Raw genomic sequence first — 230686 nt, 5'->3', positions numbered from 1 at the left:
TCTAACTCAGGGGCTGACCCTGCTGATTGGCGCAATCTGGATATTTTTTCAGAAAAGAAATTTGTTAGAACTATTTGCATTGCCGAACACTCTGCACGTCTTATGGTGGGGATTGGGATTGGCCGCCGCTATGTTACTTGTGGATCTGTTGCTATCCCGGATTATGCCTGAGGATGCTATGGATGACGGTGGTATTAACCAAATGCTATTTCAAAATCGTCCGGTTTGGCATATTATTTGTATAGCAGCTATCGTTTCTATCTGTGAGGAACTCTTGTTCAGAGGTGCGATTCAGTACAGCTTTGGTCCTTATTGGACAAGCATTTTATTTGCGGTGATTCATATCCGATATTTACGGCATTGGATTCCCACTGGCTGGGTTTTTCTTAGCAGTTATGGATTGGGCTACATATATGTGCAGACCGGTAGTCTGTGGGCACCGATCATTTGTCATTTTGTGATTGACCTTATATCTGGTTTAGCGTTACGTTTTCGGAGGTATGAAGAATGAATCAGGAACTTAGCAGAGTGCAGACCTATGGTAGCCGTCGAAATGGTCGCAAAGGCAAGGAAGAGGACAGGTCAAAATCTAAACCAGTTCGCTCCCGTGCTTCACGGCCCGTGCCAGAATTGGCTCACGTTGCCGCTGCACCAGAAGTTGCTGTGACGATGGAGGGTGACACTCCTGCCAGTGAGTACCGAACGCGGGCAGAAATGTTTCCGTCCCGCCGTATTCGGGTAAGCAAGTGGTTTTTAAATTTTTTGAGCACTCTTTTTGTGCTGATTACTGCAGCATTACTGTGGTGGGGCGTCAAGGGTGCACCACCCATCAGTGAAATGCTTTGGTAATATAAAGTTATTATGGACGTCTGTGCTTAGGTCAAGGCGCGTAATGATACGGCGAAAAAGCCTCCATCTCCACATGAATAACGGAGAATGGAGGCCTTTATTGCATCATCTATAGTTAATCCGGAGTATACGCAAGTGTCTACTAGCTAGCAGGAACCTCAATCCCTTGCGGATCGACAAATTGGTAACCCTTTTGCTCAAGGCGCGTCAATAGACTGTCCAGCGCCTCAGCTGTCCATGGCAGTTCGTGCATCAAGATATTGCTGCCTGGATGAAGTTGTTCTGTTACATTTTTGAGAAGTGCCTCCGTTTTATTAGGCTGATTCTTTTTCATTGTCCAGTCCAGAGAACCGACGGACCATGTCATGTATAGGAGACCGTTTTCCTTAGCGACCTTGCGACCTACGTCCCCGCCTGCACCATGAGGGGGGCGGAAGAAGACGGGGGCTTGGCCTGTAATGTCCTTAACAGCTTTTTGTACCGTTTCAATCTGTTTTTTGACCTCGGGCTCAGATTTGTTTTTCAGCACGATGTGATCCCAGCTATGGTTGCCGATGGGCTGTCCACGGTCATGGATAAGCTTAAGCAACTCAGGATGCTTTTTTACACGGTAACCGTTTACGAAGAAAATTGCTTTCGCTTTGTGTTTGTCCAGTACATCTATGATTTTGTTAATCATGGCTGCTTCCTTAGGACCATCATCAAAGGTCAATAACACGACTTTTTTTTCGGTACCTTGTTGGTCAGGGATTACATTGTAAGCTTTGTCCAAGTGATACATTTTGTTATTGGTAGTTGCAGATGTCGCAGCTCCTGTTTCGTTGCTTTCGCTGGTTTTATCATTTTGTGCATTGGTTTTATCCGCTGAGTTGTGATCATCACTGCCTGCTTGCTTACTGCTGCTTTTTGGGGAAGAGACGTTGCTCTGATCTTTGGCGCTGTTACTTGAGTCAGAGGCTACCGAATCCTGCTGGTTGCTTGTTGCCGCAGATTCAGGCTTGGTTGCAGTGCAAGCACTAAGCAGCAGACATGCGGTGAACAAAATGGCTGCTGTTTTTGTACCCATTATTTCATCTCACCTTCCTGTATTTTATACCGTATGAGTTTGTCACTACTGACGAACACTATGCTTGATTCTACCACAAAGGGAGGTTCTAATTGTGAAAACATCTTCATTTTTCCTGGGAATCGTTTTGGGCGCTGTCGCAAGCTCTATGATCTCCCGTAACCGCAACATGTTGGGCTTATCTATGGACATAGGTGGAAAAAAAGGCGGCAATTTAGTGCAGCAAGCCCGTACTAAAATGATGGACGCGGCATTCCCCGGGATGGGCGAGATTACGCTCAATAAAGAAGACACCCATAAGGATCAAGACCATCATTCACAAACAGATAAAACCGCTTATAACGCCCATACTGCCAAGAACAAAGAAGAGAATATGAAGTTGATTAAAGACTTCATCAGCACAAGTCCCGATGTTAAACGTGAGGTCGAGCAAATTTTGAAAGAAACTCATACAGCCGTACCGGGATTGTAACCCAGAAACCTTTATTCCGAATCATTTTGCGGCTTTTTTGTAAAAGCCGTTCAAATGATTCTTTTTTTTATCTTTTTATTGCGTGCATTTACGATTATAAAATGATAACATGATTACATAGAACCATTTTCATCACAGGCATCATAATTGCATCATAATCTGTTAATAACACTCGGCTGCCAGGAGGAGGGTCCAGTATGAAAATAGAAAGATTAAGTCAGGACAAGATACGGATTTTCCTTACCTTTGACGATTTGAGCGAACGCGGTATTCAAAAAGACGATATGTGGCAAGAAATTCCTAGAGTTCATGAGCTGTTTACCGAAATGATGGATCAGGCATACAGTGAGCTGGGCTTCGACGCCACGGGACCGTTAGCTGTCGAAGTCTTTGCGCTTCCTGCTCAAGGAATGGTTGTTATCGTCACTCGGGGTAAATACGACCATCAACAGTATGGTTCGGGTCCTGATGAGGAGCTTCCAGAGGAAGTCTACGAAATGGAAGTCACGTTGGAGCATAGTGATTCCATCGTTTATGCGTTTAGCGATTTCGAAGTACTCATAGAAGCGGCTCATATGCTTCGTAGCAACACTACGGAAGCAGGTAAGCTGTATCATTATAGAGGAAAATGGATTCTGCATTTGGAACCAGAAGAAGTAGAGGAGTCCAAGCTTGCCGCTTTAATCGCGGTTCTTGCTGAATTTGGAGAAGGCTCATCCGTTACACCAGCTATGTTGGAAGAGTACGGCAAACTGGTCATTCCTGAACAGGCAGTTGCTGTCATCTGCACTCATTTTGACAGCCGTTCTTGATTCGTTTTATCAAAAGTGATATCGAAGTGAATTTGTCGGCTCTGCGCTGAAAGCAGAGCCGACTCATTTTTATGGAGGGATGATCGGTGCTTCTGTTTTCAGTTTTAGCGGCAGCCACAGCGCCGGGTCTCGCCTTATTGATGTATTTTTACTTGAAGGACAGGTATGATTCGGAGCCACTGCACATGGTTATTAAAGTGTTTTTGCTCGGCTTTTTGGTGGTTCTTCCTGTCATGATTTTTCAACGAGGGCTGCTGCTTTGGCTAGGGGATCACACGTTAATCCAGGCGTTCGGCATTTCAGCCGGAGTGGAAGAGTTTTTTAAATGGTTTCTGTTGTATCACATCATCTATAATCATACCGAGTTCGACGAGCCTTATGATGGTATTTTGTATGCGGCCGCAGTCTCACTCGGATTTGCAACGGTTGAAAATCTGTTATATGCCTGGGCGGGCCATGCTTCGGTTAGCATGATGCTGATGAGATCATTGCTACCGGTATCCGGTCATGCGATGTTTGGCGTAATGATGGGCTACTACATGGGGAAGGCCAAGTTTTCAGAAGGCTTGAGGAGCAAATACATGTTGCTGCTGTCATTGGTGCTTCCATGGTTCTGGCACGGAGTATACGATTTGATTTTAACGAAATTTTCGCATGACTGGATCTGGTTTATCATTCCACTTATGGCCTTTCTATGGTATGGAGGAATGGCGAAGATCAGTCGGGCTAATAACCGTTCTCCTTTTCGTTTGTTAAAACGGGAAGAAAAGGTTAACATGTAACAAAATGGGACACACTGATCTGACAAACCTGTTAGAGAAAGAGGTGTCTTTTTTTGCGTATAAAAGTTAGAATTCATTGTAAAAGATGCGGAGAACGCTTTGTGCTGAGAGGACGCATAGAGCAAGGACAGATTCAGACCGGCTTTAAACGCTGTATTTGCGATAACTGTGAGTTTATTGTTGAAGTCATGGAAAACCATGCATAAGAGAGCTTTCTTCTTGTCACACTATCGGTAGTGTACTTGAAGAAAGGAGACTCCCAATATGTATAAGCGACTTAGTTCCGTATTGTTCCCGGTGGTTACCCTGATGATGATAGGAGCATTTGTGTGGGGTTATCAGCAAAGCCAGATGAGAAAAGAGGTGTCTCTTCAGGCAAATAGCATGTCGATAAAAGCGGAAAATCAATACCAGCGTGCGTTTCACGATTTGTCGTTTCATATGGATCAGCTGCATTCTCAACTCGGTAACGCGGTTGCTGTCCATAATACTTCACACGCGATGCACCGCAAATGTTTGATGAACGTGTGGAGGATTACAAGTGAGGCTCAAAATGAGGTTAATCAGTTGCCCCTCAATGTAATGCCTTTTAATCATGCTAAAGATTTGCTGTCACATCTATCTGCATTTTCGTATCAGACCGCTGTCCGTGATCTGGATCACGAGCCCTTAAACGAGAAAGAAATTTCGAACCTGAAAACGTTGTATAACAATTCCAAAGAAATTTCGAAAAACATGCAGGAAGTGCAGCAGAAAGTCATTAGCAAAAATTTGCGCTGGACGGATGTGGATATGGCGGCAGGTTCTCAAACTGGGCCGAAGGACAACACCATTATTGATGGCTTTAAAACCGTGGACAAAAAGGTGGAAAACTATAAAGAGCTGGATTGGGGACCGTCTGTAGCCAGCATCTATGATAAACGCTCTGTGAAAAAATTGAGTCTCCCGCCAGTAAATGCAGAACAAATTAAACAAAATGCTGCTGAATTTACAGGAAAACCGGAAAGTCAGATCAGGGTGAACGAAAACGGTAAAGGAACGGAATGGGCATCTTATACAGCTACCCTGCTAAATAAGAAGCAGCCTGTGGCCAGTATGGATTTTACGAAAAAAGGCGGCAAGCTTATTTCTTATCATGACATGAGGGCAGTAGGTCCTAAAAAAGCAACACGTAATGAAGCGATTCGCTATGCTAGTGAATACCTTGAACAAAAAGGTTACAAAGACATGAAGCCCGTTGCGTATGATGAAAGCGGGAATTTAGCTAACATTACATTTGTGAGCCAACAAGGGGATGTGATTATCTATCCAGAAAAAATCGCAGTCAGATCAGGCCTTGATAACGGACAAGTGATCGGTTTTCAAGCCAGTGATTATGTGTATGAGCATAGTCATCTCCGCCGCATACCGCAAGCGAAATTGAATTTGAATGCAGCACGAGCAAAATTGAATCCTGAGTTTCGTGAAACTTACCACCGTAAAGCCTTAATTGAAAATGAACTTTCGAATGAAGTTCTCTGTTATGAATTTGGTGGTAAAATCAATGGTTCCGTTTACCGGATATACATTAACGCCAATACGGGGATGGAAGAAACGATTGAAGAGGTTAAAGATTCAGATGAACCTCAGGTTACTGCAATTAATGTCTAGTTAATTACATGAAAATGAATCAATAGTCACTCTAAACCTCCTTCATGAAGGAGGTTTTTTGTGCTTTAGTCATAGATCAAACAAATATTATGCTTAATATAGGCACAAAGTCGTGGTATTATATACCTTAATTAGAGCTTTTAATGGACAAGGATGGTGGATCATTTGTTTCCCAAAATTAATGATGTGTTATACATACAAGTGGCAGGTACTGACCATAAGGACGAGATTTTTGAATTTAAGTCTCGTATTGCAGAAGAGGAGTCACAGAACTTTTTAATTGAAATTCCTATGTCACAAACAAGTGGGCATTTGAAAAAATTGTTTCTAGGGGAAGAACTGTCTATATTTTTTTTGAGCGAGGGTGGGATTAAAAATTATTTTAATACCCACGTTACGGGTTTCAAAGAGGATATCCTCCGGATGATTCGTATCCACAAACCTGCTCCAGACAGCATCAGCAAAATTCAGCGTCGAAACTTTCTTCGGGTTAAGGCCAACTTGGAAATTGCTGTAAAGCATGGTGCGAACGAGTCCAGATTTGTAGCAGAGACACATGATGTAGGAGGTGGGGGTGTTTCTTTTCACACCCAGGGAACTCATCATCTTGAAGAAGGAGAATCATTGTCTTGCTGGATTTTAGTTCCATATAAAAACGGTACTCAGGAGCATGTTCCGTTCCAATCTGAAATTGTGCGCATTCAGCAGATGGAAAACGGTCGCAAACTCATTATGCTGAAATATGAGGAAATCGCTGATCAGGAGCGTCAAAAACTGATTAAATATTGCTTTGAAAGACAGCTGGAATTCCGGGGGAAATCTTAATCATCCGAAATTTTTCTTTTTTAGTAAACCTGTCGCTTATTTTGCATCGCCTATAAATGTGTGGTATAATTTTCACGTCGCAGGCAATGCCTGCTTTTTTCTTGAGGTTAGGTTAGGAGGAATTCCCTGTTGGCAAGGCAACATGTATCTTCAATTAACAAAATAAATGTAGCCATTGATGGACCTGCTGGTGCAGGGAAAAGTACAGTGGCCCGCTTGGTGGCGAAAACACTTTCTTATGTATATGTAGATACTGGAGCCATGTACCGAGCAGCAACGTGGTACATGATGCGTAAGGAAATTCCTGCAGAAAATGTACAAAAAGTGCTTCAACATGTACCTGAGCTGGTGATTGAATTAGTACCGGACCCCACAGGCCAAAAGGTTTATTGTAACGGGGAAGATGTAACCACTGTGATCCGTTCGATGGAAGTGACTAGCAACGTGTCACAGTATTCAAGTATTGCTGGTTTACGGACACGTTTGACTGAAAACCAGCGTGAGATGGCTGCACGCAAGGGTGTCGTTATGGATGGTCGCGATATTGGAACAACTGTACTTCCCGATGCGGAAGTCAAGGTGTTCATGACCGCAAGTGTTCAGGAACGTGCCTCCCGCCGTTTTAAAGAACTGAGCGAAACTGATGATATCACTCTGGAGCAACTGGAACGTGACATTGCGGCACGTGACAAGCTTGACGAGGAGAGGGAGGTATCTCCGCTTCGTTGCAGTGAGGACGCCATCGTGCTCGATACGACCCAAATGGGCATTCAGGATGTCGTTGATATGATCGTATCTTATTGCTTAACGGAGAAGGATGGAGAGATCAGCCAATGATATATACTGTATGCGCCAGTATTTTGCGTCTCATTTACCGCGTTCTGTTTAGACTTGAGGCGGTAGGCAGGGAAAATGTTCCTGCTGAGGGTGGAGTGCTGTTGTGTTCTAATCATATTAGTAATCTTGACCCTCCTACAGTTGGTATTTTGCTGAAAAGAAAGGTTCACTTTATGGCAAAAGCCGAGCTGTTTAATGTTCCTGTACTGGGTCCACTAATTGGGAAACTGGGAGCTTTTCCAGTCAAACGTGGCGGTGTAAGTAAGGAATCCATTAAGTTGGCATTGAACATTTTGCGTGATGGTAAGGTTATGGGAATCTTTCCCGAAGGTTCCAGAGGAGCTGGGGGAATCGGTAAAAAGGGTGCTGCAAGCTTTGCGCTACGCAGTGGAGCGGCTGCCGTTCCGGTCGCCATTATTGGTGATTACAAGCTTTTCCGTAAAACGAAAGTGTTATACGGTAAACCTGTCAATTTGGAAGCTTACCAAAAGGGTGCCGATATCGAAGGAGATCCACTTGAACTGGCAACAGAAGCAATTATGTCTCGTATTCGCACGATGAAGGAAACGGGTAAGCCTACGAATAACTGAAAGGCTTGTATGAATTGTGTCTAAGCTCGGAAAACTAGAACAAAAGTTTATTTATGTTTTGAACTCTGCCATGCGCAGGTTTAAATAAATGGTTTTTTTTGAATTGAGGAGGGTATTGACATGTCGGAAGAAATTAAAAATCAAGAAGCTGCTGAAGCGGCAAATCAAGACGAGCTCGATCAAATCGTCTCCCTGAAAAAAGGTGACACCGTTAAGGGTACAATCGTGAAATTGGAAGATAACCAAGCGGTAGTAAGCATTGGATATAAATACGATGGAATTATTCCAATTCGCGAGTTGTCTTCTGGTCTGGATAACGCAGAAGAAGCAGTACAAGTAGGCCAAGAGGTTGAAGCTAGAATTATCAGCATTGACGATGGCAAGGAAAAACTTGTTCTGTCCAAACGTGCAATCGACAGTGAAAATGCTTGGGAAAAGTTGGAGCAACTGTTCGAAAGCAAAGAAGTATTTGAAGTCGTTGTAAATGATGTCGTTAAAGGCGGCATCGTGGTAGACGTGGGTCTGCGCGGATTTATCCCTGCATCCATGGTAGAACGTCACTTCGTAGAAGATTTCAGTGATTACAAAGGCCGCACATTGCGTGTTGTTGTAAAAGAACTGGATCGTGAAAATAACAAAGTGATTCTTTCTCAAAAAGACGTTCTGGAAGCAGAATTCGAAGCCAACAAGCTTAAAGTAATGGCTGAGCTGAAAGAAGGCCAAGAAATCGTAGGTACGGTTCAACGTCTTACTCAGTTCGGTGCTTTCGTAGATGTTGGCGGCGTGGATGGTCTTGTTCACGTATCTGAAATTGCTTGGACTCATGTCGATAAGCCTTCTGATGCAGTTTCTGAAGGAGACCAAGTGAAAGTAAAAGTCTTGAAAGTAGATCCTGAAAAAGGAAAAATCAGCCTGAGCATGAAAGCTGCACAGCCTGGTCCTTGGGAATCGGCTGCTGGACAATTCAACAACAATGACATCGTAACAGGTGTTGTAAAACGTCTGGTTAACTTCGGCGCATTCGTTGAAATCGCTCCTGGCGTGGAAGGTTTGGTTCATATTTCCCAAATTTCCCACAAACACATTGGAACTCCACAAGAAGTTCTGGAAGAAGGGCAAGAAGTGAAAGTTAAAATTCTTGAAATGAATCCTTCCGAAAAACGTGTTAGCCTGAGCATTAAAGAAACTGAGGAAGCTCCTGAAGCTGCTCCTAAAGCAGAAAGAGCACCACGTGCATCTCGTGCACCTCGTGAGGAACTGAATAATCCTAACGTTTCCCTCAATAATTCCGGTCTGAGCATCACGCTCGGCGAGCGTTTTGGCGATAAGCTGAACAAATTTAAATGAGTTTAAATCAATACATTTTATAATATGCATAACGTACACCATCGGCGGACCCAGAGGGTTCGCCGATTGTTGTTACGTGACCATATCGCCAATAGGTATGTTTTTTGCTATGATGATAGCGGAAGAATTGACAGGAGGAGTGAATTTATGGCAAGACCCGTTGTGGCTATCGTTGGTCGTCCGAATGTGGGCAAGTCCACTATTTTTAATCGGATAATCGGGGATCGTTTGTCCATCGTGGAAGATAAACCCGGAATCACTCGTGACCGTATATACGGTATATCGGAGTGGAATGGTAAATCCTTCAGTATTATTGACACCGGCGGCATTGAGATTGATGGTGAGGATGTCATTTTAAAATCCATCCGTATGCAGGCCGAACTTGCAATAGAAGAAGCAGATGTAATTGTATTTATGAGTGATGCGAAAGCAGGAATTACACAGTCAGATGAAGAGGTTGCTCAAATGCTATATCGTTCGGGTAAACCGATCATCGTAGCTGTCAACAAGGTGGACAACCTCAGTCGCGCCGATCTGATTTATGAGTTTTATTCTTATGGATTTGGTGATCCAATCGCTGTTTCTGGTAGCCATGGTACAGGGATAGGCGATCTGCTAGATGCCATTACATCCAATTTGCCTGAGCTGGAAGAAGATCACTATGATGAAGACGTTATTCGTGTTGCCTTGATCGGCCGCCCGAATGTAGGTAAGTCTTCACTGGTTAACGCCATTCTGGGAGAAGAGCGGGTTATCGTTAGTGACATTGCAGGTACGACACGTGATGCAATTGATACACCTTTTGAAAAAGACGGTCAAAAGTATGTACTGATTGATACGGCAGGTATGCGTAAACGTGGCAAGGTATATGAAACGACCGAAAAATATAGTGTAATGCGTGCCATGCGTGCTATTGAGCGTGCAGATGTTGTATTGGTCGTTATTAACGGCGAGGAAGGCATCATTGAACAGGATAAGCACATTGCTGGCTATGCTTATGAAGCGGGTAAAGCATCGCTGTTTGTCGTTAACAAATGGGATGTCGTGGACAAGGACGACAAAACGATGCATCAGTTTGAAACGAAAATTCGCGATCACTTTTTGTTTATGACATATGCTCCGATTGTGTTCTTGTCTGCAAAAACGAAGCAACGCCTGCAAAAGCTGCTTCCTGTTGTACAGCATGTGGCACAGCAGCATGTGTTGCGTATTCAGACACATTTACTGAATGATGTAATTTCCGATGCGGTTGCCATCAATCCTCCACCAACAGACAAGGGACGTCGTCTGCGCATTAACTATGTGACCCAGGTTGCTGTTAAGCCGCCTACGATGGTTGTATTCGTAAACGATCCAGAAATAATGCACTTCTCGTATGAGCGTTATCTGGAGAACAAAATCCGCGCCGCCTTCAATTTTGAAGGAACTCCAATTCGAATCTTTACACGGCGCAAGTCTGACGAAAGTTAGGAGCGAATAGGTTGATTTTACAAATCGTTGCCATCGTACTCAGTTACTTGCTTGGCTCTGTCAGCTTTAGTTTGCTGTATGGAAAATTAAAAGGAATCGACATTCGCCAACATGGGAGCGGCAATGCCGGTGCGACGAATACGCTGCGTGTGCTTGGAAAAGGCCCAGCTATTCTGGTACTGCTGCTGGACGTTCTTAAAGGGGTTATTGCGGTACTAATAGGGCACTGGTTAGGTGGGGAATCATCCTGGGTACCGGGTTTGTGCGGCATTGCGGCGATTGCGGGCCATAACTGGCCGGTATATTTTCACTTTCGTGGAGGAAAAGGTATTGCGACTGCTATTGGTGTATTGGCATCGCTTGCCTTACTGCCCGCACTATATGCCGGAATCATTGCGATACTTGCAATTGTAATGACTCGTTACGTATCCCTTGGATCACTCATATTTGTCATTTTGACCCCTTGGATATTACTCGTGCTTGGTTTTGCATGGCCGTTATTCTGGACGGCTCTAATCATTTGTCTGTTCGCTGTGTGGAGACACCGTACCAACATAGTCAAGTTGGTACGGGGGAATGAGAATAAGCTTGGCTCCAAAGGAGGAGATCGTCTTGTCTGAGAAAATAGCTGTGCTGGTCGCGGGGAGTTGGGGAACAGCCCTGGCTTCCGTTCTTGCGGCCAATAACAACGATGTCTCTGTCTGGACGAGAAACGAGCAGCAAGCAGCTGAAATCAATGAGAAGCATACAAATGAGCATTATTTACCGGGCTCTATTTTGTCTGATCGCATTTCAGCTACAACTGATATGCAGACTGCGGTATCTGGTGCTAAAGCAGTGATAATCGTATCTCCTTCTGCTGCTGCTCGTCAGGTAGCACGTAGTCTGAAAGCTCATTTTAGCAAGGATATGCTGGTAGTGCATGCCATTAAAGGTTTTGAAACAGAAACGCTTAAACGTATGTCCACGGTGATCTCGGAAGAACTGGAAGTCGCGGAGGGCGATATTGCCGTGCTGTCTGGTCCGAGTCATGCGGAAGAAGTGGTGAGGAAATGTCCTACAACGGTCGTTGTAGCTTCCTCCAATGAGCAGGCTGCACAGGCTGCTCAGGGGCTGTTCATGAACTCCTATTTCCGTGTCTATACAAACCGCGATTTGCTAGGCGTGGAACTGTCCGGGGCGCTAAAAAACATTATCGCATTGGGTGCGGGAATGTCAGATGGACTTGGTTTCGGTGATAATGCCAAAGCGGCTTTATTGACCCGTGGATTGGCTGAAATTACCCGTGCCGGAGTTGAGATGGGTGCTAATCCATTAACCTTTGCCGGTCTGGCTGGGATTGGCGATCTAGTGGTCACGGCAACGAGTCGTCACAGTCGCAACTGGCGTGCAGGGTCACTATTAGGACAGGGCCAACAGCTTGATGATGTGCTGGAATCTATGGGCATGGTCGTAGAGGGGATTCGAACGACAAAAGCGGCATACGCCATCTCTCAAAAATTAGGTGTTCAGATGCCTATTACAGAGGTACTGTATGGAGTACTGTTTGAAGGACGTGACGTCCGTAAGGCCGTTGAGGCGCTGATGGGTCGCGACCCTAAGACCGAGATGGAAGTCATGCCACTTCAGACTTGGGAGCAATGGCATTCTTAAAGGCTCAGATGAGCTTTAATAATATAAAGGCTGTCTCATGGTAGATTTTTTCTATAATGAGATAGCCTTTTTTAGTTAGGCGTTTGGCATGTCTTATGTACGCTTAATCACCTTTTGTCTCCGCCACTCATAGACTGAGTTGAGCAATGGCGGAGGAGGGGAGATTATGAATAAAAACTTTCCGAAAGATGCATTGAAGGCCATTAACAAAAAAGGCGGCAAAAACATATCCGAAAATGCAGTGAAAAAGCTGGCAGGCACGGTAAAGGCGGACACGCTTCAAAGCGAAGCGCAACTGCGTCAGCTTATCAAGCAAGTGTCTGCGATGGCCAACATTCCGGTGTCGGAAGATACAGTAAGGGATATTGTTGGTGCCGTCAAAAAGAGCGGAATGAATCCTTCCAATATGGAAGCGTTGATGAAAATGATGATGAAAAAATAGACCGCTGGCCGCACGCCAGTTAGTATTATTCACCGTGGACCGGGAAGGTTCGCGGTTTTTTTATATTTTGGAGTGGGTAACCGCTTTTACAGTACACAAAATATCGAACTGCCCTGTCGAACATGTTATAATGATGCCCATCAGGAAACGGAAGGAAAGACAGCAAAGGAGGAAACAATGTTGAAGGAGGCAATATCATCGGTGTTAGTAGACAGGCTTCCTCACAATCTGGCAGTTGCGCTGAGTAGCTTGGCTGAGAACTGGTCAACAGTGTCGGTTCCGTGGATGCTAGGCGGGAGTTGTTCACTACTTGTACATGAAGTTGAACTGGATCGCCTGCCTCGGGACATTGATATTTATGCGGATATTCATGCAGCAAAGCAACTTCATGCGCACCCCCTGGGTATAAGTATAGATCGACAGCAGGTTGATCGTAGCGGCTCTTACGTTTCATTGCTGAGCCACTATGATCTGGAGGGATTTCCAGTCGAGTTGGTGGGGGGATTTGAAGTATTATGTGACGGAGCGTTATACCGCTTAGAGATCGAGCGACTACTTTGGTCGGCTGGTGTTCAGCTTGAGCTGGGGAGTGCTTCACTGCGTCTGATGCCGCTCAGTCATGAACTTTTATTCAATATATTGCGAAATCGACCCGACCGATATAAAGCGATTGCAGAAGTCATGAAGCGCGACCCGCGACGTCATATAATTGTACTGAAGCAGCTACTAGTCAGTAATATTTGGAATGAGGAGCAATTGGACAAGCTTGTAGAACTTCTGCCTTGGCCAGAGTTGCACTCCGTCATCCAGATGGGCAATGAAGTATAAGTTGTGTGTGTTAGGAGAAAGACAACTGGAGGACTATTCATGAATGTGCAGATTACGTTTAGGCCGTCAGGTAGGCGCGTACAGGTCGGTCAGGGTACGTCATTGCTTCAGGCTGCTCGTAAAGCGGGTGTATATATCCCCACTCGTTGTGACGGAAAAGCAGCCTGTCTGATGTGTAAGGTACAAATATCACCGGAATGGGCTGAATTTGCAGACCAACCCAGAGATGCAGAGCAGCGTAAGCTGGGGCCTTTACTGGATGAAGGAATGCGCTTATCCTGCCAGGCACGTGTCCAAGGCGATATGGAGGTAACCATACCGGAGGATAGGCTCAAGGCGGCTATCAGACGGCAACTGGAGCGTCAGGCGCTGGATGATGAACTGTGGTAATGCCGATTATATCAGGAGAATAGAAAAAGGATGTTTCCGACGACTCTAAACGGTCAGGAGAAACATCCTTTTTTTATTTAATCTAGCGACGAAGTCATGGGAGAGTCTTGCCCCGCATATATTAGGTGAGTGGAACCAAACGTAAAATATCGTTTCTGCAATGATCGCTCTGTCGTAATCTATTTTTCAAAAAACTAAACATATTTTACGGAGGGGATACATATGATGGTATCAGTCCAAATGCATGTACGAGTTTACGCCGTTTCGCCGATTCCATCAGTCTCCTGAATCTCGGCGGCGGACGACTTCCGGGCATTTTAAAGGCTGTTCTGCCGCATCTGGGATCAAGCAGTTGGTTGAACACGAAGCGGATGCTCTTTAAGCATTTTTCCTTCGGAGACTTTTTAGGAGGGGATTTCATTGGAGAAAGTAGACATTTTTAAAGACATTGCCGAACGTACCGGAGGAGACATTTATCTTGGGGTCGTCGGCGCAGTCCGAACAGGAAAATCAACGTTTATCAAGCGGTTTATGGAGACGATTGTTCTGCCAAACATTACAAGTGAGGCGGACCGTGCCCGCGCCGTAGACGAGTTGCCGCAAAGTGCGGCAGGCAAGACGATCATGACGACGGAGCCTAAATTCGTACCGAATAATGCCGTCCAGATCAAAGTAACGGAAGGACTGGATGTGAATGTACGTCTGGTTGACTGTGTAGGATATGCAGTAGAAGGAGCAAAAGGGTACGAGGATGAAAATGGTCCGAGGATGATCTCCACACCATGGTTCGAAGAACCCATTCCTTTTCAGGAAGCGGCAGAAATTGGTACACGCAAGGTTATTCAGGAGCATTCGACGCTCGGTGTGGTAGTCACTACAGACGGCACGATTGCGGAAATCCCGCGCAGCTCTTATGTAGAGTCGGAGGAACGCGTCATTGAGGAGTTGAAGGAAGTTGGCAAACCATTTGTTTTGGTTATCAACTCCACGCATCCTCGCAGTGATGAAACACTCCAGCTTCGCGGTGAGCTGGCTGCCAAGTACGATATACCAGTTATGACACTCAGCGCGGCGACGATGACGGAAGATGATGTTACAGGCGTACTTCGTGAAGTATTGTATGAATTTCCGGTGCATGAGGTGAATGTAAACCTGCCGAGCTGGGTCATGGTACTGAACGAAGAGCACTGGCTGCGTAGCAATTATGAAAATTCCGTTCGCGATACGGTTAAAGATATTCGACGCCTGCGTGATGTAGATCGAGTGGTTGGCCAGTTTATGGAATATGAATTCATCGACAGGGCCGGATTGAGCGGGATGAATATGGGGCAGGGCGTAGCTGAAATTGATCTGTATGCTCCCGATGAGCTGTATGACCAGATTTTGGTCGAAGTCGTCGGGGTAGAGATTCGTGGCAAGGATCATTTGCTGCAAATGATGCAGGATTTTGCCCATGCCAAACGAGAGTACGACCGCTTCGCCGAGGCGCTGGAAATGGTCAAGACAACGGGATATGGCATTGCCGCGCCGTCGTTATCTGAGATGGCACTAGACGATCCGCAGTTGATTCGTCAGGGTACAAGGTTTGGTGTGCGGCTCAAGGCGACAGCACCTTCTATACACATGATTCGTGTCGATGTGGAATCGGAATTTGCTCCGATTATCGGAACAGAGAAGCAAAGTGAAGAGCTTATGCGCTATCTGATGCAAGATTTTGAGAATGACCCAATCAAAATTTGGGAGTCAGACATTTTCGGACGTTCGCTGCATTCCATTGTACGGGAAGGCATTCAGGGTAAAATCGCCATGATGCCGGACAATGCACGCTATAAGCTGCAGGAAACGCTGGGTCGTATCATTAATGAAGGCTCCGGCGGTCTCATTGCTATTATTCTTTAAGGGTAAGCCACACCTAAAAAATGTATAAGAGAAATACCGTGGAGAGCAATTTGCTCTCTACGGTTCGCAAAAACAAAATATTAGACTGACCTCCAAAACCAGACAGGGGTAGCCATGGACGAGAAAATAAAGTCCTAGACTACCTCTGTTTTTATTGAGCTTTTCGTTTCTCGTAGCAGGATGTAGGTTCAAATATAACAATCCGATTAATGAGTTTCACAAGTAGAGAGCTAGGCTCCGCCTTGATTTTACATTTAAACAGCAACCGTTTTCCGGTATTCAATCGGGGACGGTTGATTTTTGTGTTCTGGCCTATAAAACAGAAATTTTTCTATATTTCATAAAACATATTTACATACTTGGTTTAAAGCGATATATTAAGTATCAAATTTGAATCATTTTGTGGTTGAACGAGGGGGAAATGAAATCATGGATATCCAAAAAGAGTTCCAAAGACACAAAAAGCTAGGACTGGGAGGTATCATGCTACTGGTGCTGGTTTTGCTGGTCACTGCATGTGGCGTGCCGAAAACAGAGAGCGGCACTCAAGGGACAAGCACTGCGGAATCGAATACAACAAACGAAAAAACGGACAACTTAAATCTAAAGAGTAAACGGGTTGCGTTGATCATGGAGTTTAACACGGGCACATTTTCGCAACAGTATGTTCAAGGTGTGGAAGAGGAAGTTAAAAAATTTGGCGGTACGCTGACTAAGTTTGTGGCAGATAACGATAAGGCTAAAATGGCTTCTCTGCTTGATAGTGCGATTAACCAGCAGTTTGATGTCATTTTGACTGATCACGGTGATGCATTACTGGAAACAGGGTTGAAAAAAGCAGTTTCCCGCAATATTCCAGTTATCGTGTTCGATGCTGCCGTCAATGTTCCGGGTGCGGTAGTGCTCTCACAGGATGACCAAAGCATGGCTGAGCTAACGCTGGAGCAAATGAAGAAGGATATCGGTGGCAAAGGCAACATTGTGAAAGTATGGGTTGCCGGATTTGCGCCGATGGAACGTCGTCAGGTTGCTTATGGTGCATTTTTGAAATCCAATCCGGATATTAAAGAAATTGCGACTTTTGGTTCGGCTCAGAATCCTGCGTTGGATACGCAAGCCAAAATGGAAGCTGTATTAAAGCAATATCCTAAGGGCGAAATTACAGCCGTCTGGGCGGCATGGGATGAATTTGCCAAAGGCGCAGCACGTGCCATCCAACAAGCGGGACGTACGGAAATTAAAGTCTACGGCATTGACATGAGCGACGAGGACTTGCAAATGATCCAAGACCCGAAAAATCCTTGGGTGGCCTCGGCAGCCGTAGATCCAACAGATATCGGGCGCGTACAAGTGCGCTATGCATATCAGAAGCTGCATGGGGATAATCCGGAGGAGAAAGTCGTACTGAAGGCTGTATATGTGCAACGCGAAGCGTTGCCGGATAAGCAAATTTCCACATCCGAGCTGTCCCAATATGTGAAGGGCTGGGGCCAAAGCGAACAGGGCTATAAGGATTGGATGAAGGAATATGAAACGTCCAAATAAAATGTTTGCATAACGCAAAGGCGCGCTTCGGCGCGCTTTTATCATAAGCAGGCGTGAGGGGGCACCATGAGTTCACAAGTATATACATTGGAAATGAAGAAAATTAGCAAACAGTTTGCTGGTGTAGATGCGCTGCGAGCCGTGGATTTTACAGTGCAGGGTGGCGAGATTCACGCTCTGCTGGGCGCCAACGGGGCAGGGAAAAGTACATTGATGAAGATTCTGTCCGGTGCGTATCATTCCGATCAGGGAGCTATCGTAGTTGGTGGCAAGGAACTGAACATTAGTTCACCGTGGGAGGCCAAAAGAGCGGGAATTCACTGTGTGTATCAGGAGGTCGATTCAGCGCTTGTACCACAGTTAACTGTTGCTGAAAATATTGTAATGGACGATTTGTCAGCCCCTGATGGTCGATGGTGGACTGCACCGGTTTCTATGCGCAGACGAGCGCGTGAGGCATTAGCACGTCTGGAGATAGATATTGACGTGCGACGATATGTGTCTGAATTGACGTTGGCAGAAAAACAGCTTGTACTTATATCACGCATTCTGACACAGCAAGCCAATGCCATCATTTTTGACGAGCCTACGGCGCCGCTCAGCGAAGAAGAAACGCGACGTTTGTTCCGCACAATCCATACACTCAAGGATGAGGGAGTTGCATGTATCCTCATCACACACCGATTGCCGGAGGTTATCGAACACAGTGACCGTGTTACGGTGATGCGTGATGGTGAGCGCGTGTTCACGGGACCTGCGTCTGATTTAAGTGTAGGCGACATCGTTACGCATATGCTTGGGAAAACATTTGAGGAGGAATTCCCAAAAACAGAGGTACCGATTGGTGAAACGGTATTGGAAGCGAAAGGGCTTCACAAAGGATTACGAGTGCACGGCATTGATGTACAGGTCCGATGTGGTGAAATTCTCTCTATTGTAGGTTTGGTTGGTGCAGGCAAGACAGAGTTGTCACGACTTCTTACAGGAGCAGACAAGCCGGATAAGGGAGAGCTGACCTTTAAAGGTCGCTCCATTCGATTGAGAGAACCAGCGGATGCGGTAGCTCAAGGAATTGTGTCCATACCCGAGGAGCGACGGAAGCAGGGGGTGCTAATTGAGGAGAGTGTGGAAAGAAACCTTAGTCTTCCGCTTTTGGGCAAACTGAGTGTCCTTGGTTTCATCAGTCGGCGTAAAGAACGAAATAACGGTAATGGGATTGTCGCCTCTCTCGGTATTAAGACACCATCGCTCCGTCAGAATGTTAAATATTTAAGTGGCGGGAATCAGCAAAAGGTTGCTATTGGGAAATGGCTGCATTCCGGAGCGGATGTATTTGTTTTTGACGAGCCAACCAAGGGTGTAGATATAGGGGCAAAAAGTGATATTTTTCGTATCATTGGTGAGTTGGCGGAGCAAGGAAAAGCGATCATTTATCTAACCTGTGAATTTGCTGAAGGGATTGGCATTGGTGATCGGATTGCAGTGATGTATGATGGCAAAATTATAAAGGAATTTGCTCGGGGCGAAGTGGAACAGGAACAGCTTCTGTTGTATGCCAGCGGGGGTGAAGAGGTGCATTCATGAAGGAAAAATGGTTAAACGTCTCATTTCGTTACGGTGCCGTAGTTGTCATTATAGGTGTGTTGGCGTTTTTTTCATCTACATTACCTTATTTCTGGACTTATGATAATTTAATGGACATTCTTGGCTCGATTGCCATTGTGACTTTCGTTGCCATTGGTGTGACATTGTCACTTATCGTGGACGGTTTTGACCTGTCGGTGGGAGCTACAGTATCTTTGACAACGGTCGTTGCCGCTTCTTTAATGGTCTGGTATGAGCAGCCTGTTGCGGTGGTCATTATTGTGTCTCTGATTGTCGGCGCTTTGGTAGGACTGTTGAATTCATTATTGATCATTAAACTACGTATTCCTGATTTGCTCGCAACCCTTGCAATCATGTATATTGTAAGCGGGATTCACAAAACGTACGCACAGGGCTATACCATATATAATCATATGCAGTTTCCCGATGGTAGCAAGGCGCCGGGGGAGATATCTCCTGCATTTCTTTTGCTTGGGCAAGGTAAATGGTTGGGTATCCCGATTTCGGTTATTTTACTGTTGCTGGCTGTGGCGGCGGTGCATGTTTTCTTGACTTATACAAAGCATGGGCGTCAAATGTATGTAACGGGTGGAAATAAGGAAGCTGCTCGTCTGTCGGGTATACGGGTAAAAAAAGTCCGTACTCTGGCCTATGTTGCTTCAGGTGTATTTGCGGCGATTGCCGGTATTTTGTATGCCTCGCGCGTAGGCTCAGGCCAAATTGACGCGGGTTCCCCCTTGCTCATGGAAGCGGTAGCTGCAGTATTCGTCGGTTTTTCGGTCTTTGGTGCTGGTAAACCCAATGTCATTGGTACATTTATTGGTGCAGTTTTGATCGGTGTGTTGGTTAATGGACTAACGATGATGAATGTGCAATATTTCGCCCATGATATTGTCAAAGGAGTAGTGCTGGTACTTGCGCTGGCCGTTACTTTTTATGTGTTAAACCGTCGTCGTACTTGAAATTGTCTGTGGACTGTATTACTATAAACCTTGTTCCACGCAAGCAGGGTGCCATAAAACGCCAGTTTCGGCCTATATTGCGGAGGTTAGGTATATTCTATGTATATTTAACGACGAAACGGAAACAGATGATAACATTATGGAAGGCAGTACGCCGCCCGGGTTATTTTATACAGGCGACCTCATATCGGTCATTAACACCGATAACCTAAATGCTGGACTACACTTGAATTGGGAGGTGAATATGTTGAATAAAACGGATTTGATCAATCAGGTTTCTGAAAGCACTGAATTGTCCAAGAAGGACGTAACCAAAGCAATCGATGCAGTATTTGAGGCGATCTCTGGAGCGTTGCAAAGCGGAGATAAAGTGCAACTGGTAGGTTTCGGGAACTTTGAGGTTCGTGAACGTTCCGCACGTAAAGGACGTAACCCGCAAACAGGAGAAGAAATCGAAATCCCTGCGAGCAAAATTCCGGCATTTAAACCGGGTAAAGCGCTTAAAGACGGAATTAAATAAGATTTCTTACATATTCCCAATGCGCTGAAAAGACCGTGAATTTGATTCACGGCCTTTTCTTTTTGTCCTGTTTACTTCGTGGTAGGGGTGCTATGGACTGGAGAAGAGGAAGCTGCCCTGCCGTTTCGCGAGGCATAAGCGATCAGCACTAGGGGTTCACCTGTTAGCTCGGCAAATTCATGCTCCAGCTGTTGAAGCCGTTCGATTTGGGCAGGACTGAGATTGGCGGGAAGGTAGTTTTTCATCAGATCCGTTCCTTTCTTTAATAGATGGGACTGCACGGATAGTATGGCTCGGGACATGCTAATTATTGCAGGAGCACGGTAAGCATGTAGTTGACAAAACAAGCTTGAATCTCCATCATAAAAAGTATAGCTTCGGCTCTCAGGGAGGAAAAGGATATGGAAGATAACGTGACGGGTAGCAGTGAGTACGTCGTAATTAAAGCGAAAAGCAACGGATGTCAGGTTTTTGGTTTGACCAGAGGCCAGGATACACGCTTGCATCATTCAGAAAAATTGGACAAGGGCGAGGTACTGATTGTCCAATTTACGGATCATACTTCTGCTATTAAAATTCGCGGCAAAGCCGTTGTGATGACCAAGCACGGGGTAGTAGATACGGAGGATTAAAATGCAGGCATAGCCTGCTTTTTTTTGTTGTAGAATGAGAGTGAGGACCTTTACCGTAGCAAACCCACATTATGAGGTAGAGGTCAGGGGAGGCTCTGATGAAACCTTGGATTGTATTCGGTGGCTCCATTCTCATAACCATCGCAGCAGCTGTGTTGCTGCCGTCTTTACAAGTGCTGGACTCAGGAACCGCAGCAGTTCGTGAGACACAGGCGACGATTTCGCCTCAGCAACGGGTGCTGCTGTCAGATGACAATCTGGTGGATACGCTGAATGAGCTACCGTTGACTACACCGATTGCAAGCGCAAGCTGGGAACATTCAGTCCTGACCCTGGATGTCAAACTGTCCAAGGAAGAAACTGCCCCGCTAGAGATTTATCAAAACATGGCGGAGATTGCCGCTTTTAGCTTTTACGGAACGACGAATGTGCGGCAATTGCTGCTTCGGGTGGTGACGCAGGACGAATGGTCAGGAGAACGTCATTTGCTGCTTGCATCCGATATACGCCGGAACGAGTGGACGAACGAGGCATTGGAACAGCTGAGAAGCCGGGAAGGCGCGGAATTGCCAGAGGATTTGAAATCCCGTTTCCGCATTACAGTAACGCCCATGTGGCAAAACAGGTTTAACGGTGTATATACAGATTAGATGTTTCTGCCGGTGGACCTACAGTACTTTAGTCGCGAATCATTTTAAATTGTGATATAATATAAGGCATTGCAATTATTTGAGTATAGCAGAAAGTCATGTCTCGGAGGCTTAGGATGAAACCGTATCGCGTACCCCAATTAGCAAGGAAATATGTGGAATACGACATGATTCAACAACATACGGAAATGCCGGCTTTTCCTGACAGCCGTACCCGTTTGATGTTTGTGTTTTTGAACCGGAATGCGCAGGAGCTGCATGCCAGTGAGGACGAACTGTACGCATTGGTAACCTCACTTGTGCAGATGGGGCTGGATACGCATGATATGATTGATACTTTATCCGGTATACGGAGCCCGGAGGAGATGCGTTCCAGACAGCTGAAAGTGTTAGCTGGGGACTATTTTAGCAGTCGTTTTTATCAGCTGCTTGCATTGGCAGGCCGCATTACGGCCATTTCGAAGCTGAGTGATGCTGTATGTGAAGTGAACGCAGGGAAAATGAGTCTGTACTGGGGAATGAAGCAATTCCGCCTGGATGCAACTCAGTATTTAACTCAGATGGTTCGTTTCAAAAAGGAGCTTTTTTTATCATTCACTTCACTTGTAGCAGAACAGGATCAGGAAATTTGGAAGCAGCTTCTCAACAAATTTGCCCTCTGTGATACCTTGGTGGAGGAATGGGGCAAGCGGACAGAACCGGACAAGTCCCGTTTCGGATATATGTTCTGGCATATTTATGGTAACGGGGACCGGAACGAGCAAGCGTTGCTTTCAGAGAGTGGTACTGACACTGAAGCATGGCGTAAGCTTGTTCTGAAATACAAAGCCGAGGATGCGATACTGGACAAGCTTCGCACGGCAGTTACACACATCCGGCAGATCCTGTCAGATGATCAAAATACAGGGATCGAGGAATTTGAACGCATGCTTGAGCCTTTCCTAAAGCTGCTAAATAGTCCGCACCCAGTTGTGAGGGAAGGTTAGGTGAACGTGATGGGATCAAGCGACACCAAGCCGAAAGAGCAATTCGTTCATGGCGTGTTTGAAAGCATAGCAGGTAAATACGATTTGATGAACGATATACTGAGCTTTCGCAGACATAAGGCTTGGCGGAAATTTACGATGAAAAAAATGAACATGCGTCGTGGCGATACGGCAATTGATCTTTGCTGTGGTACATGTGACTGGACGCTTGCGATGGCGCGAGCAAGTGAAAGTGGTCACATCGTAGGACTCGATTTTAGTCAGAACATGCTCAATGTTGGCGAGCGTAAAATTATATCAGAATCCCGTGAAAAGCAAATTAAGCTTGTTCAGGGCAACGCGATGGAACTGCCTTTTGAAGATAATTCATTTGATTATGCAACGATTGGTTTCGGTCTGCGCAACGTACCTGATCTGCGCCACGTGTTACAGGAGATGCAACGAGTCGTCAAACCTGGCGGGCAGGTCGTATGTCTAGAATTGTCCAAACCTACTTGGCAGCCGTTCAAGGGAATTTACTACACATATTTTCAACACATCTTGCCCATGCTCGGCAAATTGTTCGCCAAACGTTATGAGCAGTATAAATGGCTCCCTGATTCGTTGGCGCTTTTTCCAGGAAGGGATGAGTTGGCTGGCATCTTCCGTGAAGTCGGATTGAAGGATGTTCAGGCTCATTCTCTCACCGGAGGCATTGCGGCATTGCACATTGGAATCAAGGAGAGTCAGCATGTTTAAGAAAATTGCTATTTTTTTGGAAATGATTAAAATTGAACATACGTTATTTGCGCTCCCATTTGCATTCATGGGGGCTGTATTGGGGTCAGTTGTCGTGACAGGCAACCTTCCCTCGTGGCCGCAGATCGGCTGGATCCTGCTAGCTATGGTTGGCGCACGCAGCGCTGCTTTTGGCTTCAATCGTATGATCGACCGGGTGATTGATGGGAAAAATCCGCGCACAGCAGGACGCGCTATCCCGGCAGGGTTGCTTAAATCAAGCGAAGTGGTAATTTTCATTATCGTCAGTCTGGTGTTGTTATTCTGGGCATCATTCAAGTTAAGTCCGCTGGCGTTCAAGCTGTTTCCGCTGGCCTTTTTTATGCTCGTTTTTTACTCTTACACCAAGCGTTTCACTTGGCTTTGCCATATTGTACTTGGTCTGACCATTGGTTTGGCGCCACTAGGCGCGTGGGTTGCAGTAACGGGACAAATAGATTTGACCGCTATCGTTCTGTATCTAACGATCGCATTTTGGACGGCTGGATTTGATGTTATTTATGCTTGTCAGGATATAGATTTTGACCAAAACGAAGGAGTTTATTCTATTCCTGCCCGTTTTGGTGTAGCAGGTGCATTGAACATCGCTCGGGCATTCCACGTCATTACGGCGATCGGATTTATTGTACTGTTCTTTATTGCAGATTTAAGCTGGTGGTATCTGGCGGGCATGATTATTTCGTACATTATTTTATTTTATGAGCACTATATCGTATCTCCAAAAGATTTGAGTCGTTTGCAGACGGCATTCTTTACTATGAACGGTGTACTTAGCACTGTCGTATTTGCCTTTACACTGATTGATTTGGTGGTGCGTTAATACTAATGAATAATCAGGTGAGCGAACATCAAGGCAAACGAATCGTTATTGGCATTACAGGCGCGAGCGGAAGCATTTATGGTGTGCGACTGGTAGAGACTCTGCTGGACTTGCAATACACAGTTCACCTGATCGTGTCTAATGCTGGCTGGCGGGTGTTGAAAGAGGAGTTGGGCTGGAATGTGACTGACCGGGAAGGGGCTTTGAATGAACAATTCGGAGGCCGTCCCGGTTCTCTTGTATACCATCCGTTCACAGATATTGGAGCTTCGATTGCGAGCGGCTCTTATTTGGTGGATGCGATGATTATCATGCCATGCTCGATGGGGACGTTGTCAGCAGTAGCACACGGTTCGTCCGATAATCTCATGGCGAGGGCAGCGGACGTGATGATAAAGGAAGGTCGTCCGCTGATCCTTGTGCCTCGTGAGACACCTCTACATGCCATTCATTTGGAAAACATGCTTAAGCTTGCGAGACTTGGCGTCAAAATGATTCCGGCTATGCCGGCTTTTTACTTTCATCCGAAGACGCTGGATGATATTGTGCTGTTCCTCGTAGGCAAAGTATTGGACAGCTTGCGTATAGAACATCAACTGTTTACGAGATGGGGGGATTCCGATGCCGACACCGGACACCAAGACAATCACAATCGGAAAAATTAAATATACAAACGCTTGGCCTATTTTTCATTATTTTAATCCTTCTGAGCTTCTCCATTCGGCGGAGATGGTTTCTAAAGTTCCGGCTGAATTGAATCAAGGTATGTTGAATGGGAGTTTGGATATCAGTGCGATGTCCTCCTTTGCGTATGCATCCGGTGCTGAGGAAATGCTACTGTTGCCGGATTTATCCGTCAGTGCAGATGGTCCTGTGCAATCCATTTTACTATTTTCACGCAAGCCGCTGGACGAAATCAAAAACGGAACCATTGCATTAACGAATACGTCTGCTACATCCGTGAATTTGTTAAAAATTTTGATGCAAAAGGCATGGGAAGGTCAGCCTTCCTATTTTGACTGTGAACCGGATCTTGACTTGATGCTGGAACAGGCAGATGCGGGGCTACTGATTGGAGATCACGCGATTAAGGCATCTTGGCGAAACGAAGGTCTGTATGTTACGGACCTCGGAGAAGAGTGGAAGCGCTGGACGGGCTACAGTATGACTTTTGCTGTATGGGCAGTACGACGTGCTGTTGCTGCTCAAAATCCCGCAGCGGTGGCTGAAACTGCGAGTGCGTTCCGCGCAAGCAAGCAGCGTAGTCTGTCGGACTTGACGTCTGTTATTTCTGAAGCATGCGAGGAAATTGGAGGTCTGCGAGATTATTGGGAGCGCTACTTTACTAATCTGTGTTATGATTTTGGAGAGAAGCAACAACAAGGTTTAGAGCTTTACTTTCAGTATGCGCATGAACTGGGGCTGCTTGACCGACGAGTAAAGCCGCTTCTCTGGAGTGACAATACGCTGACACGGGTGAAAGAATGAAACGATTGGATTTGTTCGGTTTATTAAAGAAGGATATGAACTTTATAGAAGAAGAGTTGTACCGCAGTATCGATAGTACGGAGCCGTTGATTAATGATACGTCGCTTCATCTGCTTAAAGCAGGGGGCAAGCGTTTGCGTCCCGTATTTGTATTGCTGGGAGGCAAGTTTGGAGAATATGATCTGGACAAGCTCAAGCGTATAGCGGTACCTCTGGAACTGATTCATTCTGCCTCTCTCGTTCACGACGATGTGATTGACGATGCGGAAATGAGACGCGGTCAACCCACCGTGAAGTCCAAATGGGACAATCGGGTGGCTATGTACACCGGAGACTACATATATGCACGTGCGCTGTCTATTGCTGCTGGATTGCCGAATCCCGACATTCACCGGGTACTGTCTAAAGCGCTGGTGCAGATGTCCATTGGTGAAATGGAACAAATTCGTGATTTTTTTAATGTGGATCAGAGTGTGCGTAATTATTTGCTTCGCATACGGCGCAAAACGGCTTTATTAATTGCGGTCAGTTGCCAGCTGGGAGCTATGGCTGCAGAGGCACAGGAAAGTGTCAATTCCCTGCTGTACAGCTACGGCTATAACGTAGGTATGGCTTTTCAAATTCAGGATGATCTGCTTGATCTGTGCGGAACAGAAAAAAAGATCGGAAAGCCGCCGGGCAGCGATATGAGACAGGGGAATATTACGCTTCCGGTGATTTATGCGCTCGAACAGCCTGAGTTGCGTGCAGATCTACTGGCTGAAATCCGCCGCATACAGGATGGAGATGGGCTAGGAGACGCACGCAAAGCGGTGGATATAATCAAAAAAAGTGAAGGAATCGCTAAAGCTGAAATTCTCGCCGACCGATATATTAATAAAGCGCTAAACGCGCTGGACTTACTACCAGATGTCAAAACAAAAAAGACGCTACGCGATATTGCTCATTTTGTAACACGCCGCTCCTACTAAAGTTGTGTTTTGGGTTTGCTGTGACAAAATGCTTTAACCAGTTCCAAGCTTTCTGTTACAATACAGTTTAGTACTGTATAAATACATTAGATTGGATTGGGAGTGAGCCGATGGATCGTACTTTTTTGATGGTTAAACCGGATGGTGTACAACGTGGATTGATTGGACGTATCATTAGTCGTCTGGAAGACAAAGGCTTTAAAATGGCGGCTGGCAAGCTTGTACAAGTATCAAGAGAACAGGCAGAACGGCATTATGCGGAGCATGTGGGCAAGCCTTTTTTTGAAGAGCTTGTAGGTTTTATCACATCAGGCCCTGTGTTTGCTATGGTATGGGAAGGGGATAACATCGTTACGCTTTCCCGCTTGTTGATTGGTAAAACACAAGTAACCGAAGCTCTTCCGGGCACAATTCGTGGAGACTTTGCAGCACATACACCGTTTAACCTCATTCATGGTTCAGATTCACCGGAGAGCGCAGAGCGCGAGATTGCAAATTTTTTCATGCCGGAAGAATCCGTTCGGTATGAAAAAAGTGTGGCGACCTGGATGTAAGTTTAATTACGTATGAAGAAGGATGGTAGCATGACGGATATGGAACTGGGTCAGACGGACCCCGATTACACAGCGTTTATCCGCAAAATCAAGGACAGCACAGGTATTGATCTTGCACAATACAAAGAAGCACAGATGAAAAGGCGGTTAACTACGCTTCGCAACAAAAACGGGTTTCCCAGTTTTGTTTCTTTTTATGATGCCATGATGAAGGAAAAACCTCTATTCTATGAATTTCTGGATCGGATGACGATCAATGTTTCGGAATTTTGGCGTAATCCCAATCGGTGGGAAGTGCTGCGAGATACAATCTTGCCACAGCTGCTTATGGGAAAGCAGAAGCTTAAGCTGTGGAGTGCGGCCTGCTCGACTGGTGAAGAGCCTTATAGCTTGGCTATGGTTCTCGACAGTAAAGGGATTTTGGGGAATTGCTCCATTACGGCTTCCGACATTGATGATGGTGCATTGGCAAAAGCCAAGGAAGGTAAATATTTGGAGCGTTCGCTCAAGGATGTACCTGAGCAGGTAGCTAGCAAATATTTCAAGCCGGATGGTGCGATGTATCGAATTGATGACCGTTTGAAACAAGCCGTGAAATTTCAAAAGCAAAACTTGCTGTTGGATCGGTTTGAGGATGGCTATGATCTCATTATCTGTCGAAATGTAATGATTTATTTTACAGAAGAGGCCAAACATACGTTGTATCAAAAGTTTGCAGCCAGTCTTCGTCCCGGCGGAGTATTGTTTGTCGGTAGCACAGAGCAAATCTTTTCTCCTAACCAATATGGTCTGGAATCGACGGAAACCTTTTTTTATCGCAAAAAAGCATAAGCCTGCAAACATCATCCAAAGTTTTATAGGGACTTATTTATATCTTTGAGTAATTGATGGTTGGCTTATTAGCAAAGCACGTCCTTTAGCCCCTTTGGCTAAGAGGCGTGTTTTTGTTTATCTGCATACACGTGGCTTTTCTTGTCAAAGAAAGGTGCGTATACTATAATGAAGCACAGTTAAAGATTTTAGCGATGCACAGTTTAACAGTTTAAAGGGGGAACGCGTCATGAGTTTACGTTATTTAACCGCGGGGGAAACGCATGGTCCCCAGCTAACTGCCATTGTAGAGGGTATGCCGAGCAATTTAAAATTGGATTTTGAGGAATTGAATTTTCAGCTGCACCGTCGTCAGAAAGGATATGGACGGGGTCGGCGTATGCAGATTGAAAAAGATACGGCGAAGATTGCTGGAGGCGTACGTCACGGATACACCACGGGTGCACCGATTGCGCTGGTTGTGGAAAATAACGATTGGAAGCACTGGCAGAACATTATGAATATTGAACCTATTGAAGGCAGTGATGAAGAAAAGCGTCGGGTTCACCGGCCACGTCCGGGTCATGCGGATTTGAATGGCGGAATGAAATACAACCTGAAGGATCTTCGTAACGTGCTGGAGCGCTCCAGCGCACGTGAAACAGCAATTCGTGTGGCATGCGGCGGTTTGGCTCGTCAATTGCTGGCTGAGTTCGGAATCAAGGTGGCAGGTCAGGTCATTCGTATTGGGGAAATCGAAGCTCCTTACCGCGATTTGCCGATTGATGAGCTGATTGCGGTGACAGAAGCTTCCTCGGTGAGAGTAACCGATCCAGAAACCGAAAAGAAAATGGAAGCATATATTGATCTGATCAAGCAAGAAGGTGATTCAGTCGGTGGGGTAGTGGAATGTATTGTAGAAGGTGTTCCGATTGGTCTGGGCAGTCATGTACAGTATGATCGGAAGCTGGATGCACGTATCGCACAAGGCGTCATGTCGATTAATGCATTTAAAGGCGTGGAAATCGGCATCGGTTTTGAAGCAGGAGAGTTGCGCGGTTCACAGGTGCATGACGAGATTCTATATGATGAGGAACGTGGATATCACCGTCGTACCAATCGTTTGGGTGGTTTTGAGGGGGGCATGACGAATGGAATGCCAGTTGTGGTTCGTGGCGTAATGAAGCCAATCCCCACACTCTACAAGCCTCTGCAAAGCGTCGACATTGATACGAAGGAGGCGTTCACTGCACAGGTTGAGCGTTCGGATGCATGTGCAGTACCTGCGGCTAGCGTAGTTATGGAGCATGTGGTAGCTTGGGAGATTGCAAAAGCTTTGCTAGAAAAATTCGGCGGGGATTCGATTGAAGAGATTCGTGCGAATATTGCATCCTACGAAGAACAATTGGGGCGGTACTAAAATGAGTACGCTGACGGTACAGCTTGGCGAACGTTCTTATCCTATTCATATTGGACGAGGACTGTTATATCGAGCCGGAGAGTTGTTGAAGGAACGAGGAATTGCGCAAAAAAGCCCGTTGTTGATTGTTTCTGACGAAAATGTAGCGGGATTCTACTTGGCAACATTGGAGAGCAATCTTCAGGCATCTGGCTACAAGACAGTGTCCTTTGTCGTTAAGCCAGGTGAAACCTCCAAGTCGCTTGCTGTATTTGAGCAGGTCATAACAGCAGCCATTGAGGGCGGCTTGGATCGCAATTCAGCCGTTATTGCCCTTGGGGGTGGTGTCGTGGGTGATTTGGCTGGATTTGTGGCAGCTTCTTATATGAGAGGTGTCAAGTTTGTACAGATCCCCACTACGATTCTGGCCCATGACAGTAGCGTGGGCGGTAAGGTCGGCATCAACCATCCTTTGGCGAAGAATATGATAGGAGCTTTCCATCAACCGGAACTTGTGTTGTATGACGTAGATACGTTGTCTACACTGCCTCCTCGTGAGGTATCTGCGGGGCTTGCTGAAATGATCAAGCACGGCTTGATCTGGGATGCTGATTTCGCCCAGTGGTGCCGTGACCATGCGACTGATTTGCTTGCACTGGATGCGACAGCTCTGGAGTACGGTCTGGAAAAGGGATGTTCCATTAAAGCCGAAGTGGTGTCACGCGATGAACGAGAACATGATTTGCGCGCTATTTTAAACCTAGGTCATACGATTGGTCATGCGATTGAAGCTATTGCGGGATATGGTGAGTTTTTACACGGGGAAGCCATTTCGATTGGAATGGTCGGCTCCGCACTTTTGGGCGTGAAGCTGGGGGCATATCCTTCTTTGGTAGATGCAACGAAGGATATGTTGTCTTCACTACGGCTACCGACCTCCCTTCCGTCACATCTCGATACAGATCGGCTACTGGACGCGATGATGCATGACAAAAAGTTCAAAGAAGGCAGCATTACTTTTGTCGTCCCACGTAGCATCGGGCACGTGGAGGTTGTGAAGGATATTTCCGTCTCTTACATCCGAAGAGTTATTGAACAGTTAAAAGAGGGGGTGTAACGATGTACAATCGTGGAATTCGTGGCGCGACGACCGTAGCGAATAATGAAGAAAATGAAATTTTGGAAGCAACAAGCCAACTACTGGAGGAAATTGTATCCTACAATGAAATTCAGCCAGAGGATATTAGTAACGTATGGATTACGGTGACTCATGATCTGGATACTGCCTTTCCAGCCAAGGCCATTCGTCAGCTTGATGGCTGGGATATGGTTCCGCTCATGTGTGCATTAGAAGTTCCTGTGGCAGGTAGTTTGCCCAAGTGCATCCGTCTGATGGTACAGGTGAACACTGATAAATCCCAGCGGGAAATTAAACATGTATATTTGAACGGAGCGCAGGCCTTAAGACCGGATCTAGCTTCCCAAGGGAAATAAGTGCCTGTTTTTTAAGTTGATGGTTGCCAAAGTAACATCCCATGAGATATAGTGTGTGTAGCAGAGTTAAGTAGAGTAGAGTTAGCCAGAGACAGAGTTGAGATGAGAAGAGTGCAGCCTTAGCCAATTCCATATGAGATTACAGAGATCGGCGGTAGCGGGTAAGCTTTTGTCTATGAAGAGATATTCTTCTACAGAGAAGCTTATTTGAGGCAACCTGCGCGGTTAAACCAAAGGGATGAGTGTATACTTATCAATTTGCTGTAGTCATTTTACATATGGAGCATTCTTATAATTTCAATAACTGACAGCCTCTACCTTACCGGTAGAGGCTTTTTTACGATTATAGAATTTATAAAATTTTCAGCGGAGCTGAACAATTCTATAATCGCAAGAAAAACTTCCGCTACACGCGGTCTGGCCTCCGTGAAGGTACGTCGATAGACGTTTTTCTTATATTCTCTCCTTTGGTTCTGCGCCAATTTGGAAAGGAAGTGATCTCATGTTAACGCCGCATGTGGAGCAAGTGATAACGATGGCGAGTGAATTTAACCTGATTCCTGTGTACAAAAAAGTGCTGGCTGATATGGAGACGCCGATTCGGATTTTCCGTCGGTATGCCGAGCGGGACCGTGCCTTTCTGCTAGAGAGTGTAGAGGGAGGCGAACAGTGGGCGCGACATTCATTCATCGGTACAGACCCGTTTCTAATGGTCTCGGGTAAAAAAGGACGTTTAATATTGGAACAACACGGTAAACGACAAATATTAAACGACAAGCCGATTGAAGCGCTCAAAGCATTGCTTCGTAAATACCGCAGTCCGAAACTGAAAGAAATGCCTCCATTTACAGGCGGGGCTATCGGATTTTTTGGATATGACCTGCTTCAATACTATGAAAAGCTGCCAGAGCACTCGGTAGATGATTTGAATATGGATGATATTCGTTTTATGTTCTGCGATCAAGTCATTGTCTTTGATCATGTGAAACAGCAAATTTTGCTGGTCGGCAATGTCCATATAGGCGAAGGGTTCCGTGATGAGGACATTCGTGCTGCTTATGCTGATGTAGAACGCAAGTTGGAGGAAACGGCACAGTATCTGCGCAAGCAGCCTCAGCCTGAGCGATTAGGATCGGCTTCCATTCCTGATGATGTGGAACTAGGTGAGATCCAATCCAATATGACGAAGGAACAATTTATTTCAAACGTAGAGCAGGCGAAGGAGTATATCCGCTCCGGTGATATTTTTCAGGTTGTACTATCCCAGCGTTTTCACATTGATACAGAGGCCTCTCCTTTACAGGTATACCGCGTGCTGCGCACGATGAACCCGTCGCCATATATGTATTATTTGAAAATGGATGACGAGATCATCGTAGGCACTTCGCCTGAGGCACTCGTCAAGGTGGAAAACGGCCGGGTAGAAACCCGTCCTATTGCAGGAACGAGACCGCGTGGGGTAACGGAGACAGAAGATGCGGCACTTGCTGAAGAACTGTTAAACGATGAAAAAGAGCGTGCAGAACATCTGATGCTGGTCGATTTGGGAAGAAATGATTTGGGCCGTGTATCACAGTTTGGGACAGTCAAATGTGATACGTTTATGGAAATTGAACGCTATTCTCATGTCATGCACATTGTATCCAATGTGTCAGGTGAGCTACGTGAGGACAAAGATTTCTTCGATGCTTTCCTGTCTTGTCTGCCAGCTGGCACCGTATCAGGGGCACCAAAGCTGCGGGCCATGGAGATTATTGCTGAGTTGGAGCGGGAAGCACGTGGACCCTATGCAGGGGCAATTGGATATTTGGGCTTCTCGGGCAATATGGACGCTTGCATTACGATTCGCACGATTGTGTTTAAAAAGAACCGGGCCTATGTCCAGGCAGGCGCTGGAATTGTGTGGGACTCAGTTCCGGAAAGCGAGTATCAGGAGACGGTGAACAAAGCAAAGGCATTGCTGAAGGCAATCCGCACGGCAGAAGTGATGTTCCCGGCAACGACACAGCCCTATAACAGCGTCATCAACCAGGATTATTTGTACACTCCGTAACACGTAAAAATCTGATTTTGAGGAGGAGACGACAATGGAACGACATGACATGATGCAAGTGGGGTTAAGCCGGATCATGGAGGGACAGCATCTTTCGCGTACGGAGGCCCGGAGCGTAATGGAACAGATTATGAGTGGAAGTGCTACACAGGCGCAAATTGGCGGGCTGCTGACGGCTCTTCGCCTCAAAGGGGAAACGGTAGATGAAATCACTGGTTTTGCCGAGGCTATGCGTAGCTACGCTAGTCCAGTGCAAGCTGAAGAAGGCAGCGGTCGTCTGCTGGACACATGTGGAACCGGAGGTTCGGGTATTCACAAGTTTAATATTTCCACGGTATCTGCGATCATCGCAGCTTCGATGTCTGTACGGGTAGCAAAGCATGGCAATCGTTCTGCAAGTGGCCGTGCCGGGAGCGCTGATGTCCTGGAGGCATTGGGAGTCAATATTCATTTGACGAGTGATCAGGCTAGGTCATGTCTGGACCGAATCGGCATCTGCTTTTTATTCGCACAGCTGTATCATCCGTCTATGAAGCATGCCGCCGCGCCGCGCCGCGAACTGGGTGTGCGGACGGTATTCAATATGCTGGGTCCATTGACGAATCCGGCTGGTGCGGATCGGCAGTTGTTGGGCATTTATGACGCCAGCAAAACGGAAGTCATTGCCGAGGTATTGAACCAGCTCGGCTCCAAACGGGCCATGGTTGTCAGTAGTCTGGATGGACTAGATGAAATTAGCATTTCAGCTGCGACACGAGTATCCGAGCTAAGGGACGGCAAGGTTCACACGTTCGAGCTTCATCCGTCGGATTTGGGCTTGCAGACGCATTCTCTTGATCAGGTACTGGGCGGTGACGCACAGGTTAACGCAGATATCATACGACGAATTTTAAACGGAGAGCATGGAGCTTATCGGGATGTTGTGTTAGCGAATGCAGGAGCGTGCATTTATGTATCAGGCACAGCAGCTACCTTGACGGACGGAGTAGCACGAGCGGCCGAAGCCATTGACTCTGGACGGGCACTTTCCAAGCTGGACCAATTAATACAGGCAACGGGGGAATATCAATATGTATCTTGATAAAATTGTGGTGACGAAGCGACAAGAAGTGGAGCAGCTTAAGGAGCATTTTCAAATAAGTAAAGCTGAACGATTAATTGCTGATTTACCTGCGACGAGAGGATTCGAAAATGCGATCGCGAGCGGACGCAACCGTCCGCTCGGACTGATTGCTGAGGTGAAGAAGGCTTCCCCATCCAAAGGGCTGATTCGACCGGATTTCCATCCGGTGGACATTGCACGTGCATATGAGGGAGCAGGAGCGGATTGCATTTCTGTACTGACAGATGTGACGTATTTTCAGGGAAGTCCTGAATATTTACAGCAGATTCGCGATCAGGTGAAGATTCCGCTGTTGCGAAAGGATTTTATCATTGATGAACGGCAAATATATGAAGCTCGTTTGCTGGGAGCGGATGCGGTGCTGTTGATTGCCGCTATACTGGAACCGCGTGTATTAGGGTCCTTTTTACAAATCGCCAAGAACCTTGGGCTGGACGCATTGGTAGAGGTGCATGACAGTGAGGAGCTTAAAGCGGTACTGGAGCTGGGGACAGCAACCTTGATTGGCGTAAATAACCGAAATCTGCGAACATTCGAGACTCGTCTCCAGACGACGGAGGAGCTGATCTCACTAATTCCTAAAGGGATTACGTTCATCAGTGAGAGCGGAATTGCTGGACCGGAAGATGTAAAGTATCTGCATTCGGTGGGTGCACACGGCATCCTGGTAGGGGAGCATCTGATGCGCAAGGAAGATGTGGGACAGGCTGTAACCGAATTGATGGACGGGATTAAAGTATGAACAAAACGGGCGTAAAAATTTGTGGACTTCAAAGCGTTGAAGTGCTAAAATCTATGGTAAACTTACCGGTCGATTATATAGGTTTTGTGTTTGCCGACAGCAAGCGCCGGATTGACGGCGTACAGGCTGGAGAGCTGCTTCGCGTATTGGATGAATGGACCTCAGGCAGCAGACCGCGCAGCGTGGGCGTATTTGTGAACCCTGGTGATGCACTGTTAAATGATGTGATGGAGAAAGCACCCTTGGATGTCATACAGCTGCATGGACAGGAGAGTCCAGAGCGCTGTCGGGAAATCAGGGAGTATTTTGGTATACAGGTATTCAAGGCATGGTCTGTGGACAGTCAAGGACAGAGAGAACGCTTGGCGGACGAATTGGCTGCCTATGTCGGAACAATTGATGCTTTACTGCTCGATACATACGATCCCCTGTATGGTGGCGGTTCTGGAAAAACGTTTGCGTGGGATCGAATTCCTGCCTATCAGGCTTGGACCCATCAACATGGAATTCCTTTGTTTGTAGCCGGCGGGCTGACTGCCGATAATGCGGAAAAGCTGGTTCATGAGTATCATCCCGAAGGGCTGGATGTATCCAGCGGTGTAGAGACGAACGGAGTCAAGGACATTGCAAAAATCACAGCATTCGTAGAAAGGGTGAAGCAGGCATGACACAATTACCTGATAACAACGGACGTTTTGGAACATTTGGAGGACGTTTTGTACCGGAAACGTTGATGAACGCACTGATTGAATTGGAGGAATCCTACCGTAAGTACGCGGATGATCCCGAGTTTAAAGCAGAGTTGAACGGGCTCCTAAAGGACTATTCTGGTCGGGAAACCCCGCTTTATCATGCGGAGCGTCTGAGCCAGCATTTGGGCGGGGCTAAAATTTACCTGAAGCGCGAAGATTTAAATCATACCGGTGCTCACAAAATCAATAATGCATTAGCTCAGGGATTGCTGGCGAAGCGTATGGGTAAACAGAAGGTTATTGCTGAAACAGGCGCAGGACAGCATGGTGTCGCGACAGCAACTGTGGCTGCGTTGCTCGGATTGGAATGCAAGGTGTTTATGGGCGAAGAGGATACTGTGCGCCAGCAGTTGAACGTCTTTCGGATGCAGCTTTTGGGTGCAGAGGTCATTCCAGTGACATCGGGTACACGTACACTTAAGGATGCTGGTAATGAAGCCTTGCGTTACTGGGTCAGCCATGTCCATGATACGTTTTATATTTTGGGTTCAGCTGTCGGCCCGCATCCATATCCAATGATGGTGCGGGACTTCCAACGTGTGATTGGTGATGAAACGCGTCGCCAGATCCTAGAGAAGGAAGGCAGATTGCCGGATGTCATCGTGGCAGCGATCGGTGGCGGAAGCAATGCCATCGGCATGTTTTATCCTTTTATTGAGGATCAGGGTGTCGCTTTGATTGGCGTGGAGGCCGCTGGAAAAGGTGTCGAAACAGAATTCCATGCAGCTACGATGACCAAGGGAACACAAGGGGTCTTCCAAGGCTCTATGAGTTATCTGCTTCAGGATGAGTACGGACAAGTGCAACCTGCGCATTCCATCTCGGCTGGACTGGATTATCCAGGTGTTGGACCGGAGCATTCATACCTGAAAGATATTGAGCGGGCCAAATATGTTCCGATCACGGATCAGGAAGCGCTGGATGCGCTTCAGCTCCTCTGCCGTACCGAAGGAATACTTCCTGCATTAGAGTCGGCACATGCAGTTGCGCAGGTTGTCAAGCTGGCACCCACGTTGACGGCGGATGATATTATCGTTATTTGTTTGTCTGGACGCGGGGATAAAGATGTGGACTCCATTATCAAGTATTTGGGAGGAAATCCGTCATGAATTTAATTGATCAGGCGTTTGATCGCCTTAAAAATGAAGGCAAAACGGCATTAATTCCTTTTCTGACGGTAGGCGACCCGGATGTGGATACGACGATAGAGATCATTCGGCAGTTAGAGTCGGCCGGAGCTGACATATTGGAACTGGGTGTACCCTATTCCGACCCGCTGGCTGATGGACCTGTAATTCAGCGCGCGTCTGAGCGTGCACTGAAACGGCAAATTTCCATCCGCACGTGCATGGAGACAGCTTCTCTGGCTAGGGCGGCAGGTTCAAACCTGCCTTTTATTCTGTTCACGTATTATAACCCTGTATTACAGATGGGGATGGATGCTTTCTTTGCAGGCTTGCAGGAGCACGGTATCAGCGGTCTTATTATTCCGGACCTTCCGCTTGAGGAAGCGGAGGAGCTGGGAGGACGGGCAGCAGAGGTGGGTGTGCATCTGATTCCTCTGGTGGCTCCAACGTCTGAACAGCGGATCGAGCGAATTGTCCGTCAGGCCCGTGGATTTGTATACTGTGTATCCTCGCTGGGTGTAACTGGGGAAAGAGCTTCCTTTTTTGAAGGTATAGAGGGCTTTATCGCGCAGGTCAAACGGCATACGGATATTCCGGTAGCGGTCGGCTTCGGGATTTCTACTCAAGAACAGGTAGCCCGGTTTTCAAACATTTGTGATGGAGTTGTAGTCGGCAGTGCTATTGTACGTCAGGTAGAGGAGGCCATTCCGCTACTGAATGATTCTGCACGCAGGCAAGAAGGTCTTTTGCAAATTCATAATTTTGTGGCACAATTAAAGCAATAATGGGTGTCAAAATATAAAGTAGTAAATATAGTTCTGATTGGATAGAGGAGGTAGGGGCATGCAACCTAAACCGCATATTGTACATTTGCCAGTATATCAGCCCGGTAAACCGATTGAAGACGTAAAACGTGAGCTGGGACTCGATGAAGTCATCAAGCTCGCCTCGAATGAGAATCCGTATGGTAGCTCTCCTAAAGTATTGCAGGCTATTCAGCAGGAGTTTGCTAACATTAGTGTGTATCCTGATGGAAGTGCGGTAGCTTTGACACAGGCACTAGCTAAACGGACGGGTTTAAAAGAGGAACAGTTTATCTATGGCTGTGGCTCTGACGAAATTATTGCGTTGATTACGCGTGCTTTCCTCCTTCCTGGAGAAGAAAGCATCATGGCCGATCAGACATTTTCCGTGTATAAAAGTAACGTGGAAATTGAGGGAGCGGTTGCAGTTGAGGTGCCTTTGCGTGATGGTGTACATGATTTGGATGCTATGCTGTCCCACATCAATGACCGTACAAAAATTATTTGGATCTGTAATCCAAATAACCCGACGGGCACGATTGTACCCGAAGCGGAGCTGATTGCGTTTTTGAACCAAGTACCAAAGCATATCATGGTTGTGCTGGATGAAGCCTACGCCGAGTTTGTGACGGACCGCTCGTATCCCGACGGCATTCGTCTGTTGGCAGCGTATGAAAACCTGGTTGTACTGCGCACTTTCTCCAAAATCTATGGCCTAGCTTCGCTGCGCATCGGGTATGGTATGGGAACCGAGTCAACCATTCGCTTGATAAATCAGGTTCGTGAACCGTTTAATACTTCACGGGTAGCGCAGGCTGCAGCGATTGCTGCCTTGGAAGATCAGGAATTTGTTCAAGAATGTCGGGATCGTAATGCAGAGGGCAGAGCTTATTTGCAAAATGAGCTCAAGCGTCTGGGACTGGAGTCTTTCCCGGCACATGGTAATTTTATTATGCTGGATGTACGTCGTCCATCCGGTGAAGTATTCCAGGAGTTGCTTCGTAAAGGTGTGATTATTCGCGCAGGTCATCACAAATATCCGACATATATTAGGGTGTCGGTTGGATCACAGCCGCAAAATGAGTTGTTTATTCGTGCGCTGGAACAGGTCCTGGGGGCGGAAGCGGCGAAAGTACGCCTATAATTTCCGCAGATGGGATTTGATAATTGATGAAGATTGCCATTTTCGGCGTGGGACTGATTGGTGGGTCTCTTGCACTTTGTTTTAAAGGGAAGCCAGATATTTCGGTTGTCGGCCATGCCCATCTCCCTGAACTGATGGAACCGATGTTAAGCCGTGGTGTCGTGGACACCGCGACTCTTTCGGTTGAAGAAGCGGCAGAGGATGCCGATTTTATTTTTTTATGCGTACCTGTGGGCTTATTGGAGTATTATCTCGAACTGTTAAGCAGGCTACCGCTTAAAGCGGGTTGTATTATCACTGATGTAGGCAGCACGAAATCAGCAATTGCCAAAAAAGCATCAGAAATTTCTTTGCGCAATGCTTACTTTATCGGTGGTCATCCGATGGCCGGTTCGGAGCGTTCCGGTGTAAAGGCTGCTTCCGCGTTGCTGTTTGAAAATGCATATTATGTGCTTTCCCCGGCAGAGGGTGTGCCTGAGGAAGCATACTGCTCGCTGGAACGTTTATTAAAATATACTAATGCTCATGTTGTGCGTGTCGAACCAGCTATGCACGATGACATTGTCGGTGCGATTAGCCATCTTCCGCACATTATTGCAGCAGCGCTGGTGAATCAGGTGCGAAAGCACAATGATGAAAATCCGTTGTACCGTACATTGGCTGCCGGTGGGTTCCGTGATATTACACGGATAGCCTCTAGTGATCCGGTTGTGTGGCGGGACATCTTACTGAGCAATCGTGAAGTTTTACTAGGTCTGTTGGAAGAATGGAACGGACAGATTGAGCGTTTTACCCATTTACTGAGAATACAAGACGGTGAGGGAATCGCTGACGAGTTTTTAACAGCTGGGCACTTCCGCAGTGAACTGCCAGAGCGTCGTAAAGGAGTCATCGTCTCCACGTTTGATCTGTATATTGATGTACCGGATACCCCAGGGATTATCGGGCGAATTGCTATGGAACTGGGGAATCACAGCATTAATCTGAGCAATATGCAAATCATTGAAAGCCGGGAGGATGTCCCAGGTATCATGCGGCTTTCCTTCCGTCAAGAGCAGGATTGGGAGCGTGCCAAGACACTGCTGGATTCGATGGGCTATAAAGTGGTGGTATAAAGGGTGAAGAAAGTATGAGTGTTCGTTAAAGGAGGGACTGCGCTCCGCGATTCATTTGATCTTACGATCGCTGTTGTCTGCGGATTTTCTGAATATATGTACAAAGGGGAAAATCCCGCAGGCAAAGGCGAGCGCTCCGCTTCTCCAGATTCAAATGAACCTCTACGCTATGGACCGCCTTAAAAGCACCACACTTTCTGGGAGTGAAGTAGTAAGAAAAGATCTAAAGCGGGTGAAGGTTCTCTTCGCTCGCTTTTTTGTTACTTGAAGAGGTAGTGGAGCTACGCGTTATTTTGTAATTACTATCTTTCTATACAAACCGTTGAACATTATAGGTGCATCCTCTTTGATCCGCAGTTTTGTTTTTTGGGTTTCAAACAGTTCTTCAAAATTCAACCCTATATCGGTTCCTAACACCTTAATAACGGGCCTTATCGTTTTTTTGAATAATGAGGGCTTTTTTCCTTTAGGAGAAAACTTATCGAAAATAATAATTTCCCCGTCTTTTTTCAAAACCCGCACCATCTCATCGAAGCATTTATTTGCGTTAGGTACTACTGAGAGAATTAAACTTCCTACTACTATATCAAATTGCTCATCCATAAAATTCATTTGTTGAGCATCCATTTCCAAGAATTTTATGGATGTTTTGGCAAATTTATCTTTTGCTTTGTTAAGCATTTCAGGTGAATAATCTATGGCAGTAATATCCAGCCCGTAGTGATTTATTAATTCTAAATCTGCTCCAGTTCCTACACCTACAAAAAGTATTTTTTGCTCGCTATTAAATGACTTTTCTTGAAATATGATCTTTCTAGAATTGAGGAAGCTACCTGAATTGAAAAAGTTATCATAAATTGGAGACCAAATCTTATATACAGCCTTGTTCCACTTATTATTCATTTCCTGCCCCCTATCTATTGAAAAAATTAATTATATAATAATGTGTTTTAATAGGACAACCAAATAATTGGTGAAATATTGATGTATTTTATCAACCCACATATGGGGTAGGTGAGTAAGGTAAAGAGGAGTATTGGAAAACAAAAAAAAGACCACCCGGGTAAAGCCCCGGGTGGTAGCTACTTTTAGTGAAGTAGCTGAGTAGGATAGGAGTGGAGAGAAACCATACTGTACTTTTATTATATGTATACGTTTTCATTTTGTCAATATTTTTTTAAAGCGTTTTCTTTTTTTGTGTAATTATCCTTATTGGTTTATTTGATGGCACGCTTTCAGTAGGTTTGTCATTTAATCTTGAAAAAATTTAAAATCCATTGAAAAGCTGTATAAATGAATTAGTTGCCAGCGTTAGGGAGGCATTGATGGAAATCGTGGGGATTTTGGACTTTTTTACTGGCGGTCATTTTGTGGTACAATGGGTAAGTCCATTTTGGACGTTGAATATTGTTGGGGATAGCACCGTTAATGTTGGCACTACATAGGGTAAGAAAATAACAAATGTTCCATGATGCTGTTTCATCCATTTGCGCAGAGGGCGCAACTTTTTTTGACCTGTTCGGTATATATAGACAGAATCGAACGGGAAAACAGCACATGTATGGGCGAGGAGGGTCTCACTCGGATGATGACAGATTCCCAGATGATTCAGGAAATCAAACAAGGTAATGTTGAGGTTTATTCAGAATTAATGAGGCGTCACCAACGTAAAATTTTAGCTTTTGTTTATCATATGCTGAAAAGTTCGAACCTGGAAATGATTGCTGAGGACTTATGCTCGGAGACGTTTTACAAAGCGTATCGGAGCCTGCACTCTTTTCGCGAGGTAGACGCATCGTTCTCCACTTGGTTATATACAATTGCACGCAATACGGTGCTAAGTGAGCTTCGCAAGCACCGTAGCGGTCAGGTTCCATTGGAGGAGAGCGGTTATGTACCGGTAGCTCCATCGGATGTAATTCCGGAGCAGGCTGTCCTTCGCGGTGAGAAGGTAGAGATGGTTCGTGAAGCGATCAATAGATTGCCTGAGAAGCAGCGATCTGCGCTGATTTTGCGTGAATATGAGCAATTAGATTATCAGGAGATTGCGACTATTTTAGGACAGACCGTCAGTGCGGTGAAGTCGTTGCTTTTCCGGGCAAGAACCAGTGTGAAGACGCAGTTGGAGCCTTATTTTTTTGAGCCTCTCTATGAGGAAAACGAAGGGATGAGCAGCCAATGAAATCCAGGGACACTGAGGATTTGTTCGCTACAGGCAAAAATGTATCGAAACAAGACTCGGAGCGCAGACGGGCCAAAAGCTCGTCTGCTGGGTGGGAACATGGTTCGGAAGAAAAAGAGTGGGATTTGTCAAAAGAAAATCGATCCGCTATTCGTGATATTTCCTTTGAAATAACAGATGATAAGCTAGAGGCCATGAATCGCAGAGTCATGGATCGAATTTATGAAGAATCACCGTGGCTTGTTCCGGGTGAGCATCGACGTGCGCGTGTGAACCCAGCAGCCCGTAAGTATATGTCTGTATGGATCGCTGGCTTCTTGGCCGTATTTTTATGCAGCTTTTTGTTTTTGAACTGGAATGGAAGCTCCTCTAAGGAAAATCCCCCTCAAGCAGCTCCTGTCATGGATACGGGTATTTTACCGACAGGCCTGTTGGAAACTACAAGTACATCTCCACAATATCAATACCACATTAAAGATGTGAATAGTGGCATTATGGACCCGCTGGTTGCTAGCATTGTTCCTACTTATCCGCAATACTGGATGCTGTTGTCTGTACTGGCACTTGCGCTTGCTTTATTTTCTCTGGGCTGGATCCATCGGACGAGAAGGGTCAGAAGTTAGCAGGACAGCTGGACTCCAATATGAATTCATAACAATGCCTGAATAACAAAACAGCGGAGGAAAAGACACGATGCTTATTGGCTTGATCAGACATGGATTGACGGATTGGAATGCGGTAGGGAAAATCCAGGGCCACAGTGATATTCCGTTAAATGAGGAAGGACGCCAGCAGGCACGCTTGCTTGCAGAACGATTAAAGAGAGAGTCTTATCATTGGGACGGGCTTATTACAAGTAGTCTCTCCAGAGCGAAAGAGACCGGGGAGATTATTGCTTCTGCTCTGCATCTTCCGTTGCTAGAATCTGATGATCGACTAAGAGAACGTGCTTATGGTCAGGTCGAGGGCATGACACAGGCCGAGCGTGAAGAGAAGTGGGGAGTCGACTGGCATCTGCTGGATCTAGGGCAGGAAAGCGATGCGGATCTTCAGCTTCGCGGGCTAGGTTTTATGGAGGCCATTTGGACGGAAAATCGGGACAAGAATCTGCTGGTCGTTTCCCACGGCGGTTTTTTGGCTAATTTGTATAAGGCTCTGTATCAGGAAAAATTCACGGAACGAATCGGCAATTTGTCACTTAGTATACTTCAGCGTGAGGATATGGATTGGGCACCACTTTTGTATAATTGCACGAAGCATTTGCAAGAGAAAAGTGACTGTAACTCAAAAAGTTAGTAAAAGACCACGGCTTCTACTCATCGTAGAAGTCGTGGTCTTTTTTGTTTTTTAATTATACCTTTGCAAAAAAAGAGGTTTAGAGTTTGAACAATCCGTCAAAGCTGTGGGTACAACAGGTAAGAATCAATTCCGGATGACAGTCCAGTGACGAGGCGATGGAACAATGAATCTGGCGGATATGCTGACATTTGCGGATATTGTGCATTTGAACAGAATCGCGGTGTATTACGATTGTGACTGTAAACCTAATTCCAAGCATGAGTTGATCCAGGGGATTTTGACGAAGCTCGGCAGCAGTAGTTTTTTTGAGGCGCAGGTCAAGGAGCTGAGGTTGTCAGAGGTAAGGTTTTTGAACGCACTGCTGTTCGATGACCGACCGTATTTCAGCATGGAGGAATTGATTGCAATAGCCAAACAGTCTGTTGAGGAGGACGAAAATCCTGGTGAGCGGCCAAGAGATATTGTGACCCGTCTGCGTTCTAGTGGCTGGTTGTTCAACGGTTCGACGCACAACACGAGGTATTTGTTCCAAATTCCGTTGGATATGAAGGAGCGCTTTCGACGTGTTATGGTACATGACTTCCAAAGCGGAATGACACGGGTAAGCGAACCGTCATCGTACCGGGATGAAGGGCATCTACTGGCAGAGGATTTACGGCTTTTCCTTCAATACATGGGGCAGCATGAGGTTCCGCTAAATCCCGAGGGGGCTTGGTACCGTCGCAATCAGCAGCAGCTGATGGAGCATTTGCACATTGCGGAGCCGCTTTTGGGTAAGGGAGGATGGCGTTTCGGGTATGGTTCCTCTTTTAAGTTTTATCCAGACCGAATGGCCCTACTGTATGATTATGCCCGACACTCCAAGTACATCGAGGAGAAAGGGGACCAGGTTGTGCTGACGGCAAAGGGGGAAGCACATCAGGAGCATACAATTGAGGAAGAAATGATACAGCTATTCAGGTTTTGGTTAAGACTGTATAAAGGAGCCGTTCCTAATTTGCTTTCTCTAGTCTACTGGATTGGAGAATGTGCCAGACCGTGGACGTCCTCAGAGTCGCTTTTTGTACATATCGGCCCACTGATTCGACCGTTTTACTATGATACGCCCCGTTCGGTCTTTGATCAGAGAATTATACGAATGATGCTTCACTTGGGTATGCTTCGTCAGGGTGAACATCCGACGGGACCCTCTGTACAGATGACGGCCTGGGGGCTGAAGTTGGCGGGAGAGTGCCGCATTGGGCGGAACGACTCGGGTATACGGCTCCATTGACAAGCAACACACATGTTGATAGAATTTCACCCAAAAAGAGAGGGTGAAGTTGATGCTGATTCACTATACCGGAAACATGCCACAGCTCCATTCATCTGTCTATGTGGCAGAAGGAGCAAAAATTGTCGGAAAAGTAACGATCGGCCAAGATTCCTCTGTATGGTTTAATGCCGTACTGCGCGGAGATATGGCGCCTATCATCATCGGTGAACGCTGCAATATTCAGGACGGTGTCGTGGGACATGTGAACACGGATCAGCCCCTGTTGCTGGCGGATGACATTTCGATAGGTCATGCTGCAATAATCCACGGTTGTACGGTAGGCAAAGGCACTTTAATCGGTATGGGGGCCATTGTACTCAACGGAGCGGAGCTTGGTGAATATGCTTTAATAGGAGCAGGGTCGGTCGTTACGGAAAATACCAAAATACCACCCTATACTCTTTCTCTCGGTACACCTGCCAAAGTGGTGCGCGAATTGACAGATGCAGATTTGCAGCGGATGTCACGAACGGCACTCAGCTATGTGGCGAAAGGAAAAGAATATAGGATCTCTTAAACTCATGTTGGAGGTGCATCCTATGGATAAAATGAAGGTTACTTATGAAGTAATGTTGGGCCTGTCTGCTGAAATGGTTTTGGACGAGGCATTACGTAAACACCGGAGTGAAAAACTCTACAAGGATATTGATGAGGCGCTGGCCTCCGGAGATGAAGTAGCTTTTCGTCATCTTACGGATGAGCTGAAAGCAATGAGTTAGAATAATCTTAGGAACCCTAAGTTGGATTTCAGACCAATTGTTAGTTCGAGATCATAATCATCAAACCTGACTGTAGCGGCGGTCAGGTTTTTTTGATACGCTTGGATATGATATAGTCTTTGTAGGATGGGCCTGTACAAGGCAACCGTCGTATGAACGGAGGATGAAGGGCGTGTCGTTATCTTATTTGTGGAGCCGGTCGTTCTTGACGAGCCGGCCTTTTTTATGGCTGCTGTTCTGGTGTAATCTGGTAGGAACAGTGTGTGGGTACATATGGTATGGGGGGCAGTTGGAATATACTCTAAATTATCATCCGATGTGGCAGATTGTATTTGTGCCTGATAGTCCGACGGCGAGTCTGTTTTTTACGATCTCTATAGCATTTTTGCTCTATTCTCCGCGTCTCAAGAGCTTGAAGGTCATTCGACAGATCATGGAGGCGTTGGCTGTTGTCACGAGTGTAAAATATGGCATATGGGCTTCAGCTATTATTTTTTGGGGAGTTGCGCAGGGCGGACATATGATATGGCAGGATTGGATGCTGGTGGCATCTCACACGGCAATGGCGGTCGAAGCGTTACTGTTCGTGCGTTTTTTCACCTGCAAATGGGCTGCTTTATGCCTAGCCGCACTCTGGACATTGTTAAATGATACGATGGATTATACATTTGGTATATATCCGTATCTTCCAAAGACGCTAATGGATAATGTACCGCAAGTGCGTGCGTTTACCTATATGCTAACCCTTGTCAGTATCGTAGCAGCATGGCTTGCCATGTTTGCGCGCAATCGAATGAGAGTAGAAGTGAAGAAATAGAAAGGAATCCGTGATGATCATAAAATAAGAAAGAGCTTTAATCATTTAGCTACACAAAGTTTTGGTTTTGATTTTGAAGAAAGTTCTAGTCCCGGTAACCTTGCCATACAGTAAGGTGAGGAGGGATGTCCCATGATTAGGGGTCAGACGTTTCAAATTACGATACGTATTGTTTCGAGTGTTGTATTATCTATGGTCCTGATGCTGTCCGTCTGCGTCCCTCCAGGTGTGGCAGAAGCGCGTGATCAATCAAAACCCATAGGAAATACAAAAGAAATTGAGGAATTGGATCATGCAGCTGCGATACTGTACCGGGATGTGATGGACGGGAACATTGAAAAAGCGCGCGCGGATGTAGCCGAGGTGAGTCGATGGTTTGGCACCGGACAGGTGCAGGCAGCGTTATCTGTAGAGGCCATTCATGCTTTGTCCGGCAGCATCCTTGAGGTGCAGCAAGCTACACAGTCCGTCCAAGTATCACCAGATGAGTGGGTGAAGGCTGCGGCCAATTTACGACTTGCGACAGATGCGCTTGCACATCCGCGTCAGCCCTTATGGCAGCAGTATTATAAGATTTTAAAAGAAGATGTTAGCGGTTTGAACAGCCAGTTTGCTAAAGGTAACATGAAGGGTTTCAAAGCTGGAGCCGCAGTGCTGGAGGACCATTATGAGACGATTCGTACGGCAGCATTGATACATGGCAGAACAAGTGAGGTTGTCCGGGCTGATTCATGGATTTCCTACGTCAAAGGATTGGGGGATCAGCAATACGCAGATGCCTCAGCGATTAGAGGGGCGTTGGATCAGGGAAATCCGACGTTTAATGCCTTGTTTGGACGTGAAAAAGACGCCACTGCACTGGCGCCATTTATCCCGCGTGAAAGTGAGCGCCGGGCAGAATTGGCAATCGGCATGATTGTTCTGCTGGCGCTGGTCTATGCAGGTTATCGTAAATATCGAGCTGGTTTCTCTGGATAACGATGCAAATTCGAACATTCGCGTCGTTGGCTGCTGAGCCATCCATATATGTTAGCCCATCGCCCGGATTTCCGGGCTATTCCTCTTTGAACCCCTCTCCATGTACATCATGCACATCCTGTATGATAATAAACGCCCGTGGATCAACCGATTTAACAATTTGGTGCAAACGTCGTATTTCCTGACGAGGCACGACACAATAGGCAACATGCTTGGCCTGCTTGGAAAATGCACCTACAGCCGGAATAATAGTAACTCCGCGATCCATGTCTCTAATAATAATATCCGCAATGTCCATCGTGTGGTCGCTGATAATCATAAAGGCTCTGGCGGAATAGGCGCCTTCTTGTATAAAATCAATAATCTTGGACGCGATGAACACGGCGACTAATGTATATAGAATTTTTTCTTTTGGTATGTAAAGTAGTGAAGCACCGATAATGACGATATCAATGACCAGCATAATCCTTCCCATACTCCAGCCAAACTTCCGGTTTAGAATACGAGCGATTATATCCGAGCCGCCCGTGGTGCCGCCAAAGCGGAACACAATACCTAATCCGGCCCCAAGCGTAACCCCCGCATATAATGAAGAAAGTATAAAATCGTGTTCAGTTTGAAATGTTCCCATCCATCCGAGATGAATCATTTTTTCATACAACCACAGAAAAAAAGTGAGCGACCCAATACCTACCCCTGTATATAGAATTTGCTTGCCCCCAAGCATTTTCCATCCAATTAAAAATAAAGGAATGTTCAGAAGCAATGTGGAGAGAGAGGGTGAAATCGAAAAAGCATAATTGAGCAGCAGGGTGATCCCAGTAATACCACCTTCCATCAGTTTACTGGGTATAATAAAATAAAGCAGACCGAATGCATAGATGGCGGTTCCGAGCACAATGGGTAAAATCATTTTAAGCTGTTCCATGGACTTGGATATCTTCATATAATCCCTCGCAGTAGCAGTTTAAGGAAGAACGACTTCATGCTGATTTTGCTAATCGCAGCTCCTTATATGTAGTATACCTTTTTACGGTAGCTTTAAAAGACTGATGACAGTAAGTTGGGGTCATAAGTTCACAATTAAAAAAAATTTGTTTTAAAATGTGCTTTACGATAACATATGAATAAACCTGCACATGGGGGGATTGCGTGTTTCATGGAAAAATCATTAGATGAAATTCAACGTGAGGTAGACCAGTATATATCTCAATTTAAGGAAGGGTATTTTAGCCCTTTAGCGATGTTGGCCCGGATGTCTGAGGAAGTCGGGGAACTGGCGAGGGAAGTCAATCACTCCTTTGGCGAGAAACCGAAAAAAACGGATGAGGCGGACAATTCCATTGAGCTGGAGCTGGGGGACATTTTGTTCATCACCATCTGCTTTGCGAACTCGCTAGGTATAAATTTGACCGAGGCACATGATAAGGTTATGCATAAATTTAACACACGTGATGCGAATCGTTGGACCAAAAAGGACACCGATTAGGCGCTTTGTACATATGCTGTACCAAACCGGTTACCCGGAGGTGCAGTGTCATGAAGGCGGAGGAATACGTTCAGAAAGCTTATCAGTGCATTTTGCAGAACGATTTTGAGCAGGCCGTGGAATGGTTTGAAAAAGCAATTTCAGCTCAGCCTGATCATGCGGAGCATTATTTCCGGTGCTCGGTTACCTATGCTCGTAGTGGTCGTTTGGAGCAGGCTCTCGCATATGCAGAGCATGCGGTTCGTCTCGCTCCACAGCAGGATGAATATGTTCTCCATCTACATGCGCAGGAAGCCAGGCAGCATACGGAGAAGGCCAGAAAAATGCTGGATGTCGACAGAGCTACGCCGCAGGTGCGTCAGGATGCGATCTTGTTACTGGAACGAGCAATAGCCCTCGATCCGTTATGTGGGGATGCTTTTTTGCTGCTCGCATTGATTTATGACGAAATGAATGAGTATAAGCTGGCTGTGCAGGCTGCTCGTGAGGCGGCTGCACTGTTTCCTCACAATGTGCAGCTTGCCAACCTCATGAAGAAGTTATGCCAGCAGATGAATGAACAGATCTAGCACAAATGGATGCATAAGGAGTTGTAGGGATATGTCAGAACCAATAAAAGTGGCTGTTGTAGGAGCAGCAGGGCGTATGGGCCGTGAAGTTGTCAAATTGGTTCTTCAAGATGAGGAACTACAGCTTGTGGCCGCAGTGAACAGAACACATGCCGGCAGTGATGCCGGCCTTCTCGTCGGACTACCGGAAGCGGGTATCGCTATTGTGGAGGATGTGGAGCAGGCATTACTGGATAGCCGAGCGGATGTCATGGTCGATTTTACGGGGCCGCGTTTTGCATATGCACATACAGAGCTTGCTATCAAGCATGGAGTTCGTCCGGTTATCGGAACAACAGGGTTTACTCCCGAACAGATTGATGAACTGGACAAGCAGTGTCGTGAGCAGCAAATTGGTGGTCTGATCGCGCCAAACTTTTCAATTGGCGTCATTTTGATGATGCGGTTTGCGGCTCAGGCAGCGAAATACTTCCCACATCTGGAAATTATCGAATATCATGGTGACCAAAAATTGGACGCGCCATCGGGCACAGCCATTAAGACCGCAGAGCTAATCGCCGAACAGCGTGAAGAGCTGCGACAGGGTAACCCGGAAGAGGAAGAAACGTTAGAAGGATCACGGGGAGGTTACTATCAAGGGTTTCGTGTCCACAGTGTCCGTCTTCCCGGTGTGTTCGCACAGCAAGAAGTGATATTCGGAGGGTTTGGACAATCTCTGAAGATTCGTCAGGATTCTTATGAACGGGCGGGCTATATGCCGGGTGTTAAAATCGGTATTCAGAAGGTCATGGAGCAGCCAGGGCTTGTATATGGATTTGAGCATTACATCGATTAAGAATACGCGAATGATTGGACGAATGAAATTATAGAATGAGGCAGGAGGAACTTCGAATGTTAAAGATTGCATTTATAGCGCATGACCGAAAAAAGGATGAAATGGTAAATTTCATAACGGCCTATGAGCATGTTTTTACAGATCACAAGTTATTTTCAACAGGTACAACAGGTCTGCGCATTATGGAGCAAACCAAGCTTGAAATTCACCGTTTCATGTCCGGGCCGCTTGGAGGAGATCAGCAAATCGGGGCCATGGTTGCGCAAAATGACATGGACTTGATTATATTCTTGCGTGATCCGCTCATGGCACAACCGCATGAGCCGGACATTAGTGCCTTGTTACGTTTGTGTGACGTGCAGGGGATTCCTTTGGCAACAAACGTTGCAACTGCTGAAATACTGGTGAAAGCGCTGGACCGAGGCGATTTTGCTTGGCGTGAGCTGGTACATAAATATAAACCGGGCATTGACCAGCAGGGTGATATATAATGACGCTGGACATCCTGATTTTCGGAGCTCATGCTGACGATGCAGAAATAGGAATGGGAGGCACGATTGCCAAGCATACAGCCGCTGGTTTAAAGGTGGGCGTGTGCGATTTGACGCGGGCTGAAATGTCATCCAATGGTGATGTGGATACTCGTATGTCAGAAGCTGAACATGCTTCGAAAGTGCTCGGGCTTGCTGTGCGGACGAATTTGGGTCTGCCTGATCGTGGATTATATGTAACTCCTGAACATGTAGCTGCAGTTACAGCAGAAATCAGGCGCCATGCACCGAAAGTCGTATTCGCTCCTTATTGGGAGGATCGGCATCCAGACCATGTCATGTGTAGCAAGTTGGTGGAGGAAGCGGTATTTAACGCGAAGTTGCGACGTTTTATGCCAGAAAATCCTGCGGTACAGGTAGAGCAATTATATTTTTATTTTATCAATGATATTGGCAGAACGGATTTGATTGTGGATATCACCGAGCATTATGAAGTCAAGGAACAGTCATTATTGAGTTATGCTTCGCAATTTCAGGCAGCGCCTGGAAAGGATACAGTATCCACTCCATTAAATCAGGGATATGTGGAACGCGTAAAAGCTCGCGACTCGTTGTTGGGTCAGCGCAAATTGATTTCGTATGCGGAAGGCTTTGCGTCCAAAACGCCATATCTGGTTAAGCTATTCACATAAGAATTCTATACTTGAGCATTTTGCAGAGTGTTAAAATAAATCGGCAGAAAAGTTATCACTGGTGAGCGGAAGGAGGCAGCTAGCTTGAATGACAAACTGAAAATTGGGATTACCTGTTATCCGTCGCTGGGTGGTTCCGGCGTAGTGGCTACTGAGCTGGGCAAGTTGCTGGCAGAAAAAGGGCACGAGGTTCATTTTATTGCCAATAGCATTCCGTTCAGATTAGGCGGGACGTTTCAGAAAAATATTTTTTATCATGAGGTTGAAATTAACGATTATTACGTGTTTAGATATCCGCCCTATGATTTGTCACTGGCGACCAAAATGGCCCAAGTCGCACAAATGAAGAATTTGGATGTACTCCATGTTCATTATGCGGTACCACATGCAGTATGCGCTTACTTGGCGAAGGAAATGGTGGGTGATCATCTGAAGGTGGTAACCACCCTGCACGGTACGGACATTACAGTGTTGGCACAGGATGAGTCGTTGAAGGACCTGATTCGGCTGGCTATTAACAAAAGTGACGCTGTGACGGCGGTTTCCAAAGATTTGATTCGGGAGACGATAGATGCGCTGGAAATTACACGGCCTATTGATTTAACCTATAATTTTGTAGATAAACGGGTATATTATCCACGAGATGCCGCTGCGCTTAGAAGAGACTTTGCCCAACCGCATGAAAAAATAATGATGCATATTTCCAATTTCCGTCCTGTCAAAAGGGTGGGCGATGTGTTGGATATATTTGAAAGAGTGCAACGAAAAGTGCCTGCGAAGCTGCTGCTGGTGGGGGAAGGACCGGATCTACCAAAAATCCGTTGCAAAATTGAGGATTTAGGACTTCAAGACAAGGTCTTCTTTTTAGGTAAGCAGGATCAGATCGCAGAAGTGATTTCTATGGCGGATGTGCTGCTGCTTCCCTCGGAAAAAGAAAGTTTTGGTTTGGTTGCGCTGGAAGCAATGGCCTGTGGAGTGCCGACAATCGGTTCTCAGGCCGGAGGAGTTCCTGAACTCGTTGTGCATGGAAGTACGGGGTATCTTGCTGAAATTGGTAATACTGAGGCGATGGCTGATTATGCAGTTGAGCTGTTGTCCGATGAAGCGATGGCGGAACGTTTCCGTGAAGCGTGTCTGACCCGCGCCCGTACCGTTTTTTGTGATGAGCTGATTACCCGTCAATATGAAGAAATCTATTACCGTGTGTTGGGACGCGAGGTGCCGGATCTTAAACCGATCAGCGTTTAAGGGGGCGGACTCGCGTCCGTTTTTTATATTGAATACTTGCAAAGGGGGAAACCCTATGAATACAAATACTTGGCAATGCGCTGACCAAGAGATGGCACTTCATGGCAGAGAGGTCATACATACACTAACAGCAGCAGGCCACGAAGCTTACTGGGTTGGCGGCTGTGTGCGGGATGAGCTATTAGGACGAGCAATTCATGATATGGATCTGACCACTTCGGCTGAGCCTGAACAGGTCTTAGCGCTATTCCCTCATGTTATTCCGACAGGAATCCAGCATGGGACGGTAACGGTTATGCAGGGTGGCCATGCGTTCGAGGTGACCACTTTTCGTACAGAAAGCGGTTATGCTGATCACCGCCGTCCAACGGAAGTTGCCTTCGTGAAGGATATCCGTGAGGATCTGATGCGACGGGATTTTACTATGAATGCGATTGCGATGGCAGAACACGGAGAGCGGGTGGACCCGTTTGGGGGAGAAGCCGATTTGCGAGCTGCTCTCGTTCGTTGTGTGGGACGAGCTGAGGAACGCTTTGAGGAGGACGGGCTGCGAATGCTGCGTTGCATCCGTTTTGCCTCTGTATTTCGGTTCCGGGTGGCCTACAATACCTGGAAAGGTATGATCCGTCGCAGAGAGGGACTTCGATATATAGCCATGGAACGGGTACGAGTCGAGTTAGAAAAGATGCTAGCGGGGCCTGACCCATTACGTGGATTGGAGATGCTGGGACGTAGCGGATTGCTTGGCTGTACGAAGGTTCCGGTTCCCTGGGAACAATGTGACGCACAGGCGCTCAAGGAGATCGTGCAGCTGCCAGCAGAGCTACGGTGGGGTTTGCTCCTTATGTCTTGTAGACTTAGCTCCGAGGCAGCGGACGAGCTATTAAGAGCTTGGACCTTCTCCAACGCCGTACGTTTGCGTTTGGTTCATTTATTGGAATGGGAGACCGAGCTCATCAGCCATGCTGTTGCCATAGCTGACAACTCTGTTTCGAGAGATTCTGACCCTATCAACGACGAGGTACTGCGTCGTAACTGGATTCGATTGTTAATTAAGCTGGGAAAGGATACAGCTTCAGACTGGCTGGAGCTTCACAAGACACTGCCTTCTTCGTTCCGTGGATTACCGCCGTGGGTAGAAAAGCATGTGAAGAAGATTGCCGAACTGGCAAACTCGTGGACACAGCAGGCTGTCGTCGTTCGTATCAAAGATTTAAATATTACTGGAAATGAACTGGTTCAGGCAATGAATCGACCAGGTGGACCTTGGCTGGGGCAGATGATGGAACGGCTTTTACAAGCGGTCGCTTGCGGAGATATCCCGAATGAAACAGAAACATTGCTTCAGGAAGTGAAACGGGTGATGAGTAGTGAATAATCATGATAGACTGTTAGGCATACTGGAGGAAGGTTCATCCGATTACGTATCTGGTGAGGAGATTAGCCGACGCCTCTCCGTTAGTCGCACAGCAATATGGAAGCAAATCAACAAACTGCGTGAGCTGGGTTATAATATCGATGCCTCTTCGCGCCGGGGCTATCGGTTGATATCTCGGCCTGACCGATTGGAAGTATCCAAACTGGCAGATCTATTAACTACACAATCGTTTGGCCAGCGTATCATAGTGCTGGATTCGACGGTATCCACTCAGCAGGATGCTATGCGTTTAGCAGAAGAGGATGCGCCGGAGGGAACGGTAGTGCTGGCAGAAGAACAGACGGCGGGTCGGGGACGTCAGGGACGTAAATGGTATTCCCCTCGCGGCAAAGGGATATGGATGAGCATTGTATTGCGCCCCACCCAGCCCTTAGCTTTTACCCCCCAGCTAACGCTACTTACAGGTGTAGCAGTGTGTAGAGCCATTCGTCGGCTGACGGGTGTGGAGGCAGGAATCAAATGGCCAAACGATCTGTTGATTCATGGTCGCAAAGTATCCGGTATTCTGTTGGAATCTGCAACAGAGGATCAACGGGTCCGCTACTGTATTGCAGGGGTCGGCATTGACGTAAATTTAAATAAAGAAGATTACCCGGAAGAGCTATCCCATGTAGGGACATCCTTGAAAATAGAAGCAGGGCTTGAAATTGACCGTACTGCACTGATTGCTGCAGTTCTGGAAGAAATGGAGCTGCTAAGTAAGTTGTATGCCGAGCAGGGGTTCCAGCCCATAGCCATGCTGTGGGAGGCGTTATCCGTGACGATGAACCGCAGCGTTCGGGCACATACGGGACAAGGGATAGCGGTAGAAGGTACAGCGGTGGGCTTGGACCCTTCAGGGGCACTAGTGATAGAAACGAACCAGGGTGAGCGGATTCAGGTTATTTCAGGGGATATACAATTGTAGAAGCGACCCTAGCTGAGTATACGACCACAATCTTTCTGTTTCCTGTGTGAAACTTCACGTGAAAAAGCTGATGTTTTTTGTTATACTGTGCAGGAGGCGGCATCGGACGGTCCGAGCTGCACTCCAAGGGCACATTGCTCTACTTTAGCAAGTTTGTAAGACCATCATAACTTCATTTGAAGGTTACGTTGGATTCTGCTCTGAGCCGAACAGGACCGAGACAGAAGGGACGATCTCAAAATGAGTGTCTTTTTTGGCTGTTCGGACCTTTTGATGACGCAGATGTACAGGCGTTCATAAAAGGTTATTTTTTGTGCCAAAAAAAGATGGAAGGGAGCCATTCGCGATGGCAGGAAAACAAGCGCTGAATATTGTAAAAATGAAAAAAATGAAGCAGGAGGGCATTCCGCTCAGTATGCTGACCGCCTATGATTATCCATCGGCTAAGATAGCCGAGGAGGCGGGAATTGACATCATTCTCGTGGGGGACTCGCTGGGTAACGTAGTTCTTGGTTACGATTCGACCATCCCTGTGACCTTGGATGATATGGTGTACCATTCCCGGACAGTTGCAAGAGGCGCTGAGAATACATTTATCGTAGCGGACATGCCTTTTATGACATATCACGGCAGCATATCCGAAAGTCTTCAAGGCATCCGCCGTCTGATGCAAGAAGGACATGCGCATGCTGTTAAATTGGAGGGCGGAGCTGAAATTACCGATGTCGTAAAAGCGACTGTTCAGGCAGGTGTACCTGTGCTGGGACATATCGGGCTTACTCCGCAATCAGTTAATCAAATTGGTGGCTATCGCATTCAAGGTAAGGACGAAGCAGACGCACGCCGGTTGATGGCAGATGCCAAGGCATTAGAGCAGGCGGGTGCCTTTGGTATTGTCTTGGAATTGGTGACTGAGGAAGTGGCAACGGCGATTTCTAAAGAACTTTCCATTCCAACCATTGGAATCGGTGCAGGACGTGGATGTGACGGTCAAGTACTTGTTTATCACGATCTGATTCAGTACGCATCTCCTTATTTCAGCAAACGCTTTGTTAAAACCTATGCCGATGTAGGCGGCTTGATCCGTAGCAGCATTGAGCAGTATGTGAGTGATGTGAAAGGGCGGGCATTCCCGGCCGCAGAGCATGTATTCAGCGCGGATGACCGTGTTGTGGAGTCCCTGGAGTCCTTGTACGGACAGGCAAAAGGACATGCGCAGAAACAAGCTAAGGAAAAGGTGGAATCTCAGTCATGATCATCGTAAGAGAAGTGGCTCAACTACGCAAGGTTATTGCCGAACGTCGGCAACTTGGAGCCAATGGAGCAAAAACGGTACACGATTCTGCCTCTTTACTGCAACATAAAGTCGGCTTTGTACCAACGATGGGATACCTGCATGAAGGACATGCGAGCTTGATGCACAAGGCGCGTGAAATGGCAGATACGGTGGTGCTTAGCATTTTCGTAAATCCGATCCAATTTGGACCGAATGAAGATCTGGAAAGCTATCCCCGCGATGAAGCTCGTGATTTGGAGGTAGCACGGCGCGAGGGCGTGGATATTGTATTTTTGCCAACTGTAGCAGAAATGTATCCACAACCAACCCAAACCAAAATTCGTGTATCCGCTTTGACAGATCGCTTGTGCGGTGCTTCCCGTCCCGGCCATTTTGATGGTGTGACTACGGTGGTAGCCAAGCTTTTTAACATGATAGGTCCTGATTTGGCCTTTTTTGGGATGAAGGACGCGCAGCAGGTTGCTGTGCTCCAGCAGATGGTGACTGATCTCAATATGAACGTGACTATCGTACCTTGTCCCATCGTCAGAGAGGCGGATGGTTTGGCCCTCAGCTCCCGTAACGTGTATTTAAGTGCAGAACAGCGCGAGCAGGCATTGGTGCTGTCCCAGTCACTGCGTAAGGTGCAAGAAGTGAGCGAAGATATTGTAACAAACACAATTACGATTCGTCAGTTACATCAAATGGTGGAGTCCACCATTACTTCCTCTCCTTTAGCAGACATTGATTACATTGAAATTTTAACTTTTCCCGGTCTGGAGCCCCTTCTTCCCGAGCAGCGGCTATGTGATGTTCAGGAAGACGTCATCGTAGCGCTGGCTGTGAAATTTGGCAGTACCCGACTGATTGACAATATAAGAATACAGAAGACGGAGGTGCTTTCCCATGTTTAGAACCATGATGAAATCCAAAATTCACCGCGCTACGGTTACGGAAGCTAACCTAAACTATGTGGGGAGTATCACTATAGATGAAGATCTCATGGAGACATCGGATCTGTTGGAGAATGAAAAGGTTCAAATTGTAAACAATAACAATGGAGCTCGACTGGAAACCTATGTTATCCCCGGACCGCGTGGGAGCGGTGTGATCTGTCTCAACGGTGCGGCAGCTCGTTTGGTGCAGCCTGGTGATACAGTCATTATTATTTCCTATGCTTCCATGTCAAATGAAGAGGCCAAAACATACAAACCAACAGTGGTATTTGTTGATGAACATAATAAACCAGCCCAAACGATGAACAAAGAAGTACATGCGACGATCATGTAATGAATGGGAGTGCGGATGAAACCCGTCTTTTAAGCGAAAAATGTGAGTGTATTAATCCATCTTTCATAAGGGCGGGATGCACATGTTCCAGCATGTATTCGCAGAAATGAACAGCATGTTAGATGATATCGTGAAGCATTACCCATCAGCCCAGGGCTCCCGCAGGCAGGAGCTGCTACAGCACTGGAGTCTGCTGCGGAGAATGAGTGACGGAATTATGGATGAGTGGCTGGCCTTTGAGGAAAAAATGGTGTGCCTGCGTGCGGCCGGCTTTTCCGCGGAGACCGATATGTCTGACACGGAGCTGCCTGAAAAAGAGCTGCCGGCTTTTAGTCGGGGGCAAGGGTATTATCGATTACTTATGTACCCTGAGGCGATCCAACAATTTGAGCAGGTACTACAGCATTTTCCGAATAGTTGGCAGAGTCGCATGTATATGGGAATGGCCTATTTTCAACTAGATGATCCAGCAGAGGCTGTATACCATTTTCAGAAGGTGCTGGACCTGACTGAGCAGGCAGGACTAAAAGCGGTCATCTATAATGCGCTAGGCTGTCTGTTGGCAAAGCAGGCTGACGTAGAGGAGGCGCAAAAATGTTTTGCTCTCGCACATCAGTTCGATCCTGCGTTACCCGAGCCGCTGCACAATATGGAAGCCTGTTTGTCCGGTACCGAAAAGCTTCGATACGACAGCTCCATAATGACCTGGATGTAGTTGTCAGACACCGAGTAAGACGATGCATGCCCACCTCCTGAGGCGGCGTATGCATCGTCTTTTTTGGCTGTCTTAATTTCCAAACACGCGATCTTCTGCTATGCTAATATACGGAGTTATTATTTTTGTAAGTGTCATAAGAAAGGATTAAGCCCGAATGAAATTTGCGGTATTGGATTTTGAAACGACAGGCACCCAGTCCGCGGATGACATCATTCAAGTCGGACTTGCAATTATAGATCATGATAACAGCATTTCCCGTGTTTACGGCTCTTATGTGAACCCTGGCAGATCTATTCCACCTTTTATCACTGGATTGACCGGAATTACAGACGATGACGTGAAGGATGCACCTGCACTTGAAGAAATGATGATGGAGCTTGTGCCTATGCTGGACGATGTTGTACTGGTCGGTCATAATGTGGCGTTTGATTTTAATTTTTTGCAAAACGCTCTGGATCGGTGCGGATACTTGCCATTTAGCGGAAGAATCTTGGATACAATGGATTTTCTGAAAATTATGTTTCCATCGCTATCTTCGTATCAGTTGGGTTTTGTGTCTTCTGAGTTCGGGCTGGCACATGATCGCCCTCACCAAGCAGACAGCGACGCATTGGCTACGGCCGAGGTGTTTTTAAAGTGTCTGGGTGAGCTTCAAGCATTACCTCTGATAACGATACAGCGGCTTAGTGATTTGTTTGCAGAGGAAGACAGTGACCTTGGATGGTTTCTTGATGGGGTGCGTGAAGAGAAAGAGCTTGATCCTATTCAGGATTTGGAGGGATATCAGTTTTTTCGTCAGCTTGCGCTAAAAGTGGAAGATTGGACGGAGCTAGCTGCTCCGCGTAGAGAAGATGACCCGAATCCACTGTCAGGTGTTTCCTTTGAGGAGTACATGGATGATGTGCGGGACAATTTGCGTTCATCCTTGAGCCAATATGAGGAGCGCGAGGCGCAGATACAGATGATTGAGGGTGTGAATCAGGCACTGAGTGAAGACAAGCATCTGCTGATTGAAGCAGGTACAGGAACAGGGAAGTCTCTGGGTTATTTGCTCCCATCGCTGTATCACAGTGTGAAAAAGGGACAGCGCGTTATGGTGAGTACACATACGATCAACCTGCAGGAACAGTTACGCGAGCGCGACATTCCGATGCTGACCAAGGTGATTCCGTTTCCGTTTCGGGCAGCTATTTTCAAGGGTCGGGGACATTATTTGTGTCTGCGTAAGTTTGAACATAAAATAAACAGAAGAGACTTCGCTACACCGAAGGAAGATTTAATTACAGCGGCTCAGATGATCGTCTGGTTGACGTTAACAGAAACCGGTGATGATGAAGAACTGAATCTGAGCAACCGTGGAGGGGATTTCTGGGAAACGGTGGCGAGTGATTCAGAGTCCTGTCTTGGTCGTTCTTGCCCATGGTTCCGCAAATGTTATTATCATCGTGCACGCCATGAAGCAGGAATAGCGGATGTTGTTATTACGAATCACTCTAAGTTGTTCACAGACGTCAAAGCCAGTCATCAGTTGTTGCCGAGCTATGAACATCTGGTGATAGATGAAGCCCATCACCTGGAGGAAGTAGCTGGTAAACACCTAGGTATGCATATGAAATATTTCACACTCGTGCATACACTGACGCGACTGTTCAAAGACAGCAAGAATGGACAACTGCCTTCACTTCGTCAACAGTTGGCGAAATCGGGGCACGAGAAGTCGGCAGATTGGGCCTCAACCATTGATCAGCTGTATCCGCTCGTGTTAGAGGTGAAGGAAACTTGGGACCTGCTAAGCGACAAACTGTTTGGCATGTTGCCGGAGCGAAGTGATGCGACACCGGGTGAAACAGGACAGTTTTCTTCCCGTCTCAAACCTTCGGCCAAGCCTGCAAAGTGGGATCAGGCGGGAGCTTTGGAAAATCAGCTATATGTAACGATGAGCGAAATTTTGCGCAAGGGCGACAAGCTGATGCTGGACGTCAAGGAAGAACATGACGATTATGCGGCGGATAGCCTTATTACAGATATCACGGGTCTGCTCAAGGATTTGGCGGGGATTCGAGAAAATTTGCGCTTTTTTATCCGACTCGATGATGAAACAACCGTATACTGGCTCGAGGCGAGCGGGCAATTCCGTAGTAAATCATTGCAATTTTATGCGGTACCCGTCGATGTGAGCCGCCAGTTGAAAGAAATGTTTTTTGACAAAAAAAGAAGCATTATTCTGACTTCTGCTACCTTGTCGGTAGATAAGTCGTTTCAGTACATGATCGATCAGCTCGGCTTACAGGAGGCCGCAGATCAAGAGCGGCTGATGACTTCGCAGCTCCCGTCACCCTTTAATTACAGGGATCAGGTGTTGCTGGTTATTCCACGGGATTTCCCAAGTGTGAAGGGCAGTGTAGGAGATGCACATTTTGTAGATATGCTCGTTAGCTCTCTAGGAGCGACTGCTCAGGCGACGCGGGGGAGAATGCTCGTTCTGTTTACGTCCTATCGGATGCTCCGGCAAGTGTATGAGCCGCTCAAAGAGGCCTTAGCATCCAGCGAAATTACTGTGCTGGGACAAGGCGTGGACAGTGGAAGTCGCAGCAAGCTAACCCGCCGGTTTCAGGAAGCGAAAGCTTCTGTATTGCTGGGAACCAGCAGCTTCTGGGAAGGCGTCGATATTCCGGGGAAGGCTCTGACTTGTCTAGCCATTGTTCGCTTGCCGTTTCAACCGCCGAATCACCCGCTGCTGGAGGCAAAAAGCGAACTGCTCCAGCAGCAGAAGAAGAATCCATTTATGAAGCTGTCTGTACCGCAAGCGGTCATTCGCTTCAAACAGGGATTTGGTCGGTTGGTACGTACAGCGAACGACCACGGGGTAGTTATCGTTTATGATACGCGTGTGATTGAATCCTATTACGGAAAGCACTTTTTGTACTCGTTACCGGGACCAAAAATGGAGCATATGCCATCGGAGCAAATGGTGCCCCGCATCGCCGAATGGCTCCAATCCGCCCCGGAGACAGAGGCATAACGGACGGACATAAGTATGTTCGTTACAATTAGGGGGAGCAAGTATGAAATCAGATAAAATTTCAGAGGCTGTCGTACGGAGGTTACCCGTATATTTACGTTATCTGAATGCACTGCACAAACGGGAGGTGGCTACGGTCTCTTCTCAAGAGTTGGGACAGAGGCTAGATTTAAACCCGGCCCAAATCCGTAAAGATCTTGCTTATTTTGGAGATTTTGGTCGGAAGGGTATTGGTTATGATGTTTCTTATCTCATTGAGAAAATACGCCATATCCTGAAAATCGACCAACAAATTAATGTAGTCTTGGTCGGAGCGGGTAATCTGGGGCAAGCCCTTTCGAATTATAACGCTTATTTAAAAGACAATATGAAGATTGTGGCGGTATTTGATGCGTTTCCGGATAAGGTAGGAACCAAGATCAATACATTGGTCGTGCAACCGATGGATGAACTGGAAGCGACTGTGAAAGAAAAAAACATTCGAATCGGGATTATTACCGTACCTGATTTTGAAGCACAGCACGTGGCTGATAGGCTTATTGATAGCGGAATTGGAGCGATCCTGAACTTTGCACCGACTACTCTCAAGGCACCAGCCAACATTCGGATTCATGCCACAGACTTTACAACTGATTTGCTTAGCCTCGCTTATTATTTGGAGGACGGAAAGGAAGAAGCACAATATGACAGTGAATAAATGGATGATTAAAAACGGATCTTTTGCAGTAAATGGACCAGAAGCAGGGGTAGTCCATGGTTTTATGATTGTGGAGGATAGTCGTATTACTTATATTGGCGAAACCTTGCCTGCGGGTGAGGAAGAGACGGAAGCGATCGATGGTAAAGGGCTATTGTTTTTACCTGGTCTGATCAATACTCATGGTCATGCGGCGATGTCTCTACTGCGTGGGCATGGAGATGATTTGGCACTTCAAGTATGGCTTCAGGAAAAAATGTGGCCTATGGAAGCCAAGTTTACATCTACAGACGTGTACTGGGGTACGTCCTTGTCTGTGCTGGAAATGCTGAAAGGTGGAACAACAACCTTCCTCGATATGTACGATCATATGGATGAAGTGGCTCGTGTGGCTGAAGAGTCAGGTATTCGTGCAAGTCTGATGCGTGGAGCAATTGGACTATGTTCGGAGGAAGAACAGCGAATCAAGCTGGCAGAGGCCGTGACTTTTGCACGTAACTGGCACGGTAAAGCAGACGGGCGTATTACTACGATGATGTCTCCGCACGCGCCATATACATGTCCACCTGCGTTTATTGAAAAATTCGTACAAGCTGCGCATGATCTGGACTTGCCACTGCATACGCACATGTCTGAGACGATCGCCGAAGTGGAGCAAAACGTACGCGACTACGGTTTGCGTCCGGTTGCACACTTGGATAAGCTTGGCTTTTTCTCCCGTCCTTCGCTTGTTGCCCATGGCGTTCATTTGAACGACGAAGAAATAGCTTTACTGGCAGAACGTGGTGTAGCGGTTTCCCACAATCCTGGCAGCAACTTGAAGCTGGCAAGTGGTGTGGCAAGAGTGCCTGAATTGCTGCGTGCAGGGGTTACGGTTTCTCTCGGAACGGATGGTCCTGCCAGCAATAATAACCTGGATATGTTCGAGGAAATGCGTCTGGCAGCACTTATTCACAAGGGTGTATCCGGTGACCCTACGGCAGTTCCTGCAAGTGAAGCGCTGCGTCTGGCAACGGAATACGGTGCAAAGTCGATTGGTTTAAAAGAAGTAGGAGCGTTGGCAGCAGGCAACAAGGCTGACTTTATCGCGTTGGATCTGAATCAGGCACATTTCTTGCCGCGTACAGATCTTATTTCCCATGCGGTATACTCTGCAAGCGCCAAGGACGTGGCTCATGTGTGGGTAGACGGTCGTCAGGTTGTGAAAAACGGCGAATGCCTGACTATGGACGAGGAACGTATCAAACATGAGGCACAAGCCGCCTTTGAAGGGCTGCTGTCGCGCTAATTCAGGTGTCACATCCCCTTAGAGAGGAAGCACGGGTTTGAAAAATAAGAAAAAATGGATAGCGGTCGCCATTTTGGCCGTGATACTGATCCTGGTCAGCATTTTCTGGTATTATTCCTATGTTACTCAAGACCAGGTGGCTGAGAAAAATGCCGCTATCATTAAGGCCAAGCAATCAGGTGGTCTGGTTAGCACGACTCAAACATGGAAGTCTGTGTGGGATCAGGTATATTGGGTGGTTCAAGGGAAAAATGCACAGAATGAAAATATAATGGTATGGGTTCCTTTTCAAAAAGTGGAGGGACAACCTAACGTACCTGCCGCAGATAATAGCGGTGTTCATACCGAGCTGCTGAAGAACGGAGTCGACGAGCAAAAAATGACGTCGCTAATTCAGCAGCAGCTTCCAGGTGTAAAAATTGTAAGCCTCCAGCCGAGTGTGTTCAATGGCGAATATGTGTGGCAGCTGTTTTACGATGATGGAAGCCATCATTACTATGCCTTTTACCGTTTTTCAGATGGGGGAGCGACGGGGGTAAAGTATACTTTGCCCAATAACTGAGCTGGTTGAGGATCAGCAGATGTGGAATGAATGACTAGTAAATGATTAAAAGCTCAAGAAAAAGACGTAAATGCGATGAAATTCGTATTTACGTCTTTTAGTCTTGCTATGCCGTAAAGATGAGCTGAATGCCAGCGAAGCATCTTTACCTACCCAACTTCTCTCCTAAGGCAAATTCATCTTTATGGCGGGCAACAGCGATCGTAAGATCAAATCCTACACGCAGCGTCCCACCTCCACCATAACCAAAGATTTTGCCTCATCACAACTCCTCCACACATTGCCTTCGATTTTAGATATACGTTATGATATACTATATTTTATAAGTGATAGACAAAAATGATAGAAAAAAGAATTGCTGATCACTGTAAGATCATGCAATTTGGTTGTTTGTTGACATTCGTCCCGTTTCTTCTGAGTTTTACATTTTGAGAGGAGGATGTTGTTTGAAATTGCGTGCAGTTCCTATCGTTGTGGCGGCAGTTTTGGCAGCTTTGCTGCTATTTGGGGGATGGTTCATTTACCGTCAGGTTACAATGCAAAGTCCTCTGGAAAAACTGGTTTCTCAATATCCAGGCGTGACAAGCGCTCAAATAGATATTAAACAGGATCAGGTTGTATTGAAACTAGATCTCAAACCGCAGGCGGATGTGGCCGGATTGGTCGATGTAGTTAAGCAAAAAGGACAATCCATCATTGGCAGCCGCACCATTAAGCTCGATATTGCAGACCGTTCCAATACAGCACTGAATCAATGGTGGTCTGAGGCTATGTTTCCTGTAGCCGAAGCGATGGAAAATAGAAAGTATACTCAAATTTCATCTACAGTTGAGCATATGAAAAAGAAAAAGACGGGTATCAAAGCTGATACCGACATGGATTCGAACAATGTCTATATCCGACTCAGCGAAGGGAAAGCGACCAAGTTTATCGTTTTGCCACGTCAATCTCAGCAGATGGGGGTATGGCCTAATGCCTAGATGGATCAAGGAAATATTAATCGGCATTGTGCCGGTAACCATTATATTTCTCGTTTTTATTGGGGTAAATATTATCCCTCTTCTAGTTGCTGGTGTGATGTTCAGCGGCTTGTTAATGCTCATGCATGCTCGTGGAGGCTTGGCCGTAGGTGCTGGGCAAGAACGTAAACGTAAAAAAAATGGCCCGGACAAGCTGACTTTTGAGGAAATCGGTGGGCAAGAAAGCGCTAAGCAGGAGCTGCGTGAGGCCTTGGATTTTTTGAATCGACATGATGAAATCTCCAAGTTTGGTATCCGTCCATTAAAAGGCGTTTTGCTCACAGGTCCTCCGGGAACAGGAAAAACACTGATGGCTAAGGCAGCGGCACACTATACTAATTCTGTTTTTGTTGCAGCCTCAGGTAGTGAATTTGTTGAAATGTACGTTGGTGTTGGAGCAGGTCGTGTTCGTGAGTTGTTCAGGGAGGCACGTACTCGTGCAGCCAAGGAAAAGAAGGAAAATGCAATTATTTTTATTGACGAAATCGACGTTATTGGTGGTAAACGTGAGGGTGGACAGCAACGAGAATATGATCAGACTTTGAATCAGTTGCTGACAGAAATGGATGGTATTTATTCGGTAGATACACCGCGGATTTTGATCATTGCGGCAACAAACCGTAAAGAAATGCTGGACAGCGCCTTAACGCGTCCAGGGCGTTTTGACCGTCATATTCAAGTGGATTTGCCTGATAAGAAGGGCCGTCTTCATATTCTTAAAATTCATGCCAAAAACAAACCGATTCAGGAAGATGCGAATCTGGATAAAATTGCTGAGGAATCTTATGGGTTTTCTGGCGCACAGCTGGAGAGCGTAATGAATGAAGCGGCAATCTATGCAATGAGACAGGATCAGAAAATGATTGCACAGAAACATCTGTCGATGGCAATTGACAAAGTGATGATGGGTGAAAAGACAGATCGAGAATCGACCTTGGAAGAGAAAAAACGTGTAGCGATTCATGAACTAGGACATGCTATTATGGCCGAAATTGTTCGTCCTGGTAGCGTAAGCCAGGTAGCACTTAGCCCACGTGGGAAAGCGCTTGGGTATGTGCGTCACAATCCACAGCAAGAGCAGTATTTATACACCAAGCAGTACCTGGAGGAGCAGATTATGATCTCGCTCGCAGGGGCTGCGGCAGAAGAAATGTACTATGGCGGTCGAAGTACCGGCTCTAGTAATGATTTTGAGCAAGCACTGAACATCGTTCATACGATGATGACTTCCGGTTTGACTTCACTTGGCATTATTAACATGGAAATGGTAACGAAAGAAGAACTCATGCGGGAAAATGGCGAGATTATGGCTGACCTGCATACCCGAACTTTGGAACTGCTGGAAAAGCATCGTCCTGTGTTCGACAACTCACTTGACATCCTGATGAAGGAGGAAACTTTGTCTGGAGACCAATTTAGATGTCAATTTAGTGAAAATGCTTTATTACCAGCATAATTTTTTATGCTGGTTATTTTTTTTTACTTTTAGTCCGTGCTAAGATATTATTATCTATTGGGACATAAACATGTATTTTTCGACAAAGAAGGATACAATATATGAGAGTGACCAGGAAAGGGTGGAGTAAAGAATCATGCAATTCAAAAAAATCGGCGTCATCGGCGGCGGCACCATGGGACAGGGGATTTCTGAAATGCTCGCGTCCAAAGGAATCGATGTGCTGCTGGTAGAGCAGACACCAGAGAAACTAGACTACGCCTACAATATGATTGAAACGAGTCTGGACAAACAACTGGAAAAGTGGGCAATTACTCAAGCTGAGAAAAAATTGATCTTATCCCGTATTCAAAAAGTAATCCATTTGGCGGAGCTCGGCAGCTGCGATATGGTCATTGAGACGATTACAGAGAATCTGGACGAGAAGAAAGCAGTGTTCCAAGAGCTAGACTATGTGTGTCCAAGCAATATTATTCTTGCAAGTAATACATCCACGCTGAGCCTGACCGAGCTTGCCAGCTCGACCAAGTATCCTGAGCGTGTTATTGGTATGCACTTTATTTATCCAGTATCCCGCATTGATCTTGTAGAAATTATTCGTGGTTTGAAAACTTCGGACGATACATTTGAAAACACTAAGATGTTTGTGGAAGAAATAGTGGAGAAAAAAGGAGTCATGATTTACGAATCTCCTGGATTCGTAACAAGCCGGATAATCTGTCTGTTGATTAACGAAGCGGCTCATGTACTGCAAGAGGGCGTAGCTTCCGCTGATGATATCGACGACGCTATGCGAATCGGCTACAGCTTCCAAAGCGGTCCTTTGGAAATGGCTGACCGCTTTGGTCTGGATTCCGTTTTGGCTGCTCTGGAGCGTATGTTCCGTGAATTCGGCGAATTGAAATATCGTCCGTCCATCGTACTGAAGAAAATGGTGCGTGCAGGTAATCTGGGCGTGAAATCGGGCGAAGGCTTCTTTAAGTACGACAAGGATGGTGACCGGATATGAAAATTCTCGTAATTAATGCAGGGAGTTCTTCCCTAAAATACCAATTGTATGATATGACGGACGAGTCCGTTCTAGCCAAAGGTTTGGTAGAGCGTATCGGTATGGATTCCTCCATTCTGACGCATAAGCCAACCAATAAAGAAGAATACACTGAAGTTAGCGAAATTCTGGAGCATACTACAGCCATCCGTAAAGTGCTGAACGCACTCACAGATGCTGAACATGGTGTAATCTCCAGTACTAGTGAAATTCAGGCTGTGGGCCACCGTGTGGTTCATGGAGGCGAAATCTTCAAACGGTCAGCAGTTGTAACGCCTGAAGCGAAGAGTGAAATCCGCCGCTTGTTTGACCTGGCGCCACTGCATAATCCCGCTTCCATGATGGGGATTAAAGCGGCTGAATTGAATATGCCAGATGTACCGCAGGTTGTAGTATTCGATACCTCGTTCCATCAAACCATGCCTGAAAAAGCTTATATGTACGCCATTCCAAGAGTGTTGTACAATAAGTACAAGGTTCGTCGTTACGGTGCCCACGGTACTTCTCATGATTTTGTGAGTAAGGAAGCAGCCAAATTCCTTGGTCGTCCTTTGGAAGACCTGAAGATTATCACTTGTCATATCGGTAATGGTGGTAGTATAACAGCAGTTCAAGGCGGTTTGTCTGTTGATACTTCCATGGGGATGACTCCACTGGAAGGCCTTATGATGGGTACTCGTAGTGGTGATTTGGACCCAGCAATCGTACCTTATGTCATGAACAAAGAAGAATTGACTGTCAATGAAGTCAATTCCATGCTGAACAAGCATAGTGGACTTTTAGCTATCTCCGGTATCAGCAGTGACATGCGTGAAATCACAGAAGGTATGGAAAAAGGCGAAGCTAATTCTACATTGGCATTTGAAATGTATGAATACCGTCTGCGCAAATACATTGGATCGTATGCTGCCGCAATGAACGGGGTAGACGTAATTGCATTTACAGCAGGTGTAGGCGAGAACTCCATCGTTCTGCGTAAGAGAGTGTTGGAGCAATTGACATTCCTCGGTGTCGAGCTGGATGAATCGTTGAATGCTATTCGTTCTGGCGAGCCTCGCCGGATTACAACTGCAAATTCAAAGGTAGAAGTACTGATCATTCCAACGAACGAAGAACTGGTTATTGCCCGCGACACGTTCCGTCTGGTTCAGTAGTTCGGTTCGAAAGTGTAAACTTTATGCATGTGGACTATTGTTTGAGTTCCGCATGCACCAAACAGCGAGAGCAAACAGCCTGACCCAGGGGGAAGGGCTGTTTGATTTTCGGTTAAGAGGAGAGAGACGGTCATGACGAATAAAAGTACGATTGCCCAAGTGGGCCGCCATGTAGGGGAAACGGTTACAATCGGCGCTTGGGTAAACAATAAACGATCTAGTGGTAAAATTCAGTTTCTGCAACTGCGGGATGGCAGCGGGTATATTCAAGGGGTTATCGTGAAAAGCGAAGTGTCCGAGGATATTTGGAATGACGCCAAATCCTTGACTCAAGAGAGCTCCCTTTACGTTACTGGAGTGGTGCGTGAAGAACCGCGTAGCCAATCAGGCTTTGAATTAACGGTTACAGGCATTGACATTATTCATTTGACCGAAAACTACCCGATTACACCCAAAGAGCACGGTGTAGATTTCCTGATGGATCATCGTCACTTGTGGTTGCGTTCCGCCAAGCAACGTGCTGTTTTGATCGTACGGGCGGAAATTATCCGTGCTGTACAGGAATTCTTTAACGGCAACGGCTTTACGAAGGTGGACCCACCTATTTTGACTCCTTCTTCTGCAGAAGGCACAACAGAGTTGTTCCACATTAAATATTTTGATGAAGATGCGTATTTGACACAAAGCGGACAGTTGTACATGGAAGCCGCGGCAATGGCGCTGGGCAAAGTGTATTCCTTTGGTCCAACTTTCCGTGCGGAAAAGTCCAAAACACGTCGTCACCTGATTGAGTTCTGGATGATCGAACCTGAGATGGCTTTTGTGGATCATGAAGAATCCTTGCGCGTACAGGAGCAGTTTGTAAGCCATATCGTGCAATCTGTTCTGAAAAATTGTGCGAAGGAGCTTGAAACCATCGGACGCGATGTTTCGAAGCTGGAGCAAATTCAAGGCGAATTCCCACGTATTACGTATGATGAGGCGATTGCCTTCCTTCAAGGTGAAGGTTTCGATATCCCATGGGGGGAAGACTTTGGTGCTCCTCATGAAACGGCGATTGCCGAAAGATATAACAAGCCTGTGTTTATTACACATTGGCCGACACACATTAAGGCATTCTATATGAAACCAGACCCGACCCGTCCAGAGGTTGTTCTGTGTGCCGATATGATCGCTCCTGAAGGCTACGGCGAAATTATCGGGGGTTCCCAACGGATTGATGATCCAGCATTGATGGAAGAACGTTTTAACGAGCATAACTTGGCTCGTGAAGCCTACCAATGGTATATGGATCTGCGCACATATGGTACCGTTCCGCATTCTGGTTTTGGACTGGGCCTGGAGCGTACAGTAGCATGGATTTGTGGACTCGATCATGTACGTGAAACGATTCCGTTCCCACGTATGCTGTATCGTTTGTATCCGTAACCGATGACCGGATCATTCGACAAGACATCAGCGGCAGAATGGGCGGAGGGAGTAGCCTTTGCTATGGAAGCCGGAATGGTCCAGATTCCCTACGCCCTGCTCAAGCATTATCGAACACTTCGGCTGGCAGATGGCGAAATGCTGCTACTGATGCAGTTGCTTGCCTTCAAACAAGCGGAACGTAATGAATTTCCGACATGGGAACAATTGCAGGCCCGTATCGGATGCACTGCGAATGAAATCGCACTCTATTTCAGTAAGCTCATGAAAGAAGGATTTTTGAGAATTGATTCCGTAGAAGACCGCAGTTCATCTGTACAATTCGAACGTTACAATTTGACGGGGCTGTATCGTAAGTTGGCAGAATGTATGATCGCCGAGCGTAACGAGCAGCACGATGAAGATGACATTTTGTTTGCCGGAAAGCCGGATTTACTGAATGGAATATCGGAATCCCCGCTTACAGAAGAACGGAATTTGTTCACGATTTTCGAGAAAGAATTCGGGCGACCATTATCACCGATGGAATACGAGACGATCACCAGCTGGGTGGATCAGGATCGGTATCCCGAGGAGCTTATTTTGCTGGCTTTGAAGGAAGCGGTATTTGCAGGGAAGGTACATTTCCGGTATATAGACCGTATTTTGCTGGAGTGGAGCCGAAACCGTGTCCGTAATGCACAGGATGCCAAAGAATACGCCCAGCGATTCCGTGGTGGCGGACGCAATTAATGTATCGGTCTAAGCCTTTTAGGTAGTAGACTTATATATGAAGGCTGTTACTGCAGATTGGCTATTGTGCAATGAGGACAACATGGAATATCGCCTGTGCGCGTGAGCTAAGCCGAAATGAAGACGAGTAAATAGGCTTTAATGATAGAGGACACACCATTCCGTCAGGAGGGTGTGTCCTTTTTAAATTATTTTTTCGAAATATGCAGGGGAAGGAAATTTCCTGGCGTCTATAGTATTGGGAAGGGGGAGAGCGTCATTGATATAGAGAGAATCATTGAACGAATACGGTCTGGTGACCGGCAGGCGTTCCGTGAGATCGTAGAGCTGTACAGCAAGCATGTATTTCATATCGCCTATTCGGTGCTGCATGACAGCAAGGAAGCAGAAGATGCCGCGCAGGAGGCATTCGTTCAGGTGTACAAGTCTCTCCCCCAGTACCGGAACGAAGGTTTTAAAACGTGGCTGAGCCGAATTGCGCTCCACAAAGCGCTGGATATTAAGCGCAAACAGGACAGACGCCCCGCAGAGCTAATAGACGTCGCACAATCCCTTGTACAGCTCCCTTCCCGGGATGAGGATGTGCTGGCTCGTCTCATCCGCGAGGAGCAAATTAAAGAACTATCGCAAAAAATCGCTCAGTTGCCCCAGCAACATCGGGATATTATTCAAGCCTACTATATGCAAGGCAAAACCTACGACCAAATTGCAGAAGAGACGCAGGTAGCTTTAAAAACGGTAGAGTCGAGACTCTACCGGGCGCGACTATGGATTCGAAACCACTGGAAGGAGGAGGAATGGCAATGACTGACCAACAGGATAAACCGTGGATTGAAGGGAAATCGAATGACTGGCATGCTTACATTGCAGGAACTTGCACGATAGAGGAATCTGCCCGGCTGGAAAGGCTCCTGCTGGAAGACGAACAGGCGCTGATGTTATATCTTGTTGCACTGGAGCAATTGGAGTCAACTATGAAAGATTATTCTGCCTGGATGGATACGGAGCGCTTCACAGATCAGGTAATGGCCGTTCTTCCCGAGCTAGAAGCTGAACCGAGTCAAGTTATGTTCAAAAAACGCCGCTGGTTTGAAAAACCTGTGTTTCACTATGTTGTCGCCGCAAGCCTAACGTTGATCTTGTTGTCCAGTGGAGCCTTTGACAAAATGATGCCGCAAACAGACGGAAAGCCGATTCCTCCAAAAGAACGCGTCTCTTACAGTGAAGAGGTCATGCGAGCTACCACGACCTGGCTCGATAAATTAAAGCCCTAAATCTTCGGATAAAGGGTGAGACGAAAAACTCAAAAACAACAACCTTCAGATGGGGACTTCATTAAAATCCCATAAATAGAAAGGAAGTGTAGCGATGCCTTATACGGAAAGAAGCAAGCTCTTGGCATTTCTATTGAACATCATTCCCGGTGTGGGACACTATTACTGGACCAGAAAAGCCAATGCGTTTGTATACACCATTTTGTTTTTCGGATGTCTGGCGGGAGGATTATTTTTTTCAGTGGTATCAAGAGACGAATTACCTTTATTGGCCAGTATGTTTGTTGCCGCTCTTTTTTGGGGACTGAGTATGCTGCATATTATTATTAGCTTGTTGCGTTATGATCCTCGTGCAGCTGCTGTTCCATATCCCCCTCATGTAGGACCTAATCCATATGGTTATTACTCGCAAAGTGGGCCTTATGGACAGGCTGGTTTAACAGGAGAGGTACCGGAGGAGGCAACACACGCAGATACGGATTCACCGGGGGCAGGAATGGGATATGGCCCAGGCTATAACCATTATCAACAAGGACACTATGGTATGGCAGGATCACCTGCTTTTCAAAAAGGATCGGACAATGAACGTTTTTTTACGATTTTGCTGTCGTTCATTCCTGGATTGGGACACCTTCACTTGGGCCTGATGCAGCGTGGTTTGTCTTTTCTGCTATCTTTCTTTGGCTTTGGAGCGATCCTCGTTTTTATTACCAGCATTACAAACGAATCCGGATTTTTGGCGTTTGCGGGCGTGTTACCGATCATTTGGCTGTATTGCATGTTTGATGCGGTGCAGCATGTACATCGCAAACAAGCGGGAGAAATGCTTCAGGACCGTACTTTGTTTGAGGAACTGGAATATGGAAGAGTCGAGGGACGGCGGAGTAAAATGCTGGCTACCATTTTATCGGTATTTCCCGGTGCTGGACATATGTATATCGGTATGCAAAAGCGTGGACTCCAGCTCATGCTTCTGTTTTTAGGAGGCATCTATGTACTGGACGTGCTGCATCTTTCACTTTTTTTGTTCCTGATTCCGGTGGTCTGGTTTTATAGCTTTTTTGATGCGTTGCAGCAAGTAAGCCGTTATGGACGGGAGCCGCTGATCGACAAGCCTGTGATCGGTATGTTTGCACAATATCACCGCTGGGTAGGCTTGGGGTTACTATTGCTAGGAGCCTATTACATCTTAATCAACGTATTAGTTCCTACTTTGGAACGTCTGTTTCCGAATGGAGAGATTTATAATTTGGTTGACATGTATCTACGAACGATTATCGTATCCTTATTGTTGATCGGCGGTGGTATTTGGATGATGATCGGGAATTCCAAATCTAAACGAGTAAAGGAGAAGCAATAGAATGGATACTGAATTTTCAAAGAGTGAGGCTCCCTTTAAGGGAGCCCATCATCCTCAGAGCGATGGAGGAGGCTCCACAGGTATATTGGGTACATCATCTAACAAAAATAATTCCTCTAAAGCGTCAAACGCTCCGGCAGGGGTGTGGAAAGTCGGAAGGCTGTCCATGGGACTTTTCCTCGTCCTGCTGGGGAGCATAACGTTTGCCTCCAAGTTTTGGGGAGCGGGCATACTGGACCAGGCTTTGACCTGGTGGCCTGTCGTTTTTGTTTTGCTAGGTTTGGAAATTTTAATGTATACTGCTTGGAAGGGGACGCGTGAGCGTATTCGTTATGATGTATTCAGTATGTTTATTACGGCGGTATTGGTTTTTTGCTGTATCGGATTTGCCTTGGTCAGTTCATTGGGGATCACTCCGCAAGTCAGAGAAATAATGAGTTCGGTTCAGGAAACAAGGGTTCTCCCAGACTGGCATGAAAAACTGCCTGCCGAAGTGAACAAAGTGATTGTACAGGGAGAAGATCCTTATGCGGTCAAAATTGACGCAACCAGCTCACCGGAAGTGCATGTGTTCGGAAGTTATGTATACACAGGCAAAGAGGACGAAATAAAGGGTCAAGATTTATATCAGACCAAGCAAATCGGCGATACCTTGTATGTATTACTGGGTCAAATTCCGACACGGTTTATGCAGACTCAACAGCAGCTTGATGTTACGATTGCTGTACCTGAGGGAATTACGGTTACTGTGCGCGATAGCCGAGGAAATATAATTGAAAAATAGGGAGATTTTCCGGCTCCAACTTTACAATTTGTATCATTCACGCGATACTTGAAAAGGAAGTCTGAGATGTCATCCATGTCGCTAACTAATGGTGCATTTGCTTATCAGGCGAAACTTGATGGTGTGCAGTCGAATAGCGATTGTGATCGGAAATGAGGGAGAAAAATGATTTCGTTGAATCCTGATACGCTTACAGGGCGTGAAAATTATAAGCTGTTGACCGGAAGTATTATTCCAAGGCCGGTAGCCTTTGTAACGACTTTGAGCAGCGAAGGGGTGCTGAATGGTGCGCCGTTCAGTTATTTTTCCATCGTTGCTTCCGAGCCGCCACTGCTGTCTGTATCCGTACAACGTGTCGATGGAGTATCCAAAGATACAACACGTAATGCGATGGAGCATAAAGCTTTTGTCGTACATATCACAGACGAGGACAATGTGGGAGCGGTGAATGTGACGGCTTCCCGTCTGTCTCCGCAGGAGAGTGAGGTTACACTGGCAGGCCTTACCCCGATAAAAAGTACAAAAATCGCAGTTCCCGGTGTGACAGAAGCGAAAATACGCATGGAATGTATTCTGGAACAGGTGATACCGCTAGGAGGCAAGGAGGACACACCTGCTTGTGATCTGTTAATCGGACGCGTAGTGCAGTATCATTTATCCGAGGAAGCGTACCAAAATACGTATGTGATTGCTAAGGAGTTGCGTCCAGTAAGTCGGTTGGCTGGGAACAATTATGCGAAGCTAGGAGAGCAATTCACGCTGGAGCGTCCCCAATAGGGGGCGCTTTTTTTACAGCATGCCTAAAATTACATCGGAAGGATTCTTATTCATCACATTTCCTTTATGAAGGCTATGTTTAATCTGAATATTGATATTATTGTGGTGTTTCGAGAGCCAAGTGTTTAAAATGAGTCCCTATTTTGTTGGAGTTCCCTGATGAAAAAAACATTTGCCATTGACCATCGTTTAGTTTCCAAATGGAACTTCTTAATGACCTATTTCCATCGTCAATCGATTTAGTACAGTATGTTGAATGTACAAAATCTGACGACAACAACTTTATTTTAAAGTTGGTAATTATAAATGGTATGTAGTTCAAAGGAGCTCTATCATTTAAAAAAATTAATTGCAATGATTTGTCGTATTTTTTACCCGAAGAGCCATATCACCTCAACTAAGATTTTATGTCACCACTAGGATAGGAAACTTTTTTAATAAAAAAGAGAACGTACCGTGCTTTTCGCTCAGGCCCCGTTCTCGATATTCAATAACCGTTTTTACAAATAATGAGAAGCATCTTTGATATTTATGAGTTTATTTACTTCAAAGTTTTCAGCAGCAGGGAGCGATACGTCGTTTCAAACAAAAATTCAAACGCCTCCAAATGCTTTTTAGCCTCAAATACATCACGGCCCCACGCATAAATGCCGTGGTTACGCAATAAAATTCCAGGCACCTGATCATTCAGCACATCAGGCACCAGCCTGGCAATCGAGGCAATATCCGCGTAATTAGGCAGCACAGGAATATCAATCGCAGCATTTTCTTCCCAAATGTTAAAAGCCTTGATCAGCTCAATACCTTGGATAGGTACAGCGCCTTGCTCACCATAATATTCGGAAATCAGATTGTTAAACACGGTATGCACATGAAAAACGGCTCCACAGCCTGTCAGGCGGTAAATTTCGCAATGTATAAGTGTCTCTGCGCTTGGCTTAAGGTTTGTCGCTTCTGCCGCTTTTCCGTGCTGGTCTACGAACAGAAAATCTTTTGGAGTGCGCTTGGTTTTATCTTTGCCGCTGGCGGTGACTGCAAAATAAAATTGTTCGGGATGAAAGTCACCGATTCGGATCGACAAATTGCCGCTCGTGCCTGGGAACCAGTTGCGAGATGCGAATAGTTCTTTGACATCAGCGAGTTCTTCCAGTGCGCGGCGTTTTTCTTCCAATGAAATGTCTGCCAAGTTAAAACTCATTTACAGCACCCCTTGCTCCTGTTTTTGCTTTAAATCCTCGATAATGTCATCAAATGTTTCAAAGGGTACATGTGGTACGCCAAGTTCTTGACACTTTAAAGTCAGATGCGAACGGGAGTACACAAGATCGGCAATTTTAGCTCCTTCAAAATCGGTCAGGCTGTCGCCGATCAAAACCCGTTCGTATTGTTCGGGAGGGTATTGACGAATCACAGTCGTTTTACACATGCCGCAGTCATTTGTACACGGCTCCTCACATGGATGCGGCCACGTAATCTGGATGCGATCCCCGGAAAAATCCGCTCCGTTGCAATAGATGTGATCGTGTGGAATGTTAAAGGGTTTTAGCAATGGATCAATAAAAAAATTAATGCCGCCGCTGGTAACGAAAAATTCAATCCGTTGCTCCCGTACATAGTCCAAAAAGCGTGCAAAGCCCTCGCGTATACCAGCTTGTCCAAGTACATATGAGATAATTTCGTCCTTTTGCTCCGAAGGCATCAAAGCGAACATCGCACCTACGCCTTCACGAATGGATGTCTGCCCATTTACGATCTGATGCATGATGGGCTCACAGCCTGCAGGCTGAAAATGCCTCATAATGGCGACAATATTGTCGCTGTTCGTAATTGTCCCGTCAAAATCGCAAAAAATGACGGGCTTCTTTGCTGTGCTCATCGTTCACCTCCCCATGTGTCGAGCGCAGATTGCAGCTCAGGGTGAGTACGGGCGTATTCTGCCAGCGGGACATTCTGCTGTACGGCTCCAATCGCCTGCACAAAGGCGCGCCCACCGGCTTCTGTACCTAGCGGATGGCCGTGAATCCCACCCCCGGCGTTGACAACAACGTCAGTACCAAAGTCACGTACAATTAACGACACGAGGCCTGGGTGAATCCCTGCGGAAGGGACAGGCATGCTGGCCTTCAGCGGTAGATCAGGGGTGATCAGTTCATCGCGGATCGCCATGTTTTCCTCACGCGGCATCGTCACTGAGCCGTAGGGAGAAGGGAAGAGGACGAGGTCAGCGCCAGCCAGCCGCATAAGCTGACCAAGTAGAACGGACGCCGATATACCATAATGTGGCGACGGATAAGCAGCTCCCGCCAACGAAGGATGGGCAGCAATTGGCACCGAGACGGCGGGATCGCTGCTAAGTTCATGCAGCACATCGTAACCGTAGGCCAACACGTTAAACAGTAACGCGTTGGCACCCGCGTCGATGGCCTTGAGAGCTTGCGTCTTAAGCTGCGAGGTCGGCCCCGTTAAATTAGCGGCATACAGCAGCTTTTTACCGGTTTCACGCTCAGCCGCTTCGGCAGCTTTGATGCAGGCTTCGACACGTTTCTCAATTGGTGTCAGCGCATTTTCAAACAAGATCTCGTCATCCTTGATCAGATCGACACCGCCGAGAGCCTGCCGGGTAAACTGTTCACGAAGTTCGTCCAAATTGAGGCCAATCACAGATTTGAAAATGCTCATGAGCAAAGGACGATCATGCACGCCGAGCTGCTCGCGCAAGCCGCTGATACCGAATTTCGGTCCCCGAAAAGCAGAGCGGAAGGCTTCCGAGAAACCTAGCTTTGTCAGCTTAATTCGGCCGTCCATCGAAATTTTGCCGAAGACTGTGACCAGCAGTGCGGGAATATCCCGGCTGAAGTTGACATCCGGGTAAGCGATGGTCAGGTCCGCGTACCGTTCACCGGGACCTCCATCGTGAATATCCACAGAATGAACCGAGCCAAGATGCTTTTGCATCGCGTCCCGTTTGGCTTGCGGGAGCTCAGTCCAGCTGCCCACCGTCATGCCGATGGCAATAGATTGGGCCTTTTGGTTAAAATCGGCTTTGTCATCGTATACACGGTAGGTCGCCAAGCAATAGCTCATTCAATTCCCTCCTTGAGTACAGCTCCCATCTCGCGGGATCGTTCAGCGCACCGCTGCACCGCTGCAATCACCGTTTCGTAGAAGTCACCTTTGTCCAGCATTTCCAATGCAGCTACCGTAGAGCCATTGGGAGACATGATTTTGTGGCGAAGGGCAGAAGGCTCCTCTCCGGTTTGCTGTACCATGCGTGCCGCTCCAAGCGCAGTTTGCACCGTTAGTTCGTGCGCTTGCTCAGGGGTCAAGCCACCACGAATTCCCCCCGCAATCATGGCTTCCATCAGATAGTAGACATAGGCAGGGCCGCTTCCAGATATCCCGGTCAAAACATCCATTTTCTCTTCCTCTATAACCGTCACCGTACCTACAGATTCGAACATCGTAAGCACATTTTTACGCTGGTTTTCGCTGATCTCTTTGGAAAAGCTAATGCCTGTAGCTCCCAGCCCAATCGAGCTGGATGTATTGGGCATCGTCCGTGCGATCGGCTGCTTGCGACCCAGTAAGGTTTGCATCGTACGAATGGACAATCCAGCGATGACCGATATGATCAGCTGCTCATCAGACAGAAGTGGGCCGAGCTGTCCAAGTGCTTGTGCAGCATCCTTGGGCTTCATGGCAAGCACAATGACCGGAGAACGACGCAGAAGCTCGGTTTTGGCGGCATCCTCGGTTTGGAACAAGACTCCATATTGCTTTTGAAGTTCCTCAAGGCGAGCCTGATTACTGCGGTTGATGACGGTAATACCACTAGGTTTGACGACAGAACGAGCCGTCATTCCGCGAATAATAGCCTCTGCCATTGATCCTGCCCCAAAAAATGTAATTTGCTCATTAATTAAAACCTTTGTTTGTGATTCACACATAGATTCAAAACCTCCAAGGATACAGATTGATTTATGTTATTATTCCCTGATTTGTCCAGTACCGTACACGCGATATTTGGTTGAAGTCAAGGCAGGCAATCCCATTGGGCCGCGGGCATGTAATTTTTGTGTGCTGATTCCGATCTCGGCACCAAACCCAAACTCGAAGCCATCCGTGAAGCGAGTGGATGCATTGTGGTACACGGCTGCCGCGTCCACTTCTTGCAGAAAACGCTCGACATGGGCTTGGTCCTCGGTGACAATACACTCTGAATGCTTCGTACCGTAACGTGTAATATGCTCCAGTACTTCGTTCAGATTGTCCACGACCTTGACGTTCATAATGTAATCATTATACTCGGTGCCATAATCCTCTTCTGTAGCAGGAACAGCCCAAGGAGCCAATTCTCGTGTGCGTGCACAGCCGCGTAGCTCAACCCCCGCATCACGAAAGCGTTCTGCCAATCCTGTGAAATGTGCTTTTGCATAATCCGAGTGTACGAGCAATGTTTCCATCGAGTTACACACGGACGGTCTTTGCACCTTGGCATTCAGTGTAATCGCTTCGGCCATTGCTGCATTTGCTGTAGCGTCCAAGAAGGTATGGCATACACCAGCCCCAGTTTCGATGACAGGCACGGTAGCGTTCTGAACAACATTTTGAATGAGTGAACGCCCGCCGCGTGGAATAATCACATCCAGCAAGCCGTTCAAGGTGAGCATTTCGTTGACCGAGGCACGGTCTGAATCTTCAATAAGTTGAAGCGCCTCGCGTGGCACAGCTGTTGCGTCTAGTGCCTGCTGGAGCACTTCGATAATCTTGCGGTTGGAGAAGAGGGCGGCCGAACCACCGCGTAGCACAACCGGATTACCTGTTTTCAAGCACAGGCCCGCGGCATCCACGGTTACATTTGGACGCGCTTCATATATGATGCCGATGACACCCAGCGGCACACGTATCTTCTCAATTCGCAGACCGTTTGGACGTTCAATTTGCTCAAGGGTGTCGCCGACCGGGTCAGGTAGTGCCACAATTTGGCGTAATCCTTCGGCAATTGCCCCGATTCGGTCCTCGGTCAGCGTGAGGCGGTCGAGCAGCGATTCCGAGGTTCCCAGTTCCCGTCCATGTTTCAGGTCATTATGGTTTGCTGCAATCAGCTCTTCAGTATGATTTACTAAAGCTTCAGCCATAGCAAGCAATGCTTCGTTTTTCTGTGCTGTAGTCAGGCGGTTCATGACCCCGGCACTTTTTTTGGCACGATTCGCTTTGGTTCGTACTTCGCTAAACTGATTCTCCTCGGTTGCAGCTGTGTTTGTCGTTAAATCACTCATGTTACGGCCTCCCTACATACATAATGTAATCCATTCATCCCTGTGAATCACCTCAAGCCGGTGAATGGGACCAATTTTGCCCACAACCTCACCGCTCGGTAATCCTTGTACCATTCGAAGCTGTTCATCGTCATAATTGACGATGCCGCGTCCTAACACTTTATTTTCCGGTCCGAGCACCTCAACGACATCTCCGGCATGAAAGCTGCCCTCGACACGTCGTACGCCAACCGGAAGTAGACTGTGTCCTCCGTGAACCAGCGCTTCCTCGGCCCCTTCGTCTACATGCACCGCGCCCAGAGGGGTGGACATAAATCCAAGCCATTGTTTTTTCATCGGAAGTGAAGAGAGGTGAGTGTCAAAATATGTTCCTGGTCCGTGTCCTTCGACGGCTGCGTCTAAATCGCCATTCGCGCTTACACGTCCCACATATACAGGCACACCACCGCGTGTAGCGACTTTGGCAGCTTCGATCTTGGATCGCATGCCGCCAGTACCTACAGACGATCCGGAACCTCCAGCTAATGCATAAATCTCCTCTGTAATTTCTTCGATACGTTCAAAACGTACGGCATTCGGATGCTTGCGCGGATCTGCCGTATATACGCCATCAGTGTCCGTAATGATAATCAGATGCTGAGCTTTGACCAGATTGGCAACCAGCGCGGACAACATATCGTTATCGCCGAATTTCAATTCGTCAATTGATACCGTGTCATTTTCGTTAAAGATCGGGATAACCTGCTGGCGCAGCAATTCTTCTACGGTCATTCCGGCATTGTTCATCCGTTTGCGGCTCAAAAAGTCACTACGGGTTAGCAGAACCTGCGCGATCACTAGGTCAAAATCTTTAAAAGCCTGCTCATAGGCCTGCATGAGAAGAGCTTGGCCAACAGCCGCTGCCGCCTGCTTTTCATGTAGCAGCTTAGGGCGAAACGGGTACCCAATCTCTCTGAATCCCGCGGCTACTGCGCCTGATGTAACCAGCAGCACTTCATGACCTTTTGCGCGAAGTAAGCTGATTTCCCGGGCAAAATAAGCGATGGCTTCCCTATTCAAGCCACCTTCCACTCCAGTTAGAGAGCTGCTACCGATTTTAATGACGATACGTGTTGACATGACGTCCACTTCCTTAATTTTACTCTTTTTAATGCAAAAAAACTTCCATCCTTTGTATGCAAAGGACGAAAGTTTGTGCTTCCGCGGTACCACCTTCATTGATGATTCATGATCATCCCACTTGAAACCTGTTAACGGCAGGGGCCGCCTGATTGCGCAGGGCGCTCGGGGATAGGAGTTGGGAGAGAGTCCAGGTAAATTCTTGCAGCCTATCGGAATTTACTCTCTGAACAGGACCGGGTCTCTCTTAATAGTCCCTTCAACGCGCTAAATGATATTGGATACAGAATACCACGAAAAGACCAGGTTTGGCAAAGAAGTTGTAGCTGGAAAATACGGATTAACCAAACAGGTTTAGCTTGCCAATTCGATCAGCCGCCTCGGTCAGTCGAGCTTCTGAGCTCAGCAGCCCCGCTCGCACATATCCTTCGCCGCCACTCCCGAAGCCGATCCCTGGAGCGACAGCCACCTTGGCTTCCCGCAACAACAGATCGGCAAAAGAAGTAGAAGTATAGCCCTGCGGCACAGGCAACCAACTGAAAAAGGAGCCACTTGGGCGTGTCGCCTTCCAGCCGATTTGCCCAAGTGCATCATAAAAAGCGTTACGGCGCGATTCATAACGGGCAACCAGCTCGCTTACGCAGTTCTGCGAGGCCGTCAAGGCTGTCGCAGCCGCTGACTGAATGCCGCCAAACAAGCTTACATAAATATGATCCTGCAGCAGGTTAATCATCGAGATGATTTCGGCATTACCGAGCGCGAAACCAACACGCCAGCCCGCCATATTGTACGTTTTGGACAAGGTATAGAACTCAATCCCCACGTCTTTAGCACCCTTAGCCTGTAGGAAGCTTACCGGACGTTCGCCATCAAATCCAATAGCGCCATAGGCAAAATCACTGGCAACCACAATGCCGTTACGTTGCGCGAATTCAACCGTATCCTCGTAAAAGGAAAGTGGAGCAGTAGCCGAGGTAGGATTATTCGGATAGTTAAGGAACATTAGCTTAGCGCGGCGGCGGTCTTCCGCGGAAATGGCTTCATAGTCGGGCAGAAAACGATTCTCTTCCTTTAATGACAGAAAAGACATTTCCGCTTTAGCCAAGGCTACACCTGACCAGTAGTCCGGATAACCGGGATCAGGGACGAGACATACATCACCGGGATTGAGTAGGACTTGTGGGAGCTGAACCAAACCCGTTTTTCCGCCAAACAGGATGGCGACCTCGGTTTCAGGATTGAGCGTTACACCGTAATCCTTCTGATAGCGCTGGGCAACGGCTTCTTTGAGAAAGCTATAACCGCGAAATGGCGAATATTTATGATATAGCGGGTTATCTGCTGATTCCTGCAAAGCTTTTACAATATGAGAAGGAGTGGGGGTGTCCGGGTTCCCTTGTCCTAGATTAATGACATCATGTCCCGCCGTAATTTCACGGTTTACATTTTGTACAAGTGTGGCAAAAAATTGAGTGGGTAACTGTTTCATGACGTCAGCGGAGGGAATAGAAAAAGGAGTCATCAATTCACACGACCTTTTGGAATAGTTTAAGAAATAATCTATCACGATTTTACCGAGTTGTATAGAAGGAATTAAGCTTGCATGGTTGCGTAATCCAGACTGATCGGGCTATGATGGGAGAAAATACCGGACAATGGGTCACGAGAAGCTCCGGCTCACAAGGAGGATGAAGGATTTTGACGTATCAGGAAGCTCAACCGTTCAGTGTTGCACTCATACAAGCTCACATAGAGATAGGAAATCCCCCGGAAAACCGCAGTCATATCCGAGCTTTAATGGAACAAGCGATGAAAGCCGAACTGAAGCCGGATCTGATTGTCCTGCCAGAAATGTGGAACACAGGCTATGCCTTGGAGCGCATTCATGAGCTGGCGGACAAGGAAGGAACGGAGACCCGGGCATGGATAGCAGCATTCGCTGCCACCCACCAAGTGAACGTAGTAGCTGGGTCAATCGCAGAGAAAAAAAGCGACGGTCATGTGTATAATACGATGCTTGTTTTTGACCGAACAGGCAGAGAGGTTGCTTCGTATTCCAAAATTCATCTATTCCGACTTATGGATGAAGAAAAATATTTGCAGCCTGGCGAAGAAAAGGTTTTATTCGCACTGGATGATGGGATTCAGGCAGGTGCGTCGATCTGCTATGATATCCGGTTTCCTGAACTAGCCCGCAGTTTGGCCCTGTCGGGCGCAAATTTGCTGATCGTACCCGCAGAATGGCCTCATCCTCGGTTGCATCACTGGCGCACCTTGCTGACCGCACGTGCTATAGAAAATCAAATGTATGTCATTGCTTGTAACCGGGTAGGTCGCAGCGGAGATACTGATTTCTTCGGGCATTCGCTTATTATTGATCCATGGGGAGAAATCATTGCTGAGGGCGGAGAGCAGGAGGAGATTCTCACAGGAACGATTGAGTCTGGCTTGGTGCAGGACGTGCGTGGTCGTATTCCGGTGTTTGAAGATCGGCGTCCCTCACTGTATGACCGATAATCAGTGTAGAAAGGAATACTCCATGCTTAAGGAACGCATTGAATTTTTGTGTAAAAAGAAAAACCTGTCCCGTAAAGAGCTGGTAGACGGGCTGGTGACACCTGCACATTTTGCGAATATACTGGCTGACCGTTACCCGTTGGCAGAGGATCTGGCCGAGCAAATTGCTGGGCGTTTAGGTGTAAACCCATCGTATCTCATACGTGCAGCGGCAGAGGATGAGGAAACGCTGGCTACAGCGGATAAGATTTTTACAGAGCTGTCCAAGCTGGCTAATCCTGCCACGGAAGGCTATGTGGATCAGCTGGAGGATCGCAACGATTCGCTTGTGGTGGAAATGACGACTTATTTGATGAAGGCTGTTTATTACCAACAATTAAATGACCCAACGGCCTATGAATATTTACATCAAACCTATTTGAATTTTTATTTGGAGAAGTTTGGTCGTTCGGATGAGGTGGAGCTGCCCGCACCGCTAAAAAAAGCAATTTTATTTTATAAAATCCAGTATCTCCGCTCTAAAAATCATTATTATGATGTGCTGAATAACGTTACGCAGTTAATCCGATTGGTGGAAGAGGGGACGGAAAACTGGCTCAATGCGCAAAACATTATGATGGAGGCCTGCATTCAGGTTAAGCAATTTGATCAGGCGAAGCAGGTATTCGAGCAGACGATGCGAAGGGTGTATGATGATCGGCTTTTTCACCGTTTGACGGGCCTGTATGTAGCTTACAGCGGATATTGTTTTGCCATGGGTTCTGTACAGGAAGCACTGTTAACGCTGTCTATGGCTGAGGCCAATCTGGTCTATTTGGAAAACGCGGCAGATATGCTCACGACCATCCTGAACAACCGGATTATTATGCTGACAACGATTGGAGAGCTGGACAAGGCATTGGAGGAAGTAGGGCGTTTTGAAGCGCTGGTGAGTCGGGAGCGGGAGGAAATGCAGCAGATGATGATGCCCGTTACACTGATATATCGTTGTGAGATTGCGTTTGTGCGGAAAAATTGGGGGCTTCTCTCACAGCATTTGGATCAACTGCGTAAAACAAATTTGACAACAGATCAGCAAATGGGGCTTGATTTTTATGAAAGCCAGCTTGCGCTTGCGCAAGGGAATCAGGACGCCTTTTGGATGCATGCCTTGCAATGCTTGCCTTATTTTGAAGCTCTCCAACATCCAGCGCGGCTTGAACAGTTATATGAAACGCTGGCTGTTGTGTCCGAGGACAGTCGTCGTTATAAAGAATCATCGGCGTATTATCGCAAACTGGTCTATCTTTTACGAAAAAAATAGCCTGAATTCACTCGTTTTTCACAAAACTATAGGATGGATCGTTCGAAAGAATGCTCGGAAGTGTGCAAAATTTTGTGCAAATCGTGCCAAAGTTCAAAAATAAACCGACAAAATACAGGTTAAAGCTCCTGTTTTTTCGGTTTTTTTTGTATGCGCCAAAACGTATTGTGATGCCATATATCCTCTTTTATACTGAATTTATAGGGAACGACAATACAAAATACGAGGTGCAACCACATGATGAATTTCTTCGGTAAAAAGAAAAAACAGCAGGATGCGATAGAACAAGCAGATCAACTGATGAATAAGGGTTTGTCCGGGTTATTTATGAAAGGTCTAGTACCCAAAGAGCATCGAGAGCAGATCAATCAAAGCTTAAACTTAGCAAAACAAGCTCAAACGGCGGCTAACGGTGGTTTGGCGATGGCAGCGACTGCGGTTGTTATTTCGGTAACAGATACCGGAAAGCTCGTGAATTTTGATCCGATTGTGGTGCTTGTGCTGAATGTGACAGAATCAAACGGCAACCGATATCAAAAAACACTGGAAACGCTCGTGTCGAAGCTGCAAATTCCGCGGCCTGGAGATACGGTGGGTCTGGGAAGCAACCCGATAAATCCATCGGAGCTGATCTATATGGGTCTGGTGACAGCGTAAAATAAATGAGGCGTTTCACCCTATCTTGCTGACATATATTTTAAACAGATGATTGAAAAGGGGTTTTGGAGGATGAAAGGATTTTTGAGTATGATCGGGGTACTTTTGGTGTTTGGTGTAGGCTTCTCACCATTCTTGGCTAACTACTTATGGGATGATCCATTTTTGATTATGGATGCTCCGTGGTATCGGCCGTTAATTTATACAGGCTTTGCGCTTATATTTCTACCTGGTATTTTAGGTGCGTTTTTTGGAGGGGGTAAAGTCAAGAAGGGTGCTCCTGGGGTAGGGATCATTACAAGTGTTCAGCAAACAGGGACTTATATAAACAATCAGCCGCAGGTAAAACTTGGGTTGACCGTAACCAAACAGGGAGAAGACAAATATGATACTGCTTTGACGACGATTATTCCTTTAACTTCCATGGCTCAATTTCAGCCAGGCTCGATCATTCCACTCGTAATATCGGAGAAAGACAAAAAGAAAGTAGGACTTGACCTGAAAGGGCAGGTGTCGCAGACGGATTTGCAAGCGTTAATGAATGAGCAAATGGTCAAGCAGGGCGTATCGCCCGAGCTGATGGAAATTGCCAAAACCGGTGAGCAGGCATATGCAAAGGTGCTGGATGTTACACCCATGGGTGAAGCGGGATCCAATAAAATTAAGCTTCAATTTACGCTGAGTGTTACGAAAAGCAACGGCGATACCTTTAATGTAACTACGCAAAAGGATGTTTTTTCTTCCCAACTATCCAAGCTGCAGCAAGGAAGCATTATAGAGGTCATTTATTCACCTCAAGATCCTTCGAAATTGGTCTTTAAAACACAAGTGAGTGAAGCCGAGGTACAGCAAGCATTTGGTTCTTCTCGATCATAAAAAGTTTTTTAGATACCTGTTTCAGATACAGCCCATAGGTGTATTATAATAGTATCCCGACACCAGGAGGTTGATAACGATGGATAACCAAAGTAGATCCGAACTGGCGAATAGGGATGGCCTGTCACGGCCGAGAGGCTTAAATAGACAGGTTGTCGGAAACAACTATGAAATGGGCTATGATCAGGACAAAAGTCCACCACATCTAGGGAGACCCTGATCACAACAAGGCGAGGACAGACACTTTGGGATCACACAGCACATTGGAACTGAGGTAGGACATTCTTGGATACCAAGACTAGAGACCTTAAGGAAAGAAGTGATGCGGGATGGATAAAGTGGAGTTTCCGAGCAAGCGTAGAGTAATCAGGCGAGGCTGACATGAATTTCAAATGAACATGAAATGTGGTTCGTTGAAGACAGATGGAAGCAACATCGCAACAGTGTAATCGAACCCGTGATCTAATTGCAGCATTGAAAGTATAGGGGCGAAGCCCCAGGACCGTCTTCCTCTCTGGCTTGGGCTGGGGAGGAAGACGGTCCTTTTCACGTTCGAGGCTACTTTTGAGAAAGTTGCTCGACCGTTTCTCGGAAGGTATCAATAAAAGCTTCGGCAGCTTTAGACAAATAACGTCCGTTCCGGTAAGCAATCGCCAGGGTACGGCTGGGGGTAGGTTCGGCGAGTGGCAGCAATGCTGGAACAAACTCGCTACTGGCGGCCCGTGCGATAAAACGTGGGACGAGTGTCACGCCCATACCTGTCGCTACGAGCGATTGAAGGGTCTCCATATTAGTGCTTTCAAACACCACATTGGGTTCAAAGCCTGCTTGATGACATAGATCCATCGTCAGCTTGCGAAAGCCTTGCCCTTTTTTCAGGACGACAAAAGGCTCGTCTTTCAGTTCTTCCATATGCACTGGCAGCGGCTGGGTACCATTTTTACGCAGGGCTAGGGGATGACCCGGAGGAACAGCGAGATCAATCCATTCTTCACCGATGGGTACATAAGAAAGTGTAGGTTCTACTAAGGGAAGAGAGAGCAGGCTGAGATCTGTATCGCCACTTGCCGTTTTTTTCTCCAGATTCATGGATGAATCTTCGACTAACACGATTTCAATGTCTGGATGAGCCCTTTTGAATACAGGCAGCACATGCGGCAGCAAATGGGAGCCTGTGATAGGCATACTGCCAACGACGACCTTCCCTTTTCGCAGCTGAGAAATATCGTCCATTTCCTGCCGGAGCTGCTCGACTGCATCAACTATTTTTTTTGCCTTTTCTACAAAGCTTGCTCCTGCATGTGTTAATTCCACCGTGCTGGTGTTGCGTTGAAATAAAAGTACCCCAAGTTCTTTTTCAAGTTTGGACAATTGTTGGCTCAAAGAAGGCTGAGCAATATGCAGTTTTTCTGCTGCGCGTGAGAAGTTTTTTTCCGCTGCAATTTGCAGGGTGTACTGAAGCTGTCTGAATTCCATCGAATTTCATGCTCCTTATCTTATAAGCTTTTCCTATTACATCATAGACTGATTATACAATAATAAAATTAAATGCCCAGTCCTGACGAATCTCATGTGTCACAAGTTTTATATAGATGAAGCGTTTTGTCACAAATATCGTCTTTTAATATAGATAATGAATTCCTTTAACATTCTCCTGATAAAACATAATTAATCTTAGTTCTGGTTGTACAAAAAAGGTCTGGGAGGAAATTGAATGCTAAAATGTTGGGGGCTACATACGAAAAAATCGGTGGCTGCACTCGTAGCGACGATGATGCTAGCAGTAAGCGGTGGGACGGCGATGGCAGTCGAAAAGGACACGTCGATTAAAAACGTAATTATTTTGATTCCAGACGGTATGGCTAATGACGCCACTGCACTGGCTAGATGGTACAAAGGATCCTCCTTAACGTTAGACAGCATGGCAAGCGGCATGGTGCGTACACATTCTGCGGATGCTCCAATTGCCGATTCTGCTCCAGCGGGTACTGCTTTTGCCACAGGACATAAATCTCATACTGGGTATGTAGGTGTCCTTCCTGATGAAGCGACAATGCCTGGACAACAACCCATTGCAGGGGGTGACGCCAAAAAACCTGTAGCTTCCATTCTTGAGGCTTCCAAGCTGGCAGGAAAATCGACCGGAATTATTGCGACTTCCGAGATTATGCATGCGACACCAGCTGATTTTACCGCACATTATCCTGATCGTAAAAATTATGATGCACTCAGCATGCAGCAAGCCTACAACGGGGTTGACGTAGTGTTAGGTGGAGGCGGCAAGTTTTTGGAGGCAGCAGGGCGTAAAGATGGCCAAGATTTGGTAGCCCAAATTAAAGACCAGGGTTATGACTTTGTCACGACACCTGAAGGGTTGAAAAAATCGACCTCCAGCAAGCTCTGGGGAAGCTTTTCTCCCGAGGCCCTTGCGTATAACCTGGATCGCGATGCATCCAAGGAACCTAGTCTGGCGGAAATGACATCGAAAGCCATTGATGTGTTGTCCAAAAACGATAAAGGCTTCTTCTTAATGGTAGAAGGCAGTAAAGTGGATTGGGCCGCCCATGCAAATGATCCAACCGGAATTATTAGTGACGTGCTTTCATTTGACGATGCGGTGAAAGTTGCTGTGGATTACGCCAAACAAAACCAAAATACTGTCGTCGTAGCAGTGACAGACCACGGAAACGGTGGATTGACGATTGGTAGCAGCGATACAACTAGCAATTATGACAAAACGCCTTTAGCTTCTTTTATAGACCCGCTGAAAAAAGCGAAGCTGACGGGGGAAGGCTTGGAAGCCAAGCTGAATGCAGATCGTAGCAATATTAAAGAGGTGCTTTCCACGTATTTTGGCATCACCGATTTGACAGACGAAGAAGTGAAAACCATTAAAGATGCCAAAGAAGGCAGCATGAACTATGCTGTCGGACCGATCATTAGCAAACGTGCGAATATTGGCTGGACTACAGGCGGACATACAGGAGGCGATGTCGTGTTGTACACGTACGCGCCGAACGGAGACCGTCCATCCGGTGTAATCGACAATACGGATGTAAATAAGTATATGACACGTGTACTTGGACTGGACTTGGATACAGTCAGCAAGCAGCTTTTTGTTCCTGCAAAAGCCGCTTTTGAAGCTAAAGGAGCCAAGTTTACTGCGGATACGAAAGTCATTACAGTGACCAAAGGCAGTAACAAGCTGGAACTTCCGGTATACAAAAATATTGCTATGCTGAATGGTAAAAATACCACGCTCAACGGTGTAGTTGTATTTAACGGTGTTGATTATTTTGTACCCCAGCAGGCAATTGATTTGATTCAGTAACATGCAGAATCATCGACAAGGGCTGTTTCTTCCATTAGGGGAAGAGACAGCTTTTTTGTGTGTTAAGCTAAATGTGTATTTTTTGAGGCGGAAGTTGAAGAAGGTTTTTATAAAATGGGATTTTTTGTGAAACTAGTCACGTTACATCTTCTTCGATATTGCTAGAATAATACATGTACGGTACAAGCCGCTGATGATGTGAAGTCCGGATGGACGAGGGAAGAAGGGATGAGTCACGGACGAATTATTACTGCGTCTGGCTGACGGCAAGGAATGGACGCATACGGAAATGATGGAGTTGCTGACACGTTTGGATGATGAGCCGACGCTACGGGCTCAACTGAGGCACCTGGCAGCTCGCACCAAATTGGAGCGCTATGGCAAAGGTGTTTTTTTACGGGGATTAATTGAATTCTCCAGTATATGTCGTCAGGACTGCATGTACTGTGGGCTGCGTGCTTCGAATAAACAGGCAGATCGTTACCGTTTGCAGCCGGAAGAAATTCTGGCCTGTTGTGCGGAGGGCTATGAACTCGGCTATCGGACCTTTGTGCTGCAAAGTGGGGAAGATTACTGGTTTACAGCAGCCCGGCTGACGAAATTGATTCGAGAAATTAAAAGCCGTTTCGCGGATGTGGCAGTCACACTGTCCATCGGTGAACGAGATGATGAAACTTATGAGCAATTATACGAGGCGGGCGCGGACCGTTTTTTGCTGCGGCATGAGACAGCTTCCCCCCGTTTGTACGCCAAGCTGCATCCGACGATGACGATGGAAAGCAGGCGCAGCCGTCTGCTGGCTTTGCAACGAATCGGCTTTCAGATCGGGGCCGGATGTATGGTGGGGTTACCAGGACAAACAAATAGTGAATTAGCAGACGATTTGGTCTATCTGCATAGCCTGTCACCAGATATGATCGGGATTGGTCCTTTTTTACCGCATAGCAACACGCCGCTTCGGGATGCCAGTCAGGGGAGCATGGAAAAAGCTCTCGATATTATTTCGTTATCCCGACTGGTTGTTCCAGATGCACTTATTCCGGCGTCCACGGCAATGGGAACGATTCATCCCCAAGGCAGGGAGAAGGCGCTTCAGGCAGGGGCAAATGTGGTGATGCCCAATTTGTCGCCACTGGCGGTGAGGCCTAAGTATGCGATTTATGAGAATAAAATATGTTTGGGAGATGAGTCTGCCCAATGTCGTCATTGCCTGGAACTGCGGATTCGTGGAGCGGGATTTGAAGTCGATATGGGGCGCGGTGATAGTTTGAGGGTGCAACGACAACTTATGAGACAGGAAACTTTGTGAGGCTATGACGGAAACATTGCAGTAACCATAAATAAGGAGATGGGTATACGTGAGTGGAGTACGGGAGAAAGTGTCGGCGGATTTTATTAATGAAGCAGAGATTATGGCAGCAGTGGAGCAGGGGAAACAAGAGGCAACAGATCGACACCGTATTTTAGAAATTTTAGAAAAGGGGAGAGCCTGCCGGGGACTGAGTGCGAGTGAAGCGGCGGCTCTTTTGCATGTGGATGATCCTGAATTATTGGAAGAGATGTTCAAATCTTCGAGGGCAGTCAAAGAGCAAATTTATGGCAACCGGATTGTGTTGTTCGCCCCTTTATATGTAAGCAACCACTGCGTGAATAACTGCGAATATTGTGGTTATAAACATACCAATGACAGCTTTACTCGTAGCCGTCTGACACCGGAGGAATTGGTGGAGGAGGTTAGAGTGCTTCAAGAACTGGGACACAAGCGACTCGTGCTGGAAGCGGGAGAAGACCCAGTCCATTGTCCCATTGACTATATCGTCGATTGTCTGCGCCAGATCTATGAGGTCAAGGTGGATAACGGCAGCATTCGGAGGATCAATGTGAATATTGCATCCACAACCGAGGAGGACTATCGGAAGCTGGCAGAGGTGGGCATTGGTACGTATATTTTATTTCAGGAAACGTATCATCGGGAAAGCTATCGTAAATTCCACCTACAGGGACCAAAGCGGGACTTTGATTGGCATACTACCGCCATGGACAGAGCCATGCGTGCGGGTATAGATGATGTGGGGATCGGTGTGTTGTACGGCTTGTATGATTTCCGCTATGAGACCGTAGCGATGCTGAAACATGCCGAGCACTTGGAAGAAGCCTTTGGCTGTGGCCCTCATACGGTTTCAGTTCCACGATTGCGTCCGGCTGAAAATGTAGATCTGGAGCGATATCCGTACCTGGTCAACGATGAGGATTTTATGAAAATTGTATCCGTTCTTCGACTGGCTGTCCCTTATGCTGGAATGATCCTGTCCACGCGCGAGGAGCCGGAATATAGGGACCGCGTCATTGGTCTAGGCGTGTCGCAGATTAGTGCAGGTTCAGCTACAGGCGTAGGGGCATATGCAAAACAGGAAACTGATGATAAGCCTCAATTTGAGGTGGGGGATCATCGCTCACCATCGGAAATTATTAAAAGTCTGTGCCGTGGCGGATATATGCCGAGCTACTGCACAGCTTGCTACCGTGAGGGGCGAACTGGAGATCGTTTCATGGAGCTTGCCAAATCAGGACAAATTCATAATGTATGCCAGCCGAATTCGCTGCTGACCTTCCAAGAATATCTGCTGGATTATGGGGATGAGGAGGCACGTGAACTGGGAGCTGCCGCTCTGCGAGAAAATCTGGAGCGTATACCACGTGAATCAACGCGCCGTTTGACGCTTGACAGACTTGAACGACTGGAAGCAGGCGAACGCGATTTGTATTTTTAGCAATTTATATTATTCGTAGTATCATTTCACGCTATGAAACCTCATGATTTATAATGAACTTGAAAATAAAAGCAGTCGCGTTGAAATCAGCGCGACTGCTTTTGTGTGTCTGGAAAAAAATATGAATACCGAGATGAGGACTTTTAGGAATAACTGCCGGCCTCTACAGCTTGCTCCCATGCCAGCATAGCAGATGGGAAGCATTCAATAGCACGGGGAAAGACCCCCTGTACATAAGCGATGAAAACACCATAGTTCACAATCGGCACGCCGGCAGCTTTCGTTTCCGACATTCGATGAAGCATCGTACGCCGATTGAGCATGCATGCACCGCAATGAATAACTAGTGCATATTCGCTCAGATCATCAGGGAAGCTGGAGCCGGATGCATGTTCGATGATGAGTCGTTTGCCTATCGTTTGGCGGAGCCAGCGTGGAATTTTCACTCGACCAATATCGTCAGATTGGCATTGGTGAGTGCAGGCTTCGGCAATAAGTACGCGGTCTCCATCCTTGAGGCGATCAATGGCTCTTGCACCTCGTACCAGTTCGTCCAGATCGCCTTTATGACGGGCAAACAGGATGGAAAAAGAGGTGAGAGGCACATCTTTGGGCGTGTCAGCCGCTACTTTCATAAAAACCTGTGAATCGGTAATGACCAAACGAGGCTTGTGTCCCAATCTCTCCAGTGTCAATCGTAGTTCATGTTCTTTGGTCACTACGGCGATGGCATCACTCTCTAGTGTATCGCGGATTGTTTGCTGTTGTGGCAGGATCAATCGGCCTTTTGGTGCAGCTTTGTCGATGGGAACGACCAGCACAACAACATCGCCGGGTGACAACAGGTCACCGACGATACGGAAACGATCCTCGTTTTGGGGGAGTGTATTCGTGATAGCCTTTTTCAGTTCCGTGTCTCCCCGGAGCAAAGATGCACTGAAAGGAATCAAGGTGAGATCCAGTTCAGTTGCCAGTTTTGTAGCCGTTTTATCTGATTCTGTAAGGGTATCTATCTTATTCAATACCCCAATAACAGGAATCTTTTTGTTGCGGAGCTTTTCGAGTAGCTCATGCTCGAATGGTCCGACTCCAACGGTGGCGTCGATAACGAGCAGGGCCAAGTCTGTACTATTAAGTATTTCTAGCGTTTTGTTGCGGCGCAGCTCTCCGATCTCACCCTCATCGTCCAGTCCGGCGGTATCCACCAAAACAATGGGACCCGCTGGGAGCAGCTCCATCGGTTTGAAAACGGGGTCCGTGGTCGTTCCTCCTACAGGAGATACCACAGCGACGGGCTGACCAGTCAGGGTGTTCAGAATGCTGGATTTGCCTGCGTTACGGCGACCAAGCAGGACGATATGTGGTCGGTTGCTACGAGGGGTATCATTCATTCCCATGGTGAGTTCCTTCTTCCTGCCCCGGAATTCCGGGCTTGGTTACTGTATAGGGATGGCATAATTGGTCAATCCGCGAACGGGTCAGTAGGCCGCGATCTTCTGCAATATCCTCTGGTGTGCGACCTTGCACAATGGCCGCCGATGCAATGGAGGCAGCCTCATCATAGCCAAGCTCCGCGACCAGCGCAGAAGCCATCACGGCTGAGTTACGTAGATTTGTAATACAGCGTTCTTCACGCACGATCAGGCCACGCACACATCGTTCTTCGAATAGTCGAACCGCGCTGTTCAGAATATGTAGCGATTCCAGCAACGATTCGGCAATCAGCGGCAGGAATGCGTTTAGCTCCAACTGACCCGAGGCAGCGGCCATAGTGATAGCCGCATCTTCGGCTATCACACGCATGGCTGTTAGTCCTGCCATTTCAGCTATTACCGGATTGACCTTGCCAGGCATAATAGAGGATCCGGCCTGAACTGGAGGCAGCGTGTATTCGCCAATACCACCGAAAGGACCAGAGGCCAGTAGGCGAAAATCGCCAGATATTTTGTACAGATTCACGGCGGCTGCTTTGAGTAGACCGGACACCTCCACAAAGACATCCATATTTTGAATCGGATCCATCGGGTGGTCGCTGCGACTCAGTCCAAAGCCGGTCTCATCCGCCAGTTTTTCGACCATACGATAGCTGTAAGCGCGGGGCGCATTCATACCTGTGCCAATCGCCGTTCCTCCAATAGGGATTTCCCGCAGCCGCTCTTCGGCCTTATAGAGACGCCAGCGGTCGCGCGCTATAGCCTTTGCATAGGCACCAAAGCCCTGCCCGGCCATCATGGGCAGGGCATCTATTAGCTGAGTGCGGCCTAGCTTGAGTAGGTCGGCATATTCTGTTTCTTTGTGCTGTAAAGCATCCTGTAACGAAGACATTGTGTCACATAAAGGCCGAAGCAGCCGTATCGCTGCAATTCGTAGCGCTGTGGGATAGACATCATTCGTAGACTGACAGCAGTTCACATCATCCAGCGGATGTACAATTTCATACTGCCCTGGTCTGCCTCCTAGCTGTACGATGGCCAAATTAGCAATGACCTCATTTACATTCATATGGGTACTGGTGCCTGCGCCGCCTTGCATAGCATCCACGGTAAACATATGTTGGTGTCTCCCGGCGAGTATTTCATCACAAGCATATACAATGGCAGAGGCCCGTTGGACAGGAAGCCGTTTCTGCTCTCCATTCACTTGAGCGGCTACTTTTTTTACCAACACAAGAGCGTGGATCAGGTTTGGGTTCACAGGCCTGCCACTGACCGCAAAATTGTTCATCGCGCGTGCGGTGTGAATACCGTAAAAGGCGTCTGCGGGAATTTCCATCTCTCCTAACGCATCCCGCTCGGTTCGCGTATTTGTAGGTAGAGGGAAACCTTCAGTCATAGACCTGTTGCCGGAATGCGTGTCATATGCAGCAGCTGACGTGCACTTGCAGCGCGTTTTTCCTCAACCCGAGCATGAACCAGATCTGGCTCGACCAGCTTGAGGGCTTGTGTTGGACATTTACCAATGCAGGCCGGGCCGCCGTCCACACCTTCGCACAAATCACATTTGCTGGCAATCATGCGTTCTTTGGGTTGCAAACGGCCTGACATATTGGTGTACAGTCCGTCTTGAACGACAGGCTGCCCGTTTCGATACTCGGGTACCATGGTAATCGCGCCGTAAGGGCAGGCGATCATGCAGGTTTTACAGCCAATGCAGCTTTCACTGTTAATGAGAATGCAGCCATCTGCGTTCGTAATGGAGCCGTTCGGACAAGCGTTAGCGCATGGGGCATCCTCACAGTGACGACACTGAACGGGTGCAGTGACTCCAAATGATTTAATAACCTTCAGACGAGGGTGAAAATGAAACTCATCATCTGGTGAGATAAAAGGGTTCTCCGCTGAATGTGCGATGACACATGCGATTTCACAGGTACGACATCCGATACACTGGTCGGGATCAGCTAAAACAAAACGGTTCATACAATTCGACTCCTCTCTAACTAACGACAAATATAATGTATACAGCATAAAAAACTTAACGTATTAATGAATGGAGTAATCCGTATCCCCTTTGATGGAAATAGTGCTACTGCGGCTTTGCTTGCCGGGCCCCCGTTGTTGGAAGGTCGTGTGCAGAAGATGATGCGACACATGACCCAGCGGCTCACCTAGAAATTCATCATAAAGTTTAATGATGTGAGGGTTCTCATGCGATTTTCGTACCTGGCGTGCAGCATCATGTCCATAGATGGAGGATTTACGTGCCCGATAAGCTTCAATTCGTTGCTTTTCTAACATGATCTTGGGTTGTCCCCCTCCACTGATACATCCGGCAGGGCAGCCCATCACCTCAATAAAATGATAATCACATTCGCCCGCCTGGACACGATCCAGTAGCTGATAGGCATGCTGTAGCCCGGCGACGACCGCTACCTTGAGCTGTAGCTTGCCTACCTGAACCTCAGCTACTCGAATGCCTTCCTCACCACGTACAAAATCGAGTTGGAGCTTCGGCAGTTTTTCATTCGTCAGCAGCTCGTAACCTGTACGGATGGCAGCTTCCATGACTCCTCCAGTGACTCCAAAAATGGAGCCTGCACCGGAATATTGCCCTAACGGTGAATCAAATTCTTCATCAGGCAGGTTTGCAAAATCAATTCCGCTCTGCTTGATCCAGTATGCAAGTTCACGCGTGGTCAGTACCTCATCTACATCACGGTAACCGTCAGATTCCATTTCGGGACGATCACATTCAAATTGTTTACAAGTACATGGCATGATGGCAACGCTGTATATATTCGCAGGTTCCACTTCGTCCAGTTGTGCGCCATAAGATTTGATAAGCGCTCCTAACATTTGCATCGGAGATTTGCAGCTGGATAGATGGTCTAGCAGATCGGGATATTCAATCTCGGCAAATCGGACCCATGCTGGACAGCAGGATGTGAACATAGGCAAGGGACCGCCTTCGGTCACGCGACGAATCAATTCCGTGCCTTCCTCCATGATGGTCACGTCAGCTCCAAAGTTGGTGTCATATACCCGGTCGAAACCAAGGCGGCGCAAAGCAGCAGCCATTTTCCCAGGCGTCAAGGTGCCGAACGGCATTCCGAATTCCTCCGCGAGTGAAACACGAATGGCCGGAGCACATTGGACGATCCGAAACTGTCCAGGTTTGGTCATCATATCGCTTACCTTATTCAAGTTGTAGCTATAGTAGGCAGCGAATAGCGGCTCTCTGATGTCGGCAGGCATATCGCGTTCTTGTATACGTTCCAGTCGTCTAGCGGCGCCTTCCTGTGGAGATGAACCTGCCCAGTCGGATGCGTATACGCTGCATATTTGTACACATTGACCGCAAATAACACATCGGTCTGCATTAACGGTTTGCGGTTCTCCAGGCAGTCCCTCTATGGCATCTACTGGACAAACCCCAGCACAGCGTCTGCATCCCGTGCAGAGCGTTGGGTCAATATGAATGACAGGGTCTGTGCAATCAGTCGTCTTCATACAAGGAGGTGAAGAGATCTTGTCTATTGTGGTTGACATGTTTTTCTACCTTTCTGCGGCTGATTTTGACCTTACAGGCGTGGGAAAAAGACTTCCCGCCGAGGCTCTGGAGGCGAGTCGGATATACCCTTGGCCAGCCGTAGGACATGATTCGGGCAGGCATCTACACATGCAGGCTGTCCTTTCTCTGTTTCCGCGCACAGATCGCATTTGCTTGCCGCGGTGCGGGGAAGGGCCACTCGATTTGCCCGGTGAGTCAGGCCGGACTGCGTCACAAGGTGTCCGGCCTGGTAGACCGGAGACACCTCAATTGCCCCGAAGGGGCAGGCCAAAACACAGGAAGTACAGCCGATACATCGATCCTCATCTATCATGACGACTCCGTCCTCCTGACGAATGGCCTGCACCGGACAGGCATGTGCGCAGGGGGCATTTTCGCAATGCCGGCATTGCACCGGCACATACGTATCTCCTGTACGAACAACATACACCTTGGGTATGACAGGAACGCTGACGGTTCCGACCGAAGCTCCTATACCGTTAGCCTGACTGTGAACGGCGAAGCACGCCAGTTCACAGGCTTTACAGCCGATGCACTGCCCGGCGTCTGCGACTACAAAAGAAGAAGCAACAGCGCTTGTTCTACTGGCTGCTCCCATTCTACTCATCGAAGCTGACCGGGTATCAGTCGGACGGTGCATCATATTCCCTGTGCCGCTCATCTTGTCACCTTATCAGCCAAAACAGCTTCCTGGACGTTCATCTGTTTGCGAATCTGTTGGTACGATTCATGTACATCACGTTCGGCCTGAGCTTGGTCGGCGATTCGTTCCAGGCGGATGGCACAGTATTTTAATTCCGGTGTTTTGGATACCGGATCGAGAAAATCAGCGGTCAGCTCGTTGCATGCTCCAACCCACCAGTGATAGGTCATGTAGGTCGCACCTTGTTGCACACGGTCACTGATTTGTGCCCGAGCCATGATGCGTCCCCGGCGGGAGGATATGGCAACAATTTCACCATCCAGAATATTCAGATCTGCTCCGTCTTCCGGGCTAATCTGAATAAAGCCAGGCTCATCAGACAATTGGCGCAGCGCACGGCAATTGCCAGTCATGGTACGAACGGAGTAGTGGCCTACCTCACGGACTGTAGACAAGACAAGCGGGTATTTTGCATCCGGTTGTTCTTGTGGTGGACGCCATTCGCAGGCGAATAATCTGCCTTTGCCACTAGGTGTCGAAAATTGATTTCCTTTATACAAATACGGTGTACCTGGATGATCCTCAGTAGGGCAGGGCCATTGCACGCCGCCTTGCTGCTCCATTTTTTGGTAGCTGGCACCGGAGAATAATGGGCAGAGGCTACGCATTTCATCCCAAATTTCCTCTGTGTTTGCATAGGACATAGGGTAGCCCATGGCGGTAGCAACCTCGCTAATAATAGCCCAGTCTGGCTTTACATCACCCTGTGGCTCGACGGCCTTTCGGATGCGCTGAAAGCCCCGATCTGCCGAAGAATATACACCGTCATGCTCGCCCCAAGCAGTAGAAGGGAGGATGACATCGGCATGCAGCGCTGTTTTGTTCATGAAAATATCCTGGACCACGACAAATTCCAATTGGTCTAGGGCTTCACGCAACTCGGCGGCGTTCGGATCACTTTGTACAGGGTCTTCGCCGAAAATGTAATAAGCTTTCAGCTTGTTCTCCTTCAGGATGAGGTGTGGTACCTCCGTAAGTGGATACCCTTTTTTACGCGGTAGCTCAACACCCCATGCTTTTTCAAACTTTTTGCGAACCGTGGTGTCTGTTACATCCTGATAGCCAGGATACACATTCGGCAAAGCGCCCATGTCGCAGGAACCCTGTACATTGTTTTGTCCCCGTACTGGTCCGATACCCACATTCGGCTTGCCCAGATTTCCGGTCAACAGTGCAAGGGAAGCGAGCCCCTTTACTACGTCAACGGCCTGTGAAAATTGGCATACGCCCATTCCGTACAAAATGGTAGCGGTAGGGGCCTTTGCATATTCCCTCATAGCCGCCCGGATATCGGCCGCCTTGACCCCCGTAATGCCTTCCGCATATTCGGGAGTATATTTTTTAATGCTGTCTACGTATTCGGCAAAGCCTTCTGTGTTTGCTTCAACATATCGTTTGTCGTACAGTCCTTCATGCACAAGTACATGACCAAAAGCGTTCACCAAAGCCATGTTCGAACCGCCCTTTAAGGGTAGCCACATATTCGAAATACGAGCTGTTTCGGTCATGCGCGGATCGCATACAATAATTTTGGCGCCTCTTTGCTTGGCAGCTACAATGCGTCTTGCGACAATCGGATGTGTTTCGGGTGCATTATATCCAAATACGAAAATGAGATCAGAGTGTTCAATTTCAGGAATAGAGTTGGACATAGCTCCATCTCCGAGCGAGTAAGTCAAACCTGCCACAGAAGGGCCATGGCATACACGAGCGCAATGGTCAATATTGTTCGTGCCAATGACCGCCCGCATGAACTTTTGCATGACATAATTGGCCTCATTTCCCGGACCACGTGCGGAGCCCGTTCCCATAATGGAGTCGGGTCCGTATTTTTCCTTAATTGCTGACAGCCGTTCGGCAGTATATTGAATGGCTTCCTTCCACTCCACTTCCTCCATAACTCCATTTTTGCGAATCATGGGCTTGCGCAAGCGTGCAGTCAGAATTTGCGGGTCATTCAGAAAATCCCATCCGTAGTGTCCTTTTAGACACAACGTTCCTTCATTCGTACGACCACCAGCCGGCTCTGCGCCAATTACCTGTCCTTTTTCCACCAGCAAATGAAGCTGACAACCGCTCCCGCAGTAGGGACATACGGTCAATACCTTGTCTGCCATAAGTGCAGCACCTCTTTTATATGAAATAGATGAAACTCGAAACATAAAAAAAGCCAATACAAAAATGCCGCTTTACGCTGCATCCTGTACTGGCTTATCCGCGAGCGAGGAGACAAGGCTCCTTCCCGCTAATCCAACCGGTGTATGTGTTGTAGTTCTAGAGTAATGATAATGTGTCCGTCTCCATGGACGGAGGGGCAGACCTCCCAAGTATAAGTGAAGGGACTGCCGAGTGTTTTTTCGGCTTCGTTCATAAACTCCTTTTCCAGATAGGGACGAAGGACGTCCCAATATTCTCTGACCTTGTCCTCAGCCCCTTCATGAACGAGAATTTCGGACAAATTAGACAATGTACCTCGAATTTCTACCGTAATCCGGAGCGGCGAATCCAGTGAAACCTTGACGTTGTCCGGTCCTTTTCCCCGGTAGTGCTTGACAATACATACGGCCAACTTCCTGATGCGCTCACGGTATTCCAATTCGGTATTCAACATCTGGACACTCCGCTTCGAATCAAAATAAAGGCGTACTTGCCGCGCATGCCAGACAGCCTGTGTAGCTAGTTTAGAACAAGACGTAACCGTCCCGACCAAAGTGGTCTGCCCAGCACGGCGTATCACTCTTCTATGGTAGAACAGGTTGGCCCGGAAAGATGTGAAATTCATTACACTGAACCAAAATTTTACATGGATTAGCCCCCTCTTGAAGCAGCTTTACCTCTATGGTTTGTATGATGCTTCTCGTTCTATCGCATTGCTTGTACAGTTCTAATACAAAAGCAGTAGATGAATTTATCATTATTACTTTGAACGAAAATGCTAGTCGAACACCAGAAAATATAAATATGTTATCCAAAATAGGTGATATCGTACGTGATTCTGCAACTACCATGATATGTGTGGGATTGGAAGTGGTATTCGTGAACATCATCTTCAGGTTATGCGAATTCCGGAAGATTAGTTGCTAAGAGGAATACTGGGTACGCTAAATCATCAATCCAACGCTAATTTGTCTGTACACAAACCAACAGATCCTAAGCAGATCGCCCAAGTCATTGTCTGTTACAAACACCCGACGAACAGCGTTGGTTTTCAAGTCGAGACCCATAATAAAGTGGCAGCAAAGCAATTTATCGCACTGTACAATCGCTTTCATCATGGGGTAAAGTGCGGGTTCAAGATGTAGAATCTATGCGAAATTCAGTTGTAGAAGGGCAACTTAAAGGTCGCCAAATGAAGAAATTACTGCAACGTGTGGCTGAACATAAAGCCGCAAGTCAAGCCATGTATAAATAAAGAGAAGAGGTCCGTGCTAGAATGCATGGGCCTCTTCAAACCTTTAATAATTGATTTTATAAAACTTTACTGTTTAACCAGAACGGATAAATCGCCTTCAAAAACTTGCTCCTCTTTGTGGTTGAAAGTCGACAGCATTACAGTAACGAGTCCTGTTCCATTCCTCATCTCTTTTACTCCAATCACTTCAACGATGGTGTACAATTCGTCGCCTGGATATACTGGCTTAATAAATTTAATATTATTCATAGCAGTTCCAGCAATAACCTCATCACCGTAACTCCCTGTTTCAACCCAAAGCTTAAAAGAAACAGCTAATGTTTGAATTCCTGAAGCGATAATTCCATTAAACCTGCCTTTTAATGCTTTCTCTTCATCTAAATGCATATATTGCGGGTCAAACTCCCTTGCAAATCTGGTAATATCCTCTTGAGTTAATTTCAAAGACTTGGTTTTAAATACTTGTCCGATATAAAATTCATGAAACCGCATTATTACACCTCTTGATTAAATTATTTGCTTATTTATAGAGTAGCATAATATCACCAATCAAGTTAAACTGTCCGTTAGCTTAATGACGTATTGTCCGTCTACAAATTTATATTCACTGAACAATATTTCCCTTTAAAACTCGTAGCGTTATAGCAGCAAATTAATTTAAGATACAAGTATGAAAAGCCTCTGATAATTCAGGGGCTTATTTTGCGTCTTGAGGAGGTGACGAAATACATGGCAAAGATAAAATCCACATTGGATATACAACTGGATCTAACCAGATCGGTTCAAGAATTGACTGAGGTTATTTCTGCTGTAATTGCTTCACAGCCAGCACGCCGGAAAGAAATTCTTATAGGTTTGGATATTGCGGTAGGAAATGCATTAGCAGAGATACAGGCCCAAGAGGAAAAGAATCAAAAAGCAAATGATGATAGCTCAGGAAAAGTTTCCTGAACGGAGAGACGGGGGAAGAAGGTTGGATAAGTGGGAGTTTTTAAGTTCTGTACTGCTTTAGGAAGCAGCGCTGTGACGTATTTTTATGGTGGGTGGTCGGGAGTATTGGGGGTGTTACTTGCTCTGGTCATTATTGATTATGTGACCGGATTATTTGCCGCTGCCGTAGAAGGTAAGAAGGGTACCGGACCAGGTTTAAAAAGCAAGATTGGTCTTATCGGTATAGCTCGAAAGGTATTTATTTTTGCAATGGTAGCAGTATCCCATCTAATTGATGGAGTCTTAGGCGATTCGCACCTATTCCGAGATGCGGTCGCCTATTTTTATATGGAAAATGAGCTACGGTCCATTTTGGAGAATGGTGGCAGACTCGGCGTTCCTATCCCGCCTGTGATCCGACAGGCCGTAGAAGTTTTAAAAAGTAAAAGTGGTAAGGAAGGAGAGAAAGAGGATGCAACGACGAAACAGCCGTAATGCCCAAGGAATAGACGTATCCCGTTATCAAGGAAAGATTGATTGGAAGGCGGTTAAACCGACGGTATTTCATTTGCCTACATTAAAGCAAGTCAGGGGCAAGTTATGTTGACCCAACATTCATTACAAATGCAAAAAAAGCCAAGAAAGCAGGCGTGTTGTTGGGGGCCTATCATTTTTTAGATGCCACCAGTGTTGACACAGAGAAAGCGGATGCACGGCATTTTGCTGATGTGTAGGATCAGGTTGGAGGTGCCAAAGCGCTGGAGCTTCCTGCGGTGATGGACTACGAAAACAATCCTGGCAAGCTCTCCAAACACTTATTAGTGCTGTAGCATTAGCCTTTCTTTTGGAATTGGAGCGCCTGACAGGACGAAAGCCAATCATTTACACGGGTAGTGCCTTTGCCGCCAATTTTAACGCCTCATTGGGCGGTTACCCATTATGGATAGCCCGGTATAGTGACACTCGCGTCCCAAGCGACACAGTGACATGGAAACGTTGGGATATTTGGCAATACAGCGACAGCGGCAAGGTAGCTGGGATAAAAGGGAACGTGGACATGAATGAGTTTGACGGTACAGCGGACGAGCTGTGTAAGCGATTCAGCGCTGTTGTCCCTGCACAAGAGACAGAATCCGTTACACCCGGCATATTCTGCGTCAATGGCAAAGAAGCGGGGAGAGCACTTCTACATGGCTCCAGAACTTATGTACCGTTGCGGTCTTTGGCAGATGTATTGGGCTTTTCTTATCACTGGGACAACACCCGTAAGGAAGCGTATTTAAACAGAGCCAAGCTGCAAACTGTCCAACTTGTAGACGATACGGCTTATGTGCAACTCAAGCCAATTGCAGAAGCTTACGGGCAGTAGTGTCCTGGGATTCAAAAAATAAAATCGCATCGTTGAAAACGAAAGGGGAAAAGTAATCATGCAATCAATTATCGAAACTGTGCAACCTTACGTAAATACCATCTCCACAGCCGCTGTGGGTGTGCTTACAGCGTTTGTTTTAGGAGGTCTGAACAAAACTCAAAACTAAGGTTAACGTGTGGCTAGAAGCGCGTACTACGGCGGCACAGAGGGAAATAATCCATAAAATTGCTGGGGAGGGCTTTGCTTTTGCTCAAACAGCATTTAAAGAAGCTGGAGGAGAACGTAAGCTTCAGGAGGCTTTGCAGTATGCTTCACTTACTCTTTCCAGTCAAGGTATCGTAGTATCCCAAGTAGAGTTAAAATCCGCGATTGAGAAGGCATATCTGGAGTATAAGGCCAAAACAAAAGTGGCACTCGCTACTGACGCACAGCCAAACGAGGAGGCAACACGGGCAGCAGCTAAGGAAGCTGTATCGGGTCTTGCCGCGAAGCTTAATGATTTTTTGGCTCAGGCTACAGCAGAGGTATCATCCGGTCAGGTTCAGACAGCAACTGAGTCTATTCAAGAACCAACAGAATCAGTACAAGCGCCTGCTACGGAGCAAGACTAATACGGCTATAGTTACAAAGTAAACACTAAACAGATAAGGAAAGCCCGAAAGATAGCGTAAACTTGCTTCTTTCCGGCTTTTTGGCATGTTGCTAATCAGAGCAATTACTTGTTCAGCAGCATGAAGTTATTGATGAAACCCTCTTCTTGTATAAAGATGGGGGTTTGAATTTTCGATGTGAAATCATAATAATATACGCCGCGCCCTTCCTCCTCATTTTTCTCAGAGGCGCTACCCAAATAGTAGACACCCTTGCCGTCGGGGGACATATAGACAAATTGGCGGGATAAAATAGGCAACTTGATTTTGGTGCGTTTACCTGTTGCAATATCAATCAGACTATACTCTGGATTGCCACCATTAATGAATCGAGTGGTTATGAGGAGCAGCTTATCATTACTGCTGGACATCGATGATATTTCTTGATTTTTTAGTGTAATAACAGAACGCTCTTGCTTAGTGACGCTATTGATTTCTGTAACCTTGTTATCCGGTGGGATCATAATGGTCTGTGTTCGGTTTGAGATTTCTCTTTGTTCATCTTGCTCCTTAGCTGAATAATGTGAACTGTAAATTGCTTTTTTGGCTGGATTATAGGTTATAGACCAAGTTTGTTCTTCATGGTTTTTATCTTGGTTTTCATCATGCATAAATTTCATGGCGTGCGTTGTTTTATTGTAGAAAATAGTTTTAAGTATACGTTCTCCTTTTTTGACCGCAACCAGAACGAGTGGGCCATCTGGAGTAGTTGGTACGATACGATTGATGGCAAACAAATTATCGGTAAGCTGTTCGTTTTTTTTGGTATTCAAGTCATACGAAAATAACTGGTCTCCCTTATCACCAACACTGGCAGAGTAATAAATTTTGTGATCAGGCAAGGACACCACAGAAAGCGGGTACTGGGAGGTATAGGGGACGTCGGCCAGCTTGGTCACTTTCTTACTACTCAAGTCGTACGTCATTACACGCATAACCATGCCTTGATCTGTGTTCTTCCCATTCACATACTCTGTATAAGTCATGGATAGATACTGGCCTTTCCCGGCCGACACTACTTTTTCATTTGATTGGGCCTTTTTGGGTACAGATGATTCTGCTGGTGGGGTAAAAGAGGGAGAGCAGGATGACAATAAAGCTGGCACGAGCAGGGAAAGTATAAAGAATCTAAAAAATTTGTAGCTACTTGTTCTCAACACGAAGCATCCTTTCTGAGATAAGTGATGAATCAAACTGAAGATGATAACGAAAAGGGAAAGGATAGGACGCGAGATCCTATCCTTTTTTGGTATAAAGATCTTAAAAATCATAGGAATATCTTGCTGAAAATGAGACGTACGAATGCCATTCTAAACCTAACTTCTCTACACCCGTTTTCCAAATATCAATGACTGCATCTGGAAGACTCCCGTTATCAGCTTTATAAAAATTAGCTACGGCATTATTATCATAATTCCTTACCCGAATTTCTGTCCCGAAGTCGGGATTATCAATGGCTCCTTTTGTTGCACAGTCACCTCTTTGGAGTCTATTGGAATTTTCCCCATACGTGTCTGTGAAGTTTGTTCCTCTCCCTGTGCCTCGAACATAGCCACTAGATGTTCCGTTAATTTTAATTTCATTATCATGATCTCCATATGTATAAGTCCCAGGTGATTTGCGTGTACCGCGTGGTAATGCTTGAAGTGAAACATTATTAGTAGTAATCGCATTTTCTTTTTGATCAGGCAAGATAATATCTTTGATAAAACCTTCGCCATCATAAATTACTTTTAAACCAGGCTGAGGGTCAGGGTTATCAATATGATATACCGGTAGTGATTTGGTTGCTTCATCGATCTCTTTATCCTGTTGTTTTTCTTTTTCTAGCTCAGCCTGTTGTTCAGCAGTCAGTGGAGCAATAGCAGCTTTAGATTTTTGCTGTTCAGGTACCGGAGTTCCTTTTTCCAATACAACCATGTTATTGTTCTCATCGTATTGAATGATGGTACCCGCTAACATGCGGTCAGGGATTTTATCTCCTTTTTCGGCATTGGAGGTAGCTGGATAGGCGATCCCAAAAGAAATGAGTAGCGTTGCAGCTAGAAAAGCTTGTGGTAGAAATTTTACTTTCAAACAAAACGCCTACTTGAAATATTTGTAAATACAAAGCCAGCGTAAAGGAATATACTAATATTGTAAACCTTTTTATGGCATATATGAATATATTTAATATTTTTTAAGATGGGTATAGGCTGCGGAGAGTGTTCTTTACGTCATTTCATGCCACCGATTATGCCGAAGTTCTTTAATAAAATGCAAAAGAAATAAAGGTTATTGACAACTGTTAAATTATGGACAACAATAGAATGCAATAATATAAAAGTTTTGGAATTTCTGTATGAAGGGTGGATATGACATGAAGCATACACCTACGATTAGAGCAGAATTAGACGGATATTTAAAACAAAAAGGTTTGAGTCTATCGCAATTTGGGCAAGTTGCAGGCATGAATAGGGGGGCGCTAAGTGCCATTGTGACAGGAAACAAGCCTATGTCTGTTAACCAGCTTGATCTAATTACTGAGGCGATGGGTTTACCGGAAGGCCACTTTTACGACTTATTTATAGAAAACTACATCATCGACACGCCCCCGAATATGAGACGAATCGAGCCATTTTTGTATCGTTGTGCGGAGTTGGACAAGTTGGATGCGATCCGTCGAGTGGTAGGAGCCATCATGGACAATCTACTTTATTCGCCCAAACTGTTTGACATTGCAGAAACCCTATTCGCTCAAGGACGCCATGCTGCGGCGCTGCTGCTCTATGAGAGCGTAGCAGAAGCAGAGAAGTACCAACATTCTGAACGTCTGGCAGTCTGTCAATATCGAATATTTACGATTCAAATTGGAGATGATCAAAGTCGGAATATGAAGGCAGCTATACTGTTTGAGCCTTATGTCGAGCGTTTGGATGAAATAGACCAGCTTGACGCATTGAAGGATTTGGCAAACGTATATAGGTCATTACGTAAATGGGACAAGGTAGACGAAATGGCAAGGCAAATGAGAGCTAAAGCGGAAATCCAGTATAGTTTACAACACCAAGAAAAACGAAAGTTTCTAGATGATGAAAAGAGAACAAGAGGGCCGTTATTTGGATACATTGCTTATGCTGACCTGTTGTGTGCTAGTGTTTGTGAAGCTCAAGGCGATTATCAACAAGCTCTACAATATACATACGCCTATGCGGATTTAGACTGGGTTAAAGAGGATGACGAGGACACAAAACACTGGGTAAACCTGTTCAGTCACTGGGCGGTAGGAAATACTTACGTATATAAGCTGTTGTCAGGAGAAATAAGCCTGCTGAACGATTATGTTGAATATATTGCTACAACATCAGCCGCTAACGAGAATGAAAAGCTTTCAAAACTGCTGAATGTTATAATCGCAGCAAACCAGTTTAGCATAGATGTAGACGATATACTCAAACGATTTGAAACGCTAATTGCGACTTTTTCACAACAACCATCATCAGATGATATGTATACCCGACAAGTGATACCGGATTATATCGCGTGGTTTGGTTACGAGTTAGGTTTTTATTATTTATACCGAGGGAAGTACATTGATGGCTTTAAATATTTGATGAATGCAATGGTAAAGTCACATATAATAAATAATGAAACTTACTTTATAAACTGTATGGGGTTGTTTGTTCGTTTTCAAGCCCATGCAGTTCCTGAAACTAAAGCTGAGTATTTCAATTTTATTGAAAGGGTGTGGGAAAACAATGTTCAAAAAAATGGTACTTTTAGTCATCGCGGCTAGCTTTTTGTTTATTGTTACTATGCCGGACCAAGCCTTTAACCACCACCATAGTATTCAGCCTAACGTTACCATTGGAGGATTTTAAAGAAAAAGCTCTGCTAACCTTATGGTTGGCAGAGCTTTCTTCAGTGTAGGAATTACCACACGATTTACTCGAATACTATTTCTGAAGTGATCAGCATGAACTATACATATAGAGTGTCAAAGTCGGATATAGAACTTTTTGCAGATGCGTTAGGCCAGGTAAGAGTATATGTAGTATAGCCGTTGAGCGATGAGTTGATAACGGTCGTTGACTACGGCGGAGTAGTGGAAAAGTTTTCGCCTGATGCAATTAAGATTAACGAGTCGTATTTCTTTCGTAAGCAGTTTGAATTTAGAGTAGATCTTAAAGAACCTACCAAATTGTAATCGGTAGCCTTAAAGGTAGACCATAACAAAAAATAGGAGAGGAAAAGGATGAAGAAAAGAATATTTCTGTTCTCGATTTTATCTTTAGCTATAGCAACTACGGTAGGTGCTGCTTCAGCTTCACCAAGTATAACTAGCAAAAACACCATAATTAATCAAAGATCGGGGGGAAGCGCAACTGTAAAAGAATCCTTTAGTGTCCCTAAAGGATGGGGTCATGTTAAACTTCGTATGAAGAATCACTCTGATCATCCAGTAAAGGTAAGTTTAACTCACAGCGGTTCAAACAAACTATATATTGAAGGATTAGTAATCGCTCCTCACGACACAGTGACTTGGAAATCTACTGACCAAGGTTTCAGCGACGGTTTGCGTTCTGGAGACTACATACTTCAGTGGAGAGGCAGCGACTATAAAGTTAATGGGGAAACATGGGGGGGAGCTGATTCACAGCCTGGAAATCTCTAAGTTATCCTAGCTATACAACTGTCCTTCTAGCCGTTTGGTGAGGAGGGCTAATTATGCGTTTGTTCAAGCCAACAAGTGAATTAATCCCCTTAATTGTTCGGTAGAGCTTTTTTTCATTGATCAGTTTGAATTTAGAGTGGATGTGAATAAGGACTCCGCTGGTATGTAACCAGTATGGAGTCCTTTGGTGTTTATTATTTAGTTGAATACTCACTTACTTCAACGTAAGGATTTTGTTGAATATTACGTAGTCTTTACGGTTGCTGAATGGTCCCTTGTTGTTATTGTGCTTATCAATGGCAAAGAATGAAGGACCTCTACCAGTATCCTTTGCGTCATACCAAGCGGTGAAAGCATTCAATTCTTTTTTACTCAGATCGAATTCTTTATCAAACCCATTACCCATGGTTACAGTAAGAATAGCGCGGTCACCAGTTGCTTGAGAGGCCTTATCTGTATCGGACGAACCAGGTGTTGTAGACGGATCTGGTGTTGGTGTTACCGGCAAATTATTGTACATCTCGAAGGCTCCAAGTGAAAATAGAGAATTACCAGTATTACTAGTGATGTTCAAACGGTATTTTTTATATTTTGTTTCATTGGTAAATGAAATTCTTTTTTCTCTTTTTCTTTCCAGTTAGTAATATTTTTTTGTGTATCGAGAATGACCCGTGAAACACCGTCCGACCCTTCGAACATCCAATCTTTTGGCGATTCGGTTAAACTAGATCTACGTGGAGCCAACACATATTTGTTGACAACTACAGGACTTTCAAATTCATAAGCAATCCAGCGTGGATACTTCGCCACGCCTCATAATATAGTATTGAGAAGATTTAATATAATTCCAAGTAATAACAGGGGAGTAGGATCGATCTTGGGTAAGTCATCAGTTAGATAAATATGCAAATATTTAGATTGTATTTATAGATTGGCAGGTTTATGTTTAGACACATTTCGAGGAATATACTTCCAAATATATACAGTAAAATAATGAAGCCTCTGTCACTCCACAAGGAGGAGGTCAAACTGACCCTGAGCAACTCTCAGGTAATCGCGCAATCATGGTATTGACCATGACTACCGGTTTGGACAAGGAATTTGACTTAAGCATGAAAGAGGTCAATGACTTTATCGCTTGGTTGAGAGCAGACAGGCTGGTACTGGATTGACTAAGCATTTTTTGTTAAGAAGCCCTTCCTTTAATCAAGACCTCGCATAGCCTATGGAGTATAGTACCCTAAAATAAAGGAGGCGTTACGTGTGGGGGAAATGAAAAGAGACTACGCGGGAATCACCGGAAGAGTTTGGACGTCGATAGCTGCTGTCTTGGCACTGTTCATTTTGCTGGTAATCATCTTGAAATTAATTCATTTATAAAGATTCTTAAGCTCCACCAGCAGCCACATTAGCTCCTGAGGAATGTATAAGGTTCGCCGTTCGACCCGTCCCCGACCTTAAAGAAGTTGGTGAAACAACAACGTTTTGAAAACAACAGAATGACCTTCAGCCGCTTTTCCGGAGTGGGTAGGGGAATAACCCCTTAACGACGCCTGATCCACGCCGGAGCGGCTGAAATAAGTGGACTGTTTTTACTATTAAGAGCTGATAGAAATCAGTGCAAGGAACCGCCTATATTCACCTCATCTATTCTTATAGCCTTAACCTATCACTTCTATAGATATCATATCTTAGACCAATCAGACATCCCGTGGTATATTGTTGACATTCAAGAGAGAGCCGCTCAGCTTCTCTCCACTAGGTTCGAAAAACACAGGGGTGAATAATGATGAGTAAAAAGACTATGTTCGAGAAAATTTGGGATAACCATGTCATCTATCAGGAAGCAGGTAAGCCGAGTATTTTGTACATCGATCTTCACCTCGTACATGAGGTAACATCGCCACAGGCGTTTGAGGGATTACGTCTTAGCGGCCGTCAGGTACGTCGTCCAGAGCTTACGTTTGCAACGATGGATCATAACGTACCGACTAAGGACCGTTACAATATTACGGACCCGATTTCCAAGCAGCAAATTGATACATTAACTCAAAATTGCCGTGATTTCGGTGTCACACTGTATGATTTGGATACGGTGGATCAGGGTGTCGTTCACGTTATGGGGCCTGAACTTGGTCTGACTCATCCGGGCAAAACGATTGTTTGTGGTGATAGCCATACTTCCACACATGGGGCGTTCGGAGCACTCGCTTTTGGTATCGGAACCAGTGAGGTAGAGCACGTAATGGCAACACAATGTCTCCAGCAAGCCAAAGCCAAAACGATGGAAGTTCGCTTTGTAGGTACCCGCAAACCTGGTGTGACAGCAAAAGACATGATTTTGGGTGTCATCGCCAAATACGGTACAGATTTCGCTACAGGCTATGTTATTGAGTATACAGGTGAATCTATTCGCGAATTGAGCATGGAAGAGCGCATGACTGTGTGTAACATGTCCATAGAAGGCGGAGCCAGGGCAGGAATGATTGCACCGGACGAAACCACCTTCAACTACTTGCGTGGACGTCAACATGTAGCACAAGGAGACGCTTTCGAGCAAGCGGTTGCTGAGTGGAAAGAGCTTGTCACAGATGAAGGCGCTGAGTTTGATGTTGTGCTGGAGTTTGACGTAGATGCTTTGATTCCTCAAGTAACCTGGGGCACCAGCCCGGGAATGGGTACAGATATTTCTTCAACCGTACCGATTCCGGCAGAACTGCCAACCGAAAATGAACGTAAAGCAGCTGAAAAAGCGCTTGAATATATGGATTTGAAGCCAGGTACTCCGATCACGGATATTGCGATTGATTATGTGTTTATCGGCTCCTGCACCAATGGGCGGATTGAAGATTTGCGTGCAGCCGCTGAGGTTGCCAAAGGTTACAAGGTTTCTGACAAAGTAACGGCCATCGTCGTACCAGGTTCGGGACGTGTGAAAATTCAGGCTGAAGAAGAAGGACTGGACATCATTTTTAAAGAAGCAGGATTTGAGTGGCGTGAAGCAGGATGCAGTATGTGTCTTGCGATGAATCCAGACGTGCTGCAACCGGGACAGCGTTGTGCTTCGACTTCTAATCGTAACTTTGAAGGTCGTCAGGGACGCGGAGGACGGACTCATCTGGTATCTCCAGCAATGGCAGCCGCTGCGGCGATTCATGGGCATTTTGTTGATGTACGGGATTGGAAATTCAAGCAGGAAGAAGTAGTCCGCTAGGATACAGAGGAGGAATTACGATGCAAGCTTTTACAACATTAAAAGGAATTGTAGCACCTGTGGATCGGGTGAACGTGGACACAGACGCTATTATTCCTAAGCAGTTTTTGAAACGAATTGAGCGTACGGGCTTTGGACAGTTTCTGTTCTACGAGTGGCGGTTTGATGAAGAAGGCAATATCAATCCTGAATTTGAACCGAACAAGCCTCGTTATGCAGGGGCGTCTGTGCTGATCTCTCGCGCTAACTTTGGCTGTGGCTCCTCACGTGAGCATGCACCGTGGGCGATTATGGACTATGGGTTTCGTTGCGTAATTGCTCCGTCTTATGCAGATATCTTCTATAATAACTGTTTTAAAAACGGTATATTGCCGATCAAGCTGTCTGAAGAGCAAGTAGAGGAATTGTTCCAGCGTACGGCGCAGCATGATAACTACCAACTGAACGTAGACCTGAATGAAAAAACAATCACAGACGACTATGGTCTGAAAATTGAATTCGATCTGGATGAACATCGCCGTCAGTTCCTGCTGCAAGGCTTGGACGATATTGGACTGACACTCCAGCATGAATCTGAAATTCTGGCGTATGAACAAAGACGCGCTGCGAAACAAGGCGCATAATCATAATTCCCAGTTTAGGTTCAATACGAAGCCATATAGCTTGCTCATTTGTTAGACAGAAAGCCCGTACTGGCAATCCTTTTGCCTGCGGGCTTTTATCATGCTCAAAAAATAAATTGGAAAATAAGGGGTTGACGGTTCGACTCAGCATGGTATTGTAAATGTAAAATGGTTGAAGGACTGTGTCTGTGAGAAACACCAAAAAATACATATATAAGTTAGGGGAATGAGGATGAAGAAATATGGTTGGGTGATACTAGCGGCTATCTTGATTTGGTTGTGGCCGTCCTCCCCTCATGTGAACGCGGCTGGAGCAGATTTGTTTTTAGATGGCAAAAGGGTGGAAGCGCCTGCAGATGCCAAGCCTGAAATGGTCAATGGAAAAATCATGGTACCGCTAAGGGTGGTTGGGGAGCAGCTTGGATATCAATTCAAGTGGGAACCACAATCCTATAAAATCTCAATTCAAAAAAATAGTACCGATATGTCTATGTATGTAGGCCGTACATCGGCTGATGTGAATGGAAAAACAGTTAGTCTGGATGCACCTCCTGTGCTTCGGGGCAGCTCAACCATGGTTCCATTACGTTTTGTTGGGGAGCAAATGGGACTAAAAGTAGATTGGAATAATAAAAGTAAATCCGTAAATCTCAGTCAAAAGGCTGCAACTCAACAAGCAAATAAACAGTCACAATCCCAACCATCGTCGCAAACGTCAACACGGAGTACAACAAGCACCAATAAAACGTCTTCAGCAACAGCGACGACAATAAACCCAGTTGAAGCAGATAAGCATACTGAAGCTGCATCTTCACCAACCAAGCAGCAAAATACAGAACAGACCGCAGCAAATGCGTTGGTTGTAAAAAATATTACTTTTGAGGGTGAAACGTTAAAGATTTCTCTGAATAAAGATGTTACCCCTAAAGTATCCAAAATGACGGGGAATGATCGTATTGTTGTAGATTTACCCGGGGCTTCACTGGCGACTGATTTTCTTCAGCCGTTCCCGATTCGCACCGATGGCACGCGGGCGTTGACGAATAGTGACAGTGAGGATGTGCAGGAAATTAGATTTGCTCCCGCAGATGGACGAGATGGGGGCGTACGCATTGTCATTGCTTTAAATCAGACACGTGATTACGATCTTTCAACCAATGGCCTAGGTGATATCACCCTTCAATTGCGTGAGCGTAGTGTGAATTCAGCAGTGGTAACACCAACGAATGTCGAAGGACGGCGAATCGTCGTAATTGATCCCGGACATGGTGGCAAGGACCCTGGGGCAGGTAGTGTGACTGGGCGACATGAAAAGGAATTTGCATTGGCGGTAGCGTTAAAGGTCGAGCAGCTTCTGCAAAATGATCCCGATATTCAAATCATATTGACTCGTAATGGAGATACGTATCCCACGCTGGATGAACGACCACAGCTCGCTAATAATCAGCAGGCTAGCGTGTTTGTTTCCATTCATGGTAACAGTATGCCAGCTTCTAATAACGGAAAAGCTAATGGGTCAGAAACCTATTATGCACGTCAGGAAAGTTTGAGCCTGGCCACGATCATGCACAAGCATCTTGTAGCAGCAACCGAGTTCAAGGATAACGGCATTAAAGTGGCAAACCATGTGGTGACGAGAAAATCACAAATGCCTGCAGTATTGCTGGAGTGTGGCTACCTTAGTAATATATCTAATGAAGCAGCCATGTTCACAGAAGAAACACAAGAGAAGATCGCTGAAGGTATTGTCGATGGGTTGAAGGAGTATCTCGGAACAGCAGGCACAGGAGCAACGGAACCACTTAACTAAGTGAGGTTTACAATAAAAGCTACTTTCCACCTTTTTAATGAAAATTCATGGGGGTGAAAAGTAGCTTTTTTAGTTTTTTCGGCTGTGACTTTTGACGGAAAGCGAATGATCTATATTTTTAGTCAAAATTCGACAAAAATAGTTCTTTGGCACGTATATTTCTGTTATGATGGAATATATTCGCAACTTTTGGTGTGAGATAACGTCTAAAAGGTTGTCTGATATTACATAAGCGCGTATATCAGGTCGCCGCACCGGAGCATGTGGCAAAAAAATTATGAATGGAAGGGTGACGAATGAAGAAATTTGGTTTTTTGTTGTTATTATTTGTCTTCATGTGGGCGGTTCCGGGTTATGGACATGCGGCTTCGAGTGGAACACAAATCTATCTCGACGATCAACAGTTAAGTGTCCCTAGTGGTGCTAAGGCACAAGTAATTGGCGGAAGTACAATGGTCCCGCTACGTGTAATTTCTGAAAATTTGGGATATGACGTGACATGGAAGCAGCAGGCGCGAACCATAACGATTGAGAAGGACAGTACCTCGATCCGAATGATAATCGGAAGTAAGACGGCGACTGTCAATGGAAGCGACATTAGTCTGGATGCTTCGCCTCTGCTGCGTTCCAATTATGCCCTTGTACCGCTTCGTTTTATCGGCGAGCAAATGGGACTGGACGTAAAATGGGACAGCAGCTCCAAGTCCGTAAAATTATATACCCGCAGTAGCGGGTCTGGAAACGGGGAATTTACACCTCCCAAGTCCGGAAATAACAGTACAGGTACTGGAAGTGTAACTGCACCAGCGAATAATGCAAACTCAGGTGTTACACAGGTGCAGGGAGTCAGTTTCAGCCAAAACCGTTTAACTATCACAACAGCCAGTGCCGTCAAGCCGAAAGCGTTTGCGATGACAGGCCCTGATCGGGTAGTGGTGGATTTGCCAGCGACTGCGTTTGCTGACAATTTTGGAGACCAGCAAAAGCTGGATAGCAGCTTAAATGGTTCGCTGGACATTGAGAATGAAGCGGATGTGTCCGGTATCCGTTATGCTTTATTCCAAAAGGAACCTTCAACGGTGCGCGTTGTTATTGATTTGAAACATGCCATGAATTATACCGCATATAATGATGGCTCGAATCGTGTTATCGTCGATCTGGCTTCCAAAGATTCAGTGAATACCATGCCAGACGCAACGTTACCAGATGGCTCACAGCCGGATGACACACAGACATCACCAACGAACAGCAATGGTAAAAAGGTCGTTGTTATTGATGCTGGTCATGGAGCAAAAGATTCTGGAGCAGTTGGTGTTTCGAGAAAAAACTATGAAAAGACCTTCAACTTAGCGATGGCTCTGAAAGTAGAAAGCATATTAAAGCAGAACCCCAAACTTGAGGTTGTGCTGACACGCAGTGATGATACATTCTTGGAGCTTAAACAGCGCGTAAAAGTAGCTGAAAACCTTAATGCTAACGTGTTCGTGTCCATTCATGCTAACAGCAGCGGTAGCTCAGCTTCCAACGGTACAGAGACGTATTACCAGCGTAGTGCAAGCAAAGCGTTCGCCAACGTTATGCACAAGTACTTTGCACCTGCGACGGGCCTGACAGACCGCGGCATTCGTTATGGCAATTTCCATGTAATTCGGGAAACGACTATGCCAGCCGTATTGCTTGAAGTAGGATATCTGAGTAATGCAAAAGAGGAAGCCACACTGTTTGATGAAGATTTTCAAAACCGGGTAGCTCAAGGGATTGCAGATGGAATCACAGAGTATCTCGACGTAAAATAAATCTTCAACAAATCGCTTGTCAACGTCAAGCAAGGAGGGGGACATATGAACAAGAAAATCGTAATTGCAGGTCTGTTGGCACTGTTTGCCATTGCAGGTGCAGGGTGTGCCTCTAAGCAAACAACGGCTCCTGCGACTCCATCTCAGGAAACACAAACTTCTAATGCACAAAATAGCACACCCGAACAGACGACCCCTGATCCATCGGCTCAGTCTGCTGAAAATAATGGGGCGAGTCAAACACCTGCATCTCCGTCAACAGAGCCTACAAAGACCAAGACGGACACGGAAAATTCAGGAGATCGACAAACACAACAGATTACGGTGTACTATACGGATACTCAAGAGAACGGCTTGAAAGAACAGAAAAAGGAAATTACCTATCCAAGCGAGCTGGAAAAGTTGCAAAAAGCGTTTGAAGCTCTGCAAAAGAGTGGGGATTCTGCTCTAATCCCGTTGTGGTCCGAGAAAATTTCCGTGCATAAGATCAAATTGGATAACGGTGCATTGACTTTTGATATTTCCCTGCCGGACGAGGCTCGATTGGGAGCTGGCGGCGAGGAATTGGCTATCGATGCCTTGAAGAAAACGATGTTCCAATTCAAGGAAGTCAAAACGCTGGATTTGCTCGTAGATGGTCAATCTCTAGAGTCCTTAATGGGGCATGTAGATTTGGATCATCCCATGAGTCGCTAACCGATCAGGCGGTATGAAAATTTCTTGGGAATTTGCACACTTTTCACGTGCAATCTGTGACAGATAATGATAATATAGGAGTGTATTTCTCGCCTATGCAGGCAGTCATGCACAAATAGTATTCGTTTCTTTCCGGATGATTATTTAGAGTGACCGTCTTGATGCGGGCTATCCCGTATCAAGACGTTTTTTTTGGTAGGAGGTAGGATTTCCGTGAATGCAGCAACCGCACGTCATATATTGGACACCATCGGTACGATGTTTCCGGATGCCCATTGTGAGTTGAACCATGACAATGCTTTTGAATTAACGATCGCCGTGTTATTGTCTGCTCAATGCTCCGATCAGATGGTCAATAAAGTAACGGCAGACCTGTTTCAAAAATACAAGTCACCTGAGGATTACCTAGCTGTTCCTCTTGAGGAACTGGAGCAGGATATTCGCAGAATCGGCTTGTACCGAAACAAGGCCAAGCATATTCATAACCTCTGTCGTATTTTAATAGACCAGTACGGGGGAGAGATACCTTCGGAGCACGATCAACTGGTTAAGCTACCCGGTGTTGGCCGCAAGACGGCTAATGTCGTTGTATCTACTGCTTTTAATGTACCAGCTATTGCGGTAGATACGCATGTAGAGCGCGTTTCCAAACGACTCGGCTTTGCAGGGTGGGATGATTCAGTGCTTGAGGTGGAAAAAAAGCTGATGAAGAGGGTTCCTAGGGATGAATGGTCTTTGACCCACCACAGGCTCATTTTTTTCGGGCGCTACCATTGTAAAGCTCAAAACCCTCAATGTCAGGTGTGTCCGTTGCTTGATGTATGCAGGGAAGGCAAGAAACGTATGAAAACGTCTCTTATCAGAAAAGATAAGGAACGTAGAGCTTAAAGACCCACAAAGGTAACAAGAGGGTTTAACCATTTATGTGTAGAAAAGGATGAAGAGTATGAAGTGCATTTCGGTATATACAGACAATTTTGAAGCATTCTCTGATATTTTTGAGCAAATTGTAACAACAGAATTTGCTGAAAACGAAGAGCGCGAGCTTGAGGGAATCACGGTTAGTCATTCCGGTGATGTACCTGAGCATTATCTGGAGCGTATGTCACAAAAGCCAGAAGTGGTCGTAATGAAGGATAAATCCCGTGGGATTACGATTTTACAGCATGGTCAAGTATTTGAAATTTTGCTGCCAGTGCTTGAGACTGCAGCCAATTAAGTTCAATTAGCGGACGACATGCGTTGCATGTTCCGGTATAGGCGGCTCGGCTGGTTTAACCAGCCCGAAGGCGCATATATACACGAACCTTGCAGACCATCCTGATGTGGATAGAGCCTCTTCCAATGAAGTGTGCATACATTTTGTACCCTGAATTATGGTGTCTCGTTCCGCATGTTCCAAAAGGTGAATGTACGTAATGAGCAGGCTCACCCGTTGTTTACATATCTTGCTTCGTCGTTCTCCCTTGAGGGCTTTGATAAATGCATTCGGTTGCCTAAATACTTATTCCTAATGATCCGTTTTGGACAGAATAAAATGAACTTTTTGTTATCATGTACGAAAACAGCGTTCCCTAAAGCCAGGTACTGGCGGGGAGCGCTGTTTAGTTTTTTTGATGTGATGATTCTCACAATGGCTTAGGAATGCTACAATATAGCTATTTGGTGCAGACAAGTGATAAGGAGTGGAACCGTAGCTTATGATGCAAACGATTACAGGGGATGCGGGAAAGTGGTTGGATACGATAGAACAGATACAGAATACACTGCGTAAAGCCGGGGATGAAGCGGGAGCGAAGGCGGTAGGGGATCTGCTGGAAAAAGCATATGCGCAGGAGCTGACCATTGCCTTTTGTGGACATTTTTCAGCGGGTAAATCGAGCCTGATTAACAGCCTGTGTGGTAAAACCGTCCTGCCATCTGGACCGGTGCCTACGAGCGCTAATGTAGTGTCCATCCGTTATGGACGTCCGAGAGCACTCATTCATCCAGCCCAAACAGCGGAAAATCCAGAGCCGGAAAGCATGGAAGCCTCCCTGTCCGAGCTTGCTGAGTATTGTAAAAATGGTGGAGCCTATGAATCGGTTCAAGTGTGGGAGGATGTTCCCATATTATCTAACGGAGGAGTGCTGCTGGATACACCCGGCGTCGATTCCACAGACCACGGACATGCGCTGGCGACACATTCTGCTTTACATTGGGCAGATATTGTTTTTTATGTAATGGATTACAACCATGTCCAATCTGAAAATAATTTGTCTTTTGCCAAAAGTTTATCGGATTGGGGCAAGCCGTTATATTTGATCATCAATCAAATCGATAAACACCGGGAGCGGGAGCTTTCATTTACACGTTATCGTAATGAGGTGGAGACTAGCTTTCACGCCTGGCAAGTTCATTATACGGACATCCTTTTTACTTCCTTGAAGGAGCAGAATCATCCATGGAACCAGTGGAAACAGTTGACGCACCTGATTCCGAAATTGCTGGAGCGAAAAACAGAGCTTTTGGCATACAGTTTAGTGTCCTCTATGCATCATTTGGTAGAGCAACATGTAGAGACTGTGCAGTCAGCTGAAGAAGAGGAACTGAACACACTGCTAAAAGAAGCGGGTGGGGAAGAAGCCATTTTGCGGCTGGATATAGAGCAGAAAACCTTGCAGCAAGAAGACGAACACTGGAAGATGCTCCCGGAGCAGGAGCGTAAACGGCTGCGTCAAGAGCTGGATCATCTACTGGAACACGCACATTTGACGCCAGCGGAGCTACGTGAAGCCGCAGGCGAATACTTAGAGAGCCGCAAGCCGGGCTTCAAAACAGGACTATGGTTTGCAGGAGGAAAGACTGAGCGAGAAAAGGAAAGCCGTTTGGAACGGCTGACAGGAATGCTGACTGATCAGGTGGAGGGACAATTGCTTCCTCATGTACGGGAGCTTCTGCGGTCTTGGGGTGACGGTCAGGGGTTGTGGACCTCTGCGATGGAGCAGGAGCTGGATGGCATCCGTCCTGTGATAGACCGGCAACTGGTAGAGCAGACGGTGAAGGAAAATGCGTTGTCGCCAGAGTATACGTTAAACTATTGCAAGGACCTACGCGTTGCTGTGACCGCCGATTGCCGCCGCAAGGCGCTGACGCTGCTAGACCGCCTGCTGGCCCAGCTAGCAGTGCGAGCCAAAGCCCGCCGCGCGGCTCTCGCAGAGAAGCGCACTGCGCTGTTGGCGCAGGCAGAGGCGGCGGGCTGCTACAGCACCCGCGTGCAGGCCTCGGCTTCGCATGCCACCCTGTTGCGCAGCTTGCTGCCGCAGGCTTCCGCGCCAAGCGGGTTGCCCCGTGCGGACGCGCCTGTACCTGCGTCCGATACCGCCGCTGCTGCGGCGCCAACGGGCGTTGCGCGCCCTGGCATCGCTGCGCGCAACGCATCGGCACAGCCGCTAGCAGGGACGGCGGCAGCACAGCCTGCCGCTGGAGGCCGCCGCACGCGGTTGGATGCAGCAGCGGCCCAATTGAAGGCTGCCGCTGCCCTCGTAAGTCCGTACCCTGCCATGCAAGCGGCGGTACGGGATTTACATGCCCGCGCTGCTGCGCTGGAGGGCGGGCAGTTTACGCTGGCGCTGTTCGGAGCGTTCAGCGCTGGGAAATCCAGCTTCGCCAACGCTTTGTTGGGTGAAGCTGTGTTGCCCGTATCGCCGCATCCGACGACAGCGGCGATTAACCGCATAATGGCGCCTGCAAGTGCTGAGCGCCATGCCACGGCTGACGTCCATATGAAATCAGTGGAGGCGTTGCGGGAAGATCTTAAATACTCATTTCGGTTATTAGGATTGGGAGAGCCAGAGGCAGCGGGCTGGCAAGAAGCCGTTCATGCTTTATCTCCAGAAGGCATCCATCCTGCGGGCAGGCCTCATTATAGTTTTTTAAAGGCTGCTGCAGCCGGATGGGAAGAAGCTGAAAGCTTGCTGGGACAACAGCTTCAGGTGAATTTAGAGCAGTATCGAGATTTTGTCGCGTCTGAGCACAAATCATGCTTTGTGGAGCATATTGACCTTTATTATGATTGCGCTCTGACCCGTCAGGGCATCGTGCTAGTGGATACGCCAGGAGCGGATTCTGTGAATGCACGGCACACAGGCGTGACCTTCAACTATATGAAGCATGCGGATGCTCTTGTATTTGTCACATATTATAACCATGCGTTTACGCAAGGCGACCGGCAGTTCCTGAATCAACTAGGTCGAGTCAAAGAGACCTTGGCACTGGATCAGACGTTTTTTATTGTTAATGCATCAGATCTGGCTTCTTCTGAAGAAGAACTGCATTCTGTTACCCGGCATGTACAGGAACAACTACAGGCGAATGGAATCCGAAAACCACGTATTTATCCGCTTTCCAGTATGCTGGCGTTGGAAGCTACCGAACAGGGAGAGGCTTCGCTGCGTTCAGCTTCACGTTTTGATGCATTTGAAGATGATTTCTCGGCATTTGCAGCCGAAGAGCTGGCAGGTTTGTCCATCGCTTCGGCTATGCAGGAACTGGCCCGGCTGCGGAACCGCATAGAGCAACATGCAGCCGATGCCCGCTATAGCGTGGAAGAACGGGAGATACGATTAGAGCGATTAACTCGCATCCGTGGGGAATTGGAGCATACGCTCCTAGGCCTGACTGATAGCAACGGTGCATCTGTGTTATCGGGCGAGACCGATGAACTGCTGTATCATGTACGTCAAAGGCTATCCTATCGGACTGGAGAATTTATGGCAGAGGCGTTTCATCCATCTGTTCTGCGTGAAGGAGTAGGTGATCTTCGTTCGGCTTTTGCATCTTGTGGTCGTGAGCTGATGCGTTTAATCGAACTGGAGCTGTCTCAGGAATTACTGGCAACCACACTCCAGCTGGAAAAAACGGGACAAACTTTGGTGCACAAGGCTATACAACAGTGCGTAGAACACATGAACCATCAGTTGCCAGGACTAGATTGCACAATACCTGAATCGAGAAAATGGGCTGTTCCCGAGCTGAAGGAAATTTCCCTGCAGGAGTCCATTCATTGGAAGGATTATTGGAATAGCTTTAAAAATCCAAAGCTATTTTTTGAAGGAACTGGTCGAGCGAATCTACAAACCAAACTGGAGCCGATATTACGCGAGCGAATCGGGGAAGCTGTGGATCAGCAACGTGAACGAATGTCTGCTTTTTACGTTACGCTGATGCAGGAGGAACAATTGTGGCAGAAAGCTCAGCTTCGAGAGCAAATGCTGGAGACGACTCGTGGCATGGAGCATGCCCTTATGGGCGGTGAGCAGCCACAGGTTTGGGAAGAACTTGCTGGCAAGATTGCGGCTTTGGAGTAAAGATAAATATGTTCACCAATGATTAAAGATCAGGACACCGGGTTGTGGGACAACCCGGTGTTTTATGCATGCTCCAAAAAGAAAGCAATACTGAGTAAATAGCCACATTCAATAATAAGAAAGCGATTTAATTTGTCTAATCAGCCACCAATTGATAACCTGCCTGAATACGGCTCGTTATCCTCTTTGCCGCCTTGGAACGCGAATGGTAAACTTCACTAAGCCATATAACAACGTCGTGCAACTAATGGAGGGACATTGACATGGAAGTGCTCAGGCAACTGCAAGTTTTTTTTCGCGAGAGGAGACACTATCTGTTTCTTTCTATTTTATGCCTTGCGATAGCGACGGCTCTGGGACTGGTGTATCCGAACCTGCTCCAAAGGCTTATTGATAACGCTATCATCCCCGGTGACTTCGGGAAAGTTCCGGCGCTGGCTCTGACTGTGCTGGGAGTAGTCATCATCAAAGGGTTCATGCAATTTTTACATGGTTTTTTTGGTGGACGGCTAGGTAACTACCTGGCATACCGCCTCCGCAATGCTTGTTACGAAAAGCTGCAATTTTTGTCCTTTAGATATTATGACACGGCCAAAACGGGTGATCTCATGTCCCGACTGACTGGTGATTTGGAGGCAATTCGTAACTTTATTGGGTTTGGTTTTGCCCAACTCCTCAATGTGCTACTGATGGTCGTATTCGGCTCTATGATGATGCTGTATATTAACTGGCAGCTCACCCTCATTACGATGATCAGCATGCCATTGCTGCTCTTCGTCACATTCAAGTTTGAATCCCGGATTCATCCCACCTTTCAGGAAATGCGGATTGCCCTTAGCGCCTTGACGACAGCGGTCCAAGAAAATATAACAGGTGTGCGAACCGTCAAATCTTTTGCCCGCGAATCATATGAAGTTGAGAAATTTTCAGTACGTAATGAGCAATACAAAAGTAATCAAATTCAAGCTGCTTCCTTATGGAGTCGGTTCTTCCCTGCTATGGAACTAATTGCTTCTGTCAGTGTGGTCCTTCTGTTGGGCATGGGCGGGTATCTGGTCATTCAGAAGTCAATGACCTTGGGGCAGCTCGTCGCTTTCTTTAGCTTAATTTGGTATATTATCGGCCCCATCTGGAGCATTGGCTTTCATATCAATAACTATACGCAGTCCAAAGCATCCGGTGAAAGGGTCTTGGAACTGCTAAATCAGTCCATAGATGTAACCGATGAAGCCGGAGCACTTACACTCGATGCCGATCAGGTGGAAGGACATGTTACGTTTGAACATGTTACCTTTGCTTACGGAAATAAGCTTCCTGCTGTTGTTGACATCAATTTAGACGCACCGCCGGGATCAGTCATTGGAATTTTAGGAGGAACGGGGTCAGGGAAGTCTACCATTATTCAATTACTCATGCGTGCTTATAATGTGAATGCAGGAAGTATCAAGTTGGATGGCAAGGATATACGTCACTTGAAGATTCGCGATTTGCGTGCTCAAATTTCTTCTGTGTTTCAGGAGACGTTTTTGTTTTCGTCCTCTATACGTAATAATATTTCATATGGTTTAAGCCATGTCAGTATGGATGACATCATACGCGTTTCCAAACTGGCTCAGGCTCATGAATTCATAACTGAACTACCGCTGGGATATGACACTGTCGTTGGAGAACGTGGATTGGGACTATCCGGAGGGCAGAAACAACGGATCGCCATCGCGCGCGCACTACTCAAAAATCCGAAAATTCTGGTACTGGATGATGCTACCAGTGCGGTTGATATGGAAACAGAGCATGAAATACAGACCGGTTTTCAAGAGGTTATGCGTGGTCGAACAACATTTATAATCGCTCATCGAATCTCTTCGCTTCGCCATGCCAATGAAATTGTGGTGCTTGAGGAAGGACGAATCGTCCAGCGTGGAACACATGAACAGCTTATTGCTACTCCAGGTCCATATCAGGATGTGTATCATATTCAATACGCCGATTACATAGCTCAGGCTCCAGACGGTGTATCCGAAGGGCAGGTGAGACCATGAATATACCCGCAGAAAAAGCCAAACCGTTAAAAAAACCGACGAATGAGCGCTTTGTCTATCAAGATGATGATGTCATTGATAAACCGTTTAACTGGTCAGAATTCAAACGTTTGCTGGCATACATGAAGCCCTATGCCCGTCAGATTCTGCCGATCCTTCTGGTCATGATGATTCTTGGTACCATTACCAAACTGACGGTTCCTTATTTGATCAGTCTGGCCATTGATAAGGCAATTGCTCCCGCATGGCCTGCATTACCCAGCGTAAAGTTACTGCTGCTCATCACGGGTGCCGTGCTCTTGTTATATTTAATTCAATGGGCAGCCAGCACGTACCGCATTAAATTCACCAATATTATCGGTCAACGGGTTATTTACGATTTGCGTGAAGATTTGTTCAAGCATATTCAAAAGCTATCCTTTAACTTTTTTGATAAGAGACCGGCAGGTTCTGTATTAGTGCGCGTGACGAATGACATTAACTCGCTACAGGATCTTTTTACGAACGGTGCAGTGAATGTCCTGATTGACTGCGTACAGCTTATCGGAATTATTGTCATTTTGCTGCTTATTAACTGGAAGCTCGGTTTGGCAGTAATTGTGACCGTTCCGATCATGTTTTTGATCTCGACCAAGCTGCGCGTTCGCATCCGTCGCGCTTGGCAAGAAGTGCGTATGAAGAACTCGCGTATCAACTCTCATTTGAATGAGTCTATTCAGGGGATTCGTGTGACACAAGCGTATACGCAGGAGCAGGAAAACATGGCTTATTTCGACGACATGAACAGCTCTAGCAAAAAATCGTGGGATAAGGCTTCTGCCATGAATCAGGTTTTTGGCCCACTTATTGATATTACCGGAGGATTTGGTACGCTTGTGCTATTCTGGTTTGGAGCGCATTTAATTCAGACAGATCAGCTTACAGTGGGGCTGCTGGTTGCGTTTGCCAACTATGTTGGGAACTTTTGGGAGCCGATTAATCGGCTGGGCCAAATGTATAATCAGTTACTGGTTGCGATGGCTTCGTCAGAACGAATTTTTGAGTTTATGGATGAACAGCCGAATATTGCAAACAAACCGGGAGCAAAAGCCTTGCCACCCATTCGGGGTGACATCCAATTTGAAAAGGTCATTTTTGAATATGAGAAGGGACGTCAGGCGCTTAAAGGTATTAGTCTTTCCGTCGAAGCGGGTCAATCTATAGCGCTTGTGGGTCACACCGGCTCAGGTAAAAGTACAATTATTAATCTGCTCAGCCGTTTTTATGACATTACGTCAGGGAGGCTTACGATTGACGGTCAAGATGTGCGTGATGTCACGGTGGAGAGCTTGCGAAGCCAGATTAGCATCGTGCTTCAGGATACATTTATTTTTTCGGGGACGATACGCGATAATATCCGATTTGGCCGTTTGGATGCAACGGATGAGGAAATTGAAGCGGCTGCGAAGGCGGTCAATGCTCATGAATTCATTGTTCACTTGCCAGCTGGCTATGAAACAGAAGTAGAGGAGCGGGGGGGAATGCTGTCCATGGGCCAGAGACAGCTCTTATCCTTTGCTCGTGCCTTGCTGGCTAATCCGCGAATTCTTATTCTGGATGAGGCCACAGCCAGTATTGATACAGAAACGGAGCTGAAAATTCAGGAGGCTCTTCAGGTTTTACTGGAAGGCAGAACTTCTTTTATGGTCGCTCACCGTTTGTCTACCATTCGAAATGCTGATCATATCGTTGTACTGGATCATGGGGAAATCCAAGAAAGTGGTAATCATGAACAATTGATGAAAAAACATGGAATATATCGGGGGCTGGTGGAAGCACAGTTCAGATTTTTGTAAAAAAAAGATCAAAAAATCGCGTTTTTTGTAAATTTAAATGCCGAGCACTATTGCATTCTTGGAGCTAAACCCTGAAAATAAAGATGAAAAGAGATCAGAGCAATTTTCGTCAGAGGGGGAAGAGTTCAAGATGTGGGGTGCTCCTTTTTCTGCCAAGGCTAAGAAGATGCTGCTGCTGGGTAGCGGCGAATTGGGAAAAGAAGTCATTATTGAAGCTCAGCGGCTTGGCGTGGAATGTATTGCTGTTGATCGCTATGAACTGGCTCCAGCAATGCAGGTAGCCCATCGCTCTCACTGTCTGGATATGCAGGATGCTGAGGCGTTGAAGGCACTAATTCGTGAGGAAAAGCCCGACATAATTGTACCTGAAATCGAAGCTATTGCTACGGGTGCTTTGGAAGAATTAGAGCAAGAAGGATTTCACGTAGTACCAACGGCCCGTGCCGCCCGTCTTACGATGGACCGGGAAGGTATCCGCAGGCTGGCTGCCGAGAAATTACAGCTTCCGACTGCTGCCTATCGTTTTGCAGATAACTTTGAGCAGTTGCGGTCGGCGGTTCATGAGCTGGGCACGCCATGCGTGGTCAAGCCCTTGATGAGTTCGTCGGGTAAAGGGCAGTCTGTATGCCGGGCAATCGAAGATGCAGAATCCTGCTGGAATACGGCGCTGGAAGGCGCGCGTGCCAAAACTACACGTGTCATTGTTGAAGCTTTTGTCCCGTTTGAGAGCGAAATCACCTTATTGACCGTCAGATCGGTTTCGGGTACGACTTTTTGCCCACCGATTGGCCATATTCAGAAAGATGGGGATTATGTCGAATCCTGGCAGCCCCATGGCATGACGGACAAGCAGCTTTCGGAGGCGGAAGACATTGCCCGTACGATTACGGATGAACTGGGTGGTTACGGATTGTTTGGCGTAGAGCTATTTTTAACGACTGATGGCGTCATATTCAGTGAAGTATCCCCTCGTCCGCATGATACAGGTATGGTGACCATGATCACGCAGGATTTGTCGGAATTTGCACTTCACGTGCGGGCCATCCTCGGATTCCCAGTGCCATCTGTCACGTTGCTTACACCAGGAGCTTCAGCTACTTTGAAGGCAGAAGTGGCTACGCGGGATTTTGTAATAAGCGGTCTGCATGATGCATTATTGCTACCCCGGACACAGGTGCGAGTGTTCGGGAAGCCAGAAACCAAGCCGGGTCGCCGGATGGCTGTAGCGCTTAGCGCTGCAGAAGATGTGGAAACAGCACGGAAGACGGCCAAAGAAGCTGCTAATATGCTGAAAGTGGAGGTAAATCATGTCTAACAATGTGATGATTCCAGTACTGACAATTCGTTCCGTAGAGCTTGGCGATTGCGAAGCCGTAACAGGACTACTAAGAGAAGTCGGATACCCGATGACTTGTGGTGTAATGAAAGAAGTTATGGGAACAACGCGGGAGGACAGTCAAGCGAATATGATGGTTGCAGAAATGGATGGTCGTGTTGTCGGAGTAATCGGCATGCATACGGCTCAAAGCTTGGCTTATCCTGATCCTGCCGTACAAATCACCATGCTAGTCGTGAGCGGGGAGTATCGCGGCGAGGGCATTGGCAAGCGCCTGGTGGCTTGTGGTGAGGAGTGGGGACGTGCGCAAGGATGTTATCATTTATTCATTACTGGAGCGAATAACCGCATCAAACAAGTAGAGGCCCGGGCTTTCTACAACCGAATCGGCTTTGAAAAGCAAGGCTACCGTTTCAGCAAAAAGCTTAGATAATCAGCCTACAACAAGACAATCTAATACTTAAAGCCTCACTACTTTTAACTTAGTTCCGCATGGTTCATTCCGTGCGGGGCTATTTTTTTTTCCAACTTTTATACCATTGATCCTGCTATAAAACATGATATACTGCTAGAGTAAAGATTACAAAGTTGTAACCGGATGCGTTCACACCAAGGCATTTATACAACAAGGAGATGACGAAATGAAGAATATGTTGAAAAAAACACTTGTGATGGGAAGTCTAAGCGCCATTTTATCCGCAGGATTCATCGTTCCGGCATCAGCTTCACCAGCTGACGATTTGACTGCCCAACTACAACAGTGGTTTCAAAATAACGGATATACCGTCAATATGTCCAACGGGACGACTACGATAACAAAGACCGTAATTAAGGATGCATCTGAAAAGGACAAGGCTAAAAACAAAACAACAAATCCTTCATCCGGCAAGCAAACAACAACCAAACAAGGTAGCGAAAAGGCTTCGCAGTCTAGTAACAAGCAACAGGCCCAAAAACAAAACACAAACTCAGGCGCGGGTCAGTCTGCAGGATCTGATGCACAACTCAGCAAGTCCCAATTTGCAGCTGAGGTTGTAAAGCTTGTAAACAACGAGCGCAGCCAAAAAGGTCTGAAGCCCCTTACATCTAATGCGAAGCTTACAGAAGTAGCCTTAGCCAAGGCGAAGGACATGAGCACGAACAATTACTTTTCCCATACATCTCCGACCTACGGTTCACCCTTTGATATGATGAAAAAGTTCGGTGTAACTTATACGTATGCGGGTGAGAATATTGCTATGGGACAACAAACACCACAAGAAGTAATGAAAGCTTGGATGAACAGTCAGGGACATCGTGAGAATATTTTGAAGGCAGAATATACGCAAATCGGTGTGGCTTACTACAATGGATATTGGGTACAAGAGTTCACACGTAACTAAGATGATAGTAAATACGTTCGAAACGTCATGCCGCTGTTATGAAAAGATAGTGGCATGACGTTAATCTGGAGACCCGCTGACACGTTCAGCGGGTCTTTTGGTGTCTCTTATTCCTCCACAGGCATAACCCTTGCTTTATACCAGAAAAGACATAAGGGACGTATTTATAGTATGATAGCAGCAAGTTGAATGGATAGCAGACTATTTATGGAAAGCTAGGTGAGCAAATGAGCTACGAAATTGTGCATGAAGGTGCCTTTGCTATGCTCAAGGTGCAGTTGAACCCCGGGGAAATGATTAAAGCGGAAATGGGAGCAATGGTTTCCATGTCTTCCAGTGTAGATATAAAGGGGACAGTAGACGGTGGACTGTTACGTGGTTTAGGCAGAATGCTAAGCGGAGAAAAATTCTTTTTTCAAGAACTGAGGGCAGCCCGTGGGCCGGCTGAAGTGTTGTTAGCCCCTGCCAGTATAGGTGATGTACAAGCGGTGGAATTGGATGGCACGTATAGGTTGATGGTCCAAAAGGACGGTTTTCTAGCTTGTACAGAAGGCATTGAGGTTAGCACCAAAATGCAAAACCTGATGAAAGGTTTATTCTCCGGTGAAGGTTTTTTTATCGTAGAAATCAGTGGTCGAGGTACGGTATTCCTATCCTCTTATGGAGCCATTCATCCCATTTATATCGCGCCAGGAGAGGAGCGTATTATTGATAATGCTCATCTGGTGGCATGGCCGGATTATATGGATTATAAAATTGAAAAAGCATCAAAAGGCTGGTTGTCCAGCGTAACGAGTGGAGAAGCGCTTGTATGCCGTTTTCGCGGTGAAGGAACGGTACTGATACAAAGTCGAAATCCGGGCAGTTTTGGACAATGGATCAAAAGTTTCATCCCTGATAGCAAATAGTTTGATTCGTTTGATTAGAGATAAGGATGGTCATTTGCCATCCTTTTTTTGCATGTTCATGGGAAATTATATGTGACTCTAAGCATTTATTGCGCTTTTATTCCGAACGGTTTATTTGCAAAATGATATAAGAAGCTTTATGTTTATTTCACTAAGCTATCAGGAGGGAACACGAGTGAATTCATCAAAATGGATTTGGCGGTCTGTCGGTTCCGTTTCCATTGCCGCCACATTGCTATTATTGTACGGATTTATTACAGCAGTACAAAGTATCACGGCTCCAGAGCCAATGGTTAGCACTCAACCTGTACATTCCGGTTCATCGCAGACACAAACTGCGCCATCCGCTACTAATCAGACGGGAGAGTTTCGGGTAGCTGCCATTGGAGATTCGCTAGCCAAAGGCACGGGGGATGACTCCGGAAGTGGTTTTGTGCGTCGGTCGGTGAGCTTGTTAAATAATCAGGAAGGCCATAAGGCTCAGCTCATAAATAATCTGGGGATTAATGGACTGACGACTCAAGGACTATTGACCAAGCTGGATGAGCCTGGTGTTTCTTATGTGTTGAAAAAGGCTAACGTTATTATGGTCTCGATTGGCGGAAATGATTTATTTCAGGGGGCTCAGGCTGCCCAAACCGGCAAAGAGCCGCCTACACTCAGTGGTTTGCGTAAAGCTGTGCCTGATGCCGCCAAACGTCTGCAAAAAGTGCTGACAAAGGTAGGGAAAATCAATCCGAATGCTAAAATTATCTATGTCGGATTATATAATCCATTCAGTGATCTGCAGGAAATGAAAATTCCCGGTAATCTTGTGGTAACAGAATGGAATCTGGCTGCCATGGCAATTACCAACCAAAACAGCAATATGACTCTGGTTCCAACTTTCGATTTATTCCAGCAAAATTTGCCCGTCTATTTATCATCCGATCATTTTCATCCAAACGGACAGGGCTATCAGGCAATCGCTGAACGTATCGCGCAAGGGTTTGCAGTTGCAAACACGAAGGATGCCGATAAAGTGGATAATGAACAACAGTCTACAAGCAGCCAACCTGCTGAAGTGAAAAAGGGAGGGAACAACTAATGAGCATCCAATCTGCTGACAAGAACGGGACTGGAATAACCGAAAATTCGACCTCAAGGGATGCAGTGTCCAGTTTCCATTCCGCCAATCAGGTTGGCAGCACAGGCAGAGACAGAAGCAATAACGAAACAGTTCTCTCTGTTCAGCACGTTAAGAAACGTATCAAACGCAAAATGATCATTCATGATGTCACATTCGACGTTCGTGCGGGTGAAATTTTCGGATTTCTCGGCCCTAATGGGGCTGGGAAAACGACGACTATTCGTATGCTGGTCGATTTAATTAAGCCTACGGAAGGGACGATTACTGTCTGTGGACATAATGTAAATCGTGACCCTGAGCAGGCTTTACGGCATATTGGTTCTATTGTGGAAAATCCAGAGGTGTACAGCTATCTGACAGGATGGGAGAATTTAGAGCATTTTGCCCGTATGCAGCCTGGTGTAGACGAACAGCGTATCCGCGAAGTCGTTGAGCTGGTTCGGCTCGATCGCCGTATCCATGATAAAGTAAGTACGTATTCTCTCGGAATGCGCCAGCGTCTTGGTATAGCCCAAGCCTTGCTCGGTAGACCGAAATTGCTGATTTTGGATGAACCGACGAACGGGTTAGACCCCAAGGGGATCAAGGAAATGAGAGCTTTTATCCGTTTGCTAGCGGCAGAAGGCATGGCTGTATTTGTTTCCAGTCATTTGCTTAGCGAAATCCAGCTGCTATGTGATCGGGTGGCAATTATAAGTCGGGGAAAGGTGCTAGCTGTAGGTGGTGTACGAGAACTGGTTGAGACGCACTCACATATGGCCGTATGGCAACTGGAGCCTCGTGATCAGGGTCTTGCCATATTGCAAAATTCTCCGCATGTGCAAATGATTACGAACGCCGATGAATTAATTGATGACAGTATTGTTGCAGGTAGCGGAGCCGATGCAATTTTTACAGAAATGGATGAAGAGCATATTGCGGAGCTGGTGACACAAATGACGGCTTCCGGTATTTCCGTTAAAGGTGTAACCAAAATCAACCCTACACTGGAGCAGCTATTCCTGAAAATGACGGAAGGTGAGATACTTGAATAACATTTTACCGCTCGTACAAAATGAAACACTCAAAATTATCAAGAAGAAACGATTTTATGTCATTTTACTAGTTTTACTTGTGCTTGTGCCAATTTTTACGTACGCTCAGATGAAAGTGGCAGAAAACAATCGCGAAAAATTCGGCAATGATTGGCGGCTTGAACTGCGTCAGGCGATTACCGATAATCAAAACTCGCTGGGAAGTGACCGGGTTCCCGAGGAATGGAAGACCTACCGTCGGGTCTTTGTGCAGCAGATGCAATATTATTTGGAGAATAATGTTAATCCGAATGAGCCGAGTGGTGTCACTTTTACCAGAGAGTTTATGGATAATTCGATAAATTTGTTCGTTCCGCTGTTGATTATGGCCATTGCCTCCGATCTGGTTTCAGGAGAACGGACGACAGGCACGATAAAAATGTTACTGACCCGCCCAGTCAGGCGGTGGAAAATACTGCTGAGTAAGCTGCTGACATTGTACATGTTCGTTTCGCTCATCATTTTGGCTGTGTTTGTAATTAGCTATCTGATATCAGGCTTGTTTTTTGGTTTTCGCGGTTTTAATGTTCCGGTATTTACCGGATTTCAAATTGTTGGATCGACGGTGGATTTGTCTGCTGTACATGCGATTCCACAATGGCATTATCTGATGCTGCAAGCCGGATTAATCTGGTTTGTCAGTCTTGTGGTAGCTTCGTTAGCCTTTATGGTATCTGTCCTGGTACGAAGTACGGCGGCAAGTATCGTGGTCATGATGGCTGCACTCATTTCGGGCACTATTTTGACAAACATGGCTTCGTCTTGGCAGAGTGCTAAATATTTATTTATGGTTAACCTCCAATTAACCGATTATTTATCTGGAAGCCCCGCCCCGATTGAGGGAATGACTTTACCCTTTTCTTTAGCTGTACTGGGCATTTGGGGGGCTGCGGCATTGATTGTTTCATTCGCCGTCTTTACGAAACGGGATATATTGAATTAAAATGGACAAGGTAAAAGAAAACATCTGTTTGCATTTTTGGTGAAAATCATCAAGAATAAGGCAAAACACGGTTACGATTAGACAAAGGGGGAGCATGAATGGTCGACAAAATCGACTTGTCTGCGGGAGTGTCCGGCACACAAAGCGGAGCTTCAGAATATGGCGCGGACGACATTCAAGTGCTCGAAGGGCTTGTGGCAGTTCGCAAACGGCCGGGCATGTACATCGGGAGCACCAGTTCTTCGGGGCTGCATCATTTGGTATGGGAAATTGTAGACAACGCGGTGGATGAACATCTCGCCAAGTTTTGCTCTCGCATTGATATTACAATGCATAAGGACAGTTCCATTACGGTATCAGACAACGGGCGCGGTATTCCTACGGGAATGCACAAAACGGGAATTCCTACGCCTCAGGTTGTATTCACCATTTTGCACGCCGGAGGTAAGTTTGGCGGTTCGGGATATAAAAAGTCCGGGGGTCTGCACGGTGTAGGTGCGTCTGTAACGAACGCTCTTTCGGAATGGCTTGAAGTAGAAATTTACCGAGACGGTAAGATTCACCGTCAGCGGTTTGAATATTGGCAGGACAAGAAGGGCGTGGAGCATGTCGGGGAACCGACCACAGGCCTTGAAGTGCTGGGCAATACTAACAAGACGGGCTCGAAAATTACATTTAAACCGGATATTCGTGTATTTCAGGCAGGCATTCATTTTAACTACGATACGTTGGCTGAACGCCTTCAGGAGATTGCTTTTCTAAATTCGGGCCTTCGTATTCAACTTAAAGACGAACGCAGCGGAAAGTCAGATGAGTATTTTTATGAGGGTGGAGCAAGTCAGTTTGTTGCTTTTCTGAATGAGGGCAAGGATGTGCTGCATGACGTTATTCACTTTAATGCCGAGAAAGAAGACATTGAAGTAGAGATTGCCATCCAGTACAATGCGGGTTATACAGAGACGATTGCTTCGTTCGTTAACTCCATTCCGACACGTGGCGGAGGTACGCATGAAACGGGATTCAAAACCGCTTACACTCGTGTCATGAACGACTATGCGCGCAAAACGGTGATGTTGAAAGAAAAGGATAAAAACTTGGAGGGCAACGATCTACGTGAGGGCATGATGGCTGTAATCAGTGTCAAGATGGCTGAGGTTGAATTTGTCGGCCAGACAAAGGATCAACTGGGTAGCGCTTCGGCACGGAGTACAGTGGATGCCATCGTATCTGAGCAGATGCAGCGTTTTTTGGAAGAAAATCCGCAGATAGCACAAACTTTGATCAAGAAGGCAGTTCAAGCATCCAGAGCGCGTGAAGCTGCACGTAAAGCTCGGGATGAAATGCGTTCTGGCAAAAAGCGCAGTGAAAGTTCCAATTTGAATGGTAAACTGTCGCCTGCGCAGTCCAAGGATTTTACACGTAATGAGTTGTTTATTGTGGAAGGCGATTCGGCTGGAGGATCAGCCAAGCAGGGACGGGATTCCAAAATTCAGGCCATCTTACCGCTAAAGGGTAAGCCGATGAATCCGGAAAAATCCAAACTGGCGGATATTATGAAGAATGATGAGTACCGTGCTATTACAGCAGCTATTGGTGCGGGGGTAGGAACAGAGTTTTCGCTGGAAGACAGCAATTATTCCAAAATCATCATTATGACCGATGCAGATACAGATGGTGCGCACATTCAAGTGCTGTTGTTGACGTTCTTTTATCGGTATATGAAAGAGCTTATTGATGCAGGACGCATATTTATTGCTCAACCGCCATTGTATAAAATAACTCGAAAGTCGGGTAAGCTCGAAACGGTGCGTTATGCTTGGACTGACGAGCAGCTTGATAATTATTTGAAAGAATTTGGACGGAATTTTGAGCTTCAGCGCTATAAAGGACTTGGGGAAATGAACCCTGATCAGTTATGGGAAACAACGATGAATCCCGATTCACGCACCTTGTTACGCGTTCAGATAGAGGATGCAGCCAAGGCTGAACGTAGGGTGTCCACTTTGATGGGTGATAAGGTGGATCCTCGAAAACGCTGGATCGTGGAAAACGTAGATTTCACGGAATACGTAGAGTAGTGCTATCAAATGAGGTGTATACATGAGCTTATCGGAGCAGTTTTTGCCAGCTTTTCTGGAGGAAGTGGTCGGTGACCGCTTTGGCCGATATTCCAAATATATTATTCAGGATCGGGCGATACCCGATGTAAGGGACGGATTAAAACCCGTACAACGTCGTATTCTTTATGCAATGTACGATTCGGGCAATACGCCGGATAAAGCATATCGTAAATCGGCCAAAACTGTTGGGGACGTTATGGGTAATTACCACCCCCACGGTGACTCGTCGATTTACGACGGCATGGTACGGATGGCACAACCCTGGAAAATGAGTCACGTGCTGGTGGACGGTCACGGTAACTGGGGTTCTCAGGATGATGACCCGGCAGCAGCTATGCGTTACACGGAGGCTCGCTTGTCTCCGATCGCAATGGAAATGCTACGCGATATTGAAAAGCGTACGGTTTTGTTCAAGGACAATTTTGATAACTCGGCCAAAGAGCCTGTTGTGTTGCCGTCTCGTTATCCAAATTTATTGGTGAACGGTTCCAGTGGGATCTCGGCGGGATTTGCGACAGAGATCCCTACGCATAGTTTACGCGAAGTTATTGATGCCAGCATTGCTGTGATGGAAAAGCCGGAGATTGAGTTGGAAGAGATTATGACCTTTATTAAAGGTCCTGATTTCCCGACTGGTGGACTCATTATGGGTGGCGAAGGCATCAAGGACGCTTACCGTACGGGAAAAGGACGCATTTATATTCGTTCCAAAACGGAAATTCAGTCCTTGCGCGGAGGTAAGCAGCAGCTGGTCATTACCGAAATCCCATACCAGATAGTCAAATCAAGGCTCGTAACCGCCATGGAAAATATCCGTTTGGAGAAAAAAGTGGAAGGAATTGCCGAGGTTCGTGACGAGAGTGGACGAAATGGTTTGCGCATCGTTGTGGAGCTGAAGAAGGAAGCCGATGCAGAAGGAATTTTAGCTTATTTGCTAAAAAAAACCGACCTACAGGTGGCATATAACTTCAACATGGTAGCCATTGTGAACAAGGCGCCACATCAGCTTGGACTGAAGTCCATTTTGGAAGCGTATATCGCCCATCAACGCGAAGTTGTCACTCACCGTATCCAGTATGAACTGGAAAAGGCAGAGGATCGTGCCCATGTGCTAGAAGGTTTGGTCAAAGCACTGAACATTCTGGATGAGGTCATCGCAGCCATTAAAGCTTCCAAAAATCGCCAGGACGCGCAAAATAATTTGCAATGGATGTTTGGTTTTAGCGAACGTCAGGCTGATTCTATTTTGACTTTGCAGTTGTACCGTCTCACCAATCTGGAAATCACCACGCTTGAAAAAGAACTGGGTGACATCCAGAAAAAAATCGCGCAATATCGTTCTATTCTGGAAAGTGACCGTAAGCTGATCAGCCTGATTCGCAAGGAACTGTTGGAAATTCGCGAAAAGTACGGCATTGACCGTCGTTCAGATATCCAGGGCGAGGTAGAAGAGATTAAGGTAAACCTGGAAGTCATGGTAGGAGCAGAGGATGTGTTGCTGACACTCTCGAAAGATGGCTATGTGAAACGTACAAGTATGTTGTCATTCACTCGTTCAGGCGGGGAACGTTCAAGTTCCGGTGTTAAAGAAGGGGATTACGTTACCCAATTACTTGATGTGAATACGCTGGATGTATTGCTCATCTTCACTCAGCGCGGACAATACTTTTTATTGCCTGTACATCAGGTGCCAGAGTATAAGTGGAAAGAGCCGGGCACTCCAATTGTCAACGTCATTCCGTTATCGAAGGAAGATCGTATCGTAAGTGTTATTCCGCTCAAAAACATTGAGGAAATCGGCAAAAGCCTGGTATTTGTAACCAAGAAGGGCCAAGTAAAGCGTACAGAATTGAAAGAATATGCTACAAAACGTTCTAGTGCCGTAGCCGCCTGCAAAGTAGCAGGGGACGATGAGGTATTATCGGTAACGTTAAGCGAGGGTACCCGGGATATTATGCTGATTACCCGCGCGGGTATGAGTATACGCTTCAAGGAGCAAGAGGTTAATGCGATGGGCCGCGTCTCGGCTGGTGTCAAAGGTATACAGCTAGCGGAGGGCGATGAAATTATCGCGGCGTTATGGGTAGAAGAGGATGAAGGAGAAGTGTTGGTGCTGACCGAGTCCGGTTATGGTAAGCGTACGCTTCTGTTGGACTATCCTACACAGGGAAGAGGCGGCAAAGGTATCACCACCTTTGAGTTCAAGGAAGGCAAACGAGTACGTTCGAATGGAAATCGAATCGTGGCTGCCTTCTATTGCCGTGAAGCTGTTCAATTATTTGCAATCACAGCAGAAGGACAAACGATGTCCTTCCTTTCGGAAAAGGCTCCTTTGACCGACCGAAAGGATACAGGCAAGCTGCTGGCTCCAGTGGAGAAGAAGGACGAAATTGTGAATGTGCTGCTGCGTAGTGAGCCGCAAGCTTCTCAGTCTATAGAATAATAGGAAAAGTCAAGCGCTTATTAGCTCGAAAAAGAGAGGTCCTCTCGTGCCATTCCGGCACGAATGAGGACCTTTTTGCCGTCATGGTGTCGAACTCTGACCAGCCTTCAAAACCCAGGTGAGACTTCCTTCCCCTTTTCATTTGATGCTTCAAAAACGGCAGGAAACCGGGGCTAAATGGCGAAAATTTAATGTGATGAAATACAATCCGGACGGTGGCCCATACGGTAACTTTGATGCTTTTACTGACCCTGTTATTTAAAGGAGTGAGGCAAAATGCAAACGACCGAATTTGCGAAAATCTGGTCCAGAATGGCTAAGGATTATAAGGTTCATATGGAGCAGCAGCTGGCTCCATCATTAACCGAAGCTCAACTTACGGTGCTGGAGGTTTTGAACGAATACGGCCGTATGAAACCGTCTCAACTAATTCCATATCTCGCCACCACACCAGCCGCGGTTACGATGCTGCTGGATCGGATGGAGCGGAATCGACTGGTCACCCGTTTCAGAGATGTAAAGGACCGTAGAATTGTATGGATTGTCATTTCGGATCAAGGGAGAGAAGAAGTAGAGCGTGGAATACGAATACGGGATGATTTTCTGGGTTCTGCACTAAACCGAATTTCTCAGCACAATCAAAATTTGCTGGTTTATTTGTTGGGGAAAATTACAACGAAGGCGAAGACTTCAGTATCGGCAAGTGAGAATGAGGGAGTAAAGGAACCAATAGAGCGAGCAGAATAACTAGAATGGTGGCTACATGAAAAGTAGCTGTACGCAGCAGGTTATCATTTTAAGGTAAGTAGGAGTGCGCGGATGTAAATACCTATCGTGGTATTCATACCGCGCCTTTTTTGTGTTGAAGTATAGGTGGTATTTGGGTGAATGTTGACATTTACATAAGAGATGATAAAATAATAGTTATAAATAAATAACATTTCGCATGCAAATAGTTGCTAGTTTATGTATATGGATTGTGAATTGGGGATTAGAAAGAAGGATGGTTTCAGTGAGTGACAGAGAGGAAGACAGACTTGAGGTGTACCGGATTATTCAATCGGTAAGGGAGATTAACAAAACGATATTTTATGCCTTCTGGAATGAGGAGCAGCATTTGGATCTGACGGCCATTCAGCATATGGCTTTGGCCATTCTGAATAAACGCCCCGACATCGGGTTATCCGAGTTGGCAGACATAGCGCATGTGGGAAGCAGCTCTATGAGTGGGGTGGTTGACCGCTTGACCAAGGCAGGATATATTGCTCGCGGACGGCATGAGCATGACCGTAGATCCTTAGTGCTGACGCTTACGCCGGAAGGGAAAGATATCATGCAAAAAGTAGACGACATGTGGATGGAGCGCGTCTTGCCCATTCTGGACATTCCGAAGGAGCATCTAGAGATGGTCCTGGATATCCATAAACAAATGATTATGAAATTAACACCGAAGGGAATGAATCAACTTGAGCAGTCCTCAAATGACACTACCAGGTAATGTACGCAGAGCACCCATTGTGGCCGCTCTGTTGATTGGTGCGATAGTAGCGATATTAAATCAGACGTTGATCAGTGTGGCTTTACCGAAAATGATGAGTGATCTGAATATAGATGCCAATATAGCTCAGTGGCTTAGCACGGGCTTTATGCTCGTGAATGGGGTATTAATCCCGGTGACCGCGTTCTTGATTGCCCGTTTCTCCACTCGTAAATTGTTTATTAGTGCGATGACTATTTTTTCAATCGGCACGCTGTTATGTGCTATAGCACCGAGCTTCAGCATATTGCTGATCGGTCGGCTTATTCAGGCCGCGGGGGCAGGTATCATGATGCCCTTAATGATGGTCGTTATCTTGAACATCTACCCAATAGAGCGTCGTGGCCGGGCGATGGGAACCCTGGGGATTGCTATGGGTTTTGCTCCAGCCATTGGGCCAACCTTATCCGGTTATATAGTACAGCATTATGACTGGCGGGTATTGTTCTGGATCATCCTGCCGATTTCAGTAATTTCGATTGTGATCGGATTTATTTTTCTAAAAAATGTAACGGAGCAGTCCAAGCCAAAGCTGGACATTCCCGGCATCATTTTGTCTACGCTCGGTTTCGGTGGACTGTTATACGGCTTTAGTGATGCAGGAACATCAGGTTGGGGAAGTATTCCGGTCCTGTCTACGCTTATCGTTGGGACAATTGCGCTTATTTTGTTTATTGTTCGCCAATTGAAGGCAGATGAGCCTATGCTGGAGTTCCGTATCTTTAAATACGATGTGTACAGCTTGACGACAATCATTAATGTGATTGTGACGATGGCTTTGTACGCCGGTATGATATTGCTTCCGATTTATTTGCAAAATATTCGGGGTTTTACACCGCTCCAGTCCGGTATGCTGATGTTACCAGGAGCGATTCTAATGGGGCTCATGTCTCCTGTAACGGGGGCTATTTTTGACCGAATTGGAGCACGCTGGTTGTCTGTAATTGGTTTGCTGATTATGGCTATAACGACTTGGGAATTTACACGGTTGACCGAAACAACCACCTATATGACACTGTTAATTAATTATACGGTGCGGATGTTCGGGATGTCGTTGCTGATGATGCCGATCCAAACGGCCGGGTTGAATCAGCTTCCACAACGATTGAATGCACATGGTACGGCGATGAGTAACACGCTGCGTATGATTTCCGGCTCGATTGGGACGGCAATTCTGGTGACAGTGATGTCTACACAAAGCAGCAACCGTTTGACATCGATTATTACATCTGAGGGACTAACCGTGACGGATAAAGCAGGGATGCTGGCTGCAGGCAATCAAGCTACAATTTATGGGATTAACTCGGCTTTTATCATTGCAACAGTGTTGAGTGTGGCCGCTCTGATTTTAGCGTTTTTTATCAAAAATACGAATGCAAAAAACGCCCATCCCCATCAACAGCTGGTAAGCAGCAAGAAGGGGCAGTCCGTGGCTTCCTCGTCATAAAAGGATAAGATTACGCATTAATTTAATTTTCTACAAAAAGGAACCTGTAACGCATGTGAACAAACATGCATTGCAGGTTCTTTGTGCAAATGGGGATTGAGGATGTAGATATCCAGATGGAGCAGGGCTTTTCGGTTCAAATTTCAGTCGTAATCATGTTCTCGTAAAGCGACCTGGGCCATTCATCCCATGGAAATTGGACAGGAGGTAACGAGTGAAATCTCATATCGTCCTTGCTAACCGGATGCGGTGCTCCAGCGAGTAAGGACCAAAGCGCCAGCTGTTGACCGGGCCGACTCAGATGACCCCCATATTTTTGGTCACCGTAGAGGGGACAGCCGATCGCCTGCATTTGCACACGAATTTGGTGTGAGCGTCCGGTGTGCAACTTAATCTGCACGAGACTGAGTCCATCTGCTTGTCCGATTACGCGATACTCCAAAATGGCTTCCTTCGCACCAGCCGTGCCAGGCCGAACCGTTTGAACCGTGTTGGTTCGACTATCCTTTAGCAGGTAATGGGTCAGACGGCCTTGCGGGGCCGTAGGAACGCCATTCAGAACGGCTGTATACAGTTTGTGAAAATGACGACTTCGAACCGACTCTGACAGGCGAGAAGCAGCTTTGGACGTCTTAGCAAAAATCATGGCTCCACCTACAGGCCGATCCAGTCTGTGAACTAAACCCAAAAAAACGTTACCAGGCTTATTGTGTCTAATTTTTAAATCTTCCTTGAGTAAAGACAACAGATCAGGATCACCACTGGCATCCTCTTGCGTTGGAACATTGACAGGCTTTACAACCGCCAAAACATGATTGTCCTCATATAGGACAGGGATGTTCGACTGTGCATGTTCATGCCGAGTAAGTTCATTTTGAGTCATAAGAGGAATTTAAGCCTCCCAGCGTCCGAGAATACCACAAGGCAAATTCAATCCCGAGCGTGTGATCGGCAATCCGATTTCACCAGCGCTAATTTGGCCGCCGTATTTTTGTTGCATTGTCATGCTCAGCATGTTGCGCAATACAGTAGGCGAAATACCTGTAGTATAGGAGTTAATCAGCATGAACAGCGGTTGATCCGAAATGATGCTCATGCAGGATTCAAGAAACGGGTATAAGCTTTCTTCAAGCTTCCAAGTTTCACCGTTCGGTCCGCGTCCGTAAGAAGGAGGGTCCATAATAATGGCATCATAACGGTTGCCCCGACGTTGTTCCCGTTGCACGAACTTGAATACGTCATCCGTAATGAAGCGTACCGGACGGTCAGCCAGACCGGACAATTGAACGTTTTCCTTTGCCCACTGTACCATGCCTTTGGCCGCATCCACATGAACTACACTGGCTCCTGCATACGCAGCAGCAGTAGTGGCTCCTCCCGTGTATGCAAACAGGTTCAGTACGGAAATCGGTCTGCCTGCGCCTTTGATTTTATCCATCATCCAGCTCCAGTTTGCTGCTTGCTCCGGAAAAAGACCAGTATGCTTGAAGCTGGTGGGTTTAATGTGGAATTTAAGCGGTCCATAGCTAATGGTCCAGCGCTCGGGGATAGGTTTTTTCATATCCCAGTTGCCGCCACCGGAGGAACTGCGGTGATAATGCCCATGAACATTACGCCATTCAGCTGTTTCCTGGGCCAAAGGCCATATGATTTGCGGATCGGGACGACGAAGGACAATATCACCCCAACGTTCCAGTTTTTCACCACCGCCTGTATCCATTACTTCGTAGTCTTTCCATTCTTGTGCTACATACATGTACAATCCATCCTTCAGCAGTCAATTCAGGATTCAGGCAGCAAGCTGCACAGAAATCCCCATATGGAGTCTATTGTACAACAAACCACAGCAACAATCGAATGATTACATAAATAAGTAAGTAGTCACTTGGTCTAAAATATTTTTTCTCGGATGTACTTGTAATTATAGCGCTTCCATATTAAAATGAAGCCAATCCCACTTGTACGTATAACCATCCGTTTTTTATTATAATAATGAAAATGGGATGAATTGTACGTACATAATATTTTTTTATCAACACAGCTGAAATTCTACTTCATTAAACAGGCCTCTAATTAATTTGCTTATCCATAGGTTTTCAGCCAGCAGCCGCATGTCATGCGGCTGTTTTGCGTATATTTCCCCAAGATTAAACCTAGTTTTTGAAATTAACATTTGACAATGAGAATCATTATCAAATATTATTTGAGTAACAGGGAGTGAAAGCATCCCATATTTCAAATAAAGGTGAGGGATGAACTTGGGTAAAATTATGATTACTTATGCCAGTTTGACCGGTAATACAGAGGAAATTGCGGAATTGATCGCCGAGGGCGTCCGTCAGGCAGGACATGAGGCTGAGTTGAAGGCTTCGTATGATTGCAGCGCGCAAGAACTGCTCGCATATGACGGGTTCCTGCTGGGTGTATATACATGGGGAGATGGTGAGCTTCCTGATGAATTTTTGGATTTTTACGAGGAACTAGACGAACTTGATCTGTCTGGTAAAAAGACGGCAGTATTTGGTAGTGGAGATACATCCTATACGCAATTCTGTGGTGCAGTGGACTTGGTAGAGGAAAAAGTCAAAGAACGCGGCGCATCGGTCATTCAAGAGAGTCTGAAGATTGAATTCAATCCATTGGATGATGATAAGGAGAATTGCCGAGCTTACGGAAGACAATTTGCACAGGCTGGTATTGAAGTGTCCTGAGAAGAGAGTGAGGGATAGGTATGCGCAATAGCGATAGCTTAAGCGGCTTTCCTCTTCTGCACGACTATCAGCTGGAGGAGATGTGGAGAACTCCACAGCCAATCCGTCAATCACAGAGGAAAAGAGGGCGTGAGGGCTGGAATTGGCGGCAACGGGTTCAATATGCAGTAGGGCATGCGCTCAACGAATACTTTGGAATGGAAGTAAAGGTACGGCGGGAAGTCCCTGTCCAGTATGTGCTGGAGAAATGGTGGCCCAAGCAGTCAGACAGCTTTGAATCTTTGTTCCATTATTGGGATGTCAAAAATAAAGTGTCAGGTGAGTTGTCAAAAATTTGTGGCTTAAATAATGACTTGATGGTGCCTGTGATGCTGTATGAACAATTTTGTACGTCTGTGCCTGAGTTAGAGATCAATATTTCGCTTATTGTTCAGGCTGCTTGGCAACTATCAGCAGAAACAGATTCCCTGCTCATTCAAAAGTACATCGTTGACTATAATCCTAACGTTATTAGTACATTCCAACATATGACAAATGTATTTTGTTATTACGCATTTGGGGCCCTTCCTCAGCTTATTGAGGTATACTGTCTGCTGGAAGGCAAGAAGGTCCGCTTCATTCCGGGGCCTGCTTCTTTACAGCAATCTCTGGATTATGTGAGGCTATTGAGGGATTCCAAAGATGATGTACATGGGACGTCAGAACGCTGTCGTTGCGGGGGTTGCATGGAAAAGCAAGCTTCTCAAGGGAATAGAATGAATAAGAACACGAAGGAAGGACAGGAGGCGAAAAACTGCAAACAACGGTCAGCTGTACCTACGCCTTTCTCTTAACATTATTGTGTAACCCTTTAATTGTAAACTATCCCTTTTCGTGAAAGAGCCTTGGAAACAAGGTTCTTTTTTATGAAAAAAAATTATGAAAAAACTGAAAATTTATGTTGCCTGAATAGATAAATATATCTATAATATTTCAATGTACAATAGTTATATGAAAATATTTAAATATAAAAGACGGTTTGTGGACCATGGATCAGATTGTCCTATGTACATAAAATAAGTCCTGTCTTTTGCATGGCACGTTGCCATGTGTTTATTTACGTTCTCCATTTGGTTTAATGGCCTAATATTTCAATTTTAAAATATTAGCGTTGAATAATAAAAATTTTTTGGACAACAGGGGTGGAAGAAGTGAGTAAGAAAACTGTATTGCCAATCCTCATTGTACTGCTCGTTCTGAGCGGTGGAGCTATTGGCTACTATTATTGGTATCAAGCAACACACTTTGTTAAAAGTGACGATGCGCGCATTCAAGCCGATCAATATAAGGTAATGCCGCAAATCTCCGGAGAAATAAGCCACATTGATGTGGAAGAAGGAGATGTTGTTCAGCGTAATGAACCGATTGCCGAGCAGGATGTATCGGGGCTGGATGCGAGCATGATCAGCAAGTCCGTACTGCGCGCGCCGATCAATGGAACTGTCATTAAGATTTATTCGAAAGAGCATGAAATCGGATCGCCGGGTAGTGCTGTTGCAACTATGGTGGATATGAACAGCTTGTATGTATCCACGAATATTGAAGAAAATGACATTAACCGCATTAAACCAGGACAGCTTGTTGACATTACGCTTGATGCAGCAGGGGACCAGGTGATTCAGGGTAAAGTTCGTAAAGTAGGCGAAGCCTCCAACGCCGTGTTCTCACTCGTTCCTGCAGTAAACACAAGTGGTAATTTTAACAAGGTGACTCAGCGTGTGCCTGTAGAGATTGCTGTGAACAAGCCGAAGGATCTGAAGCTTATTCCTGGAACGAACGTGGAAGTAAAAATTCATACACCTTAAAAAGGAGGGGTCCATGTGGCTGCCAATGATATTGCTGCTGCTCCTTCGACAGATTCTTCCAAAGAACGCTGGCTTGCCTTTTTCGCTATCGTTTTAGGCGCCTTTGTCGCCATTCTGAACAACAGTCTGATCAATGTCGCCATTCCTAGATTGACGACGGATTTAGGATCTACGACGACACGTATTCAGTGGGTTATTACAGGTTACACGCTTGCATCTGGTGTAATCGTACCGATTACCGGATATATGGAGCAGCGCCTCGGATACAAAAAGTTTTTGATTCTAGCGCTCAGCGTATTTTCGCTGGGAACGGGAATATGTATTTTTGCATGGAGTGATTCTTCCCTGATCGCAGCACGGGTGCTGGCTGGTCTGGGCGGTGGTGTTATTATGCCGCTGAGTATGACGATTATTTACAAAATTATGCCGCGTGAACAAATCGGTATGTCCCTTGGTATATGGGGGATCGCCGCAATGGCAGCGCCGGCTGTAGGGCCTACGCTTAGCGGATATTTGATTGAGTGGTTTAACTGGCGGTTCTTGTTTATTGTCAGTGTGCCGGTTGCTTTATTTGCAATTTTAATGGTTATTCTTCTAATCAAAGAGCCGCCTAAAGTAGAGCCGAAGCCGTTTGATCTACCGGGCTTTTTGCTGGCCGCAACTTGTGCCGGAACACTCTTGTACGCATTGACCAACGGCCAGCGTGATGGCTGGACTTCTTTTGGAATTGTATCCCTGCTGTTTATTGCTTTCTGGGCACTTGTTTTTCTGATCTATGTAGAAAGCGGCAAGGATAATGCTGTAATTGAAATCTCATTATTCAAGAATTCAAAGTATACGATTAGTGTTATTGCCTCTAGTCTGGTCATGATGGGGATGTACGGAGGAACGTTCCTAACACCGTTGTTTTTGCAAAATATCCAGCGTGTGTCACCGATTGATACTGGTATTATCCTCATTCCACAGGCCATTGCCATGGCGGCTATGATGCCCATTGCCGGGAAGCTGTTCGATAAGTTCGGAATTGTGCCTTTGGGGCTTGTGGGCCTGACGCTAACCAGCTTTATGACCTATCATCTTCACCAGCTTACGCCAGATACTTCGCATGCCTGGTTGGAAACCGTAATGGCATTACGGGGTCTGGGAATTGGTATTTGCATGATGCCATTATCCACGGTCGGTATGAATGCCGTTCATCCGAGCAAGGTAGCCAATGCATCTACAGCATCCAATCTGGTACGTACTGTAGCTGCATCTATGGCGATTGCAGTGCTAACCGCCATTATGCAAAGCCGTTCGGCTGCTCATGCCCAGCAAATTTCGGAGTCCATTACACCAGACTCGGCTCATACGCTACAAGCGACATTGGGCAGCTCATGGATGTCATCCATAAGTAGTTTAATCACACTAGATGCCACATCAAGAGGGATTGGGGATACGTTCCTCATTTCATCCATACCGCTGTTTTGCACGATTCCACTAATCTTTTTGTTTATTCAGAGGAAGAAAGCAAAGACACAGCCGGAAGCTTAATCAAGGAACTATAAAATACGACTGGATGACTTACATTATTTCCACGGACAGAAAGAAAGGGAATTATCATGAAAATATTGAGAGTAGAAAGTACATTAGCGGCTTTAGTGCTCGGCGGCGCAGTGCTGGCAGGCTGCTCCAGTAATAGCGGGGCGGCTCAGGATATGGTCGTTCCGGTTAAAATCAGCCAAGCACAGCAGGGAATTATCGGACAGGGGAATATTTATACAGGAACGGTTACACCATCGGAGACGGTGAACATCGTGCCTAAAGTGGGCGGTAAAGTGGTTGAACTGCCTGTGGATATTGGCTCCGAGGTTAAAAAGGGTCAAGTACTGTTCAAGCTTGATGATAAGGACATGCGGAATAATGTTGCGAAAGCCCGCGCCGCAGCAGCTGCGGCAGCAGCCGGAGTAAGCACCGCTCAAGCATCCCACGAATCTACGATGGTTCAGGCAAACTCGGGCTTAGTGCAGTCCAAGAGTGGCGTGATTCAATCCCAAAGTGCAATCAATCAGGCACAGGGAGCTATTAATCAAGCCACTACAGCCGTAGAACAAGCAACACATGGTGTCTCCTCGGCAGCCAATACGGTGAAACAAACGCAGCAAGCTTTGGCAGATGCACAGAAGAATGTAACACGTACACAAAGTCTATTTGATGCAGGTGCGAGCACCCAAGCTCAATTAGAACAAGCCAAAACAGCAGTCGTGAATGCGGAAGCGGCTTACAATAATGCACAAAATGCGCAGGCTAACGCGCAAGATCAGCTGGTAGCTGCGCAGAAGGCTCTAACTACAGCTCGCAACAGCTATGATTCAGCAAAAAATAGCTACAGTAATGCAAATAGCGGTTACAGTAATGCACAAAATCAGCTCAAAGTATCTCAAAATACTGCGGTTATCGAGTCCAGCCAACAATCTCTTAAGCAGGCTCAGCTGAATGTGAACATTGCTCAGGATGCATTGGATGACACCGTTGTTACATCACCGATCAATGGTATTGTGGGCACGAAAAATGCAGAAGTGGGCGAAATGGTATCCGCTCAGTCTCCTGCGCTGGTCATCGCTAATCTGAGTACGGTCAATACATTGATCTATGTTCCAGCGGAGCAGATCAACAATGTAAAAGCAGGTGACAAGGTACAGGTTCGTGTTGCAGCTTCCAACATTGTAACAACAGGTACAGTTAAAAATGTAAGCCCGTTGGATGCAAGTGGAAAAGGCTATCCTGTAAAAATCTCAGTAGCGAATCCAGACACGAAACTGAAATCCGGCATGTTGGCTGATATCAGCTTTGTCGCTGCCAATGCACAAGAAGGAATTGTGGTTCCTACTGCGGCAGTTCAAAAGGATCAAGGTAAAGAATATGTATATGTTGTAAACGGAGACCATGCGAAACGTAAGGAAGTGAAGACTGTTCAGACGGCAGGTTCACAAACACTCGTTACCAGTGGCTTGAGCAATGAGGAGAATGTGATCGTGAATAATCTGGCATTGCTGTCCGATAACTCACCGATTACAATTAGCCAATAATTAGGCTCTAAACTTACGTACTATATTATAGTAGAAGTTTATTATGAATATGCAAAGACAGCCTGCTTAGCGGGCTGTCTTGTTTTTATTTCATTCAGCAAATTTTACATAGGATTAATGTCGATATGGGACTATTTTTGACGAACATTGGTAGAATAGGATAGACTAAATTGGAAATAGATAGTTTACGAGATCTCAGACAAGCGATCGGAGGAATTGTAAGATGGAAGTGAAATTGGTAGTGGATTATGAAGCTTATGAGAATGGCCAAACGATGGCTAAATCTATTGAGGAACTGGCAGCCAAGCCGGAGAGCGCGCAAGTTACAGATCTCATCATTGGAGATTGGGGCGGCGCCTATGAAAGTTCACCAGAGGATTTTATCCCAGTGTTAGTGAAACTCAAAGATCAATTCCCTAAGATACGCAAACTGTTTATTGGTGATATGGAATACGATGAGTGTGAGGTTTCCTGGATTAACCAGACGAATCTGTCCCCATTGTTAGAAGCGTTTCCAGCATTGGAGTCCTTTCATATCAAAGGTAGCCAGGACCTGAGCTTGGAGCCGCTTCGTCATAACCATCTTCAAGAATTGGTTATTATCTGTGGTGGTCTGCCTGTGAGCGTTCTTGAGCAAATACGTAATGCTGAACTGCCTGAACTGCGCAAGTTGGAACTGTATTTGGGTGTCGAGAACTATGGCTTTGACGGTAGCCTGAAAGATGTTTTGCCGTTTTTAGACAGCAATCCTTTTCCCAAACTTACATACTTGGGACTCAAAGATAGTGAAATACAGGATGAAATTGCAATTGCAGCAGCTAATGCCCCTGTGATTGGACAATTGGAAGTGCTGGATCTCTCACAAGGTACGTTGTCTGATAAAGGTGCAGAAGCACTACTGGCTAGTGAAAGTATAAAAGGGCTGAAGCATCTGGATTTGAGCTATCATTATATGTCTAGTGAAATGATGCAACGTTGGAAAAACTCAGGTCTATCTGTGAACGTGGAAGATCAACAAGAAGCGGATGAGGAAGATGATTGGCGCTATCCATCACTGACTGAGTAATTTGTACAAATGGATTTCTAAAACGGACTGTTTTCAAAATTAAATTGATCTAAAGTGAGGCGGCTCTATGGTTAGGATGTCAGACTGTAATGTCAGCGAGCCGTTTATCTTGTTCGGTAATCCGGGAAATCGTCGAACTACTGGGCTGCAGGAGGCGAGAAGCAGATTAATGCTTCCGCCCGCTCTGGAGGTTTCCTATAAGAATGTGCTGGAAGCTATTCGGCAGAAACAAGGTCTGAGCGAGCTGATGTTGCGAATAGCTGCACGAGCTACGCAAGATAGCGTGAATGGCAGTTCCTTTGTGCAAGAGAGCATTGATCAGTTACTGGCGGGGCAGATGGACAGTGGCCCGCTGCTTCGCCTGGATGCACCGGGCGAAAGCTTTGAGGTAGAGCGAGAGTTGATTGCTTTGGGCGCTCCGGATGCTGAGGGAGACGATTCTCTGTTGCCATGTCCGGAATGGACACAAGGCACAGGTATATCGGCGGCAGAAGCGCGATGTCTGCAGGAGCAGCACGGTCGTATTTGGCACCCGGCACAATGGTTCCGGGGCTATTGCCGTCTGCTGGCCTGGCTACGAGATGAAGTGGCTCTGCTCTGGCCCTCGTCACACTGGATGAACGACCCGGCGGAAGTTGCCGTGATGTTCGACAAACGGCGTTGTAGCGCCGATTTAGGCAAGGCAGATATAAGGGTTCCACCAGTGCTTGCATCTTCAGGTGGTGCATTTCGTGATGTTGTCGATCTGCACACGGCAATGAAGGAGAGCGGGTTTCACCGCGTATTTGTGAAAATATTTTGTGGGTCCGGTGCTTCTGGTGTCATGGCCTATCAGGTACACCCCCATACACACGCAGAACTGGCGGTGACCACGATTGGAACGGAAATCATACACGGACAGCGCGTGTATTATAATGCCGGACGATTGCGTCGTTATACGGATAAGCAAGACATTCATGCTATCCTTAACTGGCTTTGTCTGGAAGGGGTACATGTAGAGCGCTGGATTCCCAAAGCGACCTTGAACGGGCGTGTTTATGATGTGCGCCAACTCGTGTGCGGATCAGAAGCTTGCCATGCGGTTTTACGTTTGAGCCACAGCCCTATTACGAATTTGCATTTGCGTAATGAGCGGCTCTCGCTGAAGGAAGCCGGATTACCACAGAATACGGTGGAATCGGTCCAGCTTACTGCGAAAGCCGCTATGAGTGTTTTTCCGGCGTCCATGGTTGCTGGACTGGATGTACTGGTTCCGGCTCATGGGGGTCGTCCCTATGTGTTAGATGTTAATCCGTTCGGTGATTTGCTGTACCGGGTTGAACATCAGGGTTGGAACCCGTATGAATGGGAAATGCTGCACCTCGCTAATAGGAGCGTGGGTACGGAAAGGAAAGACAGATATGACTGATATGAATCAAATTGTCGGCTCTCATGATATTGTCATGATTACGCTTGATACTCTGCGTTATGACGTAGCAAAGCTGGAAGAAGAGAACTGTCCGAATTTGTGCGGCTCCGGGTCGTGGGAAAAGCGCCATACACCGGGTAGCTTTACCTATGCTGCACATCATGCTTTTTTTGCCGGATTTTTGCCGACTCCAGCGAATACAGATAAGACTTCACATATCCGTCTGTTCCACACCAAGGATACGGGATTGCGTACGCATCCACATACGTGGCTGTTCGATGCCCCGGATATTGTATCCGGGCTAGAGGGTGAAGGTTATCGGACCATCTGTATCGGCGGCGTTATTTTTTTCACAAAGAAAAATAAGCTTGCCAAGGTGCTGCCTGGATATTTCCAAGAAAGCTACTGGCGTATGAACTTTGGTGTTACCAACCCCCGTTCGACGGAGAATCAGGTGAATCATGCTCTGAAACTGTTGGAAAATGCAGACCCGTCACAGCGCTTGTTTTTATTTCTGAATGTATCAGCGATCCATGGGCCTAATCATTATTTTGTGAAGGGCGCAGCCAAAGATTCAGTGGAGTCTCAACGGGCAGCCTTGCGGTATGTGGATGGTGAACTTGGACGTTTGTTTGATGCTTTGCGAAATCGGGGCAAGACGTTTTGCATGGTTTTTTCCGATCATGGTACAGCTTATGGGGAAGACGGCTATGAAGGACATCGTCTGGCGCATGAGGTAGTCTGGAATGTGCCTTACCGCGAATTTATTTTATAGAGCAAATAGAAGTATAGATTGCACTGGTAAAATATCAAGAAATCAATCCAGCGTGAGGAAGGAGCAGAAATGAAAGCCATAAATCTGAATCACTCGCATCCAGCGGATGCGCCAGCCCCGGAGATAGACACAAACTTAGCACCGTCTAGGTTTCAGTGGCCTGAAACTCCTGCTGAATGGGCAAGCACAATCCGTGAAGCTCCTTACCGCTCCTATCTGTACTCTTACCCGCATAAAACGGCCTATCGTCCGTTTGATACACCACTCTCATTACAGGAGTTGTGGGAGAAGGAGGAGTTAGAAAGCTATTTTTTGTATATGCATATTCCATTTTGCGCGGCTCGCTGTGGATTTTGTAACCTGTTCACTTTGCCGGACAAGCGTCTGGATGTACATAAGGAGTATGTGGATGCACTAGAAAGACAAGCCAAGCAATGGGCACCCATTATGGGGCGTCGACCTTTTTCACGTTTTGCGATCGGCGGCGGTACACCGACCTTATTGGAGGCTCCTTTGGTGGAGCGCTTGTTTGACATTGCGGAAAATATTATGGGACTGGACCCTAAGCGAGCTTCTATTTCGGTGGAGACCTCTCCCGATACTGTGACTGAGGACAGGTTGGAGGTGCTCAAGCGCCGCGGGACAGATCGTGTCAGTATGGGAATTCAGAGCTTTGTGGAATCAGAAAGTGCCGCCATATACCGACCTCAGAAGCCCAAACTTGTTAGAGAAGCACTTGAGCGGCTGGTGGAATACAACTTTCCTTTGCTGAACGTAGATCTGATCTATGGCTTGCCTGGTCAAACGGTGGAAACCTGGCTGTATTCTTTAGAGGAAGCCCTGTCTTACTCGCCAGGAGAAATATTTCTTTATCCGTTATATATTCGAGAAAATACGATTTTAAAGCCAGGCTATACCGGGCTGGATCATGATATTCGCCTTAGCTTGTATGAAGTGGCGCGCGAACGGCTCAAACAAGCAGGATATGTACAATACTCCATGCGCCGTTTTGCAAAAAATGATGGTATATCCAGCAAAGAGCTTTTGCCCTACAGTTGCCAGGAGGAAGGTATGGCTGGTCTGGGGTGTGGTGCACGCTCCTATACACGCAATGTCCACTATGCCAGCCGTTATGGGGTTAGTGCAGCAGCTACCCGTAGCATTATCGCAGATTATGTTGCTGCGGAGCGTCATGATCTGGCTGACTACGGCTTTATTTTAAATGTGGATGAGAGTAAGCGACGCTTTATCTTAAAAGCGCTTCTTCATCGGGAAGGTTTGGAGCTATCGGCCTATGCAGAGCGCTTCGGTGTATCCCTGTCGGACGATTTTACAGGAATGTCGTTGCTGTTGGAATCCGGTATGGCTGTCGTCGAGGAGGGTACGCTGCGACTTACAGAGGAAGGAATGGCCTATTCCGATGCGATTGGGGACTGGATGATCTCCACATCAGTACGTGAGCGCATGGAAGGATATGTAGGCGCATGAGAGCGACCTTATATTATCGTGGTTCGTTGACCTCGTGTAACTATGCTTGCCCTTACTGCCCGTTCAGTAAAAACGTTGATAGTCGGGAAACGTTGAACAAGGATAGGGCCCAGTTGGAACGTTTTGCTGATTGGGTACGTGAACAGGGCGTTTTGGGGCATCGTCTCTCTATTTTTTTTAATCCGTATGGAGAAGCCTTGATTCATTCCTGGTATCGCAAGACCATGATTGAGTTTTCCCACATGGCGCATGTGGAAAAAGTGGCGGTACAGACGAATCTCTCGACGAAGCTGGATTGGACGAAAGAACTGAACCCGGAGACTGCTGCGCTGTGGGCTACATATCACCCTGGAGAGACGAAAGAGCAAGTTTTTATATCGCAGGCTATGAAGCTATATGAACTTGGTATTTCCTATAGTGTCGGTACCGTCGGGTTAAGACAAGCCTTCCCAGCTATTCGTTCCTTAAGATCGCAACTTCCAAGGGATGTTTATTTGTGGGTCAACGCCTACAAGGATCGACCCCATTATTATACAGATGCTGAAGTCACTGAATTAACTGCGATCGACCCCTATTTTCAATGGAATTTAAAGGATTATAGCAGTCAGGGACGGGCATGTCGCGCCGGTGAAGATGTATTTTATGTCCAGGGTGACGGAAGAGTAAAACACTGCTATCAGGATCGACGGGTACTTGGACACTTATATAGGGATGGTCTTGAGGGTCTGAGTGGCAAACGTCCGTGCCGGATGGAAGAATGCGGCTGCTATATCGGCTATATTCATATGGAAGAGCAGCCATTTCAGGAAATGTACGGTAGTGGCTTACTCGAAAGAGTGCCGCAAGTACAGGTATCTCCGGTTCCATCATTTAGCAGACAGGCTGTTCATAGAGATAATGAATCCATATAACAAGGGGTGTCCACATCTAAATGTAATACTATAGCACCTTGATCTATTAGAGAAACGATCAACAAAAAACCGACCCTTGCCATCAAGCAAAGGTCGGTTCATTTGTTTTATAATAACTCTATACGACTGTTCTATGCGAAATAATCAAGTTTGGACAATAGCAGTAATTTCTTCATCCAGATCCAATCTGATTTGTTCGCGATAGGCACGAATATTGTATTCGGAATATAGGTATCTCAGAATGGCTTCTATCATATTGGCTTCCACCAGATATTGACTGCGGCCCTGTACATGGACTTCTGCTGAATAACCTGTATCCTCTTCCCAGCTTAGTTCTACTGTCACATCCGTGGGCTGGACACCTTTACGTTCAGCCATATGCAAGCAAATAGCGTTGACAATCTCATCCATACTCAAAATCATAGCTTAGTAACGTCCTCCACGGGAATCATCTGGTCTGCGACGATTTTTAATAGCACGGTAGATACCTACTCCGATCATGATCAGGACGTAAATGGCCAGAACGTTAACGGCAAGGCCAAGCAAGCTGCCCAATGCGCCCATGTTGCCGAACAATCCGCCGAAGAGCATACCTGCCAAACCGCCCAGCATCATACCTTTCAGAAATCCGCCGCCACCGCCAAGGAATCCACCGGTTCTGCTTGTATTACCAGCAGTTGCCCCTGACTTGGCTCCGCTATCTGACTTATTAATTCCATTGCTGTCATTCGCCTTGCTTGGTGTAGATTGGTATGATTTAGGTCCGGATTTAAACCCGCCGCCTCGCCTTGCGTCAGCTGTAGATGGTGCGATCATAGCAATGAGTAGGGTAAAAGCCATCATCAGCATCATCATATTTTTCAAAGTGAATGTTTTTTTCATGTAAATATAATCCCCCTTAGTAAATTTGTTTATAGGTCAAACAACCGCTTACCAGTAATACGAATGGCATGGAAAAGGGTTTCAAAGAATTTTAATTTTTTAAAAATTAAATAATAACGTCCCATAAATCCTATGCATGGATTGGCTAAAACATTCAGCTTTGCGGCTTAAGTGAAAACGGATTAGTGTCAGCACTGACATCACCGGCAAGCAGCATACGCAGAACCATTTGGCACCATTCCAGACCTGCTTTAGCATTCAAAAGTCCTTTTTGTACTAAAATATAGTCACCAAAGTTCTTACTGCCAAAATGTAAATTCTCTGCGGGAATATCGTTCAGGATATCCTCAAGATGCTGGATTTTCTGAATAAAATGACGTTTGCGTTCCTCCAGCATACGATTGGCACTACTTTTGTCCGTTAACCAAAGACAGAACAGTCGAAGACTTAATTCATCCCGTGTAACCGGAGCAGCTAACGCTTCCTGGGACCATTGCTGAAGCATATGGATTCCCTTGTCGGTAATGGTATACATTTTCTTATCAGGCTTGTCGGACTGCTGAATCCAACGGGAGGCTAGCAGTTCCTTGCTCTCCATACGGGCCAGTAGCGGATAGATCTGACTGTGCTTGGCCTGCCAAAAAGGCTGGATACGCAACATCAGATCATAGCCGGAGGATTCTTCTCTTGCGAGAAGCCCCAACAGACCATACGATAGTAAATTCATAGATCTTATCTCCTTCATCCATCATAGTAACGGTTGTAACAGCACTGCGGCAGCTATTCTGCAGCTTCATGAAAAGTGTACACTGAAACTGTATGGTTTGACAACTTTCAGTCAGGTCGTTCACAGGTTAGCCAAAATTGATTCTTGTCATTCTCCACGTATATGTGCTTTTTTTCATAAAAAAGGGTAGTTTAAGCTCGTATGTACGAGCTTAAACTACCCTGGTAACCTTCTGCGAAGCGTATCCTATTTACTGTTCATTTCCATCAACGAGAAGTGTTAACGCTCCTGTATCTGGATGAATAACCATGCCGTGAACGGGGGCATTAGGAGGGAGAAGCGGGTGATTTTTAATAAGCTTCACGGTAGTTCTTACCCCTTCTTCAATGTTGTCAAAACCTTTTAACCATTTATTTAGCTTAATTCCTGAATTTTCTAATGTATTCAGCACTTCCTGAGAAATTCCGCGATCGAGCATTTCATTGACCATGTGGTCTGCATTTAATGCAGCCATGCCGCACTCATAATGACCTACAACGACGACTTCGTCTGCTCCCAGCTCATACAGGGCGACTAGCACACTGCGCATTACACTTCCAAAGGGCTGTGAAATAATAGCACCCGCATTTTTGATGATTTTCACATCACCGTTGCGCAGGTTCATGGCTTTCGGGAGTAACTCCGTTAGCCGTGTATCCATACAAGTGATAATGACCATTTTTTTATTGGGGAACTTGCCCGTTCTATAGGCCTCGTATTCTTTGTTTTCTACGAAAACACGATTGTACTCTAAAATTTCTTTGATGTGATTCACGATTGTTCCCTCCAGATTCTATTTAAGTTTGATATGTACAGCCCAACGTTTATTTTAGGTCTTAGGAGCTGGTCGTACATGTTGTGTGTTGATTATACTTTTTAATATAAGTATCATCAAGTATAGGTATTGTAAAGTTTTATCCATTTTAAGTTAAAGAGGTGACCTCAAGTATGGCGCAACAGACGTTGGATCAATTGACGGCTTTAAAGGAGCTTTCACACAAAATCAGTAGTTATGGCGAAGCAGTAGGTCTGCTGCACTGGGATTTACGAACTGGTGCTCCGCGCAAGGGTGTTGACATTCGGTCGGAGACGTTGGGTATGCTGTCCACTGAAATGTTCAAGCTGATGATCTCGGATGAAATGGGACAATTGCTGCAATTTTTTGCCACAGTAGATAAGCTGGAGCAACTGGAAGACAATGATCGCAGATTGGTGGAGGAATGCCGTAAAAATTATGACCTGAATCGTTCGGTTCCGGCAGACCGATACCGGGATTATAGCATTCTCGCAGCGCAGGCAGAGAGCAAGTGGGAGGACGCAAAGGAACATAGCGATTTTGTCGGATTTGAACCCTACTTGTCTAAAATCGTAGACATGAAGCGTGAATTTATCGGCTACTGGGGGATTAAGGATACAGAGTATGACACGCTTTTGGATCAATATGAGCCGGGGATGACGGTTGAAAAACTGGATGCTGTGTTTGATCGTCTCAAAAAGCGCCTTGTGCCACTATTGTCTAAAATTCAGGCTTCACCGAACCAGCCGGATAAGAGCTTTTTAGATGGTGTGTTTGATGTGAAGCAGCAGGAGAAGTTCAGCCTGTTCATATTAGGTCAGATGGGGTATGACTTTGACGCAGGTCGCTTGGATGAGAGCGTACATCCTTTCGCAACAGGATTAAATCCAGGTGATGTGCGTATAACAACACATTATCTGCAAGATGATGTAACTAGTGCTATTTTCAGCTCGTTGCATGAAGGAGGCCATGCGCTGTACGAACAAAATATTGCTCCTGAGCTAGCAGGATCACTACTGTCGGGAGGAACCTCTATGGGGATTCATGAATCCCAGTCCCGCTTGTGGGAAAATAAAATCGGACGCAGTCGTGCTTTCTGGGATCGGTATTACGATGATTTGCAAAAGCATTTTCCTGATCGCTTGGCAAAGGTTACGGCAGATCAATTCTATCGGGCAGTCAACCGTGTGGAAAATTCACTGATTCGTATTGAAGCGGATGAGCTAACATATAATTTACATATCATTATCCGTTATGAAATTGAAAAAATGTTGTTTAATGAAAAGCTGGATGTGAAGCGTCTCCCTGAGGTGTGGAATGCGAAATATAAGGAATACCTAGGGTTACTTCCACCGAATGATGGACTGGGCGTACTTCAAGACGTTCACTGGTCCGGTGGTGATTTTGGCTATTTTGCTTCCTACTCGCTTGGCAATATGTATGCAGCACAAATTTTGGCGACATTACGCAAAGAGTTACCAAATCTAGATGAATTAATCGCTGCTGGAGAACTTGAGCCGATCAAGCAATGGCTGACCGAACGTATTTACCGTTACGGCAAGAGCCGGACGCCTTCCGAGTTGATTGTAGCCATTACAGGTGAAGATCTGAACCCGGATTATCTCGCCGACTACCTGGAAGAGAAATATACCTCCATATACAAGCTGTAAATCATATGCCATCTTCCCCACGTTCCCGGGCGAACGTGGTTTTTTTTTGTGCAATTAACCAATATATCGACAACCGCATAACAATATATGAAGTCAACGGATGTAAAAAGGTGGGGAGGGAATAAGGATGAAAAACGGCGCTCGTTTCAAAGCTGTGGTGGCTGCGGCACTACTCGGATTACTGTTGCTCAGTGGGTGCACCCCCAAAGGGGGGGAGCAGACAATTGAGATCAGATTAGGCGAGGTAGCCCGTACGGTCTTTTATGCGCCGCAGTATGTAGCCTTGAGCCAGGGAATGTTTGCTCAGGAGGGACTGGATGTCCAATTGGCAACGATTCCCGGGGGGGACAAGGCGATGACGGCGTTGTTGTCCAACCAGGCGGATATCGCGCTCATCGGCGCGGAAACATCTATTTATGTGTATCAGCAAGGAGCAGAGGACCCTATCATTAATTTTGCCCAACTGACACAGAAGGATGGAACCTTTTTGTTTGCCCGTCAAACGCAGGATAACTTTGCATGGAAAAAGCTGAAAGGACAAAATTTTTTGGGGCAACGCAAGGGCGGAATGCCGCAAATGTCACTTGAATTTACGCTTCGCAAACACGGCATTGATCCTCATAAGGATCTGAAGCTGATTCAAAATATTGATTTTGCTAATGTTGCCTCTGCTTTCGGCTCGGGTACAGGGGATTATGTACAGCTATTTGAGCCACAGGCATCTATTTTTGAAAAGGCAGGTCGTGGGCGGGTAGTTGCCTCTATCGGTGTGGAGAGCGGCGAATTGCCGTATACGGTATATATGGCTAAGCAAAGCTACCTGAAGGCAAATAGCGAGGCTGCACAGAAATTTACAAATTCTGTATATCGTGCACAACAGTGGATTGCTACGCATTCACCTGAACAGATTGCCGAAGCAATCACGCCCTATTTTAAAGATACAGATTTAGCTATTTTGACAAGTAGTATCAAGCGATATAAGGAACAGAGCACCTATGCTTTGAACCCGATGATTGAGGAAAAGGAATGGAAGAACTTACAGGATGTCATGACCTCGGCAGGGGAGCTTAAAAATCCAGTTGCACTGGATAAGCTAGTGAACCCAAGTTTTGCACAACAAGCGATTTCGTCAAACTCTATCGGGAAAACTGAACCGCCTGTGAAAAAGAGCACAACTGAATCTACGGATGCAGGTGTCGATGCTGGAGGTACGTCATGATGGAGGAACGGAGTGATCTAACTTCGGACGCGACAAGCCCGATGGTGAGACTGGAGCAAGTGACGCATGTCTATGTAACGGATCGTGAAGCTTCGCTGGCGGTTGAGAATATTGATTTTTCCATAGAGACAGGGGAGTTTGTCAGCTTGGTCGGCCCAAGCGGCTGCGGCAAAACGACGATCCTGTCCATGATCGCAGGGTTACTGCGTCCAGCGGCAGGCCAAGTCATGTTGCAAGGTCAGCCGGTAAGTGGGCCGAGTCCAGAAGTCGGTTACATGCTGCAGCAGGATTATCTGTTCCCGTGGCGGACGATCATGGAGAACGCATTGTTGGGTCTGGAACTAGCCAACAGAGTAGATGAAGCTGCACGTGAGCAGACAAGGCTGTTACTGGAAGGCATGGGTCTGGGAGGGAAGGAGCATCTGCATCCATCCCAGTTGTCTGGGGGAATGCGCCAGCGCGTGGCGCTGGTACGGACGCTGGCGACCAATCCGGGATTGCTGCTGCTGGATGAGCCGTTCTCCGCGCTGGATTATCAAACCAAGCTACAGCTGGAAGATCTGATTGCGGAAACCTTGCGCGAGCGGAGGAAGACGGCTATTTTAGTCACACATGATTTGGCCGAAGCCATTGCGGTCAGTGACCGGATTATAGTGATGGGTCGAAATCCTGGTCATGTCCGACGTACCTTCGAGATTCCGGGTTGCATCCGAGAAGCTCAGCCTTTTTATGCACGCGAGCAGCCGGGTTTTAATGAGCTTTTTCATGAAATATGGGGTGAACTGGAGGCTTCGGGAGCAAAGGAGTGAGTTAACGTATGAAGGACGAAGCGGATCAGCTTGAGCAACGTTGGATTCAAGGACTACATCAGGCGTATTTGCGCAGCAGGCGTTCGCAACGATGGTTAGTGACAGGGGTACAGACAGCTATTTTACTGCTTTTGTTTGTATTATGGGAAATTGCAGGTCGATTGAAGTGGATTGATGTACTGTTGTTCAGCTATCCGAGCAAAATTTTCACCCAGATCGGTAAGGATGCGGTCAGTGGTGAATTATGGGGACATGTAGGTGTCACCGTGGGAGAGACGATGGCGGGGTTTTTACTCGGTACACTGTTAGGTACGTTGCTGGCTGTACTTATTTGGTGGTCACCGTTTTTGTCGAGGGTGCTTGACCCCTATATGGTCGTGTTCAACAGTATGCCTAAGGTGGCGCTAGGTCCAATTTTTATCGTTATGTTTGGGGCGGGATTTACTGCTATTCTAATGACAACCCTCTCCATTACGGTCATCATTACGACACTAGTCGTATACAACAGCTTTCAGGAAGTCGATTCGAATCTAATCAAAGTGGTTCGCACGTTTGGCGGATCACGCCGTGATACGTTTCAAAAGGTGATTTTGCCTGCATCCTTTCCTGCAATTGTCTCTACACTAAAAGTGAATGTGGGTATGGCATGGGTTGGCGTGATTGTTGGTGAATTTCTGGTGGCTAAAAACGGCTTAGGCTATTTGATTATCTATGGTTTTCAGGTATTCAATTTCACGCTGGTTATGTCCAGTTTGTTGATCATTGCTGTCGTAGCTACTCTGATGTATCAGGCGGTCGTGTATGTGGAGCATCGCCTGCTTTCGGGTCGTCCTCATCGGTAATAATAAAAGTTCTGAACATTTGTGTAAAACGTGAAAATAAAGTACCATGAAAAATGAAAATACTTAAAATTTATGAAAATGCTAAAACAGATTTCATCCAGAGAGGACAGAATTTTTTCATGGGCTTTCGTACGATTAAAACGGCTATTGCCGCATTAATGGCCGTACTTATTGCGGAGGGTTTTGGCATTCATGGTGCTACCTCAGCAGGGCTTTTAGCGATATTGGGGGTGGATGTCACACGCAAGAGAAGTCTCCGTACTATTTCGGCGAGATTTTTTGCATCCGTCGTGGGGCTTCTTTTTGCTTGTGTTTTGTTTGTAGTATTCGGATTCCATGATTGGGTACTGGCATTATATATTTTAACGGCGTTTCCAGTCATTGTACGGGTGGGCTTTAAAGAAGGGATTGTCACCGGTTCGGTCGTGGTTTTTCGCGTATTCAGCGGCGGCGTGATTGATATGGAGGTACTGCTGACCCAGCTAGGTCTGCTAGTGATTGGACTGGGTTCCGCAATGATTGTCAATTTAGCCTATATGCCGGGTTCTGATAATACCATGCAACAAATTCGGCAGGAGGTAGATCGGACATTTTCTGTTATATTCAGAAATATGGCCAATACGCTGCGTAGTCCAGCATACATATGGGATGGCAAGGAAGTTATTGAAGCGAACAGCGTGATAGCCAAAGGGGTCACTGAGGCGGGGCGTTCCTTGGAAAATCAGATGCTTCGTCCCCAAGAGGGCTGGAATGTGTATTTTTATATGCGAAAAGAACAGCTGGATTCGATCCAAAACATGATGCAGTTGATCGCACAAATGTATCAGCATATGCCGCAGGCCAAGCTTCTGGCTGAGCTGTTCGACCAGCTTAGCAATGACGTTTTGGCTGGACATTATACGGGACAGACCGAGAAGCTGCTGGAGCAGGTTCGTGAAGAATTTAAAGCCATGGAGCTTCCCGCAACCCGGGAGGAATTTGAGATTCGTTCGGCATTATTACAGCTTACACATGAGCTTCATCAGTATTTGAAAATTGCGAAAAAGGACAAGGCCCCTACTCCAGTAAGAAATTAGAGTAAAGGCCTTGAGCGGCTACTATCCATGACGGACAGTAGCCTTTTCTTGTTCAGTGTCGGTAGAAGCCGGATGGTTTAAAGTCCGTTTGTGCCGAATTCGGTCTGTGATCCATAAGACAGCGGTGATCAGGCAAGGATACAGCATAGCCCATCCGACAAAGGGGAAAACGACCGCTGTAGAGATAAACGATATCCAACTAATGGCAACGCCCCAGCGACTACCACGTAGAAGTTTAATTCCTGCTGCGCAACCGCCGAGATAGGTCAGAATAAAGGTGGCGTTCGGGAACTGGATCAGGTTAGTGAGTGAAACAGTACCACTACCGTACAACACCATAATGATCACGAAGCAGACGCTAAGAAAAGCAATGCCTCCGATAGGGGTGTGGAATCGTTGGGATAACATGCCCATCCAGCGAAAGGCCTGTCCTTGCCGGGATAAAGCATAAGCGACACGTGAAGCGGCACCCACATAAGCAATAATAGTAGCGGTACAAATAAAGATACCCGTCAAGCCTGCAATTATCGCGCCCCATGGCCCAATAGCCCGACTAATCACCCATACGAGCGAAGCATCCGAACCCCCTGCAAGGTAACTTTGTGTGCCCACAGTAGCCAGCGCTGTTAAGAAATAAAGCAAACCAACAATGACGGCTGCAATGGTCACACCTCTAACGGCCGCCCGCCGGGGATTAGTGAATTCCTCTGACATATGGGACACGGCCTCCCAACCGATAAAGCACCAAAACAGAATCGCGGCCGCTTGACCGACGGAGAGCCAGCCATGTGGAGCAAACGGGGTGAAGTGGATTGTTTTCATCTGAGGAAGTGCTGCGGCAATGGCGAATATAAGGACAGCAACGATAGCTATGACGACTGCGATCTGAATACGTCCCGCGACCTTCATGCCGATCCAATTGATGATCAGGCCCACCGCCAGCATAGCAGCGGCTAACATCATGCGGCTTTCCTCTCCCCAGCCCATGGCTGCGGTCATATAGCCGGCTCCGGTGAGTGCGGCAACAGGAGCCCCAATCGGAACTGACATGAGAAAAAACCACCCGATATAAGCACCGGCACGTGGTGAAAAGGCCAACGTGACAAAATGCGATACTCCACCCGCATTCGGGAATTTGGCGGATAGAAGACCCATAGAAAGTGCCATTGGCAAGATGAGCAGGGTCATAAAACCCCATGCCAGCAGCGATGCCGGTCCCGCCATTTGGGCGGCAAGACCAGGCACAATCAATATTCCCGAACCCAGTACAGCTCCGATATAGAGTGCAATGGCCTGTGGAAGACCAATGGTGGATTGAAGTTTACTTTCACTTGTCATGCAGAAAAGCCTTCTTTCTATTGTTATTTTCTCCAGCTTATCAGATAATCAATCTATCGGAAAAACGGAATATAACGATTGCTTGCATCGAAAAAAACGATTGAAGGAGCGGATTATGGAATCGCGGCATTTGTTTACCTTTTTAAATGTAGTTGAGGCAGGCAGTTTTACGCGAGCAGCGCGTATACTGGATTATGCACAGTCGAGTATCACTGCTCAAATTCAAACGCTGGAGACTGAGTTGGGTACGCCGCTTTTTGATCGCATTGGCAAGAAAATCATGCTGACGGATGCCGGGCGACGTCTGCTGCCCTATGCGCAGGAAATTTCCAAGATGCATGCTATGGCTAAGGATGCGCTTCGTTCAGAAACGGAATTGGCAGGCACGCTGAAAATAGGAGCACCAGAGTCTCTGGCCGCTTTTCGTCTACCGAGTTTGATCCGTGAGTACAGGGAGCGGTATCCGAAGGTTAAAATTGTCCTCAAACCCGGCGAATGCTGGGAATTACGCGATTTGATCCGTTCCGGTGAGCTGGATTTGGCTTTTTTGCTTCAGCCCGAGACAGAGGATAGAGAACTGAATGTCACCACGCTTATTCACGAGCCGATGGCCTTGGTTGCGCCACTCGAGCATTCGCTGGTTACCTATACCCAGGTAGAGCCTGCCGACTTGAAGGATGAAACCATTTTGCATACAGAGGCAGGATGTACGTACCGTATCCTTTTTGAGCAGTATCTGAATAAACACGGTATTTTTTCAGACCCTAGCCTGGAATTTTGGAGTATTGAAGCCATCAAGCAGTGTGTCATGGCTGGGCTGGGTATTGCGTTGCTCCCGCTAGTAACGGTACAAAATGAGCTGCGAGAAGGTAAAATGGCGCGTTTAGCCTGGGATGACAGTGAACAGCAGGTGGCTACTCAGGTCGCTTATCACACGAAAAAGTGGAAATCCCCGGCTCTTAGCGAATTTTTACAGATCGTTGAGCAGCATGTAACACATTGGCGTGCATGAGTTCAAGCCATCACGGCATATGCTTATACAAATAATATTTTTTCCTTTTCGCCTATTCACTCAACATTCGCCCACAACCTGCATACATATGTATGGAATGATTGATTGTATGGAGGAGGTTCAAGAATGGCATTAAGTCATAAAAATCGTAGAGAGATTATTACCAAAGCGATCTGTGGTAAAGGTCGCAGATTCTCTACCGTAACCCATACCGTAACTCCGCCGAATAATCCGACGAGCATTTTAGGGGCATGGATTATTAACCACCAGTATGAAGCTGTGGCGGCGGGGGACGGCATTGAGGTCGTCGGGACGTATGATATCAATATTTGGTACTCATACGATAAAAACTCGCAGACCGATGTTGCCAAGGAAACGGTGTCGTACGTAGAAAATGTGCCGCTCTCGTATCTTGATCCGAAGCACCGGGCGTCTACAGTGGAAGTATCCGCCGAAGCTACACAGGAGCCGAGTTGCGTCGAGGCCAGTGTGTCTTCTGGAGGTGGCAGCGTAATGATCCGGGTCGAGCGGGAATTTGCGGTGGAGCTGGTGGCGGAAACGAAGATTGTTGTAGAAGTATTCCCGAATGGCAGCAGCGATGATTTTGACAAAGACTTTGATTTTGGAGCGGAAGAGGGGGACTATGAGGAGCTCGACCCCGACCTCATTGACGACGAGCTCTGACAGAAGCAACCAAAAAGAGGGCCGCTTTACTCTTGCGCCGGCTGATTCTGCGCAGGGGGCAAAGGCCCTCCTTTTTTGTTGTTGCGGGTTGAAATTGGATTGAAATCCGTACGTAGTTCGTAGGGGGGATATAATGCAGCAGCCAGGACAGGCGCTCATACGCTTCAGGCAGATGCCAAATGATGAAAAAAAGCGTAGACTGGAGCGTTCAGGCATAGCGGTGCAGTGGATGGATAGCAGTATAGCAGATTTTGCGATAGGCTACGCGGTGCAAATCCATCAACTGCGAGTATTGGAGATTCGTAGGCGTGCCATCGAAGGCCCTTCCAAAGTCCGCGCATACGATCTGTCTGAACTGGATCAACATTCACCGCTCTATGTCCGGATGGAGCGGCTAGCTGTACGTGCGTTGTATACACTGGGTTTGGACAGTGGTGAGGTGATACTGACGCCGCTGGGGGAGCGCAGCTGTCAGGTGCGTGAAGTCTCGGCACAGCCATGGTTGAACGATAGACGTTTGGCCGCGCTATATGAAATTGCTGCGCGCGAAGGGGATGTTGAGGGTGAGAATCTTTCAGCGCAACGAGGGAAAGATCGACTACTCATCGGAATGGACCCTGAATTTGTGCTGATTCGTATGCCAGAGGGACGGGTCGTGCCGGCCTCAAGATATTTGGGTCGTCTCGGCATAGCCGGCTGCGATGCTGTTACGCGTCGAGGACGAACGCTGTATCCAGTCGCTGAGCTTCGTCCTGCTCCGAGTGGAGATCCGGACCGTCTGCTGAAGCACCTGCGTCAAGCTTTTGCAACCGCAGCCCGGCGCATTACCGACCGCACACTCATCTGGCAGGCGGGGGGGATGCCGCAACCGGGTTTTCCACTGGGCGGACATCTGCATTTCAGCGGGGTTGCGCTAAACGGTGCCTTGCTCCGGGCACTGGATAACTATTTGGCACTGCCTTTGGCGCTACTGGAAGACAAGCGTGCGGCCCGGCGCAGACCGCATTATGGCAATTTGGGTGATTTTCGACGTCAGTCGTATGGAGGCTTTGAATATCGTACACTGCCCAGTTTTCTTATCTCGCCACAGCTAGCGAAAGGTGTGATTGGTATGGCGTTTCTCATTGCTACTCAATATCCGCGTTTGCAACGTAGGCCGCTGGGTGAAGAGGAGGCTCACAGAGCCTTTTATGAAGGAAATCAATTTGTGCTTAAGGAGTATATGGAACCTCTTATTTTGGATATGGTTTCACTGGAAATATACTCGCAATATGAAGCTTATGTAGCGCCATTGCTGGACAGCCTCCGCAAGGGGAAGCAGTGGGATGAATCACGGGATTTGCGCCCCTTTTGGAAGCTTACGTAAAATCAAGTGTCGACACCAGGAATGGTTTCATGTTATCGACTGTCATTTTTGATATAATGAGAGATAATTATAAGTTTAAACGGAACAAAGTGTGGGGGTTAGTAAACGGTATGTCTAAATATACACCGATGATTGAGCAGTATTTATCCATAAAAGAGCAGGCTAAAGATGCATTTTTGTTTTTCCGTCTGGGAGATTTTTACGAGATGTTTTTCGATGATGCAATTCTTGCATCCAAGGAGCTGGAAATTACACTTACGGGTCGTGAGGGTGGCGCCACGGAAAAAATTCCGATGTGCGGCGTGCCTTATCATTCAGCGGAAAATTACATACAGCGCCTCATTGAGAAAGGTTATAAAGTGGCCATCTGTGAGCAAATGGAGGAAGCCTCAGCTACGAAGGGAATGGTGCGGCGGGATATTGTCCGCGTTGTGACCCCGGGTACAGTAATGGAAGGCAAGGTGCTGGGTGATAAATCCAACAACTACATGGTATGTGTCACAGAGACGGACGGGATGCTGGCTCTTGCGGCGTGCGACTTGTCAACAGGTGAATTGTATGTGACCTCTGTGCCTGATTCGAAAGAATGGCTACTAGATGAAATAAACATTTATGAGCCGTCCGAAATGTTGGGGGATGGTCATCTGCTTGATTTTGTGGCTTCCCGTATGTCCCCCGTTGGACGGCGTGTTGTGTATACGGCCTGGGACAAATCCAAGGATGATTTGGTTCGGGATCAATTTGGCGAAGCCACGTGGGCAAGGCTTACGGAGGAACGCAGACGGTGCGTATCACGCTTGATTTCCTATTTGAATGAAACGCAAAAAAGATCGTTAGGCCAATTGACCCAAATCTCCGTATATGAGCCAAACCATTTTATGATTCTGGATCCATTTACCCGCAGGAATCTGGAACTGGTGGAGACAGTACGTGAACGCTCCAAGAAAGGCTCGCTGCTGTGGCTGTTGGATCGCACAGAGACTTCCATGGGAGCGCGTCTGTTGCGTCGTTGGATCGACAAGCCGTTGTTGAGCGGCAGTCTTATTGAGGAACGCTTGGAGGCGGTGGACAAGCTATACCACCAGTTTATTTTCCGAGAGGATGTACGTGCTCAGCTTAAAGAGATTTACGATCTGGAGCGTCTGGTTGGGCGGATTGCCTTTGGTAGTGCTAATGCACGTGATCTGATCGCTCTCAAGCTGTCGCTGGTCCGAATTCCTTCTTTACGCGAATTGTGCGCTGAATCTCCTTCGAAGACGCTGAGACAGATTGCACAAACGCTGGATAGCTGTACAGACCTGTGTACATTGATTGAGGAAGCGGTGGCGGATGAACCGCCGATTTCCGTAAGGGATGGAGGTCTTATTAAGGAAGGCTACCATCAGCGTCTGGACGAACTGCGCGAGGCGAGTGTGAACGGTAAACGTTGGATCGCTGAGCTAGAGGCCAAGGAACGTGCAGCAACCGGCATTCGGTCACTTAAAATTGGATATAACAAAGTATTTGGTTATTATATCGAGGTGACCAAATCCAATTTGGCCTCATTACCAGAAGGTCGATATGAACGCAAACAGACGTTGGCGAATGCGGAACGGTATATTACACCGGAGTTGAAGGAAAAGGAATCTCTAATTCTGGAAGCCGAGGATAAAATGGTTGATCTGGAGTATACGCTTTTCTCCGAGCTTCGCAGTAAACTAAACGCTGAAATTCCCCGTTTGCAAAAGCTGGCAGAGCAAGTGGCTGAAATTGACGTGTATCAGTCGCTGGCATCGGTTAGCGCGGAACGGGGATTCGTGAAACCTGAGCTGACTACAGGATATGATTTCGTAGTGGAGCAGGGTCGCCATCCCGTGGTGGAGGCTGTAATGAAAGATGGCGGTTTTATCGCCAACAGCACGGTATTGGAGGAAGCGGATGCGCATATTCTACTTATCACCGGGCCGAACATGGCTGGGAAAAGTACGTATATGCGTCAGGTCGCACTTATTGCAATTATGGCTCAAATTGGCTGTTTTGTCCCTGCTGCACGTGCCAAGGTGCCGATGCTGGATCGCATTTTCACACGGATCGGCGCAGCGGATGATCTTATCGGCGGGCAGAGTACGTTTATGGTCGAAATGGCAGATATCCAAGTAATGACGGACAAGGCAACTCCGCGAAGCTTGATCATTATTGATGAACTGGGACGAGGTACGTCTACCAGTGAAGGAATGGCAATTGCACAGGCAGTCATCGAATTTGTCCATGACACGATCGGCTGTAAGGCACTGGTATCCACGCATTTCCATGAGCTGGCGCATTTGGAGCAAGGCCTGTCTTCGCTGCGAAATTACTCTATGGCCGTGCAGGAAAGCGGCGACAAAGTGAATTTCCTGCGCAAGCTCATACCGGGAGCGGCTAGCAGTAGCTATGGTATTTATTGTGCTCGGCTTGCAGGCTTGCCCAATAACATTATTGAGCGAGCGAATGGACTGCTGAATGGTTTTGAACAGGCAGCGGCTCAAGTAACGGCAGGTACCGAGATAGTAGTAGGAGGGAAGGAAGGGACTGATCTTCGTACAGTTTCAGGGACAGAGGATATTTCTTCTTTGACCAAATATAATTCAGGCCAGACATTGCGAGAAAGCGGAGAAACTGCATCATCAGCTCAGTCTTTATCACAGCAGGCGACCCTGGTAAAAGAAGATACTCTACAGACTGTGGAGGATTCCAGCAGGTTGGAGCAAGGAGCAACCGAAGTGGTACAGCTGTCCATTTTTGGAGAGCAGGAGCTTGCCACCTCCAAGCCCCACGCAGAGACAGTAGAGACGAATCCAATTGTGCGCCAAATTTTGCGCAAGGTGAAGAATGCTGATGTCATGAATATGACTCCTTTACAGGCAATGCAGCTATTAAATGATCTTAAAAATAAGGCCAATGGCCTGTAGTTAAAATAAGTGACATTATTCTTATTTTTCATCGCACTTTGAAGTCAGGAGGAGGTTAAAAGGATGTCTAAAATTCGGGTACTGGATGAACATATTGCGAACCAGATTGCTGCCGGTGAGGTCGTGGAGCGTCCAGCCTCCGTCGTGAAGGAACTGGTGGAAAATGCGATTGATGCAGGCGGTACGCGGGTGGACGTATGGGTAGAAGAGGGCGGCTTGCAAAGTATCCGGGTGACGGATAATGGAAGTGGCATTGAGCCTGAAGACGTGGAAACGGCATTCTATCGGCACGCGACAAGTAAAATTGGACATGGTCGCGACCTGTTTCAGATCACAAGTCTCGGCTTTCGGGGAGAGGCGTTGCCAAGTATTGCGGCAGTATCGAAAGTAGAGTTGCTTACAGCAGCCGGAGATGACGGGCGTGCCCGTAAATTAGTGATTGAAGGCGGTAAGCTGTTACTTCACGAGGATGCTGCTAGTAGGCAAGGGACGGATTTTACCGTACGGGAGCTGTTTTATAATACACCTGCAAGGCTGAAATATATGAAAACAATCCAGACCGAGCTGGGACACATTTCGGATGTATTGTACCGAATGGCGCTTTCGCACCCGGAAGTGGCCTTCACATTGCGGCATAATGGCAATACATTGCTGCAAACGCTGGGCAATGGTGATTTGCTGCAGGTGATTGCCGCTATTTACGGAACTTCTGCGGCGAAATCCATGCTGCTGCTAGAAGGAGAGAGCCTGGATTACCGAATTAGTGGCTATGTCAGTCGCCCAGAGTGGACGAGATCAAATCGCAATGCGATCTCGACAGTAGTGAATGGACGTTTTGTACGAAGCTACGGGCTTAATCAGGCGTTGCTCAAGGCGTATCATACCTTGTTGCCGATCAATCGTTTTCCGCTGGCTGTGATCCAACTGGAAATGCATCCTTCTCTGGTGGATGTTAACGTTCATCCTGCCAAGCTGGAGGTAAGGTTCAGTAAAGAAGCTGAACTGTTTCAGCTGGTTGAAGATTCGGTAAAAGCTGTCTTAGGGCAGCAAGTGCTGATTCCGAAGGCAGTCAAGCGCGAGATCGGTGGCAAGGACAGTGGCTCGTTTGTGCAGGAGCAGTTTCACTTCTCGAAGGGAAATGGTGCGGAAGGGGATGCTCCTTCCGGCAAAGACCGGGGGGGAGCACTGCCACCTTCCGTAACTTCGCCGGAGAGCCAGGAATCGCACCAATCCAATTACTTGAACAGGAACGAAGAGAATAACAGGGGTAGCCAGGAGCGTGAGCAACGTCCGAGCAGGGATAGTCTCTCAGCCATTGGACGGGCAAACAATCTTTCAGGTAAAAGTATTAATGATGATGAACTGGATGCAGATTTTGTGGAAGAAAACAACGGGAGTGAAGTTAAAGGGGAAGTGCCGCTTCCTGATGGGGCGACCGTACAGTCGTCCGAAGGAGATAATGCCGCAATAGGCACAACTACCTTATACAGCAGAGGGATACAGGAAACAGCTGCTTCTGCTGCTTACCCATCTTCTATGCCGCCGATTGCAGGACAAGCTACGGATTCCCGTCATTTCGCGGATCAGAAGCCGCGCCAGCAACGTCTGGATGCGGAGCAATTGGCAGCGGTGTCGGGAGAAGTTCCAGAGCTGCCTACTTTTCCTGAACTGAATTTAATCGGTCAGCACCATGGGACATATCTGATTGCGCAGAACGACCAGGGCTTGTATTTAATTGATCAACATGCCGCACATGAACGAGTCAATTATGAATTTTATTATGAAAAATTCGGCAATCCCGAGTCAGTATCGCAGGAGCTGCTACTGCCAATTACACTGGATTTTACGCCTTCCGAAACGGAAAAGTTGAAAACAAGGCTGCACTGGTTTGAACAGGCGGGGGTGTATCTGGAGCATTTTGGCGGTCAAACCTTCCGTGTCAGCTCTTACCCGTACTGGCTTCCCCAAGGGGAAGAAGCGGATGTCATTGAGGAAATGGCCGGATGGGTGCTGGAGGAAAGAGCCATTGATCTTGCTAAGCTGCGGGAAGCAGCCTCAATCATGTGCTCCTGCCGGGCTTCGATTAAAGCAAACCAGAAGCTGACTGATCGGCAGGCTATTGTGCTGCTAGAGCGTTTGGCAGCGTGCAAACAACCTTATACTTGCCCTCATGGGCGACCTATTGTGGTTTCCTTTTCCACATATGATTTAGAGAAGCTGTTTAAAAGAGTAATGTAAGGGAGTATATATATGTTGCAGGATCGGGAAAACCGTGAAGAAGAGCAGTCGAGCCTACGGGAAAAGCAAGTCGAATTACTCGTCACGACAGGGGATTCCCCCTCGGCTGAGGTTGTGGAGCGAGCGAAGTTGCTTGCAGCCGAGTTAGGGGCGCTGTATGCCCCTCGTCGTGGCATATCGGTAGCTAAGCTAATTGCGGCTCACAGAGCCCGTCAAGCGTTGGTTCTGGTGCAGGGCGGAGTAAGGCTGATTAGCCCAGAACAACCACCGATGGCTTTTCACCCCAGTATGGGCTTCATTCGCGCCAAACGGGTATTAAAGGGTGAACCTGACCCGATGTTGACGGCTGCCCGGATCGTTCCGGGTGATACCGTGCTGGATTGCACTGCAGGACTTGGTACGGATTCTCTTCTATTTTCAATTGGAACGGGAAGCTCTGGACAAGTCACGGCTGTGGAGAGTTCTTTCCCCGTCTACGCTTTAATCAAGGATGGAATGAGGCATTACCGTTCCGGCAACGCTGAAGTAGATAAAGCCTTTTCCAACATTGACGTTCGTTTTGGTTATCATTTGGACTATTTGCGTAGTTTGCCGGATCGCAGTATAGATATTATTTATTTTGACCCTATGTTTCGTGATCCGTTGCTCGATTCCAGCGCAATTGGTCCATTGAGAGGGTTGGCAAATCCAGACGCGTTGAGTGAGGAAAGTATTGTTCATGCGAAACGGATTGCACGAAAAACAATTGTATTAAAAGAAAAACGGGGTAGCGGGGAATTTGCCCGCCTCGGCTTCCGTGTAGAGCAGCGGGGCACAACGAAAACAGTGTACGGAGTGATCGATATTGACAGTGGCACCTAAGCCTAAACTACTCGTTCTTGTTGGCCCGACTGCGGTTGGCAAGACGAAACTAAGCATTGAGATGGCTCGACAATTTGACGCGGAAATTATTTCCGGGGATTCCATGCAGGTATACCGTCATATGGACGTTGGAACTGCCAAAATTTCCGAACAGGAAATGGAAGGAATCAAGCACCATTTAATTGATATTCATGAGCCTGAATACCCATATTCAGTAGCCCAATTTCAGGAGGACTGTCGTCGTCTCATACCTGATATTCAATCTAGAGGAAAGCTACCGTTTATCGTAGGCGGAACAGGTTTATATGTAGAATCAGTCTGCTATGAATACCAGTTTTCCGAGGTAGGGGCTGACGAAGCTTTTCGTCAGGAGCAGCTGGACTATGCCGAACAGTTTGGAGCTGACGCGCTTCATGCGCGACTACAGGCGGTTGATCCCGAAAGTGCACTTCGTTTGCATCCTAATGATCGTCGTCGTGTCGTTCGGGCACTGGAAATTTACCATGTTAGCGGAACGACACTTAGCTCTCAACTTGCCAGTCAAAAAAAGGAATCTCCCTACCAACTCTGCATCGTAGGTTTGACAATGGATAGGCAAATGCTATATAAACGTATTGAAGACCGAATTGACGGGATGCTCGATCAAGGGCTTGTGGCTGAGGTAACCTCCTTAATGGAACGGGGAGTGCGAAGCGATGCCATCTCCATGCAAGGTCTAGGCTATAAAGAGATATCCTCCTACCTGCGGGGAGAGGTGTCTTTGGAAGAGGCGGTGACTTGGCTAAAACGGGATACGCGTCATTTTGCGAAGCGACAGCTCTCGTGGTTTCGCCATATGAAGGATATCCAGTGGGTAGATGTCACTGATTTCGGAAATTTTTCTGCTCATGCAGCCCAAATACACGAAATTATAGCAGGAAAGTTCCGGACAGACCTTGAATATACTTCAAAACAATCCAAATGATTATTGGGGGTACGGCTAAAATGAACAAGTCCATTAATATCCAAGATACGTTTCTGAATCAATTGCGCAAGGATTCTATACCTGTAACGGTATACCTCATCAATGGATTTCAGGTGCGAGGGACGATTAAAGCATTTGACAATTTTACGATTGTGATCGACTCGGATGGAAAGCAGCAGCTGATTTACAAGCATGCCATCTCCACCTTTACACCGCAACGCAATGTATCGCTTGTACAGCAGCAGGATAGCGCTAGCGATAACTGATTACGGCTTGACGGTCGTCCGGGTTCATGAAACTTTTCAGGCGTCCGTCTCGTCTAACTGTATAGGAATGTGACCGGGAGCAACCTGATCAGGGTTGTTCTTTTCATTCCGTTTACTTTCAAGCTGCCGACAGCAAGCTTTAAGCTTATGTTAGGTACCATATGATTATTCGCGAAAGGGAGTCAGGGGAATGCCAAACGATTCATTGTCCAGATCCGGCAATCGCAATAGAAACACATCTAAAGAGAAGCCGAAGGGCAAGAAAAAGAAAATTACAGGTAAGCGAATTGGATGGACGCTGTTTATTACCGCGGCGGTAGCTATATTTTGCGCACTTGGTGGCTATTTATTTGTCATGGTAAATGGCGAAAAAATTTACGATGCGAACAAGGACAAAATTACAGTGAATGAGACATCAAAGGTTTATGACCGCAACGGTGTGCTCATGGGTGAGTTGTCTGTGCAAAAAAGTGATCCTGTCAAAAGTGAAGAAATACCAGACTTGCTCAAAAAAGCTTTTATTGCAACCGAGGATAAGCGTTTTATGGAGCATCAAGGAGTTGATATTTGGTCTATCGGTCGGGCAGCCGTTAAGGATATCGTGGCCCGTTCGGCAGTGGAGGGCGGCAGTACGCTAACTCAGCAGCTGGCCAAAAACTTGTTTTTGACACGTGACAAAACCTTTTTCCGTAAAGCGACAGAGGTATCCATCGCAATGGCGCTGGAGCGGAGGTTGACTAAAGATGAAATTATTACTCTCTACTTAAATCGGATTTGGTTTGGACGCTCCTATTCTGGAATTAAGGCAGCGTCGGAAGGTTATTTTGGGCAAACCAACTTAAAAGAATTAAAATTGTGGCAAATTGCTACATTGGCAGCTATTCCGAAAGGGCCTTCCAAGTATAATCCGATCAGTAACCCGGAGAACTCGAAGGCACGACGTGCGGTGGTTCTCCAGCTGATGTTTGAGCAGGGGATGATTGGAAAGCAAGAGATGGAAGAGGCCAAGGCTGTAAATTACAATTACAAACAACCAGAAAAAGTTCAAAAGTATCAAAATTTTATGGAATACGTCATGGATGAGGCAGAGGATGCACTGCCAGGAGTTAGCGGCAATGATCTGATTATTGGCGGTTACAAAATTCATACCACAATGGATGCCCAGGCTCAAAATGCGCTGGATCAGGCGATGGCAGATGATGACATGTTCGAAAAAAGTCCTGACGATCAGCCAGTTCAAGCTTCGATGGTCATTATTAACAACCAGACAGGTGGAATTGCCGCGATGGCACCCGGACGGGATTACAAAAAGGGAACCTTCAATCGTGCGACACAGAGCCGCAGACAGCCAGGATCGGCCTTCAAGCCGATTGTAGCCTATGCGCCAGCTCTCGAATCCGGTAAATTTACGATGGATACTCCTTTGAGTAACGAACGCCAGAGCTTTAACGGATACAGTCCGAAAAACTTGCATGGTTACTCGTCGACCATCAGCATGCTCGACGCGATTACGAAGTCTGAAAATATTCCACCTGTATGGTTGCTGAACCAAATCGGTGTGGAAAAAGGGGTTCAATTTGCCGAGAGCGTAGGCATTCCGATGGACAAAAACGATCACTCACTTGCTATCGCATTGGGTGGATTAAGCAAAGGAACGAATACCCTTGAAATGGCGCAGGCGTACAGCGCTTTTGCTAATAAAGGACAATTCCAAAAAGCTTATTCTATTAAGCAAATTAACAATAGTGATGATCAAGTTGTTTATACTCATGAAGAGGAAACTAAATCTGTAATGAGTGAAAAAACGGCTTATGAAATGACACAAATGATGCAAAATGTAGTCAATAGCGGTACAGGTCGCAAAGCACGTATTGACTGGCCTGTAGCTGGTAAAACGGGTACGACCCAAAGTGGAATTAGCGGTAACAGTGGTAACCGGGACATCTGGTTTGTCGGTTATACACCGGAATATACCGGAGCAGTATGGATGGGTTATGATAAGCCGGACAGTAAACATATGCTCAGAAACTATAGTGGGCAGTCGGCAGCCTTTTTCGGAAGGGTCATGGGTGAAGCTCTCAAGGGGCATCCGGTTACGCAATTCAGCGAGCCGAAGGGATATGAACCACCAGTAGAGCAGAAGCCAGAAGAGCCGGTTCAGGCTACCGCTCCAAGCGGGCTGAGCGGGTCTTATAGTCAGGACACCCAAATTGTATCGTTGTCTTGGAATGCGGCAGAGGGAGACAATGTACAATACCGTGTTTATCGTAAAGAGTCTTCCGAAGGAAGCTTCAGGACGATTATGGAGGCGATGAGAGGCACGAGTGGCGAAGATACGTCTCCTGTAGCTGGAAAAACGTATCAATACTATGTCGTAGCTTATGGAGCGGATGGTAAAGAATCCGCAGCTTCGAATACGATTAGTGTAGAAATTCCGACAGAGACTACTCCGATAGATCCGCAGCTAGGAAATGATCCTAATCAGGATGGAACTGTACCGGATAATGGCGAGAATATAGATGGTCAGGACGGCACAGACCAGGGGAATACGACTCCTGGAGGTACTGATAACGGTACTGGTTCTGACCAAGTTCCAACGTCTCCTGGAGGTAACAATGGAAATGGTACTGGAGGCACAGGCAACAGTAACGACAATTTTGGGAACGGAAACGATACAAATACGGGGAATGGTCAGACGACTACGCCGGATTCAGGTATAACTGATGAAAATACTATGACCAATCCAGAAAATACAGATGCATCTACCACAGGTGCTATTATGGATGGAAGTCAGGAAAGCAAATCCAACGGTCATTCAAACTCCAATCGTGGACGTCACAACCGGGATTAGCAAATATGTTTTATGTAAGATGATATTGGCTTCAAATCAAAGGTATTTTCGGACTGTTTTTACAGTCTGAAAATACCTTTTTTGCTGTAATACAGGGGTTATTTTTGAGTGTACAGTTTAAATATGGTAAGCTGGTTTTACCAATGTTGGAGAGGAACATCATTTATGAAGCGCAAATTCGGAGACCGGGCCAACTGGCGCAGAATCACCAATCGCAAGTTTGCTTGCCGGTATGTAGAAAGTGACGCGTTTACAGGATATATGACCCTGTATACCATTTTGAGTCTCAAGGAGCCGTTATGGAAGAGTTACGGTGGTCATACGTTTTGCATAGCCGATAAAGGATATTCCTGGCTGCAATATTATCCAAAAGGTGAGCACTATGTGGTGACTGCTATGTTTGACAATCGGGAGCAAATCGTTGAATGGTATATTGATACCTGCCGAAATCAGGGTGTGACCGATCAAGGAGTCCCTTGGTTTGACGATCTGTATTTGGATGTTGTGGTGCTTAAAAACGGTGAAATCTTCCTGGTGGATGAGGATGAATTGGAGGAGGCATTACAACGGGGGCATATCTCAACGCAAGAGGCAGAATTGGCTAACCGTACAGCGGCTGATGTGTTACATCAGATAGATGCCCACGTGTTCCCTTATTTTAAAATGTCGCTGAAACACCGAGCAGAATGGTTTCACAACGGTGATTTCAAGAGAGAACGGTGAAAGTTTTGCAGTGGATTAAAGACATCGGGCCCCAACGCCCTGAGTTGAAAAGCAGGCAGAGTCGCCTTAAGAAAATATCTATGGTAACCAAGCGTCTTGTACTTTCTTTGATAATTTTCATTTTGATCGGATTGGTATGGGCAGGAATCCGAGTGTGGAACATGAATACGGCCGCCTCTACCACTCCGCTCCAGCAAGTGCAAATTGGTATCGTATTAGGTGCTTCTATGTGGGGGGCTGAGCCCAGTCCTGGATTGAAGGAAAGGCTGGAAGAAGCCTTGCGCTTATACCGCAACGGGACGGTACAGCATCTAATTGTAAGTGGTGGACTGGATAAACCCGATTTTCCGTATACGGAGGCTGAGGGCATGCAACGCTATTTGGTAGATAGAGGGGTCCCTGTACAGCATATTGTGTTGGAAAACCATGCGACCAGTACTTACGAAAATCTGCTCTATAGCCAGCGCATTATGAAGGAATATGGATGGACCTCTACCGTGATCATCACACATAGCTATCATGGCCCTCGGGCGATGGAGATTGCTCAATTCTTAAAGTTTGATCATCCTCAGATGGCTCTGACGGAATCTAAAGTGCTGAATATGCCAATTCATCAATCAAGAGAAGTATTGGCATACGCTAAATGGACGCTGCAACGGTGGTGGATCAGCGCTCAAACTTGGGTTGCCTGAATTAAAGAAAAGGCTTTGTGCACGTTCCCGTTGCTTTTATGCTAATAAGGACATGCCAGACCGAATACATTAATAGGGTAAGCTGTGCCTGAAGAAATGTTGAGGTGATGGATGCATGAACGGACGGGGAATCGCCGCGGGCAAGCGGTCGGAGGAGAGACCTTCCAGACAAATTAATGTCGTGCTGCGTAGCCCGGAGCCGATAGCTTCGGTGACTGTGGACGAGACGGAAGCAGTGGCTTCAACCAAGTCACAGGCGCTACCGCAGTATCTCAGTCTTTATCAGGAAATTCAGAAAGAACTCGATCATCTCGTCGGCTTGGATAACATCAAAGACCTGGTATTTGAGGTATATGCCTTTTTGCAAATCGCCCATATGCGCACGGATGCAGGACTGTTGAGCAATGCACACGTGTATCACATGATTTTCAAAGGAAATCCAGGTACAGGGAAAACGACAGTGGCCCGCATTATCGCTAAAATGCTGCAAAAAATGGGGGTACTGAGCAAAGGTCATCTGATTGAGGTGGAGAGGGCTGATCTGGTCGGTGAGTATATTGGCCACACGGCGCAAAAAACGCGAGATCTTGTAAAGAAATCTCTTGGCGGCGTGTTGTTCATTGATGAGGCTTACAGTTTGGCACGCGGAGGGGAAAAGGATTTTGGAAAAGAAGCGATTGATACCTTGGTAAAGTCCATGGAAGATCAAAAAAATCAATTTATTTTGATTCTCGCTGGATACTCGGGGGAAATGGACTTTTTTTTACGAACGAATCCTGGTCTTCCTTCTCGCTTTCCAATTCAGTTGGATTTTCCTGATTATACTGTGGATCAGCTCATCCAAATTTCCGAGATGATGGCCAAGGAGCGGGATTATATTCTCATGCCTCAGTCCATAATTAAAATGAAGGAGCATTTGCTAAACGAGCGTAATGACAGTCTTCATGCATTTAGTAATGCACGCTATGTTCGTAATGTGATTGAAAAAGCGATTCGGCACCAAGCTGTCAGGTTGCTTAATCAGTACAGGAGCGGGCAACCCGGCAAACAGGAATTGATGACGCTGCGTCCAGAGGATTTGAAAATGGATAAAAGATAGGCGATAATAGGAATCTGAATCACATCGAATGCTATGACATCGAACGGGGGCCGGCCTGAACATCAGGTCGGTCTCTGTTCGAGAGTTGACATGAAAATAAAGGAGCAAACAATATGGCGAACTCCACTCATGATACACAAACCGAAATGCAGGACAAGGCGGTTCTGGTCAGTCTGATTACGGATGAAGTCAAACGATCTGGTATTAATACGGAATACTCGTTGGATGAGTTGGTGAAACTGGCTGAGACAGCGGGAGTTGAGGTACTGAGCGTCCTGACACAGAATAAGGAAGCCAAGGACTCAAAATGGTTTATTGGTAAAGGAAAAGTAGAGGAATTACGTGCAGTTGCTGAAGAATTGGGAGCGAATACAGCTATTTTTGATCAGGAGCTCTCGGGGGCCCAAGTACGGAATCTGGAAGAAAGTCTGGATCTCAAAATTATTGACCGGACGCAGTTGATTCTGGACATTTTTGCTCAACGTGCAAAAACCCGGGAAGGTATTATTCAGGTTGAACTGGCACAGTTGTCATATTTACTCCCCCGTTTGTCTGGACATGGCAAAAACCTCTCGCGTCTTGGCGGCGGAATCGGAACACGTGGTCCTGGTGAAAGCAAGCTGGAGACAGACCGTCGTCATATCCGTGACCGAATCAGTGATCTGAAACGCCAACTGGAGGAAGTGACCCGTCACCGGTATTTGCACAGGGAGCGCAGACAAAAGAGCGGTATTGTTCAGGTTGCACTTGTTGGCTATACCAATGCGGGCAAATCGACGCTGTTGAAGCAACTGACAGCAGCCGATGTATATATTGAGAACCAACTGTTTGCGACGCTGGATCCTACCTCCAGAACAATGGAACTTCCGAGTGGAAAAGAAGTTATTCTTACGGATACGGTCGGTTTTATTCAAAATCTTCCTCATGATTTGGTTGCTTCCTTCCGGGCTACTTTGGAGGAGGCGAATGAGGCACATCTCATTTTGCATGTCGTGGATGCGTCTTCGGATATGCGGGACGAACAGATGAAAGTTGTAGAGACGATCTTGCAGCAGCTAGGGGCTGCGGACAAGCCTCAGATCGTATTATTTAACAAAAAAGATGCCTGTACCCCTGAGCAACTCGAAATGCTTCCTTCCGGGGAGGGTTATTTGAAAATCAGCGCTTTTGATGAAGGGGATTTGCTGGGCATTCGTGAACTGATTCAAGAGCATCTGAGTGGTGATACGCTGAGATTTCGCATTCCTGCGGAACGTGGTGATTTAACATCGGTGCTTTATCGAATTGGAGATGTACTACTGACAGAGTATGATGGCAATGATGTCATTTATGAAGTTGAAATTCAAAGAGGCGAGTACGAAAAGTATGGTCATGCGCTCAGCGAGTTCACAGAAGGTTAACATCTAATGATGTTTTTGGGTCAATAGAATGATAATGCTCATCGTTCAAAGTGAACAATAATATAACATGAATAGCCTAAGGCTGCGTAAGAGAGAGGGTCAAAAAAGTAAATGGTAGTTTTTAGTCCAGAAATACAGCAAATTCAGGAAACGGCAGAACATAAAATACAAGAACGTATACAGCACATAGATCATATTGTAGATTCAAATCAGTGGAAGGTAATTCAGGCATTCCAGCGGAAGCAAGTGAGCGATTTCCACTTTGCGGGTTCGACGGGATATGCTTACAATGACCGGGGACGTGAGGTGCTGGAAGAAGTCTATGCGGAAGTGTTCGGTGCGGAGGCAGCGTTGGTGCGTCCGCATTTTGCCTCGGGTACTCATACAATTGCCACTGCTTTATTTGGTGTGCTGCGTCCAGGGGATGAACTGTTATACATTACTGGGAGGCCTTATGATACCCTGCACAAAGTGATTGGTAAGCCCGGCGACGGAACAGGATCATTGCAGGATTTTGGCGTTACTTATGGAGAAACCGCACTGACAGCGGAAGGTAAAGTAGACTGGGAAGCGGTGGAGGCTGCTATCCAAGCCAACACCAAAGTGATCGGTATTCAGCGTTCACGCGGTTATGATTGGAGAGCTTCGTTTAGTGTAGCAGATATTGAAGAAATGACAGCACGTGTGAAGGAAATAAAACCTGACGTCATTGTCTTTGTTGACAATTGCTACGGTGAATTTACCGAGAAGCTGGAACCTACTCAAGTCGGTGTCGATGTGATGGCAGGTTCGTTGATTAAAAATCCCGGTGGTGGCATTGCAGAAACGGGTGGATATATCTGCGGCAAACAAAAGTATGTAGAACTGGCATCCTACCGATTAACTGCACCTGGAATTGGTGGAGAAGTAGGAGCCATGCTAGGTACTACACGAGGCATATTTCAGGGACTATTCCTTGCTCCAACACTGGTTGGGCAAGCGGTTAAAGGGAGCGTATTCGCAGCTGCGGTCTTTGAAGAGATGGGATTTGAGACCAAACCTGCCTGGCATGAAGAGCGTACGGATTTGATTCAGGCTATTTCTTTTAGTGGACCAGAGCATCTAATTGCTTTTGTACAGGGCATTCAGCGTGCGGCTGCCGTGGATAGTCATGTGGTGCCGGAGCCGTGGGATATGCCGGGTTATGAGCATCCAGTTATCATGGCTGCAGGTACGTTCATACAAGGGGGAAGTTTGGAATTATCCGCAGATGCTCCTATTCGTGAGCCTTATATTGGTTACATGCAGGGGGGGTTAACCTACTCTCATGTTAAATTTGGAGTACTTATGGCTCTGCAAACGATGAAAGAACGTAAATTATTGTGAGTTTTTCTAACATGTCATTGACACTTTGCATCAGCTAAATGTACAATAAGGTGTATAATAGATCACTGGAAGGTTGATGACAAATGGGCGACGAAATTCGCAGAAATATGGCCTTATTTCCAATAGGTATTGTCATGAAGCTAACGGACTTGTCAGCGCGTCAGATTCGTTATTATGAACAGCATAACTTGATAGTTCCTGCCCGTACATCGGGAAACCAACGTCTTTTCTCTTTTAATGACGTAGAGCGTCTGCTTGAAATTAAGGCGTTGATCGAGAAAGGTGTTAACATTGCGGGAATTAAACAAGTCATGAATCCGGTTACCAAGGAATCGGAGGAAGCTACGGTTATTACTGCAGATACGGAAGTTAAACGCCGTGAAATGTCTGATACTCAGCTTCACCGCTTGCTGAAACAACAACTTGTTGCAGGCAAAAGACCAGGACAGGTATCCCTGATCCAAGGTGAATTATCACGGTTCTTCAATAAGAGATAATGCTTTGACTTACCTCTTGGTATAAGGTTGCCTTACTTTAAAACCAGGTCTCATCATTTAAGTAATTTATAGAACAACTGATTCGTATATAGTCGTTACAGAAAGGGAGAGGTTAGAGTGAGTTATAGCAGAGAAGATATCCTTCGGATTGCGAAAGAGGAAAATGTTCGTTTTATTCGTTTGCAATTCACAGATTTGCTGGGCACTATTAAAAACGTTGAAATTCCGGTTAGTCAACTGGAAAAGGCATTGGATAATAAAATGATGTTTGACGGATCTTCCATAGAAGGTTATGTGCGTATTGAAGAATCTGATATGTATTTATATCCGGATTTGGACACTTGGGTTGTATTCCCTTGGGTAACCTCGGATCGTGTAGCTCGTTTGATCTGCGATATTTACAAGCCGGATGGAGTCCCATTTGCAGGTGACCCGCGGGGCATTTTGAAACGTGTACTTAAGGAAGCCGAAGAGCTGGGATACACTTCGATGAATGTCGGACCCGAGCCTGAATTCTTCTTGTTCAAAACGGATGAAAAAGGCGAGCCAACTACAGAACTGAATGACCAAGGCGGGTATTTTGACCTGGCTCCGATGGATCTGGGTGAAAACTGCCGTCGTGAAATTGTACTTAAGCTTGAAGAGATGGGCTTCGAAATTGAAGCATCCCATCATGAAGTTGCACCTGGTCAGCATGAGATTGACTTTAAATATGCAGACGCGATTAAAGCTGCGGACCAGATTCAAACGTTCAAGCTCGTTGTTAAGACGATTGCTCGTCAGCATGGTTTGCATGCTACCTTTATGCCAAAACCTTTGTTTGGTGTAAATGGCTCTGGTATGCACTGCAATCAATCGTTGTTTAAGGACAATGAAAACGTATTTTATGATGAAACGGACGAACTCGGATTAAGCCAGACGGCCCGCCACTATATGGCTGGTATTCTGAAACATGCACGTGCAATGGCAGCGATCACGAATCCAACAGTAAATTCCTACAAACGTCTCGTACCTGGTTATGAAGCGCCTTGTTATGTGGCTTGGTCTGCAAGCAATCGCAGTCCAATGATTCGGATTCCTGCGTCTCGTGGTCTGAGCACTCGCGTCGAAGTTCGTAACCCTGACCCGGCGGCGAATCCTTATTTAGCCTTGGCAGTGATGCTGAGAGCTGGTTTAGATGGGATCAAACGTCAGTTGGCTCTCCCAGCTCCGATTGATCGTAACATTTACGTGATGTCTGAGGAAGAGCGGATTGAAGAAGGCATTCCAAGTCTGCCTGCAGACTTGAAAGAAGCTTTGTCTGAACTTATTCGTAGCGAAGTTATCTCTGACGCACTGGGTGACCATGCATTGGCCTACTTCTATGAGCTTAAGGAAATTGAATGGGATATGTATCGCACCCAAGTACATCAATGGGAACGTGATCAATATCTGACGCTTTACTAAAATGCAAGATGCTGTAGTGACAGGGATTTTGGAGTGTTAATTCGGGGGACGTTTTAGAAGTGAGTGTTAATTCTTCTGAGGCGTCCCCCTTTTATCCCCCAACTCTGAACCGAGAATAGACGCTGTGTATTGCTCATATTTATCCATGCTGCGCTTTTCCAACTTTTTAGAGATGTGTGCATACACATCGGATGTAATTTGTACGCTGCCGTGACCCAGTTGCTCCTGAACAAACTTAATGTCTGCACCAGCTTCAAGCATAAGTACAGTATAAGTGTGGCGGAGTGAGTGGATGCGTAAATCGTCATGCAGTTCTGCCCGCTTCAAAATACGCTGGAATGAGTTAAACAGCGTTGACTTGGGCATAGGACTTCCATCATTGCGGCAAAGGACCAGATTCAGATCATGCCGGTACATAGCTTCACCTAGATTGGCTTTGTTTTGCTGCTGCCACTCCTGGTGATACCTAAGATCGTTAACAAGTGTACTACTGATAGTAATTGTGCGAGTTGATCTGAACATTTTGGTATCGCCAAACATTTCATCTTCACTATCCGGTTGAAAATCGAGAGTCTCGTCAATATGGATTGTCTTCTCATCAAAATTAATGTCAGACCATCTTAATGCTGCGGCTTCTCCTTTTCGCATCCCCGTCTCAATAAGCGTCTTATAAAAAATCCAGTGCACGTATCCGTACCCCCTAGCGGCGTGCAGGAACTTAGGGATGTCCCCTGAATCAATGAACTCAATAGAGTTCTTTTTCTTATTTCCTTTGATGACTGATCCCTTACAAGGGTTGCGCTCTAATTTGCCTTGTATCAATGCGTGTTCCATCGCCCCGTATACCGTTGAATTAATAATTTCAACAGATCTTCTGCTCTGGCCCTTTTTCGAGACATGAGTCTAGAAACTTTTGGTACATATCCGGTTTCAAGTCCTTTAGCATTAGTTGTTTGAAATAAGGCTTAATGTGTGTATTCAGGCTGTTCTCGTGCTGTTTAATAGTATTTTTTCTTACAACTCCTTTCTTATAGTTATCAATCCAATTACGTATATAATCTGTCAGAGCAACATCGGTTTGTTCATAACCTTGATTAAGCTTCTTTAGAAAATCAGCTGCCGCTAATTCCGCTTCAGGTTTAGCTGAGTTTTTCTCGTTGCTGCTGTGTGAAAGGGTCGGTGTATTTTAACCGATATCTCCATCCACTTTTCAGCTTCTTGTAATTAGCCATCTTTATATCTCTAATAAGAACGTGTGTTCCTGTTTTTGTGTATATAAAACCGCCTCGCAGCGGTATAAGCGCAAGTTATCATAAGAATGTATGTAGTTCAGGTGGGATAGAGCATCTGCGTAAGAATTGCTCTATAGTCTCGCCCGGATCTGGTGAGGACGTAGCCGTGAGTAACTTGACAGCAAATTGTTTTGCTTGCCTCTCGTATTTTCCGGCATTGGAAAACGACCGTTCGTCCAGAAAGAATCGGCTGATACCTGGATGAAGTCGATCATGGACAAGTTCATGTGCGCAGATGAATTTCTGCCAAGGTTCACTCAACTTCGAATGAATTACTATAAAGCGCCTGCGCAGCTTACGGTAATACATGCCGCGTGTGCTATCCCCTAAATCACAATGCCATATCTGTATATTCATCCTATCTGCTATCTCAAAAGGGCAGTTAGTTTTGTGGCGTCGAATGAGTCTGTATGGTTTTGTCCATACGTCAGTCCTCTGTCTTTTTTCGGCCGTAGGCTTCTTTGTTTTTCTTCTTAGCGTCCCAGAACATGGCCTCCATGACTCGTTTTATTTTCTCTTTGTCATCATCCGAGATTGGCACTCCATCAAACATTACAGGTCTATCTTCTTCCAGCATTGTTTTAAAATCTCTTTTGTCTTTGGAAGATGCCCATGCTGGAATAATGCTTTCGTCTCTACCAAGTAAAAAATAAAGATGTAAAGATTAATTCGCTTCGTTCAAAGTATTCCAACTTAATAAGCCAAAAAGATAAGTTTTTTAAAGACTACGCTGTTTTTCGCGCTGATCCAATAGGATTCAACAAAAGGCGCGAGGCGGAGGATGCAAAGGTTGAAAAAAGAGGTGGCGCCCGAAAAGGAGCAGGGCGCAAATCTCTTGGACTCAAGAAATCCGTTACAATAACCCTGACGCAAGAGCGGTGGGATGCAATAGATGATTTGATAAAGAACGGTAAATTCAAAAGCTACCCTGATTATTTCAGGCATTTGGATAGTAAGGATTAAGCCTAAGGAAGGATAATAGATATGTCAAACTCACAAGATAAACAAGGAGAACTTATAGCGGAAATCCAGTCTATATTGATGGCTCATGGTTATAGCACTGAATGGACTTTCGTTGAAACTAGTGTTAACCATAATGACCTGATTTTGGGACTTATATTTATAAATTTACTTAAGGATTAAACCAATACAGGGTGTAGGACCTACACCCACTAAGGGAGGATATAAATACATGAAGAAACCGGAAATCAAATTAGAAGAGGTTATGTATACTCCTCATTACGATCCAAAAGCAAAACCTTATCCAGTACATGTAATCAATGGAGCTCACAAAGCACCATGCGCGCAGGGATACATTAGATGCACTGGATGCGGCAAAGGACATCATTATCGCTGGAATCAGGACGGACCGTGGATACAGATTAAATGCCCAGATTGCGGAACATTGTCAGCTTGGTGGGAGGAGTACTATGACAATGAAGAGGATGGGGAGGAACAACAATGACAGATAAACTACAACAGTATCCAAAAATGACGTATGAACAGCTTGAGGATTCGCATGCAGAATGGAAGAAAACAGCTATTGGCAATTACAACTGGGCTAAATATGAGGAAGGACGAGCTGACAAAGCGACAGAACGGCATGGGGCAGCATTTGACTGGACGTGATGAAATATTTCATTCTCTATATTTCGCTGCACCGAAAATCCGCGATAAGTACTTGTGGAGGATACCAGAAGCTTTCGCTATGGGAGATGCCTTAGCCGCAGCGTACAAAGCTATGCGGCGGAAGAACACCCCATGATAAGATCCTATACCTCTATATTATGCGCTGTGCTGGTTTATGTGGGTGTAGTGCTGGCAAAACGGTGCGTGATAATCGAACATGTCACGCCGGACATTCAAGTGCAATGGTATTTAACAATGGTAATTCGTGATAGCGTCCAAGCATTGACCAAAGGTAAACGATATTTACTCATATGTGACACCAATGATTAGTAGATTTCTCCCCATATCCTCTAATCATTGGCGCAGTAATTTTACATGTATTTACTACTTATCTAACTCTAGCACCTCAAAAGTTTTTATAATCCTAACAAGATAATCATATTTCTGAGCTTTTGAAAGTAGGATCGGTTTGAGTATTAAGTTTAAATATAAAATTACTATATATAGAACTATTGAAATAGGAATCAATATACGAAGTGAGTGATCTTCTTTCATCGTACTTCCTACAAATCCATTCCACAAAGGTAATACTACCAGCCCAAATATTGTTATGGGCCACCAGCGTTTTTTATGTAGATCCAAGCTTTTACCAGAATAGAAGTCAATTAGAAATTCTGTGTCTGAAGTTGTAAATTTTAAGCTTCGAGCTTTTCTTTTTACTGAGTCTGATCTTAGAGCAAATAGAAAATCAGCGTCGTAGCTAAAAAAGCGGTTAGTAATAATTGATTTTATAACCGGGATACTTTTCTTTTGCGATTGAATGTGAGATACGAACAGATGCGATAGTGAGGAAAAGGCTAGCTCCGCAGCTACAATAAACTGTCACAATAAACATTATATGATCTTCTTGCAGGTACATTACTGAAAGTATAAAGGAGAGAATTAACAGCAGAAACGCTCCAAACATTAGCAATTTTGACTTTGCATTTGTCATTATTTTAGAGATAGTTAACTCTTCAATGAAATATCTTTCAAGTTTCTTTGTTCTTTTAATAAGACCGGCTGCTGACTGCAAATTAGATCACTCCTAGATAACATGTATTGATGTTGTAAGAATATTGAAAATCTAATTATATGTCAATTTTTTCTTTTGAAAGGGATGTAAGTCTATGAAAAATACTGAGTCTATAATTTTAAGCGCCCAATCTGATGAGGATTTTTCTGATACACAGAAAATAATCCAAGTAAACTTTTTTGATGATGTTAATGCAGTGGATATAAGGAAAACAAAGTGGCTACTGAATAAATACACTGATTTAATAGATGTAATAAAAAACTATGAATATTCTCTCCAGCAGTTAGAAAACGGAATGGCTGTATATGATTTGCTTTCGGCAGAGGGATCGGTTGCTAAACGAGTTACGGGACAAGAATTGACAGCAGATGTGACAGCAAATGCCGTGCTACTCAAAGACCAGCGACATGTAAATTATAAATTCTGTCAATTCCTTACGAATAACATTAAGTTTGCAATAAATAATATGCGTGATAAGCACGAGGGATTGATAGCAAAGCTGTTATTTTTGGATGGTATGAAATATCTCAAAGCTCAGCAATATTTGGAAAAAGGTTATCGCAAGGACATTCCTCCTATCTCAGCGACTACATTTGCAGATAAACGGCGTAGGGTTATTGTCAACATAGCAAACAGCCTAAAAACAAACCGAACACTGGATTTTGTCACCATCGACTATGGTCGAGGACGAAACAAGGAAGGAGAAATTGGACTTAGGATGCCAGAAGTAATTTAGACCGTAAGGGCTTAAGCCTTTGCGGTCTTTATTGTAGGTGTCTAGTTCTAGACTGAAAAATAAAGTAATAGTCTTGACGATGCTTCATTAAGCTAACGGGCAGTTATCTTTAGTGACTTACCATAGTAATATATGGTTTATGTTTATATGCATTATTCATTGTTTAAATCTGTTTGAATATAGCTGATGGATAATGAAATGGAATGAAGTAATGTATGAAGAAGATAGTATCATTGGGTTCATCAATCACTTCCATTGTGTAAGGTGAAAATTAAAGGGGATTCTGGGGCAAATCATTATACTTACAAATATACTCTAAGTTGGCAAATAGGAACAGATCACAGATTAGTTATACCCACCAGCTCCATAAATCGAGAGAGAGCACTGGTCATGTACGAGTCACGACGCCTTATAAACACAGTGGGCACTGTTCTATACGGTTCGGGTAATGGATGACAGTTAAGTCTTCCCTGCATCCGTGATTCAACCATAGATATTGGTAAGACAGTGACTCCTAACCCGTTTTCAACGCATTTAAGGACACCCTCTAGAGTGCCATATTCCATCACCTTCATAGGAGCATAGCCATTGTCCTCTAGCCATCGCTGCCAACGTCCCAAATAGATGCAATGCGCGAATGACGAAAGCAGTGGTTCATGTAAAATCGATTCTAATTGGAATGGTTCCGGAGAGTAGCTTGTAATCAAAACTAGAGATTCTTCAAAGACAGGGTATTCAACAATTTCCGGATGAAGAATTGGCCCATCCACAAATGCGCCGTCTACCTTATACTTGAGAATGGTACTAACCTGATCTACAGTAGGTGCCATATATAAGCTTAATTCTACTTGTGGAAATTTCTTGTGATATTGTGTAAAAATCAATGGCAATCGTGTAGAAGCAGTTGACTCCATAGCTCCAATGCGCAAAGTTCCCCGCGGGGCAGAAGAAAGCTTAACTGCCTCAATCGCTTCCTCGAAATCGTAAAGCAACTTGTTTACATGCGGCAACAGTTCACGTCCTGCAGGCGTTAAGGATACCTTCTTATGATATCGATATAACAGAGGAACGCCCAACTCTTGCTCAAGACGTTGTATTCGTGCAGTAACGTTGGACTGTACATAATTCAATTTCTCAGCAGCTTTTGTAATGCTTTGTTCAATTGCTACTGCCTTAAACACCTCCAAAGATCTAATGTCCAAAACAACTCTCTCCTTTTTGCATCACAAAATGTGATTAACTATACACCATTTTTTAATTTTACGTGATGCATCGCAGTATGTAAACTTAGTGAATAAGAGGGATTTACACCAAAACCAAGTGATTGAGTACCTCGTTATCTGATGATGAGGAGGTGAATGGGGAAAAAGGAGTTTCTAGCCGGGGCAAAATGCAGCACACGTTACCAATAATGAGGAGGGAATTTCATGATTTCGAAGGTCAATGTACAAGATAAATTTTTGCAAATAATTGATTATTGGAATCCCAGAATAGGCGGGGAGTTGAACGATTCATACGTAAAAATGGCAAAGATCAAGGGTGAATTCATTTGGCATCACCATGATCACGAGGACGAAATGTTCTTCGTATGGAAAGGGAGACTACTAATCCGTTTGAGAGATGGTGAAATAGCTGTTAACGAAGGGGAGTTTGTTATTATACCTAAAGGAGTTGAACATCAGCCAATTGCTGAAGAAGAGGTCCATTTACTATTAATCGAACCAAAAACTACTCTAAATACGGGGAATGTGGTGAATGAACGAACCGTTTCGATTCCTCAACGAATTTGATGAAACGCTCATCAGTGAAATAATTATACTGATTTGATTCGATCCTTAGCTAATGATTCAACTAACGTTAGTTGAATGGAACAGCGACAGTCTAGGACTTTAGTTCTCGTCCTTGGTTGTCGCTGTTTCAATTTCTAGGCTCAGTCTAATACTTTATTTTCTGCTGACAGTAGGAACTATGTAAATCCGTAGTAGGTACGGAGTAGAAAGGATTTACACTTTATTCAGGAACAAATTAAATCTATTCTAGGAGGTAATAAACATGGCACACAGTTACGCTTACTTGGACAAGAAAAAAATTCTCCATCTCCATCCATTGGAAGATGAAGCAGTTAAGCATGGCAAGTATGTGGGTACAAATTTGGATTACGACGAAAGTGGTTTTCCGGTTATCGGCGGCGAAGGTGTAATATATTATGCAGACAAAGACACAGCTTATGTAAACGGAAATGAACATGATGGTAAACAAATCGCTGTACCAAGTGGCCTTAAAGCACTAGCCGGTCAACTTCTGTAATCGTTAAGATTTAAATATGGTGGCGGAATAGACGCAAGGCCCGATACACGCCTCGCACACATCGAAACTAACTACAACTAATTGGAGACAGCCGTAAAGAGGGTAATAACACCCCATCAATAAGGGCGGCAGATTGTTCCGCACGTAATGCGGACTATAGCGATTGACGGTAATCGCTGTGAAATAATTCCCGTTGGGAACCATACCGCATGTATATGGGAGCGGCAGTGCAAGCGCATGACGGAGGGTTAGGGCGCAACTAATATAAGTAAGAGAGCGACGGGAAACCGCCGCTTTTTTGCGTTCAAAGGAGAGGGAGCTGGGAGGATACAAGGGAATGTCAAAAATCTCCCCATTTAACTATTTTCCCCTTACCGATAGGTGATGTATATAGAAGGATGAATACAACTTTTTGTTCTTTCCACCGAACCCAAAATTCAAAGGTCAATTCGAATTTAGAGCCCCCCAGTTTGCGAGATTCGCCGGCTTTAAAAAAACCAAAGCCTTCCTCGTTAGCTGCTGTTGCTTCAATTGTTTGTTTAGCAATTTCATGGCCGGCGATAGATATTGTACATTCAACTTTATTTTCATCAGTTTCGTATTCAACCAAAGCGCTAGCGCCAGGTACTTCCGGTATTGGTATATCAATTTTAGGCATTTTGTTCCTCCTTTAATTTAATAATCATATTATGTTAATTTTGAAAAAAACTATACATTTCGCATCATATAGTTTGAAACAGAAAGGAGCTGGACTGTGTGACAACTGTTAAAGGTTATGCAATGCAAACTGGTATCAATATCAGAACGGTTCAGCGTATGTGCGAAGATGGAGGGTAAAGGCCAAAAATGAATATGGCGTATGGTTGATTGAATATAAATCGGAAGAGTAGCGACTATGCTGCTCTTTTTGTTTTGAAAAGGAGATTATGCGATATGAAACCAACGATCGGAAGAATCGTCCACTACAAGGACACAGAAGGTAAGACGCTTGCAGCAGTAGTCGTTTATGTTAACCCTGATACTATCGGGATGGTCAATCTGTCCGTATGGAATGAATTCGGAGCACCGTTTAGAGTTTTGAACGTTCGTCAAGGAGACGGTCTGGAGCAATGGGATTGGCCGCCACGTCAGTAGCAAACTTTTCCCGGCTTAGTCCGGGGATATGACACATACAGGATTATAGCGGTTCGATTCCGCTGTGTGTCATTTACTTACGTGAAGGGTTATCAGAAAAAACATGTTAAAATATTCCTGTACAGATAGGGATGGAAACCTATATTATGACTTTGAGACTAGGTCTAACTAACTATATGAGGGATGGTATATTTGATGAAAGACAAAGTAAAAGGGCTTGTATTAGGTTTAACGATCGGGACAATGATTACAGGTGTATCAGCATATGCTACTAGCACAGCGAAAATTGAGGTCATATACGATAACTTAAAATATATGGTAGATGGAAATCAAAAAGTACCTTCATCAGGTCAGGGCTTCATTTATCAAGGAACAACATATGTACCTCTTCGTTTTGCTGGGGAAGCGACTGGTAAAGAAGTAACTTGGGATGGTAAAAACAAAACAATTTGGATCGGTAAAAAGGATTCTGAGTTCAAATACTTAAGTGATGTTGCTTATGCCCGGATGGACGGGGGTTCTAAAGCCTTCTTAGATTTTAATCAAAACTATAATAGAGACAAGATAACAATTGCTGATAAACAATACCAAAAAGGGATTAACACCGCTCTTAGCCCTTACGGTACAAAGCAAATTAGTGTGGATTACAACTTGAATGGAAAGTTCAAAAAGTTCACAGGTGAATTGGGGGTTGATGATAAGACTAAGAATGCCCCAGAGAATGTGACAATCACTTTTATAGGCGATGATAAAGAACTATCTCGTTTTTCTGTTAAAGGTGGAGATAATCCTTTACCAGTTACGGTAGATTTAACGGGTGTTCTGAAATTTAGAATTGTTTTTGAAATTGATCCGAAATCTAGTGATTTCGTCTATGGGGCTATTGGAGATGCAAAGGTTTTTAACTAAGAAAAAGAGTCGCTGAGTAGTCAGCGGCTTTATTATTCAATTAATAACCAACTAATGAATTATTACTCACCTGACGAAATAAAGAACAGGAGGGAAAAAAAGATGACTTGGACAGGAATATGGGATAATGCAGGCCCGTTTATTATTGGAGCGATTACAGCTGTAGTGATTTATATTCTAGGTGAAATTTTGTGTACATTCATACCGAGGGGTCTAACAAGAGAAATATATAGGATTCTTTTAATAGTTGCGGTAGTGATCGGTACAGTAGCTGCGGTTTATATTAGCAGTCGAATATGGTGGGGTATCAGTTAAGTCGAAGTGCCAATAGGCGGCTTCTTTTGTATGTCAGGAAACTTTTCCTTAGCTTTAGCTACATTATCGAAAAGGGGGGGAAATAAAATGGGATGAAAAAGAGATCCAAAACGGGATGAAGCATTCGATTTATACAAAACCAGTTCCGGCAATATACGTCTCACAGATATAGCCTCTCAACTTAGTGTATCTGAAGGTACGGTAAGAGGATGGAAGGCTAAAGATAAGTGGGAGAGTTTGATTGCTGGAGAAGCAAAACATATGGAACGTTCCGATGGAAATGAAACCGATCAAAAAAAGGAACCTCCGAGGGAAGATGAAGATACAACATCATACCCTGACGAGCTTTTTCTAAAAGCCGTTCAAATTGTAGCCGAGGCCAAACAAGCCTCGGTTTCTTTATTGCAACGAAGAATGAGGATAGGTTATAGCAGATCGGCCCGACTGGTTGATGAAATGGAGCGGCGTAAATTCGTTGGTACATATCAAGGTGATAAGCCCAGAGAGGTATATGCTACTCTGCTTACAGTTGATGCGCTCTCTAAAGAGCTAAAAGTCGGTACTCCAGAAATACGGAACGTTCCGAAAAAAAACCGGAACGCTCTAATGATATGGAGCGTTCCAAAACAAAAAAGAACGTTCCAGTAATTGAGGAGAAGCCGGAGCCGGAAATTCCAGACGAAGAGGGGTTAACGCCGAAACAGCGGATATTCATAATGGAATACCTCAGAGATTTCAACGCGACAAGGGCGGCAATGGCCGCTGGATATAGTAAGAAAACAGCATATTCAATTGGATGGGAATTATTGAGGAAACCTGAAATTAAGGCTGCGATACAGAATTACAACGAATCCCTGATGGATGGGGTTGGTTTAAATGCTCAGCGCGTTCTAATGGAGTACATGAAAATTGCTTTTGCAGACATAACGGACTACGTGGAATTCGGTCAAAAGGAAGAGGATGTTCTTGGGTTAGAAGGAGATCCCGTGTTTGATCCTGACACTGGAGAAACGCAGAAGTACAGATACAATTATGTCTCTTTTAAAAACAGTGATGAAATTGATGGAACTCTGGTTTCAGAAGTCAAGCAGGGTAAGGACGGAGTGAGTGTAAAGCTACACGACAAAACCAAGGCATTGGACGTGCTGACTAAATATATGGATTTGTTGCCCGATAAACATAAACGGATGATTGAAGACGAAAAACTTAAGATGCAGCGTGAGAAACTTGAACTTGAAAGAGCAAAGGTCACGGGTGAAGGCAATACAGAAGACGATCTAATTGATGATTGGGTAGAGGCGGTGGTAGGTAATGAAGATGAAGGACTCACCGGAGACGAAACGGAGACTTCAAGCATTCAAGAAACGGATTCCTGAGTATCGTAAGAATCCCACATTGTTTTGCCAAGAGATGCTTAAGTTCTATCCTGATGATTGGCAGGCAAGCACTCTAATGGATTTAGCCAATAATCCGCGCGTTTCAGTACGTTCAGGTCAAGGCGTAGGAAAAACTGGGCTGGAAGCTGCAACAGCCCTTTGGTTTCTGTCCTGCTTCCCTTATCCAAAAGTGATTTGTACAGCTCCTACAAGACAGCAGCTACATGACGTGTTATGGGCTGAGATTAATAAATGGCAATCTAAAAGTCCGGTGCTGAAACGAATCCTTAAGTGGACTAAGACCAAAATATACATGAAGAACTATGAGGAACGCTGGTTTGCTACAGCTCGGACAGCGACTAAACCTGAGAACATGCAAGGTTTCCATGAGGATACATGCAATTTATTGTGGATGAGGCATCGGGTGTTGCTGATCCAATCATGGAAGCTATTTTAGGTACGTTGTCGGGTGAGTTTAACAAAATATTAATGTGTGGCAACCCGACAAAAACGTCGGGTGTTTTTTATGATTCACACAATAAGGATAGAGCAGACTACAAAACACGCAAGGTATCCTGTCTAGACAGCCCAAGAACAAGCAAGGATAATATCGCTATGCTCAAGCGTAAGTATGGTGAAGGTAGTGATGTCTGGAGAGTCCGTGTTGAAGGTGAATTTCCCCGTGGAGAATCAGATACATTTATTTCGTTGGAAGTAGCTGAATTTGCAGCTAAGGAAGTGAAATTGGAACCCACTGGAGATATATTAACTATAGGCGTTGACGTTGCACGGTTTGGTGATGATGAAACCTCAATGTTTGCTGGTATAGGACCAAGAATTGTAGGGGAACACCATCATTTCAAGAAAGACACAATGGTTACTGCGGGATGGGTGATTAACCTGGCTAATGAGCTGCATGTTGCTCATTCATATTTGAACCGAATCAGAATAAGAGTGGATGATAGTGGTGTAGGCGGAGGGGTAACGGATCGACTAAATGAAATCGTAGCTGAAGAAGGACTACCATATGAAATCATTCCAATTAACAATGGTTCTTCATCTTTAGATGAGCACTATGGAAACCTAGTTACTGAAATGTGGGCCTCTATTAAGGAACAATTAGAACAGAATATGAGCAATTTCATAAATGGAGATCCGAGCGTTCTGCAATTGCCTGATGACGATGTTCTAATAACCCAACTTACAGCACGTAAATGGAACATGACCAGTAAAGGTAAAATGCTGCTTGAAAGTAAGAAGGATATGAAAAAGCGTGGGCTCAAGTCACCAGACCGAGCTGATGCTTTTGTTTTAACATTTGGGGAATATTTAATCGAACCAGATACACATGTTATGCTTCCTTCAATAGGTAGTGTGGCAGTAAAAAGATAATGTGGTAGAGTGGTTTTATAAGATAAAAGATAGCGGTTGCACAGGCGTATTCATATAGAGAGCACCAGTCCACTAGTGCGATCAGCAAGCAGATGCAGAACATCGCCGTGTACAATGTAGATAAGTAAGCAGAGCTTGAGGCAAAGGATTGTTGAAACTGGCATGACTAAGCTCTCTAGTATGCAAAGGTAAGCTATTCAGGCAATGAGGGTGATTTGACTACATCAATTGTGGAGAAATGAGAATTAGTGAAAACTTACTTAAACGGATTAAGGCTGACGTAATCGCCATATTGGCAAGAGGTTTGAATGTTATTGAGTCCACAACCGAAAGAGGAAACGACATAATGTGACAATTGTCTGATTTTTTTATTGAAAATAATGAGACTTTATAATTATGGACAAATATCATTAAATTTCTAATAATTAAAATAGTTACATAATTTTACAAAAAATATAAATGGAGGACTATGCGAATGATTTACATGAAAAAATTAGTGTGTTCGATTTTGTTGGCGGCTCTGGTTCTAGTTTTTCCTACTTACTCTTTTGCAGAGACGACACAATCTGAAGGAGAACTGAACTCAGCTGCTTCATCATCGGGACAATGTGTTACAGTCAATATTCCATTAGAAGTCACTGATAACTCTGTAAGTAATTCAGTTTATGGAGACTTTTCTACTCAAAAAACTAAAGTTGTGTATGCAACATTAGATTTCTGGGTTGATGTGGATGGAAGCACTGCATTGGGTAATTGGACTATAACAATGGATGATAAAAAATAAATAACTCGTGTTAATATTTCTTTAGTATGGTCTAATGGGCAAAAGGATACCTTTAATTATCCAACAAATGGAGTTCCTACACATGTATCAAATCAAGGAGAAACAGTATACAGTAACCCAGGGCTCCATTCAGCAAAACTTTATGGCGGTGTTTCTGTAACTGGAGCTACTGGTTTTAACTTGCCAGCTAATGGAGCTAAAGTGACTTTTACAACTAAATAATCTAAAAAGAGAACACAAAGAACACAATTACTCTTCAATCCTTGTGTTCTCTTTTTTGTCTTAGTACTAAGCATTTGTTATGGTGATATATATAGGAGGAATGAAGATGAAACTATTTGAGGAGATCTTAAATAATCAGGAAGAAGTAACTATCGAAATTAGAAACAAAACTACTATTCTTGATAGACCTAGCATAAAAAAAATAAAAACAAAAGAGAGTATAGAAGAGAAACTATCAGTATTGGCTCAATTTTTTCTTTTACCATTCGAAACAGGCGATTTAAATGCTGTTTTACATATTCCAGTTTTTGATAAAGACACTAGAGAGCAAATATTACAAGAGATTGGGCCGCATTTTGAAGAGTGTAAAATTGTTGAGTATAAGGATCATGCTCAAATTATGTTTAGTAAATTAAGGGCAATTTCGAAAGGTCTTATTGAAAAGTTGATCGACTCTGGTGAAATAAATCAAATTGCATATAGTTTGTACAGGAATAAATCTGTGTGTATTGATTATTCAGAAGAGAAAGAATACAAAGTCAATATTGAGTTGATACAGAGGTCATCTGAAAGATCAATCATTGAGTTGTGGACAGTCTTAAATAATACCTTTATAAGAGAGGCTGGAGAATTAATTTTACTGCCGCACCAATGGTATTTAGGTGAAGCATTTAAGGATTATTTAGCAGTAAGGTGTTTTGCTAGCGTATGTAAATCAATGAGAGTAACTGTAAATCCTATTGATAAAGCAATTAAGTATATATCCATTAGTTAAAGTCCCTATAACAATGACCGTTTTTGATTGGAATTTGACCGATGTATGACCCGCCACTGAACTTTTTATGTGGTAAATTTGTATCATGGAAAATCAAATAAGGAACACACCGTAGCTTTTCAGCCTCGGTGATCAGGTCGGCCAATGTGTCGGCCTTTTTGGTTTCTACAAAACATATTAGGAGGACAGGGTTATGTCTGCAAAACCACGTTTCGCATTTTTGAGTGAGGATGGAATATTGCGCCTACACGATGAAGAACACGCTTCACAGCACGGCAATCAGGTATAAACAAGCCTAACCGACGACGAGAGCGGCTATCCAGTCGTTGAGGGTCAGGGCGTTGTGTATTATGCCGATGAGGACAAAGCTTACGTCAAAGGCAACAAAGGCGACGGCCAACTCATCCCAACGCCGTTGGTGCTCAAGCAGCTCGCAGCAGAGCTCCTGTAGTTTTTGAATGTGGTGGTGGAAGAGAGACGCTACAACGTAGGATGACACCTGCATACTAAAGGCTGATAGCCTCGACGATCCTGCAAGGGGATAGAGGGACATACTGCTCAGTGGCATTGACCAGTGCGCACAGGGGAAGGTCCGATTATGTGGCCGCGAACAAGGATAGATCCTTGCTTCACTTAGGGGCACCCGTAACGCACAGCGGTAGATTGGTAGCGGTATGCAGGTTGCGGTTAAACGATAAGTCATTTCATGCGGGGGAGAATGGCCCCCGCCCACATTATTCATGACACGTGCAGGCAGCAAGGAACCAGTTAACCAGCGGAAACATGAAACAGCCTGGTCAGAACCCTTGCGCGGTTCAATTCCGCAGCTGTCTTCTATTTTTCCATCGATGGGAGAGGTATTGTGAAAAAGAGTCCGAAAACAGGAAAATGTATGCTTTGCAATGACCCTAATCCGAACCGGGAGAACACAACAATGGGCGCATCCTTTTGTAATACGTGCTGGGAAACTATGAAGTCCGGTGATGAGGATAAACTGGGTGAGAGAATTGTCTGGGACGAGTGTTTGATGGAAATAAAGTGTTAGACCGTGAAAATATAGTTCTAGACTGGCAGCTGCGGCGTTAAGCCAACGGGCAGGATGGTAGATAAAATATGTTATTATTGGATTGTGCAAAGTTTATTCCGCCTATTCGAAGGGAGATTAGTAGAAATGCAAAGTGCTCAACAGGTGCTAACAAATTATTTTCAAGCATTAGGAAGCAAACAGATTGATAAAGTGATCGAATTGGTTCATGATGAAGCGAAATTTATTATTCTTAAAAAAGAGCCTTCTAATAAAATTCCTTTATACGGCACATTTCATGGAAAAGAAGGTGTTAGAAATTATTTAAACTTATTAGAAGAAGCAGAACAAATAGAGAGTTTTGTCCTACACAAACTCATCGGTAATAAGGAAGCAGCGTGTGCATGGGGGAATTTCCGCATCAAGGTCAATGTAACCGGGAAAGTGTTCGAGAGTGATTGGGCAATTATTTGCGAAGTAGAACAGGAGAAGATAATGTTTTTTCAAATCTTCGAAGATACTGCCGCACTAGAAGAAGCTTTTGATTTAAGAGACTGTTGATATGTTAGTGCAGCTACACATCACTATGCTGAGTAATCATACGAAAACGTAGGTTATTGGCCGGCAACATATCGAATTTGGTCAAGTAATGCGTTACGCTAACGAAGAACGTTAATAGAATGATAACAGCGGCAGTCTAAGACTAATATCGAGAAAGTGAGCAAAAGCCAGCTTATAATGGTTTAATTGCCCATTTTCCGGTATTGTCCGGTCTTAGTTCTTTGACGGCCATTTTCTAATATCAGTAAAATGGTCTTGTTTGTTACTAAGTACAAATGCTTTTATGCAACAGCGTAGCGTTTTGCATCCCGCTTGCGGGAATAGAACCTATCGCTGTTTCTTTTTTCGGGTTTTAAATAAGCGCCTCGGTTCATTTGGTGCTCTAAATACATAGGCAGATACAAGTCACTCATTTGGGTGGCTTCTTTTATTGCCTTGAAAGGATTTTTGGTTTGAAGAAGAAGCAGAAGAAAGGAATTTTGCTATACATGAAAGGACCACCAAAAAAGCCAAAAAAATGCAAAGGTTGTGTATGGGGGAAGTGGGATGGGGTTAAGCAGTTTTGTTCCCGTACAGCTTGTGTGAAAGAATGAATTAATCCCATCTAAAATATCTTGCCTTACACAACGTTACACTTCTATGCATAGGCTATCAGGAAGTAAAAACTTTCTGAGGAGTGTGACAAAAATGTATTATACCCACGGGGGAATACAGTATTACCCAGCAGGTAGACCGCCACAACAGCATATTATAAATCCAAATCAGGTTAAAAATTACCTAAATCAAGCCGTTGATATGAGGATGAGTAATGGACACCGTCTTTGTAACGTCTTTATTACGTATGTGTCTCCGCAGACAGATAAAACACAACCAGACTATGGAGATATGACTTATGTAAGAATTATTGATGGGAAGTTCGTTTCTTTATCAAATAATACACAAAACATTGACGAGGTCGGACCTGCTGGTTCCTTATGTGGTCATCGACCATCGTGGTAGAATGTTAAGCACCCATTGAGGTGCTTTTTCTTTTGCTCTTATACGCCAATATGTGAGTTGTTCTAGGCACTTTTTCCGTTATCCGGACGAATACCGGAAAGAGTACAGCAAAGAGCAGAGAGAGGGCATACACACGCTCTGACAGCCTGTTATCCTGCTACCCGAATAGTGGAAACCAACTCAACTCAAATAGCCTTTTGAACATTTACACTACCTCTTTCATAGTATATGGCAGTTGATAAAGAGAGGTGGCTACTGATGGAAATACCAATAACAGGTTTTGTTGTTCATTCCCGTGATTCCGAATCTAACCATTCGCATAAGCTTTTTATTAGTTCGTGGGACGGTAGACCAGTTAATGTTCACGTACATCCTTTTAGTGGGAATACATCACTTGATGTAGGACACTACCACCATTACGCTGGAGTAACAGAACCAGCTCCAAGTGGTGTTCCGCATGTTCATAATTATTATGCAGAAACATCATTTAACGATCAACATACGCATCTAATTAGAGGTACTACAGGACCAGCCATTCACTTGACAGGTGGTGGGCATTACCATCATTTTGAAGGGTATACAACAGTAAACGGTAGAATTCCTCACGCCCATAGGTACAGTGGAAATACCGGAGATGAGAAAGACTACCGATATTAATCAATTTGAAAAACTCATCCCCATACAAATAGTGGGACTGATGGAGTTGGTTATGGCGGCATGTTTACCAGTGTCGGGGTTATTCTCGTACTATTTATACTGCTTATGATACTTGGGGGTTGTAATGCTTAAAGGACTCAGCCACAGGTTACTGAAGATTCGACTTTATGAATACAGTGTAATTGGCCAAACAATTTAAAATCGGTAGTAACAATGACGAGCTACTACTGGCTCGTCTTTTCTTGTTCCAAGGTGCTGACGCTTAGAAAGCAATTTGGATGGGATGGATCGGCTACACTCTTCTAGACAGAAAAATTGTGGTCTAATATAGTAGACTACAGACCAACCTAGAAGGAGCAAACGGATCATGACTAAAAAAGAAAGACGTACCTTTAGCGCTGAATTTAAAGCGTAGATGGTTCAGCTCTATCAAAGTGGCAAAGCACGAAAGGATATCATTCAAGAATATGATTTGAATCCTTCATCGTTGGATAAATGGGTGAAACAGAGTTCCACATCTGGATCCTTCAAAGAGAAAGACAACCGGACTCCAGAGGAATTAGAACTGCTCGAACTTCGAAAACAGAACAAGCAACTGCTCATGGAGAATGACATATTAAAGCAAGCCGCGCTGATCATGGGACGAAAGTAAATGTCATTCGCCAGAATAAACATAAATACTCGGTATCAGCAATGTGCGACGTCCTAAAACTCCCGAGAAGCACCTATTATTATGAAGAAAACAAAGTAGAAGTGACATCGGAGGGTGAGCTTCCCTCCCTGATTATGGACATTTTTCAAAGCAGCCGTCAAAACTACGGTACGCGTAAGATCAAAAAAGCGTTACACCAGCAAGGCTCTACGGTATCCAGGCGGAGTATTGGACGAATCATGAAGGAATACGGGTTGGTTTCCTCGTATACGGTTGCTCAGTACAAGCCTCATCCCACGAGATGCAATGAAGCCAAGCAAGCGAATGTACTGGACCGGAAATTTGAACAAGAGCAAGCGTTGTCTGTCGTCGTAAGCGATCTGACGTACGTCCGAGTGGGTTCATATTGGAACTACGTATGCTTCTTTGTAGAGATCTGTTTAACCGCGAGATTATTGGCTACAGTGCAGGCCCTCACAAGGAGGCCAAGCTGGTTTACCGTGCTTTGGCTTCAATTAAGGGCAACCTGAATGACATTCAACTCTTCCATACCGACCGAGGCAATGAATTCAAGAATAAGCTCATCGACGATGCGCTAAAGGCTTTTCAGATTGAGCGTTCTTTGAGCATGAAAGGCTGTCCCTATGACAATGCCGTTGCGGAAGCTACTTTTAAAATTTTCAAAACGGAATTTGTGAAGAAACGTCATTTTGAAAGTCTTGCTGAGCTAACCACAGAATTACATGACTATGTACACTGGTTTAACCATATTAGGATTCACGGTTCTCTGGATTACTTGAGTCCAGCTGAGTTCAAGCAGAGACACCACAAAAAAATTGTCTAGTTTAGTGTTTACAATCCATATGTGTTGGTGTTGGATGCCTTGAAGCCTTAGAAAGAAAACAAGTCATTACACCCGGGTATACTGGTACTTCTAAACCACTCACTCTCGAGAGTGACGAGTCGAGTTTTACATTGTTCTTCCTTATAGGATGGCTAGTTTGATGAATAAATACTATGCGAGAAAAATGATCTTTACTACTTACTACAGCGGCAGGTCGGTCTCTGAAGATTAAGGAAATTCGATTACTGGAAGCTTTGGATGAGAGACAGATTTCTGTTTTGAAAATATGCTAAATGATATTTGAGGAGCATCAGCCAAACAGCAAATTCCGTTTCGATATGGTGTTTTGGTGATTGGTAACAGGTAGTGGAACTTATAGGAAGATAACCAAAAGTCCACATACTAAAAAGAAGGACCCAAAGAGTATAGATACAGAGCCTCTAAATTTCATGTCGTCAATGTAAGCGTCGCTTGGTTCTGAGTCACCTTTGATCTTCCAGGCTTCGTTTGCACGCCATCCCCAAGTGGGAATTCGTTTACTTAAAATACCAAGTGAGAAAAAAATAATCGCGATAAAAATAAGCATGAATCCCATTTGATCAACTCCTTAAGTAAACTATACCAAAAAAGAACGACAGATGGAAAGTGTCGTCCCTCAAGGATAGATGGAAAAAAAGAGGGCTTTGCCCTCCATATGATGGTGTAATGTTAATCTGAATAGGCAACCGCATTAAAACTTTCTATTCCTATTCGGGTGGCATCCGCTGTGCAAAATAAATATAAGGTATACACCAATTCATTTGATGGTGGTAGAGGGACATTGTAATCGGATGCATTAATGGTAACGACCTGTACAGCGTTTGGGTTTGCTTCGGAGACACTAACAGAGTAAAGGGCGTATGCAACAGGAGAGTCGAGAGTGCCTCTAACAATAGAAATAGCAATAACGGAGTCAAAAGGTGGAGTAGTGGGAAATGAAAGCTCAGCAATCCCTGATAATTGTACACGCATATTTTCCCCAGCGCCCGTCACGTCTAAGCCAAGCTCTGCGATGGCAACAGGAGTATTGGCTGGCATGGAGATTGAGATCGTATTACCGTAACTTGCGTTTTGAGATGTTCGAGCATCTAACAATCTAGTCATTATCTCATCTCCTTTTTTGGGTAAAGATTTTGCAAGCTGGAAATAGAAAGATACATACAGTGCAGGGGCTGGATCGGTTGATAGTAGGGCTATTAAGCTTTAGAAGGATAAGCAGTAATAATCTAACACGATAGGGTCAGACCTATGCCTATTTTCCCAAGATCAAGTCAACAGCCCAATCTTTTTGGTTAATTGCACAATAAGCTACTTTGACTAGACTTCGGAGGTGATCATTAATTATGTTTAGACATTATTATTGGCAAAAGAAAATGCATCGGAGAAAATTTAGAAGATGTGTAGTTAAAAAAGTCAAAGTTTTACCGAAAGTTATTGTTAAAGGGATCCGAGGACCTCAAGGACCTCAGGGACCGCAGGGAGCGCAGGGACTGCCGGGTCCACAGGGAGTTCCAGGTGCTCAAGGCCAGCAAGGGCTACAAGGTTTTCAAGGAATTCCCGGACCAACAGGACCCGCAGGAGCAGTAGGGCCAGCAGGAGCAGTGGGGCCAGCAGGACCAGTGGGACCGGCAGGAGCGGTAGGACCCGCAGGAGCAACGGGGGCAGCAGGGCCAGCAGGCGGCGGGATATCAGACTTCTTAAGTGTCTTCCGAGCAGATCCTGGTACGGGAACGGACACAGTTCCGGGTAACTCACCAATTACCTTTACTGGAGTTTTGGCTAATGTTGGTGGTGCATTTACTTTCACTCCTCCATCTACAACGATAACAATCAACGAAACGGGAAGCTATCTAATAGATTTTACAATTCATAACCAAGGTGATGCTGCCTTTAACCTTACCGTAAATGGAATCCCTGTTACTCCTGTTCCCTTCACGGGTAACGGTGGCGGACCAATTTCGGCAGAAGTCATTATTACTGTAGGGGTCGTTCCTACAACTATTCAATTGGTAAATGCAAATGCAACCCCAGCCCAACTTCATAACTTTACCAATACTACTCTTACTATATTAAAGTTGACCGTTTAAGCCATTTTTAATGATATATAGAACATTATATGTAGCCGCTTTAGAAAAGACTGTACGATTTCATATCGTCAGTTTGTCTAATTCACTTATAGTAAGCAGACGAATTTATGGGGGAGGGATTGTATAGCATGGCAAGAGAATGTAGTGGCAGGAATAAGATCCATTAAACACTATCACTACTCCAAAGCCTATCTTTAAAGTTAAAATGGTAAATCCGCAGTAACATTGTAAAAAAAACAATGATATTATTCAAACATTGAAATATGAATGCTAAGAAGGTTAGGAAACTTTTCCTACCTTCTTTTTGTTGTGGCATTTAAAAAAGAAATTTATTCGCACGAAGATCAATAGTAAATCTGGATAAGTCAGACGTTATTCTGTATTTATAGTAGTTTGCGAATGTAGTCCATCCGGCATCGGTTAGCGTCAAAGATGGACATTGGTAGGGCGACAGTTCCAAGTAACACCAATCAGTGGGGAATTTTTAACTGGCTGTCAAAAAAGCATCAGCGGGCGTACATAATTGACCTGACTAAGTTACAAAATCACACTAATGGAGATTTGCTGGAGTTGCTTGTATCTGTATCGCACACAAGTTCACCAGTGGGAATGTGATCAATATCTGTACTTTACTAAATAGTGAAACCCCTTGGGGCTCTAGGGGATATGACCCATTGGTGAGATAAACCAAGACACCTTCAAGGTAAATGGAAATTCTCTTTCTGAAAATGCCATAGTGGTAAGCGTAAAGGCATAGCATAGTAAAACAGCAAAGGCAATCGAATCATGAAGCTAAAGATTGCTGACAAATTGTCGAAAACATCAGTATGTTCTTCAACATTAGTCATTAGAGAATCCAATGTGGCTAAGACAAAGAAGAAATTAGACAGTGTTGAGAAGGCTATAGCTAACTATAAGTCCTTCTCTTTTTCTTCCGAATTAGCATGGTCAGGAAAAGGAGGACAGGCAGAGCAATCTGAAAGATAGGCCAAACTCGAACCAAGGCTACATGAAGACCGAACCACAAAAATTCGGTTAACCTAGAGGAGAGAAACGTAAGGGCGTATATGATGATACTTAGCAACAGTAAAGCAGGCTTATATCTAAAGGGGGTTATCGTTTGAAGCCCAATGACGGCACCAAACATAAAACCAGCCGTTTTGACTCCGATTCCAATAAATAGAATCATCGAAAACAGGACATCAGCTCTCTCAACGATCTTCGGTAGCTGAATTAGTTGTGTAACCTCAAATAAGGGATAGGTGCTTGATGCTGCCCATTCCGGACCTAAAACCAGGATTGTTAGTTCATTCATTACAATAAGGAACACAGCAGTGATCCAGTAAACAATGACGATTGACCGCTGTAATTTACGTTTATCCGTAACAATCTTGAACAGCACAAGAAAAAGAACCGTCTGCCCGAAGGGAAAAGACACGATCTCGGGAATGGCAGCCTTCACTACGGGAGTTAGACCATTCTCCAATACAGGAAACAAAAATTCAAAGTGAATGAGTCCTGTAAAAGGAGTAAGCAATAATAAAATGCCATAACCAAAAACCAATAGAAGAAGGAAGATATGACATAGAAGGAACCAGACCCTCGGTCCAAACCACACTACATCGGCACAGACAATTAACGCTATAAACGTAATAACTTCGGTAGGAGTTCTGTTAAGTAATGTCAATGCGCCGAGCTCACCAATGTCCCTGACACTCCTGGAAGCTTCATAAGCAAAGTAACTGATGAACAGAAGACCACCCAGACTACCTATCCATTTTCCCCAATAATGGCATAGGAGCTCGTACAAATCTCGATGTGGATCAAGTTTATGCATGTATAAATACATGATTAGCAAGACGAAGCCTACAAGTGCGCCGATCAGCATGGCTAGCCATGCATCCTGCTTGGCTGTAGCTCCCAAGAGGAATAAGGTTGTACTGCCAACCTGAAACAAGGAAAAAGCGATAGCTAACCCGGATACCCTGGTGACGGTTTTATTCATACTTTTTAAGCCCCTTTATACAAAATGGGTTAGGTTTGACTTCCGATATGCTTCTGTAGGAGGCCAGGACGCTGAATCCGTGCATCCACTCGAATGTCCAGTTCTATTTTCTTGAATTCCTGATCCCAGTCTTTTTTCACCGTCCCCCACTCCCTTGGGAACCTCCGGTGAATCCGGTCAGCAAAACCAGTTGCGTCTACACCAAGTTCCTGAAGTTTAGCCCAGCCCTTATTTATCGTACTGGTCACTTCTTTTGCAATCTCTTCTTCCAGATCATGTATGGTCTTCGTCTTGGAAATATCCTTAGTGCATGTAGTTTCATTTAAAGCCCCATTAATTTTCACTCCAACCTGCATAGTGTAATGAGAACTGGTTTTTCTGGGTGTAAGCTTTACATTAGCAGAGTTTACTAGTATGGAAGAGTACATTTCCCTACCGGGCTGTTTGCTGCATGGGAACGAAATTTCGCTGTTGTTAATCTTTTGAGACAGATAAGATACACCCAGACTCTCTTCCTTGTTGAGAAACCCTTTGAGCTTTCCTTTTTGGAATACCGCCAATTTAGTCAATGCCAGTTTGAGCGGGGCCGAGGTTTTTTTGAAGACATCCAGACTCTCTGCTTCCTTCACATCCTGATAGTCCCCTTCTCCGGTCAACTCGGCGACCGGTACTCCAATAGATTTGGAATCCGAGTTCATGCTTAATACGAAATCATAAACCCTAACTTTCGGAAACACCGATAAAATATCACTCTCTTTGTCGACTAATTCAGCCATGGCGACGCCTTGAAGTTTTTCAGGCGGCAGTAATTTCTTTAATAGATCGGATGCTAAGCCGTCCGTTACAATCATAGTTACCATCTCCCTTGCTTCCGTATTACGAAGATAAAAATCAATTAAACGGTCCATTCCTTTCTCAGCCGCTCTCTTACCGATAAATACAACACGATTATGTGCTATGTAGATTTGTCTTGATGTTTTTAAATTGCTGTACGATAACGCCTGATTATAGGTTTTGGACTTTACTGAGAATACATGGGATGCCGGTTGAGAAGACCCTCCCGTTCCTCCTCCGGTACCACTTGCAAGGGCGGAGGGAATAATAATCTGATAGGACATCATCCACTGTCCGTCGTCCATCATATCTACTCCTGTAGCCGCAGTTACCCACAGCTCATTCAGTTCGACTCGGTTCCAGCAACCCGCCAAAATGAATAATATGACCAAGGCCAAAATAAATCTGCCTAATTGGGACATATCGGTTCCTCCTTACGCCATGGGATCTCGGCTGTGTTCCCCCGCTTGTTCTGCAAATGATTCCTGTTCCGTTGCCTGTCTTACTGGATTGACATCCCCAATCATTTTCGGCCGTTTCTTCATCTTCCACCAAGGTACACGCACAAACAGGTCTTTCATATTGCTCGTATAGAAAGGTGCGAGCGGCATCATATAAGGAACGCCGAACGAATTCACAGATACTAATCGAACGAGGATGGGAACCAAGCCGGCCAAAACGCCGTATAATCCAAATAAACCCGCTAACAGCATGAGTCCAAATCTGAGCAAACGAACAGCCCCCGCCATATTGATCGCAGGTAGTACAAAGTTGCAGATAGCTGTGAATGAAACCACAATCACCATAGCTGCAGAAACCAATCCCGCCTGTACAGCAGCTTGTCCAAGAACCAATGCCCCAACGATAGAGATTGCAGGCCCTACGGCGCGCGGCATTCGTACTCCTGCTTCGCGAATAACCTCAAAGGTCAGCTCCATTAGCATTGCTTCAAGCAGGGCTGGCAATGGTGTATTCTCTCTCTGCGCAGCCAAAGTGATGAGCATTGTTGTAGGCAGCATTTCCTGGTGAAACGTTGTTGTTGCAATAAAGAATGAGGGTAATAGTAATGCCAAGAAAAAGGATGCCATTCGAACGATTCGAAGAAAAGATGCCAGATCATAACGTTGGTAGTAGTCTTCACTGGATGCGATGAACCGAAAAAAGGTTACAGGAGCAATCAATACAAATGGAGTCCCATCAACCAATATCGCTACTAACCCCTCAAGCAAGCTGCCTGCTACAGTATCCGGGCGCTCAGTGTTATATATGGTTGGAAAGGGGGTCCATACCCCATCTTGAATAAATTCCTCGATATATCCACTTTCGAGAATACTGTCCGTGTTAATGGAATCTAATCGTCTGGAGATTTCCTTAACCACCTCTGGATCTGCAATGCCTCGAATATATGCCACCGATACCTTCGTCTGCGTGTATGATCCGATAATTCGAGAATCAAAGTGGAGTTCAGTTGATTTGATCCTTCTCCGGAGGAGTGCGATATTGGTGGATATATCCTCTGTAAACCCCTCTTTAGGACCGCGAATTACTGTCTGCGATGTTGGCTCCTCAACCGCTCTTTTAGCCCCCCCGCTCATAGAAGCAGCAAAGGCCTTGGTGCTGCCTTCGACAAGGAGAACCACCTGTCCATAAAGAACGGCATGGATAAGTGCTTTCTCATTTTTAAGGCAAGTGATGCCCCCAATAGGAATACGATCCATCAACCAACTTTCAACATTACGATCGGAGAGATCCCCATTTCGAATACCTGCAGTAAGTTCCTCCAGCAGTGTCGTTAAAATTTGCTGATCAATCAGGCCTTGAAGAAAACCTACAGCGAGAACCGGATTGCCCTGTTTATCGTTCAAACAACGAAGAATGAAATCCGTGCTATGTCCTATTTCCTGCTTCAGCAAGGTCACGTTGTCCTTAAGCGTGCCACTCAGTTCCTTGGATAACTCAGTCGATTTTTTATCATTAACTGGTTCAGAGCTCGTGCCATTTTTAGATCGTGAAGGCTGCTTAAACAGCCATTTTTTTAACTTGTCAACCATAGCAATACAGTTCCCTTCTAGATAGCGGTTAACTGTAATATGTTGCTATTCCACGATTTATATGTACACACCTTCCAAAAGATGTTTTTATATCAATTTATTTCAACTATGTTTACAATAGTAGAAGCTTTTTTAGTGGCATACGGCAAAAATTGTTGGCCGGTATAGACACAGTCTAAGAGAAGGGCTTGCGGATGTCGTTTTTGTATTGGATGGATTCGTTGTAGCCAAAGACCTTCATTCAGAGTTTTTAAAAGATGAGTCATTTCGAATGGTGGTATCTCCAGATCATCTGCTGGCATCTCGTTCCTCATTGATTGTTGATGACTTTCACAGAGAACAAATTTGGTTGCTTTACCATAGAATTTACCGGATATATCATTTTCTGCGCAAATGCTCTGGCATCGGGAAAAGTGGATTTTCACATCGTTGGCTGCTCTAATACATGTTGCAAAGAATGAATTAAAATCAAATGAAGCATCTGGCTCATAAGAGGAGCACTTGCGAAGTTATTTAAAGCACAAAAAAGTCCTCCGGAAATCACCATTTAAAGACATTCTTGCCAGATGTCATTTTTCGTTGGCTACCGTGAGGGAGGCAGAGCACTTAAATATTGCTTTTTGATAGCTGTCCACTTGACAGGGGTCGCTTCAGTTTGGAGAGGTTTTTACTCTTTTATAAGGGGAGACGATATTATGGAAGCAAAACCCGCTGTAGAATAATATAGCTCTCAGTCTTAGTGAAATAACTATTAGAATGCCCCCAATAGAAAGAATCGGCAGCCATGGATAAGAAAATAAAATAAAATCCTAGACTGCCGATGTTCTATTGAACTCTCGTGTCCCTTAAGTTCAATCGCTTCCCTTTTCATAAAAGTTGTTGTGTAAAGCTTTCTGCCGTTTAAATCATGTCTTACTCCAAGTCACTTTGTAAAATTCTAATCTCCACCGAGTTCAATCGTTTTCGTGGCGACACGGTCATGAAATTCCCGATCATGTTCCACGAATACAATGGTCGGCGTGTACTCAAGCAACAGCTCCTCAATTTGCATCCGGGAAATCACGTCGATAAAGTTGAGCGGTTCGTCCCAAATATGCAGATGAGCCTCCTCACATAGGCTTCTCGCGATTAGAACCTTCTTCTTCTGCCCGCCGCTAAACGCCGATATATCCTTCTCAAACTGGATGCGGGCGAAATCTAGCTTACGTAACACGGCCTTAAATAAGCTTTCGTCAATTCTGTGCTCTGCTGCATAATCGGAAAGCGTTCCTCGCAGATGAGAAGTATTCTGGGATACATAGGAAACGCGAAGCTGAGGCTCCCGTTGAAACGTACCTGTATAATGTAGCGTCTCATCGTTCAGCAGGCGGAGCAAGCTAGACTTACCTGAACCATTTGGACCTGAAATTGCAATCCGATCTCCTGGTTCGATCGTCAGACAAATGTTCTTGCAAACCGCTCTTTCCCCGTAGTAAATCGTGACGTGATCCAGCATAGCCAGTTCCGATTTGGGATACACGAGCTGAGAGATCGCAAGGCTTTCTGACTGTTCGATATTTCGGAGCAATTTCGATTTTTCCTCTAAAGCGGCGTGTTGCCGCTGTTCGATGGATTTCGAGCGTTTCATCATTTTCGCTGCCTTATGCCCGACGTATCCCTTGTCAAGCTTGGAGCCGGAGTTTCGTGTGCCGTTTTTCGATTTTTCGGTCTCGAAAGACCAGCCGCTAGTACGTTTAGCAGAAGCAGATAAACGCTGTATGTCTTTGTACAGCTTTTCGTTTTGTGCCATTTCGAACGTATCTTGGCGAGTTTTGTTCGTCCACCAACTGGAGAAGTTGCCTTTTTGGATTTCGATATTCGTTTTGTTGATCGATAGAATATGATCCACGCAGCGGTCGAGAAAAGCCCGGTCGTGTGAAACAAGAATAAAACCGCGCTTCGTATTCAGATAATCGGCGACAAGCTTGCGTGCGTGCAAGTCGAGATGATTGGTCGGTTCGTCGATGAGCAGAAATCGATTGTCTTGGATGAATAGCACGGCCAGAAATACCTTCGTCTGTTCTCCTTGGGACAGCGATTCGAATGGCCTGTACAACACGTCTTCTGAAACCTTAAGTAGGTTCAGTTCGCGCATCAACTTCCAGCTCTCATAGCTTGGCACGATCTCTTCGACGACGTCTAAGGTCAAATACTCCGGGTGCTCGACGGGAAACGGAAAATAATCAAAGGCGACTGGTGTGGAGATCGTACCGCTGTATTCGTATTTCTCCTGCAACAGGTTTAAGAACGTCGTTTTCCCCCGACCGTTTCGCCCCGTAAAGCCCAACTTCCAGTCTGTATCAATTTGAAAATGAACATTTTCGAATATGGGGTCATAGCTGCCTGGATAGGCAAAAGTAAGATTGGTTACCTGAATGGCGGGCATGGTAGTCATCCTTTCGTTTGGAAATAAAAAAGAACCGCAAGAAAGGTGCTATCTTGCGACTCTAATCCATACGAGGAAATACGGCCCCATTCCAAGGGGCCGTATGACTGTCCGGAGAGGGAGCGCAAACGAAACGCAGACCTTTCTTGCAGAGATGAATAAAACGACCACAGCCGATCGCTGAGTCCGTTCTTTTCGTGATCTCAAAGCAAGAAAGTTCTACATGTATCCGTTCAACTCCCATCATCAAATTACATTCAGTTTATCACAATAGTAATTTAACTACAACCTGCTAGTCCTGTTAGGCTGAAGCTTCGCGTAGTTCGACATGCTCTTTAGATTGATTGATTACTGTTATTTAACTATTCAGCTCGTTCGTATTAGCTTAATAACATATAGGTTTTTAAAATTCGTAGCGTTATAGTAGCAGAACCAATTTAAGATATAAGTATAAAAACCTCTGATAACTCAGGGGCTTATTTTGCATCTTGAGGAGGTGACGAAACCCGTGGCAAAAATAAAATCCACATTGGATATACAACTAGATCTGACCAGGCCGGTTGAAGAATTGACTGAGGTTATTTCTGCTGCCATTGCTTCACAACCAGCACGCCGGAAAGAAAAATACTTAAAGGATTGGATATAGCAATAGGAAATGCATTAGCAAAGATACAGGCCCAAGAAGAAAAAGATCAGAAACCAAACGATGATAGCCAAGGAAAAGTTTCCTGAACAGAGAGACGGGGGAAAGAATGTTGGATGAGTGGGAGATTTTTAAATTTAGTGCCACTTTAGGTAGTAGCGCGGTAACGTATTTTTACGGCAGGTGGTCGGGAGTATTGGGGGTGTTACTTGCTCTGGTCATTATTGATTATGTGACTGGACTATTTGCTGCTGGCGCAGAAGGTAAGAAGGGAACCGGACCCGGCTTAAAAAGCAAGATTGGTCTTATCGGTATCGCTCGAGAGGTATTTATTTTTACAATAGTTGCTGTATCTCATCTAATCAATGGAGTCTTAGGCGATTCGCACCTTTTCCGGGATGCGGTCGCCTATTTTTATATGGCAAATGAGCTGCTTTCGATTGTTGAAAATGGCGGCAGGCTTGGTGCGCCAGTCCCGTCGATCATTCGGCAGGCTGTGGAAGTTTTAAAGAGTAAAAGCGGAGAAAGGAAGGTGACGGGGAAAATGCAGATAAGCAAAAAAAGGTAACGCGCAGGGAACGACGTATCTCGCTATCAAGGCAATATTGATTGGAACCTGGTCAAAGCGGGAAGCGCGACATTTTGCTGATGTGGTGGATCAGGTAGACGGTGCAAAAGCGCTGGACTTTCCTGCGGTGATGGATTATGAAAACAACCCCGGCAAGCTGTCCAAAACGCTTATTAATGCTGTGGCGTTGGCCTTCCTGATCGAGCTGGAGCGGATTACAGGACGTAAGCCCATTATCTATACGGGCAATGCATTCGCAGCTAATTTTAATGCTTCATTAGGTGGCTACCCACTATGAATAGCCCGTTACAGTGAAACGCGCGTACCGAGCGATACAGTGACGTGGAAACGTTGGGATATTTGGCAATACAGCGATAGTGGCAAGGTATCCGGGATAAAAGGAAACGTGGACCTGAACGAATTTGATGGAACAACGGACGAGCTGCGCAAATCGATTTGGCGTTATTGTCCCTGGCCAAGAGACAGAATCCGTACATCCGGCACATTCCGCGTAAACGGTAAAGAAGCGGGGGAAAGCCCTTCTATATGCCTCCAGAACCTATGTACCGCTACGGTCTTTGGCAAATGCCTTGGGCTTGTCTTTTCGTTGGGACAATACCAGCAAGGAAGCCTATTTAAGTGGATCCAAGCTGCAAACTGTCCAACTTGTAAAGGGTACAGCGTATGTCCAACTCAGACCAATTGCTGATGCTTATGGAGCGGTAGTGTCTTGGGATTCAAAGAATAAAATCGCATCGTTGAAAACGAAAGGGGAAGAGTAATCATGCAAACAATTATCGAAACTGTACAGCCTTACGTAAATACCATTGTCACAGCCGCTGCGGGTGTGCTTACAGCGTTTATTTTAGGAGGTCTGAAAACTCAAAACTAAGGTTAACGTGTGGCTAGAAGCGCGTACCACGGCGGCACAGAGGGAAGTAATCCATAAAATTGCTGGAGAGGGGTTTGCTTTTGCTCAAACAGCATTTAAAGAAGCTGGAGGAGAACGTAAGCTTCAGGAGGCTTTACAGTATGCTTCACTTACTCTTTCCAGTCAAGGCATTGTAGTATCTCAAGCAGAGTTAAGGTCTGCGATTGAGAAGGCATATCTTGAGTACAAGGCCAAGACAAAAGCGGTACTAGCTACTGAAGAACAGCCAAACGAGGATGCAGTACAGGCCGCAGCTAAGGAGGCTGTATCTGTTCTGGCTGCAAAGCTTAATGATTTCTTAGCTCAGGCTACAGCGGATGTGGTCGCTGTTGTTCCTACTCAGGTGCAGTCTGAACCCGAGCTTATTTTAGCGCCGGTAGAAGCTGTAGAAACGCCTATGACCACGGAATAAAAGGATAAAACCAGTACCCTGCTGGTGTGTGCTGGCAGGGTGCCTAAAAATGTATTTATTAGGAAAATTGAATTATTTGCATATTACTTTACGATATTATCATTGTTAATTGAAGTTTAAAGGCGGGTTGAATAAGATGGTGTTCAATATACTAAGTATCATAGTGATTATCTTAGGGTTATATGATTCTCCAACAGGCACAATTAGTTTAACAGGTGGTGATTTTCACCAAGGAATGAGAGTATTAAAGATTGAAAAAAATTTTAGAGCATGGCAAGGTGTCGCTTCTGACGGGACACACATTTACCTTACATCTGATCGTGATGAGAACTTCAAACTTTCCAATACAATATCTGTTTATACAATGAACGGTGTTTTTGTAACTGAGAAAACGAAAGCTTATACAGAAACAGATCAAAGAGGGCTTTTTATGTCTTTTGGAGATTGTTACATAATAGATGGTTACCTTTATGCAACGGTATATAATTTTAATTCGGGGCCATCAACAGAAGAACGTATTAGCAGGATAGTAAAGTATAGCTTGCCTAATTTAAAACAAGTAGATGAGTTCAATATAGGGTATGGCACAGCAGAGTCTTTAGCAAAATTTAATAATACATACTGGATAGTTTACCATGACTTAAATGAGATCAGACAATTTAATAAAGATTTTAATCTAATAAGATCATACCCCTTATCGGAGAACTTTGGAAATGATGGTGGTTATCAAGGCATTTTTTTTGATGGGGATGAGTTATACGCTAACCTACATGGCTCGAATAAATATGGAGAAAATTATGCGCAAGGATTGGATCATTACCACTTTAATGGTAAAGAGTTTAGATTTATTGAGCGGATAAAACCCCCTACATATGGAGCAGGTCAAGGTGTTGAAAAAGTTGGCAAACTATATCTATGGGCTGATCGTCCTGAAAATAGCATAATAGTTACCGAAAAAATTAAGAATTAATTCTGTTTCCGTTTGCTAAGATGGATTTGGATGGAAATTTAATGATATGAAAAATCACTAACCAATGCATAATCACTACAACACATACGGAAGCAGCGTTGTGCAATCCGAAAGAATCGGTGATACCCTACTGGCATACCATGGTGGGGTGTTTTGTGTATTTCTACAATTAAATTCAATAAATGAAGTTCAAAAATATGTTAGATTTTCAAGTGTAAAAAAGAACATAATTGTATAATAATTCAAGTTGTTGGCCAACCATACTTGTTGAAAATAAAACATAGAGGTGCTAACTTGAAGAGAATAGCTAAGTATTTTTCCGCAATTTTATCCGTTATTTTATTATTTAATATTTTTGGTTTGACTGTAACTTCAGCTTCAGCTGAAGAAATCACTCATCAGTCTGAAGAAGTTACTGAGGAATATGACAGACAATTGGATAAAGTGTATGAAGAATACAAGGAAAATCAGTCTGGCGTTCAATCTGAATTTGATCAAAATCACATTACTCCCTTTGCAGCTCAACCAGCATCAATTGGTCATATAATTAAGTTTACAATACAACAACTTTTCAAAAGAGGTAGTTCTGTTGCTGTTCAAACCACAACAAGAAATGTTATAACAAACTTAACTAAACATGCCATTGAAGAAGCTATTAAAGATGGAATTACTACTCTTATGATTGACAATCTGCTTGAAGGCAAAGCATCCGGTATGCGAGCAGTTGAAAAATATGTCGATATTCAAACAGGAGCTCGTGTTGTTTATGACCCTATATTCAAACGGTATTTTTTATATTTCGTTTCATTGCTAAATGAGAATTCTTTTTTCTCATCTTGGCTCCAGGTAGTAATGTTTTTTTGTGTATCGAGAACAACCCCCGGTTTGGAAAAAGAGTTTGGCCTAAGTATGAAAGAGGTCAATGACGTTATCTCATAGTATGAAAGCAAGCAAGCTGGTTTTGGATCGGCTTCATATACCGTCGATAAGCACGACAACAACAAATGCCCATTCAGTAGCCGTAAGAACTACATGCTGTATGATCGTATTCTAACATTTGAAGTAAGTGAATACTCTAAATAAATTTAAATCTCTGCTAACCTTCATTGGTTGGCGCAGGTTTTTACTGCTTTATGGATTAATAGGGATAGACTTCATTAGAATAACGGATGATGATCTTCTTTAAAATTTTTTTCTCCAAACAAGCTATAGAACAACAAGGAGCCAGATAATGGCTCAACATTTGATCAAAATGTAAACTATGGATGGAAACCAGTAGCTTTAGCTCAGAGGGATTTTCTTAAAGTTTTAGTTGGGGTAACAACAGAAACGTACATAACCATTAATGGAAAATATTAGAATATGGTTTTAAGTAACACTTACAATTACTAAGATATTTTCTTTCCCTGTTGGCGAATTGCTAGCAGGTCTTTTTTACGCCCTTTACCAAGTTAAAAATATGTTTACTACTTAATATTTTCTGTATATATTAATACTTGGAAATGAATTTTCTTAAATTTTCCCTACAAAAATAGACTAAATTAATAGATGAGATTATCTCAATGAGCATTTCATTAAGAATAGAATACAAATCCGGTGGTGAGCCAATTGAGTTTGTAAAAGGTGAGATCACTGGCTTTACTTATAAAAATAATAGTTCCATAAACCTTTCAGCTAAGTCTCCAAACTTGGCTCATTCGCTACATATTCGAAGCAAAATTCCGCTTCATTCGCTTCCTTCAGTTATAGACAATGCGGATAATTCCAACATGCTGTATACATGGGCAAATACAGAATATAAACCTGATAGTGAGGATTACTATCGCAAATGTAATATCCAAATCGTTAGAAATGAAAACACAATCCGAGATATTACGTTTACACACGCTTATGTAGTAAAGTATCAAGAACAGATTGATACCAGCAAAGAGATCCTTGAGTTTGAACTCGTTCTAAAACAAAAAGAAGATCAATTGGGAAAAATTCAATACAGTCCTCAGTTAGAACCTAAGGAAACAAGAGAAAAGGATCAGTCTGATGTCTCGCAAAAAGTACTGGAAGGTGCATATAGTAAGAATATGTTAGTGTATGCAGGAAATATTACTTTTCCGTTTGAAAATCCTATGGTAGAACTAGAAAAGACTTGGGTACGAGGCGTAGAGAAGGTAAAAGATTCGACAGATACTGTAATACATTATCCTGATCGTAAAGCATTTACATTAGTAGCTGTTCCTATAGCTCGAAAGAAGTACGGAGACATCACAGCCAATTTACTTCAACATTCACTTGATTACAAACCAGGACATTTACACTTTAACGAGTGGTCGTATGAGGCGCAGCAAATTAAAAAATCCAAAGAACATAATATGTATGTAATTGATAAAGCAGTACAAAAAGCTAACGACAAAAAAGTTAAAAGTTTTTCAAGTGATGGGTCTATTGCAATTGAAAGTGACAGAGATTTGTATAACGCTTTTCACAAAATGAAGTACAAAATAGATGGAACATATGTAAAAGGACAATGGGAAATTACTACAATATATTATGATAAATATAATTTTGAATATAATTTTAAACAAATGTTTACTGGGGACAACAAACTCGGTTGGGCTGCGGCCAATCTAACAAATTTAATGGAATCATGGGGAACACTCAATGAGTATACATCTTATGTTACAGTAACTGATACAAAAAAGGCTTGGAAGTGAGGTGTGAATTGCAGATGAAACGCAGATACAAGATTTACATCTTGATCTCTCTACTAGTTATAACTACTACTATAATTTTTCTAGCGAATTCTGGAGACGATACGATAAGGAAGTACCCATATGGCAAAGATACGTTAGAGTTTTTTGGAGATGGGACTTTTCAGATTTACAGGGGAGGAGGATCGGGTGATCCTCCAATACTATACACTCATCAAATTGAAGCTCCTAATTCAGTGATTGATAACGTTCTGTCTTATAAAATAGAAAAAAATATCGTATATGTGGTTGGTGAAAATAGCTTCATTAAATTGGATTCAAGTACCAACACATACGAACAAAAGAAACTGATTTCTGACTTTACTTCCAAAGATAGAGATATATTTAATGAATTAATGGAAAAATAGAAGCTATCATAAGTAAATGTGATAGCAAGGGAGCTTTAACTTGTTCACAAAGGTTAACTTAACATGCGCTTTAGTTGAGCTATTGTTATGTAAGTATTTTAAATTTATAAAGAATGGTTACCACCAGTGGTGATATTATGATTATTAAAATTGAAGGTTTCTTTTTCCAGAATTTGATTACTGGTCCCCTATGCACACAAGAAGAACTATATCAAAAGTATATACAAGCAAAAATGCTGAGTCTTAATATTAGAGATTTACCTGATATATTTTGTCGACTTCATAATTTTGATCGATTACGTTTTGAAGATGACACAGAGGTTGGTTTCGTGATTGATACAGATACGGACAGGATATATAGACCGATATATTGATGTTTAAAGCGATGTATTCGAAAGATATCTTCCCATCTCCTTTAATTACAAGTAATGAAGGACTCACATAACTGGCTACTATATTCGATTTTATAATCAAAGTCGATCACAACGAAAGTTAAATAAGTTGCCTCCGAAAGAATACCGAAAGCAGCTTATAGTCTAGTGTTATTTTTATTTACCTGCATGCCCTATCATAGAACGTATTTAAACATATATTAAGGTAACGACAAATAAAGGAGGTTAAAAGACATGGGTGCCTATGAAAATACAGGTGGCGGCGGTGTATGGACTTCTACAGCGGCAATTTTAGTGCTCTTTATTCTCTTAGTTATCATCACTAAATCACTTTGGGTTTAGTTTGTAAAAAGAACTGTTGGAAAATATCACTTCACTCATGGATATTCAATAGTTGAGCCCATCGAGCGCATAAGCTATTTGGCAATAGCCACCGTATTCGCTTCTCTTTCGGCAAATACTTGGTGGATTCCTGCCATAATAGTTTTGCGCTTATTGTATTTCATTTTATCTTTTCAGTAGCGAGTCAAGACCACTGCTGGCTTATCAGGCTTCTGTTAGATAAAATTCTCAAAGAGATGGTAGGATGAAGGTTGAAGTAAACAAATGTAATTGAAGCATCAAAAAACCAATATATCTAAAGAGTAATGTTACTTTTACCACAGTAGGTAAGGAGGCTACAGTGCTGCAAATTGATGCTAACTAGGGATAATGGAGCTTTAACTTCGAACAATTCAAACCGGGCATTGAATGTAATTATTAAAAATTTAACAGTGCATGGTGTAGCAACAACCGAGCCTGATAAAGTTACAAATTATGTTAGAATTACAAATTATGGTATTCTGTTGGAAGGTAGTAGCTATGTGAACGATAAGGTACTCTTTGAGAAAGAACATAGAGATTAAAAATACAAATATAGGGCTCCATATAAAAGGATTTTCCGACGTAACGGTACAGAATAGTGAATTTCACGACAACGGTGGGGGTTCTAAAAAATCTAGCTAAAGCCCATACATGTATTGTGACGATACGTGAGCTTTAGCTTTAACTAATTGCCCAAAAAGTACCAATAACTCACAATAATGACCTTGCCAGTACGAAATCACAACTAATACATATGGAGAAGTTAGTACCTAGCGTGTGAAAGTTAAGACTGTGAAACTGCTATTAACGGTCGGCAAACCGCTTGAAAACGATTGATCCACGCCGGATCGTAGCCTTTTCCACTGCTCTAAAGTCGGCTTGATTCCAAAAGTGTATTTAAGTAAGTGAATACTCTAAATAAATCGAAAAGCTCTGTTACCTTAATTGGTCGGCAGAGCTTTTAATTGTTCACGGTTTTTAAAATATATCCAGGTATTCTTTCTGGAATTTGATGAAATCTTGCACACTGTCGTGATAGGTAAATCTACCGCCATTTTTATCAATAATCCAGTTGATATTCTCGTCATTTAACAAAATTCCATACATGCAGTGATGAAGCAGTTCAATTTGCTTTTCATCCCTAATTCGGATCAAATGTTTTTCTTGTTCGATAATGAGGTACCATTTCGTTTCTGTTTCATCTACATCCGCATCCACATACAGTATTGATACCGACAAGGGGAATGGCCAGTCAAACCATTGTCCTCGCTTGTCTTCTCTATAACCTTCAAATGCCATGGTTATTCCCTCCTACTTGGATAATTTCCTGATTAGTTTAAATGTATCTAACGTGCTGCGATTGTACGCTTAATTAGGTTCTTGTCTTATCCTACTGGCACAGGAATATCGCCCCCATATTCTTCTCCTTGGCTTCACGTACACCATCATAAACATCTGTCACTTTGGCAACCGTCTAATTCCGCTATTGTTGCACAATAGTTGTATCCGCTTTTATCGTTCATTGTTCTGATCTGTACAGTATACGGAAAACGACAGGTAATAAAGAAGCTGAACGCTTTGTTATATCAAAACGCTATTACCAATACTGTACAATTATTCTACTGAGCAATGACGTGGTCCAACATGAAGGACTGGAGATAAGAACAGGTAGCAGTGTAATGGACATAAAGGCGCGTCTGCTGGTTTTGGAAGAGGGGACCACAAGAGCGATATACGCTCTATATTGTAATCATAGGGGGCTGGGATGGTGACCAAAAGATCATTACATTTTCTCGTATGGAAATAGGCGCTGTATTAAACCTCCAATGATATGGAGCAAGGATACACTCATGTCTTGAATGTATCTTATTTCTGGAGGGTCAAAAGTGAAAACCCCTTATTCACAGTCCGTTTTGAGCTATAACCAAATTTTAATGTGGCTTTGTGTTCTTTCGTTTTTTAGTGTGTTAAATGAAATGGTTCTTAATATCTCTTTACCTGATATTGCTGATGAATTCAATAAGACACCAGCCATTACAAATTGGGTGAATACTGCCTTTATGCTAAGTTTTTCTATAGGAACAGCTATATACGGAAAGTTATCTGATCAGTTAGGTATTAAAAGGTTGCTCCTGTTTGGAATCATAGTGAATTGCATAGGATCATTAATTGGATTTGTGGGACATACTTTTTTTCCAACACTTATCTTGGGACGATTTATACAAGGGATTGGTGCAGCTGCATTTCCTTCACTTGTGATGGTCGTAGTTGCTCGCTATATCCCAAAAGAAAACAGGGGAAAGGCAATATGGCCTCATCGGGTCTATCGTAGCAATGGGTGAAGGGATAGGACCGGCTATTGGTGGGGTGATTGCTCATTATATTCATTGGTCTTATTTACTGCTTCTTCCTGTTTTAACGTTTGTAACTGTTCCCTTCCTGATAAAATTATTGAAAAAGGAAGTCATTTCAAAGGGCTCGTTTGACATTGCAGGAATCGTGCTTATATCTCTAGGTATTGTATTGTTTATGTTGTATACAACTTCTTACAGAATTTCTTTTCTGGTGATAAGTGTTCTATTTTTCTTGATCTTTTTAAAACATATCAGACAAGTAACCAATCCTTTTGTTGATTCTTCATTGGGGGAAAATACTGCATTTATGATAGGAATCCTTTGTGGGGGGCTTATGTTTGGTACCGTAGCTGGATTTGTTTCTATGGTCCCTTATATGATGAAAGACGTTCACCACTTAAGTACCGCAATGATTGGCAGTGGAATTATTTTTCCTGGAACGATGAGTGTTATTTTCTTTGGTTTTCTTGGAGGAGCACTTGTTGATAAGAAAGGTTCCTTACATGTGCTAGCAGTCGGCGTTGCATTTCTTGCCGTCAGTTTTTTGGTAGCTGCTTTCTTTATTGAAATGACACCTTGGCTGATGTCTATTATTCTAGTCTTTGTTTTCGGTGGTCTTTCTTTTATTAAAACAGTAATATCCACTATTGTTTCAAGTAGTTTAAAACAAGAAGAAGCTGGCGCAGGAATGAGCTTGCTTAATTTTATAAGCTTTTTATCAGAAGGAACGGGGATTTCAGTTGTAGGAGGCTTATTGTCAATACGTCTTATTCATCAAAAATTTATACCAATCATTAATTTTCCATCTGCTTATTTATATAGCAATATGTTATTGATTTTTTCAGTGGTCATTATAATTAGCGGGATTTTATCTGTTATTGTATATAAACGTTCAGTTTCAGATTCCTGATAAGAGCAAAAAAGGATTACATGCTGAAAATGATCTCATCCTCACGTTTGAAGTAAGTGAATACTCTAAAAATAAATCAAAAGCTCTGCTAACCTTAATTGGTCGGCAGAGTTTTGTGTGCTGATCAGTTTGATTTTACTAGATACGGGAAAAGTAGCAATGCAAAGTGTGCGTACAAGATGGTATTGTTTTTAAATTCGGCCTTATTACAGAAGGATAGGCTAATTTGAATACTTAAACTTATAATACCAAAAAATCGCTTTCTCATGGGCTGTGGAAAAGTTAGAATATAGCATAGTATCAACTCCGCCGATTACAAAGTTATTTTTAGCATAGAATCGACAAGCTAAAATATTCACATCCTGTGTTTCAAGCATAAGGCCAACAAGATTATTCTGCTTAGCCCACTCGGTTGCTTTACTCAATAAGGCTGCTCCGATTCCCTTGTGTCTCGAGTCTTTAGCAACGGCAATATCCTCAATTAGAGCATAGCCATTCCAATTAGTACAAAGTTTAATTTTCCCAACACAGTCGTTCTCATCATAATATAAAAAAATAGATTTTCCTTGTTCATTAATATAACTGATATCGACGTCATCATCCTCATACTGTTTAAAATATGGTTCGGGAAAACTTTCTTCTATATATGTCCAATTGTTGTTCTCGTATTTAGGTATAATCCTTCCGGACACAATAAAGCCGTTATTCTCATTTGACTTCTTAAAATCCCCCATATTTGAAAGTGACATTTTAATTATCATGGCTTGTCTCCTCCTGGTTTAATTTCTCTATGCACATTATTCTAAAAGAGAACCACGTTTTCCTGTCTGTTAGATTTATAAAAAGTGTAAAATGGTAGCGACTGTTCAACTATGTGTGATATTTTAGATCCCCCTCCGCTTGCTTAAATGATTCATAGCAGTAGTTAGGTGTGCTATTTAACACAAAAAAGCAGGAAGAATTCCTCCCGCTTTTTGCATGGAAACAATTATTAACGTCTGCGTTGTCTATCGTTTACGCTAAACAAATTAACAGCCAGTGCGTTACCTCTTGCACGCGCAGTGGCTCTTTGATTGGAACGGATGTTCAATCTTCTTCTTCTTAAATCACGTCTGCAATGTCTTCTGCTCATAATATCACCTCCCTTCAAGAAATGAAGGTGCGGTTGAATCTTAGTGGCGTTTATGCTTACGCTTGGAAATTTTGATATTCAAGGCATTGGTTGCTAGTGCATTTCCGCTTCCTGTTTTAGCAGCTGCGGCTTGAAAGACTTTAACGACCAGATATCTGTTTTTCCCGATGCGATGCTTATACGTTTTAACTCTATTTCTGATCATCTGCATATCTCCTTTGCTTAGTTCTGCTATATATATATGTCAATTGTGATAGTAATGTATCAGCATAAATCTATTAGAAGCAAAAAGTAGCTAGTACCTATATCCCTAAAGGTTAACAAAAAAACTCATGCGAACCTGTCTTCGCCTTTTCAACTTTACGTTGCAGGAGATTTTACAGGCAGGTCGGCATGAGTCTAATGTGTAGAATAAAGATAATATGCAGTTTGTATGAAAATTATTTACTATTAAGGGTGTTAAGTTTTTTTTCGTAGTACGCCTCTTGGGCAAGAATATGATTCAGTTGTTCTGAGAGCTGTTTATATTCTTGGCTGGCCTCTGGGTAATTATTTCTTTCGGAAATTACAGCTTCAAGTTGCTTTTCTAAATACCTGAAATGGATGAGTATTTGTATGTACTGAATACGATCGTAGGTTGTTATGTGTGATTTCTCTTCTGCATATAAATGATCCATTGTTGGAACTGCACAGCTAACGACGATAAATATCATAACAAACGCTGAAATTATTATTTTTTTCATTTAATTCCTCCTACAGAGCTATGAGTAATTAATATACCATATTTAGCTAAAAGAAAGAAAGATCTATTAGTTTTGCCCACAACAGTATAGCTGTTCAAGATCAGTGGGGGATTATTTGAGACGATGAGGCTGATTTTATAGTAGATACAATAGGAATAGGTTGCTAAAAGGAAAGAATAGTTGTGAGATACATAATAAGCATAATAACAATACAAAACCGGCTTGCCCTAGGCAGCCGGTTTTGTATTAGGGGATAGAATAACGGGGAAGAAAGAACGAGAAATCAGTGGAAGTCCCGGAAGAGTCCTACAACTTTGCCCAAAATACTGACGTGTGTCAGACGAAGCGGTTCAAAGGCTGGATTTTCAGGTTGAAGCCGGATATGATCTTTTTCTTTGTAGAAGGTTTTAACTGTAGCTTCGTCTTCATCTGTCATAGCTACAACAATATCGCCATTATCAGCGGTCTGCTGCTGACGTACGATTACATAGTCTCCGTTAGCAATCCCAGCCTCAATCATGCTTTCGCCTACAACAGATAACATGAATATTTTATCCTCACCAACAAAGTGTTGGGGAAGAGGAAAGTAATCTTCAATATTTTCTGTCGCCGTAATAGGAAGACCAGCGGTTACTTTGCCGACGACGGGGACACGACTAATGGAGTAATTAATCAAGTTGCTGTTATCCGATTCGTCTTGACCGAGTAACTCAATAGCCCGTGGTTTTGTAGGATCGCGGCGAATGAGTCCTTTTTTCTCTAAGCGATCCAAATGACCGTGAACCGTAGAACTGGAGGCCAATCCGACAGCCTCGCCTATTTCGCGTACAGAAGGGGGGTATCCCTTTAGACGCACTTCATTGCGGATAAATTCAAGAATGGCCTGCTGGCGGCTCGAAATCTTAGACATACCGTATCAACCCCATTTAGTAACGTTTGGGAAAATTATAGCATAGAACCTCCGTTCGTACAAACATAAGTTCTAAATAATACCTAAAAAAATTGCGAACTTTTGTTCTCTTTTCTATTGAACAAAACAAACGTTCGTGTTATATTGTGAAAACATAAGAACAAACGTTTGGAGGACACAACCATGATGAAATATAGCACCTATCAAAGTATTTTTCCAATGAATATAGAAAATTTACAGGAGACCCGAAAAGAGGGTAGGGCGCGTTTTATGCAGATTATTACCCATACTCTTTTACTTAAGCTTCTTATTATAGTGATTGTTGCTTGGATTGCAGGAGCAGGTGTACTTACGGTTTTCGCGGCTCCTTCAGCTTCCAAGGAAGAAGTGACTAAACTGACAGTACAACCTGGGGATACGTTGTGGCAGATTGCCGCGAATCATAAACCGGAACGAATGGATACACGAGTATATATAGAAGGAATTGTGCGGATTAACGGTTTAGAGGATCGGGGAGTGCAGGCAGGTCAGGTACTCAAGCTTCCTGACTTATGATCTATAGACTATTAGAGCTTGTCAGGGAGCGTAATGCGGGAGCCTTGACAAGCTCTTTTCTACATGTCAAAGTGTATTATATCTTTGCTTTTATGGAGGGGACACAATTTGGATATAGACAGCTTGGTACAGCGCATTAATGAATTAGCGCGCAAAGCAAAATCCGAGGGATTAACAGAAGAGGAAACCACAGAACGTGCCAATCTTCGGGAAATTTATTTAGGTAACATTCGCCGTAATTTTCGGCAGCAGCTAGAAACGATTGAATTTGTGGACGATGATACATCGAAGGGAAATGACGGGCTGAAGCATTAATGTTGTTAAAGCGCCCAAGCCTGCAATTTGCCTTTTGTTTTAGGTACCTCTCATGGTATCTATATAGATCAGCTTTGAGGCAATTGTTTTAATGTAATATATCTGGGAAGGAATTGAGAGATGGCCCGATCATTTGAAAGAAAAGTACGCAAAAACACAGCGCATTTAAATAAATCGCGCAAAAAGCAAGGTATTCAAACCATTAGCGGCGCAGGTTCTGCAATGGATATTTTTCGTGGCCGTAATATTACTGTGCCAATTATGCTGGCTGGTCTTTCTGTATTGTACATGCTTATGAGTTACTTTTTGACTAAGACCGGTATGCGAGGGATGGATTGGCTTGTATTCGGCCTGTACTTGATGCTGGCTGTTATCTTTTTTATCCGTCGTCCTTATCTGAAAGTGGGAAAGGATACTCTCTATATGCTGAAAGGTGGTAGAGAACGTCCAATGACGGCAGGGGACATGAAAGCCATCAAGATTGAAAAGGGTTACGTAACCGTTGAAAGAAAAGGTAAGGGTGGTAATTTTATTTTCACAAAATCATTAGGTCGCTATGACACGGATGCCATTGCAGAGCGACTTGAGAAGTTTGCGCTATCCAATCAGATACAGGTTGACAAGAAATAACTGATTTAGCCTGTAGCTCTGTAACAAAGGCCGTATGATGTTATTTCATATAACATGCTGCGGCCGCTTGCTTAATATGGGCACACATAACGATTCAAATGCTTAATCAAGCAAATAGGCGTACATATACTGTGGAAAGAGAGTGGATAATTCAGATGACAATTCAGGCGGTAATGTTTGATCTTGATGATACCCTTTTGTGGGATGAACGTAGTGTAGAAGAGGCATTTGATGCAGCGTGTCAAACAGGCTCCCGTGAAGCAGGTGTTGATCCAAAAGCTCTGGAGGAAGCCGTACGTAAAGAAGCACGCGCTTTGTATGAATCCTATGAAACCTTTAGTTTTACTCAAATGATCGGCATTAATCCGTTTGAAGGATTGTGGGCGAATTTTACAGCAGGTGAGCAACCTGAATTCCGTCAATTGGAACAGTTGGCCCCTGTTTATCGAAAGGAATCATGGCGCAGAGGACTCCAGCAACTAGGGATAGATAATGAGAAGTTGGCGGAAAAGCTGGCTACCCAATTTGCTTCGGAAAGACGCGCACGTCCCCATGTATATGAAGAAACGTTTGAAATTCTAGAACAATTGAAGGGACAATACAAGCTGTTATTATTGACAAACGGTTCCCCTGATTTACAACAGGAGAAACTGAATGGAGTTCCTCAATTAGCTCCTTTCTTTGATCATGTGGTCATTTCAGGTTCATTTGGTCGAGGCAAGCCGGATCCGTCTATATTCCAGCATGCGTTGGGGCTTCTTGGTATTGAGCCTGAACATGCTTTAATGGTAGGAGATAAGCTGACGACTGATATTCAAGGAGCGTTGGCAGCAGGTGTTCACTCGGTGTGGGTGAACCGAAACGCCAAAACCAATACCACAGAGATCAAGCCGAAGTTTCAAATCAAGCATCTGTCTGAATTGGATGGAATTATTCAGTCGTTAAAGTAAGAAATCTACACCTTTAGAAACGAGTATTAAGAAAACTCCCTTCGCTCGATTGTCACAGAGCAGAGGGAGTTTTTTATTTACACAAGGATAAATTCGTAATTATGCTTTAATGAAGGTTGGATCTTCGAACGGTTCCGCAATCCAGCCATTTTCTTCAATGAACAAGCGGACTGCTACGATCTTTTGATTCTCCATTAAAGTGAAGAAGTGAGGTATATTTTCGGGTACGGAGATAACGTCCCCCGGTGAAAGCTCTACGTTAAAATAGTCGATCTCTTCAGGTCCTTTAATAATAAAGATGCCTTTACCAGCGACAATGGCACGGATTTCATCCTCGGTATGGGTGTGAATTTGCTCAAACTTGGCCAGCAACTCGTCCAAATTCGGCGTTGCTTCAGATAGAGTGATAACGTCCCATATTTTATATCCGCGACGTGCGGCTAAATCCTTGATTTCGGGTTCAAATGTTTTGAGAACAGCGGCCTTTTGATCATCTGTTAAGGTAAAGTTCTCTTGCAGCTCCCCGGACAATTTGGAAGCATCCCAATGTTCATACAATATCTCGTGACTCTCCAGAAATTCACGTACTTGTTCTTCACCGCTAATTCTTTCATTCGTATTACGTATTAAGATTTCGGCCATGTATTTATCCCCTCTTTTCCACTTGGATTAATGTTATATAAAGAATACCATGTCTTGAAACGTTGTACAATACAGGATTTCAACATTTTATAATGCAAATGAACATAGCTAAAGGATGCAGGGTTAAGTACGTTTAATAATGCTACAAACTATAAAAATGGATAAGAGAAGTCGTTTTTACAAAGAACAACCTGTATAAAACGTATGTTTTTACTTCAATCTATCTAAATGATACGGTTTCTGCTAAACTAGGATTTAACGTTTTGCGGGGGTGAAGAAATTTGGATAAAGTTAGCTTGCAGGATGCATTACAACGAAGAATACTCCTTCTTGATGGGGCCATGGGCACCATGATTCAACAGGAAGACCTTTCCCCCGATGATTTTGGTGGGGAAGAGCTGGAGGGCTGTAATGAAATGCTGGTCTTAACGAGACCGGATGTCATTCAAGGGATTCATGAAGCATACTTGAAGGCCGGAGCAGACCTAATTGAAACGAATACATTTGGAGCAACATCCGTCGTTTTGGCGGATTACGATATACCAGAACGTGCCCGTGAAATTAATCTGGTGGCGGCCAAGCTGGCGCGTAACGCGGTGGATAAATACAGCACTGCGGACAAGCCTCGTTTTGTAGTAGGAGCTATGGGCCCAACCACGAAAACCTTGTCTGTCACAGGCGGTGTTACATTTGCTGAGCTGATTGACAGCTATCAAGAGCAGGCCTTGGCACTTATTGAAGGCGGCGTGGATGTACTCCTTTTGGAGACCTCACAGGATACGCTTAACGTCAAGGCTGGAAGTATCGGAATTCGGCAGGCTTTTGAGCAGACAGGTATCGAGCTTCCGCTAATGATTTCAGGCACGATTGAGCCTATGGGAACGACGTTGGCCGGACAAAATATCGAATCCTTTTCCATATCACTGGAACACTTACATCCAATTTCGATTGGGTTGAATTGTGCTACGGGTCCAGAGTTTATGCGTGATCATATTCGCTCTCTGTCTGAAATGTCCTCTGCAGCTATTAGCTGTTATCCAAATGCGGGCTTGCCCGATGAAAATGGCCAATACCATGAATCGCCTGATTCATTAGCACGTAAAATGGCTGCTTTCGCTGAAAAAGGCTGGTTGAATATTGCTGGGGGATGTTGTGGTACCACGCCTGAGCATATTCGAGTTATGAGTGAAAGTATGTCGCAGTTTGAGCCGCGTCCGCTGGTAGGTCATCATCCTCCTGCCGTATCAGGCATTGAGCCTGTATATATTGAACAGGACAATCGTCCGTATATGGTTGGTGAGCGAACAAATGTTCTTGGCTCCCGCAAATTCAAGCGTTTGATTGTGGAAGGCAAATATGAAGAGGCGTCTGAAATTGCCCGTGCTCAGGTAAAAAGCGGAGCGCATGTCATTGATATTTGTGTGCAGGACCCGGACCGCGATGAAATGACGGATATGGAAGCGTTTTTGAAACTGGTTGTAAACAAGGTAAAAGTACCTTTGGTGATAGATACAACGGATATTAAAGTCATTGATAAAGCACTTCAATATTCGCAAGGTAAGGCGATTATTAACTCCATTAATCTGGAGGATGATGAAGAGAAATTTGAGAACATGGCTCCTCTTATTCATAAGTACGGCGCCGCTGTTGTTGTTGGTACGATTGATGAACGCGGACAGGCTATTTCACGTGAGGATAAGCTTGAGGTAGCTAAACGTTCTTATGATCTGTTGGTGAACCGTTACGGTTTGGCAGCGGAGGATCTAATTTTTGATACGCTTGTATTTCCAGTAGGAACAGGTGATGAGCAATATATCGGTTCAGCTAAGGAAACGATTGAGGGTATTCGCATTATT

Annotated in this window: 219 protein-coding genes and 10 pseudogenes (2 of these 229 running past the window's edge); 179 read left to right on the top strand and 50 right to left on the bottom strand. The window is 45.3% G+C overall.

Annotated features, from left to right (window positions below):
• Together MKY16_RS14040 and MKY16_RS14035 are read left to right on the top strand one after the other, a co-directional pair.
• A protein-coding gene (locus tag MKY16_RS14040) for a type II CAAX endopeptidase family protein (RefSeq protein WP_069012705.1) crosses the window boundary here: on the top strand, positions 1 to 511 show its 3' portion. Its footprint begins 77 nt before the window's first position; only the last 511 of its 588 coding nucleotides appear in the window; its start codon lies beyond the left edge, outside the window; the stop codon is at positions 509 to 511.
• Positions 508 to 849 carry a hypothetical protein gene (locus MKY16_RS14035; RefSeq protein ID WP_029517314.1) on the top strand — a complete coding sequence of 114 codons (342 nt, stop codon included), beginning with the start codon at positions 508 to 510 and terminating at the stop codon, positions 847 to 849. Before MKY16_RS14040 ends, MKY16_RS14035 begins: the two co-directional genes overlap by 4 nt.
• A gap of 142 nt (positions 850 to 991) precedes the next feature.
• Here the strand turns inward: MKY16_RS14035 and MKY16_RS14030 are convergent, their stop codons facing one another.
• Complete coding sequence (locus tag MKY16_RS14030) at positions 992 to 1915, bottom strand: polysaccharide deacetylase family protein (RefSeq protein ID WP_069012704.1); 924 nt, start codon at positions 1913 to 1915, stop codon at positions 992 to 994.
• A 94-nt stretch (positions 1916 to 2009) separates the two neighbouring features.
• Here MKY16_RS14030 and MKY16_RS14025 point away from each other — a divergent pair, with 94 nt between their 5' ends.
• The 19 genes from MKY16_RS14025 to MKY16_RS13935 all read left to right on the top strand — a co-directional run bounded on the left by MKY16_RS14025 (position 2010) and on the right by MKY16_RS13935 (position 20544).
• Positions 2010 to 2387: a hypothetical protein gene (locus MKY16_RS14025; RefSeq protein WP_029517316.1), complete on the top strand. Its 378-nt coding sequence runs from the start codon at positions 2010 to 2012 to the stop codon at positions 2385 to 2387.
• Positions 2388 to 2584: 197 nt separating this feature from the next.
• Positions 2585 to 3199 (top strand): genetic competence negative regulator, encoded by a 615-nt coding sequence (locus MKY16_RS14020; RefSeq protein WP_013310751.1) that lies wholly within the window; start codon positions 2585 to 2587, stop codon positions 3197 to 3199.
• Positions 3200 to 3285: 86 nt separating this feature from the next.
• Positions 3286 to 3981 (top strand): glutamic-type intramembrane protease PrsW, encoded by a 696-nt coding sequence (gene prsW / locus MKY16_RS14015; protein ID WP_069012703.1) that lies wholly within the window; start codon positions 3286 to 3288, stop codon positions 3979 to 3981.
• Between the two features lie 264 nt (positions 3982 to 4245).
• The gene (gene ypeB, locus MKY16_RS14010) at positions 4246 to 5631 is read left to right on the top strand and encodes a germination protein YpeB (protein ID WP_340955775.1); all 1386 of its coding nucleotides are present in this window, start codon (positions 4246 to 4248) and stop codon (positions 5629 to 5631) included.
• Between the two features lie 165 nt (positions 5632 to 5796).
• Positions 5797 to 6456: a flagellar brake protein gene (locus MKY16_RS14005; protein WP_029517319.1), complete on the top strand. Its 660-nt coding sequence runs from the start codon at positions 5797 to 5799 to the stop codon at positions 6454 to 6456.
• A gap of 129 nt (positions 6457 to 6585) precedes the next feature.
• On the top strand, positions 6586 to 7293 hold the full coding sequence (cmk, locus tag MKY16_RS14000) for a (d)CMP kinase (RefSeq protein ID WP_029517320.1): 708 nt from the start codon (positions 6586 to 6588) through the stop codon (positions 7291 to 7293).
• Positions 7290 to 7883, top strand: coding sequence for a lysophospholipid acyltransferase family protein (locus tag MKY16_RS13995; protein ID WP_029517321.1), 594 nt, complete (start codon positions 7290 to 7292; stop codon positions 7881 to 7883). Before cmk ends, MKY16_RS13995 begins: the two co-directional genes overlap by 4 nt.
• Positions 7884 to 8003: 120 nt before the next feature.
• Positions 8004 to 9230 carry a 30S ribosomal protein S1 gene (gene rpsA, locus MKY16_RS13990; protein WP_029517322.1) on the top strand — a complete coding sequence of 409 codons (1227 nt, stop codon included), beginning with the start codon at positions 8004 to 8006 and terminating at the stop codon, positions 9228 to 9230.
• A gap of 147 nt (positions 9231 to 9377) precedes the next feature.
• Positions 9378 to 10700 carry a ribosome biogenesis GTPase Der gene (gene der / locus MKY16_RS13985; RefSeq protein ID WP_013310744.1) on the top strand — a complete coding sequence of 441 codons (1323 nt, stop codon included), beginning with the start codon at positions 9378 to 9380 and terminating at the stop codon, positions 10698 to 10700.
• Between the two features lie 11 nt (positions 10701 to 10711).
• Positions 10712 to 11320, top strand: a complete 609-nt coding sequence (plsY, locus tag MKY16_RS13980; protein WP_029517323.1) for a glycerol-3-phosphate 1-O-acyltransferase PlsY — start codon at positions 10712 to 10714, stop codon at positions 11318 to 11320.
• On the top strand, positions 11313 to 12353 hold the full coding sequence (locus MKY16_RS13975) for an NAD(P)H-dependent glycerol-3-phosphate dehydrogenase (protein WP_029517324.1): 1041 nt from the start codon (positions 11313 to 11315) through the stop codon (positions 12351 to 12353). The genes plsY and MKY16_RS13975 overlap by 8 nt, the downstream gene beginning before the upstream one ends.
• Positions 12354 to 12519: 166 nt before the next feature.
• Positions 12520 to 12795 (top strand): stage VI sporulation protein F, encoded by a 276-nt coding sequence (locus tag MKY16_RS13970; RefSeq protein WP_013310741.1) that lies wholly within the window; start codon positions 12520 to 12522, stop codon positions 12793 to 12795.
• 177 nt (positions 12796 to 12972) lie between these two features.
• Positions 12973 to 13623 carry a hypothetical protein gene (locus MKY16_RS13965; protein ID WP_023989184.1) on the top strand — a complete coding sequence of 217 codons (651 nt, stop codon included), beginning with the start codon at positions 12973 to 12975 and terminating at the stop codon, positions 13621 to 13623.
• 39 nt (positions 13624 to 13662) lie between these two features.
• Entirely contained in the window at positions 13663 to 14013 is a 351-nt protein-coding gene (locus tag MKY16_RS13960) for a 2Fe-2S iron-sulfur cluster-binding protein (RefSeq protein WP_029517325.1), read from the top strand.
• 420 nt (positions 14014 to 14433) lie between these two features.
• On the top strand, positions 14434 to 15912 hold the full coding sequence (gene spoIVA / locus MKY16_RS13955) for a stage IV sporulation protein A (RefSeq protein WP_029517326.1): 1479 nt from the start codon (positions 14434 to 14436) through the stop codon (positions 15910 to 15912).
• 429 nt (positions 15913 to 16341) lie between these two features.
• Positions 16342 to 17457: a sugar ABC transporter substrate-binding protein gene (locus MKY16_RS13950; protein WP_340955772.1), complete on the top strand. Its 1116-nt coding sequence runs from the start codon at positions 16342 to 16344 to the stop codon at positions 17455 to 17457.
• A gap of 66 nt (positions 17458 to 17523) precedes the next feature.
• Positions 17524 to 19041 (top strand): sugar ABC transporter ATP-binding protein, encoded by a 1518-nt coding sequence (locus MKY16_RS13945; protein WP_165147000.1) that lies wholly within the window; start codon positions 17524 to 17526, stop codon positions 19039 to 19041.
• Entirely contained in the window at positions 19038 to 20024 is a 987-nt protein-coding gene (locus MKY16_RS13940; RefSeq protein WP_029517329.1) for an ABC transporter permease, read from the top strand. Before MKY16_RS13945 ends, MKY16_RS13940 begins: the two co-directional genes overlap by 4 nt.
• Before the next feature lie 247 nt (positions 20025 to 20271).
• On the top strand, positions 20272 to 20544 hold the full coding sequence (locus tag MKY16_RS13935) for an HU family DNA-binding protein (RefSeq protein WP_013310732.1): 273 nt from the start codon (positions 20272 to 20274) through the stop codon (positions 20542 to 20544).
• 71 nt (positions 20545 to 20615) lie between these two features.
• Here the strand turns inward: MKY16_RS13935 and MKY16_RS13930 are convergent, their stop codons facing one another.
• Positions 20616 to 20789 (bottom strand): hypothetical protein, encoded by a 174-nt coding sequence (locus MKY16_RS13930; RefSeq protein ID WP_165146994.1) that lies wholly within the window; start codon positions 20787 to 20789, stop codon positions 20616 to 20618.
• Positions 20790 to 20945: 156 nt separating this feature from the next.
• On the opposite strand from MKY16_RS13930, the gene mtrB reads away from it, so the two are divergent.
• The 21 genes from mtrB (at position 20946) to MKY16_RS13825 (ending at position 39984) form a co-directional block, all read left to right on the top strand.
• Positions 20946 to 21176, top strand: a complete 231-nt coding sequence (gene mtrB, locus MKY16_RS13925) for a trp RNA-binding attenuation protein MtrB (RefSeq protein ID WP_013310730.1) — start codon at positions 20946 to 20948, stop codon at positions 21174 to 21176.
• Positions 21177 to 21274: 98 nt separating this feature from the next.
• Positions 21275 to 21826 carry a hypothetical protein gene (locus tag MKY16_RS13920; protein ID WP_029517330.1) on the top strand — a complete coding sequence of 184 codons (552 nt, stop codon included), beginning with the start codon at positions 21275 to 21277 and terminating at the stop codon, positions 21824 to 21826.
• Between the two features lie 116 nt (positions 21827 to 21942).
• A complete protein-coding gene (locus tag MKY16_RS13915; protein WP_069012695.1) occupies positions 21943 to 22812 on the top strand; it encodes a heptaprenyl diphosphate synthase component 1 in 870 nt (289 codons plus the stop codon).
• A 9-nt stretch (positions 22813 to 22821) separates the two neighbouring features.
• Entirely contained in the window at positions 22822 to 23550 is a 729-nt protein-coding gene (locus tag MKY16_RS13910; protein WP_039271329.1) for a demethylmenaquinone methyltransferase, read from the top strand.
• Positions 23543 to 24409, top strand: coding sequence for a UbiA-like polyprenyltransferase (locus MKY16_RS13905; RefSeq protein ID WP_029517333.1), 867 nt, complete (start codon positions 23543 to 23545; stop codon positions 24407 to 24409). Before MKY16_RS13910 ends, MKY16_RS13905 begins: the two co-directional genes overlap by 8 nt.
• Before the next feature lie 5 nt (positions 24410 to 24414).
• Positions 24415 to 25074 carry a UbiX family flavin prenyltransferase gene (locus MKY16_RS13900; protein ID WP_340955770.1) on the top strand — a complete coding sequence of 220 codons (660 nt, stop codon included), beginning with the start codon at positions 24415 to 24417 and terminating at the stop codon, positions 25072 to 25074.
• Positions 25031 to 25897 carry a menaquinone biosynthetic enzyme MqnA/MqnD family protein gene (locus MKY16_RS13895; RefSeq protein WP_029517335.1) on the top strand — a complete coding sequence of 289 codons (867 nt, stop codon included), beginning with the start codon at positions 25031 to 25033 and terminating at the stop codon, positions 25895 to 25897. Before MKY16_RS13900 ends, MKY16_RS13895 begins: the two co-directional genes overlap by 44 nt.
• Positions 25894 to 26868, top strand: a complete 975-nt coding sequence (locus MKY16_RS13890; protein ID WP_029517336.1) for a polyprenyl synthetase family protein — start codon at positions 25894 to 25896, stop codon at positions 26866 to 26868. Before MKY16_RS13895 ends, MKY16_RS13890 begins: the two co-directional genes overlap by 4 nt.
• 110 nt (positions 26869 to 26978) lie before the next feature.
• Complete coding sequence (gene ndk, locus MKY16_RS13885; protein WP_039271067.1) at positions 26979 to 27422, top strand: nucleoside-diphosphate kinase; 444 nt, start codon at positions 26979 to 26981, stop codon at positions 27420 to 27422.
• 30 nt (positions 27423 to 27452) lie between these two features.
• Complete coding sequence (locus MKY16_RS13880; protein ID WP_340955769.1) at positions 27453 to 28253, top strand: CheR family methyltransferase; 801 nt, start codon at positions 27453 to 27455, stop codon at positions 28251 to 28253.
• Positions 28254 to 28482: 229 nt separating this feature from the next.
• Positions 28483 to 29652, top strand: a complete 1170-nt coding sequence (gene aroC / locus MKY16_RS13875) for a chorismate synthase (protein WP_013310720.1) — start codon at positions 28483 to 28485, stop codon at positions 29650 to 29652.
• A gap of 1 nt (position 29653) precedes the next feature.
• Positions 29654 to 30748: a 3-dehydroquinate synthase gene (aroB, locus tag MKY16_RS13870; protein ID WP_340955768.1), complete on the top strand. Its 1095-nt coding sequence runs from the start codon at positions 29654 to 29656 to the stop codon at positions 30746 to 30748.
• Between the two features lie 2 nt (positions 30749 to 30750).
• Positions 30751 to 31125, top strand: a complete 375-nt coding sequence (gene aroH, locus MKY16_RS13865) for a chorismate mutase (protein ID WP_029517339.1) — start codon at positions 30751 to 30753, stop codon at positions 31123 to 31125.
• 502 nt (positions 31126 to 31627) lie between these two features.
• On the top strand, positions 31628 to 33178 hold the full coding sequence (gene trpE, locus MKY16_RS13860) for an anthranilate synthase component I (RefSeq protein ID WP_340955767.1): 1551 nt from the start codon (positions 31628 to 31630) through the stop codon (positions 33176 to 33178).
• A gap of 34 nt (positions 33179 to 33212) precedes the next feature.
• Positions 33213 to 34259, top strand: coding sequence for an anthranilate phosphoribosyltransferase (gene trpD / locus MKY16_RS13855; protein WP_069012428.1), 1047 nt, complete (start codon positions 33213 to 33215; stop codon positions 34257 to 34259).
• Positions 34249 to 35043: an indole-3-glycerol phosphate synthase TrpC gene (trpC, locus tag MKY16_RS13850; RefSeq protein WP_029517342.1), complete on the top strand. Its 795-nt coding sequence runs from the start codon at positions 34249 to 34251 to the stop codon at positions 35041 to 35043. Before trpD ends, trpC begins: the two co-directional genes overlap by 11 nt.
• Complete coding sequence (locus MKY16_RS13845; protein ID WP_340955766.1) at positions 35040 to 35711, top strand: phosphoribosylanthranilate isomerase; 672 nt, start codon at positions 35040 to 35042, stop codon at positions 35709 to 35711. Before trpC ends, MKY16_RS13845 begins: the two co-directional genes overlap by 4 nt.
• Positions 35708 to 36904, top strand: coding sequence for a tryptophan synthase subunit beta (gene trpB / locus MKY16_RS13840; RefSeq protein WP_013310713.1), 1197 nt, complete (start codon positions 35708 to 35710; stop codon positions 36902 to 36904). The genes MKY16_RS13845 and trpB overlap by 4 nt, the downstream gene beginning before the upstream one ends.
• The gene (gene trpA / locus MKY16_RS13835; protein ID WP_340932488.1) at positions 36901 to 37707 is read left to right on the top strand and encodes a tryptophan synthase subunit alpha; all 807 of its coding nucleotides are present in this window, start codon (positions 36901 to 36903) and stop codon (positions 37705 to 37707) included. The genes trpB and trpA overlap by 4 nt, the downstream gene beginning before the upstream one ends.
• Before the next feature lie 58 nt (positions 37708 to 37765).
• Entirely contained in the window at positions 37766 to 38869 is a 1104-nt protein-coding gene (gene hisC / locus MKY16_RS13830) for a histidinol-phosphate transaminase (protein ID WP_340955765.1), read from the top strand.
• Positions 38870 to 38895: 26 nt separating this feature from the next.
• Positions 38896 to 39984 (top strand): prephenate dehydrogenase, encoded by a 1089-nt coding sequence (locus MKY16_RS13825; RefSeq protein ID WP_069012433.1) that lies wholly within the window; start codon positions 38896 to 38898, stop codon positions 39982 to 39984.
• 288 nt (positions 39985 to 40272) lie between these two features.
• On the opposite strand, the gene MKY16_RS13820 is transcribed toward MKY16_RS13825, so the two are convergent.
• Positions 40273 to 40887: a class I SAM-dependent methyltransferase gene (locus MKY16_RS13820; protein ID WP_340955763.1), complete on the bottom strand. Its 615-nt coding sequence runs from the start codon at positions 40885 to 40887 to the stop codon at positions 40273 to 40275.
• A 682-nt stretch (positions 40888 to 41569) separates the two neighbouring features.
• On the opposite strand from MKY16_RS13820, the gene MKY16_RS13815 reads away from it, so the two are divergent.
• The 8 genes from MKY16_RS13815 (at position 41570) to MKY16_RS13780 (ending at position 47294) form a co-directional block, all read left to right on the top strand.
• On the top strand, positions 41570 to 42166 hold the full coding sequence (locus tag MKY16_RS13815) for an RNA polymerase sigma factor (RefSeq protein WP_013310707.1): 597 nt from the start codon (positions 41570 to 41572) through the stop codon (positions 42164 to 42166).
• Positions 42163 to 42789, top strand: coding sequence for a hypothetical protein (locus tag MKY16_RS13810; RefSeq protein WP_029517350.1), 627 nt, complete (start codon positions 42163 to 42165; stop codon positions 42787 to 42789). The genes MKY16_RS13815 and MKY16_RS13810 overlap by 4 nt, the downstream gene beginning before the upstream one ends.
• Positions 42790 to 42859: 70 nt before the next feature.
• Positions 42860 to 43462 carry a histidine phosphatase family protein gene (locus MKY16_RS13805; RefSeq protein ID WP_029517351.1) on the top strand — a complete coding sequence of 201 codons (603 nt, stop codon included), beginning with the start codon at positions 42860 to 42862 and terminating at the stop codon, positions 43460 to 43462.
• A 166-nt stretch (positions 43463 to 43628) separates the two neighbouring features.
• Entirely contained in the window at positions 43629 to 44738 is a 1110-nt protein-coding gene (locus MKY16_RS13800; protein WP_069012435.1) for a hypothetical protein, read from the top strand.
• 52 nt (positions 44739 to 44790) lie between these two features.
• Positions 44791 to 45297, top strand: a complete 507-nt coding sequence (locus tag MKY16_RS13795; RefSeq protein WP_039271101.1) for a gamma carbonic anhydrase family protein — start codon at positions 44791 to 44793, stop codon at positions 45295 to 45297.
• Between the two features lie 22 nt (positions 45298 to 45319).
• Positions 45320 to 45499 (top strand): IDEAL domain-containing protein, encoded by a 180-nt coding sequence (locus MKY16_RS13790; protein WP_013371655.1) that lies wholly within the window; start codon positions 45320 to 45322, stop codon positions 45497 to 45499.
• Positions 45500 to 45671: 172 nt separating this feature from the next.
• On the top strand, positions 45672 to 46316 hold the full coding sequence (locus tag MKY16_RS13785) for a DUF1405 domain-containing protein (protein ID WP_209947374.1): 645 nt from the start codon (positions 45672 to 45674) through the stop codon (positions 46314 to 46316).
• Positions 46317 to 46448: 132 nt separating this feature from the next.
• A complete protein-coding gene (locus MKY16_RS13780) occupies positions 46449 to 47294 on the top strand; it encodes a sporulation protein YpjB (protein WP_039271103.1) in 846 nt (281 codons plus the stop codon).
• Positions 47295 to 47370: 76 nt separating this feature from the next.
• On the opposite strand, the gene MKY16_RS13775 is transcribed toward MKY16_RS13780, so the two are convergent.
• Positions 47371 to 48240 (bottom strand): YitT family protein, encoded by an 870-nt coding sequence (locus MKY16_RS13775; protein ID WP_029517356.1) that lies wholly within the window; start codon positions 48238 to 48240, stop codon positions 47371 to 47373.
• Positions 48241 to 48453: 213 nt separating this feature from the next.
• Here MKY16_RS13775 and MKY16_RS13770 point away from each other — a divergent pair, with 213 nt between their 5' ends.
• The 27 genes from MKY16_RS13770 (at position 48454) to MKY16_RS13640 (ending at position 74848) form a co-directional block, all read left to right on the top strand.
• Positions 48454 to 48783, top strand: a complete 330-nt coding sequence (locus MKY16_RS13770) for a nucleotide pyrophosphohydrolase (protein ID WP_029517357.1) — start codon at positions 48454 to 48456, stop codon at positions 48781 to 48783.
• Between the two features lie 50 nt (positions 48784 to 48833).
• Positions 48834 to 49352, top strand: coding sequence for a tetratricopeptide repeat protein (locus MKY16_RS13765; protein WP_029517358.1), 519 nt, complete (start codon positions 48834 to 48836; stop codon positions 49350 to 49352).
• Positions 49353 to 49383: 31 nt separating this feature from the next.
• Positions 49384 to 50187: a 4-hydroxy-tetrahydrodipicolinate reductase gene (gene dapB / locus MKY16_RS13760; protein WP_029517359.1), complete on the top strand. Its 804-nt coding sequence runs from the start codon at positions 49384 to 49386 to the stop codon at positions 50185 to 50187.
• A 56-nt stretch (positions 50188 to 50243) separates the two neighbouring features.
• Positions 50244 to 50678 carry a methylglyoxal synthase gene (gene mgsA / locus MKY16_RS13755; RefSeq protein WP_029517360.1) on the top strand — a complete coding sequence of 145 codons (435 nt, stop codon included), beginning with the start codon at positions 50244 to 50246 and terminating at the stop codon, positions 50676 to 50678.
• Positions 50678 to 51370: a bacillithiol biosynthesis deacetylase BshB1 gene (bshB1, locus tag MKY16_RS13750; protein ID WP_029517361.1), complete on the top strand. Its 693-nt coding sequence runs from the start codon at positions 50678 to 50680 to the stop codon at positions 51368 to 51370. Before mgsA ends, bshB1 begins: the two co-directional genes overlap by 1 nt.
• An 84-nt stretch (positions 51371 to 51454) precedes the next feature.
• On the top strand, positions 51455 to 52618 hold the full coding sequence (gene bshA / locus MKY16_RS13745) for an N-acetyl-alpha-D-glucosaminyl L-malate synthase BshA (RefSeq protein WP_029517362.1): 1164 nt from the start codon (positions 51455 to 51457) through the stop codon (positions 52616 to 52618).
• 55 nt (positions 52619 to 52673) lie between these two features.
• Positions 52674 to 53996, top strand: coding sequence for a CCA tRNA nucleotidyltransferase (locus MKY16_RS13740; RefSeq protein WP_340932481.1), 1323 nt, complete (start codon positions 52674 to 52676; stop codon positions 53994 to 53996).
• On the top strand, positions 53989 to 54963 hold the full coding sequence (locus MKY16_RS13735; protein ID WP_029517364.1) for a biotin--[acetyl-CoA-carboxylase] ligase: 975 nt from the start codon (positions 53989 to 53991) through the stop codon (positions 54961 to 54963). The genes MKY16_RS13740 and MKY16_RS13735 overlap by 8 nt, the downstream gene beginning before the upstream one ends.
• A gap of 346 nt (positions 54964 to 55309) precedes the next feature.
• The gene (gene panB, locus MKY16_RS13730; protein ID WP_340955760.1) at positions 55310 to 56218 is read left to right on the top strand and encodes a 3-methyl-2-oxobutanoate hydroxymethyltransferase; all 909 of its coding nucleotides are present in this window, start codon (positions 55310 to 55312) and stop codon (positions 56216 to 56218) included.
• Positions 56215 to 57153 (top strand): pantoate--beta-alanine ligase, encoded by a 939-nt coding sequence (gene panC, locus MKY16_RS13725; protein WP_340955757.1) that lies wholly within the window; start codon positions 56215 to 56217, stop codon positions 57151 to 57153. The genes panB and panC overlap by 4 nt, the downstream gene beginning before the upstream one ends.
• On the top strand, positions 57146 to 57529 hold the full coding sequence (panD, locus tag MKY16_RS13720; protein ID WP_013371641.1) for an aspartate 1-decarboxylase: 384 nt from the start codon (positions 57146 to 57148) through the stop codon (positions 57527 to 57529). Before panC ends, panD begins: the two co-directional genes overlap by 8 nt.
• An 82-nt stretch (positions 57530 to 57611) precedes the next feature.
• Entirely contained in the window at positions 57612 to 58244 is a 633-nt protein-coding gene (locus tag MKY16_RS13715) for a tetratricopeptide repeat protein (RefSeq protein ID WP_209947376.1), read from the top strand.
• 157 nt (positions 58245 to 58401) lie between these two features.
• Positions 58402 to 61269, top strand: coding sequence for an ATP-dependent DNA helicase DinG (dinG, locus tag MKY16_RS13710; protein WP_209947378.1), 2868 nt, complete (start codon positions 58402 to 58404; stop codon positions 61267 to 61269).
• 43 nt (positions 61270 to 61312) lie between these two features.
• Positions 61313 to 61966 (top strand): redox-sensing transcriptional repressor Rex, encoded by a 654-nt coding sequence (locus MKY16_RS13705; protein ID WP_029517369.1) that lies wholly within the window; start codon positions 61313 to 61315, stop codon positions 61964 to 61966.
• On the top strand, positions 61953 to 63254 hold the full coding sequence (locus tag MKY16_RS13700) for an amidohydrolase (protein WP_069011508.1): 1302 nt from the start codon (positions 61953 to 61955) through the stop codon (positions 63252 to 63254). Before MKY16_RS13705 ends, MKY16_RS13700 begins: the two co-directional genes overlap by 14 nt.
• A gap of 37 nt (positions 63255 to 63291) precedes the next feature.
• Positions 63292 to 63816, top strand: coding sequence for a cell wall elongation regulator TseB-like domain-containing protein (locus MKY16_RS13695; protein ID WP_039271118.1), 525 nt, complete (start codon positions 63292 to 63294; stop codon positions 63814 to 63816).
• A 446-nt stretch (positions 63817 to 64262) separates the two neighbouring features.
• Positions 64263 to 64796 (top strand): hypothetical protein, encoded by a 534-nt coding sequence (locus tag MKY16_RS13690; protein ID WP_069011509.1) that lies wholly within the window; start codon positions 64263 to 64265, stop codon positions 64794 to 64796.
• On the top strand, positions 64789 to 66291 hold the full coding sequence (locus MKY16_RS13685) for an AAA family ATPase (RefSeq protein ID WP_165146932.1): 1503 nt from the start codon (positions 64789 to 64791) through the stop codon (positions 66289 to 66291). The genes MKY16_RS13690 and MKY16_RS13685 overlap by 8 nt, the downstream gene beginning before the upstream one ends.
• 136 nt (positions 66292 to 66427) lie before the next feature.
• Positions 66428 to 67300 carry a 3-hydroxyacyl-CoA dehydrogenase family protein gene (locus MKY16_RS13680; protein WP_165146928.1) on the top strand — a complete coding sequence of 291 codons (873 nt, stop codon included), beginning with the start codon at positions 66428 to 66430 and terminating at the stop codon, positions 67298 to 67300.
• Positions 67297 to 68493, top strand: coding sequence for an acetate/propionate family kinase (locus MKY16_RS13675; protein ID WP_340955755.1), 1197 nt, complete (start codon positions 67297 to 67299; stop codon positions 68491 to 68493). Before MKY16_RS13680 ends, MKY16_RS13675 begins: the two co-directional genes overlap by 4 nt.
• A gap of 132 nt (positions 68494 to 68625) precedes the next feature.
• Positions 68626 to 69921, top strand: a complete 1296-nt coding sequence (gene asnS, locus MKY16_RS13670) for an asparagine--tRNA ligase (RefSeq protein ID WP_029517376.1) — start codon at positions 68626 to 68628, stop codon at positions 69919 to 69921.
• Positions 69922 to 69924: 3 nt separating this feature from the next.
• A complete protein-coding gene (locus MKY16_RS13665) occupies positions 69925 to 70653 on the top strand; it encodes a DnaD domain-containing protein (RefSeq protein WP_049816981.1) in 729 nt (242 codons plus the stop codon).
• A gap of 174 nt (positions 70654 to 70827) precedes the next feature.
• Positions 70828 to 71460 (top strand): RNA polymerase sigma factor, encoded by a 633-nt coding sequence (locus tag MKY16_RS13660; RefSeq protein WP_274597660.1) that lies wholly within the window; start codon positions 70828 to 70830, stop codon positions 71458 to 71460.
• A complete protein-coding gene (locus tag MKY16_RS13655) occupies positions 71457 to 71927 on the top strand; it encodes a hypothetical protein (RefSeq protein WP_029517379.1) in 471 nt (156 codons plus the stop codon). Before MKY16_RS13660 ends, MKY16_RS13655 begins: the two co-directional genes overlap by 4 nt.
• A gap of 94 nt (positions 71928 to 72021) precedes the next feature.
• Positions 72022 to 73287 carry a multi-tm2 domain protein gene (locus MKY16_RS13650; RefSeq protein WP_340885717.1) on the top strand — a complete coding sequence of 422 codons (1266 nt, stop codon included), beginning with the start codon at positions 72022 to 72024 and terminating at the stop codon, positions 73285 to 73287.
• A gap of 1 nt (position 73288) precedes the next feature.
• Positions 73289 to 74071: a hypothetical protein gene (locus tag MKY16_RS13645; RefSeq protein ID WP_069011514.1), complete on the top strand. Its 783-nt coding sequence runs from the start codon at positions 73289 to 73291 to the stop codon at positions 74069 to 74071.
• 165 nt (positions 74072 to 74236) lie between these two features.
• Positions 74237 to 74848, top strand: coding sequence for a flavin reductase family protein (locus tag MKY16_RS13640; RefSeq protein ID WP_069011515.1), 612 nt, complete (start codon positions 74237 to 74239; stop codon positions 74846 to 74848).
• Positions 74849 to 75389: 541 nt separating this feature from the next.
• Here the strand turns inward: MKY16_RS13640 and MKY16_RS13635 are convergent.
• The 7 genes from MKY16_RS13635 to MKY16_RS13605 all read right to left on the bottom strand — a co-directional run bounded on the left by MKY16_RS13635 (position 75390) and on the right by MKY16_RS13605 (position 82768).
• A complete protein-coding gene (locus tag MKY16_RS13635) occupies positions 75390 to 76046 on the bottom strand; it encodes a methylthioribulose 1-phosphate dehydratase (RefSeq protein ID WP_340955752.1) in 657 nt (218 codons plus the stop codon).
• Complete coding sequence (locus MKY16_RS13630) at positions 76047 to 76724, bottom strand: 2-hydroxy-3-keto-5-methylthiopentenyl-1-phosphate phosphatase (RefSeq protein ID WP_340955749.1); 678 nt, start codon at positions 76722 to 76724, stop codon at positions 76047 to 76049.
• Entirely contained in the window at positions 76721 to 77932 is a 1212-nt protein-coding gene (locus tag MKY16_RS13625; protein WP_340955747.1) for a 2,3-diketo-5-methylthiopentyl-1-phosphate enolase, read from the bottom strand. Before MKY16_RS13625 ends, MKY16_RS13630 begins: the two co-directional genes overlap by 4 nt.
• Positions 77929 to 78795 (bottom strand): pyrroline-5-carboxylate reductase, encoded by an 867-nt coding sequence (gene proC / locus MKY16_RS13620; RefSeq protein WP_028540660.1) that lies wholly within the window; start codon positions 78793 to 78795, stop codon positions 77929 to 77931. Before proC ends, MKY16_RS13625 begins: the two co-directional genes overlap by 4 nt.
• Positions 78796 to 78834: 39 nt before the next feature.
• Positions 78835 to 80127 carry a glutamate-5-semialdehyde dehydrogenase gene (locus tag MKY16_RS13615; RefSeq protein WP_340955746.1) on the bottom strand — a complete coding sequence of 431 codons (1293 nt, stop codon included), beginning with the start codon at positions 80125 to 80127 and terminating at the stop codon, positions 78835 to 78837.
• Positions 80128 to 80139: 12 nt separating this feature from the next.
• Positions 80140 to 81345 (bottom strand): glutamate 5-kinase, encoded by a 1206-nt coding sequence (gene proB / locus MKY16_RS13610; protein WP_340955743.1) that lies wholly within the window; start codon positions 81343 to 81345, stop codon positions 80140 to 80142.
• 241 nt (positions 81346 to 81586) lie between these two features.
• Positions 81587 to 82768, bottom strand: coding sequence for a pyridoxal phosphate-dependent aminotransferase (locus MKY16_RS13605; RefSeq protein ID WP_340957573.1), 1182 nt, complete (start codon positions 82766 to 82768; stop codon positions 81587 to 81589).
• Between the two features lie 176 nt (positions 82769 to 82944).
• Between MKY16_RS13605 and MKY16_RS13600 the strand changes: the two genes are divergently transcribed.
• The 5 genes from MKY16_RS13600 (at position 82945) to MKY16_RS13580 (ending at position 86819) form a co-directional block, all read left to right on the top strand.
• A complete protein-coding gene (locus tag MKY16_RS13600; RefSeq protein ID WP_340955741.1) occupies positions 82945 to 83763 on the top strand; it encodes a carbon-nitrogen family hydrolase in 819 nt (272 codons plus the stop codon).
• Between the two features lie 22 nt (positions 83764 to 83785).
• Positions 83786 to 85066 (top strand): helix-turn-helix transcriptional regulator, encoded by a 1281-nt coding sequence (locus tag MKY16_RS13595; protein ID WP_340955740.1) that lies wholly within the window; start codon positions 83786 to 83788, stop codon positions 85064 to 85066.
• 237 nt (positions 85067 to 85303) lie between these two features.
• Positions 85304 to 85723: a hypothetical protein gene (locus MKY16_RS13590; protein ID WP_340955739.1), complete on the top strand. Its 420-nt coding sequence runs from the start codon at positions 85304 to 85306 to the stop codon at positions 85721 to 85723.
• A gap of 72 nt (positions 85724 to 85795) precedes the next feature.
• Positions 85796 to 86599, top strand: coding sequence for a DUF3592 domain-containing protein (locus tag MKY16_RS13585; RefSeq protein WP_340955736.1), 804 nt, complete (start codon positions 85796 to 85798; stop codon positions 86597 to 86599).
• A 79-nt stretch (positions 86600 to 86678) separates the two neighbouring features.
• Complete coding sequence (locus tag MKY16_RS13580) at positions 86679 to 86819, top strand: hypothetical protein (RefSeq protein WP_165082404.1); 141 nt, start codon at positions 86679 to 86681, stop codon at positions 86817 to 86819.
• Between the two features lie 338 nt (positions 86820 to 87157).
• Here MKY16_RS13580 and MKY16_RS13575 read toward each other — a convergent pair whose 3' ends face one another.
• On the bottom strand, positions 87158 to 88075 hold the full coding sequence (locus MKY16_RS13575; protein WP_029517394.1) for a LysR family transcriptional regulator: 918 nt from the start codon (positions 88073 to 88075) through the stop codon (positions 87158 to 87160).
• A 238-nt stretch (positions 88076 to 88313) separates the two neighbouring features.
• Between MKY16_RS13575 and MKY16_RS13570 the strand changes: the two genes are divergently transcribed.
• The 3 genes from MKY16_RS13570 (at position 88314) to hydG (ending at position 92701) form a co-directional block, all read left to right on the top strand.
• Complete coding sequence (locus MKY16_RS13570) at positions 88314 to 89930, top strand: alkaline phosphatase (RefSeq protein ID WP_209947405.1); 1617 nt, start codon at positions 88314 to 88316, stop codon at positions 89928 to 89930.
• A 256-nt stretch (positions 89931 to 90186) separates the two neighbouring features.
• Positions 90187 to 91239, top strand: coding sequence for a [FeFe] hydrogenase H-cluster radical SAM maturase HydE (hydE, locus tag MKY16_RS13565; RefSeq protein WP_257791715.1), 1053 nt, complete (start codon positions 90187 to 90189; stop codon positions 91237 to 91239).
• Between the two features lie 49 nt (positions 91240 to 91288).
• Positions 91289 to 92701 carry a [FeFe] hydrogenase H-cluster radical SAM maturase HydG gene (gene hydG, locus MKY16_RS13560; RefSeq protein WP_013310651.1) on the top strand — a complete coding sequence of 471 codons (1413 nt, stop codon included), beginning with the start codon at positions 91289 to 91291 and terminating at the stop codon, positions 92699 to 92701.
• A 143-nt stretch (positions 92702 to 92844) separates the two neighbouring features.
• On the opposite strand, the gene hydF is transcribed toward hydG, so the two are convergent.
• From hydF to MKY16_RS13520, 8 genes are all read right to left on the bottom strand, one after another.
• Entirely contained in the window at positions 92845 to 94098 is a 1254-nt protein-coding gene (gene hydF, locus MKY16_RS13555; RefSeq protein ID WP_340955733.1) for a [FeFe] hydrogenase H-cluster maturation GTPase HydF, read from the bottom strand.
• Positions 94085 to 95533: an aspartate ammonia-lyase gene (locus MKY16_RS13550; RefSeq protein WP_340955730.1), complete on the bottom strand. Its 1449-nt coding sequence runs from the start codon at positions 95531 to 95533 to the stop codon at positions 94085 to 94087. Before MKY16_RS13550 ends, hydF begins: the two co-directional genes overlap by 14 nt.
• Positions 95530 to 96120 (bottom strand): 4Fe-4S dicluster domain-containing protein, encoded by a 591-nt coding sequence (locus MKY16_RS13545; protein ID WP_013310648.1) that lies wholly within the window; start codon positions 96118 to 96120, stop codon positions 95530 to 95532. The genes MKY16_RS13550 and MKY16_RS13545 overlap by 4 nt, the downstream gene beginning before the upstream one ends.
• A 63-nt stretch (positions 96121 to 96183) precedes the next feature.
• Positions 96184 to 97689, bottom strand: a complete 1506-nt coding sequence (locus tag MKY16_RS13540) for a [FeFe] hydrogenase, group A (protein ID WP_340955727.1) — start codon at positions 97687 to 97689, stop codon at positions 96184 to 96186.
• A gap of 32 nt (positions 97690 to 97721) precedes the next feature.
• Positions 97722 to 98372 carry a 4Fe-4S dicluster domain-containing protein gene (locus MKY16_RS13535; RefSeq protein WP_340955725.1) on the bottom strand — a complete coding sequence of 217 codons (651 nt, stop codon included), beginning with the start codon at positions 98370 to 98372 and terminating at the stop codon, positions 97722 to 97724.
• Positions 98369 to 100531, bottom strand: coding sequence for a formate dehydrogenase subunit alpha (fdhF, locus tag MKY16_RS13530; RefSeq protein ID WP_029517400.1), 2163 nt, complete (start codon positions 100529 to 100531; stop codon positions 98369 to 98371). The genes MKY16_RS13535 and fdhF overlap by 4 nt, the downstream gene beginning before the upstream one ends.
• Before the next feature lie 128 nt (positions 100532 to 100659).
• Positions 100660 to 101025, bottom strand: a complete 366-nt coding sequence (locus tag MKY16_RS13525) for a hypothetical protein (protein ID WP_013310644.1) — start codon at positions 101023 to 101025, stop codon at positions 100660 to 100662.
• An 867-nt stretch (positions 101026 to 101892) separates the two neighbouring features.
• Positions 101893 to 102318, bottom strand: coding sequence for a MaoC family dehydratase (locus tag MKY16_RS13520; protein ID WP_029517401.1), 426 nt, complete (start codon positions 102316 to 102318; stop codon positions 101893 to 101895).
• Between the two features lie 237 nt (positions 102319 to 102555).
• Between MKY16_RS13520 and MKY16_RS13515 the strand changes: the two genes are divergently transcribed.
• From MKY16_RS13515 to MKY16_RS13500, 4 genes and pseudogenes are all read left to right on the top strand, one after another.
• A complete protein-coding gene (locus MKY16_RS13515; protein ID WP_165146841.1) occupies positions 102556 to 102777 on the top strand; it encodes a hypothetical protein in 222 nt (73 codons plus the stop codon).
• Between the two features lie 72 nt (positions 102778 to 102849).
• Complete coding sequence (locus MKY16_RS13510) at positions 102850 to 103251, top strand: phage holin family protein (RefSeq protein WP_238794824.1); 402 nt, start codon at positions 102850 to 102852, stop codon at positions 103249 to 103251.
• Positions 103229 to 103861 (top strand): annotated as a pseudogene (locus MKY16_RS13505) (glycoside hydrolase family 25 protein); the annotation flags it as partial. The gene MKY16_RS13510 and the pseudogene MKY16_RS13505, both read left to right, overlap by 23 nt.
• 440 nt (positions 103862 to 104301) lie before the next feature.
• The gene (locus tag MKY16_RS13500) at positions 104302 to 104739 is read left to right on the top strand and encodes a phage holin, LLH family (protein WP_069010183.1); all 438 of its coding nucleotides are present in this window, start codon (positions 104302 to 104304) and stop codon (positions 104737 to 104739) included.
• A 104-nt stretch (positions 104740 to 104843) separates the two neighbouring features.
• On the opposite strand, the gene MKY16_RS13495 is transcribed toward MKY16_RS13500, so the two are convergent.
• Both MKY16_RS13495 and MKY16_RS13490 read right to left on the bottom strand, forming a co-directional pair.
• A complete protein-coding gene (locus MKY16_RS13495) occupies positions 104844 to 105935 on the bottom strand; it encodes a hypothetical protein (protein ID WP_340955723.1) in 1092 nt (363 codons plus the stop codon).
• Positions 105936 to 106038: 103 nt separating this feature from the next.
• The gene (locus MKY16_RS13490) at positions 106039 to 106854 is read right to left on the bottom strand and encodes a hypothetical protein (RefSeq protein ID WP_340955721.1); all 816 of its coding nucleotides are present in this window, start codon (positions 106852 to 106854) and stop codon (positions 106039 to 106041) included.
• A gap of 283 nt (positions 106855 to 107137) precedes the next feature.
• On the opposite strand from MKY16_RS13490, the gene MKY16_RS13485 reads away from it, so the two are divergent.
• Positions 107138 to 108553, top strand: coding sequence for a helix-turn-helix domain-containing protein (locus tag MKY16_RS13485; protein WP_340955718.1), 1416 nt, complete (start codon positions 107138 to 107140; stop codon positions 108551 to 108553).
• A 459-nt stretch (positions 108554 to 109012) separates the two neighbouring features.
• Positions 109013 to 109432 (top strand): hypothetical protein, encoded by a 420-nt coding sequence (locus MKY16_RS13480; RefSeq protein ID WP_340955713.1) that lies wholly within the window; start codon positions 109013 to 109015, stop codon positions 109430 to 109432.
• A 194-nt stretch (positions 109433 to 109626) separates the two neighbouring features.
• Here the strand turns inward: MKY16_RS13480 and MKY16_RS13475 are convergent.
• Positions 109627 to 109925: pseudogene (locus MKY16_RS13475) on the bottom strand (SPRY domain-containing protein); the annotation flags it as partial.
• A gap of 77 nt (positions 109926 to 110002) precedes the next feature.
• On the bottom strand, positions 110003 to 110242 hold the full coding sequence (locus MKY16_RS13470) for a hypothetical protein (protein WP_029514978.1): 240 nt from the start codon (positions 110240 to 110242) through the stop codon (positions 110003 to 110005).
• A 239-nt stretch (positions 110243 to 110481) separates the two neighbouring features.
• On the opposite strand from MKY16_RS13470, the pseudogene MKY16_RS13465 reads away from it, so the two are divergent.
• From MKY16_RS13465 to MKY16_RS13355, 23 genes and pseudogenes are all read left to right on the top strand, one after another.
• Positions 110482 to 110600 (top strand): annotated as a pseudogene (locus MKY16_RS13465) (fibronectin type III domain-containing protein); the annotation flags it as partial.
• 621 nt (positions 110601 to 111221) lie between these two features.
• Complete coding sequence (leuC, locus tag MKY16_RS13460) at positions 111222 to 112646, top strand: 3-isopropylmalate dehydratase large subunit (protein ID WP_029514977.1); 1425 nt, start codon at positions 111222 to 111224, stop codon at positions 112644 to 112646.
• 20 nt (positions 112647 to 112666) lie between these two features.
• The gene (gene leuD / locus MKY16_RS13455) at positions 112667 to 113269 is read left to right on the top strand and encodes a 3-isopropylmalate dehydratase small subunit (RefSeq protein ID WP_029514975.1); all 603 of its coding nucleotides are present in this window, start codon (positions 112667 to 112669) and stop codon (positions 113267 to 113269) included.
• Positions 113270 to 113501: 232 nt separating this feature from the next.
• Positions 113502 to 115079, top strand: a complete 1578-nt coding sequence (locus MKY16_RS13450) for an N-acetylmuramoyl-L-alanine amidase family protein (RefSeq protein ID WP_069010660.1) — start codon at positions 113502 to 113504, stop codon at positions 115077 to 115079.
• 296 nt (positions 115080 to 115375) lie between these two features.
• Complete coding sequence (locus MKY16_RS13445) at positions 115376 to 116875, top strand: N-acetylmuramoyl-L-alanine amidase family protein (RefSeq protein ID WP_340955711.1); 1500 nt, start codon at positions 115376 to 115378, stop codon at positions 116873 to 116875.
• Between the two features lie 45 nt (positions 116876 to 116920).
• Positions 116921 to 117571, top strand: a complete 651-nt coding sequence (locus MKY16_RS13440) for a GerMN domain-containing protein (RefSeq protein ID WP_029514971.1) — start codon at positions 116921 to 116923, stop codon at positions 117569 to 117571.
• A 213-nt stretch (positions 117572 to 117784) separates the two neighbouring features.
• Positions 117785 to 118459, top strand: coding sequence for an endonuclease III (gene nth / locus MKY16_RS13435; protein WP_029514969.1), 675 nt, complete (start codon positions 117785 to 117787; stop codon positions 118457 to 118459).
• Positions 118460 to 118517: 58 nt separating this feature from the next.
• Complete coding sequence (locus tag MKY16_RS13430; protein ID WP_013310628.1) at positions 118518 to 118790, top strand: hypothetical protein; 273 nt, start codon at positions 118518 to 118520, stop codon at positions 118788 to 118790.
• 481 nt (positions 118791 to 119271) lie between these two features.
• Positions 119272 to 122919 (top strand): dynamin family protein, encoded by a 3648-nt coding sequence (locus MKY16_RS13425; RefSeq protein WP_340955709.1) that lies wholly within the window; start codon positions 119272 to 119274, stop codon positions 122917 to 122919.
• A gap of 263 nt (positions 122920 to 123182) precedes the next feature.
• On the top strand, positions 123183 to 124958 hold the full coding sequence (locus tag MKY16_RS13420) for an ABC transporter ATP-binding protein (protein WP_029518158.1): 1776 nt from the start codon (positions 123183 to 123185) through the stop codon (positions 124956 to 124958).
• Positions 124955 to 126793, top strand: coding sequence for an ABC transporter ATP-binding protein (locus MKY16_RS13415; RefSeq protein WP_029518157.1), 1839 nt, complete (start codon positions 124955 to 124957; stop codon positions 126791 to 126793). The genes MKY16_RS13420 and MKY16_RS13415 overlap by 4 nt, the downstream gene beginning before the upstream one ends.
• Before the next feature lie 130 nt (positions 126794 to 126923).
• The gene (gene purT, locus MKY16_RS13410) at positions 126924 to 128108 is read left to right on the top strand and encodes a formate-dependent phosphoribosylglycinamide formyltransferase (protein WP_318627360.1); all 1185 of its coding nucleotides are present in this window, start codon (positions 126924 to 126926) and stop codon (positions 128106 to 128108) included.
• On the top strand, positions 128101 to 128562 hold the full coding sequence (locus MKY16_RS13405) for a GNAT family N-acetyltransferase (RefSeq protein WP_013310623.1): 462 nt from the start codon (positions 128101 to 128103) through the stop codon (positions 128560 to 128562). Before purT ends, MKY16_RS13405 begins: the two co-directional genes overlap by 8 nt.
• Positions 128563 to 128770: 208 nt before the next feature.
• Positions 128771 to 129511, top strand: a complete 741-nt coding sequence (locus MKY16_RS13400) for a CAP domain-containing protein (RefSeq protein WP_340955707.1) — start codon at positions 128771 to 128773, stop codon at positions 129509 to 129511.
• Positions 129512 to 129738: 227 nt separating this feature from the next.
• Entirely contained in the window at positions 129739 to 130419 is a 681-nt protein-coding gene (locus tag MKY16_RS13395) for a TIGR00266 family protein (RefSeq protein ID WP_029518154.1), read from the top strand.
• Between the two features lie 139 nt (positions 130420 to 130558).
• A complete protein-coding gene (locus tag MKY16_RS13390; RefSeq protein WP_039271184.1) occupies positions 130559 to 131506 on the top strand; it encodes a GDSL-type esterase/lipase family protein in 948 nt (315 codons plus the stop codon).
• On the top strand, positions 131506 to 132582 hold the full coding sequence (locus tag MKY16_RS13385; protein WP_029518152.1) for an ABC transporter ATP-binding protein: 1077 nt from the start codon (positions 131506 to 131508) through the stop codon (positions 132580 to 132582). The genes MKY16_RS13390 and MKY16_RS13385 overlap by 1 nt, the downstream gene beginning before the upstream one ends.
• A complete protein-coding gene (locus MKY16_RS13380) occupies positions 132575 to 133564 on the top strand; it encodes an ABC transporter permease (protein ID WP_340955703.1) in 990 nt (329 codons plus the stop codon). Before MKY16_RS13385 ends, MKY16_RS13380 begins: the two co-directional genes overlap by 8 nt.
• A 98-nt stretch (positions 133565 to 133662) precedes the next feature.
• Complete coding sequence (parE, locus tag MKY16_RS13375; RefSeq protein ID WP_340955700.1) at positions 133663 to 135642, top strand: DNA topoisomerase IV subunit B; 1980 nt, start codon at positions 133663 to 133665, stop codon at positions 135640 to 135642.
• A 22-nt stretch (positions 135643 to 135664) separates the two neighbouring features.
• Positions 135665 to 138127, top strand: a complete 2463-nt coding sequence (gene gyrA / locus MKY16_RS13370; RefSeq protein ID WP_340955697.1) for a DNA gyrase subunit A — start codon at positions 135665 to 135667, stop codon at positions 138125 to 138127.
• 276 nt (positions 138128 to 138403) lie between these two features.
• Complete coding sequence (locus MKY16_RS13365; protein ID WP_165146821.1) at positions 138404 to 138874, top strand: MarR family winged helix-turn-helix transcriptional regulator; 471 nt, start codon at positions 138404 to 138406, stop codon at positions 138872 to 138874.
• 265 nt (positions 138875 to 139139) lie between these two features.
• Entirely contained in the window at positions 139140 to 139625 is a 486-nt protein-coding gene (locus MKY16_RS13360) for a MarR family winged helix-turn-helix transcriptional regulator (protein WP_318627194.1), read from the top strand.
• Positions 139609 to 141111, top strand: coding sequence for a DHA2 family efflux MFS transporter permease subunit (locus tag MKY16_RS13355; RefSeq protein WP_318627195.1), 1503 nt, complete (start codon positions 139609 to 139611; stop codon positions 141109 to 141111). Before MKY16_RS13360 ends, MKY16_RS13355 begins: the two co-directional genes overlap by 17 nt.
• 136 nt (positions 141112 to 141247) lie before the next feature.
• Here the strand turns inward: MKY16_RS13355 and MKY16_RS13350 are convergent, their stop codons facing one another.
• Complete coding sequence (locus tag MKY16_RS13350; protein ID WP_318627196.1) at positions 141248 to 141994, bottom strand: RluA family pseudouridine synthase; 747 nt, start codon at positions 141992 to 141994, stop codon at positions 141248 to 141250.
• A 9-nt stretch (positions 141995 to 142003) separates the two neighbouring features.
• Positions 142004 to 142867, bottom strand: a complete 864-nt coding sequence (locus MKY16_RS13345) for a class I SAM-dependent methyltransferase (protein ID WP_028540694.1) — start codon at positions 142865 to 142867, stop codon at positions 142004 to 142006.
• Positions 142868 to 143363: 496 nt separating this feature from the next.
• On the opposite strand from MKY16_RS13345, the gene MKY16_RS13340 reads away from it, so the two are divergent.
• The 10 genes from MKY16_RS13340 (at position 143364) to MKY16_RS13295 (ending at position 154382) form a co-directional block, all read left to right on the top strand.
• Positions 143364 to 143822 carry a flavodoxin gene (locus MKY16_RS13340; RefSeq protein ID WP_039271202.1) on the top strand — a complete coding sequence of 153 codons (459 nt, stop codon included), beginning with the start codon at positions 143364 to 143366 and terminating at the stop codon, positions 143820 to 143822.
• Between the two features lie 20 nt (positions 143823 to 143842).
• Positions 143843 to 144655 carry a hypothetical protein gene (locus MKY16_RS13335; protein WP_069010637.1) on the top strand — a complete coding sequence of 271 codons (813 nt, stop codon included), beginning with the start codon at positions 143843 to 143845 and terminating at the stop codon, positions 144653 to 144655.
• A gap of 357 nt (positions 144656 to 145012) precedes the next feature.
• Entirely contained in the window at positions 145013 to 145666 is a 654-nt protein-coding gene (locus MKY16_RS13330) for an HlyD family secretion protein (RefSeq protein ID WP_069010635.1), read from the top strand.
• A 15-nt stretch (positions 145667 to 145681) separates the two neighbouring features.
• Complete coding sequence (locus MKY16_RS13325) at positions 145682 to 147199, top strand: DHA2 family efflux MFS transporter permease subunit (RefSeq protein WP_061831583.1); 1518 nt, start codon at positions 145682 to 145684, stop codon at positions 147197 to 147199.
• Between the two features lie 68 nt (positions 147200 to 147267).
• A complete protein-coding gene (locus MKY16_RS13320) occupies positions 147268 to 148734 on the top strand; it encodes an efflux RND transporter periplasmic adaptor subunit (protein ID WP_039271208.1) in 1467 nt (488 codons plus the stop codon).
• A 223-nt stretch (positions 148735 to 148957) separates the two neighbouring features.
• Complete coding sequence (locus tag MKY16_RS13315; protein ID WP_340885669.1) at positions 148958 to 149800, top strand: STM4015 family protein; 843 nt, start codon at positions 148958 to 148960, stop codon at positions 149798 to 149800.
• Between the two features lie 67 nt (positions 149801 to 149867).
• Complete coding sequence (locus MKY16_RS13310; protein WP_340885668.1) at positions 149868 to 151208, top strand: STM4014 family protein; 1341 nt, start codon at positions 149868 to 149870, stop codon at positions 151206 to 151208.
• Complete coding sequence (locus MKY16_RS13305; RefSeq protein ID WP_340955692.1) at positions 151201 to 151983, top strand: STM4013/SEN3800 family hydrolase; 783 nt, start codon at positions 151201 to 151203, stop codon at positions 151981 to 151983. The genes MKY16_RS13310 and MKY16_RS13305 overlap by 8 nt, the downstream gene beginning before the upstream one ends.
• Before the next feature lie 69 nt (positions 151984 to 152052).
• Positions 152053 to 153471: an STM4012 family radical SAM protein gene (locus tag MKY16_RS13300; protein WP_340932418.1), complete on the top strand. Its 1419-nt coding sequence runs from the start codon at positions 152053 to 152055 to the stop codon at positions 153469 to 153471.
• Positions 153468 to 154382: an STM4011 family radical SAM protein gene (locus MKY16_RS13295; RefSeq protein ID WP_340955690.1), complete on the top strand. Its 915-nt coding sequence runs from the start codon at positions 153468 to 153470 to the stop codon at positions 154380 to 154382. The genes MKY16_RS13300 and MKY16_RS13295 overlap by 4 nt, the downstream gene beginning before the upstream one ends.
• A gap of 144 nt (positions 154383 to 154526) precedes the next feature.
• On the opposite strand, the gene MKY16_RS13290 is transcribed toward MKY16_RS13295, so the two are convergent.
• The 4 genes from MKY16_RS13290 to MKY16_RS13275 all read right to left on the bottom strand — a co-directional run bounded on the left by MKY16_RS13290 (position 154527) and on the right by MKY16_RS13275 (position 156805).
• Positions 154527 to 154805: a YxcD family protein gene (locus MKY16_RS13290; RefSeq protein ID WP_013310599.1), complete on the bottom strand. Its 279-nt coding sequence runs from the start codon at positions 154803 to 154805 to the stop codon at positions 154527 to 154529.
• Between the two features lie 3 nt (positions 154806 to 154808).
• Entirely contained in the window at positions 154809 to 155264 is a 456-nt protein-coding gene (locus MKY16_RS13285) for a hypothetical protein (protein ID WP_069010626.1), read from the bottom strand.
• Positions 155265 to 155418: 154 nt separating this feature from the next.
• Positions 155419 to 155991: a PadR family transcriptional regulator gene (locus tag MKY16_RS13280; protein WP_013310597.1), complete on the bottom strand. Its 573-nt coding sequence runs from the start codon at positions 155989 to 155991 to the stop codon at positions 155419 to 155421.
• Between the two features lie 250 nt (positions 155992 to 156241).
• Positions 156242 to 156805: a beta-class carbonic anhydrase gene (locus tag MKY16_RS13275; protein WP_029518130.1), complete on the bottom strand. Its 564-nt coding sequence runs from the start codon at positions 156803 to 156805 to the stop codon at positions 156242 to 156244.
• A 173-nt stretch (positions 156806 to 156978) separates the two neighbouring features.
• Between MKY16_RS13275 and MKY16_RS13270 the strand changes: the two genes are divergently transcribed.
• From MKY16_RS13270 to MKY16_RS13250, 5 genes are all read left to right on the top strand, one after another.
• Positions 156979 to 158496 carry a carboxypeptidase M32 gene (locus tag MKY16_RS13270; RefSeq protein WP_340955687.1) on the top strand — a complete coding sequence of 506 codons (1518 nt, stop codon included), beginning with the start codon at positions 156979 to 156981 and terminating at the stop codon, positions 158494 to 158496.
• A gap of 127 nt (positions 158497 to 158623) precedes the next feature.
• Entirely contained in the window at positions 158624 to 159715 is a 1092-nt protein-coding gene (locus tag MKY16_RS13265; RefSeq protein WP_165146803.1) for an ABC transporter substrate-binding protein, read from the top strand.
• Complete coding sequence (locus MKY16_RS13260; protein WP_165146800.1) at positions 159712 to 160524, top strand: ABC transporter ATP-binding protein; 813 nt, start codon at positions 159712 to 159714, stop codon at positions 160522 to 160524. Before MKY16_RS13265 ends, MKY16_RS13260 begins: the two co-directional genes overlap by 4 nt.
• An 8-nt stretch (positions 160525 to 160532) precedes the next feature.
• Positions 160533 to 161366, top strand: coding sequence for an ABC transporter permease (locus MKY16_RS13255; protein WP_013310592.1), 834 nt, complete (start codon positions 160533 to 160535; stop codon positions 161364 to 161366).
• A gap of 119 nt (positions 161367 to 161485) precedes the next feature.
• On the top strand, positions 161486 to 162442 hold the full coding sequence (locus MKY16_RS13250; protein ID WP_029518125.1) for an aromatic acid exporter family protein: 957 nt from the start codon (positions 161486 to 161488) through the stop codon (positions 162440 to 162442).
• Between the two features lie 21 nt (positions 162443 to 162463).
• Here the strand turns inward: MKY16_RS13250 and MKY16_RS13245 are convergent, their stop codons facing one another.
• Positions 162464 to 163780: an amino acid permease gene (locus tag MKY16_RS13245; RefSeq protein WP_029518124.1), complete on the bottom strand. Its 1317-nt coding sequence runs from the start codon at positions 163778 to 163780 to the stop codon at positions 162464 to 162466.
• A gap of 115 nt (positions 163781 to 163895) precedes the next feature.
• On the opposite strand from MKY16_RS13245, the gene MKY16_RS13240 reads away from it, so the two are divergent.
• The 16 genes from MKY16_RS13240 to glnA all read left to right on the top strand — a co-directional run bounded on the left by MKY16_RS13240 (position 163896) and on the right by glnA (position 184174).
• On the top strand, positions 163896 to 164792 hold the full coding sequence (locus MKY16_RS13240; RefSeq protein ID WP_029518123.1) for a LysR family transcriptional regulator: 897 nt from the start codon (positions 163896 to 163898) through the stop codon (positions 164790 to 164792).
• Between the two features lie 126 nt (positions 164793 to 164918).
• The gene (locus tag MKY16_RS13235) at positions 164919 to 165476 is read left to right on the top strand and encodes an outer spore coat protein CotE (protein ID WP_013310588.1); all 558 of its coding nucleotides are present in this window, start codon (positions 164919 to 164921) and stop codon (positions 165474 to 165476) included.
• A 133-nt stretch (positions 165477 to 165609) separates the two neighbouring features.
• A complete protein-coding gene (locus MKY16_RS13230) occupies positions 165610 to 166842 on the top strand; it encodes a putative amidoligase domain-containing protein (protein ID WP_340932399.1) in 1233 nt (410 codons plus the stop codon).
• Between the two features lie 110 nt (positions 166843 to 166952).
• Complete coding sequence (mutS, locus tag MKY16_RS13225) at positions 166953 to 169772, top strand: DNA mismatch repair protein MutS (protein WP_029518121.1); 2820 nt, start codon at positions 166953 to 166955, stop codon at positions 169770 to 169772.
• A 63-nt stretch (positions 169773 to 169835) separates the two neighbouring features.
• The gene (gene mutL, locus MKY16_RS13220; protein ID WP_340955684.1) at positions 169836 to 172010 is read left to right on the top strand and encodes a DNA mismatch repair endonuclease MutL; all 2175 of its coding nucleotides are present in this window, start codon (positions 169836 to 169838) and stop codon (positions 172008 to 172010) included.
• A 12-nt stretch (positions 172011 to 172022) separates the two neighbouring features.
• A complete protein-coding gene (locus tag MKY16_RS13215; protein WP_165146791.1) occupies positions 172023 to 172871 on the top strand; it encodes a class I SAM-dependent methyltransferase in 849 nt (282 codons plus the stop codon).
• A complete protein-coding gene (gene miaA, locus MKY16_RS13210) occupies positions 172855 to 173835 on the top strand; it encodes a tRNA (adenosine(37)-N6)-dimethylallyltransferase MiaA (RefSeq protein WP_069010611.1) in 981 nt (326 codons plus the stop codon). Before MKY16_RS13215 ends, miaA begins: the two co-directional genes overlap by 17 nt.
• A gap of 20 nt (positions 173836 to 173855) precedes the next feature.
• On the top strand, positions 173856 to 174101 hold the full coding sequence (gene hfq, locus MKY16_RS13205; RefSeq protein WP_029518117.1) for an RNA chaperone Hfq: 246 nt from the start codon (positions 173856 to 173858) through the stop codon (positions 174099 to 174101).
• A 190-nt stretch (positions 174102 to 174291) separates the two neighbouring features.
• Entirely contained in the window at positions 174292 to 176952 is a 2661-nt protein-coding gene (locus MKY16_RS13200; RefSeq protein ID WP_340955682.1) for a PBP1A family penicillin-binding protein, read from the top strand.
• 165 nt (positions 176953 to 177117) lie between these two features.
• Positions 177118 to 177675 (top strand): DUF402 domain-containing protein, encoded by a 558-nt coding sequence (locus tag MKY16_RS13195; RefSeq protein WP_029518115.1) that lies wholly within the window; start codon positions 177118 to 177120, stop codon positions 177673 to 177675.
• The gene (locus MKY16_RS13190) at positions 177672 to 178367 is read left to right on the top strand and encodes a YdcF family protein (RefSeq protein WP_029518114.1); all 696 of its coding nucleotides are present in this window, start codon (positions 177672 to 177674) and stop codon (positions 178365 to 178367) included. Before MKY16_RS13195 ends, MKY16_RS13190 begins: the two co-directional genes overlap by 4 nt.
• Positions 178368 to 178482: 115 nt before the next feature.
• Positions 178483 to 179466: an AAA family ATPase gene (locus MKY16_RS13185; RefSeq protein ID WP_025718768.1), complete on the top strand. Its 984-nt coding sequence runs from the start codon at positions 178483 to 178485 to the stop codon at positions 179464 to 179466.
• Positions 179467 to 179579: 113 nt separating this feature from the next.
• On the top strand, positions 179580 to 180866 hold the full coding sequence (hflX, locus tag MKY16_RS13180; protein WP_029517891.1) for a GTPase HflX: 1287 nt from the start codon (positions 179580 to 179582) through the stop codon (positions 180864 to 180866).
• A 111-nt stretch (positions 180867 to 180977) separates the two neighbouring features.
• Positions 180978 to 182231, top strand: a complete 1254-nt coding sequence (locus MKY16_RS13175; RefSeq protein ID WP_340955680.1) for a methionine gamma-lyase family protein — start codon at positions 180978 to 180980, stop codon at positions 182229 to 182231.
• 83 nt (positions 182232 to 182314) lie between these two features.
• Entirely contained in the window at positions 182315 to 182728 is a 414-nt protein-coding gene (locus tag MKY16_RS13170) for a MerR family transcriptional regulator (RefSeq protein WP_007430683.1), read from the top strand.
• 117 nt (positions 182729 to 182845) lie between these two features.
• Positions 182846 to 184174, top strand: a complete 1329-nt coding sequence (gene glnA / locus MKY16_RS13165; RefSeq protein ID WP_013310575.1) for a type I glutamate--ammonia ligase — start codon at positions 182846 to 182848, stop codon at positions 184172 to 184174.
• 66 nt (positions 184175 to 184240) lie between these two features.
• Here the strand turns inward: glnA and MKY16_RS13160 are convergent.
• The 3 genes and pseudogenes from MKY16_RS13160 to MKY16_RS13150 all read right to left on the bottom strand — a co-directional run bounded on the left by MKY16_RS13160 (position 184241) and on the right by MKY16_RS13150 (position 186043).
• A pseudogene (locus tag MKY16_RS13160) lies at positions 184241 to 185406 on the bottom strand (tyrosine-type recombinase/integrase).
• A 78-nt stretch (positions 185407 to 185484) separates the two neighbouring features.
• Positions 185485 to 185823, bottom strand: coding sequence for an ImmA/IrrE family metallo-endopeptidase (locus MKY16_RS13155; RefSeq protein WP_165146782.1), 339 nt, complete (start codon positions 185821 to 185823; stop codon positions 185485 to 185487).
• Positions 185824 to 185893: 70 nt separating this feature from the next.
• Positions 185894 to 186043: a hypothetical protein gene (locus MKY16_RS13150; RefSeq protein WP_445744866.1), complete on the bottom strand. Its 150-nt coding sequence runs from the start codon at positions 186041 to 186043 to the stop codon at positions 185894 to 185896.
• A 615-nt stretch (positions 186044 to 186658) separates the two neighbouring features.
• Here MKY16_RS13150 and MKY16_RS13145 point away from each other — a divergent pair.
• Together MKY16_RS13145 and MKY16_RS13140 are read left to right on the top strand one after the other, a co-directional pair.
• Entirely contained in the window at positions 186659 to 186931 is a 273-nt protein-coding gene (locus tag MKY16_RS13145; RefSeq protein ID WP_337682186.1) for a hypothetical protein, read from the top strand.
• Entirely contained in the window at positions 186928 to 187095 is a 168-nt protein-coding gene (locus MKY16_RS13140; protein ID WP_340955673.1) for a hypothetical protein, read from the top strand. The genes MKY16_RS13145 and MKY16_RS13140 overlap by 4 nt, the downstream gene beginning before the upstream one ends.
• Before the next feature lie 772 nt (positions 187096 to 187867).
• Here the strand turns inward: MKY16_RS13140 and MKY16_RS13135 are convergent.
• The gene (locus MKY16_RS13135) at positions 187868 to 188170 is read right to left on the bottom strand and encodes a hypothetical protein (protein ID WP_340955670.1); all 303 of its coding nucleotides are present in this window, start codon (positions 188168 to 188170) and stop codon (positions 187868 to 187870) included.
• Between the two features lie 94 nt (positions 188171 to 188264).
• Here MKY16_RS13135 and MKY16_RS13130 point away from each other — a divergent pair, with 94 nt between their 5' ends.
• Entirely contained in the window at positions 188265 to 188906 is a 642-nt protein-coding gene (locus MKY16_RS13130) for a hypothetical protein (protein ID WP_340955667.1), read from the top strand.
• A 338-nt stretch (positions 188907 to 189244) separates the two neighbouring features.
• Here the strand turns inward: MKY16_RS13130 and MKY16_RS13125 are convergent, their stop codons facing one another.
• On the bottom strand, positions 189245 to 190108 hold the full coding sequence (locus MKY16_RS13125; RefSeq protein ID WP_040102038.1) for a LysR family transcriptional regulator: 864 nt from the start codon (positions 190106 to 190108) through the stop codon (positions 189245 to 189247).
• Between the two features lie 225 nt (positions 190109 to 190333).
• On the opposite strand from MKY16_RS13125, the gene MKY16_RS13120 reads away from it, so the two are divergent.
• Both MKY16_RS13120 and MKY16_RS13115 read left to right on the top strand, forming a co-directional pair.
• Positions 190334 to 190696 carry a cupin domain-containing protein gene (locus MKY16_RS13120; protein ID WP_013308297.1) on the top strand — a complete coding sequence of 121 codons (363 nt, stop codon included), beginning with the start codon at positions 190334 to 190336 and terminating at the stop codon, positions 190694 to 190696.
• Between the two features lie 262 nt (positions 190697 to 190958).
• A complete protein-coding gene (locus tag MKY16_RS13115) occupies positions 190959 to 191213 on the top strand; it encodes a hypothetical protein (protein ID WP_340955663.1) in 255 nt (84 codons plus the stop codon).
• 340 nt (positions 191214 to 191553) lie between these two features.
• Here the strand turns inward: MKY16_RS13115 and MKY16_RS13110 are convergent, their stop codons facing one another.
• Positions 191554 to 191871, bottom strand: coding sequence for a hypothetical protein (locus MKY16_RS13110; protein ID WP_340955660.1), 318 nt, complete (start codon positions 191869 to 191871; stop codon positions 191554 to 191556).
• A 275-nt stretch (positions 191872 to 192146) separates the two neighbouring features.
• Here MKY16_RS13110 and MKY16_RS13105 point away from each other — a divergent pair, with 275 nt between their 5' ends.
• The 11 genes and pseudogenes from MKY16_RS13105 (at position 192147) to MKY16_RS13055 (ending at position 202857) form a co-directional block, all read left to right on the top strand.
• Positions 192147 to 192347, top strand: a complete 201-nt coding sequence (locus tag MKY16_RS13105) for a hypothetical protein (RefSeq protein WP_340955658.1) — start codon at positions 192147 to 192149, stop codon at positions 192345 to 192347.
• Positions 192348 to 192542: 195 nt separating this feature from the next.
• Positions 192543 to 193256 (top strand): NPCBM/NEW2 domain-containing protein, encoded by a 714-nt coding sequence (locus tag MKY16_RS13100; RefSeq protein WP_340955657.1) that lies wholly within the window; start codon positions 192543 to 192545, stop codon positions 193254 to 193256.
• A gap of 102 nt (positions 193257 to 193358) precedes the next feature.
• The gene (locus MKY16_RS13095) at positions 193359 to 193571 is read left to right on the top strand and encodes a hypothetical protein (protein WP_340955655.1); all 213 of its coding nucleotides are present in this window, start codon (positions 193359 to 193361) and stop codon (positions 193569 to 193571) included.
• A gap of 333 nt (positions 193572 to 193904) precedes the next feature.
• Positions 193905 to 194093: pseudogene (locus MKY16_RS13090) on the top strand (DNA translocase FtsK); the annotation flags it as partial.
• A gap of 89 nt (positions 194094 to 194182) precedes the next feature.
• Entirely contained in the window at positions 194183 to 194947 is a 765-nt protein-coding gene (locus MKY16_RS13085) for a terminase small subunit (RefSeq protein WP_340955652.1), read from the top strand.
• Positions 194883 to 196339, top strand: a pseudogene (locus tag MKY16_RS13080) (DEAD/DEAH box helicase family protein). Before MKY16_RS13085 ends, MKY16_RS13080 begins: the two are co-directional and overlap by 65 nt.
• A gap of 475 nt (positions 196340 to 196814) precedes the next feature.
• Positions 196815 to 197123, top strand: coding sequence for a hypothetical protein (locus MKY16_RS13075; RefSeq protein ID WP_340955650.1), 309 nt, complete (start codon positions 196815 to 196817; stop codon positions 197121 to 197123).
• 328 nt (positions 197124 to 197451) lie between these two features.
• Positions 197452 to 198120 (top strand): hypothetical protein, encoded by a 669-nt coding sequence (locus MKY16_RS13070; protein WP_340955648.1) that lies wholly within the window; start codon positions 197452 to 197454, stop codon positions 198118 to 198120.
• Between the two features lie 1171 nt (positions 198121 to 199291).
• Positions 199292 to 199705 carry a nuclear transport factor 2 family protein gene (locus tag MKY16_RS13065; RefSeq protein WP_069010597.1) on the top strand — a complete coding sequence of 138 codons (414 nt, stop codon included), beginning with the start codon at positions 199292 to 199294 and terminating at the stop codon, positions 199703 to 199705.
• A gap of 1257 nt (positions 199706 to 200962) precedes the next feature.
• A complete protein-coding gene (locus MKY16_RS13060) occupies positions 200963 to 201361 on the top strand; it encodes a YmaF family protein (protein WP_081317533.1) in 399 nt (132 codons plus the stop codon).
• 415 nt (positions 201362 to 201776) lie between these two features.
• Positions 201777 to 202857: pseudogene (locus MKY16_RS13055) on the top strand (IS3 family transposase).
• A gap of 373 nt (positions 202858 to 203230) precedes the next feature.
• On the opposite strand, the gene MKY16_RS13050 reads toward MKY16_RS13055, so the two are convergent.
• A complete protein-coding gene (locus MKY16_RS13050) occupies positions 203231 to 203452 on the bottom strand; it encodes a DUF6199 family natural product biosynthesis protein (RefSeq protein ID WP_069010594.1) in 222 nt (73 codons plus the stop codon).
• A 113-nt stretch (positions 203453 to 203565) separates the two neighbouring features.
• Entirely contained in the window at positions 203566 to 204000 is a 435-nt protein-coding gene (locus MKY16_RS13045; protein WP_029517855.1) for a hypothetical protein, read from the bottom strand.
• 239 nt (positions 204001 to 204239) lie between these two features.
• Here MKY16_RS13045 and MKY16_RS13040 point away from each other — a divergent pair, with 239 nt between their 5' ends.
• A complete protein-coding gene (locus tag MKY16_RS13040) occupies positions 204240 to 204983 on the top strand; it encodes a BclA C-terminal domain-containing protein (RefSeq protein WP_340955641.1) in 744 nt (247 codons plus the stop codon).
• Positions 204984 to 205890: 907 nt separating this feature from the next.
• On the opposite strand, the gene MKY16_RS13035 is transcribed toward MKY16_RS13040, so the two are convergent.
• From MKY16_RS13035 to abc-f, 4 genes are all read right to left on the bottom strand, one after another.
• The gene (locus MKY16_RS13035; RefSeq protein WP_340955639.1) at positions 205891 to 206988 is read right to left on the bottom strand and encodes a GerAB/ArcD/ProY family transporter; all 1098 of its coding nucleotides are present in this window, start codon (positions 206986 to 206988) and stop codon (positions 205891 to 205893) included.
• Positions 206989 to 207017: 29 nt separating this feature from the next.
• On the bottom strand, positions 207018 to 208244 hold the full coding sequence (locus MKY16_RS13030; RefSeq protein ID WP_340955637.1) for a Ger(x)C family spore germination protein: 1227 nt from the start codon (positions 208242 to 208244) through the stop codon (positions 207018 to 207020).
• A 12-nt stretch (positions 208245 to 208256) separates the two neighbouring features.
• A complete protein-coding gene (locus tag MKY16_RS13025; protein ID WP_029517851.1) occupies positions 208257 to 209873 on the bottom strand; it encodes a spore germination protein in 1617 nt (538 codons plus the stop codon).
• 937 nt (positions 209874 to 210810) lie between these two features.
• Positions 210811 to 212298: a ribosomal protection-like ABC-F family protein gene (abc-f, locus tag MKY16_RS13020; RefSeq protein ID WP_340955635.1), complete on the bottom strand. Its 1488-nt coding sequence runs from the start codon at positions 212296 to 212298 to the stop codon at positions 210811 to 210813.
• A 508-nt stretch (positions 212299 to 212806) separates the two neighbouring features.
• Here abc-f and MKY16_RS13015 point away from each other — a divergent pair.
• The 11 genes and pseudogenes from MKY16_RS13015 to MKY16_RS12975 all read left to right on the top strand — a co-directional run bounded on the left by MKY16_RS13015 (position 212807) and on the right by MKY16_RS12975 (position 219668).
• Entirely contained in the window at positions 212807 to 212944 is a 138-nt protein-coding gene (locus tag MKY16_RS13015) for a hypothetical protein (RefSeq protein WP_340955634.1), read from the top strand.
• A gap of 106 nt (positions 212945 to 213050) precedes the next feature.
• Positions 213051 to 213509, top strand: a complete 459-nt coding sequence (locus MKY16_RS13010; protein ID WP_340955632.1) for a phage holin family protein — start codon at positions 213051 to 213053, stop codon at positions 213507 to 213509.
• Between the two features lie 52 nt (positions 213510 to 213561).
• Positions 213562 to 213963: pseudogene (locus MKY16_RS13005) on the top strand (glycoside hydrolase family 25 protein); the annotation flags it as partial.
• 124 nt (positions 213964 to 214087) lie between these two features.
• Positions 214088 to 214291 carry a stalk domain-containing protein gene (locus MKY16_RS26140; protein ID WP_445744865.1) on the top strand — a complete coding sequence of 68 codons (204 nt, stop codon included), beginning with the start codon at positions 214088 to 214090 and terminating at the stop codon, positions 214289 to 214291.
• Positions 214292 to 214408: 117 nt separating this feature from the next.
• A complete protein-coding gene (locus tag MKY16_RS13000) occupies positions 214409 to 214852 on the top strand; it encodes a phage holin, LLH family (protein ID WP_340955630.1) in 444 nt (147 codons plus the stop codon).
• Positions 214853 to 214988: 136 nt separating this feature from the next.
• Positions 214989 to 215822 carry a hypothetical protein gene (locus MKY16_RS12995; RefSeq protein WP_340955628.1) on the top strand — a complete coding sequence of 278 codons (834 nt, stop codon included), beginning with the start codon at positions 214989 to 214991 and terminating at the stop codon, positions 215820 to 215822.
• Positions 215823 to 216698: 876 nt separating this feature from the next.
• A pseudogene (locus tag MKY16_RS12990) lies at positions 216699 to 216905 on the top strand (fibronectin type III domain-containing protein); the annotation flags it as partial.
• 479 nt (positions 216906 to 217384) lie between these two features.
• A complete protein-coding gene (locus MKY16_RS12985; RefSeq protein WP_340955627.1) occupies positions 217385 to 218530 on the top strand; it encodes a hypothetical protein in 1146 nt (381 codons plus the stop codon).
• Between the two features lie 14 nt (positions 218531 to 218544).
• The gene (locus MKY16_RS12980; RefSeq protein ID WP_029517406.1) at positions 218545 to 218934 is read left to right on the top strand and encodes a hypothetical protein; all 390 of its coding nucleotides are present in this window, start codon (positions 218545 to 218547) and stop codon (positions 218932 to 218934) included.
• Positions 218935 to 219375: 441 nt separating this feature from the next.
• The gene (locus MKY16_RS26135) at positions 219376 to 219474 is read left to right on the top strand and encodes an IS3 family transposase (RefSeq protein WP_416145682.1); all 99 of its coding nucleotides are present in this window, start codon (positions 219376 to 219378) and stop codon (positions 219472 to 219474) included.
• Between the two features lie 86 nt (positions 219475 to 219560).
• Entirely contained in the window at positions 219561 to 219668 is a 108-nt protein-coding gene (locus MKY16_RS12975; protein ID WP_080658622.1) for a sporulation protein YjcZ, read from the top strand.
• 999 nt (positions 219669 to 220667) lie between these two features.
• Here MKY16_RS12975 and MKY16_RS12970 read toward each other — a convergent pair.
• Complete coding sequence (locus MKY16_RS12970; RefSeq protein ID WP_029517409.1) at positions 220668 to 220988, bottom strand: hypothetical protein; 321 nt, start codon at positions 220986 to 220988, stop codon at positions 220668 to 220670.
• A 587-nt stretch (positions 220989 to 221575) separates the two neighbouring features.
• Here MKY16_RS12970 and tet point away from each other — a divergent pair.
• Positions 221576 to 222953: pseudogene (gene tet, locus MKY16_RS12965) on the top strand (Tet(L)/Tet(K)/Tet(45) family tetracycline efflux MFS transporter).
• Between the two features lie 221 nt (positions 222954 to 223174).
• Here the strand turns inward: tet and MKY16_RS12960 are convergent.
• From MKY16_RS12960 to lexA, 5 genes are all read right to left on the bottom strand, one after another.
• Positions 223175 to 223714, bottom strand: a complete 540-nt coding sequence (locus MKY16_RS12960) for a GNAT family N-acetyltransferase (protein ID WP_340932366.1) — start codon at positions 223712 to 223714, stop codon at positions 223175 to 223177.
• Positions 223715 to 223944: 230 nt separating this feature from the next.
• Entirely contained in the window at positions 223945 to 224085 is a 141-nt protein-coding gene (locus tag MKY16_RS12955; protein ID WP_165146693.1) for a hypothetical protein, read from the bottom strand.
• 40 nt (positions 224086 to 224125) lie between these two features.
• On the bottom strand, positions 224126 to 224290 hold the full coding sequence (locus MKY16_RS12950; protein WP_013310546.1) for a hypothetical protein: 165 nt from the start codon (positions 224288 to 224290) through the stop codon (positions 224126 to 224128).
• A gap of 235 nt (positions 224291 to 224525) precedes the next feature.
• Positions 224526 to 224828, bottom strand: coding sequence for a hypothetical protein (locus MKY16_RS12945; RefSeq protein WP_029517411.1), 303 nt, complete (start codon positions 224826 to 224828; stop codon positions 224526 to 224528).
• 283 nt (positions 224829 to 225111) lie between these two features.
• Positions 225112 to 225738 (bottom strand): transcriptional repressor LexA, encoded by a 627-nt coding sequence (lexA, locus tag MKY16_RS12940; RefSeq protein ID WP_013310545.1) that lies wholly within the window; start codon positions 225736 to 225738, stop codon positions 225112 to 225114.
• A gap of 186 nt (positions 225739 to 225924) precedes the next feature.
• On the opposite strand from lexA, the gene MKY16_RS12935 reads away from it, so the two are divergent.
• The 4 genes from MKY16_RS12935 (at position 225925) to MKY16_RS12920 (ending at position 228188) form a co-directional block, all read left to right on the top strand.
• Positions 225925 to 226293 carry a LysM peptidoglycan-binding domain-containing protein gene (locus tag MKY16_RS12935; protein WP_039271343.1) on the top strand — a complete coding sequence of 123 codons (369 nt, stop codon included), beginning with the start codon at positions 225925 to 225927 and terminating at the stop codon, positions 226291 to 226293.
• A 108-nt stretch (positions 226294 to 226401) separates the two neighbouring features.
• Positions 226402 to 226608 (top strand): DUF896 domain-containing protein, encoded by a 207-nt coding sequence (locus MKY16_RS12930; protein ID WP_029517413.1) that lies wholly within the window; start codon positions 226402 to 226404, stop codon positions 226606 to 226608.
• A gap of 120 nt (positions 226609 to 226728) precedes the next feature.
• Positions 226729 to 227238, top strand: coding sequence for a hypothetical protein (locus tag MKY16_RS12925; RefSeq protein ID WP_025724118.1), 510 nt, complete (start codon positions 226729 to 226731; stop codon positions 227236 to 227238).
• Positions 227239 to 227393: 155 nt separating this feature from the next.
• Positions 227394 to 228188, top strand: coding sequence for an HAD family hydrolase (locus MKY16_RS12920; RefSeq protein WP_340955624.1), 795 nt, complete (start codon positions 227394 to 227396; stop codon positions 228186 to 228188).
• 99 nt (positions 228189 to 228287) lie between these two features.
• Here MKY16_RS12920 and MKY16_RS12915 read toward each other — a convergent pair whose 3' ends face one another.
• Entirely contained in the window at positions 228288 to 228830 is a 543-nt protein-coding gene (locus tag MKY16_RS12915; RefSeq protein WP_340955621.1) for a 1,2-dihydroxy-3-keto-5-methylthiopentene dioxygenase, read from the bottom strand.
• A 281-nt stretch (positions 228831 to 229111) separates the two neighbouring features.
• Here MKY16_RS12915 and metH point away from each other — a divergent pair, with 281 nt between their 5' ends.
• Positions 229112 to 230686, top strand: partial view of a methionine synthase gene (gene metH / locus MKY16_RS12910; protein ID WP_340955619.1) — the beginning only. 1866 nt of this gene lie beyond the right edge of the window; the window shows 1575 of its 3441 coding nt (coding positions 1-1575); its start codon is at positions 229112 to 229114; the stop codon falls past the right edge of the window.

The organism is Paenibacillus sp. FSL L8-0641 (assembly GCF_038006265.1).
GTDB lineage: Bacteria > Bacillota > Bacilli > Paenibacillales > Paenibacillaceae > Paenibacillus > Paenibacillus polymyxa_D.
This window is presented reverse-complemented; position numbering and strand designations above follow the sequence as displayed.

What these genes read in the sequence shown, in the direction of transcription:
- MKY16_RS13430 (WP_013310628.1), top strand. Translation starts at nt 118,518, where the DNA reads ATGAAGTGCATTTCGGTATATACAGACAATTTTGAAGCATTCTCTGAT.
- MKY16_RS13365 (WP_165146821.1), top strand. Translation starts at nt 138,404, where the DNA reads ATGCAAACGACCGAATTTGCGAAAATCTGGTCCAGAATGGCTAAGGAT.
- MKY16_RS13385 (WP_029518152.1), top strand. Translation starts at nt 131,506, where the DNA reads ATGAGCATCCAATCTGCTGACAAGAACGGGACTGGAATAACCGAAAAT.
- purT (WP_318627360.1), top strand. Translation starts at nt 126,924, where the DNA reads ATGTGGGGTGCTCCTTTTTCTGCCAAGGCTAAGAAGATGCTGCTGCTG.
- MKY16_RS13300 (WP_340932418.1), top strand. Translation starts at nt 152,053, where the DNA reads ATGAAAGCCATAAATCTGAATCACTCGCATCCAGCGGATGCGCCAGCC.
- asnS (WP_029517376.1), top strand. Translation starts at nt 68,626, where the DNA reads ATGACGAATAAAAGTACGATTGCCCAAGTGGGCCGCCATGTAGGGGAA.
- MKY16_RS13945 (WP_165147000.1), top strand. Translation starts at nt 17,524, where the DNA reads ATGAGTTCACAAGTATATACATTGGAAATGAAGAAAATTAGCAAACAG.
- panB (WP_340955760.1), top strand. Translation starts at nt 55,310, where the DNA reads ATGGCAGGAAAACAAGCGCTGAATATTGTAAAAATGAAAAAAATGAAG.
- MKY16_RS13920 (WP_029517330.1), top strand. Translation starts at nt 21,275, where the DNA reads ATGAAACCTTGGATTGTATTCGGTGGCTCCATTCTCATAACCATCGCA.
- MKY16_RS13395 (WP_029518154.1), top strand. Translation starts at nt 129,739, where the DNA reads ATGAGCTACGAAATTGTGCATGAAGGTGCCTTTGCTATGCTCAAGGTG.
- MKY16_RS13480 (WP_340955713.1), top strand. Translation starts at nt 109,013, where the DNA reads ATGAAGAAAAGAATATTTCTGTTCTCGATTTTATCTTTAGCTATAGCA.
- hflX (WP_029517891.1), top strand. Translation starts at nt 179,580, where the DNA reads ATGGCGAACTCCACTCATGATACACAAACCGAAATGCAGGACAAGGCG.
- MKY16_RS13095 (WP_340955655.1), top strand. Translation starts at nt 193,359, where the DNA reads ATGACTTGGACAGGAATATGGGATAATGCAGGCCCGTTTATTATTGGA.
- bshB1 (WP_029517361.1), top strand. Translation starts at nt 50,678, where the DNA reads ATGACGCTGGACATCCTGATTTTCGGAGCTCATGCTGACGATGCAGAA.
- MKY16_RS13085 (WP_340955652.1), top strand. Translation starts at nt 194,183, where the DNA reads ATGGAGCGTTCCAAAACAAAAAAGAACGTTCCAGTAATTGAGGAGAAG.
- MKY16_RS13440 (WP_029514971.1), top strand. Translation starts at nt 116,921, where the DNA reads ATGAACAAGAAAATCGTAATTGCAGGTCTGTTGGCACTGTTTGCCATT.
- MKY16_RS13820 (WP_340955763.1), bottom strand. Translation starts at nt 40,887, where the DNA reads ATGAATAATAAGTGGAACAAGGCTGTATATAAGATTTGGTCTCCAATT.
- MKY16_RS13780 (WP_039271103.1), top strand. Translation starts at nt 46,449, where the DNA reads ATGATTAGGGGTCAGACGTTTCAAATTACGATACGTATTGTTTCGAGT.
- der (WP_013310744.1), top strand. Translation starts at nt 9,378, where the DNA reads ATGGCAAGACCCGTTGTGGCTATCGTTGGTCGTCCGAATGTGGGCAAG.
- gyrA (WP_340955697.1), top strand. Translation starts at nt 135,665, where the DNA reads ATGAGCTTATCGGAGCAGTTTTTGCCAGCTTTTCTGGAGGAAGTGGTC.
- MKY16_RS13550 (WP_340955730.1), bottom strand. Translation starts at nt 95,533, where the DNA reads ATGACTGAAGGTTTCCCTCTACCTACAAATACGCGAACCGAGCGGGAT.
- ndk (WP_039271067.1), top strand. Translation starts at nt 26,979, where the DNA reads ATGGATCGTACTTTTTTGATGGTTAAACCGGATGGTGTACAACGTGGA.
- MKY16_RS13230 (WP_340932399.1), top strand. Translation starts at nt 165,610, where the DNA reads ATGCAGCAGCCAGGACAGGCGCTCATACGCTTCAGGCAGATGCCAAAT.
- leuC (WP_029514977.1), top strand. Translation starts at nt 111,222, where the DNA reads ATGAGTAAAAAGACTATGTTCGAGAAAATTTGGGATAACCATGTCATC.
- MKY16_RS13515 (WP_165146841.1), top strand. Translation starts at nt 102,556, where the DNA reads ATGGCAAAGATAAAATCCACATTGGATATACAACTGGATCTAACCAGA.
- MKY16_RS13305 (WP_340955692.1), top strand. Translation starts at nt 151,201, where the DNA reads ATGACTGATATGAATCAAATTGTCGGCTCTCATGATATTGTCATGATT.
- MKY16_RS13685 (WP_165146932.1), top strand. Translation starts at nt 64,789, where the DNA reads ATGCCTAGATGGATCAAGGAAATATTAATCGGCATTGTGCCGGTAACC.
- MKY16_RS13740 (WP_340932481.1), top strand. Translation starts at nt 52,674, where the DNA reads ATGAATACAAATACTTGGCAATGCGCTGACCAAGAGATGGCACTTCAT.
- MKY16_RS13580 (WP_165082404.1), top strand. Translation starts at nt 86,679, where the DNA reads ATGGATAACCAAAGTAGATCCGAACTGGCGAATAGGGATGGCCTGTCA.
- MKY16_RS13775 (WP_029517356.1), bottom strand. Translation starts at nt 48,240, where the DNA reads ATGAAGATATCCAAGTCCATGGAACAGCTTAAAATGATTTTACCCATT.
- mutL (WP_340955684.1), top strand. Translation starts at nt 169,836, where the DNA reads ATGTCTAAAATTCGGGTACTGGATGAACATATTGCGAACCAGATTGCT.
- leuD (WP_029514975.1), top strand. Translation starts at nt 112,667, where the DNA reads ATGCAAGCTTTTACAACATTAAAAGGAATTGTAGCACCTGTGGATCGG.
- MKY16_RS13355 (WP_318627195.1), top strand. Translation starts at nt 139,609, where the DNA reads ATGACACTACCAGGTAATGTACGCAGAGCACCCATTGTGGCCGCTCTG.
- MKY16_RS13040 (WP_340955641.1), top strand. Translation starts at nt 204,240, where the DNA reads ATGTTTAGACATTATTATTGGCAAAAGAAAATGCATCGGAGAAAATTT.
- MKY16_RS13140 (WP_340955673.1), top strand. Translation starts at nt 186,928, where the DNA reads ATGACAGATAAACTACAACAGTATCCAAAAATGACGTATGAACAGCTT.
- aroB (WP_340955768.1), top strand. Translation starts at nt 29,654, where the DNA reads ATGAGTACGCTGACGGTACAGCTTGGCGAACGTTCTTATCCTATTCAT.
- MKY16_RS13240 (WP_029518123.1), top strand. Translation starts at nt 163,896, where the DNA reads ATGGAATCGCGGCATTTGTTTACCTTTTTAAATGTAGTTGAGGCAGGC.
- ypeB (WP_340955775.1), top strand. Translation starts at nt 4,246, where the DNA reads ATGTATAAGCGACTTAGTTCCGTATTGTTCCCGGTGGTTACCCTGATG.
- trpD (WP_069012428.1), top strand. Translation starts at nt 33,213, where the DNA reads ATGGAACGACATGACATGATGCAAGTGGGGTTAAGCCGGATCATGGAG.
- abc-f (WP_340955635.1), bottom strand. Translation starts at nt 212,298, where the DNA reads ATGCCCGCCATTCAGGTAACCAATCTTACTTTTGCCTATCCAGGCAGC.
- MKY16_RS12955 (WP_165146693.1), bottom strand. Translation starts at nt 224,085, where the DNA reads ATGAGCAGAAGACATTGCAGACGTGATTTAAGAAGAAGAAGATTGAAC.
- panC (WP_340955757.1), top strand. Translation starts at nt 56,215, where the DNA reads ATGATCATCGTAAGAGAAGTGGCTCAACTACGCAAGGTTATTGCCGAA.
- MKY16_RS13235 (WP_013310588.1), top strand. Translation starts at nt 164,919, where the DNA reads ATGGCATTAAGTCATAAAAATCGTAGAGAGATTATTACCAAAGCGATC.
- MKY16_RS12950 (WP_013310546.1), bottom strand. Translation starts at nt 224,290, where the DNA reads ATGATCAGAAATAGAGTTAAAACGTATAAGCATCGCATCGGGAAAAAC.
- MKY16_RS13150 (WP_445744866.1), bottom strand. Translation starts at nt 186,043, where the DNA reads ATGCTGGAAGAAGATAGACCTGTAATGTTTGATGGAGTGCCAATCTCG.
- MKY16_RS13045 (WP_029517855.1), bottom strand. Translation starts at nt 204,000, where the DNA reads ATGACTAGATTGTTAGATGCTCGAACATCTCAAAACGCAAGTTACGGT.
- MKY16_RS13010 (WP_340955632.1), top strand. Translation starts at nt 213,051, where the DNA reads ATGTTGGATGAGTGGGAGATTTTTAAATTTAGTGCCACTTTAGGTAGT.
- MKY16_RS13035 (WP_340955639.1), bottom strand. Translation starts at nt 206,988, where the DNA reads ATGAATAAAACCGTCACCAGGGTATCCGGGTTAGCTATCGCTTTTTCC.
- MKY16_RS13075 (WP_340955650.1), top strand. Translation starts at nt 196,815, where the DNA reads ATGATTTACATGAAAAAATTAGTGTGTTCGATTTTGTTGGCGGCTCTG.
- MKY16_RS13635 (WP_340955752.1), bottom strand. Translation starts at nt 76,046, where the DNA reads ATGAGTTTTAACTTGGCAGACATTTCATTGGAAGAAAAACGCCGCGCA.
- MKY16_RS13970 (WP_013310741.1), top strand. Translation starts at nt 12,520, where the DNA reads ATGAATAAAAACTTTCCGAAAGATGCATTGAAGGCCATTAACAAAAAA.
- MKY16_RS13665 (WP_049816981.1), top strand. Translation starts at nt 69,925, where the DNA reads ATGACCGGATCATTCGACAAGACATCAGCGGCAGAATGGGCGGAGGGA.
- MKY16_RS13445 (WP_340955711.1), top strand. Translation starts at nt 115,376, where the DNA reads ATGAAGAAATTTGGTTTTTTGTTGTTATTATTTGTCTTCATGTGGGCG.
- hisC (WP_340955765.1), top strand. Translation starts at nt 37,766, where the DNA reads ATGCAACCTAAACCGCATATTGTACATTTGCCAGTATATCAGCCCGGT.
- MKY16_RS13170 (WP_007430683.1), top strand. Translation starts at nt 182,315, where the DNA reads ATGGGCGACGAAATTCGCAGAAATATGGCCTTATTTCCAATAGGTATT.
- MKY16_RS13520 (WP_029517401.1), bottom strand. Translation starts at nt 102,318, where the DNA reads ATGCGGTTTCATGAATTTTATATCGGACAAGTATTTAAAACCAAGTCT.
- MKY16_RS14035 (WP_029517314.1), top strand. Translation starts at nt 508, where the DNA reads ATGAATCAGGAACTTAGCAGAGTGCAGACCTATGGTAGCCGTCGAAAT.
- MKY16_RS13535 (WP_340955725.1), bottom strand. Translation starts at nt 98,372, where the DNA reads ATGAGCGGCACAGGGAATATGATGCACCGTCCGACTGATACCCGGTCA.
- MKY16_RS13655 (WP_029517379.1), top strand. Translation starts at nt 71,457, where the DNA reads ATGACTGACCAACAGGATAAACCGTGGATTGAAGGGAAATCGAATGAC.
- MKY16_RS13770 (WP_029517357.1), top strand. Translation starts at nt 48,454, where the DNA reads ATGGAAAAATCATTAGATGAAATTCAACGTGAGGTAGACCAGTATATA.
- MKY16_RS12920 (WP_340955624.1), top strand. Translation starts at nt 227,394, where the DNA reads ATGACAATTCAGGCGGTAATGTTTGATCTTGATGATACCCTTTTGTGG.
- MKY16_RS13030 (WP_340955637.1), bottom strand. Translation starts at nt 208,244, where the DNA reads ATGTCCCAATTAGGCAGATTTATTTTGGCCTTGGTCATATTATTCATT.
- MKY16_RS13650 (WP_340885717.1), top strand. Translation starts at nt 72,022, where the DNA reads ATGCCTTATACGGAAAGAAGCAAGCTCTTGGCATTTCTATTGAACATC.
- panD (WP_013371641.1), top strand. Translation starts at nt 57,146, where the DNA reads ATGTTTAGAACCATGATGAAATCCAAAATTCACCGCGCTACGGTTACG.
- MKY16_RS12935 (WP_039271343.1), top strand. Translation starts at nt 225,925, where the DNA reads ATGAAATATAGCACCTATCAAAGTATTTTTCCAATGAATATAGAAAAT.
- MKY16_RS13255 (WP_013310592.1), top strand. Translation starts at nt 160,533, where the DNA reads ATGAAGGACGAAGCGGATCAGCTTGAGCAACGTTGGATTCAAGGACTA.
- MKY16_RS13185 (WP_025718768.1), top strand. Translation starts at nt 178,483, where the DNA reads ATGAACGGACGGGGAATCGCCGCGGGCAAGCGGTCGGAGGAGAGACCT.
- MKY16_RS13525 (WP_013310644.1), bottom strand. Translation starts at nt 101,025, where the DNA reads ATGTTGAATACCGAATTGGAATACCGTGAGCGCATCAGGAAGTTGGCC.
- MKY16_RS13145 (WP_337682186.1), top strand. Translation starts at nt 186,659, where the DNA reads ATGAAGAAACCGGAAATCAAATTAGAAGAGGTTATGTATACTCCTCAT.
- MKY16_RS13800 (WP_069012435.1), top strand. Translation starts at nt 43,629, where the DNA reads ATGAATCTGGCGGATATGCTGACATTTGCGGATATTGTGCATTTGAAC.
- MKY16_RS13845 (WP_340955766.1), top strand. Translation starts at nt 35,040, where the DNA reads ATGAACAAAACGGGCGTAAAAATTTGTGGACTTCAAAGCGTTGAAGTG.
- MKY16_RS13700 (WP_069011508.1), top strand. Translation starts at nt 61,953, where the DNA reads ATGACAGTGAATAAATGGATGATTAAAAACGGATCTTTTGCAGTAAAT.
- MKY16_RS13295 (WP_340955690.1), top strand. Translation starts at nt 153,468, where the DNA reads ATGAGAGCGACCTTATATTATCGTGGTTCGTTGACCTCGTGTAACTAT.
- MKY16_RS13450 (WP_069010660.1), top strand. Translation starts at nt 113,502, where the DNA reads ATGAAGAAATATGGTTGGGTGATACTAGCGGCTATCTTGATTTGGTTG.
- MKY16_RS13100 (WP_340955657.1), top strand. Translation starts at nt 192,543, where the DNA reads ATGAAAGACAAAGTAAAAGGGCTTGTATTAGGTTTAACGATCGGGACA.
- MKY16_RS13880 (WP_340955769.1), top strand. Translation starts at nt 27,453, where the DNA reads ATGACGGATATGGAACTGGGTCAGACGGACCCCGATTACACAGCGTTT.
- hydF (WP_340955733.1), bottom strand. Translation starts at nt 94,098, where the DNA reads ATGGGAATGAATGATACCCCTCGTAGCAACCGACCACATATCGTCCTG.
- MKY16_RS13765 (WP_029517358.1), top strand. Translation starts at nt 48,834, where the DNA reads ATGAAGGCGGAGGAATACGTTCAGAAAGCTTATCAGTGCATTTTGCAG.
- MKY16_RS13810 (WP_029517350.1), top strand. Translation starts at nt 42,163, where the DNA reads ATGAAATCCAGGGACACTGAGGATTTGTTCGCTACAGGCAAAAATGTA.
- MKY16_RS13285 (WP_069010626.1), bottom strand. Translation starts at nt 155,264, where the DNA reads ATGAAAAAAACATTCACTTTGAAAAATATGATGATGCTGATGATGGCT.
- mutS (WP_029518121.1), top strand. Translation starts at nt 166,953, where the DNA reads ATGTCTAAATATACACCGATGATTGAGCAGTATTTATCCATAAAAGAG.
- MKY16_RS13315 (WP_340885669.1), top strand. Translation starts at nt 148,958, where the DNA reads ATGGAAGTGAAATTGGTAGTGGATTATGAAGCTTATGAGAATGGCCAA.
- MKY16_RS13675 (WP_340955755.1), top strand. Translation starts at nt 67,297, where the DNA reads ATGAAAATTCTCGTAATTAATGCAGGGAGTTCTTCCCTAAAATACCAA.
- MKY16_RS13805 (WP_029517351.1), top strand. Translation starts at nt 42,860, where the DNA reads ATGCTTATTGGCTTGATCAGACATGGATTGACGGATTGGAATGCGGTA.
- MKY16_RS13415 (WP_029518157.1), top strand. Translation starts at nt 124,955, where the DNA reads ATGAATATACCCGCAGAAAAAGCCAAACCGTTAAAAAAACCGACGAAT.
- MKY16_RS13795 (WP_039271101.1), top strand. Translation starts at nt 44,791, where the DNA reads ATGCTGATTCACTATACCGGAAACATGCCACAGCTCCATTCATCTGTC.
- MKY16_RS12915 (WP_340955621.1), bottom strand. Translation starts at nt 228,830, where the DNA reads ATGGCCGAAATCTTAATACGTAATACGAATGAAAGAATTAGCGGTGAA.
- MKY16_RS13420 (WP_029518158.1), top strand. Translation starts at nt 123,183, where the DNA reads ATGGAAGTGCTCAGGCAACTGCAAGTTTTTTTTCGCGAGAGGAGACAC.
- MKY16_RS13625 (WP_340955747.1), bottom strand. Translation starts at nt 77,932, where the DNA reads ATGAGCTATTGCTTGGCGACCTACCGTGTATACGATGACAAAGCCGAT.
- MKY16_RS13605 (WP_340957573.1), bottom strand. Translation starts at nt 82,768, where the DNA reads ATGACTCCTTTTTCTATTCCCTCCGCTGACGTCATGAAACAGTTACCC.
- trpA (WP_340932488.1), top strand. Translation starts at nt 36,901, where the DNA reads ATGAATTTAATTGATCAGGCGTTTGATCGCCTTAAAAATGAAGGCAAA.
- MKY16_RS13320 (WP_039271208.1), top strand. Translation starts at nt 147,268, where the DNA reads ATGAAAATATTGAGAGTAGAAAGTACATTAGCGGCTTTAGTGCTCGGC.
- MKY16_RS12925 (WP_025724118.1), top strand. Translation starts at nt 226,729, where the DNA reads ATGGCCCGATCATTTGAAAGAAAAGTACGCAAAAACACAGCGCATTTA.
- MKY16_RS13390 (WP_039271184.1), top strand. Translation starts at nt 130,559, where the DNA reads ATGTTTATTTCACTAAGCTATCAGGAGGGAACACGAGTGAATTCATCA.
- MKY16_RS13105 (WP_340955658.1), top strand. Translation starts at nt 192,147, where the DNA reads ATGAAACCAACGATCGGAAGAATCGTCCACTACAAGGACACAGAAGGT.
- MKY16_RS13915 (WP_069012695.1), top strand. Translation starts at nt 21,943, where the DNA reads ATGAAACCGTATCGCGTACCCCAATTAGCAAGGAAATATGTGGAATAC.
- MKY16_RS13350 (WP_318627196.1), bottom strand. Translation starts at nt 141,994, where the DNA reads ATGACTCAAAATGAACTTACTCGGCATGAACATGCACAGTCGAACATC.
- MKY16_RS13195 (WP_029518115.1), top strand. Translation starts at nt 177,118, where the DNA reads ATGAAGCGCAAATTCGGAGACCGGGCCAACTGGCGCAGAATCACCAAT.
- MKY16_RS13280 (WP_013310597.1), bottom strand. Translation starts at nt 155,991, where the DNA reads ATGAATTTACTATCGTATGGTCTGTTGGGGCTTCTCGCAAGAGAAGAA.
- MKY16_RS12980 (WP_029517406.1), top strand. Translation starts at nt 218,545, where the DNA reads ATGAAACGCAGATACAAGATTTACATCTTGATCTCTCTACTAGTTATA.
- MKY16_RS13965 (WP_023989184.1), top strand. Translation starts at nt 12,973, where the DNA reads ATGTTGAAGGAGGCAATATCATCGGTGTTAGTAGACAGGCTTCCTCAC.
- rpsA (WP_029517322.1), top strand. Translation starts at nt 8,004, where the DNA reads ATGTCGGAAGAAATTAAAAATCAAGAAGCTGCTGAAGCGGCAAATCAA.
- MKY16_RS13595 (WP_340955740.1), top strand. Translation starts at nt 83,786, where the DNA reads ATGCTTAAGGAACGCATTGAATTTTTGTGTAAAAAGAAAAACCTGTCC.
- aroH (WP_029517339.1), top strand. Translation starts at nt 30,751, where the DNA reads ATGTACAATCGTGGAATTCGTGGCGCGACGACCGTAGCGAATAATGAA.
- MKY16_RS13115 (WP_340955663.1), top strand. Translation starts at nt 190,959, where the DNA reads ATGGCACACAGTTACGCTTACTTGGACAAGAAAAAAATTCTCCATCTC.
- MKY16_RS13060 (WP_081317533.1), top strand. Translation starts at nt 200,963, where the DNA reads ATGGAAATACCAATAACAGGTTTTGTTGTTCATTCCCGTGATTCCGAA.
- MKY16_RS13200 (WP_340955682.1), top strand. Translation starts at nt 174,292, where the DNA reads ATGCCAAACGATTCATTGTCCAGATCCGGCAATCGCAATAGAAACACA.
- MKY16_RS13270 (WP_340955687.1), top strand. Translation starts at nt 156,979, where the DNA reads ATGGCGCAACAGACGTTGGATCAATTGACGGCTTTAAAGGAGCTTTCA.
- MKY16_RS13340 (WP_039271202.1), top strand. Translation starts at nt 143,364, where the DNA reads ATGAACTTGGGTAAAATTATGATTACTTATGCCAGTTTGACCGGTAAT.
- proC (WP_028540660.1), bottom strand. Translation starts at nt 78,795, where the DNA reads ATGTGTGAATCACAAACAAAGGTTTTAATTAATGAGCAAATTACATTT.
- dapB (WP_029517359.1), top strand. Translation starts at nt 49,384, where the DNA reads ATGTCAGAACCAATAAAAGTGGCTGTTGTAGGAGCAGCAGGGCGTATG.
- MKY16_RS13405 (WP_013310623.1), top strand. Translation starts at nt 128,101, where the DNA reads ATGTCTAACAATGTGATGATTCCAGTACTGACAATTCGTTCCGTAGAG.
- mgsA (WP_029517360.1), top strand. Translation starts at nt 50,244, where the DNA reads ATGTTAAAGATTGCATTTATAGCGCATGACCGAAAAAAGGATGAAATG.
- MKY16_RS13400 (WP_340955707.1), top strand. Translation starts at nt 128,771, where the DNA reads ATGAAGAATATGTTGAAAAAAACACTTGTGATGGGAAGTCTAAGCGCC.
- MKY16_RS12995 (WP_340955628.1), top strand. Translation starts at nt 214,989, where the DNA reads ATGGTGTTCAATATACTAAGTATCATAGTGATTATCTTAGGGTTATAT.
- MKY16_RS13175 (WP_340955680.1), top strand. Translation starts at nt 180,978, where the DNA reads ATGGTAGTTTTTAGTCCAGAAATACAGCAAATTCAGGAAACGGCAGAA.
- MKY16_RS13715 (WP_209947376.1), top strand. Translation starts at nt 57,612, where the DNA reads ATGTTCCAGCATGTATTCGCAGAAATGAACAGCATGTTAGATGATATC.
- MKY16_RS13070 (WP_340955648.1), top strand. Translation starts at nt 197,452, where the DNA reads ATGAAACTATTTGAGGAGATCTTAAATAATCAGGAAGAAGTAACTATC.
- MKY16_RS13895 (WP_029517335.1), top strand. Translation starts at nt 25,031, where the DNA reads ATGCCGACACCGGACACCAAGACAATCACAATCGGAAAAATTAAATAT.
- MKY16_RS13960 (WP_029517325.1), top strand. Translation starts at nt 13,663, where the DNA reads ATGAATGTGCAGATTACGTTTAGGCCGTCAGGTAGGCGCGTACAGGTC.
- MKY16_RS13905 (WP_029517333.1), top strand. Translation starts at nt 23,543, where the DNA reads ATGTTTAAGAAAATTGCTATTTTTTTGGAAATGATTAAAATTGAACAT.
- MKY16_RS12985 (WP_340955627.1), top strand. Translation starts at nt 217,385, where the DNA reads ATGAGCATTTCATTAAGAATAGAATACAAATCCGGTGGTGAGCCAATT.
- MKY16_RS13590 (WP_340955739.1), top strand. Translation starts at nt 85,304, where the DNA reads ATGATGAATTTCTTCGGTAAAAAGAAAAAACAGCAGGATGCGATAGAA.
- MKY16_RS13545 (WP_013310648.1), bottom strand. Translation starts at nt 96,120, where the DNA reads ATGAACCGTTTTGTTTTAGCTGATCCCGACCAGTGTATCGGATGTCGT.
- proB (WP_340955743.1), bottom strand. Translation starts at nt 81,345, where the DNA reads ATGAAGGTGGTACCGCGGAAGCACAAACTTTCGTCCTTTGCATACAAA.
- MKY16_RS13540 (WP_340955727.1), bottom strand. Translation starts at nt 97,689, where the DNA reads ATGTCAACCACAATAGACAAGATCTCTTCACCTCCTTGTATGAAGACG.
- MKY16_RS13215 (WP_165146791.1), top strand. Translation starts at nt 172,023, where the DNA reads ATGTTGCAGGATCGGGAAAACCGTGAAGAAGAGCAGTCGAGCCTACGG.
- MKY16_RS13065 (WP_069010597.1), top strand. Translation starts at nt 199,292, where the DNA reads ATGCAAAGTGCTCAACAGGTGCTAACAAATTATTTTCAAGCATTAGGA.
- MKY16_RS13245 (WP_029518124.1), bottom strand. Translation starts at nt 163,780, where the DNA reads ATGACAAGTGAAAGTAAACTTCAATCCACCATTGGTCTTCCACAGGCC.
- parE (WP_340955700.1), top strand. Translation starts at nt 133,663, where the DNA reads ATGGTCGACAAAATCGACTTGTCTGCGGGAGTGTCCGGCACACAAAGC.
- MKY16_RS13950 (WP_340955772.1), top strand. Translation starts at nt 16,342, where the DNA reads ATGGATATCCAAAAAGAGTTCCAAAGACACAAAAAGCTAGGACTGGGA.
- MKY16_RS13310 (WP_340885668.1), top strand. Translation starts at nt 149,868, where the DNA reads ATGGTTAGGATGTCAGACTGTAATGTCAGCGAGCCGTTTATCTTGTTC.
- MKY16_RS13120 (WP_013308297.1), top strand. Translation starts at nt 190,334, where the DNA reads ATGATTTCGAAGGTCAATGTACAAGATAAATTTTTGCAAATAATTGAT.
- MKY16_RS13250 (WP_029518125.1), top strand. Translation starts at nt 161,486, where the DNA reads ATGGGCTTTCGTACGATTAAAACGGCTATTGCCGCATTAATGGCCGTA.
- MKY16_RS13110 (WP_340955660.1), bottom strand. Translation starts at nt 191,871, where the DNA reads ATGCCTAAAATTGATATACCAATACCGGAAGTACCTGGCGCTAGCGCT.
- MKY16_RS13995 (WP_029517321.1), top strand. Translation starts at nt 7,290, where the DNA reads ATGATATATACTGTATGCGCCAGTATTTTGCGTCTCATTTACCGCGTT.
- MKY16_RS13050 (WP_069010594.1), bottom strand. Translation starts at nt 203,452, where the DNA reads ATGGGATTCATGCTTATTTTTATCGCGATTATTTTTTTCTCACTTGGT.
- MKY16_RS13265 (WP_165146803.1), top strand. Translation starts at nt 158,624, where the DNA reads ATGAAAAACGGCGCTCGTTTCAAAGCTGTGGTGGCTGCGGCACTACTC.
- MKY16_RS13130 (WP_340955667.1), top strand. Translation starts at nt 188,265, where the DNA reads ATGAAAAATACTGAGTCTATAATTTTAAGCGCCCAATCTGATGAGGAT.
- trpC (WP_029517342.1), top strand. Translation starts at nt 34,249, where the DNA reads ATGTATCTTGATAAAATTGTGGTGACGAAGCGACAAGAAGTGGAGCAG.
- MKY16_RS13930 (WP_165146994.1), bottom strand. Translation starts at nt 20,789, where the DNA reads ATGAAAAACTACCTTCCCGCCAATCTCAGTCCTGCCCAAATCGAACGG.
- MKY16_RS13575 (WP_029517394.1), bottom strand. Translation starts at nt 88,075, where the DNA reads ATGGAATTCAGACAGCTTCAGTACACCCTGCAAATTGCAGCGGAAAAA.
- MKY16_RS13425 (WP_340955709.1), top strand. Translation starts at nt 119,272, where the DNA reads ATGATGCAAACGATTACAGGGGATGCGGGAAAGTGGTTGGATACGATA.
- MKY16_RS13645 (WP_069011514.1), top strand. Translation starts at nt 73,289, where the DNA reads ATGGATACTGAATTTTCAAAGAGTGAGGCTCCCTTTAAGGGAGCCCAT.
- MKY16_RS13585 (WP_340955736.1), top strand. Translation starts at nt 85,796, where the DNA reads ATGAAAGGATTTTTGAGTATGATCGGGGTACTTTTGGTGTTTGGTGTA.
- MKY16_RS13815 (WP_013310707.1), top strand. Translation starts at nt 41,570, where the DNA reads ATGATGACAGATTCCCAGATGATTCAGGAAATCAAACAAGGTAATGTT.
- aroC (WP_013310720.1), top strand. Translation starts at nt 28,483, where the DNA reads ATGAGTTTACGTTATTTAACCGCGGGGGAAACGCATGGTCCCCAGCTA.
- MKY16_RS12970 (WP_029517409.1), bottom strand. Translation starts at nt 220,988, where the DNA reads ATGGCATTTGAAGGTTATAGAGAAGACAAGCGAGGACAATGGTTTGAC.
- MKY16_RS13900 (WP_340955770.1), top strand. Translation starts at nt 24,415, where the DNA reads ATGAATAATCAGGTGAGCGAACATCAAGGCAAACGAATCGTTATTGGC.
- MKY16_RS13025 (WP_029517851.1), bottom strand. Translation starts at nt 209,873, where the DNA reads ATGGTTGACAAGTTAAAAAAATGGCTGTTTAAGCAGCCTTCACGATCT.
- mtrB (WP_013310730.1), top strand. Translation starts at nt 20,946, where the DNA reads ATGGAAGATAACGTGACGGGTAGCAGTGAGTACGTCGTAATTAAAGCG.
- hfq (WP_029518117.1), top strand. Translation starts at nt 173,856, where the DNA reads ATGAACAAGTCCATTAATATCCAAGATACGTTTCTGAATCAATTGCGC.
- MKY16_RS13615 (WP_340955746.1), bottom strand. Translation starts at nt 80,127, where the DNA reads ATGAGTGATTTAACGACAAACACAGCTGCAACCGAGGAGAATCAGTTT.
- MKY16_RS12960 (WP_340932366.1), bottom strand. Translation starts at nt 223,714, where the DNA reads ATGATAATTAAAATGTCACTTTCAAATATGGGGGATTTTAAGAAGTCA.
- MKY16_RS13940 (WP_029517329.1), top strand. Translation starts at nt 19,038, where the DNA reads ATGAAGGAAAAATGGTTAAACGTCTCATTTCGTTACGGTGCCGTAGTT.
- MKY16_RS13570 (WP_209947405.1), top strand. Translation starts at nt 88,314, where the DNA reads ATGCTAAAATGTTGGGGGCTACATACGAAAAAATCGGTGGCTGCACTC.
- trpE (WP_340955767.1), top strand. Translation starts at nt 31,628, where the DNA reads ATGTTAACGCCGCATGTGGAGCAAGTGATAACGATGGCGAGTGAATTT.
- MKY16_RS14030 (WP_069012704.1), bottom strand. Translation starts at nt 1,915, where the DNA reads ATGGGTACAAAAACAGCAGCCATTTTGTTCACCGCATGTCTGCTGCTT.
- MKY16_RS13260 (WP_165146800.1), top strand. Translation starts at nt 159,712, where the DNA reads ATGATGGAGGAACGGAGTGATCTAACTTCGGACGCGACAAGCCCGATG.
- MKY16_RS12945 (WP_029517411.1), bottom strand. Translation starts at nt 224,828, where the DNA reads ATGAAAAAAATAATAATTTCAGCGTTTGTTATGATATTTATCGTCGTT.
- MKY16_RS13155 (WP_165146782.1), bottom strand. Translation starts at nt 185,823, where the DNA reads ATGAATATACAGATATGGCATTGTGATTTAGGGGATAGCACACGCGGC.
- dinG (WP_209947378.1), top strand. Translation starts at nt 58,402, where the DNA reads ATGAAATTTGCGGTATTGGATTTTGAAACGACAGGCACCCAGTCCGCG.
- MKY16_RS13630 (WP_340955749.1), bottom strand. Translation starts at nt 76,724, where the DNA reads ATGAGCACAGCAAAGAAGCCCGTCATTTTTTGCGATTTTGACGGGACA.
- MKY16_RS13345 (WP_028540694.1), bottom strand. Translation starts at nt 142,867, where the DNA reads ATGTATGTAGCACAAGAATGGAAAGACTACGAAGTAATGGATACAGGC.
- MKY16_RS12975 (WP_080658622.1), top strand. Translation starts at nt 219,561, where the DNA reads ATGGGTGCCTATGAAAATACAGGTGGCGGCGGTGTATGGACTTCTACA.
- trpB (WP_013310713.1), top strand. Translation starts at nt 35,708, where the DNA reads ATGACACAATTACCTGATAACAACGGACGTTTTGGAACATTTGGAGGA.
- MKY16_RS13790 (WP_013371655.1), top strand. Translation starts at nt 45,320, where the DNA reads ATGGATAAAATGAAGGTTACTTATGAAGTAATGTTGGGCCTGTCTGCT.
- MKY16_RS13705 (WP_029517369.1), top strand. Translation starts at nt 61,313, where the DNA reads ATGAAATCAGATAAAATTTCAGAGGCTGTCGTACGGAGGTTACCCGTA.
- MKY16_RS13640 (WP_069011515.1), top strand. Translation starts at nt 74,237, where the DNA reads ATGATTTCGTTGAATCCTGATACGCTTACAGGGCGTGAAAATTATAAG.
- MKY16_RS13485 (WP_340955718.1), top strand. Translation starts at nt 107,138, where the DNA reads ATGAAGCATACACCTACGATTAGAGCAGAATTAGACGGATATTTAAAA.
- MKY16_RS13680 (WP_165146928.1), top strand. Translation starts at nt 66,428, where the DNA reads ATGCAATTCAAAAAAATCGGCGTCATCGGCGGCGGCACCATGGGACAG.
- MKY16_RS13825 (WP_069012433.1), top strand. Translation starts at nt 38,896, where the DNA reads ATGAAGATTGCCATTTTCGGCGTGGGACTGATTGGTGGGTCTCTTGCA.
- MKY16_RS13910 (WP_039271329.1), top strand. Translation starts at nt 22,822, where the DNA reads ATGGGATCAAGCGACACCAAGCCGAAAGAGCAATTCGTTCATGGCGTG.
- lexA (WP_013310545.1), bottom strand. Translation starts at nt 225,738, where the DNA reads ATGTCTAAGATTTCGAGCCGCCAGCAGGCCATTCTTGAATTTATCCGC.
- MKY16_RS13890 (WP_029517336.1), top strand. Translation starts at nt 25,894, where the DNA reads ATGAAACGATTGGATTTGTTCGGTTTATTAAAGAAGGATATGAACTTT.
- fdhF (WP_029517400.1), bottom strand. Translation starts at nt 100,531, where the DNA reads ATGGCAGACAAGGTATTGACCGTATGTCCCTACTGCGGGAGCGGTTGT.
- MKY16_RS13335 (WP_069010637.1), top strand. Translation starts at nt 143,843, where the DNA reads ATGCGCAATAGCGATAGCTTAAGCGGCTTTCCTCTTCTGCACGACTAT.
- MKY16_RS13290 (WP_013310599.1), bottom strand. Translation starts at nt 154,805, where the DNA reads ATGATTTTGAGTATGGATGAGATTGTCAACGCTATTTGCTTGCATATG.
- MKY16_RS14020 (WP_013310751.1), top strand. Translation starts at nt 2,585, where the DNA reads ATGAAAATAGAAAGATTAAGTCAGGACAAGATACGGATTTTCCTTACC.